The organism is Iodidimonas nitroreducens, from assembly GCA_000710935.1.
GTDB classification, from domain to species: domain Bacteria; phylum Pseudomonadota; class Alphaproteobacteria; order Sphingomonadales; family Rhodothalassiaceae; genus Iodidimonas; species Iodidimonas nitroreducens.
In genome coordinates, this window is record BAYV01000015.1 from 1 (window position 1) to 230,686 (window position 230,686).

Annotated in this window: 211 protein-coding genes, 1 other RNA gene and 2 pseudogenes (1 of these 214 cut by a window edge); 84 read left to right on the forward strand and 130 right to left on the reverse strand. The window is 57.2% G+C overall.

Translation table 11 applies throughout. The features are described 5' to 3' along the window. Positions 1 to 75: 75 nt before the first annotated feature. The 5 genes from AQ1_RS07150 to AQ1_RS07165 form a co-directional block, all read right to left on the reverse strand. Entirely contained in the window at positions 76 to 1,497 is a 1,422-nt protein-coding gene (locus tag AQ1_RS07150) for an NAD(P)(+) transhydrogenase (Re/Si-specific) subunit beta (RefSeq protein WP_042085834.1), read from the reverse strand. A gap of 10 nt (positions 1,498 to 1,507) precedes the next feature. Then, a complete protein-coding gene (locus AQ1_RS07155; protein WP_281300255.1) occupies positions 1,508 to 1,843 on the reverse strand; it encodes an NAD(P) transhydrogenase subunit alpha part 2 in 336 nt (111 codons plus the stop codon). A 13-nt stretch (positions 1,844 to 1,856) separates the two neighbouring features. After that, positions 1,857 to 2,999, reverse strand: coding sequence for a Re/Si-specific NAD(P)(+) transhydrogenase subunit alpha (locus AQ1_RS07160; RefSeq protein WP_042085836.1), 1,143 nt, complete (start codon positions 2,997 to 2,999; stop codon positions 1,857 to 1,859). A gap of 68 nt (positions 3,000 to 3,067) precedes the next feature. After that, positions 3,068 to 3,214, reverse strand: a complete 147-nt coding sequence (locus AQ1_RS15285) for a hypothetical protein (RefSeq protein ID WP_161760483.1) — start codon at positions 3,212 to 3,214, stop codon at positions 3,068 to 3,070. 153 nt (positions 3,215 to 3,367) lie between these two features. Further along, the gene (locus AQ1_RS07165) at positions 3,368 to 4,708 is read right to left on the reverse strand and encodes an ABC1 kinase family protein (RefSeq protein ID WP_042086087.1); all 1,341 of its coding nucleotides are present in this window, start codon (positions 4,706 to 4,708) and stop codon (positions 3,368 to 3,370) included. A 202-nt stretch (positions 4,709 to 4,910) separates the two neighbouring features. Between AQ1_RS07165 and AQ1_RS07170 the strand changes: the two genes are divergently transcribed. Then, positions 4,911 to 6,374 carry a sigma-54-dependent transcriptional regulator gene (locus AQ1_RS07170; protein WP_042085838.1) on the forward strand — a complete coding sequence of 488 codons (1,464 nt, stop codon included), beginning with the start codon at positions 4,911 to 4,913 and terminating at the stop codon, positions 6,372 to 6,374. A 96-nt stretch (positions 6,375 to 6,470) separates the two neighbouring features. Next, positions 6,471 to 7,361 carry a glutamate racemase gene (locus tag AQ1_RS07175; protein WP_042085839.1) on the forward strand — a complete coding sequence of 297 codons (891 nt, stop codon included), beginning with the start codon at positions 6,471 to 6,473 and terminating at the stop codon, positions 7,359 to 7,361. Here the strand turns inward: AQ1_RS07175 and AQ1_RS07180 are convergent. Further along, on the reverse strand, positions 7,341 to 7,619 hold the full coding sequence (locus AQ1_RS07180) for a DUF2312 domain-containing protein (protein WP_042086089.1): 279 nt from the start codon (positions 7,617 to 7,619) through the stop codon (positions 7,341 to 7,343). The genes AQ1_RS07175 and AQ1_RS07180 overlap by 21 nt on opposite strands. 338 nt (positions 7,620 to 7,957) lie before the next feature. Between AQ1_RS07180 and AQ1_RS07185 the strand changes: the two genes are divergently transcribed. From AQ1_RS07185 to AQ1_RS07200, 4 genes are read left to right on the forward strand one after another with little or no spacing between them, the layout of a single operon-like run. Then, entirely contained in the window at positions 7,958 to 8,233 is a 276-nt protein-coding gene (locus AQ1_RS07185) for a BufA1 family periplasmic bufferin-type metallophore (protein WP_042085841.1), read from the forward strand. 38 nt (positions 8,234 to 8,271) lie between these two features. Beyond that, the gene (gene bufB / locus AQ1_RS07190; protein WP_042085843.1) at positions 8,272 to 9,141 is read left to right on the forward strand and encodes an MNIO family bufferin maturase; all 870 of its coding nucleotides are present in this window, start codon (positions 8,272 to 8,274) and stop codon (positions 9,139 to 9,141) included. After that, a complete protein-coding gene (locus AQ1_RS07195) occupies positions 9,134 to 9,946 on the forward strand; it encodes an HvfC/BufC N-terminal domain-containing protein (RefSeq protein WP_042085845.1) in 813 nt (270 codons plus the stop codon). Before bufB ends, AQ1_RS07195 begins: the two co-directional genes overlap by 8 nt. Before the next feature lie 26 nt (positions 9,947 to 9,972). Continuing rightward, positions 9,973 to 10,458 carry a DoxX family protein gene (locus AQ1_RS07200; protein ID WP_081837157.1) on the forward strand — a complete coding sequence of 162 codons (486 nt, stop codon included), beginning with the start codon at positions 9,973 to 9,975 and terminating at the stop codon, positions 10,456 to 10,458. A gap of 36 nt (positions 10,459 to 10,494) precedes the next feature. On the opposite strand, the gene AQ1_RS07205 is transcribed toward AQ1_RS07200, so the two are convergent. Both AQ1_RS07205 and AQ1_RS07210 read right to left on the reverse strand, forming a co-directional pair. Beyond that, positions 10,495 to 10,815 carry a DUF1244 domain-containing protein gene (locus AQ1_RS07205; RefSeq protein WP_042085849.1) on the reverse strand — a complete coding sequence of 107 codons (321 nt, stop codon included), beginning with the start codon at positions 10,813 to 10,815 and terminating at the stop codon, positions 10,495 to 10,497. 34 nt (positions 10,816 to 10,849) lie between these two features. Beyond that, entirely contained in the window at positions 10,850 to 11,611 is a 762-nt protein-coding gene (locus AQ1_RS07210) for a prepilin peptidase (RefSeq protein ID WP_042085851.1), read from the reverse strand. Between the two features lie 202 nt (positions 11,612 to 11,813). On the opposite strand from AQ1_RS07210, the gene AQ1_RS07215 reads away from it, so the two are divergent. Next, a complete protein-coding gene (locus AQ1_RS07215; RefSeq protein WP_042085853.1) occupies positions 11,814 to 12,740 on the forward strand; it encodes an N-formylglutamate amidohydrolase in 927 nt (308 codons plus the stop codon). A gap of 136 nt (positions 12,741 to 12,876) precedes the next feature. Further along, positions 12,877 to 14,832, forward strand: a complete 1,956-nt coding sequence (gene acs / locus AQ1_RS07220) for an acetate--CoA ligase (RefSeq protein ID WP_042085854.1) — start codon at positions 12,877 to 12,879, stop codon at positions 14,830 to 14,832. 13 nt (positions 14,833 to 14,845) lie between these two features. Here the strand turns inward: acs and AQ1_RS07225 are convergent, their stop codons facing one another. Further along, complete coding sequence (locus AQ1_RS07225; RefSeq protein ID WP_042085856.1) at positions 14,846 to 16,642, reverse strand: sodium:solute symporter family protein; 1,797 nt, start codon at positions 16,640 to 16,642, stop codon at positions 14,846 to 14,848. A 173-nt stretch (positions 16,643 to 16,815) separates the two neighbouring features. Continuing rightward, positions 16,816 to 17,088 (reverse strand): annotated as a pseudogene (locus AQ1_RS15120) (DUF4212 domain-containing protein); the annotation flags it as partial. A 203-nt stretch (positions 17,089 to 17,291) separates the two neighbouring features. Between AQ1_RS15120 and AQ1_RS07235 the strand changes: the two are divergent. Further along, on the forward strand, positions 17,292 to 18,989 hold the full coding sequence (locus tag AQ1_RS07235) for an ABC transporter permease (protein ID WP_042085858.1): 1,698 nt from the start codon (positions 17,292 to 17,294) through the stop codon (positions 18,987 to 18,989). A 35-nt stretch (positions 18,990 to 19,024) separates the two neighbouring features. Further along, positions 19,025 to 20,065 carry a Fe(3+) ABC transporter substrate-binding protein gene (locus AQ1_RS07240; protein ID WP_052371086.1) on the forward strand — a complete coding sequence of 347 codons (1,041 nt, stop codon included), beginning with the start codon at positions 19,025 to 19,027 and terminating at the stop codon, positions 20,063 to 20,065. 19 nt (positions 20,066 to 20,084) lie between these two features. Here the strand turns inward: AQ1_RS07240 and AQ1_RS07245 are convergent, their stop codons facing one another. From AQ1_RS07245 to AQ1_RS07265, 5 genes are all read right to left on the reverse strand, one after another. After that, positions 20,085 to 21,164: a M48 family metalloprotease gene (locus tag AQ1_RS07245; RefSeq protein WP_152550401.1), complete on the reverse strand. Its 1,080-nt coding sequence runs from the start codon at positions 21,162 to 21,164 to the stop codon at positions 20,085 to 20,087. Positions 21,165 to 21,201: 37 nt separating this feature from the next. After that, positions 21,202 to 22,713, reverse strand: coding sequence for an FMN-binding glutamate synthase family protein (locus AQ1_RS07250; protein WP_042085861.1), 1,512 nt, complete (start codon positions 22,711 to 22,713; stop codon positions 21,202 to 21,204). A 134-nt stretch (positions 22,714 to 22,847) separates the two neighbouring features. Then, the gene (locus AQ1_RS07255; protein WP_152550402.1) at positions 22,848 to 23,048 is read right to left on the reverse strand and encodes a hypothetical protein; all 201 of its coding nucleotides are present in this window, start codon (positions 23,046 to 23,048) and stop codon (positions 22,848 to 22,850) included. A 17-nt stretch (positions 23,049 to 23,065) separates the two neighbouring features. After that, positions 23,066 to 24,115 (reverse strand): quinolinate synthase NadA, encoded by a 1,050-nt coding sequence (nadA, locus tag AQ1_RS07260; RefSeq protein WP_042085865.1) that lies wholly within the window; start codon positions 24,113 to 24,115, stop codon positions 23,066 to 23,068. Positions 24,116 to 24,257: 142 nt separating this feature from the next. Then, on the reverse strand, positions 24,258 to 25,175 hold the full coding sequence (locus AQ1_RS07265) for an MBL fold metallo-hydrolase (RefSeq protein WP_042085866.1): 918 nt from the start codon (positions 25,173 to 25,175) through the stop codon (positions 24,258 to 24,260). 251 nt (positions 25,176 to 25,426) lie between these two features. Here AQ1_RS07265 and AQ1_RS07270 point away from each other — a divergent pair, with 251 nt between their 5' ends. After that, on the forward strand, positions 25,427 to 26,125 hold the full coding sequence (locus AQ1_RS07270) for a helix-turn-helix transcriptional regulator (protein ID WP_042085868.1): 699 nt from the start codon (positions 25,427 to 25,429) through the stop codon (positions 26,123 to 26,125). A gap of 12 nt (positions 26,126 to 26,137) precedes the next feature. On the opposite strand, the gene AQ1_RS07275 is transcribed toward AQ1_RS07270, so the two are convergent. The 6 genes from AQ1_RS07275 to AQ1_RS07300 all read right to left on the reverse strand — a co-directional run bounded on the left by AQ1_RS07275 (position 26,138) and on the right by AQ1_RS07300 (position 31,493). Further along, on the reverse strand, positions 26,138 to 26,626 hold the full coding sequence (locus tag AQ1_RS07275) for a PaaI family thioesterase (RefSeq protein ID WP_313979988.1): 489 nt from the start codon (positions 26,624 to 26,626) through the stop codon (positions 26,138 to 26,140). After that, positions 26,623 to 27,426, reverse strand: coding sequence for an FAD binding domain-containing protein (locus AQ1_RS07280; protein WP_042085870.1), 804 nt, complete (start codon positions 27,424 to 27,426; stop codon positions 26,623 to 26,625). Before AQ1_RS07280 ends, AQ1_RS07275 begins: the two co-directional genes overlap by 4 nt. Then, positions 27,426 to 27,905, reverse strand: a complete 480-nt coding sequence (locus AQ1_RS07285) for a (2Fe-2S)-binding protein (RefSeq protein WP_042085872.1) — start codon at positions 27,903 to 27,905, stop codon at positions 27,426 to 27,428. Before AQ1_RS07285 ends, AQ1_RS07280 begins: the two co-directional genes overlap by 1 nt. Before the next feature lie 92 nt (positions 27,906 to 27,997). Further along, complete coding sequence (locus tag AQ1_RS07290; protein ID WP_042085874.1) at positions 27,998 to 28,654, reverse strand: LysE/ArgO family amino acid transporter; 657 nt, start codon at positions 28,652 to 28,654, stop codon at positions 27,998 to 28,000. Then, a complete protein-coding gene (locus AQ1_RS07295; RefSeq protein ID WP_042085876.1) occupies positions 28,651 to 29,670 on the reverse strand; it encodes an alpha/beta fold hydrolase in 1,020 nt (339 codons plus the stop codon). The genes AQ1_RS07290 and AQ1_RS07295 overlap by 4 nt, the downstream gene beginning before the upstream one ends. A 71-nt stretch (positions 29,671 to 29,741) precedes the next feature. After that, positions 29,742 to 31,493, reverse strand: coding sequence for a monovalent cation:proton antiporter-2 (CPA2) family protein (locus AQ1_RS07300; protein WP_042085878.1), 1,752 nt, complete (start codon positions 31,491 to 31,493; stop codon positions 29,742 to 29,744). A 142-nt stretch (positions 31,494 to 31,635) separates the two neighbouring features. On the opposite strand from AQ1_RS07300, the gene AQ1_RS07305 reads away from it, so the two are divergent. The 7 genes from AQ1_RS07305 (at position 31,636) to AQ1_RS07335 (ending at position 39,739) form a co-directional block, all read left to right on the forward strand. Continuing rightward, entirely contained in the window at positions 31,636 to 32,637 is a 1,002-nt protein-coding gene (locus tag AQ1_RS07305; RefSeq protein ID WP_042085880.1) for a calcium/sodium antiporter, read from the forward strand. Between the two features lie 11 nt (positions 32,638 to 32,648). Beyond that, a complete protein-coding gene (locus AQ1_RS07310; protein WP_042085881.1) occupies positions 32,649 to 33,434 on the forward strand; it encodes an SDR family oxidoreductase in 786 nt (261 codons plus the stop codon). A gap of 1 nt (position 33,435) precedes the next feature. Then, a complete protein-coding gene (locus AQ1_RS07315) occupies positions 33,436 to 33,852 on the forward strand; it encodes a dihydroneopterin aldolase (protein ID WP_042085882.1) in 417 nt (138 codons plus the stop codon). Positions 33,853 to 34,268: 416 nt separating this feature from the next. Next, positions 34,269 to 36,230: an excinuclease ABC subunit UvrC gene (gene uvrC / locus AQ1_RS07320; RefSeq protein ID WP_081837187.1), complete on the forward strand. Its 1,962-nt coding sequence runs from the start codon at positions 34,269 to 34,271 to the stop codon at positions 36,228 to 36,230. Between the two features lie 62 nt (positions 36,231 to 36,292). Further along, the gene (locus AQ1_RS07325) at positions 36,293 to 36,898 is read left to right on the forward strand and encodes a ribonuclease HII (RefSeq protein ID WP_042085884.1); all 606 of its coding nucleotides are present in this window, start codon (positions 36,293 to 36,295) and stop codon (positions 36,896 to 36,898) included. Positions 36,899 to 37,069: 171 nt separating this feature from the next. Continuing rightward, the gene (locus tag AQ1_RS07330; protein WP_042086098.1) at positions 37,070 to 38,149 is read left to right on the forward strand and encodes a site-specific DNA-methyltransferase; all 1,080 of its coding nucleotides are present in this window, start codon (positions 37,070 to 37,072) and stop codon (positions 38,147 to 38,149) included. Between the two features lie 69 nt (positions 38,150 to 38,218). Beyond that, a complete protein-coding gene (locus tag AQ1_RS07335) occupies positions 38,219 to 39,739 on the forward strand; it encodes a M20 family peptidase (protein ID WP_081837159.1) in 1,521 nt (506 codons plus the stop codon). Between the two features lie 18 nt (positions 39,740 to 39,757). Here AQ1_RS07335 and mutY read toward each other — a convergent pair whose 3' ends face one another. Further along, positions 39,758 to 41,002 (reverse strand): A/G-specific adenine glycosylase, encoded by a 1,245-nt coding sequence (mutY, locus tag AQ1_RS07340; RefSeq protein ID WP_081837160.1) that lies wholly within the window; start codon positions 41,000 to 41,002, stop codon positions 39,758 to 39,760. On the opposite strand from mutY, the gene AQ1_RS07345 reads away from it, so the two are divergent. From AQ1_RS07345 to AQ1_RS07380, 8 genes are all read left to right on the forward strand, one after another. Continuing rightward, positions 41,001 to 41,462, forward strand: a complete 462-nt coding sequence (locus AQ1_RS07345; RefSeq protein ID WP_052371087.1) for a DUF721 domain-containing protein — start codon at positions 41,001 to 41,003, stop codon at positions 41,460 to 41,462. The two genes, mutY and AQ1_RS07345, sit on opposite strands and share 2 nt — an antisense overlap. A gap of 97 nt (positions 41,463 to 41,559) precedes the next feature. Continuing rightward, positions 41,560 to 42,312, forward strand: a complete 753-nt coding sequence (locus tag AQ1_RS07350) for a DsbA family protein (RefSeq protein WP_052371088.1) — start codon at positions 41,560 to 41,562, stop codon at positions 42,310 to 42,312. Positions 42,313 to 42,327: 15 nt separating this feature from the next. Further along, complete coding sequence (smc, locus tag AQ1_RS07355; protein WP_042085886.1) at positions 42,328 to 45,813, forward strand: chromosome segregation protein SMC; 3,486 nt, start codon at positions 42,328 to 42,330, stop codon at positions 45,811 to 45,813. Positions 45,814 to 46,037: 224 nt separating this feature from the next. Then, on the forward strand, positions 46,038 to 46,325 hold the full coding sequence (locus AQ1_RS07360; protein ID WP_161760485.1) for an AtpZ/AtpI family protein: 288 nt from the start codon (positions 46,038 to 46,040) through the stop codon (positions 46,323 to 46,325). Positions 46,326 to 46,362: 37 nt separating this feature from the next. Then, positions 46,363 to 47,109, forward strand: a complete 747-nt coding sequence (locus AQ1_RS07365) for a F0F1 ATP synthase subunit A (protein ID WP_042085890.1) — start codon at positions 46,363 to 46,365, stop codon at positions 47,107 to 47,109. 92 nt (positions 47,110 to 47,201) lie between these two features. After that, positions 47,202 to 47,429, forward strand: coding sequence for a F0F1 ATP synthase subunit C (locus tag AQ1_RS07370; RefSeq protein WP_042085892.1), 228 nt, complete (start codon positions 47,202 to 47,204; stop codon positions 47,427 to 47,429). A 117-nt stretch (positions 47,430 to 47,546) separates the two neighbouring features. Next, on the forward strand, positions 47,547 to 48,038 hold the full coding sequence (locus AQ1_RS07375; protein ID WP_042085894.1) for a F0F1 ATP synthase subunit B family protein: 492 nt from the start codon (positions 47,547 to 47,549) through the stop codon (positions 48,036 to 48,038). Next, complete coding sequence (locus AQ1_RS07380) at positions 48,035 to 48,658, forward strand: F0F1 ATP synthase subunit B family protein (protein WP_081837162.1); 624 nt, start codon at positions 48,035 to 48,037, stop codon at positions 48,656 to 48,658. The genes AQ1_RS07375 and AQ1_RS07380 overlap by 4 nt, the downstream gene beginning before the upstream one ends. A gap of 104 nt (positions 48,659 to 48,762) precedes the next feature. Here AQ1_RS07380 and AQ1_RS07385 read toward each other — a convergent pair whose 3' ends face one another. The 23 genes from AQ1_RS07385 to AQ1_RS07495 all read right to left on the reverse strand — a co-directional run bounded on the left by AQ1_RS07385 (position 48,763) and on the right by AQ1_RS07495 (position 76,572). Continuing rightward, on the reverse strand, positions 48,763 to 49,113 hold the full coding sequence (locus tag AQ1_RS07385) for a hypothetical protein (protein ID WP_042085896.1): 351 nt from the start codon (positions 49,111 to 49,113) through the stop codon (positions 48,763 to 48,765). A 74-nt stretch (positions 49,114 to 49,187) separates the two neighbouring features. Further along, complete coding sequence (locus AQ1_RS07390) at positions 49,188 to 49,664, reverse strand: MaoC family dehydratase (protein ID WP_042085898.1); 477 nt, start codon at positions 49,662 to 49,664, stop codon at positions 49,188 to 49,190. A 125-nt stretch (positions 49,665 to 49,789) separates the two neighbouring features. After that, positions 49,790 to 50,893 (reverse strand): redox-regulated ATPase YchF, encoded by a 1,104-nt coding sequence (ychF, locus tag AQ1_RS07395; protein ID WP_042085900.1) that lies wholly within the window; start codon positions 50,891 to 50,893, stop codon positions 49,790 to 49,792. 36 nt (positions 50,894 to 50,929) lie between these two features. Then, positions 50,930 to 51,517 carry an aminoacyl-tRNA hydrolase gene (gene pth, locus AQ1_RS07400; RefSeq protein ID WP_042085902.1) on the reverse strand — a complete coding sequence of 196 codons (588 nt, stop codon included), beginning with the start codon at positions 51,515 to 51,517 and terminating at the stop codon, positions 50,930 to 50,932. Positions 51,518 to 51,528: 11 nt separating this feature from the next. Then, the gene (locus tag AQ1_RS07405) at positions 51,529 to 52,155 is read right to left on the reverse strand and encodes a 50S ribosomal protein L25/general stress protein Ctc (RefSeq protein WP_042086106.1); all 627 of its coding nucleotides are present in this window, start codon (positions 52,153 to 52,155) and stop codon (positions 51,529 to 51,531) included. Between the two features lie 119 nt (positions 52,156 to 52,274). Further along, positions 52,275 to 53,186, reverse strand: a complete 912-nt coding sequence (locus AQ1_RS07410) for an SDR family NAD(P)-dependent oxidoreductase (RefSeq protein ID WP_042085904.1) — start codon at positions 53,184 to 53,186, stop codon at positions 52,275 to 52,277. Positions 53,187 to 53,358: 172 nt separating this feature from the next. Continuing rightward, positions 53,359 to 55,083, reverse strand: a complete 1,725-nt coding sequence (locus AQ1_RS07415; RefSeq protein ID WP_042085906.1) for a methyl-accepting chemotaxis protein — start codon at positions 55,081 to 55,083, stop codon at positions 53,359 to 53,361. A gap of 108 nt (positions 55,084 to 55,191) precedes the next feature. After that, complete coding sequence (locus AQ1_RS07420) at positions 55,192 to 56,031, reverse strand: TonB-dependent receptor (protein WP_081837164.1); 840 nt, start codon at positions 56,029 to 56,031, stop codon at positions 55,192 to 55,194. A gap of 15 nt (positions 56,032 to 56,046) precedes the next feature. Further along, on the reverse strand, positions 56,047 to 57,228 hold the full coding sequence (locus tag AQ1_RS07425; protein ID WP_161760487.1) for a TonB-dependent receptor plug domain-containing protein: 1,182 nt from the start codon (positions 57,226 to 57,228) through the stop codon (positions 56,047 to 56,049). Positions 57,229 to 57,260: 32 nt separating this feature from the next. After that, positions 57,261 to 57,842: a YfiR/HmsC family protein gene (locus tag AQ1_RS07430; protein WP_052371089.1), complete on the reverse strand. Its 582-nt coding sequence runs from the start codon at positions 57,840 to 57,842 to the stop codon at positions 57,261 to 57,263. A gap of 277 nt (positions 57,843 to 58,119) precedes the next feature. Continuing rightward, positions 58,120 to 59,460, reverse strand: coding sequence for an N-succinylarginine dihydrolase (gene astB / locus AQ1_RS07435; RefSeq protein ID WP_313979938.1), 1,341 nt, complete (start codon positions 59,458 to 59,460; stop codon positions 58,120 to 58,122). A gap of 2 nt (positions 59,461 to 59,462) precedes the next feature. Continuing rightward, complete coding sequence (astD, locus tag AQ1_RS07440; protein ID WP_042085913.1) at positions 59,463 to 60,980, reverse strand: succinylglutamate-semialdehyde dehydrogenase; 1,518 nt, start codon at positions 60,978 to 60,980, stop codon at positions 59,463 to 59,465. A 54-nt stretch (positions 60,981 to 61,034) separates the two neighbouring features. Next, a complete protein-coding gene (locus tag AQ1_RS07445) occupies positions 61,035 to 62,108 on the reverse strand; it encodes an arginine N-succinyltransferase (RefSeq protein WP_042085915.1) in 1,074 nt (357 codons plus the stop codon). 2 nt (positions 62,109 to 62,110) lie between these two features. Further along, positions 62,111 to 63,409 (reverse strand): hydrolase, encoded by a 1,299-nt coding sequence (locus AQ1_RS07450; RefSeq protein WP_313979929.1) that lies wholly within the window; start codon positions 63,407 to 63,409, stop codon positions 62,111 to 62,113. Between the two features lie 177 nt (positions 63,410 to 63,586). Further along, a complete protein-coding gene (mobA, locus tag AQ1_RS07455; RefSeq protein WP_052371090.1) occupies positions 63,587 to 64,243 on the reverse strand; it encodes a molybdenum cofactor guanylyltransferase in 657 nt (218 codons plus the stop codon). Between the two features lie 27 nt (positions 64,244 to 64,270). Continuing rightward, positions 64,271 to 64,813 carry a DUF2478 domain-containing protein gene (locus AQ1_RS07460; protein ID WP_042085916.1) on the reverse strand — a complete coding sequence of 181 codons (543 nt, stop codon included), beginning with the start codon at positions 64,811 to 64,813 and terminating at the stop codon, positions 64,271 to 64,273. Positions 64,814 to 64,834: 21 nt separating this feature from the next. Next, entirely contained in the window at positions 64,835 to 66,118 is a 1,284-nt protein-coding gene (locus AQ1_RS07465) for a molybdopterin molybdotransferase MoeA (protein ID WP_042085918.1), read from the reverse strand. A gap of 87 nt (positions 66,119 to 66,205) precedes the next feature. Beyond that, a complete protein-coding gene (locus AQ1_RS07470) occupies positions 66,206 to 67,000 on the reverse strand; it encodes a peptidylprolyl isomerase (RefSeq protein ID WP_042085920.1) in 795 nt (264 codons plus the stop codon). 5 nt (positions 67,001 to 67,005) lie between these two features. Then, a complete protein-coding gene (narI, locus tag AQ1_RS07475; RefSeq protein ID WP_042085922.1) occupies positions 67,006 to 67,791 on the reverse strand; it encodes a respiratory nitrate reductase subunit gamma in 786 nt (261 codons plus the stop codon). Between the two features lie 10 nt (positions 67,792 to 67,801). Continuing rightward, positions 67,802 to 68,512 carry a nitrate reductase molybdenum cofactor assembly chaperone gene (gene narJ / locus AQ1_RS07480; protein WP_042085924.1) on the reverse strand — a complete coding sequence of 237 codons (711 nt, stop codon included), beginning with the start codon at positions 68,510 to 68,512 and terminating at the stop codon, positions 67,802 to 67,804. Positions 68,513 to 68,514: 2 nt separating this feature from the next. Continuing rightward, positions 68,515 to 70,041, reverse strand: coding sequence for a nitrate reductase subunit beta (gene narH, locus AQ1_RS07485; protein WP_042085926.1), 1,527 nt, complete (start codon positions 70,039 to 70,041; stop codon positions 68,515 to 68,517). Beyond that, positions 70,038 to 73,784 (reverse strand): nitrate reductase subunit alpha, encoded by a 3,747-nt coding sequence (locus tag AQ1_RS07490; RefSeq protein ID WP_042085928.1) that lies wholly within the window; start codon positions 73,782 to 73,784, stop codon positions 70,038 to 70,040. Before AQ1_RS07490 ends, narH begins: the two co-directional genes overlap by 4 nt. A 64-nt stretch (positions 73,785 to 73,848) precedes the next feature. Continuing rightward, the gene (locus AQ1_RS07495) at positions 73,849 to 76,572 is read right to left on the reverse strand and encodes a nitrate/nitrite transporter (RefSeq protein WP_042085930.1); all 2,724 of its coding nucleotides are present in this window, start codon (positions 76,570 to 76,572) and stop codon (positions 73,849 to 73,851) included. 258 nt (positions 76,573 to 76,830) lie between these two features. On the opposite strand from AQ1_RS07495, the gene AQ1_RS07500 reads away from it, so the two are divergent. Further along, complete coding sequence (locus tag AQ1_RS07500; protein WP_042085931.1) at positions 76,831 to 77,529, forward strand: cyclic nucleotide-binding domain-containing protein; 699 nt, start codon at positions 76,831 to 76,833, stop codon at positions 77,527 to 77,529. A 91-nt stretch (positions 77,530 to 77,620) separates the two neighbouring features. Here the strand turns inward: AQ1_RS07500 and AQ1_RS07505 are convergent, their stop codons facing one another. Then, complete coding sequence (locus tag AQ1_RS07505; RefSeq protein ID WP_042085933.1) at positions 77,621 to 78,814, reverse strand: NnrS family protein; 1,194 nt, start codon at positions 78,812 to 78,814, stop codon at positions 77,621 to 77,623. Between the two features lie 91 nt (positions 78,815 to 78,905). Further along, a complete protein-coding gene (locus AQ1_RS07510; protein ID WP_042085935.1) occupies positions 78,906 to 79,673 on the reverse strand; it encodes a cyclic nucleotide-binding domain-containing protein in 768 nt (255 codons plus the stop codon). 76 nt (positions 79,674 to 79,749) lie between these two features. Between AQ1_RS07510 and nadC the strand changes: the two genes are divergently transcribed. Both nadC and AQ1_RS07520 read left to right on the forward strand, forming a co-directional pair. Next, positions 79,750 to 80,631, forward strand: coding sequence for a carboxylating nicotinate-nucleotide diphosphorylase (gene nadC / locus AQ1_RS07515; RefSeq protein ID WP_042086111.1), 882 nt, complete (start codon positions 79,750 to 79,752; stop codon positions 80,629 to 80,631). Next, a complete protein-coding gene (locus tag AQ1_RS07520) occupies positions 80,628 to 81,014 on the forward strand; it encodes a DUF423 domain-containing protein (protein WP_042085937.1) in 387 nt (128 codons plus the stop codon). Before nadC ends, AQ1_RS07520 begins: the two co-directional genes overlap by 4 nt. 9 nt (positions 81,015 to 81,023) lie before the next feature. On the opposite strand, the gene AQ1_RS07525 is transcribed toward AQ1_RS07520, so the two are convergent. The 6 genes from AQ1_RS07525 to pdxH all read right to left on the reverse strand — a co-directional run bounded on the left by AQ1_RS07525 (position 81,024) and on the right by pdxH (position 85,726). Then, positions 81,024 to 81,794: an ABC transporter permease gene (locus tag AQ1_RS07525; protein WP_042085939.1), complete on the reverse strand. Its 771-nt coding sequence runs from the start codon at positions 81,792 to 81,794 to the stop codon at positions 81,024 to 81,026. Continuing rightward, positions 81,791 to 82,885: an ABC transporter ATP-binding protein gene (locus AQ1_RS07530; RefSeq protein ID WP_042085941.1), complete on the reverse strand. Its 1,095-nt coding sequence runs from the start codon at positions 82,883 to 82,885 to the stop codon at positions 81,791 to 81,793. Before AQ1_RS07530 ends, AQ1_RS07525 begins: the two co-directional genes overlap by 4 nt. Positions 82,886 to 82,891: 6 nt before the next feature. Then, the gene (locus tag AQ1_RS07535) at positions 82,892 to 83,710 is read right to left on the reverse strand and encodes a PhzF family phenazine biosynthesis protein (RefSeq protein ID WP_042085943.1); all 819 of its coding nucleotides are present in this window, start codon (positions 83,708 to 83,710) and stop codon (positions 82,892 to 82,894) included. After that, on the reverse strand, positions 83,707 to 84,066 hold the full coding sequence (locus AQ1_RS07540; protein ID WP_042085945.1) for a Spx/MgsR family RNA polymerase-binding regulatory protein: 360 nt from the start codon (positions 84,064 to 84,066) through the stop codon (positions 83,707 to 83,709). Before AQ1_RS07540 ends, AQ1_RS07535 begins: the two co-directional genes overlap by 4 nt. A 74-nt stretch (positions 84,067 to 84,140) precedes the next feature. Continuing rightward, positions 84,141 to 85,088 (reverse strand): cation diffusion facilitator family transporter, encoded by a 948-nt coding sequence (locus AQ1_RS07545; RefSeq protein WP_161760489.1) that lies wholly within the window; start codon positions 85,086 to 85,088, stop codon positions 84,141 to 84,143. 26 nt (positions 85,089 to 85,114) lie between these two features. Further along, a complete protein-coding gene (gene pdxH, locus AQ1_RS07550; RefSeq protein ID WP_042085947.1) occupies positions 85,115 to 85,726 on the reverse strand; it encodes a pyridoxamine 5'-phosphate oxidase in 612 nt (203 codons plus the stop codon). Positions 85,727 to 85,791: 65 nt separating this feature from the next. Between pdxH and AQ1_RS07555 the strand changes: the two genes are divergently transcribed. From AQ1_RS07555 to aroC, 4 genes are all read left to right on the forward strand, one after another. Beyond that, positions 85,792 to 86,709: a DnaJ C-terminal domain-containing protein gene (locus AQ1_RS07555; protein WP_042085949.1), complete on the forward strand. Its 918-nt coding sequence runs from the start codon at positions 85,792 to 85,794 to the stop codon at positions 86,707 to 86,709. A gap of 8 nt (positions 86,710 to 86,717) precedes the next feature. Next, positions 86,718 to 87,644 (forward strand): YihY/virulence factor BrkB family protein, encoded by a 927-nt coding sequence (locus AQ1_RS07560; RefSeq protein ID WP_042085951.1) that lies wholly within the window; start codon positions 86,718 to 86,720, stop codon positions 87,642 to 87,644. A 133-nt stretch (positions 87,645 to 87,777) separates the two neighbouring features. After that, positions 87,778 to 88,614 carry an enoyl-ACP reductase FabI gene (fabI, locus tag AQ1_RS07565; RefSeq protein WP_042085953.1) on the forward strand — a complete coding sequence of 279 codons (837 nt, stop codon included), beginning with the start codon at positions 87,778 to 87,780 and terminating at the stop codon, positions 88,612 to 88,614. Positions 88,615 to 88,641: 27 nt separating this feature from the next. Next, a complete protein-coding gene (gene aroC / locus AQ1_RS07570) occupies positions 88,642 to 89,715 on the forward strand; it encodes a chorismate synthase (RefSeq protein ID WP_042086115.1) in 1,074 nt (357 codons plus the stop codon). Positions 89,716 to 89,749: 34 nt separating this feature from the next. Here the strand turns inward: aroC and AQ1_RS07575 are convergent, their stop codons facing one another. After that, a complete protein-coding gene (locus AQ1_RS07575; RefSeq protein ID WP_052371092.1) occupies positions 89,750 to 90,730 on the reverse strand; it encodes a hydrogen peroxide-inducible genes activator in 981 nt (326 codons plus the stop codon). Between the two features lie 118 nt (positions 90,731 to 90,848). Between AQ1_RS07575 and AQ1_RS07580 the strand changes: the two genes are divergently transcribed. Both AQ1_RS07580 and AQ1_RS07585 read left to right on the forward strand, forming a co-directional pair. Next, the gene (locus tag AQ1_RS07580; protein WP_042085955.1) at positions 90,849 to 91,493 is read left to right on the forward strand and encodes a carbonic anhydrase; all 645 of its coding nucleotides are present in this window, start codon (positions 90,849 to 90,851) and stop codon (positions 91,491 to 91,493) included. 80 nt (positions 91,494 to 91,573) lie between these two features. Then, on the forward strand, positions 91,574 to 93,193 hold the full coding sequence (locus AQ1_RS07585; RefSeq protein WP_042085958.1) for a SulP family inorganic anion transporter: 1,620 nt from the start codon (positions 91,574 to 91,576) through the stop codon (positions 93,191 to 93,193). Between the two features lie 136 nt (positions 93,194 to 93,329). Here AQ1_RS07585 and AQ1_RS14475 read toward each other — a convergent pair whose 3' ends face one another. From AQ1_RS14475 to AQ1_RS07620, 7 genes are all read right to left on the reverse strand, one after another. Continuing rightward, positions 93,330 to 93,899, reverse strand: a complete 570-nt coding sequence (locus AQ1_RS14475) for a YceI family protein (protein ID WP_052371093.1) — start codon at positions 93,897 to 93,899, stop codon at positions 93,330 to 93,332. 8 nt (positions 93,900 to 93,907) lie between these two features. After that, positions 93,908 to 94,492 carry a cytochrome b gene (locus tag AQ1_RS07595; RefSeq protein WP_042085961.1) on the reverse strand — a complete coding sequence of 195 codons (585 nt, stop codon included), beginning with the start codon at positions 94,490 to 94,492 and terminating at the stop codon, positions 93,908 to 93,910. Between the two features lie 44 nt (positions 94,493 to 94,536). Then, the gene (locus tag AQ1_RS07600) at positions 94,537 to 95,130 is read right to left on the reverse strand and encodes a YceI family protein (RefSeq protein ID WP_313979879.1); all 594 of its coding nucleotides are present in this window, start codon (positions 95,128 to 95,130) and stop codon (positions 94,537 to 94,539) included. A gap of 276 nt (positions 95,131 to 95,406) precedes the next feature. Beyond that, positions 95,407 to 96,906 carry a DNA recombination protein RmuC gene (locus AQ1_RS07605; RefSeq protein WP_052371094.1) on the reverse strand — a complete coding sequence of 500 codons (1,500 nt, stop codon included), beginning with the start codon at positions 96,904 to 96,906 and terminating at the stop codon, positions 95,407 to 95,409. Positions 96,907 to 97,032: 126 nt separating this feature from the next. After that, a complete protein-coding gene (gene pgi / locus AQ1_RS07610) occupies positions 97,033 to 98,706 on the reverse strand; it encodes a glucose-6-phosphate isomerase (RefSeq protein ID WP_042085964.1) in 1,674 nt (557 codons plus the stop codon). 11 nt (positions 98,707 to 98,717) lie between these two features. After that, positions 98,718 to 99,446, reverse strand: a complete 729-nt coding sequence (locus AQ1_RS07615; RefSeq protein WP_462687115.1) for a gamma-glutamyl-gamma-aminobutyrate hydrolase family protein — start codon at positions 99,444 to 99,446, stop codon at positions 98,718 to 98,720. Next, positions 99,443 to 100,468, reverse strand: a complete 1,026-nt coding sequence (locus tag AQ1_RS07620) for an amidoligase family protein (RefSeq protein ID WP_052371095.1) — start codon at positions 100,466 to 100,468, stop codon at positions 99,443 to 99,445. Before AQ1_RS07620 ends, AQ1_RS07615 begins: the two co-directional genes overlap by 4 nt. Before the next feature lie 188 nt (positions 100,469 to 100,656). Here AQ1_RS07620 and kynU point away from each other — a divergent pair, with 188 nt between their 5' ends. Next, complete coding sequence (kynU, locus tag AQ1_RS07625) at positions 100,657 to 101,913, forward strand: kynureninase (protein ID WP_161760491.1); 1,257 nt, start codon at positions 100,657 to 100,659, stop codon at positions 101,911 to 101,913. Here kynU and AQ1_RS07630 read toward each other — a convergent pair. The 12 genes from AQ1_RS07630 to AQ1_RS07685 form a co-directional block, all read right to left on the reverse strand. Beyond that, the gene (locus tag AQ1_RS07630) at positions 101,908 to 103,452 is read right to left on the reverse strand and encodes a phospholipase D-like domain-containing protein (protein WP_042085969.1); all 1,545 of its coding nucleotides are present in this window, start codon (positions 103,450 to 103,452) and stop codon (positions 101,908 to 101,910) included. The two genes, kynU and AQ1_RS07630, sit on opposite strands and share 6 nt — an antisense overlap. 42 nt (positions 103,453 to 103,494) lie before the next feature. Further along, positions 103,495 to 103,953: a protein tyrosine phosphatase family protein gene (locus AQ1_RS07635; protein ID WP_042085971.1), complete on the reverse strand. Its 459-nt coding sequence runs from the start codon at positions 103,951 to 103,953 to the stop codon at positions 103,495 to 103,497. A gap of 21 nt (positions 103,954 to 103,974) precedes the next feature. Beyond that, on the reverse strand, positions 103,975 to 105,309 hold the full coding sequence (locus AQ1_RS07640; RefSeq protein WP_052371096.1) for a class I SAM-dependent RNA methyltransferase: 1,335 nt from the start codon (positions 105,307 to 105,309) through the stop codon (positions 103,975 to 103,977). Then, a complete protein-coding gene (locus AQ1_RS07645) occupies positions 105,299 to 106,045 on the reverse strand; it encodes a TlyA family RNA methyltransferase (RefSeq protein ID WP_042085973.1) in 747 nt (248 codons plus the stop codon). Before AQ1_RS07645 ends, AQ1_RS07640 begins: the two co-directional genes overlap by 11 nt. A gap of 31 nt (positions 106,046 to 106,076) precedes the next feature. Beyond that, positions 106,077 to 108,005 carry a 1-deoxy-D-xylulose-5-phosphate synthase gene (gene dxs, locus AQ1_RS07650; RefSeq protein WP_042085975.1) on the reverse strand — a complete coding sequence of 643 codons (1,929 nt, stop codon included), beginning with the start codon at positions 108,003 to 108,005 and terminating at the stop codon, positions 106,077 to 106,079. Between the two features lie 121 nt (positions 108,006 to 108,126). Next, entirely contained in the window at positions 108,127 to 109,032 is a 906-nt protein-coding gene (locus AQ1_RS07655; RefSeq protein WP_042085976.1) for a polyprenyl synthetase family protein, read from the reverse strand. Between the two features lie 2 nt (positions 109,033 to 109,034). Beyond that, the gene (locus AQ1_RS07660) at positions 109,035 to 109,292 is read right to left on the reverse strand and encodes an exodeoxyribonuclease VII small subunit (RefSeq protein ID WP_042085977.1); all 258 of its coding nucleotides are present in this window, start codon (positions 109,290 to 109,292) and stop codon (positions 109,035 to 109,037) included. 133 nt (positions 109,293 to 109,425) lie between these two features. Next, complete coding sequence (locus AQ1_RS07665) at positions 109,426 to 111,129, reverse strand: long-chain-fatty-acid--CoA ligase (protein ID WP_042085978.1); 1,704 nt, start codon at positions 111,127 to 111,129, stop codon at positions 109,426 to 109,428. Between the two features lie 45 nt (positions 111,130 to 111,174). Next, on the reverse strand, positions 111,175 to 111,996 hold the full coding sequence (locus tag AQ1_RS07670; RefSeq protein ID WP_042085979.1) for an SDR family oxidoreductase: 822 nt from the start codon (positions 111,994 to 111,996) through the stop codon (positions 111,175 to 111,177). Beyond that, the gene (locus tag AQ1_RS07675; RefSeq protein ID WP_052371097.1) at positions 111,984 to 113,156 is read right to left on the reverse strand and encodes an MBL fold metallo-hydrolase; all 1,173 of its coding nucleotides are present in this window, start codon (positions 113,154 to 113,156) and stop codon (positions 111,984 to 111,986) included. The genes AQ1_RS07670 and AQ1_RS07675 overlap by 13 nt, the downstream gene beginning before the upstream one ends. Further along, positions 113,153 to 113,878 carry a TIGR02466 family protein gene (locus AQ1_RS07680; RefSeq protein WP_081837168.1) on the reverse strand — a complete coding sequence of 242 codons (726 nt, stop codon included), beginning with the start codon at positions 113,876 to 113,878 and terminating at the stop codon, positions 113,153 to 113,155. Before AQ1_RS07680 ends, AQ1_RS07675 begins: the two co-directional genes overlap by 4 nt. Further along, on the reverse strand, positions 113,875 to 115,671 hold the full coding sequence (locus AQ1_RS07685) for an acyl-CoA dehydrogenase (protein ID WP_042085980.1): 1,797 nt from the start codon (positions 115,669 to 115,671) through the stop codon (positions 113,875 to 113,877). The genes AQ1_RS07680 and AQ1_RS07685 overlap by 4 nt, the downstream gene beginning before the upstream one ends. A 236-nt stretch (positions 115,672 to 115,907) precedes the next feature. Here AQ1_RS07685 and AQ1_RS07690 point away from each other — a divergent pair, with 236 nt between their 5' ends. The 4 genes from AQ1_RS07690 to AQ1_RS07705 are packed head-to-tail and all read left to right on the forward strand — an operon-like array spanning position 115,908 to position 119,072. Next, positions 115,908 to 116,897, forward strand: a complete 990-nt coding sequence (locus AQ1_RS07690) for an L-threonylcarbamoyladenylate synthase (RefSeq protein WP_042085981.1) — start codon at positions 115,908 to 115,910, stop codon at positions 116,895 to 116,897. Between the two features lie 5 nt (positions 116,898 to 116,902). Then, entirely contained in the window at positions 116,903 to 117,568 is a 666-nt protein-coding gene (locus tag AQ1_RS07695) for a hypothetical protein (protein WP_042085983.1), read from the forward strand. A gap of 2 nt (positions 117,569 to 117,570) precedes the next feature. Continuing rightward, complete coding sequence (locus tag AQ1_RS07700) at positions 117,571 to 118,329, forward strand: 2OG-Fe(II) oxygenase (RefSeq protein WP_042085984.1); 759 nt, start codon at positions 117,571 to 117,573, stop codon at positions 118,327 to 118,329. Further along, positions 118,326 to 119,072: a 2OG-Fe(II) oxygenase gene (locus AQ1_RS07705; RefSeq protein WP_042085985.1), complete on the forward strand. Its 747-nt coding sequence runs from the start codon at positions 118,326 to 118,328 to the stop codon at positions 119,070 to 119,072. Before AQ1_RS07700 ends, AQ1_RS07705 begins: the two co-directional genes overlap by 4 nt. 6 nt (positions 119,073 to 119,078) lie before the next feature. Here the strand turns inward: AQ1_RS07705 and AQ1_RS07710 are convergent, their stop codons facing one another. The 3 genes from AQ1_RS07710 to AQ1_RS07720 are packed head-to-tail and all read right to left on the reverse strand — an operon-like array spanning position 119,079 to position 121,295. Continuing rightward, complete coding sequence (locus AQ1_RS07710; protein ID WP_042085986.1) at positions 119,079 to 119,453, reverse strand: response regulator; 375 nt, start codon at positions 119,451 to 119,453, stop codon at positions 119,079 to 119,081. Beyond that, a complete protein-coding gene (locus AQ1_RS07715; protein WP_052371098.1) occupies positions 119,431 to 120,027 on the reverse strand; it encodes a phosphoribosyltransferase in 597 nt (198 codons plus the stop codon). The genes AQ1_RS07710 and AQ1_RS07715 overlap by 23 nt, the downstream gene beginning before the upstream one ends. Beyond that, positions 120,027 to 121,295: a zinc-ribbon domain-containing protein gene (locus tag AQ1_RS07720; protein ID WP_042085989.1), complete on the reverse strand. Its 1,269-nt coding sequence runs from the start codon at positions 121,293 to 121,295 to the stop codon at positions 120,027 to 120,029. Before AQ1_RS07720 ends, AQ1_RS07715 begins: the two co-directional genes overlap by 1 nt. A 127-nt stretch (positions 121,296 to 121,422) precedes the next feature. On the opposite strand from AQ1_RS07720, the gene AQ1_RS15125 reads away from it, so the two are divergent. The 5 genes from AQ1_RS15125 to AQ1_RS07740 are packed head-to-tail and all read left to right on the forward strand — an operon-like array spanning position 121,423 to position 125,109. Beyond that, on the forward strand, positions 121,423 to 121,677 hold the full coding sequence (locus AQ1_RS15125) for a hypothetical protein (RefSeq protein WP_152550404.1): 255 nt from the start codon (positions 121,423 to 121,425) through the stop codon (positions 121,675 to 121,677). Between the two features lie 10 nt (positions 121,678 to 121,687). Then, positions 121,688 to 122,413 carry a cell division ATP-binding protein FtsE gene (ftsE, locus tag AQ1_RS07725; RefSeq protein WP_081837189.1) on the forward strand — a complete coding sequence of 242 codons (726 nt, stop codon included), beginning with the start codon at positions 121,688 to 121,690 and terminating at the stop codon, positions 122,411 to 122,413. Continuing rightward, a complete protein-coding gene (locus AQ1_RS07730) occupies positions 122,410 to 123,447 on the forward strand; it encodes a cell division protein FtsX (RefSeq protein ID WP_052371099.1) in 1,038 nt (345 codons plus the stop codon). The genes ftsE and AQ1_RS07730 overlap by 4 nt, the downstream gene beginning before the upstream one ends. Beyond that, complete coding sequence (locus tag AQ1_RS07735) at positions 123,447 to 124,040, forward strand: YdcF family protein (RefSeq protein ID WP_042085990.1); 594 nt, start codon at positions 123,447 to 123,449, stop codon at positions 124,038 to 124,040. Before AQ1_RS07730 ends, AQ1_RS07735 begins: the two co-directional genes overlap by 1 nt. A gap of 40 nt (positions 124,041 to 124,080) precedes the next feature. Further along, entirely contained in the window at positions 124,081 to 125,109 is a 1,029-nt protein-coding gene (locus AQ1_RS07740; protein WP_042085992.1) for a DUF2125 domain-containing protein, read from the forward strand. A 20-nt stretch (positions 125,110 to 125,129) separates the two neighbouring features. Here AQ1_RS07740 and hisC read toward each other — a convergent pair whose 3' ends face one another. Further along, on the reverse strand, positions 125,130 to 126,215 hold the full coding sequence (gene hisC / locus AQ1_RS07745) for a histidinol-phosphate transaminase (protein ID WP_313979786.1): 1,086 nt from the start codon (positions 126,213 to 126,215) through the stop codon (positions 125,130 to 125,132). Between the two features lie 124 nt (positions 126,216 to 126,339). Between hisC and metX the strand changes: the two genes are divergently transcribed. After that, positions 126,340 to 127,491 carry a homoserine O-acetyltransferase MetX gene (gene metX / locus AQ1_RS07750; RefSeq protein ID WP_042085996.1) on the forward strand — a complete coding sequence of 384 codons (1,152 nt, stop codon included), beginning with the start codon at positions 126,340 to 126,342 and terminating at the stop codon, positions 127,489 to 127,491. A gap of 28 nt (positions 127,492 to 127,519) precedes the next feature. Here the strand turns inward: metX and AQ1_RS07755 are convergent, their stop codons facing one another. The 5 genes from AQ1_RS07755 to AQ1_RS07775 all read right to left on the reverse strand — a co-directional run bounded on the left by AQ1_RS07755 (position 127,520) and on the right by AQ1_RS07775 (position 133,494). Beyond that, on the reverse strand, positions 127,520 to 128,296 hold the full coding sequence (locus AQ1_RS07755) for a class I SAM-dependent methyltransferase (protein ID WP_042085998.1): 777 nt from the start codon (positions 128,294 to 128,296) through the stop codon (positions 127,520 to 127,522). Between the two features lie 73 nt (positions 128,297 to 128,369). After that, a complete protein-coding gene (locus tag AQ1_RS07760) occupies positions 128,370 to 130,076 on the reverse strand; it encodes a methyl-accepting chemotaxis protein (RefSeq protein WP_042086000.1) in 1,707 nt (568 codons plus the stop codon). A 122-nt stretch (positions 130,077 to 130,198) separates the two neighbouring features. Continuing rightward, on the reverse strand, positions 130,199 to 130,921 hold the full coding sequence (gene phbB / locus AQ1_RS07765) for an acetoacetyl-CoA reductase (protein WP_042086135.1): 723 nt from the start codon (positions 130,919 to 130,921) through the stop codon (positions 130,199 to 130,201). Positions 130,922 to 130,981: 60 nt separating this feature from the next. Continuing rightward, on the reverse strand, positions 130,982 to 132,157 hold the full coding sequence (locus AQ1_RS07770; RefSeq protein WP_042086002.1) for an acetyl-CoA C-acetyltransferase: 1,176 nt from the start codon (positions 132,155 to 132,157) through the stop codon (positions 130,982 to 130,984). Between the two features lie 176 nt (positions 132,158 to 132,333). Continuing rightward, entirely contained in the window at positions 132,334 to 133,494 is a 1,161-nt protein-coding gene (locus AQ1_RS07775) for an alpha/beta fold hydrolase (protein ID WP_052371100.1), read from the reverse strand. A gap of 193 nt (positions 133,495 to 133,687) precedes the next feature. On the opposite strand from AQ1_RS07775, the gene phaR reads away from it, so the two are divergent. Further along, on the forward strand, positions 133,688 to 134,302 hold the full coding sequence (gene phaR / locus AQ1_RS07780; RefSeq protein WP_042086003.1) for a polyhydroxyalkanoate synthesis repressor PhaR: 615 nt from the start codon (positions 133,688 to 133,690) through the stop codon (positions 134,300 to 134,302). A 54-nt stretch (positions 134,303 to 134,356) separates the two neighbouring features. Further along, a complete protein-coding gene (locus AQ1_RS07785) occupies positions 134,357 to 135,622 on the forward strand; it encodes an MFS transporter (protein ID WP_150006928.1) in 1,266 nt (421 codons plus the stop codon). On the opposite strand, the gene AQ1_RS14480 is transcribed toward AQ1_RS07785, so the two are convergent. The 6 genes from AQ1_RS14480 to AQ1_RS07815 form a co-directional block, all read right to left on the reverse strand. Then, positions 135,561 to 136,262: an ABC-type transport auxiliary lipoprotein family protein gene (locus AQ1_RS14480; RefSeq protein WP_052371101.1), complete on the reverse strand. Its 702-nt coding sequence runs from the start codon at positions 136,260 to 136,262 to the stop codon at positions 135,561 to 135,563. The two genes, AQ1_RS07785 and AQ1_RS14480, sit on opposite strands and share 62 nt — an antisense overlap. After that, on the reverse strand, positions 136,259 to 137,206 hold the full coding sequence (locus AQ1_RS07795) for an MlaD family protein (protein WP_042086006.1): 948 nt from the start codon (positions 137,204 to 137,206) through the stop codon (positions 136,259 to 136,261). Before AQ1_RS07795 ends, AQ1_RS14480 begins: the two co-directional genes overlap by 4 nt. Before the next feature lie 73 nt (positions 137,207 to 137,279). After that, entirely contained in the window at positions 137,280 to 138,092 is an 813-nt protein-coding gene (locus AQ1_RS07800; protein ID WP_042086007.1) for an ABC transporter ATP-binding protein, read from the reverse strand. Next, entirely contained in the window at positions 138,092 to 139,270 is a 1,179-nt protein-coding gene (locus AQ1_RS07805) for an MlaE family ABC transporter permease (RefSeq protein WP_052371102.1), read from the reverse strand. Before AQ1_RS07805 ends, AQ1_RS07800 begins: the two co-directional genes overlap by 1 nt. Positions 139,271 to 139,376: 106 nt before the next feature. Further along, positions 139,377 to 140,594 (reverse strand): acyl-CoA dehydrogenase family protein, encoded by a 1,218-nt coding sequence (locus AQ1_RS07810; protein ID WP_042086008.1) that lies wholly within the window; start codon positions 140,592 to 140,594, stop codon positions 139,377 to 139,379. A 172-nt stretch (positions 140,595 to 140,766) separates the two neighbouring features. Next, positions 140,767 to 142,869: a bifunctional 3-deoxy-7-phosphoheptulonate synthase/chorismate mutase gene (locus tag AQ1_RS07815; protein ID WP_042086010.1), complete on the reverse strand. Its 2,103-nt coding sequence runs from the start codon at positions 142,867 to 142,869 to the stop codon at positions 140,767 to 140,769. A gap of 389 nt (positions 142,870 to 143,258) precedes the next feature. Here AQ1_RS07815 and pip point away from each other — a divergent pair, with 389 nt between their 5' ends. The 4 genes from pip (at position 143,259) to AQ1_RS07830 (ending at position 145,999) form a co-directional block, all read left to right on the forward strand. After that, positions 143,259 to 144,233 carry a prolyl aminopeptidase gene (gene pip / locus AQ1_RS07820; protein ID WP_042086142.1) on the forward strand — a complete coding sequence of 325 codons (975 nt, stop codon included), beginning with the start codon at positions 143,259 to 143,261 and terminating at the stop codon, positions 144,231 to 144,233. 132 nt (positions 144,234 to 144,365) lie between these two features. Beyond that, positions 144,366 to 144,539 carry a hypothetical protein gene (locus AQ1_RS15290; RefSeq protein ID WP_161760493.1) on the forward strand — a complete coding sequence of 58 codons (174 nt, stop codon included), beginning with the start codon at positions 144,366 to 144,368 and terminating at the stop codon, positions 144,537 to 144,539. A gap of 45 nt (positions 144,540 to 144,584) precedes the next feature. Beyond that, positions 144,585 to 145,052 carry a copper chaperone PCu(A)C gene (locus tag AQ1_RS07825; protein WP_052371103.1) on the forward strand — a complete coding sequence of 156 codons (468 nt, stop codon included), beginning with the start codon at positions 144,585 to 144,587 and terminating at the stop codon, positions 145,050 to 145,052. A 122-nt stretch (positions 145,053 to 145,174) separates the two neighbouring features. After that, a complete protein-coding gene (locus AQ1_RS07830) occupies positions 145,175 to 145,999 on the forward strand; it encodes a MipA/OmpV family protein (RefSeq protein WP_161760495.1) in 825 nt (274 codons plus the stop codon). Between the two features lie 6 nt (positions 146,000 to 146,005). Here the strand turns inward: AQ1_RS07830 and AQ1_RS07835 are convergent, their stop codons facing one another. The 3 genes from AQ1_RS07835 to pspF form a co-directional block, all read right to left on the reverse strand. Beyond that, on the reverse strand, positions 146,006 to 147,721 hold the full coding sequence (locus tag AQ1_RS07835) for an amidohydrolase (protein WP_052371123.1): 1,716 nt from the start codon (positions 147,719 to 147,721) through the stop codon (positions 146,006 to 146,008). 133 nt (positions 147,722 to 147,854) lie between these two features. Continuing rightward, positions 147,855 to 148,115, reverse strand: a complete 261-nt coding sequence (locus AQ1_RS07840; RefSeq protein ID WP_042086012.1) for a hypothetical protein — start codon at positions 148,113 to 148,115, stop codon at positions 147,855 to 147,857. Between the two features lie 40 nt (positions 148,116 to 148,155). After that, entirely contained in the window at positions 148,156 to 149,196 is a 1,041-nt protein-coding gene (gene pspF / locus AQ1_RS07845; protein ID WP_042086013.1) for a phage shock protein operon transcriptional activator, read from the reverse strand. A gap of 228 nt (positions 149,197 to 149,424) precedes the next feature. Between pspF and AQ1_RS15295 the strand changes: the two genes are divergently transcribed. The 4 genes from AQ1_RS15295 (at position 149,425) to pspC (ending at position 150,989) form a co-directional block, all read left to right on the forward strand. Further along, on the forward strand, positions 149,425 to 149,589 hold the full coding sequence (locus tag AQ1_RS15295) for a hypothetical protein (RefSeq protein ID WP_161760497.1): 165 nt from the start codon (positions 149,425 to 149,427) through the stop codon (positions 149,587 to 149,589). A gap of 94 nt (positions 149,590 to 149,683) precedes the next feature. Then, entirely contained in the window at positions 149,684 to 150,367 is a 684-nt protein-coding gene (gene pspA, locus AQ1_RS07850) for a phage shock protein PspA (RefSeq protein WP_042086014.1), read from the forward strand. A gap of 12 nt (positions 150,368 to 150,379) precedes the next feature. Continuing rightward, positions 150,380 to 150,616 carry an envelope stress response membrane protein PspB gene (pspB, locus tag AQ1_RS07855; RefSeq protein WP_042086015.1) on the forward strand — a complete coding sequence of 79 codons (237 nt, stop codon included), beginning with the start codon at positions 150,380 to 150,382 and terminating at the stop codon, positions 150,614 to 150,616. Continuing rightward, positions 150,603 to 150,989 (forward strand): envelope stress response membrane protein PspC, encoded by a 387-nt coding sequence (pspC, locus tag AQ1_RS07860; RefSeq protein WP_052371104.1) that lies wholly within the window; start codon positions 150,603 to 150,605, stop codon positions 150,987 to 150,989. The genes pspB and pspC overlap by 14 nt, the downstream gene beginning before the upstream one ends. A gap of 42 nt (positions 150,990 to 151,031) precedes the next feature. On the opposite strand, the gene AQ1_RS07865 is transcribed toward pspC, so the two are convergent. Continuing rightward, positions 151,032 to 152,408 carry a spinster family MFS transporter gene (locus tag AQ1_RS07865; protein WP_052371105.1) on the reverse strand — a complete coding sequence of 459 codons (1,377 nt, stop codon included), beginning with the start codon at positions 152,406 to 152,408 and terminating at the stop codon, positions 151,032 to 151,034. Positions 152,409 to 152,602: 194 nt separating this feature from the next. Between AQ1_RS07865 and AQ1_RS07870 the strand changes: the two genes are divergently transcribed. Next, on the forward strand, positions 152,603 to 153,028 hold the full coding sequence (locus tag AQ1_RS07870; RefSeq protein ID WP_042086148.1) for a SufE family protein: 426 nt from the start codon (positions 152,603 to 152,605) through the stop codon (positions 153,026 to 153,028). Positions 153,029 to 153,109: 81 nt separating this feature from the next. On the opposite strand, the gene AQ1_RS07875 is transcribed toward AQ1_RS07870, so the two are convergent. The 6 genes from AQ1_RS07875 to AQ1_RS07900 form a co-directional block, all read right to left on the reverse strand. Next, positions 153,110 to 153,592, reverse strand: coding sequence for a peroxiredoxin (locus AQ1_RS07875; protein ID WP_042086150.1), 483 nt, complete (start codon positions 153,590 to 153,592; stop codon positions 153,110 to 153,112). Positions 153,593 to 153,713: 121 nt separating this feature from the next. Next, the gene (locus AQ1_RS07880; protein ID WP_313980051.1) at positions 153,714 to 154,265 is read right to left on the reverse strand and encodes an SRPBCC family protein; all 552 of its coding nucleotides are present in this window, start codon (positions 154,263 to 154,265) and stop codon (positions 153,714 to 153,716) included. After that, complete coding sequence (locus tag AQ1_RS07885) at positions 154,258 to 155,535, reverse strand: CCA tRNA nucleotidyltransferase (RefSeq protein ID WP_081837172.1); 1,278 nt, start codon at positions 155,533 to 155,535, stop codon at positions 154,258 to 154,260. Before AQ1_RS07885 ends, AQ1_RS07880 begins: the two co-directional genes overlap by 8 nt. A gap of 6 nt (positions 155,536 to 155,541) precedes the next feature. Further along, complete coding sequence (locus tag AQ1_RS07890) at positions 155,542 to 155,862, reverse strand: hypothetical protein (protein ID WP_042086018.1); 321 nt, start codon at positions 155,860 to 155,862, stop codon at positions 155,542 to 155,544. Beyond that, positions 155,859 to 156,491, reverse strand: a complete 633-nt coding sequence (locus AQ1_RS07895) for a CoA pyrophosphatase (protein ID WP_042086019.1) — start codon at positions 156,489 to 156,491, stop codon at positions 155,859 to 155,861. Before AQ1_RS07895 ends, AQ1_RS07890 begins: the two co-directional genes overlap by 4 nt. 3 nt (positions 156,492 to 156,494) lie before the next feature. Further along, positions 156,495 to 157,094: a DUF1285 domain-containing protein gene (locus tag AQ1_RS07900; RefSeq protein WP_081837173.1), complete on the reverse strand. Its 600-nt coding sequence runs from the start codon at positions 157,092 to 157,094 to the stop codon at positions 156,495 to 156,497. 126 nt (positions 157,095 to 157,220) lie between these two features. Between AQ1_RS07900 and AQ1_RS07905 the strand changes: the two genes are divergently transcribed. From AQ1_RS07905 to AQ1_RS07920, 4 genes are read left to right on the forward strand one after another with little or no spacing between them, the layout of a single operon-like run. Next, a complete protein-coding gene (locus AQ1_RS07905) occupies positions 157,221 to 158,231 on the forward strand; it encodes an AAA family ATPase (RefSeq protein ID WP_081837174.1) in 1,011 nt (336 codons plus the stop codon). A gap of 13 nt (positions 158,232 to 158,244) precedes the next feature. Then, on the forward strand, positions 158,245 to 159,207 hold the full coding sequence (locus AQ1_RS07910) for a DUF58 domain-containing protein (RefSeq protein WP_052371106.1): 963 nt from the start codon (positions 158,245 to 158,247) through the stop codon (positions 159,205 to 159,207). After that, positions 159,207 to 162,089, forward strand: a complete 2,883-nt coding sequence (locus AQ1_RS07915) for a DUF4159 domain-containing protein (protein ID WP_042086020.1) — start codon at positions 159,207 to 159,209, stop codon at positions 162,087 to 162,089. Before AQ1_RS07910 ends, AQ1_RS07915 begins: the two co-directional genes overlap by 1 nt. A 7-nt stretch (positions 162,090 to 162,096) precedes the next feature. After that, entirely contained in the window at positions 162,097 to 164,166 is a 2,070-nt protein-coding gene (locus AQ1_RS07920) for a hypothetical protein (RefSeq protein WP_042086021.1), read from the forward strand. 11 nt (positions 164,167 to 164,177) lie between these two features. Here the strand turns inward: AQ1_RS07920 and AQ1_RS07925 are convergent, their stop codons facing one another. Further along, on the reverse strand, positions 164,178 to 164,693 hold the full coding sequence (locus AQ1_RS07925; RefSeq protein WP_390624389.1) for a GNAT family N-acetyltransferase: 516 nt from the start codon (positions 164,691 to 164,693) through the stop codon (positions 164,178 to 164,180). Between the two features lie 179 nt (positions 164,694 to 164,872). Between AQ1_RS07925 and AQ1_RS07930 the strand changes: the two genes are divergently transcribed. Then, a complete protein-coding gene (locus AQ1_RS07930; protein ID WP_042086023.1) occupies positions 164,873 to 165,853 on the forward strand; it encodes a glutathione S-transferase family protein in 981 nt (326 codons plus the stop codon). On the opposite strand, the gene msrB is transcribed toward AQ1_RS07930, so the two are convergent. The 4 genes from msrB to AQ1_RS14485 form a co-directional block, all read right to left on the reverse strand. Next, positions 165,850 to 166,278 (reverse strand): peptide-methionine (R)-S-oxide reductase MsrB, encoded by a 429-nt coding sequence (gene msrB, locus AQ1_RS07935; RefSeq protein ID WP_081837175.1) that lies wholly within the window; start codon positions 166,276 to 166,278, stop codon positions 165,850 to 165,852. The genes AQ1_RS07930 and msrB overlap by 4 nt on opposite strands. Further along, positions 166,275 to 168,131, reverse strand: coding sequence for a signal peptide peptidase SppA (gene sppA, locus AQ1_RS07940; RefSeq protein ID WP_042086026.1), 1,857 nt, complete (start codon positions 168,129 to 168,131; stop codon positions 166,275 to 166,277). The genes msrB and sppA overlap by 4 nt, the downstream gene beginning before the upstream one ends. A 20-nt stretch (positions 168,132 to 168,151) precedes the next feature. Further along, a complete protein-coding gene (locus tag AQ1_RS07945; protein WP_052371108.1) occupies positions 168,152 to 169,606 on the reverse strand; it encodes an FAD-dependent oxidoreductase in 1,455 nt (484 codons plus the stop codon). 63 nt (positions 169,607 to 169,669) lie between these two features. After that, on the reverse strand, positions 169,670 to 170,716 hold the full coding sequence (locus AQ1_RS14485; protein WP_081837176.1) for a DUF3179 domain-containing (seleno)protein: 1,047 nt from the start codon (positions 170,714 to 170,716) through the stop codon (positions 169,670 to 169,672). Positions 170,717 to 171,195: 479 nt separating this feature from the next. Between AQ1_RS14485 and groES the strand changes: the two genes are divergently transcribed. From groES to AQ1_RS07965, 3 genes are all read left to right on the forward strand, one after another. Further along, entirely contained in the window at positions 171,196 to 171,483 is a 288-nt protein-coding gene (gene groES, locus AQ1_RS07955; RefSeq protein WP_042086028.1) for a co-chaperone GroES, read from the forward strand. A gap of 69 nt (positions 171,484 to 171,552) precedes the next feature. Next, positions 171,553 to 173,214: a chaperonin GroEL gene (groL, locus tag AQ1_RS07960; RefSeq protein ID WP_042086030.1), complete on the forward strand. Its 1,662-nt coding sequence runs from the start codon at positions 171,553 to 171,555 to the stop codon at positions 173,212 to 173,214. A gap of 184 nt (positions 173,215 to 173,398) precedes the next feature. Next, positions 173,399 to 173,872, forward strand: coding sequence for a DUF302 domain-containing protein (locus tag AQ1_RS07965; RefSeq protein ID WP_081837177.1), 474 nt, complete (start codon positions 173,399 to 173,401; stop codon positions 173,870 to 173,872). Positions 173,873 to 173,940: 68 nt separating this feature from the next. Here AQ1_RS07965 and AQ1_RS07970 read toward each other — a convergent pair whose 3' ends face one another. Further along, complete coding sequence (locus AQ1_RS07970) at positions 173,941 to 175,926, reverse strand: acetyl-CoA carboxylase biotin carboxylase subunit (RefSeq protein WP_042086033.1); 1,986 nt, start codon at positions 175,924 to 175,926, stop codon at positions 173,941 to 173,943. A 283-nt stretch (positions 175,927 to 176,209) separates the two neighbouring features. Between AQ1_RS07970 and rpmF the strand changes: the two genes are divergently transcribed. Continuing rightward, a complete protein-coding gene (rpmF, locus tag AQ1_RS07975) occupies positions 176,210 to 176,392 on the forward strand; it encodes a 50S ribosomal protein L32 (RefSeq protein WP_042086163.1) in 183 nt (60 codons plus the stop codon). A 192-nt stretch (positions 176,393 to 176,584) separates the two neighbouring features. On the opposite strand, the gene AQ1_RS07980 is transcribed toward rpmF, so the two are convergent. Beyond that, positions 176,585 to 177,154, reverse strand: coding sequence for a carboxymuconolactone decarboxylase family protein (locus AQ1_RS07980; protein WP_042086035.1), 570 nt, complete (start codon positions 177,152 to 177,154; stop codon positions 176,585 to 176,587). 184 nt (positions 177,155 to 177,338) lie between these two features. Between AQ1_RS07980 and AQ1_RS07985 the strand changes: the two genes are divergently transcribed. Next, complete coding sequence (locus AQ1_RS07985) at positions 177,339 to 177,716, forward strand: hypothetical protein (RefSeq protein WP_150007009.1); 378 nt, start codon at positions 177,339 to 177,341, stop codon at positions 177,714 to 177,716. A gap of 18 nt (positions 177,717 to 177,734) precedes the next feature. On the opposite strand, the gene greA is transcribed toward AQ1_RS07985, so the two are convergent. From greA to carA, 3 genes are all read right to left on the reverse strand, one after another. Next, positions 177,735 to 178,208: a transcription elongation factor GreA gene (gene greA / locus AQ1_RS07990; protein ID WP_042086039.1), complete on the reverse strand. Its 474-nt coding sequence runs from the start codon at positions 178,206 to 178,208 to the stop codon at positions 177,735 to 177,737. A gap of 119 nt (positions 178,209 to 178,327) precedes the next feature. Then, positions 178,328 to 181,603, reverse strand: coding sequence for a carbamoyl-phosphate synthase large subunit (carB, locus tag AQ1_RS07995; RefSeq protein ID WP_042086041.1), 3,276 nt, complete (start codon positions 181,601 to 181,603; stop codon positions 178,328 to 178,330). 29 nt (positions 181,604 to 181,632) lie between these two features. Beyond that, positions 181,633 to 182,811: a glutamine-hydrolyzing carbamoyl-phosphate synthase small subunit gene (carA, locus tag AQ1_RS08000; RefSeq protein WP_042086043.1), complete on the reverse strand. Its 1,179-nt coding sequence runs from the start codon at positions 182,809 to 182,811 to the stop codon at positions 181,633 to 181,635. Between the two features lie 280 nt (positions 182,812 to 183,091). On the opposite strand from carA, the gene AQ1_RS08005 reads away from it, so the two are divergent. The 3 genes from AQ1_RS08005 to rpoD all read left to right on the forward strand — a co-directional run bounded on the left by AQ1_RS08005 (position 183,092) and on the right by rpoD (position 187,814). After that, positions 183,092 to 183,550, forward strand: a complete 459-nt coding sequence (locus AQ1_RS08005; protein ID WP_042086045.1) for a GatB/YqeY domain-containing protein — start codon at positions 183,092 to 183,094, stop codon at positions 183,548 to 183,550. Positions 183,551 to 183,653: 103 nt separating this feature from the next. After that, entirely contained in the window at positions 183,654 to 185,588 is a 1,935-nt protein-coding gene (dnaG, locus tag AQ1_RS08010) for a DNA primase (RefSeq protein ID WP_042086046.1), read from the forward strand. A 93-nt stretch (positions 185,589 to 185,681) separates the two neighbouring features. Beyond that, positions 185,682 to 187,814, forward strand: a complete 2,133-nt coding sequence (rpoD, locus tag AQ1_RS08015) for an RNA polymerase sigma factor RpoD (protein WP_042086048.1) — start codon at positions 185,682 to 185,684, stop codon at positions 187,812 to 187,814. Positions 187,815 to 187,822: 8 nt separating this feature from the next. Here rpoD and AQ1_RS14490 read toward each other — a convergent pair whose 3' ends face one another. The 4 genes from AQ1_RS14490 to AQ1_RS08035 form a co-directional block, all read right to left on the reverse strand. Further along, positions 187,823 to 188,326, reverse strand: a complete 504-nt coding sequence (locus AQ1_RS14490; RefSeq protein WP_150007012.1) for a hypothetical protein — start codon at positions 188,324 to 188,326, stop codon at positions 187,823 to 187,825. Positions 188,327 to 188,436: 110 nt separating this feature from the next. Further along, positions 188,437 to 189,942: an L-piperidine-6-carboxylate dehydrogenase gene (gene amaB, locus AQ1_RS08025; protein WP_081837179.1), complete on the reverse strand. Its 1,506-nt coding sequence runs from the start codon at positions 189,940 to 189,942 to the stop codon at positions 188,437 to 188,439. Positions 189,943 to 189,997: 55 nt separating this feature from the next. Then, entirely contained in the window at positions 189,998 to 191,701 is a 1,704-nt protein-coding gene (locus AQ1_RS08030; protein ID WP_042086049.1) for a thiamine pyrophosphate-dependent enzyme, read from the reverse strand. Between the two features lie 14 nt (positions 191,702 to 191,715). Continuing rightward, a complete protein-coding gene (locus AQ1_RS08035) occupies positions 191,716 to 192,837 on the reverse strand; it encodes a saccharopine dehydrogenase family protein (protein WP_042086050.1) in 1,122 nt (373 codons plus the stop codon). A 288-nt stretch (positions 192,838 to 193,125) separates the two neighbouring features. Between AQ1_RS08035 and AQ1_RS08040 the strand changes: the two genes are divergently transcribed. Together AQ1_RS08040 and AQ1_RS08045 are read left to right on the forward strand one after the other, a co-directional pair. Further along, positions 193,126 to 194,031 (forward strand): MBL fold metallo-hydrolase, encoded by a 906-nt coding sequence (locus AQ1_RS08040; RefSeq protein WP_042086052.1) that lies wholly within the window; start codon positions 193,126 to 193,128, stop codon positions 194,029 to 194,031. Next, positions 194,028 to 194,963 carry an alpha/beta fold hydrolase gene (locus tag AQ1_RS08045; RefSeq protein ID WP_052371112.1) on the forward strand — a complete coding sequence of 312 codons (936 nt, stop codon included), beginning with the start codon at positions 194,028 to 194,030 and terminating at the stop codon, positions 194,961 to 194,963. Before AQ1_RS08040 ends, AQ1_RS08045 begins: the two co-directional genes overlap by 4 nt. Positions 194,964 to 194,973: 10 nt before the next feature. Here AQ1_RS08045 and AQ1_RS08050 read toward each other — a convergent pair whose 3' ends face one another. Next, entirely contained in the window at positions 194,974 to 195,471 is a 498-nt protein-coding gene (locus AQ1_RS08050) for a dihydrofolate reductase (protein WP_390624388.1), read from the reverse strand. A 60-nt stretch (positions 195,472 to 195,531) separates the two neighbouring features. Here AQ1_RS08050 and AQ1_RS14495 point away from each other — a divergent pair, with 60 nt between their 5' ends. Then, positions 195,532 to 196,350: an alpha/beta hydrolase gene (locus AQ1_RS14495; RefSeq protein WP_052371113.1), complete on the forward strand. Its 819-nt coding sequence runs from the start codon at positions 195,532 to 195,534 to the stop codon at positions 196,348 to 196,350. A 24-nt stretch (positions 196,351 to 196,374) separates the two neighbouring features. On the opposite strand, the gene AQ1_RS08060 is transcribed toward AQ1_RS14495, so the two are convergent. Together AQ1_RS08060 and AQ1_RS08065 are read right to left on the reverse strand one after the other, a co-directional pair. Further along, the gene (locus AQ1_RS08060; protein ID WP_052371114.1) at positions 196,375 to 196,683 is read right to left on the reverse strand and encodes a sll1863 family stress response protein; all 309 of its coding nucleotides are present in this window, start codon (positions 196,681 to 196,683) and stop codon (positions 196,375 to 196,377) included. A gap of 69 nt (positions 196,684 to 196,752) precedes the next feature. Beyond that, the gene (locus tag AQ1_RS08065) at positions 196,753 to 197,547 is read right to left on the reverse strand and encodes a thymidylate synthase (protein WP_042086172.1); all 795 of its coding nucleotides are present in this window, start codon (positions 197,545 to 197,547) and stop codon (positions 196,753 to 196,755) included. Positions 197,548 to 197,871: 324 nt separating this feature from the next. Between AQ1_RS08065 and AQ1_RS15440 the strand changes: the two are divergent. After that, positions 197,872 to 198,294, forward strand: a pseudogene (locus tag AQ1_RS15440) (protoglobin domain-containing protein); the annotation flags it as partial. Next, the gene (locus tag AQ1_RS15445; protein ID WP_462687117.1) at positions 198,295 to 199,194 is read left to right on the forward strand and encodes a methyl-accepting chemotaxis protein; all 900 of its coding nucleotides are present in this window, start codon (positions 198,295 to 198,297) and stop codon (positions 199,192 to 199,194) included. 20 nt (positions 199,195 to 199,214) lie between these two features. On the opposite strand, the gene AQ1_RS08075 is transcribed toward AQ1_RS15445, so the two are convergent. Further along, entirely contained in the window at positions 199,215 to 200,123 is a 909-nt protein-coding gene (locus tag AQ1_RS08075; RefSeq protein ID WP_042086056.1) for a LysR family transcriptional regulator, read from the reverse strand. 44 nt (positions 200,124 to 200,167) lie between these two features. Here AQ1_RS08075 and ssrA point away from each other — a divergent pair. Beyond that, positions 200,168 to 200,548, forward strand: a transfer-messenger RNA (tmRNA) gene (gene ssrA, locus AQ1_RS14870). A gap of 68 nt (positions 200,549 to 200,616) precedes the next feature. Here ssrA and AQ1_RS08080 read toward each other — a convergent pair. Beyond that, the gene (locus AQ1_RS08080) at positions 200,617 to 203,634 is read right to left on the reverse strand and encodes a M16 family metallopeptidase (RefSeq protein ID WP_042086058.1); all 3,018 of its coding nucleotides are present in this window, start codon (positions 203,632 to 203,634) and stop codon (positions 200,617 to 200,619) included. A gap of 234 nt (positions 203,635 to 203,868) precedes the next feature. Here AQ1_RS08080 and AQ1_RS08085 point away from each other — a divergent pair, with 234 nt between their 5' ends. The 3 genes from AQ1_RS08085 (at position 203,869) to AQ1_RS14875 (ending at position 206,375) form a co-directional block, all read left to right on the forward strand. Beyond that, complete coding sequence (locus tag AQ1_RS08085; protein WP_042086060.1) at positions 203,869 to 204,510, forward strand: SspB family protein; 642 nt, start codon at positions 203,869 to 203,871, stop codon at positions 204,508 to 204,510. Between the two features lie 133 nt (positions 204,511 to 204,643). Beyond that, complete coding sequence (gene fumC / locus AQ1_RS08090) at positions 204,644 to 206,071, forward strand: class II fumarate hydratase (RefSeq protein ID WP_042086062.1); 1,428 nt, start codon at positions 204,644 to 204,646, stop codon at positions 206,069 to 206,071. A gap of 7 nt (positions 206,072 to 206,078) precedes the next feature. Then, complete coding sequence (locus tag AQ1_RS14875; RefSeq protein ID WP_081837181.1) at positions 206,079 to 206,375, forward strand: ribbon-helix-helix domain-containing protein; 297 nt, start codon at positions 206,079 to 206,081, stop codon at positions 206,373 to 206,375. Here the strand turns inward: AQ1_RS14875 and AQ1_RS08095 are convergent. After that, positions 206,306 to 210,025 carry an AsmA family protein gene (locus AQ1_RS08095; protein WP_042086064.1) on the reverse strand — a complete coding sequence of 1,240 codons (3,720 nt, stop codon included), beginning with the start codon at positions 210,023 to 210,025 and terminating at the stop codon, positions 206,306 to 206,308. The genes AQ1_RS14875 and AQ1_RS08095 overlap by 70 nt on opposite strands. Before the next feature lie 101 nt (positions 210,026 to 210,126). Between AQ1_RS08095 and AQ1_RS08100 the strand changes: the two genes are divergently transcribed. The 4 genes from AQ1_RS08100 to AQ1_RS08115 all read left to right on the forward strand — a co-directional run bounded on the left by AQ1_RS08100 (position 210,127) and on the right by AQ1_RS08115 (position 215,894). Further along, the gene (locus tag AQ1_RS08100; RefSeq protein ID WP_042086173.1) at positions 210,127 to 210,621 is read left to right on the forward strand and encodes a pentapeptide repeat-containing protein; all 495 of its coding nucleotides are present in this window, start codon (positions 210,127 to 210,129) and stop codon (positions 210,619 to 210,621) included. A gap of 32 nt (positions 210,622 to 210,653) precedes the next feature. Then, positions 210,654 to 212,450, forward strand: coding sequence for a chloride channel protein (locus AQ1_RS08105; protein ID WP_052371116.1), 1,797 nt, complete (start codon positions 210,654 to 210,656; stop codon positions 212,448 to 212,450). 76 nt (positions 212,451 to 212,526) lie between these two features. Continuing rightward, positions 212,527 to 214,965, forward strand: coding sequence for an ATP-dependent helicase (locus AQ1_RS08110; RefSeq protein ID WP_042086065.1), 2,439 nt, complete (start codon positions 212,527 to 212,529; stop codon positions 214,963 to 214,965). After that, the gene (locus AQ1_RS08115; RefSeq protein ID WP_042086067.1) at positions 214,962 to 215,894 is read left to right on the forward strand and encodes a 50S ribosomal protein L11 methyltransferase; all 933 of its coding nucleotides are present in this window, start codon (positions 214,962 to 214,964) and stop codon (positions 215,892 to 215,894) included. Before AQ1_RS08110 ends, AQ1_RS08115 begins: the two co-directional genes overlap by 4 nt. Positions 215,895 to 215,911: 17 nt before the next feature. On the opposite strand, the gene AQ1_RS08120 is transcribed toward AQ1_RS08115, so the two are convergent. The 4 genes from AQ1_RS08120 to AQ1_RS08135 all read right to left on the reverse strand — a co-directional run bounded on the left by AQ1_RS08120 (position 215,912) and on the right by AQ1_RS08135 (position 221,004). Then, entirely contained in the window at positions 215,912 to 216,106 is a 195-nt protein-coding gene (locus tag AQ1_RS08120) for a hypothetical protein (protein ID WP_042086068.1), read from the reverse strand. A gap of 147 nt (positions 216,107 to 216,253) precedes the next feature. Next, positions 216,254 to 218,347, reverse strand: coding sequence for an NAD-dependent DNA ligase LigA (gene ligA / locus AQ1_RS08125; RefSeq protein ID WP_042086070.1), 2,094 nt, complete (start codon positions 218,345 to 218,347; stop codon positions 216,254 to 216,256). 15 nt (positions 218,348 to 218,362) lie between these two features. After that, complete coding sequence (gene recN / locus AQ1_RS08130; RefSeq protein ID WP_042086072.1) at positions 218,363 to 220,060, reverse strand: DNA repair protein RecN; 1,698 nt, start codon at positions 220,058 to 220,060, stop codon at positions 218,363 to 218,365. Positions 220,061 to 220,128: 68 nt separating this feature from the next. Then, a complete protein-coding gene (locus tag AQ1_RS08135) occupies positions 220,129 to 221,004 on the reverse strand; it encodes an outer membrane protein assembly factor BamD (protein ID WP_081837183.1) in 876 nt (291 codons plus the stop codon). Between the two features lie 227 nt (positions 221,005 to 221,231). Here AQ1_RS08135 and AQ1_RS08140 point away from each other — a divergent pair, with 227 nt between their 5' ends. Next, positions 221,232 to 221,651, forward strand: a complete 420-nt coding sequence (locus AQ1_RS08140) for a helix-turn-helix domain-containing protein (RefSeq protein ID WP_161760501.1) — start codon at positions 221,232 to 221,234, stop codon at positions 221,649 to 221,651. Positions 221,652 to 221,738: 87 nt separating this feature from the next. Here the strand turns inward: AQ1_RS08140 and ftsZ are convergent, their stop codons facing one another. The 8 genes from ftsZ to murD form a co-directional block, all read right to left on the reverse strand. Further along, positions 221,739 to 223,442, reverse strand: a complete 1,704-nt coding sequence (gene ftsZ, locus AQ1_RS08145; RefSeq protein WP_042086074.1) for a cell division protein FtsZ — start codon at positions 223,440 to 223,442, stop codon at positions 221,739 to 221,741. A gap of 76 nt (positions 223,443 to 223,518) precedes the next feature. Continuing rightward, entirely contained in the window at positions 223,519 to 224,772 is a 1,254-nt protein-coding gene (ftsA, locus tag AQ1_RS08150; RefSeq protein WP_042086076.1) for a cell division protein FtsA, read from the reverse strand. Then, complete coding sequence (locus AQ1_RS08155; protein ID WP_052371119.1) at positions 224,769 to 225,581, reverse strand: cell division protein FtsQ/DivIB; 813 nt, start codon at positions 225,579 to 225,581, stop codon at positions 224,769 to 224,771. Before AQ1_RS08155 ends, ftsA begins: the two co-directional genes overlap by 4 nt. Then, entirely contained in the window at positions 225,578 to 226,504 is a 927-nt protein-coding gene (murB, locus tag AQ1_RS08160; RefSeq protein WP_462687116.1) for a UDP-N-acetylmuramate dehydrogenase, read from the reverse strand. Before murB ends, AQ1_RS08155 begins: the two co-directional genes overlap by 4 nt. Further along, the gene (murC, locus tag AQ1_RS08165; protein WP_042086077.1) at positions 226,501 to 227,970 is read right to left on the reverse strand and encodes a UDP-N-acetylmuramate--L-alanine ligase; all 1,470 of its coding nucleotides are present in this window, start codon (positions 227,968 to 227,970) and stop codon (positions 226,501 to 226,503) included. The genes murB and murC overlap by 4 nt, the downstream gene beginning before the upstream one ends. Next, positions 227,963 to 229,105, reverse strand: coding sequence for an undecaprenyldiphospho-muramoylpentapeptide beta-N-acetylglucosaminyltransferase (murG, locus tag AQ1_RS08170; RefSeq protein WP_042086079.1), 1,143 nt, complete (start codon positions 229,103 to 229,105; stop codon positions 227,963 to 227,965). The genes murC and murG overlap by 8 nt, the downstream gene beginning before the upstream one ends. Next, on the reverse strand, positions 229,102 to 230,247 hold the full coding sequence (gene ftsW / locus AQ1_RS08175) for a putative lipid II flippase FtsW (protein WP_042086081.1): 1,146 nt from the start codon (positions 230,245 to 230,247) through the stop codon (positions 229,102 to 229,104). The genes murG and ftsW overlap by 4 nt, the downstream gene beginning before the upstream one ends. Continuing rightward, positions 230,244 to 230,686 carry the final stretch of a UDP-N-acetylmuramoyl-L-alanine--D-glutamate ligase gene (murD, locus tag AQ1_RS08180; RefSeq protein WP_042086083.1) on the reverse strand. The gene runs 967 nt beyond the window's last position, so only the last 443 of its 1,410 coding nucleotides appear in the window; its start codon lies off the right edge, out of view; it ends in the stop codon at positions 230,244 to 230,246. The genes ftsW and murD overlap by 4 nt, the downstream gene beginning before the upstream one ends.

Here is a 230,686-nt window from a genome sequence, read left to right on the forward strand (position 1 = left end):
GCCCGGGATGACGAAAAAGGGGCCCGGGATGACGAAAAAGGGGGCCGGGATGAGGACACCCACCCCGGCCATTTTTCACAGATTGCGGATGATTTCTTCCACCATCTTCTTGGCATCGGCGAACAGCATCATGGTATTGTCGCGCCAGAAGAGTTCATTATCCACCCCGGCATAGCCACTGCCCAATGAGCGTTTGACGAACAGCACCGTTTTCGCCTTTTCCACATCTAAAATGGGCATCCCATAGATGGGGCTTGTGGGATCGGTTTTGGCAATCGGATTGGTGACATCATTGGCCCCGATAACAAAAGCCACATCGGCGGTTTGAAAGGCATTATTGATGTCTTCAAGCTCGAACACCTCGTCATAAGGGACATTGGCTTCGGCCAGCAGCACATTCATATGGCCCGGCATCCGCCCGGCCACCGGATGAATGGCGTATTTCACGCTTACCCCTTCGGCCTTCAGGGCATCGGCCATTTCCCGCACCGCATGCTGGGCTTGCGCCACCGCGAGACCATAGCCCGGAACGATGATCACCGAACCGGCATTTTTCAAGATGAAGGCGGCATCCTCAGCCGAGCCGGATTTGACCGGGCGATCGGGCCGCGCGCCCTTGATCCCGCCCGCCTCATCACCGCCAAAGCCACCCGCAATGACCGAGATGAAGGAACGGTTCATGCCTTTGCACATGATATAGCTTAGGATCGCCCCCGAAGAGCCAACCAAAGCCCCGGTCACGATCAGGGCATTATTGCCAAGGGTAAAACCGATCCCCGCCGCCGCCCAGCCGGAATAGCTGTTGAGCATGGACACCACCACCGGCATGTCCGCCCCGCCAATCGGCACGATGAGCAAAAATCCGATCACGAAGCTGAGGCCGATGATAGTCCACATCAAATGGCCGCCGCCCGAGGCCGCGCCCTCGCTGAAGGCAAAAGCGATGATCAGGCCAATGATCGACAGGCCGATCAGGGCATTGATCAGATGCCGCCCCGGCAGGATGATCGGCGCGCCCGACATCGTGCCCTGCAATTTCAAAAAAGCGATGATCGAGCCGGAAAAGGTGATCGCGCCAATCGCCGCACCAAGGCTCATTTCAATGCGACTGGCGGCAAAAATCCGCCCCATCTCATCAACAATGCCGAATGAGCCGGGATTGAGAAAAGCCGCCGCCGCCACCAGAACCGCCGCCAGGCCCACAAGACTGTGGAATGCGGCCACAAGCTGGGGCATCGCGGTCATGGCGATCCGGCGGGCGATCACCAGCCCCACGCCACCGCCCAGCACAATCGCCGCAAGCACCGGCCATAAGCCAAAAGCAAAAACATCGGGGCGGGAAACGGTGGCCACCACCGCGATCAGCATCCCGATCATCCCATAAACATTGCCCTGGCGCGATGTTTCAGGATTCGACAGCCCACGCAGGGCCATGATGAAAAGCACTGCGGCAACAAGATAGGCCACCGCCGTCAGATCGATGAACTGCTGGTTCATATCCCCACCCTCATTTCTTTTCTTTTTTCTTGTACATCGACAGCATCCGCGCGGTGACGGCAAAGCCGCCAAAGATATTCACCGATGCAAGCGCAATCGCCGCCAGCCCCAGCCATGTGGCCAGATGCATCCCTTCGCCCCCCACCGCGATGATCGCCCCCACGATGATCACCGAGGAAATGGCATTGGTCACACTCATCAAGGGCGTGTGCAGGGCGGGGGTCACGCTCCACACCACATAATAGCCGACAAAAACAGCCAGCACGAAAATGGAAAGCTGCTGCACAATCGGGCTGGTGGTCGCAGCGCTTGCGCCTGCGGCCGCCATCATAACGGTTTCAAACATGGAACATTCCCCTTCAGGCGGCGGATTTGAGCTGTGGATGGATGATCTCGCCATCCTGCGTTACCAAAGATGCGCGAATGATTTCATCCTCTTGATCGAGTTTGAGCGCCCCCCCTTCCTGATCAACAAGGGGGGTGAGATAATTGAGCAGATTCTTGGCATAAAGGGTGGAGGCATCGGTCGCCACCAAAGAGGGCAAATTGCGATGTCCCACAAGGATCACCCCATCTTTATGGATGATTTCCCCGGGCTTTGAGCCTTCGCAATTGCCGCCCATCTCAACGGCCATATCAACGATCACCGAGCCCGGTTTCATGGTCGCCAACATTTCAGCGCTCACCAGCTTTGGTGCCGGGCGGCCGGGGATCAAGGCCGTGGTGATCACGATATCCTGCTTTTTGATGGTTTCCGCAATCAGGGCCGCCTGTTTTTGCTTATAGGCATCGCTCATTTCCTTGGCATAGCCGCCTTCGGTTTCAGCGTTTTTGGCCTCGTCATCATCAACCATGACAAATTTTGCGCCCAGGCTTTCCACCTGTTCCTTCGCTGCCAGACGCACATCGGTGGCGGAGACAATCGCCCCCAACCGCCGCGCCGTAGCAATCGCCTGCAATCCGGCAACGCCGGCGCCCATCACCAGCACGCGCGCCGGGGCGATGGTGCCCGCCGCAGTCATCATCATGGGAAAAGCGCGGGTGAAAAAGCGCGCCCCTTCCAGAACCGCTTTATAGCCTGCCAGATTGGCCTGCGACGACAAAACATCCATGGATTGCGCCCGGGTGATGCGGGGCACCAGTTCCAAAGCCACGGCCCGGATTCCAGCCTTGGCATAGGCTTCGATCCGGGGCTTTTCGCCAAAAGGATTGAGCAGCCCCAGCATCAAGGCCCCGGCTTTCACGCCGTCAAGGCTATCGGCATCGAGGCCGCGCACGCTCAAAATCACCTCGGCATCGGCCAGCGCTTTGGCCAGGTTTTCGGCAATCGTGGCCCCGGCTTCGCGAAAGGCGCTGTCGGTGAGGGATGCGGCGGTCCCTGCCCCCTTTTCCACATGCACATCAAAGCCCAGTGCCGTTAGCTTCTTCACCGATTCGGGCGATGCCGCCACGCGCTTTTCATCGGCAGTGGTTTCTTTTACGATACAAAGCTTGAGTGTCACGGTCGCCAGTCCTCCTCATGATCGCCTAAAGACTATCGCCAACAGGATGCGCGCAGATCAATCCAGCCCTAAAGCAGCAGCAAAGCGAGCAAAGCCAGGGCAATGAGATGCCCCGCTGCCAGCCAGAATAAAAAGGTTCCAAAGCGGCTGAATTGCACTTCCTTGTCGCGTTCAAAATCAGATTTTTGTGCTTCATCCTCAGTCATCGACGCCATAAGCCCCTCCAACATATTGGTTCATCACAATCAGCAAGTACAAAGACCATAGCAAAGCCCGGCTATGAGCACAAAATGCAAATGATGCTGCGCCGCAAAAGAAACGATATGACAAAAATCGCCATATTCAACCCTTAAAAACATAGATGAGGCTCAAAGGCCCGCTTCGGCTAAGGCGCGGGCCTGCCGGATGGCCAGACTTTCCACCGAAAAATCTTCGATGATCCCTTGGAAAAGCTGATACCAATTCACCTCGGCCCGCAAATGCAAAAAGACCCCGCCAAGGCCGATGGCCGCGCGATCCATGAACACAAATTCCCGGGGCGGGGTGACGGGGCCCAGTTCTTTCAGCTTTTTATGCACTTTTGCCGCGGTTTCGGCACCATATTGGCCGGGCTGTTCGGCGGCATTGATCAGCCGGGGGCGATCTTCCATCAAGGGCGCATAGAGAAAAGTTGCCCAGATATTGAGCACATCGATCAATTCGTCACTGAGATTTTGAAATCCCCAGCTTTCATAGGCATGGGCGGCCAGATCGCGATCCCCATCGCGCAAAGCCCGGTACAGATCGATCACCCCGCCCACAAATGCCGGGGGAAACACCCGAACACAGCCAAAATCCAGCAGATTGATGGCGAGATCATCCCGCGCCGTATAATTGCCCAGATGGGGATCGCCATGGATCACCCCATAGCGATGAAAAGGAATGTACCAGGCCCGAAACAGATGGATCGCCAAACGGTTGCGCGTTTCCAGATCGGCATCCTTGAAGTGCAAAAGCGGGGAGCCCTGAAGCCAGCCCATGGTAAGCAGCCGATCGGTGGATAAATCGGGATAAAGGGCGGGCACATGCACCTGCGGTTCATCGGCGAGCATGGCACGATAAAGGGTGATGTGCCGGGCCTCGCGCCCATAATCCAATTCTTCGCGCAGGCGGGCGGCCAGTTCCTCGCGAATATGGCGGGTATCGATGGAACGATCATAGCGTTTGTAAAGGGAAAGCAGCCAATCGAGCTGCGCCAGATCAGCCTCCACCGTGCTCGCCATATCAGGATATTGCAGCTTCACCGCCAGATCCTCGCCCCCCGGCCCGATGGCCCGATGCACCTGCCCCAAAGAAGCGGCGGCACAGGCTTCGCGTTCGAAAGATTGGAAGCGTTCGCTCCATCCCGACCCCAATTCGGCGCGCATTCTGCGTTTCACAAATTGCGCCCCCATCGATGGCGCCTGGGCCTGCAATTGCGCCAGTTCGGCCGCCATATCCCGGGGCAGAGCATCGGGGATGGTGGATAAAATCTGGGCAATCTTCATCACCGGCCCCTTCAGGCTGCCCAGCGCCTGCCGCAGATCGGCCCCCAAAGCCTGCTGATCCACCGCCCGGCCAAGCATCCGGCCACTGGCCATCCGCGCCCCAACACCCCCCATGGAACGCCCCACCCGGGCATAACGCCCCACCCGCGCGCTCAATCTGTTTCTTTCCGTGTCATCCGTCATGATGGGGCCTGTTTCTAAAGGAGAGGGCAAGAGGAAATGCGGCTTTGGATATGTGGCATGATCGGGGCTTTAAAACCAGCATACGCCGTTCATCTGTGGTCGGATCGCAGGCAATCAAACCCTTTTTTAAGATTTGTCCCGATATGATACAAATCTTTCCTGCGCATCCCGAACGAGGGCTGCGCCAAGCGCGGTGCAGCTTATGAACGAAACGATCCTTATCGTTGATGATGAGCCGACCCAGCGGCATCTTTTGACCGCCATGATCGCCCGATCAGGCCATCATGTTGAAAATGCGGGGGACGGATCAGAAGCCGTGGCGCGGATCGATGACCCCGAAAAACCGGCCATCGCCTGTGTCATTCTGGATATGCAGATGCCGGGGATGAACGGATTGGATGTGCTGCAAGCGGTGCGCCCCCGCCATCCCCACCTGCCGGTGATCATTCTCACCGCCCATTCCGGGGTCAGCCGGGTGGTGGAAGCCATGAAAGCCGGAGCCAGCGATTTCATCGTCAAGCCCGCCAGCGCTGAACGCCTGCGCACCGCCATCGATAGTGCGCTCAGCCATGTGAGCATGACCGGCGAACTGCCCCATATCAAACCATCGCAAAAAGATTTTCCCGGTTTTGAAAATATGGTGGGGGAAAGCCCGCCCTTTCTCGATGCCATCCGATTGGGCCGGAAAGCCGCCGCCGTCTCGATCCCGGTTTTGATCGAAGGGCCATCGGGTGTGGGAAAGGAAATCTTTGCCCGGGCCATTCATCAGGCCAGCAATCGCAAGGCCAAACCCTTCATCACCGTCAATTGCGGGGCGATCCCTGAAAATCTGGTGGAAAGCATTTTATTCGGCCATGAAAAAGGGGCCTTCACCGGCGCTAGCGACCGCCATATCGGCAAATTTCAGGAAGCCTCGGGCGGCACGCTGTTCCTTGATGAGGTGGGGGAATTGCCCCTTGATGTGCAGGTCAAGCTTTTACGTGTTTTGCAGGAAAATGAAGTGGACCCCATCGGCGCCGCGCGCCCGGTGCCCGTGGATATCCGGCTGATTTCCGCCACCAATCGCCATATGGCCGCGCTGGTTGAAGATGGCCATGTGCGCGAAGATCTGTTCTACCGGCTCAATGTTTTCCCCCTGACCATCCCCGCCTTGCAGGATCGGGCCGGGGATATTCCCCTGCTGGCCCGGCATTTCGTGGGACAGATCGCCCGCGCGGAAAATCTCGAGGAAAAACCCTTGTCGGCGGATGCCATGGCGCTGCTTTCACAAGCCTCATGGCCGGGCAATATCCGCCAATTACAAAATGCCGTGTTTCTGGCGATGGTGATGAGCGATGGGCCGGAATTGACCGCCGATGATTTCCCGCAATTGCACCCGGCCAGCCCAACCGCCCCCAAAACCGCAGCGGAAAAAGCCCCGCACAATCCGCCCACAGACCGACATCCCGAACCATCGACCCCGGCTTTTTCGATCAATCTGCTCGATCATAGCGGCAGCCTTCGCCCCTTGGCCGATCTGGAAGCCGAGATCATCGCCGCCGCCATTCGGCTTCATGATGGCAGGCTTTCTGAAATCGCCCGGCGTTTGGGCATTGGCCGCTCTACGCTTTACCGACGTCTGGATGAATTGGGCTTATCGAAAGACCCTGAAAAATTATCCCGATGATCTTTTTCAGGCCCGATCATGATTTTTGCCTTAAATGCACCCAAAATCAGCCTATGCTGAAGCATCGTTCTTCTGTGGAACCGAAAGTCTTGTGCTGTGATTGGTGTTTTTGATAGCGGCTCGGGTGGCCTCACCATCCTGCAGGCCTTGCGCGAAACCCTGCCCGAGCGCGATTTTCTCTATGTCGGCGATCACGCCCGCGCCCCTTATGGCGAACGAGAAGGGGCCGAGGTGCATGAATTCACCCGCCAGGCGGTGGATTATCTTTTAGGGCAAAATTGCCGATTGATCATTTTAGCCTGCAATACCGCTGCCGCCGTGGCCCTGCGCCCCCTGCAACAGGGATGGCTCGCCCAAACCGCCCCCCATGCCCGGGTTTTGGGGGTGCATGTGCCTTTGGTGGAAAGCATCACCGGGCTGGGCTGGAATGCCCCTGTCAATCCCGTTGCCGACCATGGCGCGATCTGCACAAATGAAGCCAAACCACGCACCTTAGGCATTTTCGCCACCCCGCGTACGGTGACCTCCGGCGCCTTTAAAACCGAGATCAAATCCCGCGCCCCTGCTATCCATGTGCTGCAACAGCCCTGCCCCGGGCTGGCCGATGCCATCGAAGCCCATGCCCCCGATGAGCGGATCGAAGCTTTGGTGCGTGGCTATGTGGATCAGTTAATGGCGCAGCCGGGGGCCGATGCCATCGACAGCGTGGCGCTGGCCTGCACCCATTATCCTTTTGCTTTAAAGCAATTTCGCGCGGCCCTATCGCCTGCCATCGCCATCCATACCCAACCCCGGATGGTGGCGCTGGCCTTGGCGAATTATCTCAAACGCCATCCCGATATCGATGATCGGGGCGCGGGCCATCTGCGGCTTTTAACAAGCACCGATCCGCTCCATCTCAATGGGCTCGCCTCACGTCTGCCGGCCGAACTGCGCCGGTTTGAAGCCTTGCCCGCGCCCCTTGGCTCAGGCGTCCTCTTCGCTTGACGGGGCAGCCGATCCACCTTCCAAAGCGTGCATATACACATCGAGCAGGGCTTCGAGCTCTTCGCGCTCATGGCGTTCCATTTTTCTGATCCGCACCACCTGGCGCATGATTTTCGGATCAAAGCCGGATGATTTGGCCTCCGCGTACACATCCTTGATATCGTCGGCGATCCCCTTCTTTTCTTCTTCCAAACGCTCGATTCGTTCAATGAAAGAACGCAGAATATCGCCTGCTATTCCGCCTGCATTGGTCGCCATGAAGGGAATCTCCTGATGAGGGGCTTTGCCATTTACGGCCAGAAAGGATCGCTGCCGATCCCATAATGGCGGGGGACCATAGCGACATGGCCAAAGACATGCAATGCCATGCATAAAACGCGTTCATGATGAGGTACAAAGAGGCGACTTGAAGTCTTTGTGAGAACAGGCATTTTACTGCTGACAACAATGTGAAATCGATTCCTCTTCAACTTCGGCCCCTAACACCTTAGTTTAACACTGTGTCGGAGCAAAGGGATTGCGTGCCCTTTGCCATACCCGGCAACAGATAACCTGATAATCAGGTTTGATATGCCTATTATATTGGAGAAGATCTTATGAAAACGCTGACGTCAAAAGCCACCACACTCGCCCTTGCCGGTGCGCTTGCCGCCGCCGTTTCCGCCACCACCGTGCAGGCTCAGGATTGGGCCAAGAAGGCCGAAAAATGCTATGGCGTTGCCAAAGCCGGCCAGAATGATTGCAAAGCCGGTCCCGGCACTTCATGCCAGGGCACGTCTAAAGTGGATGGCCAGGAAAATGCATGGATGTTCGTTCCTAAAGGCGTGTGCGACAAGCTGGCCGGTGGCAGCCTGACTGAGCCCAAAGCCTGAGGCCATTGATGCCTTTGGCACAACAGCCTGACAAACCGATGCCGCATCGCGCTGGCATCGGTTTGAAAGTCGAGCATTATCGGGACGTTCTGAACGGACGTCCCGATCTCGGTTTTTTCGAGGTTCATCCCGAAAATTATATGCTTGCGGGCGGTCCGCGCCTTCAGGCTCTTCAGGCCATTCGCGCCCATTATCCCCTCAGCCTCCATGGTGTGGGGGCGTCATTGGGATCGAAAGATCCGGTGGATCGCGATCATCTTGATCGCCTCAAGGCCCTGCAGGATAGGTTCGAGCCTTTTGTGGTCTCCGAACATTTATCCTGGAGCCGCTTTGAAGATCATTTCCTGTCAGATCTGCTGCCCCTGCCCCTCACCCGCGATGCTTTGGCGGCCATGGCGGCCAATGTGGGCCGGATGCAGGATGCCCTTGGCCGCACGATTCTGATTGAAAATCCATCCACCTATCTTGAATTTACCCATGCCGAGATGAGCGAGCCGGACTTTTTAAGTGAACTGGTGAAGGAAACCGGCTGCGGGCTGCTTTTGGATATCAATAATATCCATGTGTGCGCCAGCAATCACGGCTTTGATCCCCATGCCTATCTGGCGGCCATCCCCGGTTCTGCCATCGGCGAAATTCATATGGCGGGCCATGCCATTGATCGCTATGGCGCGCGGGATATTCGGATCGATACCCATGGGGCACCGATCTGCGATGATGTCTGGGCGCTTTATGATCATGCCATCGGGCTTTTCGGCCCACGCCCCACCTTGATCGAACGCGATGACAATCTGCCGCCCTTCGCTGATCTTCTGGCCGAAGCCCAAAAGGCCGAACGCATCATGGCGGGCAAGGCATCCCCCTCTTTCAAACAGCCCGACCATTTGGCTGAGGCGAATCATGGCTGAAACCGGGTCTTTAGCGGCTGTGCAATCGGCTTTTGCCGCTGCCCTTGAAGGGCGTGGAGATGACGCCATTGCAGCGATGATCAAACCGATGGATGGGGTGCCCGCGGGCATCCAGCTCGATATTTATCGCAATAATATCCACGCTGCCCTCACCCGGTCCTGTCAGGGGCTGTATCCGGCCCTTCATGCCCTTGTGGGCGAAGGCTTTTTCCACCAGATGATGCGCGATTATCATCGCCTGCACCGCCCAGCACATGGGCGCATGGTGGATTATGGCCATGATCTGCCAGCGTTTTTGGAAAGCGATGATTTTCGCAATCGCTATGAAGCGGCCAACCGCCATCCCTATTTTGCCGATATCGCCCGGCTCGAACTCGCCAGTTTCAAAATGCTCAGCGCCCCCGAAATGGCCCCGCTTGACCCTGCCTTTCTGGCCAACATCCCCCCGCAAGATGTGGAATCCCTGCGTTTTGATCTGGCCCCTTATGCCTGCCTTCTGGCCAGCCCCTGGCCTGTTCTTGATATCTATAAAATGGCCATGGCGGCGGCTGAGGGCGATGATAGCGTCAACGCGCCCGCCCTTGCCGATAATCCTGCCCGCCTGCTGATTATCCGACTTCACGGAGATGTTGAGATTATCCCCTTGTCCTATGGGGACTTCTCGTTTCTCATGAGCCTCGATGCCGGGGCGGCTCTGGGCGAAAGTGCGGCGGCCGCCTTTGCATCACAAAATGATTTCGATCTTTCTTCAGTCCTTAGCCAAGCGCTATCAATGGGTGTTTTTGCATCCTTCACGGAAAAATAACCCGTGTCATCATCAGGAGACCGCATATGACCAACTCGCACATGGGCTCAGACAGCCTTGTGAATAAAGCCCGATCCGCCTATGGCCTGTTCAATCTCACCCCCGAATGGCTGGTTTTGCTGGTGGCCCGCATCGCCATCATCCACACATTCTGGTCATCGGCCAGCAACAAGCTGGCAGGTGTTTTTGAACTGAAGCCTTTTCAGGCCATGCTGTTTGAAAGCGAATTCGGCATGCCCTTCCCCGAGGTTACGGCTTTATTGGCGGGCTGGGCGGAATATGCTTTGCCTTTCCTTTTGCTGATCGGGCTGGCCAGCCGCCTTGCCGCTGCGGGCATTTTGTTCATGACCCTGCTGATCCAGTTTTATGTGTTCTGGAGTGCCGATGATTTTTGGGTGATGATGCTGCAAACTCACATTTTCTGGGCCGTGCCCATGCTGGTCATCATGAAATATGGCGCTGGCAGCCTGTCTGTTGATGCCCTTTTGAAGAAGACCGTGTTCGCCCGCTGAGCCGCTTTTTTTCCTGAAAACGATCGGGCCGGGGGTTTAAAATCCCCGGCCTTCGTTTTTCTTCAGGCTTTCGGCCATCAATGCAAGCTGGGCTTCGCTGGCCGGCGTTTGATGGCGCTGTTTCCATTCGGCGGGCGACATGCCGTAAATTGCGGTGCGGGCCGCCTCCTTATCCATGGGATGCCCCATATCCGCCGCCGCTTCGGCGTACCAATCCGCCAGACAATTGCGGCAAAAGCCGCTTTGGCCCATCATGTCCACATTCTGCACATCCGTGCGATGGCGCAAATGCTGCACCAGCTTGCGAAAGGCTGCGGCCTCCATCTTTTCACGCTGCTGTTGGGTGGGATTGCTCATTCACACTCTCCTCTTTCTCTTGCTTTGATCCTGCTTAAAACCCGCCAAAAAACCTTTGGCCATAGAGCCATAATAGCCAGAAAGACAGGGCAATGAAGGGGCCAAAGGGAATGGCATCCCCCGCCCCCAGATGATGCCCGCGCAGCCTTTGCCCCAGCACATAAAAAAGCCCGGAAAGGCTGGCGAGCAACAGCACATAAGGCAAAGCCTGCCAGCCCATCCACGCCCCGGCGGCAGCCAGCAATTTGGCATCCCCAAGGCCCAGACCCTCGCGCCCCCGCAGATGGCGATAGGCAAAAGCAATCCCCGCAAGAAGGCCATAGCCCACCATCGCCCCCAAGGCCGCCGAAAGCAGATCCACCGGCCCGATAAAGGCCGCCACAAAAAGCCCCATCAGGATCAAAGGCAGGGTCAGCAGATCGGGCAAAAAGAAATGCCGGGCATCGATCACCGCAAGGGTCAGCAGAATCAGCCCCAGAAACAGGGTGGCCAGGGATGATAACCCCCAGCCCATCGCCAAACCTGATTGGGCGGCAATCAGCAGGGCCAAAAGCTCGAAAATCAGCGTATGGCGGGGAATGGGGGTGCCGCAGGTGCGGCAGCGCCCGCGCAATATCAGAAAGGAAAGGATCGGCACCAGATCATAGGCTGCCAAGGGGGTGCCGCAGGTTCGGCAGGCCGAACGCACCATGGCCACCGGCTCATCCCGCGGCAGGCGATCCGCCAACAGAGCAAAAAAACTGCCCAAAAAGGGCGCAATGAAAAGCCCTGAAAGGCCCCAATGAGGCTCAATCACATCCTATCGCCCGTATCCTAAAGCCCGTATCGGGGTTGCCTTCACATGCCATCACCAGGCCTCATCACATAAAAAACGGCAAGGAAATGCACCGCAATCAGATTGTGCCTGTTGCATCCTGATGCTGCAATGGGCAAAACTGCGAGGGTCGCCAAGTTTGCTTTTGTCATGATCTTCACCGCTCAACAAGGCCCAAGCCTTTATGACATCTGAACCCTCTGGCCTTTATCCGGCGCCTTATCGCCTTGTTCGCCCGGCCTTCAAGGCTGGCCCTTTTCTGTGCGCATCGCCCCATAGCGGCCGCTATTATCCCGATGATTTCAAGCGTGCCTCGCGCCTTGATGAAATGCTGTTGCGGCGCTCGGAAGATTTTCATGTGGATGAGCTGTTTCAACTGGCCCCGGATTTTGGCGCGCCTTTGCTTATGGCCCATTATCCCCGCGCCTATGTGGATCTCAATCGCGCGGAAAACGAGCTTGATCCCCTGCTGATCCGCGATCCCCTGCCCCAAAGCAGCGCCATGATCAGCGAACGGGTGGCCGCGGGTCTTGGCACTTTGGCCCGGGTCGTGGCCATCGGGATGCCGATCTATCACAAGCCCTTATCGCTGGCCGAAGCCAAAGCCCGCATCGCACGCATTCACACCCCCTATCATCAGGCCTTGGATGCGCTTTTATCTGCCGCCCACAAGCATCATGGCTGGTCCGTGTTGCTCGATTGTCATTCCATGCCCTCAAAACCCCTGCGGGCGGGCGAGGGCGATCAGCATGGCTTTGATGCTGATATTGTTTTGGGGGATTGCCATGGCACAAGCTGTGATCCCCGCCTGATCAACCGGGCTGAGGACATCCTCCATGATCTGGGCTATCGGGTGGCCCGCAATGATCCCTATGCCGGGGGCTATTGCACCCAGCATCATGGCCGCCCCCATGAGGGCCGCCATGCTTTGCAGATCGAGATTAATCGCGGCCTTTATATGGATGAGATCAGGCTACTGAAAAAGCCCGCTTTCGAGGTTGTGGCCGCCGATATGGGGCGTTTGTTAAAGGGGCTTTTCAGCCTTGATCTGGGCCATGCCAATACGGCCCTGGGCGAAAGTGGCCCCCCCCGCCATCTGGCCGCCGAATGATCCCATCGGTATCATGAACATAAGGTCATCCCCGCGCCGCTTGCAGCCCCGGCCTCGTCTATGCCATCAAGGGCAGATAAAGCCTTTGGGCATAAAAACTGGATCAGGTTCCATTTTTGGGTAGCAGGAGCATGTCATGACACAAGAAAAAACCGAGCAGGATCAAACACGCTTTCCGGTGCCTCAAACATTGGCGCAATCCGCCCGGTGCAATGCGGATGATTATCAAAGGCTTTATCGTGCCTCTATCGATGATCCTGATGGCTTTTGGCGTGAACAGGGGCAACGCCTGCAATGGGAAACCCCCTATACCCAAGTGAAAAACACCTGCTTTGATGGTGATGTCTCGATCAAATGGTTCGAGGATGGCACCCTCAATGCCAGCGTCAATTGCATCGATCGCCATCTGCCCGAAAAAGCCAATGATATTGCCCTGATCTGGGAAGGCGATAATCCCGCCTATCACCATGCCATCACCTATGGCCAGCTTCATGATCATGTCTGCCGCTTTGCCAATGTCTTGAAAAATATGGGCGTCAAAAAAGGGGATCGGGTCACCATCTATATGCCGATGATCCCCGAAACGGCCTATGCCATGCTCGCCTGTGCCCGTATCGGGGCTGTTCATTCCGTTGTTTTTGCGGGTTTTTCTGCAGAAGCTTTGGCCAATCGGATCAAGGATTGCGATAGCCAATGGGCGATCACCGCCGATGAAGGCGTGCGCGCCGGAAAATCCATTCCTTTGAAGAACAATCTCGATGAGGCCGCCCGCTCCTGTCCCGGGCTGAAAGCGGTTTTAGCGGTGCGCCATACCGGGGCCACGGTTTCATGGGTGGATGGCCGCGATTATTGGTATCATGAAGCGGCGCTGAAGGTGGACAGCCGGTGCGAACCGGTAGTGATGAACGCCGAAGATCCCCTGTTCATCCTTTACACATCCGGCTCCACCGGTAAGCCGAAAGGTGTGCTGCACACCACCGGCGGCTATCTTTTATGGGCTTCGATCACCCATGATTATGTGTTTGATTATCAGCCGGGCGAGATTTACTGGTGCGCCGCCGATGTGGGCTGGGTCACCGGCCACAGCTATATCATCTATGGACCGCTGGCCAATGGCGCCACCAGCCTGATGTTTGAAGGCGTGCCCACCTGGCCCGATGTGGATCGTTTCTGGCAGATCATCAACAAGCACAAGGTGAATATCTTCTACACCGCCCCCACCGCCCTGCGCGCCCTGATGCGCGAAGGCGATGCCCCGGTGGAGCGCCATGATCTATCCTCGCTGCGGATTTTGGGATCGGTGGGCGAGCCGATCAATCCTGAAGCCTGGCTGTGGTATCATCGCGTGGTGGGCAAAGGCCGGTGCCCGATTGTGGATACATGGTGGCAAACCGAAACCGGCGGCATGATGATCACCCCCCTGCCCGGCGCCACGGATCTGAAACCCGGCTCGGCCACCCGGCCCTTTTTCGGGGTGAAACCCGCCCTTGTGGATGCCGAGGGCCAGATCATCGAAGGCGCGGGGGCCGGTAATCTGGTGATCACCGATAGCTGGCCGGGGCAGGCGCGGACGCTTTATGGCGATCATGAACGCTTCATCCAAACCTATTTCAGCGCCTATCCCGGCACCTATTTCACCGGCGATGGCTGCAAACGCGATGCGGATGGCTATTATTGGATCACCGGCCGGGTTGATGATGTGATCAATGTTTCAGGCCATCGCATGGGCACCGCCGAGGTGGAAAGCGCCCTAGTCGCCCATCATCTGGTTGCGGAAGCGGCAGTGGTGGGCTTTCCCCATGATGTGAAAGGCCAGGGCATTTATTGCTATGTGACCCTGAATGCCGGACTGGAGCCCACGGAAGATCTGGCCAGGGAATTGCGCCAATGGGTGCGTAAGGATATTGGCCCCATCGCCACCCCCGATCATATTCATTTCACCCCATCCCTGCCGAAAACCCGATCCGGCAAGATCATGCGGCGTATTTTGCGCAAAATCGCGGAGAATGATTTTTCAAATCTGGGTGATACCTCCACCCTTGCCGATCCTTCGGTGGTGGATAGCCTGATCGAAGGCCGCCAGATCCGCTGAGCACATGGGAATTTTATGAGCTTTCATCGGCAGGATGGCGCATGGCATGGGCCCCGGCATAGCCGCTGGGCAGGCGGATATCATTCACCAGATCATTGATCTCGGCGGGGGGCGGGGCGGTGAAATGGCTAACGCTTATGGCCATGGCAAAATTCACCAGCATCCCGATGATCCCGATGCCTTCGGGGGAGATGCCGAAAAGCCAGTGGGCGGCGCTGTTCCATTCCGGCATCACGAATTTGAAAAACAGGATATAGCCAAAGGTGAAAAGAAGGCCGCTGATCATGCCGGCAATCGCCCCCTCGCGGTTCATCCGCTTGGTGAAAATGCCCATGAAAATCACCGGAAACAGGGATGCCGCCGCCAAGCCAAAGGCAAAGGCCACAACTTCGGCCACAAATCCCGGCGGATTGATCCCCAGATAACCCGCCACCAATATGGCCGTAGCCGCCGAAAGCCGGGCAAACATCAGTTCCTGCCTGTCGGTCATATCCGGCAGGAATGTCTTTTTCATCAGATCATGGCTCACCGCCGATGAAATCACCAATAAAAGCCCGGCTGCGGTGGATAAAGCCGCCGCCAATCCGCCCGCCGCCACAAGGGCGATCACCCAGGGTGGAAGCTGGGCTATTTCGGGGTTCGCCAGCACCATGATATCGCGATCCACATAGATTTCATTGGGGCTATCGGATGGATTGGCGGTCAGCCGCTCCCCCCATTGGCCGCGCTGGTCATCTTTATAAAGGGGCGCGCCCTCAAAAGCCTCGCCAGCCCGATATTGGATGATCCCATCCTCATTTTTATCATGCCATGCAATCAGCCCCATATTTTCCCAATTCCCAAGCCAGAAGGGGGCCTTTTCATAGGGCTGCTCATTCACCTGATCGATGAAATTGATCCGGGCAAAGGCCCCCACCGCAGGCGCCGTGGTATAAAGCAGGGCGATAAAAAACAGCGCCCAGCCCGCAGAAAGCCGGGCATCCGATGCCTTGGGCACGGTGAAAAACCGCACGATCACATGGGGCAACCCCGCCGTTCCCACCATCAGCGCGGCGGTGATGGCCATCATATCGATCATCGATTTGCTGCCGCTGGTATAGGGCGCAAAACCCAGATCAACCAGGGTTTGATCCAGCTTTTGTAAAACCCATAGCCCCGATCCATCGGCCATCTGGGCCCCCAGCCCGATTTGTGGCACCGGCTGGCCGCTGATCAGGATCGACATGAAAATGGCGGGCACCAGATAGGCAAAAATCAGCACGCAATATTGCGCAACCTGGGTATAGGTCACCCCTTTCATGCCGCCCATCACCGCATAGAAAAAAACCACGCCCATGCCGATCAGCACGCCATAGGTGATATCCACTTCCAGAAAGCGCGAGAAAACCACGCCTACCCCGCGCATCTGCCCGGCCACATAGGTAAAGGAAATAAAGATCAAGCAGATCACCGCCACCACCCGCGCCGTGCGGGAATAATAGCGGGTGCCCACAAAATCGGGCACGGTGAACTGACCGAATTTTCGCAGATAAGGGGCAAGAAGCAGGGCCAGCAAAACATAGCCGCCGGTCCATCCCATCAGATAAACCGAGCCATCATAGCCCGCAAAGGCAATGATCCCGGCCATCGAGATGAAAGAGGCCGCGCTCATCCAATCGGCAGCCGTGGCCATGCCATTGACCACCGGATGAACGCCGCCACCCGCCACATAAAAATCTTTGGTGCTTCCCGCCCGGCTCCAGATGGCAATGCCGATATAAAGGGCAAAGCTGAGGCTAACGGTGATGATGATCAGGGTTTGCGTTTCCATAAGCTTTAATGTGATCCCCTTACATTCGGGCCAGATTCTGCCGGGCCAGATTCTGCCGGGCCAGATTCTGCCGGGCCAGATTCTGCCGGGCCAGATTCTGCCGGGCCAGATTCTGCCGGGCCAGATTCTGCCGGGCCAGATTCTGCCGGGCCAGATTCTGCCGGACGAGATTTTTCAGGATGAGAAAACTGCCGTTCCAGCCTGTTCATCCGCCGCACATAATAAAGCACAAGCCCCAGAAACACATAAATTGCCCCTTGCTGGGAAAACCAGAAACCAAGCTTGAAACCAAAAAATTGAATGTGATTAAGGGGTTCGACAAACACAATCCCCGCGCCAAAGGATGCGATAAACCAGATCGCCATCAGCTTTGCCAAAAGGGAAATATTCGCCGCCCAATAGTGATTGATGCGGCTGTCTGAGAGGGATAAATCCCTGCTATGCATTTGCTTTTCCCCCATGATCCGGCTCGATATCTGTTTCTTTCCAAAAAACCATAACCTGATTTTCCATGATTTCAAAAAAATGATTCCGCCGCCCAAAATCAATCGATCTTGCACATGGTTCGCATTTTCCTCTTGGGCGCGGGCAAAGGCATCGGCTATGGATTGCTTTTAATCCGTCGTCAGATCCACGCGCCCTTGAAGGGATGATTGCCGTGTCGCGCTTTTTCAGCCTCAATCTGTTTTTGCTGACAGGCGTGCTGCTGCTGATCGGTTTGCCGGTGGCGGTGGTGGTGGGGCATCTGTTTTTGCCCGGCGGGGAAAGCTGGTCTTATCTGAGCGAGACGGTTTTGCCGCGCTATGTGATGAACTCGCTGATTTTGGTGCTCATGGTGGGCTTTGGTACCTTTTTGATCGGCACCGGGGCGGCATGGCTTGTAACCATCTATGAATTTCCCGGTCGGCGCTTTTTTGAATGGGCGATGATCCTGCCTTTGGCCGCACCGGCTTATGTGCTGGCCTATGCCTATACCGATTTTTTGCAGGTCTCGGGCCCGGTGCAAAGCCTGCTGCGTGATCTCACCGGCTTGGGGCCGCGCGATTACTGGTTCCCCCAAATCCGCTCCCTTGGTGGTGCGATCACGGTTTTCATCCTTGCGCTTTATCCTTATGTGTATCTGGCAGGGCGGGCGGCCTTTTTGCAGCAATCGGAATGTGTGGTGGAAGCCAGCCGCACCCTTGGCTGCACCCCATGGGCGGCTTTTCACCGGGTGGCCCTGCCTTTGGCCCGCCCGGCTTTGGCGGCGGGGGTGGCTTTGGCCCTGATGGAAACACTGGCCGATTTCGGGGCGGTCTCCTATTTTGGTGTGCAAAGCTTTACCACGGGCATTTATCGCGCCTGGTTTTCTTTTGGGGATCGGGTTGTGGCGGCGCAATTGGCCAGTTTGCTCCTCGGCTTCGTGGTTTTATTGCTTTTCCTTGAAAAAACCAGCCGACGCGGGGCGCGCTATTACCAAACCAGCCAGAAAATGCGTTCGCTCAATATTCAGCGATTGACCGGGCTGCGCGGATGGCTGGCCGCCTTTTTATGCGCCCTGCCTTTTTTTGCCGGATTCCTGCTGCCGGTTCTGATCCTTTTGCATTTGGCTTATGCGGGCGGCGATGCGCAATTTGGCCATCGCTATCTGGACCTTGCGGAAAAAAGCATCAGCCTTGCCCTGATCACCGCCCTGCTCGCTGTGATGCTGGCTTTACTGATTTCCTATGCCCGGCGCACCGATAGCACCCCCCTTAGCCGCACAACCAGCGCAATTGCCGGTATTGGCTATGCCATTCCCGGCTCGATCATCGCCGTGGGGGTTTTGATCCCCTTTGCGTGGTTCGATAATAAGGTGGATGCATTTTTCCGCAGTAGCTTCGATTATTCCACCGGCCTGTTGCTCACCGGATCGATTGCGGCCCTGATTTTTGCCTATCTGGTGCGGTTTTTGGCTTTGGCCCAGCAAACCACCTGGGCCGGGCTGTTGAAAATCACCCCTTCGATGGATGCCGCCGCCGCAAGCCTTGGGGTGGGCCGGTTCGAAGCTTTGCGCAGGGTGCATATGCCCTTGCTCAAGGCCCCCTTGCTCACGGCCGGATTGCTGGTTTTTGTCGAGGTGATGAAGGAATTGCCCGCCACCTTGATCATGCGCCCGTTCAATTTCGATACACTGGCCGTGCAGGCCCATAATCTGGCTGCCGATGAGCGCCTGGCCGAAGCGGCAACACCGGCGCTGACCATCGTTTTGGTCGGGCTTTTGCCGGTGATCATTCTCACCCGATTGATCAGCCGCTCCCGGCCCGGCCATGCGCCGATGCCGCGCAAACAGCTCTTGAATGCGCCGCCGCCATCCCTTATTAGATAATAATAATTCTTATTTTCACTGGTCAGGAGACGATCATGCGCAGCTTTTTCCAAAATGGGTCAAACCGGCTCGCCGCCGTGATGGGCTTGATGATCCTGCCTTTTCTGATCCCCGATCTGGCCGCGCAAGAGGTGAATATCTATTCCTCGCGTCATTATCAAACTGATGAGCGGCTTTATGAAGATTTTGAAAAAGCCACGGGCATCCGCATCAATCGGCTGGAAGGCGAAGGCGATGCCCTGATCGCCCGGCTGAAACAGGAAGGGCGGAACAGCCCCGCCGATATTCTGCTCACTGTGGATGCCGGGCGCCTGTGGCGAGCCGAAGACGCAGGCCTGTTTCAGCCCATCGCATCCGATGAGCTGACGGCGAAAATTCCCGCGCATCTGCGTCACCCCGATGGCTTGTGGTTTGGCTTTTCATCCCGGGCGCGGATGATTTTCGTCAATCGCGATCTGGCTGATCCCGCCTTGATCACAGGCTATGAAGATCTGGCCGATCCGCGCTGGAAAGGGCAGATCTGCATCCGCTCATCCTCCAATATCTATAATCTATCGCTGATGGCCTCGATGATCGCCCATCATGGTGAGGCGGATGCTTTGGCCTGGGCAAAAGGCGTGGTGGCGAATTTCGCCCGGCCGCCCCAAGGTGGCGATACCGATCAATTACGCGCCGCAGCCGCCGGGGAATGCGCCATAGCGGTGGCCAACAGCTATTATTTCGCCCGCCTGATGCTGTCAGAAGATCAAGCCGATCGCGAAGTCGTCGCCCAATTGGTGCCCATTTTTCCCAATCAGGACGGCCGGGGTACCCATGTCAATATCTCGGGAGCCGGGGTTTTGAAATATGCCCCCCATCAAAAAGAAGCCATTGCCTTTCTCGAGTATCTGGCCAGCGATAGCGCCCAGATTTATTTCGCGGCAGGCAATAATGAATATCCGGTGACCGATGTGGCGATCAATAATGACGCCCTGAAAACCTTGGGCGATTTCAAGGTTGATGATCTGAATGTGGGGCAATTGGGAATCAACCAGCCCACCGCCCAGCGTTTGTTTGATCAGGCGGGCTGGCGCTAGCGCAAATCCGATTGAACGATCAATGGTTAGGTCGCGTCGCTCTTAGTGGTTTGGTCACGTTGCTCTTGGCAAGAAGCGCCATGGCGGCGTTACAGGCCTCTTTGGTATAAGGCAAAACGGCTATGCGTGCCTCAAGCTCGGCATGGGCCGCATCACCGGCGGCGATCTTTGGGAAAAGACTGCCAACGGCGCGCAGCGCCGGGGCGAGCCCGGTCAAATCGAACCCTGCCGCGCGCGCCAAACAATAGCCCACGGCATCCGCCTCTGTTTCAACGCGGTCAAGATTAAGTGCATGGGCAATGGTCACGTCGCGCCATGTTCCGATTGCGGTGACCCCAAAAGGCGCAAGAATGAAGTCGAATAACGATCCGAAGATGTTGGTCAAGGTGACCGGCAGGAAAACCTCAACATTGTGAAAACGTTCGCGGCTTTTTTGGTCGTGACGGAGGAGAAGATGAGCTGCCTCGTGGGCTACGGTAAACGGAAGGGCAGGCTCTATCTCCGGCGTATTGAACAAGGCACGGCTGAAGAAAAACTGGCCGTCATTCTCGCTCGCTGCCGGTCCGCGCGTGTCGCCGATCGACAGCGCGTAAAGGCACGCAGGCAAAAGCAAGCTGCCAGTTGATGGCGCCTTCGGGAGGGCCGAAAATCCCCGATAGGCTGGACCAAGAAGGAAGCGGGCGCTTGCGTCATCAGCGTCCGCGGCAGCAGCGGCGGCCTCTCCTCCCCAGCTATCCGGAAGGGTGAGCGCGTCAGACGAGGCGCGTACCGCAAGGGGAATGCTCTTCTTCATTGATGCTGGGTCTGCGTCTCGCGTCACCACATTCATGGCATAGCCTTGTAAAGGGGGCGGGCAGTGGCTCAGGAAAACCGTTTCGAGCCTCAGCATGAAGCCATGCACGCGGACATAGTCCCGCAAGTCTGCGTCACTGACAGGAGCTTTTGTCGCGGCACTCGCGATGGAGCGCAGATCGGCGTTCGGTGTGCTGCATCCGGCAAGCAGCAGACCAACGCAGGCGACGGCAAAAACCCAGGCGCCGGAGTTGCCGCACCGCGTCTGCGTCACTCTCACCCGCGCCGAAGCCAAGTTGATATCCATGGTCTCAGTCGCACTCAATGGTTCGGTCGCGTCGCCCTTAATGGTTGGGTCGCGTCGCTCCGGGCAAAACATCGGGATAAATCTCGTTCAAAGGCAAAGAGCGGCCATTCTGCATCACGATCCGCGCATGCATCCGCTTCAGGCGGCGCGGCTCAGGCACCCCGCAGCTATGGGCGATGATCCCCACTTCCTTGTGCATATTGCGAATATAATTTGCCACCCTTTGGGATTTGTCCTCAACATCAAGGCCGCGTTGCAGGCGTTTATCGTGGGTCGCGATGCCGGTGGGGCAGGTATTTTTATTGCACTGCATGGCCTGAATACAGCCCAGCGCAAACATGAAGCCCCGGGCCGAAACCACATAATCCGCCCCCATGCATAAAGCCCAGGCCACATCGGCGGGATTGATCAGCTTGCCGGAAGCGATGATCTTGATCCGATCCCGCAATTGATAGCCATTGACCATATCCACCACCATCGGCAGGCTTTCCTGAATGGGCAAGCCCACATAATCCATCAGGCTCATCGGTGCCGCTCCGGTACCGCCCTCGCAGGAATCGATGGTGATGAAATCGGGTGCGGATTGCAGGCCCCGGCGATGGATGGCTTCAAACAGATCATCAAACCATCCATAAGCGCCCACCACGCATTTAAAGCCCACGGGCTTGCCGGTGATATCGCGCATCCGATTGATCAGATCGAGCAACTGATCGGCATTATCGATATCGGGATGGCGATTGGGGCTGATTGAATCTTCGCCCACCGGAATCCCGCGAATCCGGGCGATTTCTTCTGTCACCTTGCCACCCGGCAGAATGCCGCCCTTGCCCGGCTTGGCACCCTGGCTCAGCTTTAATTCGATCATCTTAATCTGCTCATGCGCGCCCAATTCGCGCAATTTCTCCTCGCTCAGCGCGCCATCAGGGGTGCGGGCCCCATATTTGGCGGTGCCCAGTTGAAAGACGATATCCGCCCCGCCCCCCTCATGATAAGGCGACAAGCCCCCCTCGCCAGTATTGAGCCACGCCCCGGCCATGCCGCATCCCGCCGACAGGGCCTTTACCGCCGGTTTTGAAATGGCGCCATAGCTCATGGCCGAAACATTGAACAGGCTGGAGGTGGTATAGGGATGCCGGCACATTCCGGCGCCGATGGTTTCAGCCGAGGTTTCTGCCGCATCGCTTTCCAATGTGGGAAAGGGGCAATTCACAAACAAAACCGAACCCACTGTGTGGATATCCCGGGTCGAGCCAAAGGCGCTGGTGGTATCCTCGTTTTTTGCCGCCTGATACACATAGGTGCGCTGGGATCGGTTAAAGGGCATTTCTTCGCGATCCATGGCAAAGAAATATTGCCGCAGGAAAATGCCCATATGCTCCATCACATAGCGCATCCGCCCAATAACCGGATAATTTCGCCGGATGGCATGGCTGGTTTGGGTGCGATCGATGATATATAAAATCACCACAGCCATAGCCCCAAGGCCGACCGTGAAAATGAACAGGGCCGCCAGAAACAGCAAAGCATCCACAACGAAACCAGATGGCATCACGCACCTCATCATCCAACAAAGAAGGTCATCCTAGGGGATTGCGCCCTGATCGCCCATGCAAGATTTGATGATGTGGGAAAAGCGACGATCAAAGAGCAGTGAGCGCCATGAAACTGCGGGATGCCTGCCGCCTATTTACGCCAGATATCTTGAACGGCACTGAGAAAATAACGCAGAAAATACCAGGCGGCGGCGGCATTCATGGCAATCGCCCCCATCAGCGCCAATTGCAAAATCCAGCCCTCATGGCCCAGCCATCCGCTGCTGGCGAGCAATAAAAGCAGCAATCCCGCGCACAAAAACAGGGCCGCGCGCATCATCAGCCGCATCATGCCGGGTTCCAGAACCTTCACGCCGGCAACCGCCCATCTTCATCGGCTATAGCAACATTTGAAACATCCGTGGCCGGAGCGGATTTGGGGCTCATCTCAAGCATCTTTTGCAAGGGCTTCAGGGCTTTCAGCCGCACATCCTCGGGCAGTTGGATTTGCGGCTGCAGATCGCGCAGGGCCACATAAAGCTTTTCCAAACTGTTCATCGCCATGAAGGGGCACATATTGCAATTGCAATTACCATCCGCCCCCGGCGCGCCGATGAAAATCTTATCGGGCTGGGCTTTTTGCATCTGATGAATGATATGGGGTTCGGTGGCCACGATGATCGTGCGGGCCGGGCTTTCACTGGCAAATTTCAAAATCGCGCTGGTGGATCCCACTTGATCGGCCAGATCAAGAATATGGGCCGGACATTCAGGATGCGCCGCCACCGGGGCATCGGGATGGGCGGCTTTCAGCTTGATCAATTCCTGTTCGCTGAAGCGTTCATGAACGATGCAACTCCCCGGCCATAAAAGCATATCCCGGCCCGTGATGCGCGACAGATAGGCCCCCAGATGGCGATCCGGGGCAAACAGGATTTTCTGCTCAAGGGGGATCTGGCGAATGATCGCCTCGGCATTGGATGAGGTGACGATGATATCGGTTTCCGCCTTCACCGCCGCCGAGCAATTGATATAGGTGAGCGCCAGATGATCGGGATGAGCCCGGCGGAAGGCCGCAAATTCGGCTGGCGGGCAGCTGTCTTCAAGGCTGCACCCGGCGCGCATATCCGGCAGCACCACGGTTTTTTGGGGCGACAGGATTTTCGCCACCTCGGCCATGAATCGCACCCCGCAAAAAGCGATCACATCCGCCTGCGTTGCCGCCGCCCGGCGCGAAAGATCAAGGCTATCGCCCACGAAATCGGCAATATCCTGGATCGCCGGGTCCTGATAATAATGAGCCAAAATCACCGCCTTGCGTTCATGGCGCAGGCGATCAATTTCCGCCTCGATATCGATCGAGGGATCGATCAGCGGCTGTGGAGAGGGCTGAAACGGATCAAAGACGACATCATCCATGGCAATTCATTCCATTTGGCTTGGTGCTGAAATTTGTCACAGGCACCGGCTTTTATCCTGATATAAGAAAAATATTGGAAAATTGCAGGGGGGAGGCGGTGATTTCCCACTCTCTCAGACTTTCCAGACCGCTCTCATTTGTTCATACAAAAAAGCGACCGCTTTGGTCAAATAATCCCTCAAATTTGATGATTTTGCGATCAGCCAGATCCACCAAATGCGCCAGAACCGATCTTTGGGCCGCCGGATAAAGCCGGGGATCAAGATCGGCATAAAGGCCTGCGACGATCTCCTCCACCCCGCAGGGCTTGTTTTCCACGTAACCGATGATCCCTTTTTCGCGATCAATCCGGTGCTGGATCAGCCCCGATATATGCGCGCGCGGCTGCAGGACCGGCGGGCCATGGGTAGGCCATAAAATCGCGGCATTGCAATCCTTGATAAGGTGCAAGGAGCGCATATAGCGGCCCATATCGCCATCGGGGGGCGAAATCACACTGGTGGACCAGCCCATGATATGATCGCCGGTAAAAATAGCGTTTTCCGCCATCAGGGCAAAGCACAGATGATTGGATGTGTGCCCCGGGGTCCACAGGGCTTTCAAGGTCCACCCCCCGCCCCTGATCTCGTCCCCATCAGCCAGATGATGATCGGGCACGAAATCGACATCAGCGCCTTCTTCGCCCGCACCCCCCACCAAACCGGCAGGCAGATCATCCCGCGCCGCCGTGCCATGGCGGCCCAAGCCATAGCAGGGCGCGCCGGTCCGTTCCTGCAATAAACGCGCGCCGGGGCTGTGATCGCGATGGGTATGGGTGATCAGGATATGGCTCACCCGGGCCGCCCCCACCGCATGGAGGATGGCATCGATATGGTCGGGATCATCCGGGCCGGGATCGATTACCGCCAATTGTTCATCACCAATCAGATAGGTGCCCGTGCCGCTATAGGTGAAGGGCCCCTGATTGGGCGCAATGAGCCGCCGCACCATGGGGCTCATCCGCACCGCCACGCCATGGCGCGGATTGATGAAACGCAGGGCTTTAAAAGCATCTGACATGAAAAAGCTTTCGCATAGGCATGAGAATGGATCAAGCGTGGATAATGCGGGCTTTTTCCCGTGAAAAAATTGTATTCATGCAAAAATGATGGGCATAAATATAAGAATGGATAGCCAAAACTGCATAAATGCGGTTGTATGATGACGGTTGCACTCGTAGAAAACACCTCTTGGGTGCATCATTTTATAAATACATAATTTATGCGTGTATTCTTGTCATGTTTATGAAAAAACGGTAATTTATTTTGACAATGCCTTTCTATGATTGGGATGATTTCGCTCATCTGCCAATCACCCTGGACATCCAATCTTTCATTCGCCTGAATGGCTTTGGGGGCACCTATTATATCCGCTCCTGCCAGGGGCGGCTTTGCGTGGCCATCGATCAGCGCCCGGCCGCGTGGATGGAGCATTATCATCAATCGAACTATCTTTATTATGATCCCATTGCCTATGCGTCCTATTCGAAAAATACCGCCTTCTTTTGGGATGATATTCTCAAAAAAACGCAGCTCACCCAAAAACAGGCCCGCATCATGGATGAAGCGCGGCCTTTTGGCTGCGCCTCGGGCTATAATATTCCCTTTCATCAGGGCGGTTTTGATTTTTCGGTCTTTTCGATCTTTGGCGATGATCGCCCATCCGTGAAGGCAAGGCTGCGGGAAAAAAGTGCCGAGATCAAAAAGCTGGCCACACGGCTTCATGAAGCGGTATCAGCGGTGATCGAGACTGACCGCCCCATCGATAGCCCCGATATTACCGAGCGCGAACGCGAATGCCTGTTGTGGACGGCAAAGGGCAAGACCAACAAGGAAATCGGCATCATCCTGTCGATTTCCGAGCATACGGTGAAAGCGCATCTGGCCACCGCAGCCAGAAAGCTCGATAGCCATACAAAAACCCAAACCGTGGTGGAGGCAATCAAGCGCGGCCTGTTCGTGCCCTGGTAAAGGCCGCTTTTTTCAGGCTTCAGTCTGTCTGGACAGCGCCTTTTCCATCAAAACCGGTTTGCAGGTGACCGTGGCGCGGGCCAGCAGGCGATGATCTGCATCATAAAGCGAGCCTTCAAGAAAGCCGATGCTGCGCCCCAGATGCAGGCACTGACCCCGCCCGATCAGGCGCCCCAAACGCACCGGGGCGATGAAGCTGGTCTTGATTTCCAGCGTTGGCACAAAACAGGTGAAACCCGATTTGGCAATGGCCGCAATCCCCGATGTGCTATCCAGCATCGCCGCCACAAAGCCCCCCTGCACCTGCCCGAATGGATTGCAGAATTCAGGCTTGGGGGAAAAGGCAATGAGGCTGGTGCCCGCATCCCGATCCAGCGCCAGCACCTCGCCCCCCAAAAGGGCGAAAGCCGGGCTTTTGAACAGGCTGCGAAAATGATCGAGATCGGCCTGCTGATGATGATCCGGCTGCTGATGATCCGGTTGAATATCTGCCCCGCTCAAGATGCGATCCCGGCGGCCTTCACCGCCCTTTGGGCCATCAGCTTCACCAGATGGGCGCGATAGGCGGCACTGGCATGATGATCATGATTGAGCGCGGCCTCATCCACCCTGAGCGGCTCCAATGCCTCGGGCGAAAACGATTTTTGCAAGGCCTGCTCGAAATCATCAAGACGATGCACCACCGGCCCCGCCCCGGTGACCGCCAAACGCACGCCGGTTCTGAATTCCGCCACGAAAACCCCGGCAATGGCATAGCGCGATGCCGGATGATGAAATTTCATATAAGCCGCGCGCCGGGGTTTTTTGAACCTGATGGCCGTGATCAATTCACCCGCATCAAGGGCCGTTTCAAACATGCCGGTGAAAAAATCATCCGCCGCAATCTCACGCCGGTCGGTGATAATGGTGGCATCAAGGGCGAGCACCGCCCCCGGATAATCGGCGGCCGGATCATTATTGGCCACCGAGCCGCCCATCGTGCCACGATAGCGCACCGCCTGATCGCCAATCGCCCCGGCCAAAGCCGCCAGCGCCGGGATCGATCCCCAAACCTGCGGCGCCATGGCCACCTGATGATGGCTGCACATCGCCCCCAGCACAAGATGATCATCGGCCATGGTGATCTGCTTCAGATCAGGGATCGCCGAAAGGTCCAAAAGATCTGAGGGCATGGCAAGACGCTGCTTCATGGTGGGGATCATGGTCATGCCGCCCGCCAGATAGCTTGCATCATCCGCCGCTTCGAAAGCGGAGCGGGCAGCGGTGACGCTATCGGGTTTTTGATACGTAAAGCTGTACATCATGCTTTCGCCTGATTGAGGCTGCGCACGCCCGCATCGATGGCCTTCACGATATTCTGATAGCCGGTACAGCGGCACAGATTACCCTCAAGCTCATGGCGGATGGTGGCTTCATCGGGGGCTTCATGGCGTTTGGCAATATCAATCCCGGCCATGATCATCCCCGGGGTGCAAAAGCCGCATTGCAGGCCATGATGTTCATGAAAAGCGGCCTGCATGGGATGCAGATCATCGCCCGTGGCCAGCCCCTCGATGGTGGTGAGATCGCAACCATCGGCCTGCACCGCCAATAGGGTGCAGGATTTCACCGTCTGTCCATCCAATTGCACCAAACAGGCCCCGCATTGGCTGGTATCGCAGCCCACATGGGTGCCGGTCAGCCCCAGGGTCTGGCGCAAAAGATCGACCAAAAGGCGATTGGGCTCCACCGATAGCGAGACCGGCGCGCCATTGACTTTCAGATGAATGGGATAGGTCATGAAGCCTCATCGCTGGCATGAATTTGTGGGTAAAACCATGCGCAGATCATTGCGCGACCGGCGATGAAGAGCAAGCCCCCTATCGATTTTTCCTAAAAATCGGCCGTCACTTCCTTGATGGCCCGAAAGGCCAAAGCAAGGGCGATGAGCGTCATGATGATGCCGATGGCCAGATCGAGACGCCGCAAGCCCCGGGGCGACGACAGAAACGGCGCGGCGCGCCCTGCCATCTGCGCAAGACCAAAAAACCAGACCGCCGAACCCAGCACGGCCCCCACCGTAAAAGACAGGCGATCGAGCCCCGCCGCATGGGCCGAAGCCAAGCCCCCCACCAAAACCAGCGTATCCACATAAGCATGAGGATTGAAAAGCGTGAGGGCCAGTGCCACCAGCGCGGCCCGACGCGCTGTGGGGCGAGCCATGTTCGCCTTGCCCGATGCCGTCTTATCCTCAAGACCGGGGGATGGCCGGGCCGCCGCCCGGAAGGCCAGAAAGGCATAAAAGCTGATGAACAAAATGCCCATGGCTGTCGCACTTTGGCGCAACAGGGGGTGCGAGGCGAAAAAGGCCCCCGCCCCCAATGCCCCGAGGGAAATCAGCACCGCATCGGCGAGAAAACAGGTAAGGGCCACCGCCATGGGATGCTGGCGATGGACCGCTTGCCGCAAAAGAAAAGCATTTTGCGGGCCGATGGCCATCACCAAACCGATCGAGATCACAAAGCCTTCAAGGAAAGACCAGATCGTCATCTGATGCGATCGGCAGGCCTGCGCGACCTGCGCGAGACGATTCCATCAAGCCACGAGAGCAGGATGTCATTCACCTCCTGTGGTTTTTCCTGCTGCATCCAATGCCCCGAACCGCGCATATCGATGCGCTGATAATTCGTGAAAAATGCTTCCTTGCCATCGGCCAGATGGGCCGGGCACACGCCATCCAGATCGGCGGTGATCATCAGGGCCGGAATATCGATGGAGGGCTTGCCCCCCAAGGGCTGAAAGCGTTCCATATCCGCCCAGTTCGCATCCATATTGCGGTAATAATGCAAGGGCCCCAGCATCCCGCCAGCGCGAAAGGCTTCCGTATAAACCGCCAATTCGCGTGGAGGCAGAAAATCTTCGCCCGGCCATTTTTCAATCGGCCCCTCAAGCCAGCGCACCAGATCCAGATCCGGGGTGGAAAAAGCCCCGCCGCCCTTGCCGGAGCGCGGCTTTGGCCGCCGCATGAAAAAGCGCATAGTGCGTTCGATATCGTCCTCGAAAATCGCTTCGCACAGCCCCTCATCCTGAAATTGCACGATATACATCTGCGGCCCAAAGGACTTTGCAAACAGGGCCACAGGCGCAATCGAGCCGCGCGGGATAAAGGGCACATTGAGATTGCCAATGGCCTGCAATCGCTCCGGGCAATAAAAAGGCAAGGACCAGTTGATCAAAGCCCCCCAATCATGGCCGATGATGATCGCCCGCTCCACCCAATAATGATCGAGCAGGCCGGTGATATCCCGGGCCAGCATCCCCATGCCATAAGCCGCGCGATCACGGGGCTTATCGGATCGGCCATAGCCCCGCATATCGGGGGCGATCACGCAATAGCCCGCCCGCGCCAATGCCGGGAACTGATGCCGCCAAGTAAAGGCCAGATCAGGAAAACCATGCAGGAAAAGCACCACCGCCCGGGCTTTTTCAGGGGGTGGCCCCGCGCGGTAAACAGCCAGATGAATATCATTGGTTTTGATCATCTCAGGCACGGGAAATGCAAACATAAGCCTCCTGCATGGATTTTATCCACTTTATTGTTTCTATCGTGCAAAGGCGGCCGCGGCCCTGGAAACCTTCAGCCCCGGCCTTCAAGATCACGAATATTGGCATAATCTTCGCTGCGCAAACTATCAATAATATCATCCGCCGTTCCATGGGGCAGGCCAAGGCTGCGCAAAACCTGCGCCCCCAATTGCAGGCTGGCTTCCAAAGTTTCCGGAACACAGGCGGTGGCCCCCAGCTTTTCCAGTTCCTGACCATGGCGATGGTCGCGGGATCGGGCAATGATCGGAATATCGCTGTTCATCCGGCGGGCCGTGCGCACCGTGCGGGCGGCGGATGCCGCACTATCAAGGGTGATGATGAGGCTTGAAGCCTTATGGAGCCCTGCGGCTTTCAGGGTTTCCGGGCTGGCCGCATTGCCATAGAAAACCGGCAGGCCCGCGCGATTGGCATTTTCGATGGTATCGGCATTCAAATCCAGCGCCACATAGGCGATCCTTTGGCTGGCCAGCACCCGCGCCAGCATCTGGCCCACCCGCCCAAAACCGGCGATCACCACATGGCCTTCCAGTTCATGCCCGGTGTCTTCCAGATTCTCCGGATTGGCGGATTGGGCATCATGGATCAGCGCATGGGTGCGCATCCGGCCTTCGATCAAGCGCCCCAGCCAATCCAAAGCCGGGGTAAGGGCAATTGACAAAACCACCATCACGCTCAGAATTTGAACCGCGCGATCATCGAGCAGGCCCAAGGCCAAAGCGGCGGCAAAAACGATGAAGGCAAATTCTCCGGCCTGCGACAATAACAGCCCAAAGCGCAAAGATGATCCGGTGGGCAGCTTGAACAAGCGCCCCAAAAGGGCCGCCACCACCGCCTTCAAAATCAGCATTCCGAACAATAAAACCGCAATCCAGCCCAGATTTTCCAGCACCAGAATAGGATCGATGGCCATCCCCACGGTGAGGAAAAACAATCCCAAAAGCAGGCTGCGATAAGGGGAAATATCAAGCTCGACCTGCGAGCGATAGGCAGTTTCAGCCAGCAGCATACCGGCCAGAAAAGCCCCCAATTCCATCGAAAGGCCCACCTGCTCCATCAGGAAAGCCGATCCCAGAACGATCAGCAAGGTGGTGGCGGTGAAAAGCTCAGCGCTGCGGGATCGTGCCACCAGCCGAAAAAAAGGCTGGGCGGCATAGCGCCCGAGCAGGATCACCGCGCCGATGGCGAGGATGGTTTCCCCCACCGCCGACAAAGCGGCCATGGAAATGCGCGGTGTCCCATTGGCCATGGCCGAGACCAGCAAAAGGATCGGCACCACCGCAATATCCTGAAACAAGAGCACCGAAAATGTCCGCCGCCCCACCTTGCTGGCCAGCGCATCCTGATCGATCATCAAACGCATGACCACAGCCGTAGAGGATAAACCAAGGGCCAGCCCCACCACGGTTGCCGATTCAGACGATACCCCAAAGGCCATGAGCACCAAAGCAATCAGCAAAGCACTGAGCGAGACCTGAAGCCCGCCCAGCCCGAAAATATAGCCGCGCATGGCTCGCAGGCGCTGGAGAGAAAGCTCCAACCCAATGGTAAACATCAGAAAAACAATGCCAAATTCGGCCAGGGAATGGATCTGATCGGTTTCTTCGACCAACCCCAAAACCCCCGGCCCGATCAGCATACCAGCGATCATATAGCCCACAACCGGGCTCCAGCTTAATCGCTGAACTCCCAAAGCCGCCAGAATGGCCGCCAGAAGAAAGACCAGCGCATCGAGAAGGGCGCTTTCACTTCCAATGGTTGCGATCTGTGAAAGCTCAGCCTCCATCCGTGTCTGTCTCCCTGCCTGAAATTAACGCTGGCCACTGCTTTTAATCGGCCCTATCAAGCCCTATATGAACCAATCATCGCGAAGGAACAATTGTCCTGTCAATTTTTCCTGTCATCTGAACCGGATATAAAGAACGCATATGCTTTTTGCCCTTCTTCAAGCAATCATCGGCCTTGGCCTTCTGGTGATTGCCGGTGATTATCTTGTCAAAGGTGCTGTGGCGCTGGCCGAAACTTTTGGCCTGCCGCCCTTGCTGATTGGCCTCACCATCGTGGCTTTTGGCACGTCCGCCCCGGAATTTTTCGTTGGGATTGATGCCGTTTTGCGCGGGGCCCCCACCTTGGCCTTAGGCAATGTGGTGGGCAGCAATATCGCCAACAGCCTTCTGGTTCTGGGCCTGCCAGCGCTGATCGCACCGCTGGCCTGTTCCGCCCCGCGACTGAACCGGAATATGGCGATCATGCTGGGGGCGACCATTTTATTCATTGCCCTGTCGGCGGGCGGCGCTCTGGTTTTCTATGAAGGCCTGATATTGTTCGCGGGGCTGGCTGGTTATCTGGTTTATTCCGGCCTGCGCGCCCGCAGCAATCCCGCAGTGGCGGCTGAATTTCTCGATCTTCCCGAGGTTGAAACCGATGATGCGGCCAATCCGCGCAAAAAATTGCTCAAATCGCTCCTGTTCGTTATCGGGGGCTGCGCCGGGCTTGTGATCGGGGCTGATCTTCTGGTGAGCGGTTCGGTGTTCATTGCCACAAGCTTGGGCGTTTCCGAAGCCATCATCGGCCTCACATTGGTGGCTTTGGGCACCTCCTTGCCTGAATTGGCCACATCGATCATGGCGGCTTTCCGTGGGCATTGCGATGTGGCCTTGGGCAATGTCATCGGCAGCAATATCTTTAATCTTTTGGGGGTGATGGGCGTCACGGTCATGGTGGGCAGCGTGCCCGTGCCCGATAGCTTTTTCGAGGTCGATCTTTGGGTGATGCTGGCTGCGAGCCTTGCGGTCTTCCCCTTTACCCTGCGGCGCGGTTCGGTGGGGCGCGTGGCGGGCCTGTTCCTGCTTTTATTCTATGGCGCCTATATCGGCTGGATTGCCTATAATGGGATGCATATGGCGAATGTCGCCGCCCAGCTTTCCTGAAGGCCGCCGTCATGAACCCCTATCCCCTTAAAAAAGCCATCCTGATCACCGGAGCCGCCCAACGCATCGGCCGGGCCATGGCCCTTGATCTGGGCAAAGCCGGTTATCCCATCGCCGTGCATTATCACCGGTCCGCACAGGATGCCGATGAAACTGTTGATGCCATTCGTGCCGCCGGGGGCCGGGCGCACGCCCTTTGTGCCAATCTGGAAGATGAAGATGATCTGGCACGCTTATGGCCGCGCGCCATCGAACGCTTTGGCCTGATCGGCGGCCTGATCAATAATGCCTCAATCTTTTTGAAAGATGATCTGGACAGCACCACCCGCGAGACATGGACGCGGCATATGCAGATCAATCTGCGGGCGCCATTCGTGCTGATACAGGCTATGGCCGCGCATCTGAGCCACCAAAGCGGGGAGGATGCCACGGGATCGATCATCAATATCATCGATCACAGGGTGTGGAAGCTCAATCCGCATTTCACCAGCTATACGCTATCGAAATCGGCTTTATGGACCCTCACCCAAACCGCCGCGCAGGCGCTGGCCCCCCATATCAGGGTGAATGCCATCGGCCCCGGTCCGGTGCTCCCCAGCATCCATCAGAATGTCGAAATTTTCGAGAATGAAGCCAGCGCCACCCCCCTTGGCCATGGCCCAAAGCTTGAGGAATTCGGGCAAACCGTGCGCTTTCTGCTTGAAACGCCCTCGATCACCGGTCAGATGATTGCGCTGGATGGTGGCCAGCATCTGGCATGGCGCACCCCCGATGTGGATGCAGGCACAGGAGACTGATATGGACGGCAGCGACGACATCACAGCGCGACCTGCTCCCGATATCGCCAATGCCTGGCGCAAAATCCGCCATGTATTCATCCGTGATCTGATCATCGAAGCCCAAATTGGCGTGTGGGAGAAGGAAAAAACCGCCCGCCAGCGCATTCGGGTCAATGTGGATCTGGGGGTCGAGGATCGGGACGACCATCTAGATCGCATCGAAAATGTGGTGTGCTATCACGAGGTGATCAAAGGCATCCGCGCCATCATTGCGGGGGGGCATATCCATCTGGCCGAAACCCTGGCCGAAGAGATCGCCCGCATGGCGCTCGCCGATTCCCGGGTGTCTTCGGCACGCATCCGGGTGGAAAAACTCGACATCGTGGCGGATGCCGCCAGTGTCGGCGTGGAAATCGAGCGCATTCGCCCTTTATAAGAGCTCAAAAGATCGGCTTTGGCCACGAATCTCATAGAGCTTTTGCACAGCCCGCCAAAGCCGTCAAGCGGCTTCTGATGGCCGTTCCATGTCCTTAATGATCTTTCCTGATTTGTTCATTGACTTAATAATAATGCTTTATTATCAATATGTTGATGAAATTGCCTATTTATTGTGCAAAGCCCTGTGACTCAAAGGTTACCGCCATGTTACAGCCACAGCCCAAAGCTTACCCACATAGTTATCCACAGGCTCCGTGGACAAGTTTTCGCCGACTCAAATCCGCCCCATCCAGCCCCTTGAGATGACATGATTTTTTGCCCTGAAGACCCTTTTGGGCAAAATTTTGCGCAGGCAATGACCTGTCCATAATAGAAGATCATGCTATTGAGCAGATGAAAGCAGCAGATCGATCCATGGCCAGACAACAGCAAAATCATCCCCCATCCCATCAGGGGGTCAGCGCGCCTGATAATCCCCTTCTGGGGGATGGCCGCGATGATGATCTGCCAAATGATCCCTTAACCGATACCGGGGTGAAAGGCGCGGATGCCATCCGCGCGGCTTTGGCCAATGCCCCCCATGCGCCGGGCGTTTATCGGATGTTTGATGCCCGCGATGATGTGCTTTATGTGGGCAAAGCCAAAAATATCAAAAAGCGGGTGAGCAGCTATGTCCGGGTCACGGGGCTGAGCACCCGGATCAAACGCATGGTGATGCTGACCCGGCGGATGGAATTTGTCACCACCCATACCGAAGCCGATGCCCTGCTTTTAGAAGCCAATCTGATCAAAAGGCTGAAGCCGCCCTATAATATCTTACTCCGCGATGATAAATCCTTCCCCTATATCGTCATCCGGCGCGGCCACCCATGGCCACAGATTGCCAAGCATCGCGGGGCACGGGGCAAGGATGGGGATTATTTCGGGCCTTTTGCGTCTGCCAGCGCCGTCAATCAAACCCTGAACACCATGCAGCGCATTTTTTTGCTCCGCACCTGCAGCGATCAGGTGCTGGAAAATCGCTCGCGGCCCTGTTTGCTTTACCAGATCAAACGCTGCTGCGCGCCCTGTGTGGGGCGCATTTCCCATGAAGATTACCAAAAGCTGCTCATCGATGCCCGGGCTTTTCTGGAGGGTCGCGATACCGGCATCCAGAAACAACTGGCCACCGATATGATGAAGGCGGCTGAAATCCTTGATTATGAAGCTGCCGCTGTTTTGCGCGACCGGCTCAAGGCACTGGCCCATGTGCAAAGCCATCAGGGCGTGGCCACCAGCCGCTTGCGCGATGCCGATATCATCGCCGCCAGCCATAAGGCCGGGGCCACCTGCATTCAGGTTTTTTTCTATCGCGCCGGGCAAAATCGCGGCAATCGCGCCTATTTCCCACGTCATGAGCCTGATGCGGCCATCGATGATGTGCTGGGGGCTTTTCTCGCCCAGTTTTATGACAATAAACCCCCGCCGGCCCAGATCATTTTGAATGAAGCGCCAGCGCATCTGCCGCTTCTGGCCGAAGCCTTGAGCGTATCGGCGGGCCATAAAGTGCATTTGATCCTGCCCCAAAAAGGCATCAAACGCGATCTGCTGGCCGAGGTGGAAAAAAACGCGACCCTCGCCCTTGATCGACGCCTGGCTGAACGCTCCAATGAACGGCAATTACTGCACGATCTGGAACAGGCCCTTGATCTGGAGACGACCCCAAACCGCATCGAAGTTTATGATAATAGCCATATTCAAGGCAGCCACGCTGTGGGGGCAATGATCGTTTCGGGACCGGAAGGATTTGATAAAAGCCAATATCGGCGTTTCAATATCAAAGACAGCAGCCTCACCCCGGGCGATGATTATGCCATGATGCGCGAAGTGATGACCCGGCGTTTTGCCCGGCTTTTGAAAGATGATCCCGATCAAAGCCGTGGTCTGTGGCCCGATCTGATGCTGATCGATGGAGGCAAAGGGCAATTATCGGCGGTTCTGGCGGTGGCCCAGGATTTCGGGATTGGCGATGATGTGGCGATCATCGGCATTTCCAAAGGCCCTGATCGCCATGCCGGGCGCGAACAATTCCACAAGCCGGGAAAACCCCCCTTCATTTTGCGCGAAGGCCATTCGGCGCTTTATTATCTGCAGCGCCTGCGCGATGAGGCCCATCGCTTTGCCATTGGCGGCCATCGCGCCCGGCGATCCAAGGCAATCAGCAAAAATCCCCTTGATGATATTGCGGGCATTGGTCCGGGGCGGAAACGGGCGCTTTTGCATCATTTCGGCTCGGCGGGGGGGGTGGCCGATGCAGCCCTGAAGGATCTTGAGGCCGTGGATGGTATTTCAGGGGCCATGGCAAAGCGCATTTATGGTCATTTCCATGATCGTTGAACGAAACCTCACAGGGCCAAACCTCACAGAGATTGACTGTTGCCAAGCGGGGGCGAGCGCCTATGCCTGATTTCAGCCATGAGCAGGCTTTTTCGGGCCGTGTGGCCGGGATCGATGAAGCCGGGCGCGGGCCATTGGCCGGGCCGGTGGTGGCCGCAGCGGTTATTTTTGATCGCACCCGCCCCCTTGATGCCAGCCTCATCGGGCTTGATGACAGCAAAAAACTCAGCAAAGGCAAAAGGCTCATTTTATTTGATGCCATCAAGCGCCATGCCCTCAGCCATGCCATTGCTTTAGCGACGGTCGAAGAAATCGATCGCCTCAATATCCTGCAGGCCAGCCTGCTCGCCATGCGCCGGGCTGTGGCCCTGTTGGAACCGGCTCCTATAGCCTGTTTGGTGGATGGCAATCGCGATCCCGGCCTGCCTTTTCCCACCCAGTGCATCATAAAAGGCGATCATAAAAGCCTTTCCATCGCCGCTGCGAGCATTTTGGCCAAGGTCAGCCGCGACCGGATCATGGCGGAATTGGCACAAGATTGGCCGCACTATGAATGGCAGAAAAACGCAGGATATGGCGTGCCAGCGCATCTTGAAGCGCTAAGGCTTGTGGGCCCATCCCCCCATCATCGCAAGAGCTTTGCCCCGGTTCGTAAGATTCGACTCTAGTATAATCTTGCAAAATATTGATTCAAAATGAAGAATCTGATTGACCCGAGTCGCTGTTTTTTCCACACTGGCGGCGTTCAGTGAGGGAAGATCATGACGAAATCACCAGAAAACCTGAAAAAGCCATCGCTTAGTTCAAATGAAAATGCGGGCGCACAGGCATCCCCCAAAATGGCGCATGTGCCCCTTGATAGCATCCTTAAAGGCGATTGCATCGAGCAGATGCGCGCCCTGCCCGATGCTTCGGTGGATATGATCTTCGCCGATCCGCCCTATAATCTGCAATTGAAGGATAATCTGCAAAGGCCCGATCAATCCCTTGTGGCCGGTGTGGATGATCAATGGGATAAATTCGATAATTTTGCCGCCTATGACAGCTTCACCCGGGCATGGCTTTTTGAAGCCCAGCGCCTATTGAAGGAAACCGGAACGATCTGGGTGATCGGCACCTATCACAATATCTTTCGGGTGGGCACCGCCATGCAGGATCGGGGCTTTTGGCTGCTCAATGATATCATCTGGCGCAAAACCAATCCCATGCCCAATTTTCGCGGCACCCGCTTCACCAATGCCCATGAAACCCTGATCTGGGCCGCAAAAACTGCCGATCAGCGCAAATACACCTTCAATTATAATGCCCTGAAGGCGATGAATGATGATCTGCAAATGCGCTCGGATTGGCTGATCCCCATCTGCACGGGGAAGGAACGCCTGAAAAAGAATGGCAAAAAAGCCCATGCAACCCAAAAGCCCGAAGCCCTGCTTTATCGCATCCTGATGGCCGCCAGCCGGCCCGGTGATGTGATCCTTGATCCCTTTTTCGGGTCTGGCACCACCGGGGCGATGGCCAAAAAGCTGGGCCGTCATTTCATCGGGATCGAGCGCGATGACGGCTATATCGCCATCGCCCGTGAACGCATCGCCACAACGCAAAAGCTTGATGAAGAAGCGCTGGGCTACAGCATCTCCAAACGTCAGGCCCCGCGCGTGCCTTTTGGCCAATTGGTGGAAGCCGGGCTGATCCAGACCGGCACCACCCTTTATGACAGCCGCCGCCGCCACACGGCGCGGGTGCGGGCCGATGGTACCCTTGTCTGCCGGGATATGACCGGCTCGATCCACCAGATCGGCGCCCATGTGCAGGGCGCGCCTGCCTGCAATGGCTGGACATTCTGGCATATCGACAAACGCGGCGATCTGGTGCCTCTTGATCGCCTGCGCGAAGAAATGCGGGCCGCGTCTCACGCCTGATCGCGCAAGATCATCGGCCTTGCCGTTCAACGACCAGATAACGATGACATAACGAAGAGGATCGGCACCATGGCCAAAGGCAGGAAGCGACGTTCTCTGATTTTATGGCTGTCGATCCCTTTTGCGGCCCTTATCACGCTGCTGGCCTTGATGGCGCTGCGGTTGATGCTGTTGCCCGATACCGCGCATTCGGAGAAGCAACAGGCCATAACGGGGGCCATGGCGGGGGCCTATTCTCATCCGATTGATGGCGAAGCCGCCCTGATGCGCTTATCGCAGGCGCTGCAATTTCAAACCATATCCACCGAAAATCCGGCTGATCGCGATGCCAGTGCCTTTGCCGCTTTTCATGCCTTTCTGGCGGATCATTTCCCCTTGGTTCATGCCCGGGCGGAGCGCATCGATCTTGGCAGCGATGCGCTTTTTTTCAAGCTTGCGGGCAGCAAGCCCACACTGCCGGGTTCTGTTTTGATGGCGCATCAGGATGTGGTGCCTATCGAGCCGGGCACCGATCAAGATTGGCAGCATCCGCCTTTTTCCGGGGCGATTGCCGATGGCCATATCTGGGGTCGCGGGGCCATGGATGACAAAGGCGCCCTCCTCGCCATTCTGGAGGCTTTGGAGCTTTTGCTGGCAGATGGTTTCGAGCCCGAGCGCACTTTATGGCTGGCTTTTGGCGCCGATGAAGAAGTGGGCGGCGAAAATGGCGCGGTGAAAATCGCCACATGGCTTTCCGAGCATGACATTCCCATTGCCTTTGCCCTTGATGAGGGCCTGGCCGTTCTGCATGGCATTACCCCGGGCGTCAGCGCGCCGGTGGCCATGGTGGGGCTGGCGGAAAAAGGATCGATGACCATCCGCCTCAGCGCCCAAGAAGATGGCGGCCATTCTTCGATGCCGCCGCGCATTTCCGCCCCCGGCAGGCTGGCCAAAGCGCTCACCCGGCTGGAACGCAATCCCATGCCCGCCAGCCTTGATGGCATCCCCGCGCAGATGCTTGTGCGGCTGGCCCCGCATATGGATTTTCCCCTCGATCTGATCACCGCCAATCTGTGGCTCACCGAAGCTTTGGTGATTGATCAGTTTTCTGCCGCCCCTTCAAGCAATTCGATGATCCGCACCACCACCGCCATCACCATGCTGCAGGCCGGTTTTAAATCGAATGTGCTGGCGCAAACTGCCGAAGCCACCATCAATTTCCGCCTGCGCCCCGGCGATAGCGGGCAGGATATCCTCGATCATGTGCGGCGGGTGATCGATGATGAGGCGATCACCATCCATGGCACAGACGAAGAGGCACAGCCCGCCTCGCCCATTTCATCCACGCAATCGGCGGCTTTCTCGGTTTTGGAAAGGAGCATCGCCAAAAGCTTTCCCGATGCCCTGCTGGCCCCCGGGCTGGTGATTGCCGCCACCGATGGCCGCCATTTCACCAAGGCGGCGGATGATGTTTATCGCTTCAGCCCGATGCGCCTTCATCCCGATGATCTCGCCCGGCTCCATGGCACCAATGAACGCTTGAAGATCGATAATTATCTTGAGATGATCGGTTTTTATGCCGAATTGATCAACGCGACTGATCAGAATTAGAGCAAGTCCTGACCGCGATCAGGACTGGGCGGCCAGAGCATGGCGGGCGATTTTTTGCATCAGCCCGGGCAGGCCATCAAGCTGATCCCGGGCCAGCCAATGCCCATCTTTTGGCGCGCTGATCGGCTGATCGGCCCGCAAAACGGTGATCAGCAATTCAAAATGGGTGAAAACATGCCGCACCTCGCCCGGCAGGGTGCTCCACTGGGCTTGATAGGGGGCATGGGCCATGGCCTCAGCCATCAAAGGCGGCGTATCAAGCCAAGGGGATGTGGGAATTTCCAGCATCCCCCCCAAAAGCCCTTTTGCGGGCCGCCGCCGCACAAAAACCGCCCCATCCTTTTCCAGCCAGAAGGCCAAAGCATGGCGTATGGGGCGCTGTTTTTTTGGGGCCTTTACCGGCAGGCTTTCAGCATCGCCTTTGGCAGCAGCCCGGCAATGAGCCTGCCATGGGCATGCCGGGCAGCGGGGCTGGCGCGGGGTGCAGATCACTGCCCCCAAATCCATCAGGGCCTGAGCAAAATCCCCGGGCCGATCATCGGGAACAAGCGCCAATGTCTGCGCCCTGATCGGCTTTTTGGCGGCGGGCAAAGGCTGAGTGATGTGATAAAGGCGGCTGATCACCCGTTCCACATTGCCATCCACAGCCGCCGCCGGGCGATCAAAAGCAATGGCGGCGATGGCGGCGGCGGTATAATCTCCGATCCCCGGCAGGCGCTTTAAAGCCGCTTCATTATCGGGGAAAAGCCCATCATGATCGCGGCTGATGATGATGGCACAGGCATGAAGATTACGCGCCCGGGCATAATAGCCAAGCCCCGCCCATTGATCGAGCACGGCTTCAAGCGGCGCTGCGGCCAGATCCCGCACCCCCGGCCAGCGGGCCATGAAACGCTCGAAATAGGGCTTCACCGCCGTAACCGTGGTTTGTTGGAGCATGATTTCGGAAAGCCACACGGCATAGGGATCAGACCGCTCACCCGCCGCCGCCCGCCACGGCAAATCCCGCCGGTGGCGATCATACCATAAAAGCAGATCACGGCTGATCGGCTGCGATCTTTTTTGCGATTTCCTGATGGATGTCTGGCGTGATCCCACAGGATAACCTAAACTGTCATGCGTCAATGACAAGAACCCAATGATGAAAAGCGGATCGCGCACAGTGGCAGCCAAAGCCGGAAGCGTCAAACGATCATCGTCCCCAAATTCATCGGGCGTCGGCTCAGCGGGCACGCGGCCCCCCGGGCGGCGCGGCCATGCCATGCCCCTGTCGCGGCTGATGCCGGATCTGGCGCGATCCGTCTGGCGGTCACGGGGGTTTATCAATCAGGAAATCGTGGCCCGCTGGGCAATGATCACAGGCACCGCCATCGCCTCGCAATCCGTGCCCTTGCGCCTTAACTTTCCGCGTGGCGAACGCATGGGCGCCAGCCTTGAAATTCGGGTCACCCCGGCCTTTGCCCCCATCCTGCAACATCAGGAACCGCTGATCATCGAGCGGGTGAACAGCTTTTTCGGCTATCGGGCGGTAAGCCGTATTCTTCTCCAACAAGGCCCCCTGCCCCCCAAACCCGCACGCGCGGCTGCACAAAATCCGCAAGCCCCCCCTGATCAAGAAGCTTTGGTGCAGTCAAGTCATCTCGCCAAAGGGGTGGCCGATGATGATCTGCGCCACCTGCTGGAACGCTGGGGCGCGGATCTATTGGCGAAAAAACATCCTTAGGCAAAGCCCAACAATAAAGTATAACATCGCCGAAATTCCGTATAGCCATCAGGCTATAAACGCCCTAAAATCACTATATCTGGTAAGGTGAAGACATATGAAACACAATTTAAAGCAATTTGGCGCCTATAAGCGGGGTGCCGCCCTTTCGATTCTGGCCCTGATGGCGGCAACGCTTTCTGCCTGCGGCAATGAAAATGAGCCGTCTCAATCCTCATCGTCCAAAGCCGAAAGCCCGGCGCAATCAACGGCCAGTGCATCAGGCGATGGCCCCAATTATCTTGATGTTATCACCACCGATACCGCATCGGAAAAAGGCTTTGCCCTGGGCGGTGTGGCCATGGGTAATCCCGATGCGCCGGTCACGATCATTGAATATGCGTCCCTCACCTGCCCCCATTGCGCTGCTTTTCACAAGGATGTGCTGCCCGGTTTGAAGGAAAATTTCATCCAATCCGGCAAGGTGCGCTATGTTTTTTATAATTATGTGATGAACCGTATCGATCTCGCGGCCTCCAGCATTTCCCGCTGTTTTGGGCCGGAACGGTTTTTTCCGCTGTCTGATCTTTTCTTTTCCCGCCAGCGCGAATGGCTGGCCAATGCCCGGGATCAGGGGCAGGTGATTGATGATATGGCGGCTTTGGTGCGCCGGGCGGGGATCAGCCGCACCGAATTCGATCAATGCCTTGCCGAGCGCGATTTGCAGCAGCATCTGGTTGAAATGACCAGCGGCGGGCAAGCGCGCTGGCAGATCACCGGCACGCCCACCATCATCGTTGATGGTAAAAAGCGGGGGGCAGAAGCCCAGAATTATGAAGGTCTGGCCAAAATGATCAATGACGAACTCTAGCCTGAGGCTCCTGCCTTGCAGTTTACACGGCTTCGACTGACCGGCTTCAAGTCCTTTGTCGATCCGACCGAACTTCGGATCGAACCCGGACTCACGGGGGTCGTGGGCCCCAATGGCTGCGGCAAATCGAATCTGGTGGAAGCCCTGCGCTGGGTGATGGGCGAAAATTCGGCAAGATCCATGCGCGGATCGGGCATGGACGATGTGATTTTTGCCGGCACCGATCGTCGGCCCGCGCGCAATCTGGCAGAAGTCTCGCTGGTCGTTGAAAATCCCGATCGCACGCTTCCCGGGGCCTTTGATGATGAAGACCGGCTGGAAATCACCCGCCGGATCGAGCGCGATCAGGGCTCATCCTATCGCATCAATGGTCGCGATGTGCGGGCAAAAGATGTGCAGCTTTTATTTGCCGATGCGGCCACCGGGGCCCATTCCCCGGCGATGGTAAGCCAGGGCCGGGTGGGGGCGCTGATTTCCGCCAAGCCCCGGGATCGCCGGGCCATTTTAGAAGAAGCCGCAGGCATTTCCGGGCTGCATAGCCGCCGCCGGGAAGCCGAGCAGAAATTAAAGGCCACCGAAGCCAATCTTTTGCGTCTGCAAGACAGCCTCAGCCGCCTTGAAAGCCAAGCCACCAGCCTGAAGCGGCAGGCAAAGCAGGCCGAACGCTATCGCCAGATCAGTGATCGCATCCGCCAAGCCGAAGGCTGCCTGCTCTATCAGGAATGGCGCATGGTCAGCACCCAAAGCGAAAGCTATGAAGCGACGATCCGCAAAGCCGATCAGGAGGTGGCAAGCCTTAATTTGCAATTATCCGCATTGGAAGCCGCCCATGAAAAACTGGCCGCCCTTCTGCCCGAATTGCGTCAGACCGAAGCCCATTGTGCCGCCAGAGTGCAAAGGCTGAGCCAGGCCGCAGATCAATTGCGCCATGAAGATCAAAGGCGGGCCGATGCCTTGGAGACCATCGCCCGGCAGATCGAACAGATCAACCGCGATGAAGAACGGGAGGGTGAAAGCCGCCATGATGCCCGGCAGGCGCTGGACCGCCTTCAACAGGAACGCCAAAGCCTGATCGCGGGCCTCGAAAATCAGCAAAAATCCCATGCCGAGGCCAAAGCCCGCCTGATTGAGGCCGATCAGCATAATCGGCTGGCCGAACAAGCCCATGATGCGATCAATCAGCAGATGATCGAGGCGCGAGGCAGGCGTTCCAGCCTTGGCAGCGATCTGGCGACCCTGATGCGGCGTCTTGATCGCGGGCAGGCCGATATGCTGGAAAATCAAAAGGCTATCGATCTGCTATCGGCGGATCACGAGGATCAGGCCGATATCGCCCGCCTTGAAGCCGATCTGGCCCGGCAGATCGAAAGCGTGGAACAGCGCAATAAGGCCCTTGAAGACGCCACCCGCCGCACCGCCGCCGCCCACGAACTGATGGATCAAAAGCGCGCGGCTCTCTCGGAAATCAGCAGTGCGATGGCCCATATCACCGGCGAAATCGCCGCCCTGGAGAAGCGCCTGAAGGATAAAGCCCCCGGACGGGCCGCCGCGCTGGCCACCAAAATCAGCGTTGAACCCGGCTATGAACAGGCTTTGGGGGCAGCCTTAGGCGATGATCTGGATGCCGCCCATGATGATCGGGAAAAAGCTCAAGGCACAGAAGACGCAGATCGGATCTGGCGTCATCTGCCCGATTATCCCGAAACCCCCGCTTTGCCCCCTGCGGCACAGGCGATCAGCCAGTGGGTGAAGGCGCCCTCTGTTCTCAGCCGCCGCCTGACGCAGATCGGGCTGGTTCCAAACCGGGCAGAGCTTGATCGCCTTGCCCCCCAATTGCGCCCCGGCCAAAGGCTGGTGACCCCTGATGGTGCGATGATGCGCTGGGATGGGCTTTATAGCAGCGCCCGGGCCCCCTCTGCCGCTGCGGTGCTTTTACAACAGAAAAATCGCTTTGCGGCCCTCAAGATCGAGGAAGCCGCCCATGAAAAGCGGCGGGAAACCGCCCAGATGGATTATCGCACGGCCCAAGCCGCTGTTGATAAGGCGCGTAATGATGAACAGGGTCAGCGCCGGATTGGCCATGAAGCCGAAGCGCAGCTGCGCGATCTGCGCAAGCAGCTATCGGAAAAAGAGCTTGCCGCCAGCAAAAGGGCCTCGCGCCTTGCGGGCCTTGAAGAATCACGCAAAACTCTGGAACAGGATCTGAGCGCGGCGCTTTCCCGCAAGGAAAACCTCCAAAAAACTTTGGCGGCCCTCCCCGATCCTGCTGATCTGGACCGCCGGGTTGAGGGAAAAAAAACCGAGTTGGAAACAGCCCGGCGCGAGGCGAGCGCCGCCCGCTCTGCCTTTGAAACCCAAAAGCGCGAGGCCGAAAACCGGCAGCAACGTTTGCTCGCCATCGATAGCGAGATCACCGCCTGGACAAGCCGCCTGAAACGCGCCGAAGATCACTTGGCCGATCTGGATAAACGCCGCCAAAGCGCACGTTCCGAGCAACAAAAGCTCAGCATCCCCGATCAGGACAGCGCCGCCAAACATCAGGCGCTGGCCGATGAACTGAAGAAGGCACAAGAAGCCCGGCGCGATGCCGCCGATGAAGTGGCGCAGGCGGAAACCGCTTTCGCAGAAAAAGACAAAGCCCTCAAAGCCGCCCAAACCGCCCTTTTCGATGTGCGTGAAAGCCGGGCGCGGATGGAATCCTCCTTTGAAGCCGCCCGGGAACGCCGGGCCGCCTTGGCGCGGCTGTGCGGAGAAAGCTTTCAATGCCCGCCCCCCGATCTTTTGCACAAGCTGGCTGTGGAATCGCCTGAGGATTTGCCCGATATCGAAAGCCTGCAAGGCAATCTCAAAGATCTGAAGGCCGATCGCGATCGGATGGGGCCGGTGAATTTGCGCGCCGAAGAGGAACTGGCCGAAATCACGGAACAACTCAATCATATAGAAACCGAGCGCAGGGATCTGGAAGCCGCCATTGGCCGCCTGCGCCATGCCATTGGCAGCCTCAATCGCGAAGGGCGGGATCGCCTGCTCACCGCCTTCAATGCGGTGAACGGGCATTTCACCTCGCTGTTTCAAACGCTGTTTGGCGGGGGGCATGCGCAATTGGAACTCGTCGAATCGGATGATCCTCTGGATGCCGGACTGGAAATCATGGCCAGCCCCCCGGGCAAGCGCCTGCAAAATCTGTCTCTTTTATCGGGGGGCGAACAGGCGCTGACCGCCCTGTCCCTGATTTTTGCCGTTTTCATTACCAATCCATCGCCGATCTGTGTGCTTGATGAAGTGGATGCCCCCCTTGATGAAGCCAATGTGGAGCGCCTGTGCACCCTGCTCGATGATATGATCAGCCGCACCAGAACCCGATTTTTGATCGTAACCCATAATGAAGTCACGATGGCCCGGATGCATCGCCTGTTTGGGGTGACCATGGCCGAACGGGGCCTGTCGCAGCTGGTTTCTGTGGATCTGGAACGGGCCGAACAGATGGTGGCCGCCCAATAATTGCGGATAGCCCGGCTCACATCCCTCTTGCGCTACAAATAATCCATGTTTTTCAGCAGGTTAAATAATGATCACCTTTTCTTGACAGGCCCCGGACCCGCTTCTATAGTGCGCGCGCATTTGATCGCGTCAGGCGCTTGCCGGGCGCGGATGCCTATCAGAAACGGCCAATGATCGTGGATTCAAAGAAGCAGGCGCATCGAAAAGACGACTTCAAAAAGAGGTTGCAGGACGCGCGTGCCAAACAGGGTCTCGATCAAAAAGAGAACGGCACGGGATCAGACGACGGACAACAGGGCCAAAGCCTGTCACAGGGCTATCGAATGGGTCTTGAATTCGTCTCGGCGGTTGCAGTGGGGGCCTTCTTAGGCTACTGGCTGGATCGCTGGTTTGGCACCACGCCGATTTTTCTGATTGCGCTGTTGCTGGTGGGAACGGTTACGGGTATTCGCAATCTGATGCGCTTGCTGGTGGACCAAAGCGATACTGACGACCGAGACGACATGAAGTAAACCGATAGTTGGAAGACTTTCACCGGAGCATGGAAGCGTGGCAAACCCGCTCGAACAATTTGAAATTCATCCGACCGCACCCTTGAGCATCGCAGGGATTGATGCCTCATTGACCAATGCCGGCATTTTCATGCTGGCCACCAGTGTCAGTGTAGTATTTTTCGTGCTGATGGGGATGCGCCGCAGCAGCCTCGTCCCCGGGCGTTGGCAGTCGATGGTCGAGATGTGCTATGAATTCATCGCAGGCATGGTGAAAGAAAATATCGGCCAGAAAGGTCGGTCTTATGTGCCCTTCGTTTTTACCCTGTTCATGTTCATTCTGGCAGGCAATCTGATCGGTCTTTTGCCCTATTCCTTTACGGTAACCAGCCATCTGGCGGTGACATTCGCCTTTGCCGGCTTGATTTTCCTTGCCACCATCATCATCGGCTTCATCAATCATGGTATGCATTTTCTGGGGATGTTCATCCCCCGGGATACGCCGGTTGTTTTGCTGCCCCTGATCGTGGTGATCGAGGTCATCTCGTTTTTGTCGCGTCCCGTCACCCATTCGGTGCGTTTGTTCGCCAATATGACGGCGGGGCACATTCTGTTGAAGGTTTTTGCGGGTTTCATCGTCAGCCTTTTGCTGGCCGGAGGCTTTTTATCGAGCATTTCGGTCCTGCCCGCGCTGATGATTGTGATCCTTAATGCCCTTGAACTTCTTGTCGCTGTTGTGCAGGCTTATGTCTTCGCGCTTTTGACCTGCGTTTATCTCAATGATGCCGTCAATCTTGAGCATTGATCGGCTAAAGGCTCTTTCATCCCAAATCACCAACCGTCAACCGGTGTGACGCTCTTGCATCATCAACCGACCTCATTCGAAAGGACTGACACATGGACGCAGAAGCCGCAAAATTGATCGGCGCCGGAATTGCCACTTTGGGCATGGGTGGCGCAGGGATCGGCCTTGGCCTGATCTTTGGCTATTTCCTTCAGGCCGCATTGCGCAATCCGGCCGCCGCCGATAAACTCCGCCCGACACTGATTTTCGGGTTCGCGGTGACAGAAGCTCTGGGCATTTTTTCGTTCCTCGTTGCCCTCATTCTTTTGTTCGTCGCTTAAGGCAGCAAACGAGATTGCACCCGGCCATGGATGCCGCCCGAATTCGGATCAGCCGGATTGGGGGCCTTCAATGGCCGGGGCGTGATCTGAACCGTTGTTCGATCAAAAGGAAGCAAGATGCCACAGTTTGATCCGGCGCTTTTTGCACCACAGATCATCTGGCTGATGATCGCCTTTGGCGTGCTTTGGCTGGTTATGGCCCGCATTGGCCTGCCCCGCGTGGAACGCACGATGGTCGAGCGATCAGAACAGATCGAAGCCGATCTTGATGCTGCACGGCAGATGTCGGCAAAATCGGATGAGTTAACGGCGGCCTATGAAGCGACCCTTTCAGAAGCGCGGGCCAAGGCCGCAGCCATCGCCGAACGGACCAAGGCGGATATTCGCCAAAGGACCGATCAGTTGATGGCCGAAACCCAAGCCAAGCTCGATGCCAGAATGGTCGAGACCCAAGCCGAAATTGATAAAGAGTTCAGATCGGCACTATCCGAAGTGGATGGGGTGGCGGCAGAGGTCGCCGCATCGATCATCGCGCGTTTAGCGGGCGAAGAGCTTGCCGCTAAAGATCTTGAGGCCGTCGTTTCACAAGTCCGTTCGGAGGCAGCATGATGGCGCGTGATCTTCAATTTTTCATAATGGCTGATTTTGCGGCGGATGATCTGGCGGCACAAGGCGGCCAGGGCGGCCAAGGCGGTCATCAGGAAGCGGTTCAGCAGGAACTGGTCGAGGTTGATGCCCATCAAGATGGGGGTTTGCTGCAATCGGCTGAATTTTTTGTTGCCGCTGGTTTTTTGATTTTTGTCGGTCTGATGCTTTGGCTTGGCGTCCACAAAATGATCGCCAAGGCGCTTGATGATCGGTCTGATCGCATTGCCGGACAGATCGAAGAAGCCCGCCAGCTTCGCGAAGAGGCGCAGGCCGATCTGGCCCAGCGGCAGCGCCGTCAGAAAGAAGCAACGGCCGAAGCCGAAGCCATCCTCAATCAAGCGGAAGAAGATTCACGTTTGTTGATGGATGATGCGGTGATCGCCATGGATCGCATGGCCGGTCGGCGGGAAGAGATGGCCGCGCAAAAAATCAATCAAGCCAAGCTCGATGCCATCAAAAGCCTGCGGGCCGAAGCCGCCCATATCGCTGTTGAGGCCGCCCGCCGGGTGATGCGCGAGCAATTGGCCGGGAAAAAAGGCTCCACCGCCATGGCGCAATCTATCAAAAGCCTGGAACAATAATCGCTCTCTCGGCTTTCGCATCTTTTCCTTAAAGCCATAAAAAAGGGCACCGCCTTGATGAAAGGAGTGCCCTTTTTTCTTTATGTTCAGATCCTGTGATGGCGTCAAAGACCGCAGCTTTTTTCCGCCGCTGTCAGCGCTGCCCGGGTATCCACCAGCATTTCATTTCGCACATCATAGGTCAGTTCCTGCTCCTCGACGAATTGGGTCATTTTTTCATCATCGCCACTGATGGCGATGGCAGCCAAAACGACCATCTTTTCAAAATCGTCTTTGGGCAGGGTTTGGGCCAGTGAGTCCACATAGCAATCACAGGTCTCGGCATCGGTCCCCCGCTCGGCCTTGCAGGCATTCCGCAGCTGATCCTGAGCGCTTTCAACGCTCAGGACCTGAGCAAGAGCCGTGTTCATCCCCATTGTGGCAACCAGCAAAGCGATGACAGACAAAGAACGCATATATTTAACTCCTGAAAAAACGAAACAAACCAAACACAATCCCAGTCAGACAGCGCCATCGCAGATCAAGCCAATCAGATAGTTTCCCCAGCAGACCGTGCCGCAAAAAAGCCATTGCTTTTAAAGGTCAGTACGGGCTCACCCTTTTGATTGAGGACTGTGTAGTCGCTTTGGATATTGCCTATTTCGGGCCGGGATTTCAAGCGACGCGTGTTCGTAATCTTCATCTGCACGCTTAACACGTCCCCGGGGAAAACCGGCTGCAACCAACGGATTTCATCAACCCCCGGTGAACCCAAAGAGGCAACACCATTCTCTTTCATATGATCCACCATCATCCGCATGGTCATGGCGCATGTATGCCAGCCCGAAGCGCATAACCCCCCAAATAATGAGGATCGCGCCGCTTCATCATCCACATGAAAGGGCTGGGGATCATAGCGCCGGGCAAAATCGATCACCTCATCCCGGGTCACTTCATAGCGCCCGAAATGATCCTCTTGTCCGATCTTGAAATCTTCAAAAAAAACCGTCTGCCGGTGCTGGCTCATATCTGTTCCTTATGCCTTGGATCGATCGCTGATATTAGCCCAAAGACGCCTTTTTGCCTGCCACCGCTAAAGGCAGGCCCCATACACAGCCCCGAATACCAGCCCGATAAAGGGCCAGGATGCCCTTAATTGGCAAAGCGAAACATCATGATATCGCCATCCTGAACCACATAATCCTTGCCCTCAAGACGCATTTTACCCGCATCCTTTGCCCCATGTTCACCGCCAAGGGCAATATAATCGGCAAAAGCCGTGGTTTCGGCACGAATGAAGCCCTTTTCAAAATCCGTGTGGATCACCCCGGCGGCCTGCGGCGCGCGGGTGCCTTTGGTGATCGTCCAAGCCCGGGCTTCTTTTGGTCCGGCGGTGAAATAGGTCTGCAGGCCCAAAAGCTGATAGCCGGCCCGGATGATGCGGGCGAGCCCGGTTTCCTCCAATCCCATATCGGCTAGAAATTCGCGCTTTTCCGCATCACTATCCATCTGGGAGATTTCCGCTTCGATGGCTGCGGAAATGATCACGCATCCAGCCCCTTCAGCTTCCGCCTTTTTGGCCACCTTTGCCGAAAATTCATTCCCATTGGCGGCAACGCCTTCATCCACATTGCACACATATAAAACCGGCTTTCCGGTCAGCAATTGCAGCCCCTCGAACAGGCGCTCTTCCTCGGCGTCAGCGCGTTCGAGAGTGCGCGCCATCAGGCCTTCTTCCAAAAGCGTGATCACCCGCTGTACCAGGCCCAAAATCGCCTTGGCCTCTTTGTCCTGGCCGCGAATGCGCCGTTCCAGATTGGGGATGCGCTTGTTGAGCGAATCCAGATCCGCCAGCATCAATTCGGTTTCAACCGTTTCAGCATCGGCGATGGGATCGATCTTGCCATCAACATGGGTGACATCATCATCCTCAAAACAGCGCAGCACATGGACCACCGCATCCACTTCGCGAATATTCCCCAAAAACTGATTGCCCAGCCCTTCGCCCTTTGAAGCCCCGCGCACAAGCCCGGCAATATCCACAAATGACAAGCGTGTGGGGATGATCTGCTTTGATTTCGCAAGGGCCGCAATCTGCTGCAAACGGGGATCGGGAACAGACACATCACCGATATTGGGATCAATGGTACAAAAAGGATAATTCGCCGCTTCAGCCGCAGCGCTATTGGTCAAGGCATTGAAAAGTGTTGATTTTCCCACATTCGGCAAACCAACGATCCCGCATTTGAAACCCATGTCTTTTTCCCGTTGTCGGGCTACAAAAAAGGGCGATCAGCCCCCGGCCCGCGACTTTGAAACGCTTTGTGCAACATTCGTCATGAAACGCGTCCAATCCCCGCGCCCCAGATCACCCGCATGGGCGGCCATCGCTTCGCACAGATCATCCACCCAGGGCCATTCGGACTTGGCAAAATCCGACAGCACATAAGGAACCACTCGATCCTTATCGCCGGGATGGCCAATGCCCAGCCGCACCCGCACGAAATCGGGGCCACCCACATGAGAGATGATTGAACGCAAGCCATTATGGCCGGCATGACCGCCGCCAATCTTCACCCGCATCCGCCCCGGTGCCAGATCCAGCTCATCATGAAACACAATGAGATCAGATGGATCGAGCTTATAATAACGCAGGGCTTCGCCAATGGCGCGGCCGCTTTCATTCATATAGGTTTGGGGCTTGATGATGATCAGCTTTTCGCCATCGATGCTGCCCTCGCTCACCAAACCGGAAAAGCGCGGACGATCAGGCGTAAACAGATGGCGGCGGATGATTTCATCCACCGCCATGAAGCCTATATTATGCCGATTATCAGCATATTGATTGCCCGGATTACCAAGACCGGCCAGAAGACGCATCAAACTGTCTTTCAGTCTTCAGATGAGCCTTCTTCATCATCAGCACTCGCGCCCCCCTCTTCGGAACGCAGGGCAGACGGCGCGGCAATGGTAGCGATGGTAAAATCGCGATCGGTGATGGTGGGCTCGCAGCCGGCAGGCAACGTAACTGTGGAAATCTTCACCGAATCATTCACATCCAAACCGCTCAGATCGATTTCGATGCTTTCGGGAATATCCGAAGCCGGCACGCTCAGCTCAATTTCATGGCGCACTACATTCAGCACACCGCCGCGCTTCAAGCCGGGGCATTTGCTTTCATTGAGGAAGTGAACGGGCACTTCCACCGTCACCTTCGAGCCTTTGGACAAGCGCAGAAAATCAACATGCAAAGGCACATCAGTGACCGGATGCAATTGAATATCACGGGGCAGAACACGTTCTTTTTTGCCATCCAGCACCAGTTCAAACTGATGCGACAGAAAACCGCCACGGTTAAGGATCGCCACCAGTTCATTGCGCTTGATCGTCACGGTTACGGGGGCTTTTTTCGCCCCATAAACCACCGCGGGAACCAAACCTTCTCGGCGCGCTGCGCGGGCGGATCCCTTTCCGGCCTTTTCGCGCGATTGCACGTTCAGGGTCAAAGCCTGAGCCATCGTTTTATCTCCATTGATTTCATTCATGGAGCACAGCCGACCTCCAGGGATGTTCGGACTCTGTGCTCGCACGAGGGTGTAACGCCTGAAGCCTGAAAAAGCAAGAACCTGATGCCCGATCAGCCTTTCTTCATGGCCGCCAAAGCCTTCATGGCAAATTTTTCGGTGTGCTTTGATCCCATTTCCAAAGCCTGCTGCTGATCACAGGCCACCAGATCATCCCATTGATCGCGCAGGCCTTCGGGGCTTGCACCCGCCCCCAGATACACCCCTTCGGTTTCAACGATATGGGCTTTGGCAAAATGCCCGGCGCCAGCGCTGATAATCTGCCCATTGGGGGCATCCTCACCGGCCAGCAGCATCACCGCCGGGGTCACCAGTTCGGGGCGAAACAGATCAAGAAGCTGGGGCGGGAACAGATCTTCGGTCATCCGGGTGGCGGCAATCGGAACAATCGCATTCACATGGATATTATCCTTTGCCCCTTCCAGCTTCAGCGTATTCATCAAACCCACCTGACCCAGCTTGGCCGCGCCATAATTGGTTTGCCCGAAATTGCCATAAAGCCCGCTGGATGACGAGGTCATGACGATCCGGCCATATTTCTGCTGTTTCATGATCGGCCACACCGCATGGCTGCAAATGGCCGCGCCCATCAGATGCACATCCACCACCAGCCGAAAATCATCAAGGCTCATCTTGGCAAAGGATTTATCGCGCAAAATTCCGGCATTATTGATCAGAATATCGATCCGGCCATAAGCCTCCATCGTCTCGGACATCAGGCGCGCCACCCCGGCTTCATCAGTCACCGACGAACCATTGGCAATGGCCTTGCCACCGAGCACATGAATTTCATCCACCACGGCTTTGGCGGCATCGGATGATCCCCCCGATCCATCCACGCTGCCGCCCAGATCATTCACCACAACAGACGCCCCACGCCGCGCCAGCTCCAGAGCATGGCTGCGCCCCAGCCCACCCCCGGCACCGGTCACAATCGCCACACGGCCATCAAAACGGATCGTCATATCCTGCTCTCCTGAATATTATGGCCCCGAATGCGTGCGGGCCGCCTGCTGATCGAACCTGTTCATAAAAGAACGCCACCATCAAGACAACCGCCGCAACAGGGGGCTGGCTCAATAGTGGCGGGATCGGATTTGAATTTTCGTTTCGCCTCCGAAATCAGGGCCTAGGAAATCAGACTCGGATCTGCTTTACGAAATTATCGGCAGCACCACCCAGGGTCTTGAAATCATGGCCCAGATTGGTGATCACGACCAGAAGTTCTTCTGAAGCGGCACCATTTTCACTGGCGGCTTTGGTCATCTGCTCAACCTTTTCCGAGAATCGATCCGTTTCCGAGGCAGCCAATTCAACGGTTCTGGCGATTTCCTGCGTGGCTGCGGCCTGTTCTTCAACGGCAGAGGCAATGGCCGAAGCACTTTCTTCCGCCTTGCCGATCATATCTTTGCTCATCACCATCCGCTGCACCACATTATGGGTCAGCGATTGCACCTGATTGATCCGCTCCCCAATATCATTAGTGGCCTTGGCCGTTTGCGCCGCCAGATTTTTCACCTCGCTGGCCACCACGGCAAAGCCCCGCCCGGCTTCGCCTGCACGCGCTGCCTCGATGGTGGCGTTCAAGGCCAATAGATTGGTCTGATCGGCAATATCATTGATGAGGGTGACGATCTGACCGATCTGATGAACCGAGTCTTCAAGCGTTTTGACGGTTGTGGATGCCTCATCTGTTGCCGAAACCGCATCCGTTACATTGCGCGAACTATGATGAACCTGCTGGGATATTTCCTCCACTGATGCCCGCATTTCCTCGGCAGCGGCTGAAATCACCTGAATATTGTCCAGAACCGCTTTCGATGAGCCAGACAATTCCCGGCTCCAGGAATGATTGTCTGATGCCCGGTTCTTCATGCCCTTGGCACTTTCTTCAACTTTACGTGCCTGATCTTCAAGACCGCGCATCAGGTTCGAGACTGTTTCATCGAAATGGGAGGCAAGGCTATTGCGCTCGCTCGCCGCTTGTTCTTGCCTTTTTAGCTCGTTCTCGCGACCTTCGGCTTCCCGGCGGGCTTCGGCTTCCCGGGCGGCGGCGGCCTGTTCCTCAGCCTTTTGTCGATTAGCTTCCTGCTCGGCACGCAGGCGTTCGGTTTCCACCTGAGCCGCGCGGAAGGATGAAAGCGCCGTGGCGATGCCGCCCAATTCATCACCCCGCGCCAGGGCCCCAATATCAAGGGATTGATCGCCATCGGCCACCCGAACCGTTGCCGCAGCAATCGTGCGTGTGCCCTTCACGACTTCACGCCCCACAACAAAGGACGCCCCCAATAAAAGCAAGCCGATCAAAAGGCTGATCACGATCAGATTACGCAAAGTATTTGCCGCATTATCCTGCGCCATGGCCGCATTGGCATCTGCATTGCCAACGCTGGATGCAACAAGTTCTTCAACCGTTTGCGAAACCCGATCCCCCAAAGCCCCAAAAGGGGTGAGAAGGGATGCAGCGCTGGCAAAATCGATTTCGAGCATAGCCGAGACGACCGCCAGCGCATCGCGATAGGATTGCAATTCCACCGCCACCTGTTCCAATTGAACAGCCACAGCTTCACCATCCGGTGTTTTGGCCAAAGCTGCCAGACGATTTTGCACCTGACCGATATCGCCCGCCACCTCTTCAATTTCCGCAGGATCAACCCCCGGCTCTCCGGCGGCTGTCGCGGTCATGAAGCGATAAAGGCGGGTTTCAGCCGTTTTGAAATCGCTGCCGATATCGCTCACCATAACGCTGCCCTTCAAACCGCGCGTGATGATTTCACTCATGATCTGATTGCTTGCGGTCAAGGCCTGCACCGCGATGCCGAGAATGAGACCAATCCCCAAAAGCGCAAGGATCGGAGCCATCGCAAATTTTGCCGCAAACGGCCAGTTCCTGATGGATCTCCAGCGCCTTGGGCCCATTGGTCCGGGGGATTTATCTTGCCCAGTCATCATCATGCTAACCTTGCTCTTTTACCAATGGAACGATGTTTGCAGATAAACCTGCCGTTCGGCAGCATCCACTTGGCTGGGACGATGGGTTTTACTGTCAAACGCAACCGCCGACAGGGTCACTTTCCACCAATCGGTGATGTCATAAGAGGCCTGACCCGAAAGGGTGAAAAAATCATCCACACGATCAAGAGTGAGACCACCCCCCGCATTGGGCACGATCCGATCCGAAGAGGATACGAATTGGCCATAAAGATCGATGCTGAAGCCATCGAGGCTATAACCGCCATGCAGATTGACCTTGTGCTTAGGCGTCGAACGCTCGAATTCCAGACCCACAAAGCTCACACCCTGGGAAAAAAGGTCGAATTTGTCATTCACATCAATGAAGGCGTAATTCACACCCCATTGCAGATTATCTTTTTCCCCTTTGAATTCCAGTTCAACGCCCACCTGCTCTGATGCGCCCACATCAACGGGCTGGGAAACGAAAAAGGGCGGATTGACAAAGCTGGGCGCAAAATTCGCCACCGCCACGTTTTTCGACAAGGATGTGTAGAACAGATTGGCCTTGAAGCTGGACAGCAACATGGGCAATTGCCGCTCGACACCTATATCATAGCCTTCGGTGATGCTGGCCCCCAGATCGGGATTTCCGGTGACGAAAAAGCTGGTGCCCGGCAAAGGCCCGGGGCCCACGCCCACCGCCGCAAATTCGATAAGGCTCATCATCTTCACCCCACGCGCCGCCGACAGACGCAGCGAGGTATCGGCATCCGCCCGCCACACAAGGCCCGCATTATAGGAAATTTTGGTCAGAGCTTTGTCGAAATCGTCATTGGTCAGCGGAAAGCCGGGAATTTCATCACCAGAGCGCTAGAAGTCGATGGTATCGACCCGGCTGCTGCCAACAAAATTGAGATTATCGGCAATCTGCCAATCCCACATCCCGCTGATCGCCAGAGAATCGAAATTCGCCTTCACCCCTTCGCCAATCGGGCTGGCCGGAAAATCGCCCCGAAACACATTATGGCGATATTCTCCAAAAATGCGGAAAGCGTGATTATTGCCGATTTTAAAGAGATCTTCGACCTGCGCCACCAACACTTCATTTTCGTAATTCAGGGCTCCAAAGCCCGTCACCACGGTTTCATGATCCAATGCATTGAAATACATATTGGCTTTCAAGGTGCCGATGGAACTATCGCGCAAATATGAGCCGCGCAAAGACCATGTTTCCACATCGGGTGTGGCTCCGGAAAAAGTGGGAACCACAGACGCGCGCTCGGTCGATGACCATGAGCCTTCAAAGCCGATTTCAGATTTCGCATCGAGCCTGAACTGCCCGCGCGTGCTGAAGGCGCTGGTCGTGGGATCAACCTTTGGAATGATGCGCGGCGCCTCACCGGCATCAAAGGCTTCGGCATCGAGATAGCTGCCCGAAAGGGAAATGCCGCCGGATTTGAAACGCTTGGTCAAAACACCGGACACTTCCTTGCTTTCCTGAGTGCCCGCAATAAAGCGCACATCATTCACATCATCATGCATCGGGTTATAGGTAACGATATTGATCACCCCGATGGCCGCATTGAAACCGAACAGGGCTGTATTGGGGCCTTTCACAACCTCGATCTGACGGATTTCCGCCATCTGCACCGGAATGGCATTCCAAAAAACCATGCCGAAATGATCGGAATAAACCTGACGGCCATTGACCAGAACCAAAAGGCGCGGATTATAGGGGGAATTAAACCCCCGCACCGAAACATCGGCACCTTCAGTTGTCCAGCGGATCACATCGATCCCCAGAACATGGCGCAAGGCATCGGGGATATTGGTGGCCCCGGTGCGGGCGATATTTTCTGAAGTGACGATTTCCATGGGAACCGGCACATCGGAACCGCGTTGGGGCTTGCCTGTGGCCGATGTCGTGACCGGCTCGCCAAACAGCATTTCAAGGGACCCGTAATCAACAGACTGAGCCGCCGCCATCTGGCTATTACTGATCGCCAGAACGGACACACAGGCAGTGAGAGCGTATTTTTTGAATTTAAGCATATTAGTCATCCTGCAAACTGATGTGAACCGGCTCAGATTTCTTTGATGAGCATGAGAAAGGCCGAACCAAAGCTCGTTCCGGTTGCCTCGGCGGCAGCCTTATTGACCAGAATTTCAACGCGCGGCGCAGAAGAAACCCCCACCACGCAGGCACCGCCTTCAACACAGGCCCGATCCGACGAAACGGTAATCACCGCTTTGGATTTTGCTTCAGCCGCAATAGCGGGGAGAAATGCCGTTGTTTGATCGGCCACAAAGGCGATTTTTGCCCCCGCCAAAGCGGAAAGATCGCCCGCTGGCAGCAATCTGGGCACGAGCTTTGATTTTCCCGCTGCGGGATTGGCGGTGAGGAAGGCAAAAATGGCATCAGCATCGCTTTTGGATGCCCCATTCCCCGCATCATAAATGATGGCGGTATCAAGGGAGCCCGGCGGCAGATCGCTAACGAACGACAAGGCGCGCGTTGCAACCTGAAGATCTTTTTCGCTGGTGGCCAATGCCTGCGAAGCAAGGCAAGTGCCAAGAACAAGCGAGAAAACCAAGCTCAGGGCTTGGCGCATTGGCCGTCCACCCCGATAAAGATCAGAAAATGTTCCCGTGGTGGCATCAGTCATGCCGCCCCTCCCGCTCTAATGATTTATCACAATGTTGTGAGATTGATCATTCGCAGGGAATTCCTAAAAACTTCTTAAAATACGTGCATTACAATACGCTTAATGACATTATTTTTGTAAATATTGCAGAATATACGCAATATTTAGGTGAAAAATAACCTCAAGGAGATAATAGATATATTCATAATTGCAGAAAGACTAATCAGCCATTGCAACTTTAAGAAGTTTATTTTTGACGCGCCCACGCTCCGGCATCTTCCGCGCCATGCCCGCTCTTTCAATCCGCTTCACGCTGAAAATCATAAACCGGCCCCAGCCCCAAAAGGCCGGTCAGTTCATCAAGAGCCGTGCGGCTTTCATCCAGCAAATGCGGATCGCGCAGATCATCGGCTGACAAACGATCCCGATAATGGCGATTGACCCAAGCGGATAAAGCATCGATGCGGGCCTCATCCAAAATCACTCCGGCCCCCAAAGCATCACGTTCGGCCTCGGTCAACACCACCCGCAGGCGCAAGCAGGCGGGCCCGCCCCCATTGCGCATGCTTTGCCGTACATCCAGATACTGCGCCGCGCCGATCACTTTGTTTTGCGCCAATAAGCGATCCACATAGGCTTTGGCGGATGGCGTTTCCGCCACCTCCATCGGCAGGATCAGGGTCATCCCCGGTTCATGAGGCAGGCTGAGAAGCTGGGAATTGAACAGATAGGATTTGACAGCATCCTTCAGGCTCACCTCAGCGGCGGGAACCCTGATGAAGGAAAAATCAATCGCAGGCGCGGCTTTCGCCAAATTTTCCTCCAAAGCCGCAGGATCGGCAAAAGCCTGTTCATGATAGAAAAACACTGGTCCGTTCGACACCGCAACCACATCATTATGAAAGGCTCCGGCATCGATCGCCACCGGATTTTGCTGCACAAACAGCGCCGATTTCACCCCATGCTGGCGGGCAATGGCTTCAGATGCCTCACGTGTTTGCCGGGCCGGATAGCGCTTTGGTGCGCCATCGCGGGAAAAGGCTTGGGCCCCATAAACAAACAGATGCAATCCGGGCTGATCATAAGCGCTGGAAAAGCGATTATGATTGGCCGCCCCCTCATCCCCCATATGCGGCGAGGATGGCAGAGCCGGATGATGACCAAAGCGCGCACCTTCAGGGAAAATCGACTGAAGCACCCGCGCCGTCACCGGATGTTCGATGGACCGATGAAACATCGCCACCAGATTGGCCGGGGTGATATGCAATCGGCCATCATGGCTATCGGATGAGGGGGTGATGGTGGCGGCATTGGCGGTCCACATCGCCGAGGCGGAACTGAGATTGCGCACCAATTCCGGGGCGGTGGCGATGGCCCGCTCCAATATCTGCTGATCGCTGCCCGAAAACCCAAGCCTGCGTAATGTTTTGATATGCGGGCGTTCATGGGGGGGCAAAATCGCCTGCCCCAGCCCCATTTTCATCAGGCTGCGCATTTTCTCCAGCCCCTGCAATGCCCCCTCGCGCGGGTTGGAAATTTGCAAGGCATGGCTTTGCGCCGCCTCATTGCCATAGGATAATCCTGCATAATTATGGGTTGGGCCCACCAGCCCATCGAAATTGAATTCCCGAGCAACCATGATCAGGCCTTTTCCTGCTTGATACCCTTTGGGGGGGCGGATGCACTGAGCCGATCCTCGTCCTGTTCAAGGCTGGCAACGGGATAAGCACAATAATCCGCCGCATAATAAGCGCTGGGGCGATGATTGCCGCTGTCGCCGATGCCCCCGAAAGGCGCCGCCGAGGAAGCGCCGGTGAGCGGCTTGTTCCAATTCACGATGCCTGCCCGGGCGCGAGCGTGAAAGCGATCATAAAGGCTGCGATCATCCGATAACAGCCCGGCGGCCAGCCCAAAGCGGGTTTCATTGGCGCGGTCGATGGCAGCATCGAAATCAGCCACCCGGATGATCTGCAAAACCGGACCGAAGATTTCATCGTCATCGGGCGCGGTGATGGGGGTGCTATCAATCAGGCCCGGGGCGAGAAAGGCATCGCCGCGTTCCAGCCGCACCGGTGGGCGGATCGCCCGCCCCCCCGCTGCCAGAAGCCTGGCGCTTTGATCCAGCACCCGATCCGCCGCCGAAGCATTGATCACCGGCCCCATAAAGGGTTCGGGGGTTTCATCCCATGCGCCGATGATGATCCTGTCCATCAGCGCCACCAGCGCATCGATCACCTGATCCCCTTCTGAACCGAACGGTAAAATCAGGCGACGGGCGCAGGTGCAGCGCTGGCCCGAGGTGATGAAAGCCGATTGAATGATCACCGAGGCCGCCGCCTCCAGATCCGCCACATGGCTCACGATCAGAGGATTATTGCCGCCCATTTCCAGTGCCATGATCTTGCCCGGCTGGCCCGCCACCTGCCGATGCAGGGCCTTGCCCGTGGGCACACTGCCGGTAAACAAAATACCGTCCACATCCTCATGCGCCGAGAGCGCCATGCCGGTTTCCCGCGCCCCTTGCACCAGATTGAGCACGCCTTCGGGCAGGCCCGCTTCCTGCCAGATCGCAAGCATCAATCCGGCCACCGCCGGGGTTTGTTCGCTGGGTTTGAAAACCACGCTATTGCCCGCAATCAGCGCCGGTACGATATGGCCATTGGGCAGATGGCCGGGGAAATTATAGGGGCCAAACACCGCCAGCACCCCATGGGGCCGATGCACCAGCTTTTGCCGCACGCCATCATGGGTGCTGCTGCGCGCGCCGGTGCGTTCATGATAGGCGCGGATCGAAATGGCGATTTTAGCGGCCATCGCCCCGGCTTCGCCCAGGGCATCCCATAAAGGCTTGCCGGTTTCGGAGGCGATCATCCGTGCCAGCCCTTCCTTGCGCTCCGCCAAAAGCGCGCCGAAACGCTCGATCACCACCAGCCGTTCGTCCAAGGATTGCGCCGACCAGTGGCGAAAACCAGCACGCGCCGATTTGACCGCCCGGTCCACATCATCGGCATTTGCCTGCTGGCCCTGCCAGATCACCGTGCCATAGGCGGGATCATGGCTTTTCAATAAAGGCCCATTGCCCGGCACCCATGCGCCATCGATATAATTACAGCCCTGTGTACTGCCCAGTGTACTGCCTTGTGTACTGCCTTGTGTCATGCCTTCTCGTCTTTCCTTATCCTATCCGTCTTGCCAAGCATTCCGATCCATGGCTCATTTTTTGCCGCTTCTGGCCTTATTGAGGGGGGCGATCATCAAGGGATCGCCGATCTTCACCCCCAAAACCCGCGCGGCTTCGGGCGGCAGGATGATCCCCTCATGATCCGCCTGCGCCTGTTCCTGCGTTTGCACCACCGGCACCGCCAGCATCCGCACATCGGGCCATTGAAGGGACGCCACCAGCATCATGGGCGGTTTTTGTGGTTCGCCATCCTGCTGACTGCTGATCCCGGCCAGATGCACCCGCCGGGCCTTGCGCAAGGTGCGAATATCGCGCACCGGCACTTCATAGCAGGGGCCGCCATCGAAAATATCCACCGCCCCCGCCGCCCGGAAGCCTTCTTCGGTCAAAAGCCGCACGGCCCCCCGGGCATCATCATGGGGCTTGCCGATCACATCCTGGGCTTCCTGGGGCAAAAGATTGGTATAAATCGGGAATTTCGGCATCAGATCGGCGATGAACTGGCTGTTGCCCATGCCATTGATGCGATCCGCATCATGAAAATCCATGCCAAAAAAATGCCGCCCAATCGCCTCCCAGAAAGGCGAGCGCCCGGACGCATCGGTCCAGCCGCGGATTTCCGCCATGATCTTTTGGGAAAAGCGCTCGGGGAAAGCCCCGATCATCAGATAGCGCGCCTTTGACAATAAAGCCCCGGTGGCCCCTTTTCGATAATCGGGATGAAGGAACAAGGTGCCCAATTCGGTGGTACCCGCATAATCATTCACAAGCTGCAAAAGCTTCGTATCCACCTTCATATCGGGATTATGGCTCAGTTGCGTCAGATGCAGGATGCGGTAGCTGTAAAAGGGCTTGCTATGGCCCACAGAGGCAAAAATCCCCGAGGTTCCAACAACCTTGCCGCGCTCCACATCTTCCAGAACAAACAGATAATAATCATCGCCATCAGGCCCCGAAGCGCTGGCAAAGCTTTTCACGGATTGCTCGATCTTGCTCGCCAGAATCTCCCTGTCGGGCGGCAGGGTGGTAAGCCCGCCGCCGGTCGATAGCGCCAGTTCATAAAGATCATCACCATCCAAAGGCCGGGCCGGGCGCAAAAGCAGCATGATCAGGCCCCCTCCCCAATCAGCAGATCATCAAAAGCCCCATGGGCGAAGCCAAAGATGATGAGAGCCGATAAGCGGGCGCGTTCGGCGAAGCTTTCCACCAGCACATATTCATCGGCGCTGTGAATATCACCGCCGCGCACCCCCAAAGTATCCACATTGGGCAAGTTTGCGGCCGCCAGATTATTGCCCTCGCAACAGCCGCCGGTGGCGCGATAGGAAATCCCGATATCCATAGCCTCGCCACAGGCGCTGACAATATCAAACAGCGCCTGATTGCGCGGGCCGATGGGCTTGGGCGGACGGTTGAAATCGCCATGAAGGCTGACCTGAAACCCTTCCCGGGCACCGATATCCTTGCTGATCGCCATGAGCCCTTCGCGCACCCATTGGGCATCCGCATCACTTTCCACCCGAACATTAAAGCGCAAAACAGCGCTATCAGGCACGATATTGGGGGCCGCGCCGCCCGCAATCACCGCCGGATTGATGGTCACCCCCGATCTTTGGCCATTCAAGGCATCAAGCTGGGTGATCAATTCGGCCATCATCACCACGGCATTGCGACCAAGGGCAAATTCGCGCCCGGCATGGGCCGCCCGCCCCCGAACGACAAAGCTGAAATTGCCCGATCCCTTGCGCGCCCCGGCCAGGGTGCCATCGGCCAAAGCCGGTTCATAGGTCAGGCCAATCCGGGCGAAAGCCGCCCGTTCCGCCAGATAGGCCGCCGATCCCAAAGAGCCGATTTCCTCATCGGCGCTGATCAGCACATCCCAGCCGAAATCACTGAAGTCAAAATCTTCCCACGCCCCGGATCGTTCCACCGCCAAAAGGGCGTGCAGCATCACGATCAATCCGCCCTTCATATCCGCAACACCGGGGCCGTTCAGGGTTTGATCATCCAGCCAGCGCGGGGTTTGAAAGGGGTGATCGGCGGCAAAAACCGTATCGATATGACCGGTGAGCAAAATCCTGCGCGGGGCCTGTGGGCGAATGCTGAACAACCGGCATGGCCCCAGTTCCAATGATTGATCCTCGCCTTTCAGGCTGATCATGCGAACCGGCGACAAGGGCAAAAGGGTGCAATCGGCCCCGGTTTTGGCAAAGGCGTCCTCAAGCGTTTCGCCCATGCGCCGAAGGCCATCGAGATTGCCGCTGCCGCTATTGATTTTTGACCAGGCAATCACCTGATCAACCATCGCCGCCTGCTGGCCATCCAGCCATGAAAAGGCATCGGCATGGCGCTTTTTGATCTCAAAAAGCCGGTCGGAAAGCACAGCATTCATCGTCTGTGGGGTCACAAAACACTCCATATCCCAAGCCATCGGCCCGTTCATGATCGCGCAAAGCCCATTCATAGGGAAAAAGGCAAAAGCAGAACAATCACAAAGGCGTTCTTTCCAGATGCGACCCCGAAGATAAGGACCTATCCGCGCGGCCCACGAATGAGCCGACCGGGGCGCGCCCCCGCGGGCTGATCATAGCGCATCACCGGCACGCCGGAAACGCCGGAAAGAATTATCGCCAAAGTGCCCTTCGCCCCTTGAAGCAAGCCTTTCGGCCTTCTGCAGATCATCATGCGTATTGATATTGAAAAACGGATCATAAGACGTAATCGGCCAATCCACTTTGGCCATGGTACATTCCCGTGCAAAGCCCTGCATCGACCGACGACCGCTATTCCAATAATCTGGCAAGATATCAAGCACTTCGGTTCGCCATACACCAGCCAGCGGGTGCAACCTGCCACCAGAACAAGCCAGCGCAACGCCATGACCTTCCAATGCATGATGAAGGCGCGGCAGCAGATCATCGGGGAGAAAAGGCATGTCGCACCCGATCATCATCACTGTCGGCATATCCCTTGCTTTGGCAAAAGTCAGCGCGCTTTCCAAAGCGCTGAGCGGCCCCCCATGATCAGCGGCATCATAAAGTGCGATCATGCCATCTGGCAGATCGATCAGGCTTGTGGGGCGCAAGGCAATCGCCATCTGATCGCTGTGTTGTGCGGCATAAGCGACCGCATGATCCAATAAACTGCGGCCCGCCAATGCTCGATCAGGCTTACCGCCGCCAATGCGCGCGCCATCACCACCGGCCGCGATCACGATGGGAATTGCCCCTCGCTCAGCCAATCCTCGCCCCTTCTTTGATCATGTGCATCATAGGGGTTCGACTTTAGCCGCCGTTACGCGATCCACCCACGCCCTCACGGCGGCAGGATCGGGGGGGAGTTCTATGGCCGTCCCCGCAGCAAAAGTCTCGAACGCATCGCGATTGATCGGCCTCAGGCCAAGAAGAACCGGAATATCCAGTGCCAAGCTCTGAGCGATGACATCGCGAAATCCTCGCCCCTGGGCTTCATGCTTGCCAAATTTATTGATGATCATCAGGTCTGCGCCCTTATTCAGATCAGCCGCAACCAGCCCCACCGCTGTTTCCAGCGCCCCAAGATCAAGGCGACATCCCCGCGCCGATGGGCCCAGATTTTGGCTGATACGCAAAACCGGGCCATCAGGCAGCACCCGCACATCCATATCACAGGGGCCAACACCGCCATATGTATCCTTGACCCCGAGCCTTGACCTATTGATCTGAACGGTTCCGCAACAGCGCAAACCGCGCGCCATGAGATCAGCGGCCAATTTTGAGAGGATCCTATCCAGATCACCGCGCGTTGGTGCCATCATAAAGGCAAGTTGCATCTTTATGCTCCCCAGATTCTCTTAGATCGGTTGGAATAAAACGAGAGACCCGGCAGGCAAGGTCTCGATATCCGCAGGCAGGATGATCAAGCCATCTGCCGACACCAGATTTTTAACCCCAGCCGATGGCGTAAAATCATCAAACTGCACATAGTCACGACCCCAAGGATCAAAACCGGCAAGCATGGCAGGCCGAAATTCGCATCGCCCCGGCTTGCGACGGATAGCCGATTTCGTGACAACATGGCGGCGAGCCGGGACAGCTACAGTCTCACCCGCCAATCGCCGGATCAAAGCCAGACCAAAAATTTGCCATGTTACGAAAGCCGAGAATGGATTGCCCGGCAGCCCAAGCCAAAAAGACCGCCCCATGCGACCAAAAGAGACCGGCTTACCCGGCTTGATGGCAACGCCACTGAAAAGCATCTCGCCCCCCAAGCCAATAAAAGCGGGTTTGACATGATCCTCTTCGCCAACTGAAATCCCGCCCGTTGTGATGACCAGATCAGCCATCGCAAACATTTCATCCATTTGCTTTGCCAAAGCGATGCGATGATCAGCACCCTGCACGCTGGCCACAAGCTCGGCATCTGTCGCCGCCAAAGAAGCCAGCAGCATCGGCGTATTAACATCCCAGATCTGCGCTGCCGCCCGCACCCCACCGGCCATGCGCAATTCATCGCCACTCACCAAAAGAGCCACCCGTGGACGTTTCAACACCTCAACACAACCGGCCCCGGCTGCCGCGCAGGCTGCAATATCCCCAGATCGAAGCCTGCGCCCCTTCTCGAGAATAATTTCACCTTCCATCATATCGCTCCCTGCGTGCCTGATATTAAGGCCGCGAGCAGGGCGGCGGGTCAGCAGCATCTGATCGCCATGGCGCGTCACATCTTCTTGCATCACCACAGCATCTGCGCCTTTGGGAACAGGGGCACCGGTGAAAATACGTGCTGCCGATGCGCCGGATAAGCTTTCCGGTGCCGCCTGCCCGGCAGCAATCCGCGCCCTGATCGGCAAAGCCCAGGGGCCGTTTCCAATCAGGGTAGAGGTCGTAAGCGCATAGCCATCCATGGCCGCATGATCAAATGATGGCACCATGGATTGCGTGATCACCGGCTGCGCCAGAACGCGCCCCAAAGCCTGATCACATGGGATCGTTTCTGATAAATCGGCGGCTGGGTGATGGGCCGTCATCTGTGTGGCGATCATCGTCAGAGCCTGATCCCATGCAAGCAAATCTTTTGGCCTGCCTTGGCGGTCGCAGCCACATTTCGACGACTCTATAAGGACTTGGTTCATCATGACGTCATCTCCTCATTCTCGGCTTTTATCTGGGGCGGTGCCACCGGATGGGCGGTTGAAAGGCCACCCCCAAGCCTTTCTATCGGCTCAAATCGGATCAAGCGTGGCACCCTCGATCTGAGCTTGGGCAGCCAATTTTTCGACAAATGCCCGCGAAGCCCGCGCCCAAGCGGCTTTTTCCAGGGCCTCGGCAATCCTGAAACGAACAGCGTCATAGGGCAGCACCTGCCCCGGTGCGATGGCATTCAGGCGAATGATATGCCAGCCATGGCGCGACAGCACAGGTTCCAAGCTGATGCACCCTTCGGCAAGGCTGCGTAAAGCCGCCTCGAATTCCGGAACAGTGTCGCCGGGACCAAGCTGCCCGAGATGACCACCGGATCTTTTCGATGAGCAATCGCTTTCCCGGGCGGCAAACGCGAAGCTTTTAGCATCATCATCCAGTCGGGCCAGCAGGGCACAAGCCTTTGCCTTGGCCGCCAGCCGATCAGCATCATCGCGCGGATCGCAACCGCACAGGATATGCGATACATCCCACAAAGGTGCGGATCGAAAGCGCTCGGGGTCCTGCGCCCATGCGGCGCGCACGGCTTCTTCGGTCACGGGTTCGATCATCAAAGCCTCGTCCAGAAGCGCGCGGATCAAAGCTTCGTCTTCGGTCTCCACCCGTCCGGGGGCTATTTCCAGCGGATCAGGCTTTAGCCCGCGCGACTTCACCTCTTGCAATAAAAGCGCGCGAATGGCCAGCGCCTGCGCCGCCTTGCGCCAGGCAATGCCGGGCTTGCCCTTTGGGGCACTGTGATTTTGGGCTTCAGCGGCGACGATTGCCGAAGCGATGGTTTCACCATTCACGATGACATCGGGAAAAAGAGCGGTGCTCATGATGTTCACTCCGCTGCTGTGGGGGCCGAGGGATCGCGCTTTCCCTGCCGCTTATCAAAAGCACGGCGGCGCGCCTCTAATGGGCGACGACGGCGCGAGCGCACGATCTGGTAACCCGGCCGCGTCAGCAGATAGCGGAAAGGAGCCGCAAAGCCTGACCAGATATGCACAAGCCGTGTAAACGGAAACAGCATCGTGATGATCAGGCCCAGGAAGATATGCAATTTGTACAGCCAATGCACATCCACCACCGTGACCCAGGCATTGATGTTCCATGTCACCACGCTTTGCGACCAATTCATGAAGCGGACCATTTCCACCCCATCCATGTGCTGCAGGGTTTGCGTGATCGTTAAAAGGCCGATGGCAAGCTGCAACCAGATCAGCACCATGATCAAAATATCCGGCAGTGTTGAAGTGACACGGATGCGCGGATCCACAAGGCGACGATGCAAAAGCATCGTGGAGCCGATCAGTGCCGCAATGCCGGCGGGCCCACCGATCAAAACGGCCATCCATTGCTTCAAAACATAAGGAATACCAAGAGCATCCAAAACCCAGACCGGGGTGAACAACCCGACCAGATGGCCAAAAAACACCGTCAGAATACCGACATGAAACAGGATCGACCCCCAGATCAGCTGCTTGCGACGCAAAAGCTGACTGGACGCGCTTTTCCAGGTGAAAGGATCGCGTTCATAGCGGGCAATGGAGCCAACAAGGAACACCGTGAGCGCCACATAAGGCATGATGCCGAACAGGATGAAGTTGAAATCAAAATCGCCAAACATTTTCAGTCTCCTATTTGGCAGCCTGCGCTGCACGCGCGGCATCGGGTGATTGCGGGTCCAATCGGGTGAGCATCTCGCGCACTTGCGGGCAACCGGCTTGGGGATCAGGCCCGAAGGTAACCTCGGTCTCTTCCCAAACGGCGTCCAAGGCTTCCAGATCAGTGGGATCATCATCGGGTTGGGCCAGCATATCCGCAACAACACCTGCATCCGCCTTGATCCCGGCCAGCTTTGAAAGAGCGGCAAGCACAGCGGCATATTCGCTCTCGCGCCGCGCAAGCCGGGCTCTGATCGCATCAAGGATATGCGCCGCATCCGCCAGAATTTCCCGCGCATCCTCTGGTGTTCGTGTTGAAAGGAATTCCAAAAGCACCGGCAGATGATCGGGCAGTTCCGATGTAACAGGGTGAAAGCCGCCCGCCCGATAGGTTTCAAGCAGGCTGACCATCGCGCCGCCGCGTTCACGGCTTTCCCCATGAACATGTTCAAACAGATTGAGCGACAAAGTGCGCGAGCGATCAAAAAGCATGACATAGCGCTCTTGCAGGTCATAAAGATCGCCCTGCCCCAGGCTCTTGGTCAATTTTTGCAATGCGGCGCGCAGAGCGGGATCAAGGCGCGGATCGGCGCTGAAAACCGCTTCGATCTCGGGCATCGCCTCTTGCAAATCGGCGGTCGGATAGCTGAGCAGCAGCGAAAGCGCCTTTAATGTGCGATCCATCATCAAAAGGACTCCTGCGGAAGGGCCAGAGGCTTCTTCTTGCCGCCGAACAGGCTCGTCTTGCCTGTTTCGCCAGAAGAACAGCCATTGCCATCGGTGAACCCGCAGCCGCCGCGAATGTCGGCGCCGGCTTCATTCTGCTCGCGGTGCGCCGTGGGGATCGCGAAACGATCCTCATAATCGGCGATGGCCATGATCTTATACATATCCTCGATCATCCGGCCCGACAGGCCGACGCGGGCCGCAATGCCCTCATCGCGCACACCATCAACCGTCAGCGCCCGCATATAAAGCCGCATCGCCGACATGCGTTCCAAGGCGTGCACAATCGGGGTCTCGTCGCCCGCCGTCAGCATATTGGCGAGGTATTTGACCGGGATGCGCAGGGAGCGCACATCCGGCATCTGATCGCTCATCGCGATCTGGCCCGCCTCGGCTGCATTCTGGATCGGCGAGAGCGGCGGGATGTACCACACCATCGGCAGCGTGCGGTATTCGGGATGCAGGGGAAAGGCGACCTTCCAATCCATCGCCATCTTCCAGATCGGGCTGATCTTTGCCGCCTCGATCCAATCTTCGGGCACACCATCGCGGCGGGCAGCAGCGATCACCTCAGGATCATTGGGATCAAGAAACACATCCAGTTGCGCGCCATAAAGATCGGTTTCGCGCTCGGTGCTCGCCGCCGCCTCGATCTTGTCGGCATCATAAAGGATCACGCCCAGATAGCGGATGCGACCGACGCAGGTTTCCGAACAGACCGTCGGCTGGCCGCTTTCGATGCGTGGATAGCAAAAGGTGCATTTCTCGGATTTGCCGGTATCCCAATTATAGTAAACCTTCTTATAGGGACAGCCCGAGATGCACATCCGCCAGCCCCGGCATTTTTCCTGATCGATAAGGACAATGCCATCTTCTTCGCGCTTGTAGATCGCACCCGAGGGGCACGAAGCCGTGCAGGTGGGGTTGAGGCAATGCTCGCACAAACGCGGCAGATACATCATGAAGGTATTTTCATATTCTCCATAAATCTCTTTTTGCACCGCCTCGAAATTATAGTCCTTCGAGCGTTTCGAGAATTCGCCGCCCAGAATTTCTTCCCAGTTCGGGCCCTTCTCGATTTTTTCCATCCGCTCGCCAGTGATCTTCGATCTGGGGCGCGCGGTGGGAAAATGATCCATTTCGGGCGCGGATTTCAGATGATCATAATCGAAATCAAAAGGCTCATAATAATCATCGATCTCAGGCATGGAGGGATTGGCGAAGATATTTGCCAAAATCCGCCATTTGGCCCCCTGTTTGGGATGCAGCTTACCGCTGGCCCCCCGTGTCCAGCCGCCATTCCAGCGCTTCTGGTTTTCCCAATCGGTGGGATAGCCGGTGCCGGGCTTGGTTTCGACATTGTTGAACCACGCATATTCAACGCCTTCACGCGTGGTCCACACATTCTTGCAGGTGACCGAGCACGTATGACACCCGATGCACTTATCAAGGTTTAAAACCTTGCCGATCTGCGCACGAACTCTCATTGTGCTGCCTCCACTTTTCCTGTTGCGGGCTGATCCAGCCAATCGACCTTGTGCATTTTCCGCACGATCACATATTCATCGCGGTTGCTGCCCACGGTGCCATAATAGTTGAAGCCATAGGAAAGCTGCGCATAGCCGCCGATCATATGCGTGGGTTTCAAGGTGGTGCGCGTAACGGAATTATGGATGCCGCCCCGATGGCCGGTCTTTTCCGATCCGGGCGTATTCACGATCTTTTCCTGCGCATGATACATGAACAGCGTGCCCGGCTTGATCCGCTGGCTCACCACGACCCGAGCGGTCAGCGCCCCATTGATATTATAGGCTTCGACCCAATCATTATCGACCAACCCAGCCTTTGCGGCATCTGTTTCAGACATCCAGACCACCGGCCCGCCCCGGTTCAGGGTCAGCATCAACAGATTATCGGTATAGGTTGAGTGGATGCCCCATTTCTGGTGGGGCGTGATGAAATTCAACACCACATGCGGGCTGCCCTCGGCCGCATCATTATTCACGGCTGCGGTGATGGTTTTCAGGTCCACCGGCGGGCGATAGCTCACAAAACCCTCGCCAAAAGCCCGCATCCACAGATGATCCTGATAAAGCTGTTGCCGGCCCGTAAGGGTGCGCCATGGGATCAGTTCATGGACATTGGTATAGCCTGCATTATAGCAGACCTCTTCGCTCTCAATCCCCGACCATGTGGGCGAGGAGATGATCTTGCGCGGTTGGGCCGCGATATCGCGAAAGCGGATTTTGGTATGATGGGCACCTTCCGCCAGATGAGCGTGCTGTCGCCCCGTCGGCTTTTCCAGTTCCTCCCAAGCCTTGACCGCAACATGGCCGTTAGTTTCAGGGGCCAGCATCAGGATCATCTCGCAAGCATCAATGGCTGTTTCAAGCTTGGCCTGACCCTTGGATACCCCCTCATCCAGCACCACGCCATTCAGATCACGCAGTTGCTGAACTTCTGTCCTGGTATCCCAGTTGATGCCCTTGCCGCCATTGCCAAGGGTTTCCAGCAGCGGCCCTATGGATGTGAACTTCTTGTATAGATTTGGATAATCCCGCTCTACCGCCACATAATTTGGTGCGGTTTTGCCAAGGATCAGCTCGCATTCCCCCTTTTTCCAATCCTTCACATGGGCCTGGGCCAATTCGCCCGGCGTATCATGCAGCAGGGGAAGCTGGACGATATCGGTTTCCACCCCCAGCACCTCGGGGGCGACTTCCGAGAATTTTTTGGCAATGGCCTTGAATATCTCCCAGTCGGACTTGCTTTCATAGGCCGGGTCCACCGCTGCCTGAAGCGGGTGGATGAACGGATGCATGTCCGAGGTGTTCATGTCGTCCTTTTCATACCAACTGGCTGTCGGCAGCACGATGTCGGAATAGACCGCTGTCGTGCTCATCCGAAAATCGATACAAACCAGAAGATCGAGCTTTCCTTTTGGCGCCTCGTCATGCCAAACGGCCTCTTTGGGCTTGACGCCGCCTTCCTCGCCCAGATCCTTGCCCATCACACCATGATCGGTGCCCAGAAGGTGCTTGAGGAAATACTCGTGCCCCTTGCCGGATGACCCCAGCAGATTCGAGCGCCAGATGAACAGATTACGCGGCCAGTTTTCCGGCGCATCCGGGTCTTCGCAGGACATCTCGAGACCGCCGGATTTCAGCTGTTCGGCAACATAATCCCTGATCTGCCTGCCAGCCTTTTTCGCCGCCTTCGATACCTCCAGCGGATTGGTTTTGAGCTGCGGTGCAGAAGGCAACCATCCCATCCGTTCAGCACGAATATTATAATCGATCAGGCTGATATCCCAATCGCCCTCGGGCGCGGTGGGTGATAAAATCTCACCCGCGCGCAAGGTTTCATAGCGCCATTGATCCGTATGGGCATACCAGGCGCTCGTCGAATTCATGTGCCGGGGCGGTCGATTCCAATCCAGCGCAAAGGCCAATGGCTGCCAGCCGGTTTGCGGGCGCAGTTTTTCCTGCCCCACATAATGCGACCAGCCGCCGCCTTCCTGACCGATACAACCGCACATCACCAGCATGTTGATGATGCCGCGATAGTTCATATCCATATGATACCAATGGTTCAGGCCAGCCCCTAAAATGACCATGGATTTGCCATGGGTCTTTTCTGCGTTCGAGGCGAATTCCCGGGCGACGGCGATGATTTTTTCGCGCTCAACGCCGGTGATTTTTTCGGCCCAGGCGGGGGTGTAGGGGCTGTCGTCGTTGAAATCCTGCGATACCCAATCGCCGCCAAGGCCCCGATCCAAACCATAATTTGCGCAAAACAGATCGAACACAGTGGCAACCAGTGCCTCCTGCCCATCGGCCAGCGTAACGCGGCGGGCCGGGATATTGCGCGTCAGAATGTCGGGGTGATCGCATTTCACGAAATCGCCCGTTGCCGCCCCGCCAAAATAGGGGAAATCAACCCCCACGATCTCGTCATGATCTCCATCAAGGATGTGGCTCAGGCGAAGCTGTGCCGCGCCCCCCTTGGCGCGTTGTTCAAGGTTCCACTTGCCCTCTTCACCCCAGCGGAAGCCGATGGACCCATTCGGCACAACGATCCGGCCCGAGGTCTCATCATAGGCCACCGTCTTCCAATCGGGATTATTGGTCTCGCCCAGATGATCCGCAAAATCATCGGCCCGCAGCATCCGGCCCGGCACCAGATGCCCATCCTTTTCATCAAGCCGCACCAACATCGGCATGTCGGTATATTTGCGGGCATAATCCTCGAAATACTCGGCCTGCCGATCCAGATGATATTCGCGCAGGATCACATGGCCCATGGCCATCGCCAGTGCGGCATCGGTCCCCGCCTGCGGGTTCAGCCAGATATCGCCGAACTTGGCGGCTTCGGAATAATCGGGGCTGACAACCGCGGATTTGGTGCCGCGATAGCGCACCTCGGTATAGAAATGCGCATCGGGCGTCCGCGTCTGCGGGACATTCGAGCCCCACAGCATCAGGAAGCCCGCATTGTACCAATCTGCACTTTCGGGCACATCGGTCTGTTCCCCCCAGGTTTGGGGCGAAGCGGGCGGAAGATCGCAATACCAATCATAAAACGACATGCAGGTGCCGCCCAAAAGGCTGAGATAGCGCGTGCCTGCCGCATAGCTGACCATCGACATGGCCGGTATCGGTGAAAAACCGAATACACGATCAGGGCCATAAGTTTTGGCTGTATAGGCATTGGCCGCGGCGACGATCTCGGTCGCCTCGTCCCAGGTCGCCCGCACAAAACCGCCCTTGCCACGGGTTTTGGTGTAAGAGGCGCGCAGGATCGGATCATTTTGGATCGCCGCCCATGCCGCCACCGGGGTCATGGTTTCCCGCATTTTACGCCAGGCGCGCATCAAACGGCCCCGGATCAGGGGATTTTTCACCCGATTAGCGCTGTAAAGATACCAGCTATAGCTGGCCCCGCGCGCGCAACCGCGTGGTTCATGATTGGGCAGGCCCGCGCGGGTGCGTGGATAATCGGTCTGCTGGGTTTCCCAGGTGACGATCCCGGATTTCACATAGATTTTCCACGAACACGAACCGGTGCAGTTCACCCCATGGGTGGAGCGAACGATCTTGTCATGCCGCCAGCGGTTTCTGTAGCTATCTTCCCAATCACGATTTTCTCGCGTGGTTTGGCCCCAACCGTCCGAGAATTGTTCCAGTTCCTTTTTCTGGAAAAAATTCAATTTATCGAGCAGATGGCTCATCGTGCTGTCCTTTCAATTAGCAGATTTCAGGCGACGAAGGATGCCACCCGGAAATTTGGCAGGTTCATTGCGCGGGCTGGGCGGCATTGCTGCCGGCGTCATCTCGTTTTTCAATGTCGTAAAGCAGGCCGCCGGGGCGGGTATAAACAGCCCAAGTGATCCCCACGCAGATCACGTAAAAAATCAGAAAGCCCCAAAGCGCCCCCACAGCCGAGCCGGTCATCGCGATGGATGTGCCATAGGCCTTGGGGATGAAAAAGGCGCCATAGGCCGCAATGGCTGAGGTAAAGGCGGTGATTGCCCCCGATTCCATGGCGATTTGCCGCTGGCGATCATCCGCCGAAAGATGGGGCATCAGCCGTGGTATTTCGCGCCCCATGATCACAGGGATCATCTGAAAGGTGGAGGCATTGCCAACCCCGGTCAGAAAGAACAGCGCCATAAAGCAGGCGAAAAAGCCGATGAATGATCCCGCGCCAAGGAAATAAATCACGCCAGCGGTCGCAAGGATCATGGCGACAAAGGTCCATAGCGTGACCCGCCCACCGCCAAAGCGATCACTGATCCAGCCGGTTCCGGCACGCGACAAAGCCCCCACAAGCGGCCCGAGGAAAACATAATTCAGGGCATTGATTTCAGGAAAAGCCAGGCGCGTTAGCAAGGGAAAGCCCGCCGAATAACCGATGAAGCTGCCAAATGTGCCCGTATAAAGGATGCACATCAGCCAATTATGCTTACGCCCGAAAATCACCGCCTGTTCGGCGAAGCTGGCGCGCGCATCGGCAATATCATTCATGCCCCACCAGGCAGCAATCGTCGCCGCCAGAATGAAAGGCACCCAGACAAAGCCCGCATTCTGCATCCAGAGCTTGCCGCCATCCGACATGATCTGCGGTTCCCCGCCGATCACCCCGAACACCCCCGCCGTGATGATAAGCGGCACCACAAATTGCATGGCCGATACGCCCAGATTGCCCAGCCCGGCATTCAGCGCCAAAGCATTGCCTTTTTCAGCTTTAGGAAAGAAATAGCCGATATTAGCCATCGACGAGGCAAAATTCCCCCCGCCAAAACCGCATAAAAGGGCAAGAACGAGGAAGATCAGATAAGGCGTTTCGGGGTTCTGCACCGCATATCCGATGCCCATGGCGGGCAGCAGCAAAGATGCGGTTGAAAGCGTTGTCCACAGCCGCCCACCAAAAATCGGCACCATGAAGCTGTAGAAAATGCGCAGCGTCGCGCCCGACAATCCCGGGAGGGCGGCAAGCCAGAATAGCTGCCCCGGCGTAAAATCGAACCCGATAGCAGGCAGGCGGGCAACCACAACCGACCAGACCATCCAGACCGAAAAAGCCAAAAGCAGTGCCGGAATCGATATCCATAAATTCCGGCGCGCAATAGCCCGCCCCTTTTCCGCCCAGAATTGAGGCTTTTCGGGCTGCCAATCATCCAGCACCTTGGGCATCACCGTTTGGCCCGGAATATGGATATCCTGCATCTCTGGCAGGCTCGGCAGGCGATCAAGCGCTTCGCCATGGGCGGCGCGCTCCATAGCCCGGATCGACAGATGCATCCAGCCCAAGGCAATGGCAACCAGCACGAACAACAGGGCAAAGCAGGATGTGTATATCCCCGTAAGATCAAGCAGCGCGCCAAATATGATCGGCAAAACGAACCCACCAAGACCGCCGATCATGCCGACAAGACCGCCAACCGCCCCAACATGACGGGGGTAATAAACCGGGATATGCTTGAAAATCGCCGCTTTCCCGAGGCTCATGAAAAAACCGAGGGCAAAGAGCGTAACAATGAACGGCCACAGGTCCATCTGCGTGGAGAAGGCAATCGGGCCATCCTTGCCCTTGATGATATATTCGGTTGGCGGGTAGGAGAGCATGAACAAAAAGAGGAGGCTGAAACCGAAGGTCCAGTACATCACGGATCGCGCGCCAAATTTATCCGACAAATGCCCGCCATAAGCGCGGAATAAAGACGCGGCCAGGCTGAAAGAAGCGGCGGCCATGCCGGCAAAGCGCACATCAAGGCCATAAACATCGATCAGATAATGCGGCATCCACAGCGCCAGAGCCACAAAGGCGCCAAAGACGAAAAAATAATAAAAGGAAAAGCGCCAGACCTGAAGGTTTCTTAAAGGCGCCAGTTGCTCTGCCAGCGAGGGCGCCTTTGCCCCTGTTCTGCGCCGCTCGACCAGTTCGGGATCATCCTTGGCCAGCAGGAAAAACAACACGCCAATGATGAACAGCCCCGCCGCCCACACATAAGCCACCCCGTGCCAGCCATAAGCAACCATCACAAAAGGGGCTACGAATTTCGTGACCGCCGCGCCAACATTGCCCGCCCCGAAAATGCCAAGCGCCGTGCCTTGTCGCCCCGCCTCATACCAGCGGCTGACATAGGCCACCCCAATGATGAAAGAGCCACCCGCAAGCCCAACGCCCAAGGCCGCAATCAGATACATGATATAGCTATCCGCCAGCGTCAGCGCCCAGGTGGCCAAGGCTGTGAGGATCATCTGCCCGGAAAAAACAAGCCGGCCGCCGTATTTTTCCGTCCAGACACCAAGAAAGATGCGGGTGATGGAACCGGTCAAAATCGGTGTGGCAACCAATAAGCCAAATTGTGTATCGTTCAACCCAAGCTCGGATTTAATGGCCACACCAATAATCGAAAAAATCGTCCACACTGCAAAACAAGCCGTGAAGGCGATTGTGCTCAAACTCAAAGCGCGTGTTTGATCGGCCTGCGAGGCCATAATTTCGGTCGGCATAGGAGACTCCCCGGCGAAAATAATGCGTCTTCACCCCCCGAAAAGGGATCAGAGGCTACTTTCAAGCCAGGGCTGCCAGGATGATTTGATTTAGATCATGAAACGCAAAAACAATAATGAAATAAATGAGTTACTGAAAATTATCATCTATAGTGCAAGGGTGTATCAAGGTTAAAATCATGCGGATCAATCATAATATTGACATATATCAATCCATTTCTTGATATATGCCATCTGTGATCATATGAAGGGAATGAAATGCCCGATTCGGAATATCGCGATATCAGACAACTCAATATCTTCTCGCAGATGACGGATGAACATTTCACATCCTTGATGCGGGGTGCCTATATCCAAAATTTTCCTGCCCAGATCGAATTGATCACCGAAGGTGAGCCCAGCGATTTTCTGCACATCATTCTTTCCGGTTCGGTCGATCTGTTTTCCTGCTGGAATGGCCGCGATAGCAGCCTCGCCGTGGTGCGCCCTATCTCGACCTTTATTCTGGCCGCAACCATCCGGGATGCCCCCTATCTGATGTCGGCCCGAACATTGGAGAAAAGCCGTATCGTGCTGCTTCCCAGCCAGGATGTTCGCGCAATCTTTGAACTTGATAGCGATTTCGCCCGCGCCATCGTCACCGAACTGGCACAATGTTATCGCGCGGTCATCAAAACACAAAAAGACCTCAAGCTCAGAACCTCATTGGAAAGGCTGGCGAATTATTTATTGCGGATGCAAAAGCGCAGCGGCGGCGGAGCAACTTTCGAGCTGGATTTTGAAAAGCGGCTTCTGGCCTCAGTTCTGGGCATGACACCGGAAAATCTCAGCCGCGCCTTCAAGGGCCTTCAACCCTATGGCGTGACGGTGAATGGAACGCTGATCAGCATTCACAATCAAGCCGATATCGAGCGGTTCGCCAAACCCAATCCCCTGATCGACGACTTATCAAGCTAAAAACGGACAGGCAACCACGCGATAAGCCCCGCTTGGCCTTCCTCGGGCCGTGGCCGCCAAAACATGGATCGACGATATCAAAGCATAGCCTTTAGGGAAGACGGCGGAGCAAGAGAGCCCCATAAATCAGGGCGAAACCGCCAAAAGCCCCGATCCAGAAAAGACCGGCCAACCCATGCAGCCATTCAGATTGCGCGGGCCATAATCCGGCCATAACCCGCGCTATCACCGACAGGATCAGGGCCAGATAAATCGCGACCGTACCCGGCCCCGCCTTCAGCATCTGGCCGCTATGGCCCAAAGTGGCCCGCGTCATCACAGCCAGCGTCATCAAGCCGATCGCCCCCGCCATCCACAGATGCTGCGCCCCCGCCATGCCAAGGAACCCGGGGGCAAGGATCTCGCTTGCAAGGGCCAAAGCCCCCAAAGGCACAAAGATATAGCCCGCATGCAGCACTGTCACCAGCGGCTCGGCCATCGTCCGATGCCCGGCCCAGCGGGCTAACCGTATAAGATGAAGCGCGCCGATCAGCACCAGCAACCCACCGGTCGCGATGGCAGCAGGCCATAGGGTCCAAAAAACCAGCGCCACCAGCAAGGCCAGCAAAGCCAGTTTATCGAACCCTTGCATCGGTGAGGCCGGCAAGGTCTTGTCTTGCCTTTTCACCAGCCAGTTACGGGTAAAAGACGGTACGACCCGACCACCGATCACGGCAATCATCATGATCGCCGCAGCCAGCCCCAGCCGCATCCCATAGCCCTGCGCGGCATAATCACCTTGGGCGGCTTCCCAATGAAACAGGGCATTACCCAAGGTAAAGATCACCAGCATGATCAGCACGATCAGATTACGCCAATTCCTGCCCGCCACGATCTCGCGCAGGATGACCAGCGCCAAAAGCACCGGAAAGGCCAGATCAATCCCAGCCACCAGCCCGGCTGACAATACGCCCGAAACCAAAAGGGCCGCACGACCGGCCAGCCAGACCAACACCAGAAATCCCAGATGCCAGCCAACAATCGGCAATCGCCCGGTCCAATTCGGAACCGCCGTCAGCAAAAACCCCGCAATCACAGCGCCCAGATAACCAAAAAGAAACGCATGGGCGTGCCAGCTCACCGGATCGAAAGCACTGGGCAGCATAAGATGCCCCGACAGCATCAAAATCCACAGCACCATCGCAACCACCGCCCAGATGGCCGCCCCGAAAAAGAATGGGCGAAAGCCAAAGGTCAGGATCGCCGGACCGCTCCAGGCGCGCATTTGTTCACTGGTCGAGGTCATTTGCTCATCTCCGCCTTTGCATCAAACCTGAAGCCCATCAGATAAGGCATATCACTGCCCATTCAAAAAGGCTCGCCCTATAAGGCCCATTCTATAAAGCTTTGGGTTCGACCATGATGCGGAATTGATAGGGGGCGCTTTTGGGTCCGGCAATCACGCTGTTTGCCCCCATGTGCAAAATGGCAGTGGCTTCCTGACCAAAGCGCGATAAAGGCTGATCATTGACGATGGTGCCCAGATAGCTGCCCAGATCACGAATGATCAGATAGCCATCGCGTTTTTCCAATCCGAAATGTTCGGGCGAAAGAGCATAATCCTTCAACGCCCCGAGCAAAAGATGCTGATCCGATGTGTTGCCCCCATCGCTTTGGCCGGTGCGCAGCCCCACGACGAAGGGCAGCTTTTCAATGATCACCCCATCTTCGCCCATCTGCTTGATCATGGCTTCATGCGCAGGCAAAAGCCGGATCATCCCGATCTGTATTAAAAGGGCTTTATCGCGGGATTTTCCGCCCCCCGAAAGCAGGCGTTCATCCACCTTTTCCAGCCGTTCGCTCAGCATCCGCAGCATCGGCAGGCCCAAAGGATTTTGATCGCTGAACAATTTCAGAAATTGCGGCTTGGTCACCTCGAGCAGGCTGCATGGGGTGAGCGCCTTCATGCTGGTGCTGTGCGCTTTATTGCGGATGACCCCGCTTTCGCCAAATATCTCACCCCGCCCCAGAACCGCCAACCGCACCGCCCGCCCGGCGGCTTGGCGCGAAACCTCGATGGCGCCCTCTTCGATCAGATAAACCGCTTCGGCTTCATCGCCTTCGGCATAAACCAGATCGCCGGGCTTTAACTTCAGCGTTTGCATGACCCATCCCCTTCAGGCAGGCTTCAAATTCTGCATCATGCAGTGTAAAGAGCCGGTAAAGTTCAAGGAAAAAAACATGCCCAACCTGCCCTTTCCCCTTAGCGATGATGCACGCGATCACTTTATCGCGGCCGCCCTGGCCGAGGATATAGGGAGCGGCGATCTCACCAGTTCTTCGGTGATCCCCAATGAGGCCCGGCTGATCGCCACCATGCGGGCGCGCGAGCCGATGGTTTTATCTGGCCTGCCGCTCGCCTGTGCCATTTTCAAAGCCCTTGATCCCGATGTGGGGCTTCAGGCGATGGCCGATGATGGCACAGCGCATCAGGCGGGTTCCGTGCTTTTGCGCCTTAATGGCCGGGCCCGCGCCCTGCTCAGCGCTGAACGCACGGCGCTTAATCTGGTACAGCATCTTTCGGGCATTGCCACCCTCACCCATCGCTATGTGGAGACGATCAAGGGCACCGGCGCGGTCATTCTGGATACCCGCAAAACCACCCCGCTTTTGCGCCGGCTTGAAAAATATGCGGTGGCCTGTGGTGGCGGGGTCAATCACCGCATGGGGCTTTATGATGCGGTGATGATCAAGGATAATCACATTGCCGTGGCAGGCGGCATCCGCCCGGCATTGGAAGCCGCCAGAGCCGCAGGGCATGATGATTGTCAGGTGGAATGCGATACCCTTGATCAGGTGGATGAAGCTTTGGCCGCCGGGGCAGGCAGCCTGCTTTTGGATAATATGGCACCCGATCTTTTGCGCCGGGCCGTGGCCCGCATCAAGGGCCGCGTTCCCACCGAAGCATCGGGCGGGGTGCGGCTTGAAACCGTGCGCGCGATTGCCGAAAGCGGGGTGGATCGTATCTCCATCGGCCGGCTCACCCAAAGTGCCCCGGCCATCGATATCGGTCTTGATTTTGAACAGGGCGGCACCCCGATCATGAAGGACCATGAGGAATGAACATCCTGATCGCTTTGGCCGGTGTGAATGGCCTGATGGCGGTGGCAGCCCTGGCCGCCGGTGCCCATATCCTTGCCGCGCGCCTTGATGAACAAAGGCTGGGCTGGTTTACCCAGGCCGCGCAGTTTCAACTGATCCATGGGGTGGCGCTGCTCGCCTTGGGCATTGCCGCCCTTTCCATCAAAACCATGCCCTTGATCCCGGCCACGGGGATGCTGTGGCAGGCGGGCGTGCTTTTATTTTGCGGCAGTTTATATTGGCTGGCCTTCATGGGATCGGGCAGCCTTGGGGTTTTTCACTGGCTCACCCCTTTGGGCGGGCTATGCCTGATGGCGGGATGGGCCCTGCTGATCGTGGCTGGCATTCGCGCCCCGGCTTTGTGATCGAATTTTTCAGGATTTGGCCATGAAGCGGTGAAAGGCGCGCACCGCAAAGCCCGTGCACAGGAAAGAAAACAGCAAAAGATAGGCGCCATTCACCCCCACCATCAGCCAATCGCCGCCCAGAAAGGCACCCCGGGCCATGCGCACTGCCCATTCCACGGGATTATAGGCAGAGATCGCCCTGATCCAGCCGGGCATGGCTTCGGTGGAGATGATCATGGATGACAGGAAGACCAAAGGCAGGATCACGAAATTCATCACCGCGATGATCGCATCATGGCGCGGGATCATCAAAGCCAAAGCATTCGATAAAGCCCCAAAGGCCGAGCCCAGCAAAAAAGCCGCGAGCAAGATCACCGGATAGGCCAGCACACCCCCTGTCATCCCTGCCCCCAAAAGCAGGCCAACCCCAATGATCGCCGTGGCCTGCCCCATCACCAGAACACCGGAATGGGCAACATAAGCGCCAATCAGCGCCCCCCGCGCCGCCGGGGTCACCAGAAAACGATCCAAAATCCCCCGCTCATGATCCATTAGCAAAGACATGCCGGAATAGGCAGAGCCAAAAAGCGCCGCCATCACCGCAAGGCCGGGCACCAGAAAATCCACATAAGATTGGGTGCCAAATCCGCCCAGCGCCGTCACCCCGCCAAAAAGCTGGCCAAAAAGCAAAAGCCATAAAACCGGCTGAATGATCGAGATGATCACAAAAACCGGCATCCGCTTGCTATGCACCAGCAACCGCCCGGCCAGGATGAACAGATCGCGCAAAAATTTCATGAAACGGTCTCGTCTTGGGGTGCGGAATGATCCGCAATATCAGGCGATGCAGCGGATGATTTCGCTTCCCTGTCGCCATCCGCAGCTTTGAACCGCCTACCGGTTACCTGCAGATACACATCATCAAGGCGGGGCCTTGCCATGCTCACATCCAAAAGGGGCAAGCCATCCAGGGCCCCGATCAGAAGCGGCAAAATGGATGATCCCTGCGCCACCCGCAGATCAAGGCGATCCTGATCCGGCCCCAAAGCCGCCGGTACCGCATCCGCAGATGCATGATCGGTCGGCAATCCGGCTTTCGCCAGCCGCTCAGCCAAATCCTGCGGATCGGGCGCGGTGGCAAATCGGATGCTGATCAGATCGCCTTCCAAGCGATCCTTCAGGGCTTTGGGCGACCCTTCGGCCACAATGCGCCCCTGATCGATGATCGCCACCCGATCAGCCAGTTGATCGGCTTCTTCCAGATAATGGGTGGAAAATAAAATGGTCATGCCCTGATCTTGGGCCAGATGCCTGATTTCGCGCCACATCACCGCCCGGCTTTGGGGATCGAGCCCGGCTGAAGGTTCATCAAGAATCAAAATCTGTGGACCATGGATCAGCCCCATCGCCAGATCAAGCCGTCGGCGCATTCCCCCCGACCAGCCTTTGGTGCGGCGGTCAGCGGCCTCATCCAGATCGAAAAGCTTTAATAAATGCGCCACATGCCGGGCGAGATCATCCCCCCCCATGCCAAATAAACGCCCCTGCATCCTCAGATTTTCGCGGCCCGTCAGGGTTTCATCCGATGTCGAGGCCTGCGCCACATAGCCCATATCCCGGCGCAGGGCGGTGCGCGCCGCCTCAGCCCCCCGATGCCCCTGCCCGCTATATTCATCAGGGCCAAAAACATCATGACCGGCCAGCTTCACCCGGCCCGCCGTGGGCTGCGACAGGCTGGCCAAAATCCGCATGGTGCTGGATTTACCCGCGCCATTGGGGCCCAAAAGGGCATAGATCTGCCCTTTTTCAACCCGCAGATCGATCCCGCGCAAGGCTTCCACGGGGCCGGAATAGGTTTTCACCAAAGCTTTGACTTCAATCATCGGCATGGCTGTTCAAACGCTTTCCGGCACCGACATTTCACCAGCGATCACCTCCACACAATGGCCCGACATATGCACCCGATCCTTGGTCACATGGATCCACAGATCCCCGCCCCGCGCTGAAATCTGACGGGCAAATAACGTGCTATTGCCCAAACGATCAGCCCAAAAGGGCGCAGAAACGCAATGCGCCGATCCGGTCACCGGATCTTCGTCTATCCCATATCCGGGGAAAAAGCACCGCGACACAAAATCGCAATCATCACCGGGGGCCGTGGCGATGAAGCCATGCCGCCCCAAAGCCTTCAGGGCCACGAAATCGGGCTTCAGCCGCGCAATATCGGCTTGGCTTTCATAAAGCAAAAGATAATCGCGCCCACCGCCCCACAAGGCCAAAGGGGCCGCCCCCATGGCCTGATAAAGCCCCGAAGGCACAGCTGCATCGCCAGCCCGGCGGGCGGGCAGATCCAAAGACAGCCGATCCCCATCGCGGGTCACGGTCAAAATCCCGGCCTGACTGCCAAAGCGCACGGCTTTGGCCTTGCCATGCAGATTGCTGAGGATGGCATGACCGGCTGCCAAAGTGGCATGACCGCACAAATCCACCTCAACCTCCGGCGTGAACCAGCGCAGATGAAAATCCGCTTCGTCGGCATCCTCGGCGGGCACGAAAAAGGCCGTTTCCGACAGATTATTCTCCCGAGCAATGGCCAGCAGAACAGCATCGGGCAGCCAGGCATCAAGGGGGCAAACAGCCGCCGGATTGCCGCGAAAAGCCTGATCAGTAAACGCATCGATCTGCAAAAAAGCGATACGAATATTCTGGCTCATTTTTGCTCCCCCCCGGCCCGGATCACCGCTTTGACTGCATCATCAAACCCCACAAGGATCTGCGCGCCCAAATCCCAGATCGGCCGTTTTATCAAGGCCGGATGGGCCAGCATCAGGTGTCGCGCCCGTTCGCCATCGAGTTCACCCTGCTCGGCAGGGGCCAGCCCGCGCCATGTGGTGCTGCGTTTATTGAGCAAATGCTCCCAGCCCAGGGCATCGATCCAGCGATCCATCTGATCTTCGCTCACCCCATGATCGCGCAGATCAACGAATTGATAAGCAACCCCCTCACCCGAAAGCCATGTGCGGGCAGCGCGGCAACGATCACAGTTTTTGAGGCCAAACAGAATGATCATGGCACCCCAATTTAATTGATAGCTTTATCCATGGTCTTAGCGATAACCGCCCCTGCTTGCCATAAGAACCTTCATCAATCGAGTTCTTTCATCGTCAGATTGGGCTTTTCAAAGCCGATGGGATCGATCTTGATGATGATTTCGGCATCGGGAAATCGCTCGCTGAGCGCCGCTTCGGCCTCGATAGCGGCCAGATGCGCCTGATGCAGGCTGGCATGAGGGCTGATTTCGATATGAAATTGAATGAAGCTGTCGATCCCGGCTTTGCGGGTTTTAAGATCATGCAGGCCCAAAATATCGCGATTGCCCAAAACGATATTGAAAATGGCTTCGCGCTCGGCACTGGCCATTTCCCGATCCATCAGCATATCAATGGACCCTTTGGCCACCCCCCAGGCATTATAGCCGATAAAGCCACCGATCCCGATGCCAAAGAGCGCATCCATAAAATGAAGGCCGCCATAAGCGCTGACCGCCAACCCCACCATCACCGACAAGTTGAGCAACAGATCGCCGGTATAATGCAAATGATCGGCGGTAATGGCCACCGATGGGCTGCGCGCGATCACATGGCGCTGAAACAGCACCAGCCCCAAAGTCAGGATGATCGCCACCACCGAAACGGCCATGCCGGTCCAGGCCATCACCACGGCTTGCGGATCGGCAAGGCGTAAAACAGATTGCAAGATGATGAAGGCCGACGATCCCAGCATCACCGCACCCTGAGCCAGAGCCGCCAGCGCCTCGGCCTTGCCATGGCCGAAGCGATGGGCCTCATCCGGGGGCTGCAAAGCGGTGCGCACCCCCATATAGCTCATCACCGAAGCAAACAGATCAAGGAGCGAATCGGTCATCGAGGAGAGCATGGTGACCGACCCGGTGAGCAGCCAGACCACGCCTTTCAATAGCGCAAGCGTGCCCCCCACCGCCATGCTGGCATAGGCCGCCAAACGCATCAGCTTCGCCCGCTTGCGCAAAGCGAGATCGGGGCTTTCCGCCCGAGCGTTTTTGGCCTCCGGCATGGTGATCATCCTGTCCTCTCGCCCCTTCAGGGATAAAGAATCGTGCGCTCCCAATCGTCCGGTGCCCGTTCCCCCCGTGCATGGGGCTTGAAAATCACCCGATGATGCAGGCGAAAGGGCTCTTCCTGCCAGAATTCAAACAGATCGGGTTTAAGGCGAAAGCCCGACCAGAAAGGCGGCCTTGGCACCGGCCCGCCCGCAAATTTCTGTTCATAATGCTCAATCGCCGCTTGGAATTCATCCCGGCCACCGGGCATCGGGGCCGATTGCTTTGATGCCCAGGCCCCGATCTGGCTGGCGCGCGGGCGTCCGGCAAAATAGCGATCCGCCTGCGCATCCGAGACCGGGCTCGCAAAGCCCTCGATGCGGATTTGCCGTTCCAGGCTTTTCCAGTGAAACAAAAGCGCCACCGCGTTCGAGGCTGCAAGATCGCGGGCCTTGCGGCTCGCCAGATTGGTATAGAAAACAAAGCCCGCCTCATCCCATTCTTTGAGCAGCACAATCCGCGCCGATGGCCGCCCGGCGGCATTGATGCTGGCCAAAGTCATGGCATTGTGATTATCGGGCTCCGCCTCTTTGGCTTCATCCAGCCATTGCGCAAAAGCCTTGAAAGGGTTGGTTTGGGTAATTTTTTCCATACATAGTCTCCAAAGCTGATAAAACCACATATCACGTACGACAGATGAGATGATCAAGGCTGACCATGAAAGATCCATATGCTATTCTAGGGGTTCCCAAAACCGCCGATGATGCCACCATCAAAAGCGCTTATCGCACATTAGCGAAGGAACTGCACCCTGATCGCAATAAAGGCAATGACAAGATCGTCGAACGCTTCAAGGAAGTATCGGCGGCCTATAATATCATTGGCGATAAAGACAAGCGCGCCCGTTATGATCGCGGCGAGATTGATGCCAGCGGTGCCGAACGCGCCCCCTTTGGCGGAGCGGCGGGGGGCTATCGGTCCGGTGCCGGGGGCGGTTTCAGGCCCGGTGCCGATATGGGCGGAGCGCCCTTTACCGATAGTGATGATATCTTTGCCGATCTCTTCGGCTTTGGCCGTGGCCGCCGTTCCCAGCCCCGGCCCCAGCGCGGGCGCGATGTGGTCTATCGCCTGAAGGTGGATTTCATCGATGCCATCCATGGCATCACCAAGCGCTTGAGCCTGTCCAATGGCAAAACATTGGATGTGAAAATCCCTCAAGGCGTGGCCGATGGCCAGCAGATTCGTCTCGCAGGGCAAGGCCAAGCCGGAGAGGCGGGGGGGCCGCCGGGCGATGCTTTGGTGAAGGTTGAAATCGCCCCGCATCCCTTTTTCCGCCGCGATGGCCTTGATATCGCCCTTGATCTGCCCATCCGCATCGATGAAGCGGTTTTGGGGGCCAGGCTTTCAGTGCCCACCCCCCATGGTGAGGTGACATTAATGATCCCCAAAAATGCTTCGAGCGGCAAACGCCTGCGCCTGAAGGGCAAGGGCATCGGCGCCGGGGGCAAAACCGGTGATCAATATGTGACCTTGAAAATCATTCTGCCCGATCATCCCGATCAGGATCTGGAAAAAGCGATCAAGGGCTGGGCGAAATCCCATGCTTATGATGTTCGCGCCGCCCTGAAATCATAAGGCAGGATATGGTGCGCGAAGACAGCGGTTCCGTTGGGCAGCAAGCCGAAAAAGGCCAAGGGCAACTGAGCACCCATGGCCGCATCTGCTGGGCTTCGCTGTTGCGGTTTTTCAAGAACCACGGATTGGAAGATGCCGGAAATCTCGCCTTTTTAGGGGTGATGGCCCTGTTTCCGTTTCTTATTTTCATGATCGCCCTGTCGGGCTTTATCGGTCAAACCGATATGGGCCAGGATGCCATCCGCTTCCTGCTCACCAATCTGCCCCAAGGCATTGCCCAAACTCTGGAAGGGCCGATTGATAATATCCTCAAGGTTTCCGGGGGCGGGCTGCTCACCGGCTCCATCGCCTTTGCTTTATGGTCGGCGGTGCAAGGGGTGGAAGGGGCGCGAAAAACGGTGATCCATGCTTTTGGAAGCTGGCACCATGCAGCGCCTTTCTGGCGACGGCTTTTGGCAGACCTCGCCCTGATCATCATCACCGCTCTGGCGATTTTGCTGGCGATGTCCTTTCTGGTGGCCATTCCCGTAACTTTGAGCTTTTTATCCGAGCTTTTTTATCTGCCGCAGACCATCCGCGATTACAGCATCTGGGCCCGCTATATCGCCGCGCCCCTTTTGCTGTTTTTAGCGCTTTTGGCCCTTTACAAGAATTTCACCCCGCGCCTGCCCCGGCATCGGCGCCATTATGTGCCCGGGGCGCTGTTCACGGTTCTTGTCTGGCTTTTGCTGGGGAAGGGCATGACGGTTTTTCTCAATCATGCTGATCGCTATGACGTGATCTATGGCAGCCTTGCGGGCATGGTGATCTTGCAGCTCTTCATTTATATCATTGCGGCGGCCTTTATTCTTGGCGCGCATCTCAATGCTGGCTATAGCCGCCATCATCATGATCTGCCATCACGCTTGGATGAACAGGATGATCCAGCGCATTGATTTGCACCAAAGCCTGTGTAGGATATTTCCGCAGCCGGGGCCGGTTAGATATAAAGGCCGGCACAGGAATGAACGGACTATGAATTGACGACGATATGCGCAGAGCGAACGCGCCGAACAAAAAGGACAGGTCATGACCGCACCATCAGATCTCAAAACAGATAATCAGGCCGGTCTTTTAACAGGCAAGCGGGGGCTGGTCATGGGGGTTGCCAATGATCGCTCTTTGGCCTGGGGGATTGCTCGCGCCGCCCGCGCCCAGGGGGCAGAGCTTGCCTTTACCTATTTGGGAGAGGCACTGGAGCGCCGGGTGCGGCCCTTGGCTGAAAGCCTGGGCTCCACGCTTTTGGCACCTTGCGATGTGGCGGATATGCACTCCATCGACGAAGCCTTTGCGATCATCGAAAAAGAATGGGGCCAGCTTGATTTTCTGATCCATGCCATTGGTTTTTCCGACAAGAATGAATTGCGTGGCCGCTATGTGGATACCAGCCGGGAAAATTTCCTCAATACCATGGATGTGAGCTGCTATTCCTTTACCGCTGTTGCCAATCGCGCGGAAAAGCTGATGAGCGCGGGCGCTTCGATGCTCACCTTATCCTATTATGGCGCGGAAAAGGTGATGCCGCATTATAATGTCATGGGGCTGGCGAAGGCCGCTTTGGAAACCAGCGTCAAATATCTGGCCAATGATCTGGGCCCGCGCGGCATCCGGGTCAATGCCATTTCCGCCGGGCCAATCAAAACGCTCGCGGCTTCGGGCATTGGTGATTTTCGCTATATCCTGAAATGGAATGAATATAATTCGCCCTTGCGCCGCAATGTCTCCATCGATGATGTGGGTGGCGCGGGGATGTATCTGCTCTCTGATCTGGCCTCCGGGGTCACCGGGGAAATTCATCATGTGGATGCAGGCTATAATACCGTTGGCATGAAACAGGTTGATGCGCCCGATATCACCCTTGGCTGATTGCGCCGCCCGCACGGGAATTGCACCATGTCGATAAACAGCTTTGGCCATGTTCTGCGCTTCACGAGCTGGGGGGAATCCCATGGCCCATCCATCGGGGCCGTGCTTGATGGGGTGCCCCCCGGCCTTGCCTTGAGCGAAGGCGATATCCAGCCCTTTCTCGATAAACGCCGACCCGGCCAATCGCGCTTTACCACCCAACGGCAAGAGCCTGATCAGGTGCGGATTCTTTCCGGCGTTTATGAAGGGCGGACCACCGGCACAGCGCTTTCTTTGCTGATTGAAAATACCGATCAGCGCTCCAAGGATTATTCCGACATCGCCAAGCGTTTTCGCCCCGGCCATGCCGATTACACCTATTTGGCCAAATATGGCCATCGCGATCCCCGGGGCGGCGGGCGATCCTCGGCCCGGGAAACCGCCATGCGGGTGGCCGCAGGGGCGGTGGCGCGCAAGATTCTGGGGGCGGGGGTCGTCATCCATGGCGGATTGGTGGAAATGGGTGGCGATGCCATCGATGACGCCGCCCTTGATTGGGATGAGGTGGATCAAAACCCCTTTTTCTGCCCCGATGCCAAAGCCGCCCAACGCTGGGCCGAGCGCCTTGATGCCGTGCGTAAAAGCGGCGATTCATTAGGCGCGGTGATCGCCGTGGAAGCCCATGGTGTGCCCGCAGGCTGGGGCGCCCCGATCTATGGCAAGCTCGATTCCGATCTGGCAGCGGCGATGATGTCGATCAATGCCGCCAAAGGCGTTGAGATCGGCGCGGGTTTTGAAGCCGCCCGCCTGAGCGGGGCGGATAATGCCGATGAAATGCGGATGGGCCCCGATGGCCATCCACGCTTTCTATCCAATCATGCCGGCGGCATTTTGGGGGGCATTTCATCGGGCCAGCCGGTGTGCTGCAAGATTGCCATCAAACCCACCAGTTCGATCCTGATCCCCCGCCAAACCATTACCAGCGATGGCGAAGAGGTGGAGATCATCACCAAAGGCCGCCATGATCCCTGTGTGGGCATTCGCGGCGTGCCCGTGGCCGAGGCCATGCTGGCGCTGGTACTGGCCGATCATATGATGCTGCACCGGGCACAATGCGGCTGAAAGACGGACCAGCCAAACAATGCGGGCAGCCGCTTTAATCCTGGCGGGCTTCGAATGCGGATGGCTCATGCACCCGCACATCGGCCGACAATCGATCCTGACAAATCTGACGAATAAACTGCGCCAGTTCCCGGTAAAGCCGACGATGCGGCACGCTGGGTCGCCAAGCCATCGCCACCGTGCGATAGGTCAGCTCTTCGTTCAAGCTCAGAACCAGTACATCCTTGCGCGGCAGGATTTCAGAGCGCACATATAGCGCTGGCAAAAAACCCAAGCCCATATTCATGCCAACCATATGACGCAGGGTATCAAGGCTGGTGCCTTCATATTCGCGCAAAAGTCGGGCCTGAAAGCGATGCGCCAATTCCTGCACCTGATCAAAAAACCGATAGCGCTCTTCCAGTGCCAGCAAAGTTTGATCGCGCAGATCGGCCCCTTCGACCATGGCCTTCGCAGCCAGCGGATGATCAAGGGACGCCGTGAGCAATAAAGGTTCATCATAAAGACTGTGGGTGACCAAGCCGCCGATATCCATCGGCATGGAGGTGAGAATGATATCAAATCGGCCATCGAGCAATTTGGCTTCCAATGCGCGCGGATCTTCTTCACGGACATAAAGACGCAAATCGGGATAGGCATCATGAATGGCACCAATCACTTCGGGCAGCAGATAAGGCCCGATAGAGGGCGACACCCCCAAACGATGGGTGCCCCCAAGGCCCCCATGGCCAAGCCGGGCACGATCCATCAACAGGCTGATATCATGCAGAATTTCTTCAGCCAAGGGGATGATTTCCTGACCGATGGGGGTTGGCATGGCCCCCGTTTTCGCGCGTTCGAGCAAGATACAGCCCAGAATTTCCTCCAAAGCCGAAATCTGCGCCGAAAGCGTTGGCTGCGAAACGCCCAAACGGCTGGCGGCCCGGCGAAAGCTGCCCGCTTTCGCTACCTCAAGGAAATAGCGGATTTGTTTAACCCCGGGTTCGCGATGAGTCTGTTTTTTTGTGATAGTCAAAGCTGATCACCTTTTCAAAAATATTTGGCTTCCATTATCATATGGCTCATCCAAACTGCACAGCATAAAATATCCGGGATCCACCCGGATTTGGTTCGCAATGGCAAGGAGACGAGACGTGGAAAAGATTTTTTCAGGAATTTCGACATTCCAGAAAACCGTCTATCCCGAAAATGAAGATCTGTTTCGCAAGCTGGCAGGGGGGCAATCTCCGGAGGCGCTGTTTATCACCTGTGCTGATAGCCGTGTCGATCCTTCGATGATCACCCAGACCAAGCCCGGCGATCTGTTTATCTGCCGCAATGCCGGCAATATTGTGCCGCCCCATGTTGCCGATGCCGGCGGGGTAACCGCCACCATCGAATATGCCATCGGGGCCTTGAATATTCAGCATCTCGTGGTCTGTGGCCATACCGATTGCGGGGCTATGAAGGGTGCCATGGATCTCGCTGGTTTGGCGAAATTCCCCCATGTAAAGCAATGGCTTGGCTATTCAGAAGCGGCGCTGAAGATTGTTGATGAACAATCCGGCGAGCGCTCCGAGCAGGACCGGCTCGATGCCCTGATCGAACAGAATGTGCTGATGCAGCTCAATCATGTGCGCACCCATCCTTATGTGGCGGCCCGCCTCTCGACCGGGCGTTTGCAGCTTCATGGCTGGGTCTATGATATCAAAACCGGCGCGATCAAAGCCTATGACGAGGACAGCGGACAATTCAAAATTCTGACCAAGGAGGGTTATGATTCGACGCTGGCAAAGTGATCACAAACCCGACCTTTTCTTGCTTTTACCCCCCATGAAACGGCCTTGGTGTCCCTTGGCACCCATAGAAAGAATATTTCATGTCCTATAATGTCGATCAAATACGCGGCGATATTTTCGGCGGTCTCACGGCCGCCGTGGTCGCACTGCCGCTGGCGCTCGCTTTTGGTGTGGCGTCCGGCGCTGGCCCGATTGCTGGCCTTTATGGGGCGATCATCGTTGGCTTTTTTGCTGCGGTTCTGGGTGGAACGCCCACCCAGATTTCCGGCCCCACCGGCCCGATGGTGGTTGTTTTTGCCGGTGTTTTTGCCGCTTTTTCCGATCAGCTCGAGCTTGTTTTCACCGCCGTGATTCTGGCTGGACTCTTCATGATTTTGGGCGGTTTTTTAAGGCTGGGCACCTATATCCGGCTGGTTCCTTATCCGGTGATTTCCGGCTTCATGAGCGGGATTGGCTGCATCATCATCATCTTGCAATTTGGTCAGTTGATGGGGCAGGAATCCTCTTCCAGCCCCTTGATGGCTTTGGGCAATATTCCCGATGCGATAAGCAATCCCAATCTATCGGCCCTGATCATCAGCGCCATTTCACTGGCCGTGGTCTTTTTATGGCCTGCCAAGCTGGGGCGCTTTCTGCCCGGGCCGCTGGCGGCTCTTTTGATCGCGACGCCTGTCGCTATGCTGCTTCCCGGTGTCCCCATATTGGGATCGATCCCCACCGGCCTGCCCAGCATACAATTACCCATGTTGACGGCGGATAGCGCTTTCCTCGTCGTGGAAGCGGCCCTGGTCTTGGCAGCGCTGGGAGCGATCGACAGCCTTTTGACCTCTTTGGTTGCCGATAATATGACCCGTGGCCGCCATGATTCCAATCGCGAGCTGATCGGCCAAGGCGTGGGCAACAGCATTGCCGGGCTTTTTGGGGCAATCCCGGGTGCCGGGGCCACCATGCGCACGGTGATCAATATCCGCTCTGGCGGCACCACCCGGCTTTCGGGGGCTTTGCATTCGCTGGTTTTGCTGGCCATCGTTTTGGGTCTTGGCCCGCTTGCGGAAGCCATCCCCCATGCCGCCCTTGCCGGTATTCTGGTGAAGGTGGGCTATGACATCATCGATTGGTCTTATATTAAGCGTGCCCATCGTGGCCCGCGCTGGGATCTGTTGCTGATGGTAATGGTTCTTGGGCTGACGGTGTTTGTCGATCTGATCACTGCGGTGGCTGCGGGTGTAGTTTTGGCCGCCCTTGCCTTCATTCAGCAACTGGCGAAAACCCAGCTTGCTTCGATCGGCGATATCAGCCTGCGTGATATGGATGAGGAAGAAACCGCTCTGCTGAAAACTGTCGATAACCGGATCAGAATCTTCGATTTCGGTGGGCCTTTAAGCTTCGGAGCGGCTGCGGATATGGGACATCATGCGCGGGAGCGCACGGGTGGCGAAGTCTCTGTTCTCATCCTAGATTTCTCGCGCGTGCCATTCATCGATATGTCGGCGGCGACGGCGGTGGAAACCATTCTGTCTGATGCCAAAAACAGTGGTGTCACCGTTTATATGACCGGGATGCGCGATGCTATCACTGATCTGTTCAAAGGATTGGGAACCTTCACCCATATCCCGGCAGCGCAGGTCAAACCAAACCGCAAGGAAGCCCTAAGCGAAGCCGTTATGCTGATCAAAGAGGAAAAACGGGCCGCATCATAGGGGGTGCGAACACCTGATCCTCAAAACGAACCCTAAAAAGAACCGATCCCGGGCTTTGACCGCCGTAAAAAGCGCTTAAAGCCCGGGATTTTATTTTAAACTCTTATGTACGGTGCGGATTACGAAAGCGGGAACTCTAGTCCCCAAGGCGCTTGGCCGTCACCTCGACCGAAACATTGACATTGGCCGCAACGGCCTTCGCCACATCGCCCTTCTGGCCCAAAGAAAAGCTGTTGCGATCAAGGGTGATGCTGCCAACCACCTGCGCCACATCGCCTTCGATGGTCAGCTTGAAAGGCAAGGTCACCGGCTGTTCATGGCCCCGGATCGTCAGGCTGCCACGCGCTTCATAGCGGCCATTTTCCAGATGCGTGATCTGCTCGGAAACAAAAACCGCTTTGGGATATTCTTCGATAAAAAACCAGTTGGAATTCACCAAAGTGGAGCGGGCATCCTGCCCATTCAAATAAATACTGCCGCTATCCACCTCGACCCTGATCACGGCATCTTCAGGGGCTTCGGGATCAAAGCTGATCTCGGAGGTAAAATCCTTGAATCCACCGCTCACCGGCGAGGTATTCCATTTCGCCGTCCATAAAATGGCGCTTTTGTCCTTGATCACCTGCCATTGCTGGGCGTGGACAGATCCCGGCAGGGCCATCTGGATCAAGCCGGCTGCCGCCACTGCCAAGAAAGTGGATCGCATCGATGATGTCATTGATTGTCTCCATGACGAGAAGAGCCCGCAAAGGGCAGCATCCGCCGCAGGGTTTCGTCCTTTAAAATGAAATGATGTTTCAAAGCGGCCCCCACATGCAAGACTAAAAGCCCCAAAAGCGCCCATCCCAAAAGTTCATGCCCTCCTTTGGCCAGATCATGGAGCCATTCCGTAGGGCCAAAAATCGTGGGCAAAGCAAACAGATCAAAAATCCGGGTAGGAATGGTCAGTTCTGAGGTATCGGCGCTGATCAGCCCCAAAAGGGGCATCAAAAACAAAATGGCATAAAGCCCATAATGCGTGAGATGCGCCAGCCCCCGCTCATAGGGCTTGAGGTCAGATGGCAAGGCCGGGCCGCGATGTGTCAACCGCCAGACAAGCCGCAAAAATGCCAATAAAAGAACCGTCAGACCAATCGACTTATGCAATTGAAAATATTCAAATTTTGTTTGCAGATCTTCGATCAGATGGGTCATGGCATAGCCAAGACCCCACATGAAAATAACCAGAAGGGCGACAATCCAGTGAAAGGCCATACTCACGAAGCCCCAACGTTCAGTGCTGTTGGAAATCTGCATCATCGCCCCCCTTCTTTAGATATTAAAAAGCCTATGAACGCGCTCTATCATTCGGCTTTCGAAGCTTCGGTGGAAATGAAGATCTCCACATCGTCACTCACCATCGGCACATATTGATTGATGCCGAAATCACTGCGCTTGATCTTGGTGGTGGCGGTGAAACCCGCATGGGTTTTGCCATTCATCGGATGCTTGCCCAATTGATTAAGGGTCACATCAAGCACCACCGGCTTGGTGACGCCATGAATGGTCAGATCCCCATGCACCTTGGCGGCCTTATCGCCATCAAGCTCGATCTTCGTGCTTTTAAAGGTGGCTTCAGGATAGGTTGCGGCATCGAAGAAATCAGCGCTTTTGAGATGATCGTCGAATTTCTTAAGGCCGGTATCAAGGCTGCTGATCGGAATGGTCACCGACAGGCTGGAATTGGCGGGATTGTCCTGATCAAGGATCAGGGCCCCTTCAAAATCAGCAAAGCGGGCGCGGGTTTCGGAAAAGCCCAGATGGTTCCAAGCCAGACCGATATGGGTATGGGCCTCATCGAATTCAAAAGTTTCGGGCGCTGCCTGCACGCTCGCGCTCGCACCGGTCATCAGCAAGGCTGCACCGGCTGCCATCATCAAAGTTTTCATCCGTGTCATGGTCTATCCCCAGGTTCATAAATAATTTCAATCCGTTTTCCAGCACATGGAAAACAAGCGCCGAATAAGCAAAGCGGCTATCTTTATAGAGTCAAACCTTAGGGCCATGATCCATCCTGATCATGACATTTATAAAGCCTGCCTCAATCCTTTTTCTCGCGGCCACTTTTCTCACCGCTTTTCATAAGATAAGCCATATATGTTTGAAGCAAAGACTTCTGATCGAAAATAATTGGTTCGCAAGATGAAACAATCAGGGCACGATCAAAGCTCATATCATGATCTGGGCACCAGCTTATTTTCCCCGGTCGCCTCCGCACGCGCGGTGTCCTTAGCGCTTTCATCGGCCAGGGTCTCTTTGAATTCATGGGCGGCAAGTGCCCGCGCTTCGGTGAGGACCGGCGTCAGTTCGGGCAGATCCTTGCCGGTATGATCTACCTTTAAATCCTCGAATTTCCGGGCTTGTGACATCACCGAGCGTTCAAGGCTGCCCACCATGCTATTATAAGACCCCACGGCGCGCTCAAGATGCTTTCCGGTATTGGCCACATGCCCCCCCATCACCGACAGGCGTTCATAAAGATCATGACCAAGCTGCGCCACATGGCGGGCATTTTCCGCCATGGCTTCCTGCCGCCAGCCATAGGCCACGGCTTTGGCCAAAGCGATCAGGGTGGTGGGGGTCACGATCAGCACATGGCTTCTGATCGCATCCTCAAACAAATCGGGATCGCGTTCGATGGCGGCGGCATAAAAATTTTCACCGGGAATGAACATGGCAACAAAATCGGGGCTATCCTTCAAATTCTGCCAATAGGATTTCTGCCCCAAAGCTTTCATATGGGTGCGGATTTCGCGGGCATGTTTTGCCAGAAAGCTCTCGCGGCTCAGTTCATCCACCGCTTCGATGGCATCGAAATAAGCCGACAGAGATGTTTTGGCATCCACCACAATGGTGCGATCCCCCGGCAGGCGGATGATCGCATCGGGGATCAGGCGCTTTTGATCTTCATCGACAAAGCTGCTTTGGGTGTCGAAATCAACATGCTCGCTCATCCCGGCAAGCTCCATCACCCTTTGCAACTGATGTTCGCCCCAGCGGCCACGGGTTTTGGGCTGGGCGCGCAAGGCATTCACCAGCTTGGCCGTTTCGCTGCGCACACCATCCTGAGCTTGCAGCACATTTTTCAATTCGCTGCTCAAGCTGCCATAAGCCTGGGTGCGGGCTTTTTCAATGGCCCCCAGATTCTCCTCATAGCGCTTTAAGCTGTCTTGCATGGGCTTGAGCAGGGTTTCGATGGCTTTGTGCCGGGCGCTCAAATCACCATCGGCGGCCACTTTATAGGTTTTCAAGGTTTCTTCGGCCCGCAGCAGAAAGGATTTCTGGCTGGCTTCCAGGCTTTCATGGGCCAGAACCTTGAATTTTTCTTCCAATGCACCGCGCAGGCTGACGAGCGACAGGCGCTCTTGCTCAACCGCATGTTCGCGCTCGGCCATCCGGGCCTCCTGCGCCGCCAGTTCCGCTTTCGCAGTTGCCAGCTGATTATTAGCCGCATGCAAAGCCGCTTCCAGCTTATCGGCCTGTTCGCCAACACGTTTTTCCTGATCTTTCGCCTGCCGCACCGCGAAATCGGCCTCTAGCAAAGCTTCATCCTGCTCCCTGATTTTGCCCGTAAGGCTCTGCCGCCCTTTATGGCCCATCAGCGCCACAAGAGCCGCCCCCACAAGCAACCCCAAAAGCGCAGGCAACAGGCTATCGAGCATCAGATCCGTCATGAAACATCCTAACAAGAACACAAGGCGAACATGCTAGAAGAAAATCAGGGAGATTGCAAAGGCCGAATGTGCAAAATATCCAAACTGCCCTTCAGGCTTTTTTATTCGCTGCCACCCCCCTTCTTATCAGCCCCCTTTCTTATCAACTGCCGCCCCATCGAGCGCTTGGCGCATGATCATCGCCAGATGATTGGTGGAAGGATCATGACCGGTGATCGGCCCTGTGCCAGAGAGATCGGCCAGAGTGGTTTTGGCCAGCACCTTCCCCAGTTCCACCCCCCATTGATCGAAGGAATTGATGTTCCAGATCACCCCCTGCACAAAAACCTTATGCTCATAAAGCGCCAGAAGCTGCCCGAAATGAAAAGGATCGAGGCGATCGAGCAAAAGGCTGTTGGTGGGGATATTGCCGGGGAAGCTTTTATGGGGGGCCAAAAGCGCCGCCTCTTCCTTGGAAAGACCCTGCGCCAGCAGATCGGCCAAAACCTTATCGGTGGATTTGCCGATCATCAAAGCTTCGGTTTGCGCCAGAACATTTGACAATAAAATCCGATGATGATCGAGATGATCATGATCGGCCTTTAAAATGGCGATGAAATCCGCCGGGATCAGCCGCGTTCCCTGATGGATAAGCTGGTAAAAGGCATGCTGGCCATTGGTGCCCGTGCGCCCCCAGATCACCGGCCCGGTGGTATAATCCACCGGCGCGCCCTCGCGATTCACGCGCTTGCCATTGCTTTCCATGTCAAGCTGCTGCAAATGATCGACAAAACGATCAAGCCGCTGATCATAGGGCAGCACGGCATAAGTTTCGGCCCCCATGAAATTGCTGTACCACAGCCCCAAAAGCCCCATCACAACGGGCATATTGCGCTCCAGCGGGGCGGCTTGGAAATGCCGATCCATCGCCCGACCCCCCGCCAGCATCTGCGAGAAATTTTCCCAACCGATGCCCAGAGCCAAGCTCAAACCAATGGCCGACCACAAGGAATAGCGGCCCCCCACCCAATCCCAGAAGTGAAAGACATTGCGGCTATCAATGCCAAAATCGGCCACCGCCCGGGCATTGGTGGATAGCGCCACGAAATGATGCGCCACCGCCCCTTCATCCCCGCCCATTTTGGCCACCAGCCAGCGCCGCGCGGTCATCGCGTTGGTCATGGTTTCCTGGGTTGTGAAGGTTTTCGATGCAATCACAAACAGCACGGTTTCAGGATCGATCCCGGCCAGCACCGGGGCCATATCATGGGCATCGACATTAGACACGAAATGGGTGCGGATGCCCGGCACGGCATGGGCCGATAGGGCCTCCATCGCCGCCTGCGGCCCCAGATGCGAGCCGCCAATCCCAATATTCACAATGGTATCGATGGGCTTGCCGCTATAGCCGCGCCAGCGCCCTTCATGCACGGCGTGCACAAAATTCTTCATGCGATCAAGCTCAGCGGTGACCAGCTCCATGATATTATCGCCATCGATCTTGATGATCTGATCGCTTCCCGCGCGGAGCGCGCTGTGCAAAACCGCACGATGCTCGGTGCCATTGATCGGCTCGCCTTCAAACATCCGATCACGCCATTCTTCAAGCTTCCGCGCCCGGGCCAAGGCAAAAAGCAGGCGCATGGTCTCAGCACTCGCCCGATTCTTGGAATAATCCAGCGCCAACCCCTTGTTTTCGATCCACATGCGGGTGGCCCGATCCGGCTCGCTTTGAAACAGATCGCTGATCTTTTGTTCGCCAAGCACGTCTCGATGCGCGGCCAGCGATGTCCATGCGCCAGAAGATGTAAGGTCAGACATGAAAAAGTTCCTTATCGCTTGGTGATACTCTCAGCCCCTTGTGATTCATGCCCATGGGTATAGCACCGCGCCGCTTTGGCCAAGGCCCCAAACAGCGCTTTGTGGTGCGGATTGAAGATCAAAAATTCGGGATGCCACTGCACACCAAAGCAAAAACGATCTGATCGCGTGGTCTCGATGGCCTGAATGATCTGATGATGATCATGGCCCACGGCCACCAAACCCTGCCCCAGCCGATCAATCGATTGACGATGCAGGGCATTGACCCGAAAGCGCTGCCCCCGCAGCATCGCCGCCAACCGGCTTTGGGGATCAAGATGCACCCTTTTTCGGGGCAAAACGGTCCGCAAATGCGGGGCTGAGCGATAAACATCATGAATATCGCGATGCAAACTGCCTCCAAAAGCCACATTGATCATCTGCGCCCCCCGGCATACCCCCAGCACCGGCATTGCCCTTTCATGGGCCTTTCGCACCAGCCCGCATTCCAGATCATCCCGGGCGGGATCGATGGCGATCATCGGTTCGGGATGGGCATGATAAAGCCCTACGCCGATATCATCGCCGCCCCCCACCAAAAGCCCGTGCAGATCATCAAGATCACAAGGGCTTTCGGGATGGATGCGTACCGCCCGCGCCCCTGCCCGCCACAGGCTGAAACGATTGAACATCCACATCCACCAGCCGCCCCGGCTCGATGTTGTCACCCCGATGCGCGGACGCTGATCGCGCCCCATCATGGCGCAATCCATCGGCTCACCTCATCGGCCCATTGGCTGCGGCTCCAGCTTTTTGCTAAAAATTTCCGGGTCATCGCCTCCATCATCGGGCGATCAGCGGCCAGATTTTCCACCCGCAACCAATCATTCCACAAGGTGGTGAGGCACCAGCCCGGCTCATCCACCCGGCTATCGGGCACCCGATAATGAAAAGTGGGGCGGGCCTTGATCCGCTCATCCCCCAAAGATTTTACATAATCTTCATCGATATGGGCAAAGAGCGGCAACAGATCCAGATCGCGATTGCGGGTGGGATTATCACGCAGATAATCTTCAACAAACTGATCCCATTGCGGCGGCCTGCGATCCGCCAGAACATGGCAGGCATAATCGCGCGGAAAGGGATTGGCAAAAGCAGTGAGCCGCCGCGACAAGTCCTGCCCTGCTTTCTCCCGCATCCAATCCTCGAGCAAAAGCCATGCCTTGAACTGGCCCAAAACATGGCCGATTTCAAGGCTTGCCAGTTCGGGATTAAGCTGGCAGCCAAAGGCATAATAAATCTGCCGCCCGGTGCCGGTGGCCCCGGCATCCCGCAAAGCCATAACCAGCGTTTCAAGGGCGGGCAGGCTGCGGATCGCCACCGGCGGGCAGGCGATTTCCATCGGCACCCATGATTTACTGAGATCGCCAATGGTTTCAGCGATCAAATCCAGAAATTCCGGCTTCTTGGGGTTCTCTTCGGGGGAAGGCCCATCCTGATCCAATTGTGGCGCGGGGCGCTGGGGATGGGCATAAACGGCATCCAATTCCACCAGAAAATCGCCCAGCCGGGTATTCTCCACATTCAGGCGATAGGGATCATCGATTTTGATCTTGCCCCCATAAAGCGAGGTGATGATCGCGCCCGTCGTTTTAATCGAAAGATCGCCAAATTCGATCTCAACCCCCAGCCGCCGCTCCTCGCCGCTTTCGGTATAAAGCTGGGGCGGCAGGCCGAGTTCAGGCAAATCGGCATGTTCAGCATGATGGGGTTTCTCGGCCACGCTGGGGCTAGCTCCTTCTGGTTTATGGTTCGCTGATAGCGATGGCAGCTTTCTTTAATTGGATCAGCAATCATGATGATATAAGAAGCGGCAATCAAGACCACCGACTTGACAGGCCCGCACAAATCCGGCCCGATCAACACAATGATACTCTGGCTGACCCCCCAACAGATCAGGATAAAGCGATCATGAGTGCGGACCGCCCCGCTTCCGATTTTGGCCCCGATCTGCCCACCCGCGCGCAGATCGAAGCAATGGATCAGGCCGATCCCCTGTTGCTGATGCGGCGGCGGTTTGATCTGCCCGGCGGGCTGATTTATCTCGATGGCAATTCCTTAGGCGCCCTGCCCCGGGGGGTGGCAGCGCATCTGGGTGAAGTGACCCGGCAGCAATGGGGGGATCGGCTGATTGCCGGATGGTCGGAAGGTTGGATGGACCTGCCCCTCAAAACCGGGGCGCTGATCGCCCCTTTGATCGGGGCGGATGAAGATGAGGTGATCGCCTGCGACAGCACCTCCATCAATCTGTTCAAGCTGGCGGCAGCGGCGCTGCTGGCCCGCCCTGATCGCTCGGTGATCCTATCGGAAGAGGGCAATTTCCCGACCGATCTTTATATGTTCGATGGACTGGCGCGGCTGGCCTCCCTTGCCGGGCGGCCGATCCATCTGCGCACCGTTTCTGCTGACCATCTGATCGATGCCCTTGACGAGGATGTGGCGCTGCTGGCGCTCACCCATGTCAATTTTCGCACCGCCCGCGCCCATGATATGGCCAATCTCAGCGCCGCCGCCCATCAAAAAGGGGCCTTGTGCTTGTGGGATCTATCGCATTCCGTGGGGGCTGTTGCCGTTGATCTGCACCAGAGCGGGGCGGATCTGGCCGTGGGCTGTGGCTATAAATTTCTCAATGGCGGGCCGGGGGCCCCGGCTTTTCTTTATGTGGCCAAAGCCATGCAAAACAAGCTGGATAATCCCCTTGCGGGCTGGATGGGGCATCGCGATCCCTTTGCCTTTGCCCCCGGCTATGAACCCGCCCCCGATATCCGGCGCTTTGCCTGTGGCACGCCGCCCATTCTGGGTTTAAGCGCCCTTCATCAGGCGCTCACACTTTTTTCCGAAGTGGATTTGGAAGCCCTTTTTGAAAAGGGGCAGGCACTATGTGATGTGTTTTTATCGCTCATCGCCCGCCATGCCGATCTTTGCGTGCTCTCCCCCACCAAAAGGGGGGCACGGGGCTGCCATGTGGCTTTAGCGCATCCCGATGCCCGGGCCATCACTGGCCGCCTTGCCGCCCGTGGGGTGGTGGTGGATTTCCGCCCGCCTGATATCATGCGCTTTGGTTTTGCTGCCCTTTATTGCCGCTATATCGATGCTTATGATGCCGCCATGATCTTGAACAGCGAGTGCTGTGTCAGCCCACAGGCTTTGGCGGATGGCGGCTTATAAATAGGGGCTCATCAGCCACATGGCCCGATTGCGCAGGATACGCGGCAGGGAAAAGGCCGCCACCGATGCCCCGGTTACAGCCTCGGCTTTTTCGATGCGATCAAGGAGAAACTGATCCAGCCTGCGGGCGAAATGGGCATCATAAATTTCCAGATTGAGCTCGAAATTCAAACGCAGGCTGCGGGCATCCCAATTGGTGGAGCCGATCATCGCCCAATAATCATCCACCACCATGATTTTAGCATGATCAAGGGGGGGCGGCGTTTGATAAAGCCGCACCCCGCATGACAGCAGGGGCGCAAACAACGCTTCCGATGCCCAGCCCAAAACCCGATAATTGCTGACCCGGGGCAGGATGATATCCACCACCACACCGCGCAGGGCGGCCTGGGATAAAGCGCTCAATATATTGATATCGGGCAGGAAATAGGGGGTTGCGATCCGCACCGACCGGCGAGCCACCGAAAGCGCACTTTCAAAAATCCAGCCGGCCCTTGAAAAATTACCATCCGGGCCATCGGGGGCAAGGCGCATCACCGCGTGCCTGGGCTCCACATCATCGCCCTCCTTCATCTTTTGATCAAAGGTTGGGGCTTTCCATAAATCGCCAGCCAAACTTTCCCCCTCAGTCAAGCTTTCCCCCCCGGCAAAGCGCCAGTCTTCGGCAAAGACATGGGCAAATTGCGCGGCAATCGGGCCTTGGATGCAAAACATCACATCCTGGGATAATAGCCCGGTTTTGCCGCCGGATTGATGCACATCGCGGATATTCATCCCGCCAGTGAAAACCAGATCCTCATCCACTAAAAGCAGCTTTCGATGGGTCCGTAAATTGAGAAAGGCGAGATGCAATGGGCTCGGCTTATTGAAAGCCAAAACCCTGATCCCCATGGCCCGCAGATGGCGATCCACTCGGAAACTGCCCATCGCATCGATGATCACATAAACCGCCACCCCGCGATCCTGCGCCGCTTTCAGGGCATCGGCAAAAGCCCGGCCCACACAATCCCATTCAAAAATATAGGTGGAAAGGGCAATGCGATGCCGCGCTTTGGCCATTGCATCGAGCATGGCGGGATAGGCTTCATCGCCATTCACCAGCATTTCGGCCTCATTGCCCCCCATCAGGGCCATCCCCGTCACCGCCCGGGCAAGGCGGGCATGGGCCACAAAGCGCGGGGCCGCAGTGGCATCGAAATGAGGCAGACCCGCGGGCGCAATCGCCGGGCCCGATGGCAGATCAGGGGCATCTGATCGATGATCATCGGGCACACGGACCGCCACCGCCCCATAGCGCCTTTGTTCGGCAAGGCTAAGCCCCAGCTTGTGCTGGCGGGCCTGCTCGGCCTTGCGCTGGATGCGGTTCACCCCCAGAACAAGATAGCCAAAGGCCCCGATCCCCGGCACCAGCCACAGGATCGCCATCCAGCCAATGGCGGCCCGCACATCGGTTTTGGTCAGCAGGATATGAAGACTTGCCGCAAAAGATGCGCCAATAAGGGCAAAGGCCAGAAGAAAGGATGCGATATCGTTGATCATCTGTGTTGCGATGCCCCCGGTTCGTCCCTGCTGCCTGATCCCTTAGTTTTTAGAGTTATTCCCAGAGCCCAGACCATGCAGGATCTGGCTTAAAGGCTTGAGATCATAGCCCGCCGTCTGCGCCAGAGCGATCACCTGATCCGTGCTTTGCCGCCCCGATGCCACGCTTGCCAGCGCCCACAGGGTGGCGGACCGGGTGCCCGAACGGCAATAGGCCAGAACAGCCTCGCCCTTTTTGACATCTTCATCCAGTGTTTTTTGCATGGCCGCTACTGTTTCGGGTCCGAAACGTCCGCCGCTGATTGGCAGATGCATAAAAGAAAGCCCCAAATCTTTGGCCCACTCTGCCACCGTCTGCGCATCGGGCTGGCCTTCATCCTCGCCATCCGGGCGATTGCAGATCACCAGCCGCACCCCATTATCGCGCGCCGCCACCAGATCATCGTGATCAATCTGCGCCGCCACATAAAAATCAGGATCAAGGGTTCGAAAATCGGTCATAGAGCCATCCTTTTCCAGCTTTCAGCTTTTGGTAAACAGGGCCGCCAATTCCACATGGGGCGACCATAAAAACTGATCCACCGGACTGATCTGGCATAATTGATAGCCGCCATCCACCAAAATCCGGGCATCCCGGGCAAAGCTGTTGGGATTACAGGAAAAAGCCACCACCGTTCGCACCCCGCTTTTGGCGATTTCCCCCATCTGGGCCACCGCCCCGGCGCGCGGGGGATCGATGATCAGGCCATCAAAGGGGGCAAGCTCCGCCGCCGATAAAGGCCGACGAAACAGATCACGATGCAGTGCCGTCAGCCCTTTTAAATGGGACGCTTTATTCACCCCGCTTTGCAAGGCATCAAGGGCCGTGCGCGCCCCTTCAACCGCCAGCACCCGCGCCCGCCGGGCCAGGGGAAAGCTGAAGGTACCGATCCCCGCAAACAGATCCACACAATTTTGTGCGCCCTCCAGCCATTCCAGCATCAAAGCACGAAGCGCCGCTTCGCCCTCGGCCGTGGCCTGAATGAAGCCCCCGGGCGGCAGGGGCACGGGGATGCCATCAAACACCATCTCGACCCGGCGATTGACCGCCACCGGATCGCATAAACCATCCTCCATCACATGAAGACTGGCGATATCACGGCTTTGGGCGAAAGCGGCCAAAGCCTCGCGCATGGAAAGCCCCGGGGCGATCCCGCCATCGATCACCATATCGATGCCATTATCCGCCTCGGTCAGGCTGATCACCGAAGCCGCGCGCAAAGGCATCAGATCGTGCAGCAAAGCGCGCAGGGGTTTGAACAGAGCCACAAGCGAGGGCCTTGCCACCGGGCACTGGCGCACATCCACCAGATGATGGCTTTGACGCATGGCAAATCCCAAAAGAACGCCCCGGCTGGTGCGCATGGCCTTCAGGGAAAGCCGCCGCCGGCTGCTCGGCGGGCTGATCTGCGGCGGGGCCATCGGGCAATCCCCCAAGCCATGCTGGGCCATCGCCATCTGCACGCGATCCGCCACCCAGCGGGCATAAAGATCGGCATCCAGATGCTGAAGGCTGCATCCCCCGCATTGCCCATGATGGCGGCAGGGGGCATCCTGACGCCCCGGCCCGGGGGTGATCAGGCCCTCCATCTGGGCGCGAATGGTGCCGCGGGGGCCGGGTTCCAGCCAGGCATCGATCTCATCGCCCGCTAGGGTAAAGGGCACGAAAATGGGACCATCGCCGGTTTGGGCGATCCCATCCCCCTGCGCCCCGATCCGTTCGATCCGCAAGCGCATAGGCCGCCCCTTCGACAGGGATGCTTTGGATTTCGCGGCTTTGGATGAGGGGCTTTTTCGGCCTTTTGGCTTATCCGTCATAGCGTGCGGCAATGAGAAATTCCTTGTTGCCCTCGGGGCCGGTAATCGGGCTTTCGCTGATCCCCAGAACCTGCCAGCCATCGAGCGATTGAAGCCATGCCTTTATCCGCGCACACACCTCATCATGCAAGGCCGGATCGCGCACCACGCCTTTCGCGCCCACCCGGCCTTTGCCCACCTCGAATTGCGGCTTGATCAGGGCCAGCAGCCACGCCCCGGGCCGACAAAGCGACAAAGCAGCGGGCAAAACCGTTTCAAGGCCGATGAAGCTGGCATCGCACACCACAATATCCACCGGTTCGGGGATCAGCGCCTGATCCAGATGGCGGGCATTGGTGCGCTCCATCACGATGATGCGCGGATCACTGCGCAAAGACCAGGCCAATTGCCCATGCCCCACATCAACGGCATAGATTTTGGCCGCCCCCGCCTGACGCAACACATCGCTGAACCCGCCGGTAGAGGCCCCCACATCAATCGCCGTCAGCCCGTCTGCCGTGAGGCCGAATGTCTCCATCCCATGGGCAAGCTTCACCCCACCCCGGGAAACCCATGGATGGGGCTGGCCGCGCACCTCAAGGGGCTGATCATCGCCGATCATCTGCCCGGCCTTGGTGATCCGCGCTTCTTTTGAAAAAACCTGACCGGCCATCAAAAGCGCCTGCGCTTTCGCCCGGCTTTCAACCAGACCGCGATCTACAAGGGCCACATCGGCGCGGGTTTTTCCTGGTTTCATCCGTCCTCAGCCCCGGCCTTCATCACCGGGATCAGGCCATCGCCTTATGCGCATCTTCCAGATCATTGCGCCCCAAAGTGCGCATGGCCAGTTCAACGATATAAGGGGCGGTAAGCCGCGCCTGTTCATATTGCTTTTCCGGGCTGTCATGATCCTGGAACAGATCGGGCAGTTTCATCGTCCGCAATTTGAAGCTGCCGCCATCCAAAAGCCCTTCAGCGGAAAGATATTCCAGAACATGAGAGCCAAAACCGCCAATCGATCCTTCCTCGATGGTGATCAGAACCTCATGATGAGCGGCCAGATCCCGGATCAACGCCTGATCAAGGGGCTTGGCAAAGCGGGCATCCGCAACCGTTGTGGATAATCCACGCAGATCAAGCTCTTGCGCCGCCTTCAGCGCCTCGCCCAAGCGCCCCCCCAATGACAGGATGGCGACTTTGGAGCCTTCTTTCAAAATGCGGCCCTTGCCGATTTCAAGAGGCGAGCCAAAGGCCGGCAGTTCAACGCCCAAGCCCTCGCCCCGGGGATAGCGAAAGGCCATGGGCCCCTCATCATAAGCCGCAGCGGTGGAAACCATATGCATCAGATCGGCTTCATCGCCCGCCGCCATCACAATCATATTGGGCAGGGTTGAAAGATAAGTGACATCAAAAGAACCGGCATGGGTTTGCCCATCCGATCCCACCAGCCCCGCGCGATCAATGGCAAAGCGCACGGGCAGCTTCTGGATCGCCACATCATGCACCAATTGATCATAGGCGCGCTGCAAAAAGGTGGAATAAATCGCTGCAAAGGGCCTCATGCCCTCGGCTGCCATCCCGGCGGCAAAGGTCACCGCATGTTGTTCGGCAATGCCCACATCAAAGCTGCGGTCGGGAAATTTCTTGCCGAAAATATCAAGCCCGGTGCCCGATGGCATGGCCGCGCTGATGGCCACGACCCGCTCGTCCTTTTCGGCTTCCTGCACCAGAGCATTGGCGAAAACCTTGGTATATTGGGGGGCGTTCGAGGCGGATTTTTTCAGTTCGCCGGTGACCACATCGAATTTTGGAACGGCATGATATTTATCCGCCGCTGCCTTGCCAAAGGGATGGCCACGCCCTTTTTCGGTCACCACATGGACCAGAATCGGGCCTTCTTTTGCATCCCGCACATTTTCGAGAACCGGCAGCAGATGATCCATATTATGGCCATCAATGGGGCCGATATAATAAAAGCCCATTTCTTCAAACAAGGTGCCGCCGGTGGCCAGCCCCCGGGCATATTCCTCGGCCCGGCGCGCCGTATCCCCAAGCGGCTTTGGCAGGCGTTTGAAGATCGACCGGCCAATATCACGGATCGACAGATATTCCCGCGATGACAAAACCCGGCTCAGATAGGCACTCATCGCCCCCACGGGTGGGGCAATCGACATATCATTATCATTGAGGATGACCACGAGCCGGTTACCCGCCTCGCCCGCATTGTTCATCGCTTCATAAGCCATGCCCGCGCTCATCGCGCCATCGCCGATCACCGCAATGGATTTATCCGCTTTTCCGGCAAAGCGATTGGCCACCGCCATGCCGATGGCGGCCGAGATCGAGGTCGAGGAATGGGCGGCCCCAAAGGGATCATATTCGCTTTCCGACCGTTTGGTGAACCCCGAAAGTCCGCCGCCCTGACGCAGGGTGCGAATGCGATCCCGCCGACCGGTCAGAATTTTATGAGGATAGCATTGATGGCCCACATCCCAGATCAGCTTGTCATCAGGGGTGTTGAACACATAATGCAGGGCCACGGTCAGTTCCACCACCCCAAGGCCGGAGCCGAAATGCCCACCCGTGGTCGAGACCGCCGAAATCATTTCAGCGCGCAATTCATCTGCCACATCTTTCAACTGATTGGGCTTCAATGACCGCAGATCAGCGGGAACATGAACCTTGTCGAGCAGCGGGGTTTCGGGCTTCCTGGACACGTCAATTCACCTGTATTCTCTATTTATGGGCCGTTTCTTCTGCAATCTCATGGGCTTTTAAAGTCGGCTGAATAACCGGTCGACCAAAGCAGGCCACAAAACTGGCAGCAGAGTAAAGGCTTCAGCGCCTGCGATGAATAGCAAACTGTGCCACTTCACGCAAAAGTTCCGCTTTACTTCCAAATTCTTTCAAATAACTCAAGGCCTGATCGGTCAGGATTTCAGCTTTTTCCCGGGCTGCATCTTCGCCCCACAGGGAAACGAGGGTGGCCTTGCCCGCCGCCGCATCCTTGCCCGTTGCCTTACCCATTTCATCGGCCGAGGCGGTGGCATCCAGAAGATCATCGGCAATCTGAAAAGCCAGCCCCATGGCCCGGGCATAGGCCACCAAGGCATGGCGGGCATGGGTGGATGCTTTCCCCAGCACCGCCCCCATTTCAACAGCCGATACAATCAGAGCACCGGTTTTCATCTGCTGCAAACGAATGATGTCGCGTTCCGTCAGCTGCTTGTGCTCGGCTGCCAGATCGAGCATCTGGCCTCCCACCATACCATGATGGCCCGAAGCCCGCGCTGCAACCGATACAAGCTGCGCCCGCACCCGGGGATCGGCATGGGTGCTTTCATCCGATAAAATCTCAAAGGCAAAAGTGAGCAGCGCATCGCCCGCCAGAATGGCCGTTGCCTCATCAAAGGCTTTATGCACCGTGGGCTTGCCGCGCCTGAGATCATCATCATCCATGGCGGGCAGATCATCATGAACCAAAGAATAGCTGTGAATGCATTCAATCGCGGCCCCGGCCCTGAGGCTTGAGGTGAGGCTCACCCCAAACAGATCGGCGGTAGCGCGCAGCAAAAAGGGCCGCAGGCGCTTGCCCCCGGCAAAAAGCGCATAGCGCATCGCCTCGACCACCCGGCCATCGTCACTTTCCGGCACCGGCAGCAATGCATCAAAAGTTTCGCCAAGGGCGTGCGACACATCGCCAAGCGCCGCTTCAAGGCCCGAAAAATCCTGCACCATGGTCATTGTCATTGATCGTTGAATGCCTCCAGCCCGGCTGTTCCCTCTTTATTGAGGGTGATTTTTTCAATTCGCTCTTCTGCGCGTTTGAGCTTGTTTTCACAATGCCGTTTCAAAAACGAGCCGCGTGTATAGATATCGATCGATTGCTCCAGACTGACCGACCCCTGTTCAAGACGCCCGACAATCTGTTCCAGCTCTTTCAAGGCATCTTCAAAAGCCAGAGCCGCAATGTCTTCAGGCATGTCATCCGTTTTTTTGGTCATCAAGCCTCAGCCTTTGTTTTAGACCATCTTCACAAGAGATCAGACATAGAGCACCAGCCATCCCCGTTCAACCAAAGACCCAAGCCCGCCCTGCAAAAGACAGGACGGCGCAAAAATCCGCAGTCGCACTTTTTTAGGCCTGATCGCGCGCGTCTGTCTTTGCCTCGTACTTGGCCCGCTCCTCGGCGACAAGCTCTTTCTTTGATAATTTTCCCACCATGGTTTTAGGCAAAGCCTTGCGGAATTCGATCTCTCGGGGCAATTCATGTTTGCCCAGATGATCACGCAAAAAGGCCAAAAGTTTGTCGTCGCCCAGATCATGGCCTTCTTTCAGCACCACAAAGGCTTTGGGGGCCTCGCCGCGATAGGCATCGGGCACCCCGATCACCGTGGTTTCCTGCACCGATGGATGCTTGTAGATGGCTTCTTCCACATTGCGCGGAAAGACATTGAACCCCCCCACCAAAATCAGATCCTTCGAGCGATCAATGATGAAGCTGTAGCCTTCCTCATCCATATAGCCGATATCCCCGGTCCGCAGCAGATCGCCTTCCATCACCGCAGCCGTTTCCGCAGGCTTGTTCCAATAGCCCTTCATCACCTGCGGCCCGCGCACGCAGATTTCCCCCACCTCGCCCAAAGGCATGGTTTTCTTCGGATCGTCACGATCGATGATCACGATCTCGGTGCCCGGCACCGGCAGGCCGATGGAGCCCGGCTTTTGCTTGCCTTGCACCGGATTGGCGCAGGCGGTGGGTGAGCTTTCCGTGAGGCCATAGCCTTCATTGACGATAACCCCGGGGATGGCCGCCTCAAACCGGCGTTTCACCTCGGCAGGCAAAGGCGCCCCGCCCGAAAAACAACTGCGCAGGGATGACAGATCAAACCGTCCTAAATCCTTGTGATTGAGAATGGCGGTAAACATCGTCGGCACGCCGGGCATCAGGGTCACCTTATGCTCAGCGGCCAGACGCAGGGCTTCTTCAAGCTCGAATTTCGGCATCAGAACGATCTTCGCGCCGCCCAAAGTCGAGGCATTCATCACCAAAGTCATGGCAAAAACATGGAACAAGGGCAAAGCCCCCAGCATCACATCCTCGCCGGGCTTTAAGGATGGGTCCCAATAAAGGGTTTGGGCGGCATTGATCGATAGATTGGCATGGGTGAGCATCGCCCCCTTTGGCGTGCCCGTGGTGCCGCCGGTATATTGCAACACCGCCACATCTGCATGAGGATCGGTGCTGACAGGCTGCGGATCCTGTCCTTGAGCGATCAGCCATGAAAAGGGCACATGATCGTCATTTTTGGGAATGGCTGAGCGCATATCTTTTTTGAAAAGCTGAAAGCCCAATGATTTCCAAAAGGGCAGCATTTCAGCAAAGCGGCAGATCAGCAGCTTTTTCAACCGGCTTTGGGAAAATACCTCGGCCATCTGCGGGTAAAGGGCTTTGAGATCAAGGGTCACCATGATGTCGGTTTCGCTGTCTTCGACCTGCGCCAATAATTCCGGCACCGAATAAAGCGGCGAGAAATTAACCACCGTGCCGCCAGCCCGCAAAATGCCGTAATAGCAGATGATGAATTGCGGGCAATTGGGCAGAAAAAGCCCCACGCGCACGCCTTTTTTCACCCCCAGCTTTTGAAAGCCTTTCGCCGCCCGCTCCACCAGATCGGCGCTTTCCCGATAGGTGATATCGCGCCCCATGAAGGCCATATGCACATGATCGGGCCATTCTTTGGCGGCATCCACCAGCAGATCATGCAGGGGCCGGGCTTTGATCGTCTGCCCCCAATCGATCTCTTGAGGATAATGCTGCAACCAGGGCTTATCAGTCATCAGGGGTCTCCGGAATAGGTCTTGAGCGATGGGGGCAAAGGGCAATCAGATGAAGAAATCGGGCATCAGCTTTTTGCTGGGATCAACGGCATAGCCGCTCAGATCGGTGATCCCGGCTTTGGCCAGCACCTCGTCATCGATCAGAAACTGGCCGGTCAATTCCCGGGATGGCCGGGTGAGGATCCAATGCGCCGCATCCGCCATGATTTCGGGCTTGCGCGAGGCCTTGACCATGTCATCGCCGCCCAGAAGATTGGCCACCGCCGCCGTGGCAATCGCCGTGCGCGGCCACAGGGCATTGAAGGCGACCCCCTTGTCGCGGAATTCACCGGCCATCCCCAGAACACACATGCTCATGCCGAATTTGGCCATGGTATAAGCCACATGGGGGGCAAACCACCGCTCTTCCATATTCAGCGGCGGCGATAAATTGAGCACATGGGGATTTTCCGCCTTCAAAAGATGCGGCAAACACAGCTTTGAACATAAAAATGTACCGCGCGTATTGATCTGGTGCATCAGATCATAGCGCTTCATATCGGTGGCAAGGGTGCCGCTCAACTGAATGGCGCTGGCATTATTAATCAATATATCGATGCCGCCAAACTGCGCCACCGCCGCCTCAACCGCCGACAATACCGCCTGTTCTTCGCGCACATCCACCACCAGCGGCAGGGCCTTTCCGCCTGCGGCCTCGATCTCTTTGGCGGCAGTAAAGATGGTGCCTTCAAGTTTGGGGTGCGGATCGGCGGTTTTCGCCGCAATCACCACATTCGCGCCATCGGCGGCAGCGCGTTTGCCAATCGCAAGGCCGATCCCCCGGCTCGCACCGGTAATGAAAATCGTTTTATTCTTCAGGCTGCCCATGGCGCCGCATTCCTTTCCTGTTCGGTGATCTGATCAAGCTTTTTACGCACAGCGGTTTCATCATAATCGGCTTTTCGCTGAAAACGTGCAACGCCATCTTCAACAGTGCGCGAGACAACGCCCAGCGCCAGCAGAAAATGCAGATGCGCCACCGCCTCGCCCGCCGCCATGGAAAATTCCATCCCCCGCACCCGGCGGCGAAACAGCGCCGGGAAAATATCGATGGCAGTGGCCGGTTTTTCGCATAAAGCCACCACCCCATTCAGCCGCGACACATGCTTGTGGATCAGGGCATCGAGCCGTGCCCGAAGGCCATAGAAAGGCTCGTTATGGGAGGGCAGCACCAGCGTATCATCAGGCAGGGCCCGCAGGCGGGCAAGGCCGGTGAGCCATTCATCCAAAGGATTGCCATCCGGCTCGGTGGGATAAACCGAAACATTGGAACTGATGCGCGGCAGCACCTGATCCCCCGAAATAAGGATTTTGCGATCCGGGCTATAAAGGCTGATATGCCCCGGCGCATGGCCTGCGGTTTCAATCAGATGCCATGATGTGCCGCCCAAGGAAAGGCGATCCCCGCCCGCCATCCTTTGATAGCCGATGGGCAGGGGCCAGACGACCTGATTGAAATTGCCCCAACCGCCAAGGCGGATTTTTTCGATCATCGCCTCGGTAAAGCCGGTGCGCCGGGCAAAATCCAAAGCTTCAGCAGGCGCTTCATCGCGAACATCAAGCAGCAGGCTGCGCGCCAGCAGATAGGCCGAGCGCGAGGCCAGAATCGGAGCCTTAAACTGTTCGGCCACCCAGCCCGCCAGCCCCAGATGATCGGGATGATGATGGGTCACAATCATGCGCGAGATGGGCCGACCCTGCAATTGATTGGCAAAGAGATCGCGCCACAAAGCGATGGCCTCATCGCTGCGCACCCCGGAATCGATGAGGGACCAGCTATCCCCCTCATCAATCAGATAAAGATTGATATGATCCAAAGACCAGGGAAGCGGCATCCGCAGCCAAGTGATGCCCGCCGCAATGGCATGGGTGCCTCCCGATGCGGGTGCATCCTTGATGGGATAGCGCAAGGCCCCCGCATCATCATCAGCGGCAGGCAGATGATGATCGGGATCGGGCGGGCGGGCGTGTACAGAGGGAGGGTTCATGAGGCCTTCTCGTTCGAAGATTGGGCATCAATGGGGGCATCAATGGGCGCATCAATGGGCGCTGGCACAAGGCTGAGATTGATCGCCACCGAAATCCGTTCAGCATCACCATGATAGGGCCGCACCGAATGCATCAGCCAGGATGGAAACACCACCATTCGCCCTGTGGCCGGGCGGATATATTGCTCGCGGGCCTGCACGCCCTCGCGGCTGTCTTTCAGCCAGATATCGGGCGCATACATGGCATTCATCGGATAGCGCGGATCATAAAGAACCAGTTCGCCCCCTAAGGCCGGATCCTTTGACCCCTGATAGCCATCTTCGACATAATAAACCGCCGACCATAAAGCCCCGGGATGGGCATGGCCCTGATTGGATGCCCCGCGCATCGACAGATTGGCCCACATATCAAATGACCAGATAAAGCGCGGCGGCGCATCGGCCACGGCCCCGCTATCATGGATCTGCAGATCGCACAGCCTGATCAGATGGCGCAACAGATCCGCCGCCGCCTCGCCGCCCCATTCGATCATGTTCGTATCGGAATGCCAGCCCAGAATATTGGAGCGCGCAATCCCCTGATGCCCCTGCCGCCGGGCGTGGATGAGCGGGACGAGCGCGGCATTGATCGCCGCCGCCCCTGCAAGCTTCGAGACGATCACCGGCGTTTCAAACAGGCCCAGAACCCGGCGATCAAGGGCGAATGAAGGGGCCTCCGTCACGCCGCAAAATCCTCCTCGTCAAGGGCATAAAGCAGTGCCGATCCCCGGGTCACCGGGCCTAAAAGGGCGGTGGCGGGGGGCAAAAGCTGCTCGGCAAAAAATCGGGCGGTGGTGATCTTGGCTTTCAAAAAGGCGGGGTCGCCTTCGCCCGCATCCAGCCGCTCCTGCGCCGCCATGGCCTGCTTCATCAGCAGCCAGCCGCCCACAACCGCCCCGAACATCCGCAGGAAAGGAGCCGCCCCCGCCGCCGTATCGCGCATCTTGTCGGCATCATTGCCGCTCAGCCAGATCGCGGCATTTTGCAGGGCATCAAGCCCATCCTCCAGATAAGGGGCCAAAAGGCCCAGATCCCCTTGGGATGGCAGATCGCCCAGATCATCCCGGATCTGTTGGAACAGTTCGCGCCAATGCAGGCCCCCCTCCATCATCAGCTTGCGCCCCACCAGATCCATCGCCTGAATGCCATTGGTGCCTTCATAAATGGGGGCAATCCGGGCATCCCGATAATGCTGGGCGACGCCGGTTTCCTCAACATAGCCCATGCCGCCATGAATCTGGATCGCCAAAGATGTGGTTTCCACCCCCAGATCGGTGGCAAAGGCCTTGGTCACCGGGGTGAGCAGATCGGCCAGCCCCTGCGCCGCTTTGCGTTCATCATCGCTGGCCCCGAAATGGGCGCGATCCACCGCCGCCGCATTATAATAGGCAAGCGCCCGCACCGCTTCGGTATTGGCTTTCATGGTCATCAGCATCCGCCGCACATCGGCATGGCGAATGATCGGCACGCCATCGCCGCCGGGCTGGCTGATATCGGCGGATTGCACCCGATCCCGGGCATAGGCCACCGCCTGCTGATAGGCGCGTTCGGCGATGGAAACCCCCTGCAGCCCCACATTGATGCGGGCGTGGTTCATCATGGTGAACATGCAGCGCATCCCGCGATTTTCCTCGCCCACCAGCCAGCCGATGGCGCCCCCCTCATCGCCGAACTGCAAAACACAGGTGGGGCTGGCATGAATGCCCAGTTTATGTTCAAGGCTCACACAGGTGACATCATTGCGCGCCCCGGGGCGGCCCTCCGCATCGGGCAAAAATTTGGGCACCACAAACAGCGAAATGCCCTTGGTGCCCGCCGGCGCACCGGGGGTACGGGCCAGCACCAGATGGATGATATTTTCGGCCATATCATGATCACCCCAGGTGATATAGATTTTCTGGCCGAATATCTTCCAGCTTCCATCGTCATTGGGTTCGGCCCGGCTTTTCAGGGCCCCCACATCCGATCCCGCCTGCGGCTCGGTGAGGTTCATGGTCCCGGTCCATTCGCCGGTCACCAGCTTTTCCAGATACAGCGCCTTCAATGCATCCGAGCCATGATGGGTCAGCGCCTCGATGGCGCCTTGTGTCAGCATCGGGCACAGGGAAAAGGCCATATTCGCCGCCGTCCATGTTTCCTGAACCGCCAAAGCCAGCGCAAAAGGCAGGCCCTGCCCGCCCCAATCGGGGCTGAAGGAGAGGCCGTTCCAGCCGCCATCCACATATTGACGATAGGCATCGGCAAAGCCATCCGGCGTCACCACCTTGCCATCCACAAGGCGCGATCCTTCAAGATCGCCCTTGCGATTGAGAGGGGCAATCACCTGCGCTGACAATTTCGCCGCTTCTTCGATCACCGCAAGCATCACATCGGGCGTGGCATCGACAAAAGCATCAAGGCGGGTCAGCGACGGCCAATCACAGATGGTTTCCAAAGTGAACTGAATATCCTTCACCGGGGCGCGATAGCTGGTCATAAGCCGATCCTTCTTCTGAACAAGGCGCAGAAACTTTATAGCCCTACCGAAAAGGCCGTATCGATAAGGTTGGTTTTTATTTGTCGAAAAAGCATAGGCACGCTTATGCTCATGTCACAAGATGTCCTAGCAGATCTTTGACCGTTTTTGCCATGCTTCCCTGATGATCCCTGCCATGACCGACAGCCCCGCATTGCCCATATTTTTCAGTAAAAACTAAGGATGCCTCTTTCCAAATGAGCACTGACAAGGCCATCTTGGATGCTGCCCGGATCCTGCGCCGGGGCGGGCTGGTGGCAATCCCCACCGAAACGGTCTATGGGCTGGCGGCTGATGCCACCAATCCCAAAGCCGTGGCCCGGATTTTCGCCACCAAAGGGCGGCCCGGCTTCAATCCCCTCATCTGCCATGTGCCCGCACCGGAAGATGCTGCCCGGATCGCCCGCATCAGCCCCCTGGCGGATCGCCTGATCACCGCCTTCTGGCCCGGACCGCTGACTTTGGTGCTGCCCCAAAGGCCCGATAGCCCCCTTGCCGATCTGGTGAGCGCCGGGCTGCCCTCGGTCGGGATCAGGATGCCAGCCCATCCCATGGCTTTGGCCCTGCTGCGCCAGACCGGGCGGCCATTGGCGGCCCCCAGCGCCAATCGATCCGGCGCGATCAGCCCCACCACGGCCCGGCATGTGGCCGATGATCTGGGCAAGGATGTGGATATGATCCTTGATGGCGGGCCCTGTAGCCTGGGCCTTGAAAGCACCATCATCGGGCTGCCGGATGATGGAACCGACCGGCTGCTTTTGCTCCGGCCCGGCGGCATCACCCCCGATCAGATCGCTGAAATCTGCGGCATCAGGCCAGAAGCGGATCAAAGCGGGGCTATCACCGCACCGGGGCAGTTGCTCAGCCATTATGCCCCGCGCGGCCAATTACGGCTCGATGCCATCAGGGCCGGGGATGGCGAATTCATGATCGGATTTGGTGCCATCGGGGGCGATCTCAATTTAAGCCCCAAGGGCGACCTGATCGAGGCGGCAGCCGGGCTTTTCGCCGCTTTGCGCCAAGCGGATGACAGCGGCGCCTCAGGGCTTGCCATCGCCCCCATTCCCGATCATGGCCTGGGCCTTGCCATCAATGATCGCCTCCGCCGGGCGGCTGCGCCCCGGCCGGCAAAATCCGACAAGGGGCGGGCGGCTGCGCCCCGGCCAGCAGACTCCGAAAGGGATTAAATGCCGTGATTAAAAACCCCCGGCTTCTTATCCATGCCCTGATCGGGCTGATTGTGGGCACCCTTCTGGCCTCAGCCATCCAAGCGGGTGAGAATATCCTGCGCTATCTGGTGCAGCCCGTTTGGCTTGAGGGCGCGGCACTTCTGGCCCTTTTGGTGGCGGGCGCGGCCCTTGGGGGGCTGATCATCGGCGGCTCCATCGGTTTTGCCATCCGCTTTGGTTTGAGACGAGAAGGGCATGGGCGATGCCTCGTCATCTGGCCGATGATCGCAGGGTTTGCCATCAGTTTTATGCTCGACCCCTATTTTCTGGCGGCCATGGGCTGGCGCGGGCCGGTGATGCTGGAAGGGCTGGCACGCGGGCTGGCACTTGTGCCCGCCATCATCGCCCTTGTTTGGGCTGCCCATCGTCTTGACAGGCTGCCCCCACGGGCTTTGTTTCTGTTGGTTGTGGCCCTGATCGAAGCGGCGGTGATCCATGGCGCGGTCGATCGCTTCAGCCTGATCCCCATTTTGGGGGGTGATCTCGATCTCGCCCTGCTCTCCCCCATCCATAGTCTGGTTTTTTTAAGGGGCATGCTGTTTCTTCTGATCGCCTATCGGTTTATTGGGATCGTGATCGCGCGCCTGTTTCCAACGGATGCCATTTTGTGCGAAACAAAGGAGCCATGAACATGGCCATCCCCTCTTCAGCAGCAAATGCCCCGGCTTTCCGGCTCAACCCCGCATTGGATCGGGCGGCGATTGCGGCAGACCTCGCCAAACACCGCCGGGTGCAGATCAGCAATGTGCTGGCCCCCGAATGTGCTGAAAGGCTGGCCCATTGCCTTGAAGCCGAAACGCCATGGTCCTTCACCTGGTTTGATGGCGAAGCCGCCTGCATCCTCGATCATCAGGATATGGCCAAAGTCAGCCCTGAAAAATGGAGCCAATTACAGCGCGATCTGTTTTTGCTGGCCCGGGATCGCTTCAGCTATGCCTATGGATTTTATCCCTTGCAGGAATCGGTGCGCCTTGATCGCGACCGGCATCTTTATCTGCTTTCATTTTTCGATTTTCTGCAAGGGCCGCAGATGATCGGCCTGATCCGCGATCTTTTGGGCGATGAAGCGGTGGTAAAAGCCGATGCGCAGGCCACCCGCTTTGGCCCCGGACAATATCTGACCTATCACAATGATCATGTGCCCAAAAGCCACCGCCGCTGTGCCTATGTCTTTAATTTCACAAGGCGCTGGCGGCCTGATTGGGGCGGCTATCTGCAATTTTTTGATGATCTGGGCAATGGCCAAACCGCCTATAAACCCGATTTCAACAAGCTCAATCTGTTTCTCGTGCCCCAGCCCCATGCAGTGACGTTCATTCCCCCCTTTGCGGGCGGTTATCGCTATGCCATATCGGGCTGGTATCGCGCCAAGGAGCCCGCTTCATCATGACCCGCCCCCCATCCGCCATCGATCTTGGCGATCTGTTTCGCCTCAATCCCGCGCTTGACAGACCCGCCCTTGCCCGCCAATTCGTGGAACAGGGCGAGCGGATCCAGATCAACGATATTCTAAGCCCTGAGAGCGCCGCCCGGCTTTATCAGATTTTGGGCCAGCAAACCCCATGGGGCATCGCCTATTATGATGGGGCGCATCACTTCATCCGGCGCGAGGAGATTGCGGCCAAAAAGCCCGATGAATTGGCCGCAATCAACAGCCGCCTGATGGCCCGGGCGCGCCATGATTACAGCTATTTCTATTTCTGCTATCCCATGCTGCAGGCTTATTTGGAGCAGTGGCAGCCCGATCATCTTCTGATGCGCTTTTTGGAATTTCTCAATAGCGCGCCGATGCTTGATCTGATCCGCGAGATTTCAGGCCTTGCCGCGATCATCAAGGCGGATGCCCAAGCCACATTCTATAGCCAGAATCATTTTTTGCTCCATCATCGCGATGAGGTGGAAAAAGAACATCGCAGGCTTGCCTATGTCTTTGGCTTCACCCCCGAATGGCGGACGGATTGGGGCGGCTATCTCAATTTTTTCGATGAAAGAGGGGATATCACATGGGGCCTGATACCGCGCTTTAATGTGCTCAATCTTTTTGCCACGCGCCATCCCCATGCGGTGGGCCAGGTGGCCCCCTTTGCCGGGGCGCCCCGGCTCTCGATCACCGGCTGGTATCGCGATCAATAAGGTTTTTCAGGCTTTTGGCTGTTCGGCTTTCAAGGTCTGCCGCACCGCCCTTAAAAGCTGATCAAGGCTGAAGGGCTTGCTCAAAACATCGCTGACCAAACAATCAAGATGATGGGCGCGCTGTTTTTCCATGGCATAGCCGGTCATCAGCAAAACCGGCAGATCGGGGCGTTCGGCGGCCAGCTTCAAGGCCAGCGCAATGCCATCCATTACCGGCATCACGATATCGGCCAGCACCAGATCAAACTGATCATGGGCCAAAGCCTCCAAAGCCTCGCCTCCATCGGCGGTGGCCTTCACCTCATAGCCATGGCCCACAAGCCCCCGGCGGACGAATTCCCGCACGCTGTCTTCATCTTCAGCCAGTAGAATCTTTGCCATCAGCCGCCGCTCCTTGCTCCATATAACCAATATAGGGCAATTCACGAAAACGATATGCATAATCCATCCCATAGCCGATCACGAACAGATCGGGACATTCAAAACCAGCAAAATCGGGGCGGATCACCGGATCGCGGCCCGCGGATTTATCCAGCAAAACCCCGGTCATCACATGGGCCGCCCCTTTGCCCAGAAAATAGCTGCGGGCATAATTCAGGGTTCGTCCGGTTTCCAGAATATCATCGATCAGCAAAACAGTGCGTCCGGCAATGGCCCCCCGCGCATCGGCTTCCAATACCACATTGCCCGAACTTTCCGTTCCCTCGCCATAGCTGGACAGGGCAATGAAATCGATCTCGATATCCAGCCCGCGCCGGGATAAGGCGCGCACCAGATCGGCAGCAAAAATCACCGCGCCATTCATGATCACCTCAACCAGCAAAGCCCCTTTGGCCTCAGTGATGATCGCATGGGTGATGATGGCATCGGCCATATCATCGATACGGGCGGATATTTCCGCCGCCGAATAAAGGGTTTTGATCGTTTTTCCGGCCATCAGATCTTCATCTGCCATCAGCTTGGGCTCCGCTCTTGCCATTCATGCACGATTCCGGTCGTTTGTGCCGGGGCGTTTTCGATTTGCACGGAAAAGCGCGTGGCTTTCCCGGCATTCAACAGGGTTTCATCAAGGATCACGGGGGTGCGCTGCAAAGTTTCCCCCGCAGAATCAACCAAAAGAAGCGTGAGCGCCGGCACCTCATAGCCGCTTTCAAGGCGATTGGAAACCGATCCTGAAACACGCAGATCCCAGCCATAATCCCGCGCCTGCCATTCCGGATTGGGATCAAGGGCAACCGTCAAGGCTTCATCGGGGCTGATGGGGGGGGATTTTTCCGTCGGCGCATCGGCCTTTGCCGCCTCAGGCGTTCCTTGATCGGCTGAAACCGCAGGTGGAGCCTCCATCCCGATCAGCGCATAAAGCCTGCCAATGGGTGGCCAGGCTGCGGTCAGGCTTGGGGCAAAGGCCAGAAAACCCCCCAAAAGCGCGATCACAAACAGCCCATAGGCCCCCCAGCCAAAAAGCACGAAGCGGCTTGGCTTTGGTCGCAGGGCCGGGACCGGGGCCGCACCATAAATGCTTTCTTCATCGCGCAGGCGGCGCAGGCTGCGGGCAACATCTTCGGCAAAATCAGCGGTTTTTCCGGGCTGATAGCGGGGCGCATCCTCCTCGTCATCATCAAGGCCCCCTTCAAAGGGCGGATCATCATCCAAATCGCGCTGGGTCCAATCCTCGTCCGCATCATGATCATCAAGCGGCACATCTTCGGAAGGCACATTGGGGGAAGGCGCATCATCATGAGGCGCATTGGGGGGAGACACCTCATCGGCCTTTTGAGGTTCGATCCTTTCCGATGGGGTGTCGTCAGTGGGCGGCAGATCAGCACTGAAGGGATCTTTATCCTCATCGCCTGCAGGGTCGTCCTGCTGTTGATCCTCATCGGCAGACTCTGAGCCATCGCTCAGGCCGGCCTTTTCCATGGCCGAAGCAATAGCGGCCAGAATCTGCTCCTGACTTTCTTCCTCGATCACAGAATCAACAGAATCGGATGCAGGCTTTTGAGGATCGGGCGCATCTTTGCTGGCCGACCCCTGTTTTTTTGCGGGGTTTGCTGCAGGCTTTGCTCGGGCCTTGTCCTTGGGCTTTGGTTCGGCTTCGGCCTCATCAGGCATGGCATGCCAGATATGCGCGCAGGAACCACAGCGCACGCGCCGCCCCTCTGGCCCCAAAAGATCGGGGGGAACATGAAAACGCACCGCACAGTGAGGACAGGTCAAAATCATCGCCAGAGCGCACTCTTTCGTGGATTGATAGCCTTCAAAACAGATCGGTCAGCTTCGAGCATAGCGGGCCATCACAGATATTGCATTCAGCTTTCGAGCTATATGAGTATCCTGTCTTTGGTGCAAGTTGCGAACCACTTTATCATCAAGCAAAATAAACAGGCAAAATCTTCAGGCAAAATTATCAGGCAAAATCATCACCGATCTTGTTGCAATGCAGCGATGCTGGACGCCGGCTGATGGCCTGTGTCATGCTGCGATCAGCATCATTGCGGGTGTTTTTGCGCTTCAGATCGGTGTAAAAATCACAATTAAACTCAGTATTCAGGCGCGGGATCGGGAACAGCAAGAGTATCGTGAGCAATCGTTTTGTAAAATTTGAAAATGTGGGCATGCGCTATGGCATGGGTGCCGAGATTTTGCAGGATATTTCGTTCGTTTTGGAGCCGGGCTCTTTTCATTTTCTGACCGGCGCCTCGGGGGCGGGCAAATCATCCTTGCTGAAATTGCTCTATCTGGCGCATCGCCCTTCGCGGGGGATCGTTTCGATGTTTGGCGATGATGTTACCACCGCCCATCGCACGGCCCTGCCGCGCCTGCGCCGCCGCATCGGGGTGGTGTTTCAGGAATATCGCCTGCTTGATCATCTGAGCGCCATTGAAAATGTGGCCATGCCCCTGCGCCTGGCGGGCGGTGGCGATGATCATAAAATCCGCGAGCATGTGGAAGAATTGCTGATGTGGGTGGGATTGAAGGATCGGATGCACGCCAAGCCCCCCACCCTTTCGGGCGGCGAAAAACAGCGGGTGGCGATTGCCCGGGCGGTGATCGCCAAGCCCGATCTTTTGCTGGCCGATGAGCCGACCGGCAATGTCGATCCGCAAATGGCCCGCCGCCTGATGCATCTGTTTGCCGAATTGAACAAGCTGGGCACCACCACGGTTGTTGCCACCCATGATCTGGAACTGGTGCATGAAATGGGCGGCCCGGTAATGCATCTGCAAGATGGCCAACTGTCCAGCCGCCATCTGCCCGAGCGGGCACGCGGACCGGTCTCTGCAACCGATCCATCGCGGCCAAATTTGTCAGCGAATTTATCATCGGATTTGTCATCATGAGATGGCATGATCCCCAAAAGCCCGGCGGGTTTGGCCGCAAAAATCCTCCCCGCAGCCCGGGGCACGGCCTTGGACGCACGCCCAAGCCTTTTGCGGGCCAAACGGCGACACAATCAGCCGCCCCATCATCAGCGGCTCGCACCGGGCTTTTGTCTCTGAAACGAAAAAGCCTGCGTTTTCTGCCTGAAAACAGCCTAGCCGGGGGCACCCTTCCCTGGGTCATCGGGATCATGGTGTTTTTATGCACATTGGCGAGCATTTTCGCCTTTGCCCTCCATCAAAGCATGGGCGATTGGGCCGATAAGCTTTCTCAGCAGATTTCGGTTCAGATCGTCACCGCCGATGGCAAGGCCCGCCGCCAGCAGGCCGATGCCGCCCTGGCCCTGCTGCCAACGATCCCCGGTATCGAAAATGCCGTGCGCCTGTCGGATGCCGAAAGCAAAGCCCTGCTTGAGCCATGGCTGGGGGCAGGCAATGTGACCGACGATCTGCCGGTGCCGATCCTGATCGAGGTTACCACAAGCCCGGGCGCGCGTATCGATCTGGCGGCATTGGAAGCGCAGGTGCAAAAGGTGGCACCCGATGCCAATCTCGATGATCATGAGCGCTGGCTGGTGCAGCTCAATCGGCTGAGCACGAGCCTGCAAATGGTGGCTCTTCTCGTGGTGGGGCTGATCCTGAGCGCCACCGCCGCCATTGCCGCTTTTGGCACCCGCGCCGGCCTCTCCGCCCATCGGGCCAGTATTGAAATCATGCATCATATGGGGGCCGAGGATGGCCTGATTGCTCATGAATTTCGCTATCGCTTCATGCTGCAAGGGCTGAAGGGCGGCTTGGGCGGCCTCATCGCCGGGCTGCTGGTGATGCTGACATTGGGCCATTTCGCAAGCCAGATTGGCAGCGGGCTGGTGCCTGATCTTTCGCTTTCGGCTCTGGCGTGGCTGCTGTTGATTTTGCTCCCGATTTTTGCCGCCCTCCTGACCATGATGGCCGCCCATGTCACTGTTCATCGTGAATTGGCGGGATATTCCTGATGCGCAGGCCGCGGCGCAGGGGCCATCGATATGTGCTGATCCTGATGAGCGCCAGCGTGCTGATCTGGTTTTTGGGCTTTGTGGGCTTTTCCTGGTTCATTCCCCGCAGCCAGCCCATCGCCCTTCTCAATCCGGTTGATGGCATCATCGTTTTTACCGGAAGTGCCGGGCGCATTCAGGCGGGGATCACTGCTTTGGAACAGGGCTTGGGCCAGCGCCTGCTGATTTCCGGGGTCAATAGCGATTTATCATCCGATGTGATCAGATCGGCGATTGGCGGCAAGGATGAACTGGCCCGCTGCTGCATTGATCTGGGGCGCATGGCCCGCGATACCGAAGGCAATGCTTTGGAGGCCATCAATTGGGCCCGCCATCGTGATTATGACAAAATTCTGGTTATAACAGCGGATTGGCATATGCGCCGCAGCCTGATCGAACTGAACCGGCATGCGCATGGGCTGATGATCCATGCCCTGCCGGTGGAAAGCCAGGCCGGGCCGGGGCGGTTGATGATCGAATATAATAAATTTCTGGCCGCATGGACCCGGGCGGCCTTCAGCCCGGATCGACCCTTAAAAAGCGGCGAGAGATGACAAGGCGAACCCATCTGAGCGGAAACCCAAAAGGCCCTTTATGAAATATCGGATTTTGATCGGCACCTTCCTTCTCGCCGCCCTCGCCTATGGCGCGCTTTGGCATTTTATCGCCAATGAAAGCCGCGATCGGATCAGCACATGGTTTGGCGACCGTGATCAACAGGCCTTCCGCGCCCAAAATGATCAGATCGATATTTCCGGCTTTCCCTATCGCCTGACCATCAATATCGCCCGGCCCCGCATCGAAAGCCAAAACAGTAAACCGGCATGGGCAGCGGCTGCCGATCAGCTTTTGATTTTCAGCCATCTTTGGACCCCCGATCATCAGGTGGCGCAGGCCCATGATCTAAAAGCTCGGCTGGCCGATCTGCGGCTTCATGCACCCAAAATCATGGCCAGCCTGCTAACGGGCGCACAAGAACAGATGCTGGATATGGATCTGGGGATGGTCAGCTTTGATTTTCCCGCCAGCAAAGGTCAGGTCCTGCCCGCTGAACGGATGCGGCTGAATGGCAAATGGCCCCTGTCTGCCCCCCCGCCATCAGCCCCCGATCAGGATGAGACCCCGCTTTTGCAAAACGAGCGGGCCGATATCGCCATCCAATTGACCAATCTGGCCCTTGGCCCTTTCGCCCCCGGTGCCCCGGCTCCGGTGATTTCAAAAATCGAACTGCGTGGCGAATTACACGGCCTGATCACCACCCCGATCACCGCCCAAAGCCTTGAAAAATGGCGCGATGCCGGTGGCACCATCGAAATCACCGATCTGCAGATCGATTGGGGCCGCCTGCATCTGAAGGGGGATGGCAGCCTGACCCTCGATGAACAGTTACGGCCATTGGGGGCTTTGGCGCTGGTTTTTGAAGAACCGGGCCTTTTGGTCACCTATCTGGCAAAACAGGGGCTGATCGATCCCAAAAGCGCGCCTTATCTGGCCGAGGGTGTAGATCAGATCGCCATGATGGGGGGGGATCGGGCCATGCGCCTGCCGATCACCTTGCAAGACGGGCAGATCCTGGCCGGCCCTTTTCCGGTCGCAAAAATCAGCCCGCTTTTAAAACCCTGAAAAGCCGCATGAACGCGCCATTAGCGATTCATGAAGGCTTCCAAAAGCGCTACCACCACTTGGTTCTCCTGCTCGGTGCCCACCGTTAAACGCAGGCAATCCGCCAGGCCCTGACCGGGCAGCCAGCGCAATAAATAGCCATGTTCGGTGAGCCAGGCATTGGCCGCTTCGGCCTGATGGTCGCCCGATTGGGGAAAACGGATCAGCACGAAATTGGTTTGGCTGGGCACCACCTCCAGCCCCAAAGCGCTGATCCGGGCGCTGAGCCACTGCCGCCATTGTACCGTGAACCGGGTCGCCTTTTCCGCGAAATCTCGATCCCGCACGGCGGCAATGGCCGCATTCTGCGCGGGCAGATTGGCATTGAACGGCATCCGGATCCGGTTCATGGGATCGAGCAAAGCGGGCGATCCATAGCCCCAGCCAATGCGCAAGGAGGCCAATCCATAAAGCTTTGAGAAGGTGCGGCTCATCAGCACATTATCATGGGCCATGGCCAGATCGGTGCCATCGGTATAATCATCGGCATCCACACATTCCGCATAGGCCGCATCATAAACCAGCACACAGCTTTTCGGCAGGCCCGCAATCAGGCGCTCCACTTCGGCTTTCGGCAGATAAGCGCCGGTGGGATTATTGGGATTATCCAGATAAACGATCCGCGTTTTATCGGTGACGGCGGCCAGAATGCCATCCACATCCGCCGCCCAGTTTTTATTGGGCACCGCCACCGGGCGCGCCCCCAAAGATTGGGCGATGATCGGATACATCATGAAACCATAGCGGGAATGGATAATCTCATCCCCTTCGCGCACGAAAGCCTGCGCCACCATATGCAGAATTTCATCCGAACCGGCCCCGCAGATGATCCGATCCGCCGCCAGCCCATGCACTTCGGCAATGGCCCGGCGCAGATCAAAAGCATCGGGATCGGGATAAAGATGCATCGACACGGCCGAAGCCACCATCGCTTCAGCGGCTTTGGGGCTCGCCCCCACCGCCGATTCGTTGGCCGAGAGCTTGACCACCTTTTCAACCCCATCGGCCTTGGCCCGCCCGGCCACATAAGGCGCCAGCGATAAAACCCATGGATTTGGCTGCAACATGCCCATAAATGCTCCCATTCGTGCGAAAATTCTGACAAAAGCTTTTAATCAAAGCCAACAGGAAAAGCAAAAGATTGCCGCGCGGCGCACAAGGCGCTAGCAAGGGGCAAATTTAAAAGGGCTTATGACCGAATTTTCGCCACCCAAAACGCCACCCGGCCATGTGCTGATTCTGGGCGATGCCACCCCCCTGCCGCTGGATAGCGGCGGGCATTTGGGGCCGTTTCCCCTTGCCTATTCCACCTATGGCACGATGAATGCCGCCAAAAGCAATGTGATCCTGATCGCCCATGCCCTCACCGGCGATCAGGTGGTCAGCGGCACCCATCCCGTGACCAAGCGTCCGGGCTGGTGGGATCGCATGGTGGGGCCGGGCCGGATCATCGACACCAACCGTTTTTTCGTGATCTGCGCCAATGTCATTGGTGGCTGCATGGGCAGCGCCGGACCTGCGGCCATCAACCCCGCCACCGGGCAGCTTTGGAGCGCCGATTTCCCCTTCATCACCATTGGCGATATGGTGCGGGCCCAAGCCCGGCTGCTGGATCATCTGGGGATCGATGATCTGTTCATGGCCATTGGCGGCTCGATGGGGGGGATGCAGGTTTTGCAGTGGCTGCGCGATTATCCCCAGCGTTTATTTGCGGGCGCAGCATTGGCCACCGCCGCCCGCCACAGCCCGCAGCAGATCGGCCTGCATTCCATCGGCAGGCGGGCCATTCTGGCCGATCCCCATTGGCAGGATGGCCGCTATCATGGCACCGGCCATGCCCCGATTGCCGGGCTTGAGGTGGCGCGAATGCTGGCCCATCTCAGCTATCGCGCGCCCGAAGAATTCGACAGCCGATTCGGACGCGCTTTGCAAGATCGCGATCAGCCGGCCTATGGCCCGGGGATCGATTATCAGGTGGAAAATTACCTTGCCTATCATGGCCGCCGCTTTGTGGAACGCTTTGATCCGGCCAGCTATATTCTGATCACCAAAGCCATGGATTATTTCGATCTGGCCCCCGATGGGGATCTGGCGGCCCGCTTTGTGGGGGCGAGAACCCACATGTTTTTAGGGGCTTATGAAAGCGATTGGCTTTACCCCCCGGCACAAACACAGCTTTTGGCCGATGCCATGGCGCGTGCCGATGTGGTGCATATCCATCGCTGCTATCAGGCCATCGCCGGACATGACAGCTTTTTGCTGGAAATCGAGCCCTTCGATGCCGATTTTGCCCGCTTCATCAATGAAATGGCCACAAAGCGGGGTTTACCAGCACCCCGCTGAACAGCAGATGACCGCCAGACAGCGGTTTTTAGCTTTCGCCCCCATGGCTTTGAGACAGCGATCCCAAGGCGGGCTTGCGGATCGCCGGGGCAAAAACCGGGCGCTGCACCGGCGCATTGGGCACCGCACGATAGATTTGCTTTTCCGCTTCCACGATCAATAAGCCGGCAAGGCTGCCAAGGAAAAGCGCCCCGGATCGTTCGAGAAAGCGCACCCCCCGCCCTTGAGAAAAGGGCCCGAAAGGCGGAACGAACAGAGATCGGCGGATGCGGGTAACGGGCAGCAGATAACTGGCCAAAGTGCGCTCGAGCTGTTGACTGCTATAAGGCTGCCCCGATCCAAAGGGCGTGCGCTCGAACCCCGCCCATGTACCTCGGCGGCGGGGCACGATGATGATCACCCGCCCCCCCGGCGACAGCACCCGCCATAATTCGCGCAATAATCCCGGCAGATGATCGGCCACCTCCAAAGCATGGATCAAAACCAGCCGGTCAAACGATCCATCGGGCAAGGGCAGGGCATCTTCTTCCACCAAAGCAGTAGCGTTCCGATGGGTATCAGGCCAGTGCACCACCCCTTGGGCGGCCGGCATCAGGGCCACCATACTGGCTGGCGGCTTTTTCCCCGCCACATCATGGCGCACCAAAAGCTGATCGAGCAAAGGCGGCGCATAGCCGATCCCCGCCACATGCTGGCCTCCCAGATCGGGCCACAGTCGATCGATCTGATCGGCAATGCACGAGGCCGCGGCCCGGCCCAAGGGCCGCTCATAAAAATTCCGCAGGGCAATCACATCAGGGCGCATGGGGTCTCATACAGTTCAATAACCAGCCATCGGATGCGGCCAGCATAGGGAAAAACCCGCTTGCCCGCATCCATCAAACGCTTTTCACCTCATGAAGGAATTTGCGGATTTCCTGATCAAGCTCGGCGCTCGATCCGCTCACCCCCAAAACCGATTGCTTGATCTGCTGCACCGACTGGCGCATCACATCAGCTTTTCCGCCAATATCATCAAGGGTTTGCCGCACATCAGCCGCATCCCCTGCGGCGGCCTGCACATGGCCGGAAATAGCCTCCATCACCTTATTTTGCTGGGCGATTTCCTCGCCGGTTTCTTTTGATAGCTGATCCACCCGTTGGATGATATCGCCGATCTGTTTCACCGCCCCCGACGCTTCGGTGCTCGATGCCTGAAGGCTTTGGATATGATGATCGATATCGCCCGTGGCTTTCGCCGTTTGCGCCGCCAGCGCCTTCACCTCATGGGCAACCACGGCAAAGCCCCGTCCGGCTTCACCCGCACGGGCCGCTTCGATGGTGGCATTCAGCGCCAGTAAATTGGTTTTCTCGGCAATATCGTTGATCAATGCGGTGATGCTGTTGATTTCTGACGCCACCTTGACAAAGTCATCAACCGAGATCATCGCCCGGCGCACCCGATCCGCCGCGCCGCTCACTTCTTTGTCCGCCACAGTCTGGCGCTGGGCAATGGCGGCAATCGCCTTTGACAAGCCCGACATCTCATCGGCAGCAGCTTTCACCGCATCCGAGGCATCTTCGGATAAAGAGGCCGCCTTCCCAGTGCCATCACCCATGATTGTGGTAGTTTTCTCGATATGTTCGGCCATTTTTTGCAGGCTATCCATGGCTTGGGTCAGCTCTGCCCGGGTTTTGACCACGGTTTGATCAAAGCCATTGATCAGCTTTTGCAGGGCCCGCTCGCGGCGCACCACCTGCTCGGCCTGCGCCTGTTCCTCATGATGTTTAGCGGTCGCGGCCTGTTCGCGCTCTTCGGCCAGCTTTTGCCGCATCCGGGCTTCTTTCTCGATCCGTTCGCGGTTCTCTGCTTCAAGCTGCATCCGCTCATGCGCGGCGATCTTGAAGCGTTCGAGACTGCGGGCAAAGCTGCCAAATTCATCATGGCGCTGCTGATCGGGCACCTTTACCGCCAGATTGCCCTCGCTCAAGGTGGTGACGGTTTCTTCCAGCCGCATCAAGGGCCGGGCGATCATCACCGCATTCCAAATGCCATAAGCCGCACCTAAAAACCCGGAAAGACAGGCAAAAGACACCAAAATCACCACAATCTTGCTGTTCAAGGCATCTACGGGATGATCCAGCCGCTGGGATTGGACGAAAAATTGCGCCGCGATCGGCTCAAGACGGCGGGCAAGGCCATCTTTTGCCCCCCGATCATCAAAAGAGCGCAGATGCGCCAGCATGGCGTCGGCACTTTCAACCGTGGCGCTGCAATTTTGGGCGATCAGGGGCGATCCCGCCAGCCGCAGAAAAAAGCTGATCGGCCCTTCTTCCATCAAGGCTCGGCATAAAGCGCCGCTTTCCCTGATTCCGGCCAAGGGGCCATCGGCCTGCATCAGCGCCTGCGGTGCCCCTGGCTGGCTGGGCAGTTCCGCCAATAGCTGTTCGATGCGGCGGGCCTGATCAAGATGCTCGAAGGTCAAACGATGAAGAATACCGCCATTTTTCAGGATCTGAACCGCGATCAAAACCAAAAAAGAATAGAGTAGGATCGAACCCGCCACAGCGAATAAACGCCTGCGCACATTGAAGATAGATGTCATACGCACTCCAGTCCGGGGCCGAGCCAATCCTTATGTGCGGCCACCGAACTGAAAACTTAAGGGCGCAAAAGCTAAACAAAATTTAAATTCAGCCCTCACGCCCTGTAAAGTTATTGCGATCATTAATACATATGCTGGCCACCATTAATCGATAAAGTTGATCCGGTGACAAAGCCTGCATCTTCCGTCACTAAAAAGAGCACACCCCGGGCGATTTCCTCGGCCTTGCCAAGGCGGCCCACCGGCACTTTAGCGACGATTTTTTCCAGCACCGCCTCGGGCACTGCCGCCACCATATCCGTATCGATATAGCCCGGAGCAATGGCATTAACGGTGATATTGCTGCGCGCGCCTTCCTGGGCCAAAGCCTTGGTAAAGCCATGGATGCCCGATTTGGCGGCGGCATAATTCACCTGACCATATTGCCCGGCCTGCCCATTGATCGAGCCGATATTGACGATGCGGCCATATTTGCGATCCCGCATCCCGCCAAATACGGCATGCGACATATTAAAGCAGCCGCCCAGATTGGTATCGATCACCTGCTGCCACATCTCATGAGACATTTTATGCATGGTGGTATCGCGGGTGATGCCGGCATTATTGACCAGCACATCCACCGGCCCCAGATCCTTTTCCACCTGCGCACAGCCAGCGGCACAGGCTTCGAAATCCGCCACATCCCATTTATAAACCTTGATCCCGGTTTCTTCATTGAAACGGCGGGCCCGTTCATCATTGCCGGCATAATTGGCGGCCACTTCAAAGCCATTGTTTTTCAGCATTTTGGAAATGGCAGCACCGATACCACGGGTGCCGCCGGTAACGATTGCAACTCTTGACATGATCATCTCCCCTCAGGGTTGTTTGTTGGGTTTTTTAAAGAAAAGCCAGTGATTGAAAGATCAGGGACGCTCCACACAGAGCGCAATGCCCATGCCGCCGCCAATGCACAAGGTGGCAAGGCCGCGCTTTGCATCACGCCGGGCCATTTCTTGCAGCAAGGTCACCAGAATCCGGCAGCCGCTGGCTCCGATGGGATGGCCAAGGGCGATGGCCCCGCCATTCACATTCACCTTATCGGTATCCCAGCCCAGATCCTTGTTCACGGCACAGGCTTGCGCGGCAAAGGCCTCATTGGATTCGATGAGATCGAGATCCGATGCCTTCCAGCCCGCTTTTTCCAAAGCCGCCCGGCTGGCAGGAATGGGGCCGGTGCCCATCACTTCGGGATCAACCCCCGCCACCGCATAGCTGGCAATCCGCGCCAAGGGGGTGATCGACCGGGCTGCGGCCTCATCCGCCGACATCACCACAACCGCCGCCGAACCATCATTGATCCCGCTGGCATTGCCTGCTGTTACGGTTCCGTCACGATCAAAGGCCGGACGCAGCTTGGTCATCGCTTCCAAAGTGGTGCCATGGCGGGGATGCTCATCGCTGTCTACCACCACATCGCCCTTGCGGGTTTTGATGGTGATGGGGATGATTTCATCCTTGAACCGCCCGGCTTTCATCGCGGCTTCGGCTTTTTGCTGGCTGGCCACCGCAAATTCATCTTGCTGATCGCGGGAAATCTGCCAGCCTTTGGCCACATTTTCCGCCGTGGTGCCCATATGATAGCCATGAAAGGCATCCCAAAGGCCATCGCGGATCATCGTATCGATGAACGAAAGATCGCCCATTTTCTGGCCATTGCGCAGATGCGCCGCATGGGGGGCGAGGCTCATATTTTCCTGACCGCCCGCAATCACGATGCGGCTATCGCCGGTTTTAACCGCCTGCGCCGCCAAAGCCACCGCCCGCAAGCCCGAACCACAGACCTGATTAAGCCCCCAGGCCGTGGTTTCCTTGGGCAACCCGGCTTTGATCGCGGCCTGACGCGCCGGGTTCATCCCCTGCCCGGCGGTGAGCACCTGCCCCAGAATCACTTCGGAAATATCCGTGGGCTGCAGGGCGGCCCGTTGCAAAAGCGCGCGGATGACCTGTTCACCCAGTTCATGCGCAGGAACGCTGCTCAGCCCGCCATTAAAAGCACCGATAGCAGTGCGTGCGGCGGCCGCAATAACAATATCAGACATATAAGCGATACTCCTTCATTAAACGATGAACAGGCCCCATGGATGCGGCCTTCTTTTTTGACAGATCAATCCTAGAATGGCACGCCTTGGGCGCAGATCAAAGACCCTGATTGCCCACAATTTCGTTGATTTTCCACAATTTCCTGCGGATTTCCCGGTTACATTTGAAACCATTGTCAGCCTTGCAGCCATTTGGACAAAGGCATCCATAAATCCGTGCGCGCCCGGCGCCCCACGATCATCCCCACATGGCCGCTTGATGGCCGCACCAGATGATCGGGGTGGAAGCCCGCGACCAGACCAAGGGCACTTTGCGGTGGAACGATGCGATCATTTTGCGGCACTGCACAAAAAACCGGCCCGGCATAATCGCGCGCCGAAACCATCTCGCTCCCCATCTGCCAGCAGCCGCGCATGGGGCTATTGAGCACATACCAATCGCGCAAAACCTCTGTCGCTGCCGGACCGGCCAAAGGCGGGCCTTCATTCAGCCAATCTTCCAGCGCCACGAACAGGCGCGCGTCCGGCCCATCCTGTGGCATTCTTGCGAAGTGGGAAAATTTCCTGAGGGCGGCATCGGGGCTTAATGAAATAAAAAAGCTCTGGATCAGGTCCATCGGGGCCTCCCCCAGATGCGCAATCAGGGGCAAAAGGGGCATCGCCATCCGGGCCAGCCCCTGATGCACCGCACCATCAGCATGAAAATCCCATGGGGCCGCCAAACAGGCCAAACGCTCCACCGCCGCCCCGGCGCGCCCGGCTGCGGCCAGGGCCAAAGTGCCGCCCATGCAATAGCCGATCACCGGCACCGGGCCGCCCCATGCTTCGACCAGATGATCAATCATCTGATGGATCCGCGCGCAATAATCGGCCAGCCCAAAATCATGCTCCATCGCGCCGGGCGCCCCCCAATCCAGCAGCATCGGCGCAAAGCCCTGATCATATAAAAAACCGGCAAGGCTGTTATCGGGTAAGAGATCCAATATCGTAGGGGGATTGATCAGTGATGGCACCAGCAAAACCGGCTTGCGAGAGGCCGGGGTTTGCCCCTTCTCGTCTTCGCCGCCAGAAGATTTCCGCCGCGCCGCCGCGATATCCAAAAGGCTGCTTTGACCGATGGGATGGCGACGTACAAGCCCGCTATCAGGCCGCCGAAAGGGATGCGCCCGCCATAAATCAATGCCCTGAAGCGCCAGGGATAATTGATCTGTTCCATTCTTATCCCCCGCAGCGGGATTTTTGGCATGGGCCATCATCGCCGCCGCGCTCATCATCGCCAGATGCAGACCCAAAGGCTTTGGCCCCGCCCGCAAAGGTGGCTGTTTGCCCCTGGTCATGCTGCACCCCCTTGCCCCATGATCATATTTTTGTTGCGCAGCAAAATGGCCTTCGCACCTGCATCAAATTAACACTTGCCATCGGGCGGTGCTCCGTTGCAAAATCATGGGGTGGCATCTGTGAAATGCCAAGCGATTGAAAAGGCCCAAAATGGGCTTTTGTCTTTCATTCATCCCCATAACAGGCAGTTTCATGGCGCAAAAAAAATCCGATAGCGATCTTGTCATCATCAAGAAATACGCCAATCGTCGTCTTTATAATACCGAAACATCAAGCTACGTCACCCTTGATCATCTGGCGCAATTGGTGCGCGATGGCCGGGATTTCGTTGTGCGCGATGCCAAATCCGGCGATGATATCACGCGATCCGTGCTGACCCAGATCATTTTCGAGCAGGAAAGCCGGGGCCAGGAAATGCTGCCCATTCCTTTTCTGCGCCAGTTGATCGGTTTTTATGGCGATCGCCTGCAAACCATGGTGCCGGGCTATCTGCAATCATCGATGGAAAGCTTTTCGCAAAATCAGGATCGCATCCGCCAGGCCTTTGAGGGCAGCCTCAATCCGGTGCAAACCCTGTCGATCATGGATGAAGCCGCCCGCAAAAACATGGCCGTTTTCGAGCAGGCCCTCAAGATGTTTAATCCCTTTGCGGAAAGCCAGGGCACGTCGAGCAGCCAAACCGGCGAGCCCAGTGGCGGTCAGGAGCAATCAGGCAAAACCACATCCGCCGCAGACAACAAGATTGATCATCTGGAACAGCAATTGGCCATGATGCAAAAACAGCTCGATGATATGCGCAGGAAATAAAACCATGGCCCAGGCGGCCTTTTGCAGGGCATCGGATCGTTTCATGATGGCCTTATGGTCAAAGGCTTTATGAGCCCGGCCTTTGTTTTGCTTTTATGCCTGTTCATCGATCTGGTGGGCTTTGGCATCATCCTGCCGATCCTGCCCTTTATCGTGCAATCCTTTGGCGGCGGCGAGATGACCGGCGGGCTTTTGTTCGGCATTTATGCGGGCATGGCGGCTTTAAGTGGTCCTTTATGGGGGCGGCTTTCTGATCGTATCGGGCGTAAGCGGGCCTTGATGATGACCCTGTTCGGGGCCGGGATTTCCTATGTGGTTTTAGGGCTGGCCCATTCCCTGCTCATGGTGTTTATCGCCCGCGCTTTATCCGGGGCAATGGCGGGAAATGTGGGGGTGGTGATGGCGGCGATGGCCGATCTCACCCCCAATGAAGGCCGAACCAAAGCCATGAGCATGATCGGCGTCAGCTTCGGCCTTGGCTTTGCCGCAGGGCCGGGGCTTGCTGCCCTTGTGGCGAGCTTTGCCGGAGCCGATGCTTTGGCATTATCCGCCTTTGCCGCCGCGGCTTTGAGCTTTACCGCCAGCATCCTGGCCCTCACCCGCCTGCCATCGGATTCCGCCCGGCATGATCCCGCCCACGCTGATTCCAACCGCCCGGATTCTTCCCGCCATGATGATGAGCAGATCATTCGCTCTCGCCGCTTTCTTGATTTTCTGCGCGGCCCGGAAAAGGGGCTTTTGATGCTGCAATTCGTGATCGCCTCTGCGGCCCAAAGCATGATCTTTGCCATGTCGGGCTTTTGGGCCAATGCGGTATGGGGCTGGAACGAACGGCAGGTGGGCTTTTTGATGATGAGCGTGGGCCTTGTGGTGGCGTTTCTCCAAGCCTTCGTCGTGGCCCGGCTGGCTGACCGCTATGGCGAAATCCGCACCTATATGATCGCCTTATCGGCCAGCATCACTGGCTGCATCATGGTTTTGACCCTGCCCCAGCATCTGATCGCCGTGCTCATCGCCTTTCCCCTGATGATGGGAGGATTAACCCTCTATTTCCCGGTTTTGAACAGTTTGGTCTCCCAGCGCAATGCCGCCCATGTGCAGGGCGCGGCTTTGGGGCTGGCCAATGGCTTTTCGGCTATCGGCCGGGTGATCGGCCCCACATTAGGCGGCGGGCTGATGATGCTTTATGGCCCTAAAGCTCCCTTTTTCGCCGCCATGGGCTTTACCTCATTGGGGGTTTTATGGGCCATTCGCGAAATCAGGCGGGTGCCCCGCGCGCCGTCTCCACCGCGCCGGCGATCCAGGAAGACAGGTCTTTAGTCATCTCATCAAGGGCGGCATTATAGGCCGCCACGATATCATCGGGCTGGTTTGATGCCGCCGGATGGCTCGCCTTGAAATGGCGGCTGCCCAAAAGATCGGATGACAAGGCATCCACAAGGCTTGCCAGCAGCGTGATTTCGATGGTCAATCCATCGGATGTCCTGTGCGCATCGAAGCGGCGCAGATCCATTCGCAGCCGATAATCCACCGGCAGATCGATATTGAAATTGCCCACCGCATCCAAAGCCGGACCATTATCGATGGAGCGCGCCAGATAACGCTGCAATAATTGCGGTGTGCGCTCCTCCCAGCGGGCATCGGCCAGATATTCAAATCGGCGATTATCCCGGCTGATGGCAATGCGCACCGTATCCAGCGCCCCCGATAGCTGCGGTTCTTCGATATAGATCAGCGGCACTCCACCCCGTTCATCCGATAAAAGGGGCAAAGGGTCCAGCCCGTAAATCGCCAAAGGCGGCCCGCTTGGCCCTAAATTCACCAGCCCGCCGCAGCCCGAAAGCCCCGCCATGATCCCAAGGCCCATGAAAAGCCGGGCAAGGCCCTTGGCCGATGAAAGCCCATGGCGATGGCGCTTGCCAAGATCTTTTTCATGATGGCCCAAAATGCCCATGATCATTTTTCATCCCCCCGATATTCGGGCTGTTGCCCACCAAAAAGCGCCTCGATCGGGCGATCTTCAAATTTCTGAACCACCATATTGAGCCGCATGGTCAGCCGCCGCAGATCGCCGATCATCCGGGCCACTTCGGGCAGGCCGGTATTCACAAAGCGCGAAACGCCCTCGCGATTATCGGCCACTAAAAGCGTCAGTTCATCGGCCAGGGCATCTGCTGATCGGGCCATTTCCGCAGCGTCTGCAAAGGTGCCGCGCACTTCATTTTGCATCAGGCCATCGGTGGTTTCGGCCAATCTGGTAAAAGCCTGAGCGGTTTGTTGAAAATCACGCACAGCTTCATCCACCCGCACCAGAACGGCATCGATTCCATCGGCCCGGGCGGCCAGTTCGCCACTCAGCATTTCGATATTTTGCAAGATATTGGCGACCCGCATTTGGGTATCCGGCCCCAAAAGCTGCTTGATATTATTGACCACCAAAATGGCTTCATTGATCAGATTGGGCGCTTCTTCAAAAACCTGCTGAATAGGCGAGCGTTCCGAGGGGATTTCCGCCAGTTCGCGGCCTTCCAGCGGTTTGATATCCTCGCCTTCCTGACCGCCGCTGATCTGCACGAAGGCGATGCCGGTAAAGCCCTGCAATTCAAGGCGGGCCATACTGCCATCCAAAATCGGCACATCAGATTCGATCCGCACCAAAACCCGCACTTTCGATGGATCAGCGCGGGGGATCGAAATATCCAGAACCGACCCCACGGGAACCCCATTCAGCCGCACCGCGCTGCCTTCGTTCAAGCCCGCGACCGAACCCTCGAAAAAAATTTCATAGCGGGTATATTGCTGATCCACATCAACCTTGGCCAGCCAGATGACAAAGGCAAAAAGCCCCGCGATCATCAAAAGCATGAAAAGGCCGATAAGCAGATGATGTGCGCGTGTCTCCATCAGATATCTCTTTCAAGCTCGGATAACAAAGCCGGCCAAAGCAGCAGGAAAAGCCGACAAACGAGCCCCGAATTCAGCGCCCACGGGCTTTTTGCGCCGCGCGGGATCGGGGGCCATGGAAATAGTCTTTCACCCAAGGGTGATCATAGGCAAGCAATTCATCCACAGTACCGGTGACGATCACCTTTTTTTCCGCAAGAACGGCAATCCGGTCACAGCTTGTGAACAGGGTATCGAGATCATGGGTCACCAAAAAAACAGTGAGCCCCAAAGTATCGCGCAAAGACAGGATCATTTCATCAAAAGCCGCAGCCCCGATGGGATCAAGCCCGGCGGTGGGTTCATCCAGAAACACCAGATCGGGATCAAGGGCCAGGGCCCGGGCCAAACCCGCCCGGCGCTTCATGCCCCCTGATATTTCCGATGGATATTTCGGCCCGGCATGGGCCGCCAGCCCCACCATGGCAATTTTATAGGCGGCGATTTCCTTCATCAGGCGGGGCGAAAGATCGAAATATTCGCGCAAGGGCACCTGCACATTCTGCGCCACGGTGAGGGATGAAAACAGCGCCCCTTCCTGAAACAAAACGCCCCATTCCCCGCGCGCTTCCTTCATTTCCTGTCGGCTCAGGCCCGCCTGATCCCGGCCAAAAACCTTGATCTTTCCGGCATTGGGCTTATGCAGGCCGATGATCGAATGCAGCAAAACCGATTTGCCGGTGCCCGATCCCCCCACCACGCCGAGAATTTCCCCGCGCCTGAGATCAAGATCCAGACCATCATGGACCACAAGGCTGCCAAATTGATTGCGCAGGCCACGCACGGAAACAACCAGATCATCATCTGGCGCATTCTCATTGGATTTCAGGCTCTTGTCCTCAGGCATCACCAGCCGATCGTTGTAAAGAAAATGGCAAAAAAGGCATCGAGCACGATAACCAGAAAAATCGATTCCACCACCGCCGTTGTGGTATTTTGACCCAAAGATTCCGCCGTGCCCTTGGCGCTCAGCCCTTGAAAACAGCCACTGATCGAAATCACTCCGGCAAAAAACACCGATTTGATGAGGCCGATATAAAGCTCGCTCAATAAAGACAGATCGCCCATCCGGTTGAGAAATTGAAAAGGCGCGATATCCAGAGTCACCCAGGCCATCAACCCGCCGCCCAAAAGCCCCATCACATCGGCAAAAAAGGTGAGCAGGGGCAAAACCAGCGCCATGGCCACGAAACGCGGCAAAACCAGCACATCAATGGGGCTGATCCCTAAGGTTTTGAGGGCCGCCACTTCTTCGCGCATGACCATCGATCCGATCTGCGCGGCAAAGGCACTGCCCGAACGCCCGGCAACGATGATCGAGGTGAGCAGAACCCCCAATTCCCGCAAGACCCCGATGCTGACCATATCCACAACCAGAATTTCAGCCCCGAATTGTCGCAATTGCACCGCGCCCTGATTAACGATCACCGCCCCGATGAGGAAGGAAATCAGCCCCACAATGGGCAGGGATCTCAGGCCCACCACCTCCATCTGATGAACCAGCGGATTGAGCCGAATGCGCGAGGGATTGAGGATGGAATCGAGAATGCGGGCAAAAACATTGCCCAGAAACGACAGCAAAGCGCCAAAATTGGTCACCAATGACACCGTAGCCAGCCCGATTTCCTCGATTAATTTGAGCAGACCCGGCTCTTCGGGGGGTTCGATATCGCACGCCACATTGCTTTTGATGATCTGGGCAAGGATCCGTTTCTGGCGCTCATCCCGAAAGCGGAAATCAACGGTGATCTCATCTTTCTCCAATTGGGTTTGCAGGCGATATAAAAGCCACGCCCCCACCGTATCGAGCCCGGTCAAAGCCGTGAGGTCGATCTCCGCCTTGCTTTGGGTCATCGGTTTCACACCGGCAACGATCTCTTCCAATGCATTGGCCTGCGCAATCACCCAACGCCCACAGGCCACAAGGCGCAAAACATCGCCCCGCCCATCCAGATCAAGGCCGGGACGATCAGCACTGAGACGATCATGATCCTGATTTTCAGCGCTGGGCGCAACTCTGTCCATGGAACTCACGGTTTATCCATTTTCGGTGCCATGAAACGAGCTTAGCGCGCCCAGCCGATATTTCCAATGCAGCAGTTGCCCGCCGCATCATTCCTTCATCCGCCGATCAGCGATTGGCCCCGGTGTGCTGCACCGCTTCAAGCTTGGCGATCTGATTGCGATGCACCTCATCAGGGCCATCGGCCAAGCGCAGGGTGCGGGCCTGCGCATAGGCATAGGCAAGGCCGAAATCATCCGAAACCCCGCCGCCACCATGGGCCTGGATCGCCCAATCGATCACCTCGCACGCCATATTGGGGGCGGCCACCTTGATCATGGCGATTTCCTTTTTCGCCAGCTTATTGCCCACCTCATCCATCATCCAGGCGGCTTTCAGGGTCAAAAGCCGGGCGCTATCGATGCGGATGCGGGCATCGGCAATGCGTTCCGACCAGATGCTTTGGCGCAAAACCGGCTTGCCAAAAGCTTCGCGGGCGGCAAGACGGGTGCACATTTTTTCCAGCGCGCGTTCTGCCAAACCGATCAGCCGCATACAATGATGAATCCGCCCCGGTCCCAAACGGCCCTGAGCGATTTCAAAGCCCCGGCCCTCACCCAAAAGCATATGATCGGCGGGCACCCGCACATTGGTGAAGGTCATTTCCGCATGGCCATGGGGGGCATCATCATAGCCAAAAACCGGCAGCATCCGCTTCACCTCAACGCCGGGCGCATCCATCGGCACCAGAATCATCGATTGCTGGCGATAGGGATCGCTGTGATCAGGCGATGATTTACCCATGAAGATCAATATTTTGCAGCGGGGATCGCCAGCACCCGATGTCCACCATTTGCGGCCATTGATCACATAATGATCGCCATCACGCAGGATGCTGGATTGAATATTGCGGGCATCGGATGAAGCCACATCGGGTTCTGTCATCGCAAAGGCGGAGCGGATTTCGCCAGCCAAAAGCGGCTTCAGCCAGCGTTCCTGCTGGGCGGGCGTGCCATAGCGTGTCAGCACCTCCATATTGCCGGTATCGGGCGCCGAGCAATTAAACACTTCGGATGCAAAGAACGAGCGGCCCATTTCTTCGGCCAAAGGGGCATAATCGAGATTGGTTAAACCGGCCCCCTGATCGCTTTCGGGCAGGAATAAATTCCACAGCCCTGCGGCCTTCGCCTTGTCTTTCAGCTCTTCGATGATCGCCAAAGGCTGCCAGCGATCACCGCTCGCCACTTCGGCAAACATATCGGCTTCACGCGGATAATAATGCGCATCCATGAACGCGCGCAGGCGGGCGAGAATATCCTTGCAACGGGGCGAATAGGCAAAATCCATGATATGCGATCCTCAAAGCCATGTGACTGTCCCCATTATCGGCCCTGCCCGCCGGGAAAGCCACCGCCAAAAACCGGAGCCTTTTCTATAATTCCATCCCCCCGCAAAAAAACCGGTCGGCGCAAGGCGCACCGGCCGGTTTTTATCTGTGATCAATCTGCCCCGGCCCTGATCAGGCCAGTTCTTCCATCATCTGTTCAAACATCGGGAAGGTGAGTGCCTGCGGGCCATCCGACAAGGCTTCTTCCGGCTTGGGATGGAATTCCACGATCAGGCCATCCGCGCCCACGGCTTTGGCCGCCCGCGCCATGGGGATCACCATATCACGCCGCCCCACCGCATGGCTGGGATCAACGATCACCGGCAGATGGCTCATTTGCTTGAGCAAAGGCACCGCAGACAGATCGAGGGTATTGCGGGTCGCCGGCTCGAAGGTGCGGATGCCCCGTTCACACAAAATCACCTGCTGATTGCCTTCCGACAGAATATATTCCGCCGCCTGCAATAATTCATCGAGGGAGGCCATCATGCCGCGCTTCAAAAGCACCGGGCGATGGGTCCGCCCCACCAGTTTCAACAGCGGGAAATTCTGCATATTGCGCGCCCCGATCTGCAAGATATCGGAGTGTTTGGCAACCTCGAGCACCTGATCGGTGGACAGCACTTCCGTTACAATCGGCAGGCCATGGCGATCCCCCGCCTGTTTCAAAAGATCGAGCCCTTCAAAGCCCATGCCCTGAAAGCTATAGGGATTGGTGCGGGGCTTGAAACAGCCGCCGCGTAAAAGTGTGGCCCCATTCGCCCGCACATGTTCGGCACAGGCCATCACCTGCTCTGCCGATTCCACCGAGCACGGCCCGGCAATCACCGTGAAGCCTTTGCCGATGCTGGCCGATCCCACATGGATGACCGTATCATCGGGCTTATGCTGACGGCTGGCGAGCTTCCAGCCCTTGGGCGCAGCCGCCACCGGGGCGGCATCGGCTTTAGCCTTTTCCGGGGCCTTTTTGGTGGCGATTTTTGCGGCTTTCCCCGCTGCCAGATCCACCGCCTGCACATCATGGCGCAATTGATCGGGCGATATTTCGGTGGGGGCCACATCTTCGGAGGGATAGCAGCCGAGCACTTTCAAAAAGCGCGTGCGCCGGGCCAGATCATCGAGGGCAGCGCGGACCTCGCTATCGCGGGCATTACCCAGAAGGTCGATATAGAAAAGCTCTTCCCATGGATTGCCATGGAGGGGACGGGATTCGAGCTTGAGCATATTGATCCCATGATTGCGGAAGACCAACAGGGCATCCACCAAGGCCCCGGGCTTTTGATCCACCGAAAGCACCAGCGTGGTTTTGGCGGGCACGCTTTCGGGTACAATGGCAGGGGTGCGCGCCACAATGATGAAGCGGGTGTGATTCTGGCGCTGATTGGCCAGATCGCTTTTAATGTCATATAAACCCCATAGCGCCCCGGCTTCACGCGAGCCAATGGCCGCCGCTTCAGGGCCGGCATCCGCCACCCGCTCCATGGCGTGGGATGTGCTTTCGCAATAAACGATTTCCACATCGCCAAGACGGGCGAGGAAATGGCTGCATTGGGCATGCACCTGCGGATGCACATAAAGGGCTTTGATCTGCTCGATCTTCTGATCGGGATCGGCGGCGAGCAGGCAATGCTCGATCTTGTGCGTCACCTCACCCACGATGGAAAGACCGGTGTGCTGCAACAGATCATACACATCATTGATGCTGCCTGATGTGGAATTTTCGATGGGCAGAACGGCATAATCCGCCTCGCCGCTTTCGGCCTTTTTGAAAACGCCATCAAAAGTATCGCAGCCCAGTTCCACGATCTTACCTGCCCGCCGAGCAAAATATTTCTGGCACGCCGCCTGACTATAAGACCCCGCCCCGCCAAGAAACGCCACCCGCTTGAGCTTGCTGCCATCCTCGGCATTTTCCCGGGCATGCAGGCTCGCCTGCTGCAACAAAACCGAATCCTCGATAATGCCCTGAAACAATTTTGTTACCAGATGCGCATCAAGCCCCAGATCACGGCCCCGGCGGATCATCGACACAAGGCTTTTGCGTTCCTGGGATGTATCGCGCACCGGTTGGCCGCTTTGCTGTTTGGTTTCGGCGACTTTGAGGCTTAAACCGCGCCGGGTGGCCAAAAGCTCCAGCAGCTTTTGATCGACATCTGAAATTCTGGCGCGGGTATCATCCAGCCCAATGCTCGCATTTTTGCCGTGGACTGGCTCTTTCGTGGATGGCGTGCTCATGATCTGTGGTGTCCTTCACATAAAAAAACCTCCCGGGGGTTCCGGGAGGTTTGCTCGTTTCAAAGATGCTGTGTGCTGATCAGCAGCCGAACGGATTCGCAACCTCCCGGATGGGGGGTGTAAAAAAGAACCCAAAATAAAAGCTGCAGATTTTTCTATTCATAGGGCATCCCTATCCCCATATCCACGCAATGTCAATAAAACTTTTCGCCCTTTCACGCAACAACCGGTCATTTCCTTGATCGCAGGGTTTTTTTATGGCTGATTGGTCATGAGATACAATGTCGTTAAATCCTCATGACCAAATGGTGTTTTTGTATAGGACCGAAGCTGATATTAAGATGACGATGTGATTGAAATCAATTGAACCAGGCGCACATATTATGGATATGCCCAGATCAGACCAGCGCAGCCTTTACCCCCCGATTGCCTGCTATGACACAGGATTTCTCGATACCGGAGATGGCCATCGGCTTTATTATGAAGAATCGGGCCATCCCAATGGCCTGCCGGTGGTTTTTTTGCATGGCGGACCGGGGGGCGGCACATCGCCGGTGCAGCGGCGTTTTTTTGATCCCAAACGCTATCGCATCATTTTATTCGATCAGCGCGGCTGCGGGAAATCTGAGCCTTTCGCCAGTCTTGAAGCCAATACAAGCCATCATCTGATCAAAGACATCGAGCATTTGCGCCAAAGCCTTGGCATTGATCGCTGGCTGGTTTTTGGCGGATCATGGGGCAGCACGCTGGGGCTTCTTTATGCCCAAAAACATCCCGAGCATGTGATCGGGCTGGTTTTGCGCGGTATTTTTCTGATGCGTGAAAGCGAGATCGATTGGTTTTATCGCTGCGGCACCAATGCCATTTTCCCCGAAGCCTGGCAGGCTTTCATCGCGGATATCCCGCCCGAGGAACGGGGCGACCTGATCGAAGCCTATTATCGGCGGCTGACATCGGATGACGAGCATATCCAATTAAAAGCCGCAAAAGCCTGGAGCCGCTGGGAAAGCAGCTGTGTGACCCTTGTACCCGAGGAACAGCAGATCAGAGCCGCCGACAATAGCCGCTTTGCCCTCGCCTTTGCCCGGATCGAATGCCATTTTTTCAAGCATTTGGGATTTTTGGATCAAAGCGAGGCTATTTTGGCCAATGTTCATCATCTGGCCGCTATTCCCACCATTCTGGTGCAGGGCCGCTATGATGCCATCTGCCCGCCGGTTTCCGCCTTTGAATTAAAGCAAGCCATGCCCCATGCCGATTTAAGGCTGGTTCCAGTGGCTGGCCATTCCGCGTTTGAGCCGCAGATCGTGCATGAACTGGTGAATGCCACCGATCATTTCGCCCGGCTTAACAGGCGCGGCTAGGCCCAATTCCCGCAGGACGACACAGCCGATGAGGCTGGATGATTTTTCCATTGCAAGCCCTGTTGTTTTTTATTGATATTGATTATCACTAGCATATAATATGGCGATCCTGCTTCGAAAGAGATTTCAACCATGCAAATTCTTGGCCTCAGCCCTGCTCAACTTGCGGCCCTCATCAGTTTGGAACAGCATAATCAGGGTTTTGACACTTTAAGACAAAGGCCTGATCTGAAACTGATCACAGGCAACCGAAATCGTCCGCAAAAGCGTCCGAAGAAGCGAGCAGAGATTGCACTCATTCTCTGAATGCGTCAGTCTGATGATCTGTTTATCCTGAGATAAGGAACGATCATGCTGCGCCTTCCCCGCTTTATCCTGCTGCTTGCTTTTGGCAGCCTGTCCCTTGCCGCCTGCTCCCAAGACGAAGCCCCGTCGCAATCTCCGGCGAAAATCGAGATCAGTGAGGCCTGGGCCCGGGAAACTCCACAAGGCGCGCCCAATGCCGCCCTTTATCTGACCATAGCCAATGAAGGCGACATTGATGATCGCCTGCTGAGCGTGGCCACGGATCTTGCCGCCCATGCCGGGATTCACAGCACCAGCGAAGAGGATGGCATGATGCGGATGCGATCGGTTGAAGCGCTTCGCATCCCCGCCCGTGAAACAATCAGCCTTGCCCCGGGGGCTCTGCATATCATGCTGATGGGGCTGGAAAAGCCATTGGTGAAAGGTGATGAAATCAGCATCAATCTGATTTTCGAAGAAAGCGGCGAGCAGATGATCCGCATTCCGGTTCTGGGCATGGGCGAACGGCCCTGATATCGGCTTTTATCCGGCCATGATAATGCCATATGGGTCCGTTTTTATGGATGTGCTTTTTTAGAGATCTTTTAAACGCGCAATAACGTTGATGCGTTCATATGATTTTATCGGAGTTCCTTATGGCTTTTCGTTTTATCGGCGCCCGCTCAATCCAGCAATTTAGCCATTTTGCCCTGATTGCGTTTTTTTTAATCCTTGGCTTTACGCCCTCGGCTCGCGCCCAATGGTTTATTCCCGGCGATCCTGAAGACTGGAATGCGCAATTGGGCATGGGCGCGGCTTTAAGGCCGGATTTTCCGGGCGCATCCAATCATATCATCACCCCGGTGCCATTTATCGATCTGACCTATAAAAAGCGTTTTTTCCTGAATTCAGGGCGGGGTTTGGGCACATTTCTTTATGGCGATAAAAATGGCCGTCTGAAATATATGCTGGGTATCAGTGCGGGCCCCAGCCTTGATAATCGCAGCCGCAATGATATCGCAGGCATGCCCCGCGTGGGGCTGACGGCGGAAGGCCGGGTTTTTGGCGAGGTCTTTTTCGATAACTGGTCGGTGGAGCTGACCCTTTCCAAAGATATGCTGGGCGAAGGCCATGAAGGGCTGACAGGCGATCTGGGCCTTAATTATACCCAAAGGCTGGAAGGCAAAAAGGGCCTGTTTCGGATCGGGCCGCAAATTCGCTTTGGCTCGGGTGATTATATGGATAGCTTCTTCAGTGTCACCGCCGATCAAAGCATTGCATCGGGGCTTAGACCCTTTGATGCCGATGCTGGCCTGCAATCCATTGGCGGGCGCGCCTTTTTAAGCTATCCGCTCTTTGGCAATTGGAATGCGGTGGGCGCAATCAGATATTTCCGTCTGGTCTCTGATAGCGCCGACAGCCCGGTTTCCCTCGATAAAGATCAGTTCGGGCTGTTTGCCGCCATTGCCTATCGCTTTTAAAAAGCTTCAAAGCCCCCCATCAGCCCCCGCAAAGCCCGCATCGCGCCAGATGATTTGGCCATCCACGATGGTCATCACCGCTTTTGTTTTGGGGATATCGGCGAGATCGATGCTCATAATATCGCGTGAAAAAACACTGAAATCCGCGCGCTTGCCCTTGGTGATGCTGCCCAGCTCATCTTCCTGGAAGGCGGCAAAAGCAGGCCACAGAGTCAACATTTTCAAAGCGGTTTGCCGATCAACCGCCTGTTCGGGGTGCCAACCCTCGGCCGAATAGCCCGAAATATCCATGCGGGCCACGGCGGCATAAAATTCGATCATCGGATCGCCGCGTTCCACCGGGGCATCCGATCCGGCAGCAATGATCGTGCCATCGGCAAGCAGATCGCGCCAGGCATAGGCCCCGGCCAAACGCGCCATGCCCAAACGATCGGGGGCAAAATGCAGATCGCCAATGGCGTGGCTGGGCTGCATCGAGGCAATGATCCCCATTTCAGAAAAACGCCCGAGATCCGCAGGGCTGATGACTTGCGCATGTTCGATCCGCCAGCGCGGTTTGGCCACACCGCGATTGTTGGGCGGCACGGCGGCAAAAGCCTGTTCATACCAATCCAGCACCAGCCGATTTGCCCTGTCGCCAATGGCATGGGTATTCACCTGAATGCCCGCCACCAGCGCCTGCTTCAAAAAAGCCAGCGTTTCCGCCTCTTTCATCATTAAAAGGCCAGTGCCATCGGCATCCGCATAGGGTTCGAGCAAAGCCGCCCCGCGCGATCCCAACGCTCCATCCATATAAAGCTTCACCGCCCGGGTACGGATCAGGCCATTCGCCGATTGCTGCGGGCCTTGGGCCATCAGGGCCTCGGCCCCGGATCGTTCGATGGAATTATAAACCCTGATCCCGATCGCCCCCTCATCGGACAAGCGCTGAAGAACCGGCACATGATCGGGCACCACCGACATATTATGCATCCCGGTCCAGCCATAAGAGCGATAAACCGCATCGGCCGCCAGAAAAACCTGCGCCAGATCGCGGTCGCCATCGGCGCTCTCCTCATCCACCACCAGCCCCATGGCGGTATCGATCAGCATGCCGTTGGGCACGCCCGCCTCGTTTTTCAAGATATCGCCCCCGAAAGGCGGCTTTGTTTCAGCATCGATCCCGGCCCCCTCAAGGGCCATGGAATTAGCCACCGCTGCATGGCCATCGGCCCGCACCAGAACAATCGGGCGATCCGTGCTCACCGCATCAAGATCCCCGCGATTGGGAAAGCGCCCTTCCGGCCAGTGGGTTTCAATCCAGCCCCGCCCGATAACAAGGCTGCGATCATCAGCGGGCAGGCTTTTGAGATGCGCCTTGAGCCGCTTTTGCAGATCGCTGATCGAGCTTGTCCCCTCAAGATTGAGGGTTAATTCCCTCAAGCCAATGCCATGCATATGGGCATGGGCATCCACAAAGCCGGGAAACAGGGCCGCCCCCGCCAGATCAATGATCTTGGTTTCATCCGTGGCCAAAGCTTTGGCATCGGCCAAAGAACCGGCATGGATGATCACCCCCTGATCCACCAGAACCGCTTCCACCATGGGCAGGGCATCATCGGCGGTGTGGATCGGCCCGCCATGAAGCAAAAGGCTGGATGCCCGGGCCACCGTCATGCCCATCGATGCAAAAACCAAGGCCGTGATCAGGGCCATGAACAGGCCGATTGCAGCAGTTCGCATCTTTTGTTTCGGGCTTGGCACGTGCTGCATTCTCTGCTCCGCTTCTTTCCTGTCAGGGGGCATCATGGCCCCTAATTCCCAGATACCCATGGTGCCAAGTTTTCCAATGATAGCAAGAATTTTACGGGATGGCTCAATGTTTCCGGTCGCGATCCTCACTGCTATCAGGCCCGCTATCGGGGTGAAACGCCGAGCGGCGCTTGCGCAATCCCCCGATGATCCTGAGCAACGCCACCACCAAAAAAGCCATCACAATGATCAGCAATAAAAAAAGCAGCATCCCATAAATGATGGTTTCCGCCTGTGTCACATCGCTGGCCCCATAGCGCAGATAAAGCCGCCATGCCGCATAAGAGATTCCCAAAGCAGCGGCTGTGATGCCGAAGCGCAGCATAGATCCGGACGGTTTTTTCCCCATAAAGGCCTTTCACGATTTAGAGCAGGCCGTGCTTTTTGGCAGCATGGCGCAATTGATCATAGCTCAGCCCCAGCTTTTGCGCCGTTTCACGCTGATTGAATTTGCACAGACGCAAGGCATCATGCAGCAATATCCGTTCATGATCGGCCACAGCCTGCCGATAATCATAGGGTAAATCCAGCGGTTTTTGAACCGCTTGCCCTTCGTCCTTTTCCTCAGATTGAAGGGGAGCGGGCGCGGAGGGCTTCAACACATCTTCAGGCAGCATGGCCACCGGACGATAGGGCGAGGCGAAAGGATCAAATTGCAGGCGATCTATCGGCTGGTCCGGGGTGCTCCAGCGATAGACCGCGCGTTCCACCAGATTTTTCAGCTCCCGCACATTGCCCGGCCATGGATAGGCCAACAAACGATCCCGGGCCGATTGTGTAAAGCCGGGAAAAGCCGACCAGCCCAGTTCATGGGCCATGGCGCGGCCAAAATGCTCGGATAGATCAAGGATATCATCAGGGCGCGCGCGCAAGGGCGGCACGGTCAGCACATCAAAAGCCAGCCGATCGAGCAAATCGGCGCGAAACCGTCCCTCATCGGCCAAAGCAGGCAGATCGACATTGGTCGCCCCGATGATGCGCACATCCACCGACAGCGTATCCGTGCCGCCCAGACGTTCAAATTCACCATATTCGATGATCCGCAACAGCTTTTCCTGCGCCGCCATGGATAAAGTTGCGATCTCATCAAGAAAAAGGCTGCCGCCATCCGCCTGCTCGAATCGCCCGGCACGCCGCCGCACAGCGCCGGTAAAGGCCCCGGGTTCCACCCCGAATAATTCGCTATCCACCAGCGTTTCGGGCAAGGCCGCGCAATTCAGCTTGATAAAAGCCTGATCCCAGCGCCGGGACAGATAATGCAGCCGCGCCGCGATCAGTTCCTTGCCGGTGCCCCGCTCGCCGATCACCAGAACCGGACGATTGAGCGCTGCCGCTACACTCACCTTATCCATGAGGTCGAGAAAAGCCGGATCACTGCCCAGAATATGAATATCAGTTTTTGGCATGTTTGTCGGGGTTCATAATTTTTACCAATATTCAGTATTTTTTCCATTAATTTAGGATATATCACAAGACCCAGCGAGACCAGAAAAATACCAATATTTTGAATTACCTTATTATATCAATAATTTAACACTTTTTTCCAAAACTGGCACAGGCTTTGCTTAATACGTGATATCGACACAGCAAATCGGTCGATACCGATAGAGCATAAAACAAGGATAAACCGATCAATGAATATCCTGACACATGTGGGGGCCGCCCTTTCCAGCACCGATAGCCTGCAATCCGAAACCGATGGCATGGCCCGGTTTCTGACAAGCACCAACCGCCACCGCGCCGACCAGACATGGGCGCCCCGGCAACGCCGCCGCGATCGCAATCGCCGCAGCCGCTAAAAGCCGCAGCCGCTAAAACCAGAGGCGATGTGAAAAGCGCCCGATAAACCAGCCCGAGTGACGACAGCGAGACAATAAAAAAGGATAATGAACCATGGGTATTTTTTCCCGTTTGACCGACATCATCAATTCCAATCTCAATGCCCTTCTCGATCATGCAGAAGAACCGGAAAAAATGATCCGGCTGATGATTCAGGAAATGGAAGACACCCTTGTGGAGGTGCGTTCGGCCGCAGCCAAAACCATCGCCGATCAAAAAGACAATCAACGCCGGTTGAACCGTTTGATCGAAGCTCAGGCCGAATGGCAGCGCAAGGCCGAACTGGCGCTTTCAAAGGATCGGGATGATCTGGCGCGCGGTGCTTTGCAGGAAAAAGCCAAGCTGGGCGAAATTGCCACCCATCTGCAGGAAGAGCTTGATCATTTAAGCGAAGCTTTGGGGCGTCATGAAGAAGACGCGCTGAAGCTGGAAACAAAATTGCGCGAAGCCAAGGCCAAGAAATCGACCATTGAGGCCCGCTATAAAACCGCCCAGAATAATCTGCGGATCAAGCGGACGCTTTATGATAATCGGGTGGAAACTGCCTTTGAACGCTTCGACAAGGTGGATGCCCGCCTCGACCGCATTGAAGGCGAAGCGCAGGCCCTTGATCTGGGGCGATCAAAAAGCAACAGCCTGGAAGATGAATTTGCCAATCTGGAAACCGAGGATGCCATCGAAGCCGAGCTTGATGCCCTGAAGAAAAAAATCACCCCCAGCAAAAAATCAGCCCAATGATCGGAGCCTCCCATGTCGTTTCTTGAAGTTCCGCTCATCTTGCTCTTCGCCGTTGTCATCCCCTTGATCGTCATATTTCATTATGCAACCGAAATGAAAAAGACCAAGGGGCTGACCGCCCAGGACGAAGCGACATTGGATGAACTGCGCAAGCTTTCCGAAAAGCTTGAAGATCGTATGGAAACCCTTGAGCGCATCCTTGATGATGAAGTGCCAGATTGGAGATCACGTCGCCATGACACGCTTTAGCCCCAACAAGCTTTATAAAGATCCGAAAAATGGCAAGATTCTGGGTATTTGCGCCGGTCTTGCCGATTATAGCGGGATCAAGGCCAATATCCTGCGCGCCGCCCTTGTGATTGGCAGTGTCATTGGATGGTTTGGCCCTCTCCTGGTCGGATATATCGTGCTCTATTTCGTTCTCGATGAAAAACCGAAAGATCTTTACGCCAATGAAGAGGAAGAACGCTTTTGGCGCACCGCCCGCACCCATCCCGATGTGATGGCTGTGGATCTGAAAAAGCGCTTTCGATCCATCGACCGGCGCATCCAATCGATGGAATCCTATCTCACTTCAAAGCGCTTCAAGCTTGATCGCGAATTACGAAGCCTTGAAGACTGAGCCGGACTGTAAAATGATGGGGTGCCGGGCCAGGATCAGATCCTAAAGCCTGTTCACCTCATCAAATTGTCGGGCAAAAGCCGGGCGAGCGATCATCAGACAGATAAAGGCAATAGGCATGGCAATCAGCGCCACCACCACATAGGCCCAATCGATCATCTGATCATCGGCAAAAACCTTGGTGGTGAGAAAGCCAAACAGCGTTGGCCCCAAACCCAGCCCGATGAGATTAATGACGAACAGATAAATGGCCGTCGCCTGCCCGCGCAATTCATTGGGGCTGGCCGCCGCCACCCCGGCATAAGCCGTGCCCCATACCCAATTGGAAAAAAACACCGCCCCCGAAAGCAGGGCAATCGCCAGCGCGGGCGAGCTGACAAGGGGAAAGCTGAGCGCGAAAGGGGCGCCGAACACAATCGACAGGATCAAAATCCGCACATGGGCATCGCTGCGTCCCTGTGCCACCCAGCGATCCGCTAAAATCCCTGCAAAAACAATCCCGGCGGTACCGAAAATCAGCAGGATCAGGCCAAAGGTCAGGCCGATTTCAGCGGGGCTAAAGCCATGCACCCGGCCAAAAAAAGCCCCGATGAAATAGATCGTGCCATAGCCCAAAGCCGACAAAAAAGCGATCCCGGTGAAGCCCAGGCCATAAACCCGCCAGCGAGCGAGAAAATAACGGGCCACGTCTTTGATGGGGACCGGTTCGGTGCTTTGGTTCAGCCTTTCGCGGCGGGGGGGTTCCTTGACAAACAAAAGCATCGCCGCCGAAAGCAAGATCCCCGGCAGGCCAACGATGACGAAGGTCATCTGCCAGCCGCGAATCTCGCCAAAAAAAGGCAGGCTTTGGGTGGGGCTGGCGCTCACCCACGCAATCACCGCCCCCCCGAATAAAAAGGCAAGAGCCGAGCCGAGGGGGATGCCCAGCGTATAGATGCTGATCGCCCGCCCCCGTAAATGCGGCGGAAACAGATCGGAAATCAGCGAATTGGCCGCAGGCGTAAGGGTCGCCTCGCCAATGCCCACCCCCATGCGGGCGATGAACAGCATCCCGAAATTCCGCGCCAGCCCACAGGCGGCAGTGGCCAAACTCCAAAACGCAATGCCAAAGGCGATCAGGCCCCGGCGGCTTCTGCTATCGGCAAGGCGAGCAAAGGGAATGCCGAAAAATGTATAGAACAAGGCAAAAGACAAGCCCGTGAGCAACCCGAATTCCAGATCGCTGACCCCAAGATCGCTTTTGATCGGCCCCACCAAAAGCGCCAATATCTGGCGATCGATGAAAGAAACCGTATAGATCAATAGCAGCAAAGCCACGATGCCCCAGGCAACGGGCTGCGATGGGTAGGGGATGGGCTGTGTTTTATCGCTTTTTCCTGCGGCATCCTCTGGCCTGTCATGATCCGAATTTATAGTCACGCGGCAGTCCCTTTCCTTATGACCTCTGGTCCCTGTGATCGAGTGACGGTGAGTGAAAATGCCCCCGCACATTGACATTGACGTTCAGGCGGGCCAAATCCTCAAGAGAAACAAAGTTGAACAGGCCTATGACCCAATCACAAACACTAAATGCACAATCCCCCTCCATCGCCCTTGGTGATACGGACCTGCAAATGGTGCGTGATAGCTTTGATCTGATGGATGATTGGGAGGATCGCTATCGCTATATCATTGATTTAGGGCGCAAACTTCCCAAATTGCCCGAGGATGCCTATCGCGAAGAGAATAAAGTGCGCGGCTGTACCAGCCAAGTTTGGCTGGTCGCCCGGCTGGATGAGGATGGTGCGGATCAAACCGCAGATGAAACCGGGCCAAGACTTTATCTGGCGGGTGATAGCGATGCCCATATCGTTAAAGGGCTGGTGGCTTTGATGCTGCTGATCTTTTCGGGCAAAAGCCCCGATGCCATTCTCGATATTGATGCCCGCGCCATTCTTGATGATTTGGGATTGCGCCAGCATCTGTCGCCCATGCGGGCCAATGGGCTGTTTTCCATGCTCGAACGAATCAGGGATATGGCCCAGGCCGCCAAAGCCTGAGCGGATAATGCCGCCAAAAATTCTGGCCGGCCCCTTAGTGAGAAACCGGCCAGAAGCAGATCATTCTTTACGAACAGAAGCTTAAAGCGCTTTCAGCACATATTCGGCGGAAGACACCTCGAAAGCGCCGGGTTCTTCAACAAAAATATCGCTGACGACCCCATCCTTGATGATCATCGCATAGCGCTTGGAGCGGATGCCCATGCCAAAGCCGGAGCCATCCATTTCCAGCCCGGCGGCCTTGGCAAAGGCGCCATTCCCATCCGCCAGCATCAGGATTTTGTCATCAACATGGGCGGATTTGCCCCAGGCATTCATCACGAACACATCATTGACCGAAAGACAGGCCACCAGATCCACACCCTTTGCCTTCAACGCATCGATCTGATCCACGAAACCCGGCAGATGGCGGGCCGAGCAGGTGGGCGTAAACGCCCCCGGAACGGCAAAAACAACGGCTGTTTTACCAGCAAACAGGGCATCGCTGGCAATTTTCTCAGGCCCTTTTTCGCCCATATGGGCCAATTCTACGGATGGAATTTTATCGCCTTTTTGCAGTGTCATGGGGTTCTCCTTGAGCCATGATGAACGGGGATCATAAATCAGACCATATTCATCTGATAATGCGGCTGGAGGATAGCGCGATTGGCGCCATTGTCCAGCCATCTTCCACGAAAAAAAAGGATCAGCCGCCCTGCCCCTCGGTTTTGGCCGCTCTATCAGCCAAGCGATCGAGGGCGCGTTCAAGATGATCTTTCCGGGTGCCCGTTGCAAAGGGGGCCAACAGGCGGGCCATGGGGGTTTGATAGCGCCATGTTTCACGCCAGATCAGCTGGCTGCCAAGGGGGGTGGGCTGAAGCTGCGCCCGCACCTCGATCTCGGCATCCGCAGCCTCTTGAGCCACCGCCCAAAGGCGGGGCCGATCATAAATCAACTGGGTTTCGCTGATCTGTATGGGCTTGCCATCCACCCGCAGATAGATCATCCGGGTGGCGCCAATGGCATGGCCTTCGCCGGTGAGAGGGGCAATATCCGTCACCCCGAATTGCCAGGCCACGCGGCTTTCAGGGTCGCTCAGCAGATAAAAAGCAGCCTCAGGGGGGGCGGGCAGATCAAGGGCGATTTCAATGACCCATTGGGATTTAAGATAAGCATGGGTGAAAAAGCCAAGGATCAGCAGCCCGGCCAAAGCCAACCCGCCTAAAATCGCCCATTCCCATGGCTCTTTTTTATGCATCAAAGCTGTCTCCCGCATTTTTTCCGGGCTTCGGTTTTTCAGATTTCAAGTCTGCTTGCTTTTCCGCCAATGCCAGAAGCGCGTTTCTCGACAGGCTGAAATCGCTCGCCACCCAGTGCTTTTGCAGCAAACCCAGGATTTCCCCCATCTGCGGGCCGGCAGGCACGCCCAAGGCCGCCAGATCCGCTCCCGAAACCGGAAACCGAGGCCGGGGCCGGGCCGCAATGGCATCAAGCTGATCGCGAATTGCTGCCAGCGCCGACGGGCTCATCTCCTGATCCCCAAGCAACAGGCGATCCAGAACCGTGGGGCCGCCCAATGCATAGGCCGCCCGGCCCAGCGATGGGGGGTCGCAGGCCGGAACCGGCCCTTCCATCGCTGCCAAGCGCTTTTGCTCTGCCCCCGAACATTTGAGCCGCGCCCCCACATGCGCCCGCGCACCAACCCGGATCACCGCCGCCAAACGCCGCAGGGGATCGCCGATGCCTAAAGATGTTTCCCGCGCGATCAACCGGCGCAAAACCCCAAATTCGGGATCGGGCACCTTTTCAGGCAGGATATGCGCCAATATCCCGCCCCGATCCATCAACATCATCACCGGACAGGGATCGGCAGCCGCCAGCAGTTTCAGGCTTTCGGCGCGAATACGCTCCACCGATAAAATATCCAGCCGATCCGCCAGATCGATGGCGGCCTGCAAGCTTTCCCGATCCGGCTCGCCCCGGCCATAATGGGCGTGAAAGCGAAAAAACCGCAAAATCCGCAAGGCATCTTCGGCAATCCTCTGGCCCGGATCGCCAATGAATACCACCCGCCCCTTTTGGGCATCCTCAAGGCCGCCCACCTCATCATAAAGCCGGCCATCAAGATCGGCATAAAGCGCATTCATGGTAAAATCCCGCCGCGCGGCATCAGCGGCCCAATCACCGGTAAAGCGCACAAGGGCATGACGGCCAAAGCTTTCCACATCATGGCGCAGGGTCGTTATCTCGAACGGGCGATGACCGCTGATCGCAGTGATGGTGCCATGGGCAAGCCCGGTGGGAACGGTTTTCATACCCGCCGCCCGAAGCCTGTCCATCACCATTCGGGGATCAAGGGATGTGGCAATATCGATATCTGAAACAACCCGGCCCAAAAGGGCATCGCGCACCGCCCCGCCCACAATCCGGGCCTGATCAGCCCCCAAAGCCATGATCACCGCCACCAGCGCCCGATCATGGGCAAAGGCCCGTTTCAACAGATCCGCATGGCGTGTGATCACCCCCATGCCCGATCAATTTTCTTGTGGGGCCACAGGGCTTTGGGGCGGCTCGGTACCGCGTTTTTCAAAATGCCCGGGCACCATCTCCCCATCCACCATCCGGGCAGGAACATAGCGCAGATCATCCTGTGCCGGGGGGGTGGATTGGGCATAAAAATAGAAAATCGCCCCATAAAGGCCGATAAAGCCCAAACCTGCCCCCATAATGGCATAATCCAGCTTCGGGTTGATTTTGCCCCCCGCGCGCTTGAGATGGCGCACCAGTAAAAGCCATAAAAAGAAAAAAATGAAGGGCAGCAAAAACAGCCCCAGCCTGATCAATAAAGCACTCATAGATTTGGTTCCGATTGTTCTAAAGGCCGTTCATCGCCCAGCACTTCGGCCAGATTGACCAGCATATGGGCCGTGGCCCCCCAGATATAGAAATCCTGATAAGGCATGGCATAAAAATGCCGCCGCTGCCCGCGAAACATGCGGCTATGGCGCTGATGATTGGTGCTATCGAGGATAAAATCCAAAGGCACCTCGAAGGCATCTGCCACCTCGCGGGAATCGAGCCTTAAATCAAAGGGCGGAGCCACCATCCCCACCACCGGCACGATCCGAAAACCCGTGACCGTTTCATAGCTGTCGAGCCGCCCCAAAATATCGATCCGATCCGACGTCAGCCCCACTTCTTCGTGGGTTTCGCGCAGGGCCGTGGCAATGGCATTGGCATCGCCCTCATCGGCGCGGCCCCCGGGAAAGCTGATCTGCCCCGCATGGTGGGATAAATGTTCGGCCCGCCGGGTGAGCAGAATGGTGGCCCCTTCGGCACGGGGGATGATCGGCACCAGAACCGCCGCCCGGCGCACCGCATCGCTTTGTTTAATCGGGGCATCGGGGCCTTCATAAAGATCATAATCGCTGCGCAGGGCCCGGCGCGGCCCCTGTTGCAATCGCTGGCGGATCAATTCAAGCACGGCCTAGTCCCTTGTCATCTCGTCGAGCACGAAAAAAGATCCCCGGCTCCACAGGCCCAGCATCTCTTTCCCATCTATTGTGAGGGCTTCGGCAAAATCCACAAGCTCATAATAAACCGGGCGGGCGATCAGCGCCTCAAGCCGGTTGCGAACAAGGATATAGGGCCGTTTATGGCCATCTTTATCGGCGCTCATCCAGATGGGATGCTCATCATCGGCAATCACCCGATCCCCCACATGGGTTTCAAAAACCAGCAATTGTTCATCGCCTTCCCGCTCCACATCCACGGATATGGCCAGAAAGGGGGCATCTTCGACGGTGATCTTCAATTTTTCCGCCGGGGTTACCAGATAAGTGCCATCATCATCATGGCGCAAAACGCTGGAAAACAGCCGAACCATTTCAGGCCGGTTGATCGGCGTGCCCATATAATGCCATGTGCCATCGCTTTTGATGCGCATATCGATCTCGCCGCACAGATCGGGCTCCCACAGATGAACCGGCGGATAGCGCTGCTTGGAAATCGCCTCGAACAGATCCTTCAGCCGGTTTGGGGCCTCCGCCTGTGGCGCATTTATGGGATTGTTTTTGCTTCTCGTCATAGTTCCGCCTTTCGTCGCGCCTCATCCTTTCTATATAGTATGGGAACAGCATGTCACCAAATGGACTGTCATGGGTTTTTCATGGCATGGCCATTCCGCAGACCGACCATAAAAAGGCCCGCCTTTATGAACGAGCACGTCAGCCAGGCAACAAACGCTCCCGCGCATCGCTCTCCCCTTCCAGATAGCGGGCGGGATGCTGAAGCCGCCATCCACGCCATCCAGCAGATCAAATCCGAAATCGGGCAGCATATCTTTGGTCAGGATCGGGTGATCGAAGAAACCCTGACCACCCTGCTCGGCGGCGGCCATGCCCTGATCGTGGGGGTGCCGGGGCTGGCCAAAACCCTGCTCGTTGAAACCTATGGCACGGTGCTGGGGCTTTCGGAAAAGCGGGTGCAATTCACCCCCGATCTTTTGCCCGCCGACATTTTAGGAAGCGAAGTACTGGAAGAAGATGAGAGCGGCAAACGCCATTTCCGCTTTCTGCCCGGGCCGGTTTTCAGCCAGCTTCTGATGGCCGATGAAATCAACCGGGCCAGCCCGCGCACCCAATCGGCACTTTTGCAGGCGATGCAGGAAAAGCAGGTATCAGTCGCCGGGGTGCGCCATCAATTGCCCGAACCCTTTCATGTGCTGGCCACCCAAAATCCCATCGAGCAGGAAGGCACCTATCCCCTGCCCGAAGCCCAGCTCGACCGGTTTTTGATGCAAATTCATGTGGATTATCCCGATCGCGAGGCGGAACGGGCGATCCTTTTGCACACCACCGGCACCCAAAGCCAAACGCCCAAACAGATCATTGATGGCCAGCGCCTGATGCATTTGCAAAGGCTGGTGCGATCCCTGCCGGTGGGCGAAAGCGTGGTCAATGCCATTCTCGATCTGGTGAGGGGGGCGCGCCCGGGCGCCGATCATCCTGAAATCACCTGGGGCCCCGGTCCCCGGGCGGCACAGGCTTTGATGCTGGGATGCCGGGCCCGCGCCCTCATTGATGGGCGGCAGGTGCCATCGGTGGATGATGTAAAAGATCTGGCGGTGCCGATCCTGCGCCATCGCATGGCGCTCAGCTTTCCGGCCCGCGCCGATGGCCTGACCAATGATCAGGTGATCGCCGATCTGGCGGCCAAACTTTGAGCAGGCCCCGTAGATGATGGCATGGCTTCGCTCCTTTTTATCCGCCACGGCCTTGCAACCGGCAAGCGCCGATGGGTTGGGTGCGGCTTCCGGCCGGGATCCGGTGCCGATCAGCGATCTGTGGCAAAGGGCGCAAAGCCTGGCTGATCGCCTGCCCGCCCACAGCGTGCGCGCCGATCCGCGTCTCAGGGCCGCCGCACGCGGGGTGCATGGCCGCCGCCGGGCGGGGCCGGGTGATAGTTTCTGGCAGTTTCGCCCCTATGAACAGGGCGAGCACGCAGCCCAGATCGATTGGCGGCGTTCGGGGCGATCCGATATCCTTTATGTGCGCCAACAGGAATGGGAAACTGCCCAGAATATCTGGATCTGGATGGATCGTTCCGCCAGCATGCAGTTTGGATCGCGCCCCATGGCCGACAGCAAGGCGGATCGGGCGATCCTTTTAGGGCTGGCCACCGCTCGCCTGCTTACGGCTGCGGGCGAACGGGTCGGGCTTTATGGGGTGCATGATCAGGCCATGGGCGGGCGCTTTGGCCTGTCGCGCATGCTGGAAAGCCTTGAAAAAGATCGCCTGCATGATGATCCGCCTTTTCCCACCGCCACCGCTTTGCCCCGTCATGCCCAGTTAATTTTGATCGGCGATTTTCTGGGGGAAAGCGATGAAACCCAAAACCGCCTGCGCCAATTGGTGGGTTTGGGGGTGAATGGCCATCTTTTACAGATCATCGATCCCATCGAAGACGATTTCCCCTTTGCAGGCCGCATCCGATTTTCGGGAATGGAACAGGAAGCCCCCCTGATCATGGAACGCGCCGAACAGGAAGCCGCCGCCTATCGCAGCCGGATGCGGGCCTGGATCGATCATCTGGGGGCCATGGCCCGCCGCGCCGGATGGACCCATAGCATCCATCGCACCGATCACAGCCCGGCCCAGGCTTTGCTCGGCCTGATCGCCCTCACCGGCAAGAGGGGCTGATGATTGGTTTAGGCCCCCTTGGTGTGCTGGGATTTACCACGCCTTTTGTGCTGCTGGGCCTGCTGGCCCTGCCGGTGATTTATTATCTGGTGCGGGCTTTGCCTCCCCAGCCCAAACGCCATCACTTCCCTCCCATTGTTTTATTGGGTGATCTGGCGCACAGCGCCCCGCCCCCCGCCCGCACCCCGCCCTGGCTTTTGATCATGCGGCTGCTTTTGGCAGCACTTCTGGTGCTGGCCTTCAGTGGCCCGATCTTAAACCCCAGCACCGGGAAAGCGGATGGCAGCACGCCAACAGCCGTGGCGGATGAAGCCGCCCTTTTGATCGTGCTGGATGATGGCTGGCAGGCCGCCAGCCGCTGGGACACGCGGATCGCTGAACTGGATCGCCTGCTGGCCACAGCCGCCCGGCAGCAAAGGCCGGTTCTTTGGCTGCGGACCGCCCCGCCAATCAATGGCTGGCCCCAGGATCAGAACGAGGATGGGGATGGGGACGGCAACAGCATCAGCATCGAACCGCAGGCCGCCAGCGATCTGCGGGCCGCTTTGCCCGGCATCACCCCCCGCCCCTGGGCCCCGGATCATCGCCATCTTGCCCGTATTCTCGAAAGCATCGACCGGCCGATAGCCCAAAGCATCTGGATCAGCGATGGTCTGGATCATCCCGGCAGCGATGCGCTTTTATCACGCCTCGAGGATATGGGGCCGGTGCGCATTTTCACCGATCAGCCTGCCGATTATCCGCTGGCGCTGTCTCCCCTCAGATCAACGGGCAGCGGGATGGCCACCACCATAAAGCGTCCGTCCCGCCCCATGCCCGCCGGGGCCATTCTGGAAGCGCGGGGCGCTGATGGCCGCCTTCTGGCCCAAATATCGGCGCTTTTTGCCGCCAATGAAACCACTGCCGAGGCGACATTTGATCTGCCCCGGGAAATCCGCAATCAGGTGGCGCGCATCGACATTGCCGATGAGCAAAGCGCCGGGGCAACGATCCTGCTCGATGGGCGATCCGGCAGGCCCGCCATCGGGCTGTTTTCCGGGGAAAGCGGATCGGCGCTTCAGCCCCTGCAATCACCGCTTTTTTATCTGCGCCGCGCCCTTGAGCCCTTTGCCGACCTTTCTGAAGGCCCGCCTGCCGCCCTTTTGCGGAAAAAGCCGGGGGTCATCATTCTTGCCGATATTGGCCGGATCGAGCCACAGACCGCCGAAAGCCTGAAGCTGTGGGTGGAGGATGGCGGGCTTTTGCTGCGCTTTGCCGGTCCGCATATGGCAGCCAGCCGCAATCAGCTCATCCCGGTTGCCTTGCGATCAGGGGATCGGGCGGTGGGGGGCGCGCTCTCATGGGAAAAACCGCAGGCATTAGGCAGCTTTAATCCTGATGGGCCTTTTGATGGGCTGCTCGCGCCCGATGATGTGACGGTGAGCCGCCAGTTGCTGGCCATCCCGAATATCGATCTGGCAGAAAAAACATGGGCCCGGCTGGCCGATGGCACACCCCTTGTAACGGCCGCCCGCGAAGGCCAGGGCTGGATCGTATTCTTCCACACCACCGCCAATGCCGATTGGTCGTCTTTGGTTTTATCGGGCCTGTTTGTGGATATGCTGGAACGGCTTTTGCCCCTTGCTCAGGGCCGCCTTGATGCTGTCTTTCAAAGCGGCGGAAACCGCAGTCTTGCCCATCAGGCTCTGCTCGATGGCTTTGGCCGATTGGAACCAGCTGCCTCCGGCATTGCCCCTATCCCCAGCAATGCTTTTGGTGATGTCGCCGCCTCTCCCCAGCATCCCCCCGGCCTTTATGGGGAGGCACAGGCTCCGCTCGCCCTCTCTATTGTGGCGGCGAATGGCCCGGTGGATGCAGATTTCAGCTTCAAGGAAAGCACCCGGCCCATGATCTTTTTTGGTGGCGATGCGCCCGGGGAACGCCCCCTTGCGCCGATGCTGTTTTTCCTGATGAGCCTGTTGATCATCGCCGATATGCTGATCAGCCTTGGTCTGCGCGGGCTGCTGCCTTTTGGGCGGGCCAGAAGGGGTGCATCCAAAGCCTTCAGCGGGCGCGGGCTGGGGGTGCTGGCCGTGATCGGTCTTTCGGTTATGGGCCTAATGCTGGGCTTATCATGGTCTTCACCGGCGCAGGCGCAGGATCGCCCGATTCTGGATGAGCAATTCGCCATCGATGCCACCACATCCACACGCATTGCCTATATCCGCACCGGCAATCCCGAAATCGATGCCCGCAGCCATGCCGCCCTTTATGGTTTGCAGCGTGTTTTAGGCCTGCGCACGGCGGTCAAGCTGGGCAAGCCCATCGGCCTTGATCCCACCCGCGACCCTTTGGCGCTGTTTCCGCTGGTTTATTGGCCGATCACGGCGGATGCCCCGGCTTTGGACGCCAAAGCCCTTGATAATTTAAGCCGATTTTTGCGCAATGGCGGCATTGTTTTAATGGATACCGGCATCGATGACAGCACCAGCGATCCTTTGGGCCTTGAAAATCCAACCGCCCGCGAGGCCCTGCAGCGCACCGTGGGGATGCTTGATCTGCCCCAATTATTGCCGGTGGACCCCGATCATGTGCTGGCCCGCAGCTTTTATCTGCTCGATGATTTTCCCGGACGGCTCGCTGGCCGCACCTTATGGGCGACCCGGGACTCTTTTGGCAAGGATGCCCTTGTCAGCCCGATTTTAATCGGCGGCCATGATTGGGCTTCGGCCTGGGCGCTCGATGAATTCGATCATTTCATCGTGCCTCGCCTGCCCGGAGGGGCGCGCCAACGCGAACTGGCCTTTCGCTTTGGGGTCAATCTGGTGATGTATGCCCTGACCGGCACCTATAAAGCCGATCAGCTTCATCTGCCCGCCCTGATCGACAGGCTGGGGGAATGATCCGGTGATGACCGCCTTATCGCTGAGCTTTGATCCCATCTTTCCCCAATGGGCCCTGATCCTTCTGGGGCTGTTGCTCGGGTTTGCCGGTGTTTATGCCCTGATCCGGCGGGCGCGCGGGCGCTGGGTGCGGCTGTTGTTCATCAGTGTCCTGCTGGCGGCCCTTGCCGGCCCGCAATTGATCAAAAAAGAACAAACCGCCCTGCCCGATATCACCCTGGCCATGGTGGATCGCAGTGCCAGCAATCGGCTGGATGGCCGCAAGGATGAAACCGACCGGGCGCTGGAAGCGCTGGCGCAAAATATACGCGAACAGGGCGGCGAATTGCGGGTGGTGACGAGCAATCCCGATGAAGATCGCACCCGGCTGTTTGAGCCTTTGGCCGAAGCTTTATCGGCGGTGCCCAAAGATCAGCTTTCAGCCGCCGTGATCATCAGCGATGGCCGCATCGATGATGCACAAGAAGCGCACCGCCTGATCGCCGCCGACCGCCCCATCCACAGCCTGATCACCGGGGATCGCAGCGCCATCGATCGGCGGATCAGGATCATTCGCGCCCCGGAATTCGGGCTGGTGGATCGCCCGGTGACATTGGAATTGAGCGTTGAAGAATACCCCGCCGCCGGCACCGAGCCGGTGGCCCTGACCATTCGGCAATATGGCAAACCCGCGCAAACAAGGATGGTCGAGCCCGGCAAGCCGGTTTCCATCACCCTCATGCCCGAACGGCGGGGCGAGATGCTGGTGGAGGTCGATGCCGCCCCCGCTGCGGGGGAAACGATCCTTGTCAATAATCGCGCGCTCTTTTCCATCAATGCGGTGCGGGATCGCCTGCGGGTGCTGCTGATTTCGGGCGAACCCCATCCCGGGGAACGGGTCTGGCGCGATACCCTCAATTCCGATCCGGCGGTGGATCTCATTCATTTCACCATCCTGCGCTTGCCCTCATCCCAAGATCCCACGCCGGTGAGCCAGCTTTCCTTGATCCCCTTTCCCACCGAACAGCTTTTTGCCGAACAGCTTCATGATTTCGATCTGGTGATTTTTGATCGCTATTCCTTGAGGGGGGTATTGCAGCCCCGCTATTTCACCAATCTGCTGGATTATGTGGAACAGGGCGGTGCCCTTTTCGTGGCCAATGGGCCGGAATATGCCGAAAGCCTGAGCCTTTATAACACCCCGCTGGCCAGTGTTCTGCCCGCCCGCCCCACCGGCCTTGTGAGCGAAAATGGCTATCGCCCCGCGCTCACAAGGATTGGCCGCCGCCATCCGGTCAGCAAAAACCTTGCATCCTTTGAAGCCGGCGCAAGCGTGGCGATTGGGGATGAAGCCCAATGGGGGCGCTGGTTTCGCCTGATCGACAGCAATGTGGATCAGGGACAGGTGCTTTTGGAAGGCCCCAATGCCATGCCTTTGCTGGTTTTAAACCATGCCGGCGAAGGGCGTATCGCTCAATTGATGTCGGATCATATCTGGCTATGGGCGCGGGGGATCGAAGGCGGCGGCCCCTATCAGGAATTATTGCGCCGCTCGGTTCATTGGCTGATGAAAGAACCCGATCTGGAAGAAACCGCCCTTGAAGCCACCGCCGATGGCGATGAGATCAGGATCGAACGCCGCAGCCTGATGCCCGAACAAACCGAGGTGACGGTTGAAGCCCCCGATGGCACGCGCCGCACCGTGACCCTCACCCCTGATGCCGATGGGCTGGCCCGGGCCACCATCAGCGCCCCCGATCCGGGGCTTTATCGGGTGTTTGACACTGAGGACGAAGCGGTGGTGGGCACCGGCCCTGCGGGCGGACATGAATTGTCGCAAATCCTGCCCACCGATCAGATCGTGCGGGATCTGGCGCAGAAAACCGGCGGCGGGGTTTTCTGGCTGGAGGATGGCCTGCCCGATTTCCGCCATCCATCTGAAAAGGCCACCGCTTTTGGCGCGAATTGGATTGGATTGCCCAAGCGCAATGCCAGCCGCACCGATGCGCTCAGCCAAAGGCCGCTTTTGCCGCCCTTAATCTGGGCTTTGCTGCTGGGCGGCCTGCTGGCGATCACATGGTGGCGCGAAAGCCGCTGATCTCCTGAGCCTTATCGCGTCACGGGTTCGAGCGCCAAAGGATCGGGCAGATCATCAAGGCTGCCAAAAGGCCCGCCCGCCGGATGATAAAGCAGGCGGATGGCATCAAACGGCCCGGGCAGATGGCATGTTTTTGGCAGAACCGGGCGAAACCCCACCCGGCCATAATAGCCGGGATCGCCGATCAGAAAAACCGGCCCTAAGCCTTTGGCCGATGCCAGATCAAGGCCATGGCGCATGAGCGCAGTGCCCGCCCCGGTGCCCGCGATGTGCTTTGCCACAGCCAAGGGCCCCAAAAGCAGGCCATCATGGCGAAAATCCGCAGCCCTGATCACCAACGGCCAAAAGCGCACCGAGGCCAGCAGCCGATCCCCTTCACGCATCACAAAGCCCATATCCTGCAAAGGCGGGCAGTGATCGCGAAAGCGATAGGCCGTGCGCCCAAAACGATCAGCCCCGAAAAGATCATCGAGCAAAGCATCAATAGCGGTCGCATCGTCTTCATGTTCCTGATCGAGCTGTCGCATCACCCTTTTGCCATCCCCTTCAAATGCCCCCCAAATAACAGTTTGTGATCGCCTTTTGCGGCATTGTTTGGCATTTCGCAACACTGCGTTTCGTTCACAGCCCATGACAAAAGCCAAGGACGACGCCATCTTGGAACCATGTACCCGATCAGGGATCGATCTCATCAAGGAGAAGCACAATGGGTCTTTTGGTTGACGGACAATGGCAGGATGCCTGGTATGATACCAAATCCAATGGCGGGGCCTTCAAGCGCCCCGATACCCGCTTTCGCAATGGGATCAGCGCGGATGGCAGTGGCGATTTCTCGGCCGAGGCAGGGCGCTATCATCTTTATATCGCCCATGCCTGCCCCTGGGCCAATCGGGCAATGATCCTGCGCCATTTAAAGGGATTGCAGGATATCATCAGCGTTTCCGTGGTGCATTGGCATATGGATGATGAGGGCTGGCGCTTTGATGACAGCACCCCCGGCGCCACCATCGATCATATCCATGGCTTTCAGCGCCTGCATCAGGTTTATACGAAGTCCGATCCCCATTATAGCGGGCGGGTAACTGTGCCGGTTTTGTGGGACAAAAAAACCAGCCGGATCGTCAATAATGAATCGGCGGAAATCACCCGGATTTTGAATAGCGCTTTTGATACAGTACCGGGGATCGGCCATCCCGAGCGCGATTATTATCCCAAAGATCTGCAATTGGAGATCGATGCCATCAATGAACGCATCTATCATGCGATCAATAATGGCGTTTACAAAGCGGGATTTGCCACCACCCAAAGCGCTTATGAAGAGGCCTTTGATGCCTTGTTTGAAACACTGGATGCGATGGATGAGCGGCTGGCCACCCGGCGCTATTTATTGGGCGAAAGATTGACCGAAGCCGATTGGCGGTTTTTTACCACCCTGGTGCGCTTTGATGCGGTTTATGTAGGGCATTTCAAATGCAACAAAAAGCGAATCGCCGATTATCCGCATCTTTCAGGCTATCTGCGCGAGCTGTATCAAATGCCCGGCATTGCCGATACTGTGGTTTTCGATCATATCAAGCTGCATTATTATCAAAGCCATGGCAGCATCAATCCCACCGGCATCGTGCCCAAAGGCCCGGATCTGGATTTAGGGCAGCCCCATAATCGCAATCATCTCAAAGCGGCTTAAAGCTGTTTTGAAGGCGCATTGTTTTCGGGGTGAAAAACCAGCGACAGAGAATTGACGCAATAGCGCAAGCCAGTGGGCGGCGGGCCATCGGGGAACAGATGCCCCAGATGGCTTTCACACTGCCCACAGCGCAATTCTATGCGCACCATGCCATGGCTGGTATCGCGGATTTCCTCGATCTCCGCCCCTTCGATGGCATCGAAAAAGGATGGCCAGCCCGATCCGCTGTCATATTTGCCATCGGATGAGAATAAAACCGCATCGCACCCCGCACAATGAAAGCGACCGGGCCTTTTTTCCCCCAAAAGGGCCCCGCTGAAAGGCGGCTCGGTGCCATGGCGGCGACAAACATAAAAGCGTTCCTCGCCCAATCGCGCCAGCCATTGGGAATCGCTTTCAGGCATAGTCTGGTGATCCCTGCTCATCCGCCACTCACCTCGCAGGCAAAGCACAGGCTATAGGCGCCTTTTGGATCGCGCATCCAGCCAAGGCTTTGCAGATGCCGCAGGATCGATTGTTCAATCCCGGCCACAGCCTGCATCAGCCCGCCCTTGTTGCCGCTGGCCAGCAGAGATCGGGGCAACAAAGCCGCCGCATCGCTTTCCGCCATCAGCTGCATCAAAAAGGCTTCAAAAGGATCGGGCTTTTCCGTGATATGGCGGATTTGATAGGCCCCGTCTTCAAGGCTGGCAAGGCTGGCTGCCGCCTTGATCGCCGCATCGAGCCCACCCAATTCATCCACCAGGCCCAGATCACGGGCGGTGCTGCCCGCCCACACCCGGCCCTGCGCCACTTCATCCACGGCCTCAATGCTCATTCCCCGGCCTTCAGCCACGATGGAGAGAAATTTTTCATAGCCATCTTCGATGGAACCCTGAACCAAAGCCGCCACCGCAGGCGAAAGCGGCCGCGTTATGTCAAAAGCTCCGGCCAATTGCGAAGTGCCCACACCATCGCTATGCACCCCCAGTGACGCCAGCGACTCTTCAAAGGTTGCCACCAGACCGAATATGCCAATGGAACCGGTAATGGTTTCCGGCATCGCCCAGATCTGATCGGCATTGGCGGAAATCCAATAACCGCCCGATGCCGCCACCGAGCCGAAAGACGCCACCACCGGCTTGCCCGCCGCCTTCACTTCGAGCACCGCCTGGCGGATCAATTCCGAGGCAAAAGCGCTGCCGCCGGGGCTATCGACACGCAAGACCAGCGCCTTCACCCGATCATTGGTGCGGGCTTCATGGATCAGCTTCAGGGCGCTTTCCGAGCCGATATCCCCCACCGGCGCCTCGCCCGGGATGATGGTGCCGCGCAAGGTTACCACGGCCAGAAGCGGTCCCTCTTTCTGTTCGGAGGTAGCGGGCTTTGTCTGCTTCAGATAAGCCTTGAGGCCGATATGGCGATAGCCGTCGTCTTTCTTACCGGCCAGATCCTGCAAGGCCGCAAGCGCTGCATGGCGGGTTTTCAAGGCATCCACCCATTTCAGATCCACCGCCATTTGCGCCATATCGCCGCCCGCTGCCGCCTGTGCTTCAACGATATTGGCCAGATGCCCCGACAAAGCCCCATCATCAAGGCCGCGCAGGCGGGTGATATCGGCTTCATAGCTTTGCCACAGGCTATCGAGGAACGCGCGATTGGCCTCTTTGGCTTCATCCGACATCGAATCCCGGATATAGGGCTCCACCGCCGATTTAAAGGTGCCAACACGGAAAACATGCACATTGGCTTTCAGCTTTGAAAGCGCTTCGGCAAAATAGGGCTGGAACGATCCATAGCCCGTGATCGTCATTCCGCCAGCCGGATTGAGCCAGATCTCATCGGCATGGGCCGCCAGATAATATTGGGATTGGGTATAGCTATCGCCATAGGCAATGATTTTTTTGCCGCTGTCCCGGAAGGCATCCAGCGCCTTTCCAAGGCTGTGGAGGGTCGCCGGGCCAGCCCCGTTAAAGCGTTCGAGATCCATGACCATCAAGCCGATTCGATCATCTTTCGCCGCACGATCAAGCCCTGCAAGCACGGTGCGCAAAGCGATTTCTTCGGGCTTTTCACCGCGCAGCACGTCCTCAAAGGAGGGCACAGCCTTTTCTTCAACGATCCGGCCTTCAGGATTGAACAAAAGCGCGCCGCCATTGGCGATTTCGGCTGAGGGCTTATCGCCCATCATCCCGCTCACGGAAATGATCAAGGTCAAAAACAGGATGAAAAAAACCAGCGCCGCCAATGTATTAAACGCGCGAATGGCCGACCAGATGAAACGGAATATGGCTTTCATGAGATGAACATGGTCCCTATTTATGTGCTTGGCTGAGGGATATCTTCAGCCTCGATTGCATCCAGCATGTCTTGTAAGCGGGCAAATTTCAATCGCGGATGATCACCCCTCGCCGCTTCTTTTTCCCGGGCATCGATTTTCAGCCAATCTTCAAAGCTCACCACATGCAGCCCGTGGGCCGCGATATAAGCATCGAGCCCGGCAGGGCCCCAATGTTCGGGCGGATACCCCGAAATCTCATGAGGCGAAACGCTCCGGGGGCTTGTTTCAGCCAGAATGCGGGCGGCGATCTCGGCCCCATCGGGCTTGTTGCTGCCAATGGTGCCTGTGGGGCCGCGCCGGGCCCAGCCCGTGGCATAAAGACCGGGTCGGATAAGGCCCGCATCATTGACGAAACGGCCCGAGCGCGCATCGAAAACCGCGCCCTTGATGGGGCTGCTTTGATAGCCGATACAACTGATCACCAAAGCACAGGGCACCTCGAAAAATCGCCCAGTACCGTGCACGCTGCCCGCCTCGATCCGGGTGCGTTCAAGGCGCAAGGCCCGCACCCGGCCCTGATCATTGCCCAAAATTTCCACCGGGCGGGCATAAAAATGAAAATGCACCCGCACATCCGCCGCCCCTGGCTCGGCTTTACTGGCATCGGCTTCAGCAATTTCGGAAAATTCCCGCAATGTGGCCAGCACCTTGCGCTGGCCCGGCGGCATGGCCTGTTCTTCTGAAAAGGATGGCAGATCGGCGGGATCAACCAAAGGCACAGCATGGCTGAGCGCCCCCATTTCCCGCACTTCCTTGATGGTGAATTTTGCCTGCGCCGGACCACGACGGCCAAAAATATGAATATCATGCATAGGCATGGCAGCCAGAAGGCGCTCGGCATTCGGATCGATATCCGATTGCGCCAGTTCATCCTTTGTTTTGGCAAAAATCCGGGCAATATCAATGGCCACATTGCCATTGCCGATCACCGCCATGGCGGGCGCATCGCCCCCCGCCCGTCTTGAGGCGGCATCACCTAGGGGATCGAGATCGGCATAATCGGGATGCGCATTATACCAGCCGACAATGGCCGCCGAGCCATAAACGCCTTTGAGATTTTCGCCGGGCAGGCCCAAAGGGCGATCCTTTCCCGCCCCGGTGGCCAGAACCACCGCATCATAAAGTGCCAGCAACTGATCGAGGCTGATATCCCGCCCCACACAAAGATGGCCGATGAAGCGCACCCGATCATCTTTGGCCGTTTCATCAAAACGTCCGGTGATCTGCTTGATGGATTGATGATCGGGGGCAACCCCTGCCCGGATCAGGCCATAGGGGGTAGGCAGGCTGTCGATCACATCGATCCTGACCCCCGGGCTTGCGGGATCGGCCCTTTGCGCTTTATCGGTTTGGTCCAATAAGGCCTGGGTGGTATAGAAACCACCCGGCCCCGATCCGATGATGACGATCTGCCGCTCTTTCATCATATCCATCGCCCCAAACCCCTGATCCCTTATCAAACCACAAGAAAGGGGGGTTGGCTATCAATCGATCCCTCAATCGATCACTTCATTTTTTTCCTGACCACGCTTTAGATGAAGCTTTTCGCCATCCGAAAACTGGAAAAAGGCATGCAGAAGCTGAATGCGCGTTTCCCGCTCCAGAAGATCATCGCCCCGGCGGCTGAAAGCGGTGATATTGCCCACATCCTGGCCCTGATCGGCGCCATAATAATCGGGGGTGGCCATACGCCCCGGTTCCCAGATGATCAGCAGATCATCCTGCTCGATCCGCCCGCTTTTGCGCAATAATTCCAGGGGCCATGCTTCTTTCCCCACAATCACCACGCGATCCGTGCTGTTGAGCCCTGCGGCCATGCCGGGCAAGGGCGGCAGATCAACGGTTTGTTTGAGGCTCAAGGGCTGACGGCTATAATCGGAATCGGCAAGAATGAGGGTACCCGGCTGCTTGGCCGCCTGTTTTAAAAAGGATGCAAAGGAAATAAGGCGTGAAGGCACCACATCCAGCGCCCCATCGGCATGGCGACCGGCAAGGCCAAGACCATTGATCTGCTGCCACCATGTGCGGCTCGCTTCATCATAAAGGATGATATTCTGGTCATAAGAGGCCCCGGTCAGCCGCAAATTCGTGGTTTGCTCATCCACGACCCGGTGAAAAACCATCGCCGATGCACAAATCCGGCAATAGGTAACCGCAATCGGCACGCCACCCAATGTATCATTGACGATCCGATGCGCTGCCACGATGCGCATGGGATAGGCCCGCAAAACACCATTGATCTCAACGGCGATGACCGGTTCCAGATTGCCCGTTATGCCATCAATAGCCACCGGGATAAGGGCCGGATCATCATAAGCCGGGGGCGTTTCATCATCGCTCAAAACCCGCAGGGCGGTGCCGTCGATCCCCTCTTTGGCCAGATCGATATCGGGCCATGAAGCCTGGAATGATTGGGACACAAGATTTTGGCTAAAGACCGGCACGGGGTCGAGCACAGCCGCAAGACCGACCAGCAAAACACTGGCAAAAAGCAGGCGGACCTGCCGGGGGGTGATGATCGATCCTGTCATAGCCTTTATCATGTCACATCCTTACCAAGTTTCTGGCTTACCAAGTTTCTAGCTTACTATATATTTCCGGCTGTATGCCCGCGATAGTGGCGTTGGCCAGCCTCTTATGATAGATGATGCCCTTGGTCTTCATAAAAAAGGCCACGCCGGTCACATATCAGCATCAGCATGTAACGATCCCGTCAAAATCCTGTGCTATGAAATGAGCCTCTTCATGCACAGCGTCAAATGCCCCGGAGAAAAAACGCCAGCCCCTTGAACGCCAGCCCCTTGAACGCCAGCCCCTTTAACGCCAGCCCCTTTAACGCCAGCCCCTTGGCGGCTTTTATAAATTTTCTTCTCCCCCGCCCTTGACATCCGGCCCCGGCAGCGTAATTACAGGGCACCCGTTAGCACTCATTGATGGTGAGTGCTAACATGATCCGCGGCATAGGCCGCACGCATATTTTCAAGGGGCATTCCGCACCTTTTAGCCTGTAGGAGGAAACTTCATGGCATTCCGTCCGCTGCATGACCGCGTTTTGGTCCGTCGCGTTGAAAGCGAAGAAAAAACCCGGGGTGGTATCATCATCCCCGATACCGCCAAAGAAAAGCCGCAAGAAGGCGAAATCGTCGCCATTGGCTCTGGCGCCAAAAACGAAAAGGGTGAAATCACCCCGCTCGATGTCAAGGCCGGTGATCGCGTTCTGTTTGGCAAATGGTCCGGGACCGAAGTCAAGGTTGACGGGGAAGACCTGTTGATCATGAAAGAATCAGACATTCTGGGGATCATTGGCTGAACGCCATCCCCCATTGTGCCGAGATCGCTTTCGATAATTTAATTTCATGTCGTATCAAGGAGTCAGTTCATGGCTGCTAAAGAAATCAAATACCACGCCGATGCCCGCGCCCGCATTCTTCGCGGTGTGGATGCTCTGGCCAATGCCGTTAAAGTCACCCTTGGCCCCAAAGGCCGTAATGTCGTCATCGAAAAATCCTTTGGTGCGCCGCGCATTACCAAGGATGGGGTGACCGTTGCCAAGGAAATCGAACTGAAAGACAAGTTCGAGAATATGGGCGCCCAGATGGTGAAAGAAGTCGCCTCGCGCACCAATGATATGGCAGGCGATGGCACCACCACGGCCACCGTGCTCACCCAATCGATCGTTCAGGAAGGCGCGAAAGCCGTTGCCGCCGGGATGAACCCGATGGATCTGAAGCGCGGGATCGAACTGGCCGTGGCCACCGCCGTTGCCGACATCAAATCCCGCTCGAAGGATATTTCTTCCTCCAGCGAAATCGAGCAGGTTGGCACCATTTCCGCCAATGGCGAAGCCGAGATCGGCCGCATGATCTCGGAAGCCATGGATAAAGTGGGCAAGGAAGGCGTCATCACCGTTGAAGAAGCCAAAGGCCTTGAAAGCGAGCTTGATGTCGTTGAAGGCATGCAGTTTGATCGCGGGTATCTCTCACCTTATTTCATCACCAATTCCGAAAAGATGGTGACCGAGCTTGAGAATCCCTATATTCTGCTGTTTGAAAAGAAGCTGTCCAATCTGCAGGCGATGCTCCCCATTCTGGAAGCCGTTGTGCAATCCAGCCGTCCTTTGCTGATCATCGCTGAAGATGTTGAAGGCGAAGCTTTGGCAACGCTGGTGGTGAATAAGCTGCGCGGTGGCCTGAAGGTTGCGGCAGTGAAAGCCCCCGGATTTGGCGATCGCAGGAAAGCCATGCTCGAAGATATCGCCATCCTGTCCAAGGGCCAGGTGGTTTCCGAAGATCTGGGCATCAAGCTTGAAAATGTCACCCTCGACATGCTGGGCACCGCCAAGAAAGTGACCATCACCAAAGACGATACCACCATCGTGGGTGGCGCCGGTGATAGCGACGACATCAAAGCGCGTTGCGAACAGATCCGCGCACAGGTGGAAAACACCAATTCCGATTATGACAAGGAAAAGCTGCAGGAACGTCTTGCCAAGCTTTCCGGCGGTGTGGCCGTGATCAAGGTTGGCGGTGTCACCGAATCGGAAGTGAAAGAACGCAAGGATCGCGTTGATGATGCGCTTCATGCCACCCGCGCCGCGGTGGAAGAAGGCATTGTTGCCGGTGGCGGCACGGCTCTGCTTTATGCCACCCGCGTTCTGATCGATCTCAAAGGCCAGAATGACGATGAAACCAAAGGTATCGCCATCGTTCGCCGGGCCCTTGAAGCCCCGGTTCGCCAGATCGCCAGCAATGCCGGTTTTGATGGCGCGGTGATTGCCGGCAAGCTTTTAGAGCAGGATGATCCTTCATTCGGCTTTGATGCCCAGAAGGAAGAATACTGCAATCTGGTGGAACGCGGCATCATCGACCCCACCAAGGTCGTGCGCCACGCCCTGCAGGATGCGGCCTCCATCGCCGGTCTGTTGATCACCACCGAAGCGCTGATCGCCGATGCGCCGGAAGAGAAAGACTCCGGTCATTCCCACGGCGGCGGCATGCCCGATATGGGCGGCATGGGTGGTATGGGCGGCATGGGCTTTTAAGCCCCGCCCTCACCGATCCTTTCAGGGGATCGCTGCAAACCGACAAGACCCCGCGGAGCCATCGTGCTCCGCGGTTTTTTTATGCGCCCCGCTTTCAGTGCCGAATGATCGCAGGAGCGGCATGGACAAATGCCACGCGCCTCCCCATAATCCCCCTTCTTTTGATTGATCGGGGATCTAGGCCATGCGTCCTGTATTCATTCTCATCGCGTTCATAGTGTTTCTGCTCGGTTCCTGCACATCCGAAGGCAAGGATCACCATCATGAACAGGCTAATGGCCTGCTGATCCTTGAAGGCGGCGAGACTGTTGCACAAACCATGGATCGGCTCGAACAGGCGGCCACGGCTCGGGGCTTCAAAGTTTTTGCCCGGATCGATCATCAGGCGGGTGCCGAAAGCATCGATCAGGCGCTGCGCCCCACGCAATTGCTGATTTTTGGCAATCCCGCCGGTGGCACACCCCTGATGCAGGCGGCCCAAAGCTTTGGCATCGATCTGCCGCTCAAGGCTTTGGTTTATGAGGATGAAACCGGCGCGATCAAAATCGCCTTCAATGATCCCCGCTTCCTTGCCCAACGCCATGGGCTGCCGAACCCCGAAAGGATGATCCAGAAAATGACCGGACTACTAGAGGCGCTGGCCCAAGCCGCACAATAGGGCGGGCCCAAACCTGCCGATCCCAAGAGACCTGCCGATTCCCGCAAATTCAGCTTCAGAATCAGCTTTCAGGCAAATTCCAAAATCACCTGATCCACCGCGAGGCTATCGCCCTTTTCGGCGTGGATTTTTTCGATCACGCCATCACGCTCGGCGCGCAGGATATTTTCCATTTTCATGGCTTCCACCACGGCCAGCGCCTGACCGGCCCGCACTTCTTCGCCAACCACAACATTCAAAGCAACCATCAGCCCCGGCATCGGGCACAAGAGCAGCTTTGAGGTATCGGCGATGTCCTTCACGGGCATATGCCCCATCAGATCATCAATCACCGGCGGCACCACCATCACAGTCTGGCGCACCCCGGCTGTAGACAAGCCATAGCCCAGCTTCAGGCGATCAACCTCCAGGGTGATCGCGCGCCCATCAAGCATGCCCGCAAAAACCGGCGCGCCGGGGGTCCAATCGCTTTCAAGGCTGTGATCATTGCCATTAAGGGTGATCCGCGCCCCTTCTGTGGTGGGGGTGATTTTAGCGGTGGCCTTCGCATCATCCAGCCGGATGATCCAATCCACCGCATCCATCATCGGCACACTGGCAATCCGCCCCGAAATGCGGCCATCGCGGGCGGTGCTGAGCGCATGCATATAGGCAGCAACGGCCATCATGGTGGTTTTGATGGCATCGGTCATGATCCCGCCTTTGAAGCCATCGGGATATTCTTCGGCGATAAAATTGGTGGTCAATCGCCCTTCGCGAAACCGGGGATGCGCCATCATCGCCGCCAGAAACGGTACATTATGGGCAATGCCGCGAATATAAAAGCGATCCAGCGCCCCCTGCATTTCAATGATGGCGGCATCGCGTGTTTCCCCCCATGTCGCGAGCTTGGCGATCATCGGATCGTAAAACATCGAGATTTCGGCCCCTTCAAAAACGCCGGTATCATTGCGCACCCGATCGCTTTCATGGGGCGGGCGATAGCGTTTGAGCCGACCGATCGAGGGCAGAAAACCGCGATAGGGATCTTCGGCATAGATCCGGCATTCCATCGCCCAGCCATCAAGGCGCACATCATCCTGAGCAAAGCCCAAAGGCTTTCCGGCGGCAATCTCGATCATCTGTTCCACAAGATCGAGGCCGGTGATCATTTCGCTCACCGGATGTTCCACCTGCAAGCGGGTATTCATTTCAAGAAAATAGAAATTGCGGTCTTTGTCGACGATGAATTCAACCGTGCCCGCCGATTGATAATCCACCGCCCGAGCCAGCGCCACGGCCTGCGCCCCCATGGCTTTGCGGGTGTCTTCATCCAGAAAAGGCGAAGGCGCTTCTTCGATCACCTTTTGATGGCGGCGCTGAATGGAACATTCCCGCTCCCACAGATACACCAGATTGCCATGGCTATCGCCCAGCACCTGAATTTCGATATGGCGCGGCTCGACGATATATTTCTCGATGAAGACCCGATCATCGGAAAAGCTCGATTTTGCCTCCGAGCGGGCCGAAACATAGCCTTCCCGACATTCCGCATCATCCCAGGCAATGCGCATCCCCTTGCCCCCACCCCCGGCCGAGGCCTTGATCATCACGGGATAGCCAATGTCGGCGGCGATTTTTGCGGCTTCATCGGCATCGGCAATCTCGCCGATATGGCCGGGCACCGTGGAAACCCCGGCAGCCTTTGCCAGGCGCTTTGATTCGATCTTGTCGCCCATGGCCGCAATAGCATGGGGGCGCGGGCCGATGAACACCAATCCGGCAGCCTCCACGGCTTCGACAAAAGCCTTGTTTTCCGACAGAAACCCAAAGCCGGGATGAATCGCTTCCGCCCCATGATCAAGGGCAGCCTTGATCAGCACATCCCCCAAAAGATAGCTTTGCGCTGCCGGCGCCGGGCCGATGAACACATGCTCGTCTGCCATCTCCACATGCAGGGCATCGCGATCCGCCTCGGAATAAACGGCAATCGTGGTGATCCCCATCTTGCGGGCTGTCTTGATGATTCGGCAGGCGATTTCGCCACGATTGGCAATGAGGATCTTTTTGAACATGATGCGGTCTTTCCCAGGATCGGTCTTGTTTTCTCGTCCCTTGCTAGCTTGATCTGAACCGTCAGGCAATGCTATCCGGCCCTTACTTATGCTTATTGGCAGCGTTGATCATAAAAGACCGCCGGGATAAACAAGATCAACCTTGATTTTCATGCAAAGCGCTCTTATTGTCCGCGCCTTATCGGCATATGGGTTGCTGCCTTGGCAGAAATCCTTTCACCGAACTTCCATGGAATTTGGCTCGCGCCGACAGACGGTGCGGCATCGAGCAAGCGAGGACGAGATGGCTGTACCTAAAAGAAAAGTGTCCCCCATGCGCCGCGGTAACCGTCGGTCACATGATAAACTGGAACCTGTGAACTATCAGGAAGATCCGCACACCGGCGAATATGTGCTGCGCCATCATGTGGATCTGAAAACCGGCATGTATCGCGGCCGTCAGGTGATCACCCCTAAAGGTCAATAAGGGGTCAATATCCCCTGAGGGGCCTGAGTGGATTCAGTCTCTAGAGGGGCTTTGTGCCTCTTCATAGATGGCCAACCCTATAAAAAGCCGACCCCAATCAAAAGCCGACCCCAATCAAAAGCCGACCAGAGAGTGTCTCCGGTCGGCTTTTTCTGTTCTATGCCTGATGGGGGGATTTATGCCTGATGAGGCTTATTCCGCTGCCTGGCTTTTGGGTTCAGTCCATTCCAAAGGCTTGAACTGATCATCGAGCTTGGGCTCCATCATGTGATTCGCGTAATTCGACAGGGTTTTTACGCCCACGCCCAATACCACTTCCAGAATATTCTGGTGATTATAGCCAGCATCAAGGAAGGCCTTCACATCCGCATCATCGGCATAGCCGCGCTTTTCAACCACGGCATCGGTAAAGCGGCGCAGGGCTTCGAGCTTTTCATCCGGCAGCGTTTTATCGCCGCGCAGGGCGCTCAGCACATCCTCATCGATTTTTGCCATTTTGGCAGCGCCGGAATGGGCGGCCATGCAATAATCACAGCCATTGCGGCGGCTAGCCGTGAGCAGAACCACCTGGCGTTCCACCGGTGTAAAGCTGGTTTTATCAAAAATCCCGGCCAAAGTGGCATAGCCTTCCAAAGCCGCAGGCGCATTCGCCAAACCCCCCAGAATATTGGGTAGGAAGCCATATTTTTCTTTGGCTTTTTCAAGAATCGGGCGCGATCCTTCCGGGGCACTTGCAGCATCATGGAATTTGAAGTCGGACATCTCATCCTCCTGTTTGGGAAAGCTTAGACGATAAAGCCTGAGGCGATCATAAAGGCGCCAGAACCGGCGTCATGCTACAATCTGGTGTTTATGGCGGTGATAACCACCCCCTCACAAAAATGTGTGGCCCAAAAAGCGCGAAATCCACGCTTTCGCTTTACCGATCCTATGATATGTCAATTTCATGACACATCAGATAGTGCAAAGCATGGAAGGCTGGAAGCTGGAAGACGGCACACCCGTGACCGCCGATGATCTGGCCCGCGAAATCACCCTTGTGCCCCGCACGCGCTTTTGGCGGCTGAGCCATATCGCTTTATTGTGGCCCCGGCACAGCGATCCTGATTCGACGGCACAGGCTGGCGGATTTGCCGATGGCTATGCGCTGGAGCTGACCCCGGCCCCCGATGGCGTGATCTGGCTTTTACAGCCGGTGAATGGCGATCCCCTTGATCGCCAAACCGGTTTTGCACCCAATGGGCGGGCCGCCGTGATGGCGGCCTTTGATAAGATGTCACAAGATTATGCGCAAAAACAGGCCCGCGCCCTCATCAGCCCCTGAAGAACTTAGCGGATAGACTTAGCGATAATCGACCTTTTCGATCTCGAAATATTTCTCGCCCGATGGCGTGGTCACTTCAACCTCATCGCCCACAGAGCGACCGATCAAAGCCCGCCCAATCGGCGAGCTATAGGAAATCCGACCCTGTTTCACATCCGCTTCTTCCACCCCCACAATCTGATAAATCGTTGATTTATCATCCTCATCGAGCAAGGTGATGGTGGCACCAAACATGACCTTATCGCCCTTCAAGGTCGTGGGATCGATCACTTCAGCGCGGCTGAGCTGATCTTCAAGCTCCATCACCCGGGCTTCGATCAGGCCCTGTTTTTCCTTGGCGGCATGATATTCGGCATTTTCCGACAGATCACCATGGGCGCGCGCTTCTTCGATCGCACGCACCACAGCGGGCCTATCCACCGATTTCAAACGGTGAAGCTCCGTCCTGAGGCTTTCAAAACCAGAAACCAGCATCGGGATTTTTTCGGTCATCTCTCGTGCTCTTATTGTTGCAATGATGGAAATCAAAAGCCGGGCGCATCAAAAGCAGATCATCCTGCCCTTATGCGACCGGCAAAGCTGTGGGTCTTCGCCTGAAACGATCCTTCAAGTCAACCCGTATTGTCAGAGTATGATTGTAAGGGCGCGACTTCAAGCATTCCTCGCTGGCTGGCATATAAAGCCATCACCGCAGCCCGCGCCCCGGCCAATGTGGTGTAATAGGGTGTTCCCATGGTCAGCGCACTGCGCCGGATTTCAAAGCTATCCGACAGGGACTGACTGCCCGATGTGGTGTTGAACATCAAATCGATTTCGCCATCCTTTAAAAGATCAACAATATGGGGCCGCCCTTCCGCCACCTTGTTTACCAACCGCACCTTCATGCCATGTTCGGCCAGAAATCCGGCCGTGCCGCGGGTGGCGATGATCTCGAACCCCAAAGCCACCAGATCGCGCACCACCGGCATGATTGCGGCTTTATCGGAATCGCGCACGGAAACGAAGACCAGCCCGCTTTCGGGCAGAATAGTGCCCGCGGCGATCTGGCTTTTCAAAAAGGCCCGGGCAAAATCCTTGTCGATTCCCATCACTTCGCCGGTGGAGCGCATTTCCGGGCCCAAAATCACATCCACACCGGGGAAACGGGCAAAGGGGAAAACCGCTTCCTTCACCGCCACATGGCGGCGGGGAAAGGGGCTGAGATCGAAATCGGCGAGCCGCGCCCCTGCCATCAGCCGGGCGGCGATCTTGGCAATGGGTACCCCTGTGGCCTTGGCCACGAAAGGCACCGTGCGGCTGGCCCGGGGATTCACCTCAATCAGATAAATCTCCTCGCCCACCACGGCAAATTGCACATTCATCAGCCCACGCACGCCCAATTCCAAGGCCAGCGCTTTTGTCTGGTCTCCGATGGCGGCAACAATGGCATCGGAGAGGCTATAGGGGGGCAGGGAACAGGCGCTATCGCCGGAATGAATTCCCGCTTCCTCGATATGTTCCATGATGCCGGCCACATGCACATCTTCCCCATCGCATAAGGCATCCACATCCACCTCGATGGCATCGCGCAAATAGCCATCCACCAGCACCGGGCTATCCCCCGATACCTTCACCGCTTCCCGGATATAACGTTCGAGCTGGGCATGATCATTGACGATTTCCATCGCCCGCCCGCCCAAAACATAAGAGGGCCGCAATAAAACCGGAAAGCCGATGCGTTCGGCAATGGTGATCGCTTCGGCAGCGGACCGCGCCATGCCATTGGGCGGCTGTTTCAGGCCCAGCGTTTTCAGCATGGTGGCAAAGCGATCCCGATCTTCGGCGCGATCAATGGCATCGGTGCTGGTGCCCAGAATGGGGACGCCCGCCTGCTCCAGCCCCTTGGCGAGCTTCAGGGGCGTTTGCCCGCCAAATTGCACCACAACCCCGGCCAGCGTGCCCCGGCGCTGTTCGGCGCGGACGATATCAAGCACGGTTTCATGGGTCAGCGGCTCGAAATACAGGCGATCCGATGTATCATAATCGGTGGAGACGGTTTCCGGGTTGCAATTCACCATGATGGTTTCATAGCCAGCCTCAGACAAAGAAAAACAGGCATGGCAGCAGCAATAATCGAATTCGATGCCCTGCCCGATCCGATTGGGCCCACCGCCCAGAATCATCACCTTGCTGCGATCGCTGATTTCGGCCTCGTCTTCGGGGGGCATCATCTTGCCGGTCAGGGCATTCAGGATACCGGTTTCATAGGTGGAATAAAGATAAGGGGTTTGGGCATCGAATTCCGCCGCACAGCTATCGATGCGCTTATAAACCGGGGTCACCCCAAGACGATGGCGCAGGCTGCGCACATCGGCTTCCATCAGGCTGCCCAGATGCGCCAAACGCTCATCGGAAAAGCCGAGCATCTTCAGTTCCAAAAGGCCCTGGGCATCCTGAGGCAGGCCATGGCGGCGCACATTGTCCTCGGCATCGGTGATGCGCTTGATCTGGCCCAGAACCCAGGGATCATAATGGGTGATGGCGGCCACATCGGCCACATCCATCCCCAAACGAAAGGCCTGAGCAATCCGCAACAGGCGTTCAGCCACCGGCTGCACCAAAGCCGCCCGAATGGTATCCAGATCGGGGGCTTCGGGATCATAGCCTTCGATCTCCACATCATCGAGCCCGGTAAGTCCGATTTCCATCGAACGCAGGGCTTTTTGCAGGCTTTCAGGAAAAGAGCGGCCAATCGCCATCGATTCGCCCACCGATTTCATCGAAGTGGTAAGGGTCTTGTTGGTATGGGGGAATTTTTCAAAGGTAAAGCGCGGGATTTTGGTCACCACATAATCGATGGTCGGCTCAAAAGATGCCGGGGTCACGCCGGTGATGTCATTATCCAATTCATCAAGGGTATAGCCCACCGCCAGCTTGGCGGCGATTTTCGCAATGGGAAAGCCGGTGGCTTTGGAGGCGAGCGCCGAAGATCGCGATACCCGTGGATTCATTTCAATGACCACCAGCCGCCCATCTTTGGGATTGACCGCAAATTGCACATTCGATCCGCCGGTTTCCACGCCGATTTCGCGCAGCACCGCAATCGATGCATTGCGCATCACCTGATATTCCTTGTCGGTCAGGGTCAGCGCCGGGGCCACGGTGATCGAATCGCCGGTATGAACCCCCATGGGATCGAGATTTTCAATGGCACAGATGATGATGCAATTATCGGCGCGATCCCGCACCACTTCCATCTCATATTCTTTCCAGCCCAGAACCGATTCTTCGACCAGAATTTCCTTCACCGGCGAGGCATCGAGCCCAGATTTCACGATCGCCTCGAATTCCTGCCTGTTATAGGCAATGCCGCCACCCGTGCCGCCCATGGTGAACGAAGGCCGGATGATCGCTGGCAGGCCGGTTTCAAGCAGGATGTCCTGCGCTTCGGCCAGGCTGTGGGCCACGGCCGATTTTGGGCTTTCAAGGCCGATTTTATCCATGGCCTGCCGAAACAAAAGGCGATCTTCCGCCTTGTTGATCGCCTCTTCATTGGCGCCGATCATGGTCACGCCATAGCGTTTGAGCACCCCGCTTTTCGACAGCGCCAGCGCCGTATTGAGCGCGGTTTGCCCGCCCATTGTGGGCAATAAAGCATCGGGGCGTTCCTTGGCGATGATCTTTTCAACGATTTCAGGCGTGATCGGCTCCACATAGGTGGCATCGGCCAATTCAGGATCGGTCATGATCGTGGCGGGATTGGAATTCACCAGAATGATGCGATAGCCTTCCGCACGCAAAGCCTTCACCGCCTGCGTGCCGGAATAATCGAATTCACAGGCCTGCCCGATGATGATCGGCCCGGCCCCTATGATCAGGATCGAGGATATATCAGTGCGCTTGGGCATTTCTTTTCCTTGAGCGAATAACGCAAAGGCTATGTTTGGGAGGCCGAGGCGGCCTGATCCACAAACCGACTGAACAGATCGAAATTATCCTGCGGCCCGGGCGAAGCTTCGGGATGCTGCTGCACCGAAAAGATGCGGCCATCCTTGGCTTTCAGGGCGCAGATCGTACCATCGAACAGGGAAAGCTGGGTGATCGCCACACCCTGTTCGGCCAGATTGTCTTTGGCCACCGCAAAGCCGTGGTTCATCGCGGTGATCGAAACCCGCCCGCTTTCAATATCCTTCACCGGATGATTCGCTCCGCGATGCCCCTGCTGCATCTTCACCGTGCGTCCACCCAGCGCCAATCCCAATATCTGATGGCCAAGGCAGATGCCAAAAACCGGCAGGCCGGATGCGATCAGATCCTTGATCATCGGCAGGGCATAGCCCGCCGTTGCCGCCGGGTCTCCCGGTCCATTCGATAAAAATACCGCATCGGGCGCCAGCGCCATGATCTCGGTGAATGAGGTCTCGGCAGGCACCACCGTCACCCGCGCCCCTGCCGAGGCCAGATTGCGCAGAATATTGCGCTTGATCCCGAAATCCACCGCCACGATATGGGCCCGCGCCTGATCAAGCCGGCCATAGCCGCCTTCGCGTTGCCACAGGGTTTCCTGCCAGGGATAAGGGGTGGATGTGCTGACATCCCGCGCCAGTTCCATCCCATGCAAACCGGGCCATGTCCGGGCCTTTTCCACAAGCGCCGGCAGATCAAACTGGCCTGCCCGATCATGGGCGATCACCCCATTGGGGGCCCCATGGGCGCGGATATGACGGGTCAGCCGCCTTGTATCCACACCGCTAATGCCGATCAGGCCCTGATCTTTGGCCCAATCTTCAAGGCTGTGTTCGGATCGCCAGTTCGATGGCGCGGGCACGGGCTCGCGCACCACGAAACCACGGGCGGCGGGTGTGGCGCTTTCCATATCTTCGCGATTGGTGCCCACATTGCCGATATGGGGAAAGGTAAAGGTGATGATCTGCCCGGCATAAGATGGATCGGTGAGAATTTCCTGATAGCCTGTCATCGCCGTATTGAAGCAGATTTCCCCAACCGCCTCGCCGGTGGCCCCTATGCCTTCGCCATGATAAACACTGCCATCCGCTAAAACCAGAACGGCTGTTTTTAGCCGGTTGGAGAGGTCTTCCGTCGGGAGATCATCCATATCAGAACTTCCGGTCTTTGGGTTTGGTACCGCTCTGGGGGATTTGGTACCGCACTGGAATGTTGCAGCCTCGGGCAGATAGGTTTAGGGAGTCCCATCCTGATGGCGCGAGAAGGAGGGGTTAAACCGCCGCGGACATTAGTGAATGCGACGGCCAAGGTCAAGACGGCGTGGGCCCCCTCAAAGATCCACCCCCATAACCACCAAAGCGCCTGACCAGAACCAGAGACCAACTGGACGATAAGCGCCAAAAAAGACCAACAGGGACAGGAATAAAGCCATGACTTTACGTGAAAAATTGAATGCCGCCGTGAAGGATGCCATGCGCGCCAAAGAGCAGCGCAAGCTTTCCACCCTGCGGCTGATTCTGGCCGCCGTGAAGGATCGGGATATCGTGCGCCGCACGGAATCGGATGAGCGCGATGATGATCTGATCATCAGCGAAATCATGGCCCGCATGATCAAACAACGGCATGACAGCATCAAAGCCTATGAAGAAGGCGGTCGCCTTGAACTGGCGGAAAAGGAACGCGAGGAAATCGACATCATCTCGGCCTTTCTCCCCCGCCAATTAGGGGACGAGGAAATCGAGACCGCCTGCCAAGCGGTGGTCGATGAGCTGGAGGCCACAGCCCTCAAGGATATCGGCCGCTGTATGGCCGTGCTGAAAGAACGCCATGTCGGGCAAATGGATTTCGCCAAAGCCAGCCAGAAGGTAAAAGCGATCCTGTCGACCTGAAGAACGGGCGTGATGATCTTGTCTCCCCGATGCCGGGTCGCTTAGTCTTTGGCCTCGGCTTTGGGCCTGTTTTGGCTCCCCATCGCGATGGATGAACTCAAAGATGCGTTTTCCACCCCGTTTCATGGATGAATTGCGCGATCGGGTGCCCCTTGGCGATCTGGTCAATCGCAAGGTCAAGCTCAACCGGGCGGGGCGCGATCTGAAGGGCCTGTGCCCTTTTCATAGCGAGAAAACGCCGTCTTTTCATGTGGTGGAAGACAAGAATTTCTATCATTGCTTTGGCTGTGGGGCCCATGGCGATGCCATAAGCTGGCTGATGGAAAGCGAAGGGCTGAGCTTTCCCGAAGCGGTGGAGCAACTGGCACAGATTGCGGGCATGGCCCTGCCCAAGCCCGATCCCCAAGCCCGCCAGAAGGCAGAAAAATCGGCCAGCCTTTTTGAAGTTTTAGAGGCGGCGACCCATTGGTTTCAGCAGGAATTGGGCGGCGCATCGGGGCGGGCGGCCCGGCGCTATCTGCTGGATCGCGGCCTTGATACCGAAATCATGCGCCGCTTTCGGCTGGGCTTTGCCCCCGATTCCTATGAAGCCCTGAAAGATGCCCTGGTGGCACAGGGGCTGCACGTGCCCCAGCTTATCGACGCGGGCCTTTTGAAACCATCGGAGAAGGGCGGCGCGCCCTATTCATGGTTCAGAAACCGGATCATCTTTCCCATCAGCGATCGTCAGGGCCGGGTGATCGCCTTTGGCGGGCGATCGATGGAACCTGATAATCCGGCCAAATATCTCAATAGCCCTGAAACCGAGCTGTTTCACAAGGGCCACAGCCTTTATAATCTAGCCAATGCCCGCAAACCCGCGCATCAGGCGGGCAGCGTAGTGGCGGTGGAAGGCTATATGGATGTGATCGCACTGGCGCAGGCGGGGATCGATCATGCCGTCGCCCCTTTGGGCACCGCCCTCACCCCTGAGCAGATCGCCCTTTTGTGGACGATGAGCGCCGAACCGATCCTGTGCTTTGATGGCGATCAGGCTGGCCAGCGGGCCGCCCTGCGTGCCGCCGAACGCTGCCTGCCCCTGCTCAAACCGGGGAAATCCCTGCGCTTTGCGATCCTGCCCGAAGGGCTTGATCCCGATGATCTGCTGCGCCGGGATGGCCCCAAGGCCCTTCAGGCCGTTCTGGATGCCGCCGAACCCTTGTCCGAACTGCTCTGGCGCAGCCTGATCACCGGTAAGGATATTGGGACGCCCGAACGCCGCGCCGGTTTGGAGCAAACGGTCTTCAACATGCTTACAAATATTACGGATGAGAAAATCCGAGGCTTTTATATCCGCGATTTTCGGGATCGTTTCTATCGCCTTGGCCGCCCCGCTGCATCGGGCCGGGCAGCGGGCCGGGCCGCGGGCAAGGGCAGTTTCCAAAACCGTTTTCAAAGTGGGTCTTTGGCCAGATCATTGGGCAGTTCTGTGAGCCGTTTTCACCATCCGGGCATGGCCCCCGGCCCCGCATCGCCGCAGTTGAAAGCGAGTCGTCTGGGTCGCAATACCCCCGGGCCGGACCGCATTCTTTTTGAACAATTGCTCTGTCTTTATGCCATTAACCATCCATTGCTGGCGGAAAGCCATGCCGAGGCTTTGGCCCTGGTCGATTTCACCGACAGCGCGCTTGACAAATTGCGTCAGGAAATCCTAGTCACCCTCAGTTCAGGGAAAGGTCTTGATCAAGGCGCACTGAAGGACCATTTGGCAAAGAACGGTTTCAAGGGGATTGTTGCGCAGCTTATGAGTTCGCCACTGCTGAGACCGGCATGGTCGGCCTGGCCCGAAGCCACCGCACAGGAAGCCGCCATTGGCTGGCATCATGTGATGGCGCGTTTGCGGCGGCTGGCTTTGAGCGATGAGATTGCTGCCGCAGAAGCAGCCTATAGGGATCATGGAAGCGATGAAACGCTGCGACAGCTTGTTCATTTGAAGCAGGAATATGACCTGACCGAAGGCACCGAGGCCGAATTGGAAGGCTATGTCTTTCGGCAATGATGTGGCAAATGAGGGGGTGGGACTCATGGCGCATCGAGGATGAAAGATGGACGTGACGACTTTTGACGTTTTTGAAAACAAGAGACACAAATAATGGCATCCAGCCCCGACGCACATGACGCCATCGACGCCCGCGAAGACGGTGATAGCCCGATCCTTGATATGAGCGAGGCCTCTGTCAAAAAGATGATCAGCCGTGCCCGCGAGCGCGGCTATATCTCTTATGACGAGATCAATAAAGCCCTGCCCAGCGATGAGATTTCATCTGAAAAGATCGAAGACATCATGAGCCTTCTTTCTGAGATGGGGATCAATGTGATCGAGGGCGACGAGCCCGAAGAAGACGGCGACAGCGATCAGGAACCCATCCTCACCACCAAAAAGAAAACCCCCGACAGCCGTGCCCCCGCTGCCGAGGACGATGACGACGAAGACGATGATGACGGCGATGAGGAAGAAGCCTTCAAGGTTTCGACAGTGAAATCCGAAAGCGATCGCACAGATGATCCCGTGCGCATGTATCTGCGCGAAATGGGATCGGTGGAATTGCTGTCGCGCGAAGGCGAAATTGCCATCGCCAAGCGGATCGAAGCCGGCCGCGAAACGATGATCCAGGGCCTGTGCGAAAGTCCCCTCACCTTTCAGGCTTTGGTGTCCTGGTCGCAGGCCTTGAATGAAGGCCGGATGCTTTTGCGCGATATCATCGATCTTGATGCAACCATGGGCGGTGGCCCGGAAGCCGCGGTGGCAGCCGCCAGCGCGAGCAATGACCCGCAAAGCGCCGATAGCGATGCTTTAAGCGACCCGACAACCGAGCCAAAGGCCGCTGATGATGAGGGGGCGAGCGCCGCCACGGCCAAAAATGCACCCGCATCGGCTGACGACGAGGGCGGCCCTGAGGACGAGCAGCCCGCAGCCCGCATCGGCGATACCGATGATGATGATGATGACGACGAATCGAATATGTCGCTGGCTGCCATGGAAGAGCATTTAAAGCCGGAAACCCTCGATAAATTCGAGGCCATCACCACCACTTATAAAAAGCTTTATCGCCTGCAGGATGCCCGGCTTGAAGCCGCCGCCGCAGGCGAGGAACTGACCACCGCCAGTGAACGCAAATATACCAAATTGCACGCCGAACTGGTGGCGCTGCTGCGATCCGTGCGGTTCAATAATCTGCGCATCGAAGAATTGGTGGATCAGTTATATTCCTTGAACAAGCGGCTTTTGGCTTTGGGGGGCCGGGTTTTGCGCATGGCGGAAACCTATAAAATCCCGCGTTCCGATTTTCTCAATGAATATATGGGCCAGGAACTCGAAGAAAACTGGCTCGACCGGGTCTCCACCAAAGACAAGAAATGGGCCAAATTCGCCGCTGCCGAAGCCACGGCCGTTGCCAATATCCGCGATCAGGTGGCGGAAATTTCCAATGAAACCGGTTTGCAGGTTGCGGAATTCCGACGCATCGTGCACACCGTGCAAAAAGGCGAAAAAGAAGCCCGGATCGCCAAAAAGGAAATGGTTGAAGCCAATCTGCGGCTGGTCATCTCTATCGCCAAGAAATACACCAATCGCGGCCTGCAATTCCTCGATCTCATTCAGGAAGGCAATATCGGGCTGATGAAGGCGGTGGATAAATTTGAATATCGCCGGGGCTATAAATTTTCGACCTATGCCACATGGTGGATCCGGCAGGCGATCACCCGCTCCATTGCCGATCAGGCGCGCACCATCCGCATTCCCGTGCATATGATTGAAACCATCAATAAGCTGGTCCGCACGGGCCGCCAGATGCTTCATGAAATCGGCCGGGAAGCCACCCCCGAAGAACTGGCCGAACGCCTGTCGATGCCGCTGGATAAGGTCCGCAAGGTGATGAAAATCGCCAAGGAACCGATTAGCCTTGAAACCCCCATCGGCGATGAAGAAGATAGCCATCTGGGCGATTTCATCGAAGACAAAAACGCCATTCTGCCCGTGGATGCGGCGATCCAATCGAACTTACGCGAAACCACGACCCGGGTGCTGGCCTCCCTCACCCCACGTGAAGAGCGGGTTTTGCGGATGCGCTTTGGGATCGGCATGAACACCGATCACACTCTGGAAGAAGTGGGCCAGCAATTTTCGGTGACCCGCGAACGCATCCGCCAGATCGAAGCCAAGGCCCTGCGCAAGCTGAAACATCCCAGCCGATCCAGAAAGCTCAGAAGCTTCCTTGATACCTGATCCGCTGCTCAATCCTGCGGCTGTTCGGCTTTTTCATAAGCTTGAAACAGGCCAAGGCCGCAGGTCGTGCCCGCAACCGGGCTGTGATTGATCACCGTGATCAGATCGGTATTGCAAAGCCGCCCGGTGCTGGTGGAATAGGAAAAGCTTTCATAAAAACCCAATTGCGAGCAGCGATGGGGGAGCGTGCTGAGATAGCCGCCCCCACCCAGCATTTCAAAAAAAATCTCACGATCCGACAAAACATGGCTTTGCCTGATCTGGCTGAGCCGGATGCAATTCTCGCTCTCACCGCTCGAGGCATAGCCTTTCATTACCGCATAGCGATCCTGCGGGGGCTGTTCGCTTCCATTCTTGTCACTTTGTTCTCCGGCAGCGCTTGCCGGTTCTTTCGCCGTCTCTTGCGCCCAGCCATGAGCGCCTGAAACCAAAAGACCGAAGGACAAAGCCGCGCCATAAAAAACAGCGCGACCCATTAGGCGCCCGGATAGGCCACATTGCCTGATCATCATAGCTCTCCCTGTTCGCCGTCACATCATAAAGCTATGATGCGTTGGCTTTGAAACAAGAGTTTGGCGGGTTCGATCACCTTATCGAGAAACGGCGGCAGCCTGCGGCCCGCTCAAAGCTCGAAGCTGATGCCTTGGGCCAAAGGCAACTGAGTGGAATAATTCACCGTGGAGGTTTGCCGACGCATATAAACCCGCCACGCATCAGAGCCCGATTCGCGGCCCCCGCCGGTCTCTTTCTCGCCGCCAAAAGCGCCGCCGATTTCAGCGCCCGAGGTGCCGATATTGATATTGGCAATCCCGCAATCCGATCCAGTGGCGGACAGATAAAGCTCGGCCTCGCGCACATCATTGCTGAACAAAGCCGATGATAAACCCTGCGACACCGCATTTTGCAAGGCAATCGCCGCATCGAAATCATCATATTTCACCGCATATAAAATGGGGGCGAAGGTTTCATCCATCATCACCCCTTTTTGAGCGGGCATTTCAACAATCGCCGGGCGCGCATAAAAGGCATCGGGATAGCGATCGGCCAGCACACGCCCCCCGCCCTCAACCACGCCGCCTTCGGCCCGGGCGCGCTCAAGGGCTTTGTCCATGGCATTGAGCGCCGCCTCATCGATCAGCGGCCCCACCAGCGCGCCTTCCAGGGGATTGCCCACCGTCACCCGCTCGAAAGCCGCCTTCAGCCGGGGCATCAGATCATCATAGATGCTGCGATGAATGATCAGCCTGCGGGTGGATGTGCAGCGCTGACCCGCCGTGCCCACGGCCCCGAACACGATCGCCCGCACCGCCAGATCAAGATCCGCCGACGGGGCGACGATGATCGCATTATTGCCGCCCAATTCCAAAAGGCAGCGGCCAAAGCGGCTGGCCACCCTTGGCGCCACCTTGCGCCCCATGGCACAGGAGCCGGTGGCTGAAATCAGCGGCACCCGGGGATCATCCACCAAAGCTTCGCCAATATCGGCCGCCCCGATCACAATCTGCGACAAGCCATCGGGGGCCGCCCCGAATTTGGCGGCAGCGCGCAAAAACAGGGCTTGGCAGGCCAAAGCAGTGAACGGCGTTTTTTCGGATGGTTTCCATAAAACCGGATCGCCACACACCAAAGCCAATGCCGTATTCCATGACCAGACGGCGACCGGGAAATTAAAGGCGGAAATCACCCCCACGGGGCCAAGCGGCTGCCAGTTTTCGCGCATGGCATGGCCGGGCCGTTCCGAGGCAATGGTCAAGCCATAAAGCTGGCGCGACAGGCCCACGGCGAAATCGCAGATATCGATCATTTCCTGCACTTCGCCCTTGCCTTCTTCAAGGATCTTGCCGTTTTCCACGCTCACCAACCGCCCCAGCGCATCCTTGTGGGCGCGCAATTCTTCGCCCAGAAGCCGCACCAACTCGCCTCGCTGGGGCCCCGGCATCTGCCGCCAGATGGCAAAGGCTTCCACCGCCTTCCCCACTTTCTCAGCCACGGATTGGGGGCTATCCATCTTCACATGACCAATCAGGCTTCCATCGATGGGGCTGGTGACCGCCAAAGTTCCGGCCTGATCACCAGAATGATCCAATGGCCCCAGATGCAGGGATGAAAAAAGCTCTTTGATCGTCATGGGGATTGTCTCCGTTTAATGGTTTTATTCTGCGCCGGTATGGCGGTGAAAAATGTCAGGCACGGCCAAGGTTTGAAAGCCGGGCGGTGGGGCTGATCGCTTCCCTGTCCACCCTGATTTCGATCAAAGCCGGGCCATCCGTTGCCCGAGCGCGGGCCAAAGCGGGGGCAAAATCATCGCTGTGTTCCACCAGAAATCCTTCCATCCCAAAGGATCGGGCATAGGCCACGAAATCGGGATTGCTGAGATCGGTGCCGCTTACCCGCCCGGGATAATGGCGTTCCTGATGCATCCGAATGGTGCCATAAAAGCCATTATTGAGCACTAAAAACACCAGCTTTGCCTGATAGCGCACCGCCGTGGCCAATTCATTGCCGCTCATCAAAAAGCAGCCATCGCCCGCCACCGATATCACCGGGCGATCTCGGTGCACAAGGGCGGCGGCGATGCCCGCTGGCACCGCATAGCCCATGGCCCCGGATGTGGGGGCAAGCTGGGTGCGAAAGCCGCGATATTCAAAAAAACGATGCAAAAAGGCGGCATAATTGCCCGCCCCATTGGTGATGATCGCATCATCGGGCAAAGCCGCCCGCAAATGCCCATAAAGGGCGGCCAACTGCACCCCGCCCGGATTGGAAACGGGGGCCCTCCAGGCCCGCTCCTGCGCTTTGTTCAAAGCCCCCCAATCCGCCCAACGCCCTGCCACATCCCCTGGCAAGCCTTCATTGGCCAGGGCATCGATAAACAGCCCGGGTGCGGCATTAATCGCCAGATCAGGCTGATAAACCCGGCCCAATTCTTCGGCCCCGGCATGCACATGCACCATTTTTTGCGCCGGATAAGGCGGTTTCAGGCGGCGATAGCCATCGGTGGTCATCTCCCCCAAACGGGGGCCGAGAACCAGCAGCAGATCAGCCTTTTGCACATGCGCCACAAGGCCGGGATCAGCGCCTATCCCCAGATGCCCGGCATAAGCGCTGGAGCGATTATCAACAAGCGACTGGGCGCGAAACGACACCGCCAGCGGAATCCCCGCCTTTTCCGCAAACTGCCGCAATTGTTTGGCTTCTGGTTCTGTCCAAGGCCCGCCACCCCCTAGAATGAATGGTCGTTTCGCCTGCGAAATAAGTTCGGCCACAGCCTTCACATCATCGGGATGGGGGGAGGCCTGCACCGCCTTATGGGCGGGCCGGGATGCTTGAACGCGAGCCTCATGAGGATCAGCCCCGCATTCGGCGCTCAGCACATCTTCGGGCAAGGCCAAAGCCACCGGCCCCTGACGGCCAGCAAGGGCGGTTGACCACGCGCGGCCCACATATTCAGTCATGCGGGAAGGCTCACCCACCTCGCCGGTCCATTTCGTCACTTCCGACAGAAAGCGGCGATAATCGATTTCCTGAAAGGCTTCGCGGTCGATCATCTGCCGCGCCACCTGCCCGATGAACAGCATCATCGGGGTGGAATCCTGAAAAGCGGTGTGCAGGCCAATGCTGGCATGGGTCGCCCCCGGACCCCGGGTGACAAAGGCAAGGCCGGGCTGCCCCGTCAGCTTGCCATAGGCTTCAGCCATATTGGCGGCGGCCGCTTCATGGCGGCAGGTGATGAAGGGCAGACGATCCTGCTGATCATAAAGGGCATCGAGCACGGCCAGATAGCTTTCGCCGGGCACGCCAAAAGCCATGCGCGCGCCCCGGCTGATCAGAGCATCGACCAGAAGGCGCGCCCCGGTGGTCATGCTGTCATCAGGGTTCGATGTCATGAAACTTTGCCCCTTCAGGCCACCGCCGCCCCGGCATGGGCATCGGCAACATTAGGCTGATCAAGGGCATAATGGCAGCCAAATCGATTGGCAAGGAACTGATCGAGGCCAATATCTTCCTGTTTCACAAAGCCCTTTTGGGCAATTTTTCCCTGCGCCAAAAGATCGAGAACCGCGCAGATGCCCGCCGCTGTGGTGATCTGAATCCCGCTCCACACCCGTCCGCCCAAGGCATGGGCATAAATCTTTTGCGCATGGCTTTCCTGCATGAAACGGCCATCCCTTTGCCCTGATACGGTGACAAAGATCAGCACCACATCCTGCATCGTCACCGGGATCGCATGTTCAAAAATCTGCTTTAAAAGCCCCTGATTTTCCGCCAGCCGCAAATCCTGCAACAGCATCTTCACCAGATCCCGATGACCGGGATAGCGCACCGTGCGATAATTGAGATATTGCACCTTGCCGGCCAGTGTTTCGGCCAAAGTGCCCAGCCCGCCCGAGGTATTGAAGGCTTCGTAATTCACCCCATCCAGAGAAAAATGCTCGATTTCCTCTAAAGGCGGCACCTCGCGCATCGCGCCATTCACCACCGCTTCGCAAGGATTGCAATATTCATTGATCAGGCCATCGGTTGACCATGTGAGATTATATTGCAAGGCATTGGTGGGATATTTCGGCAAGGCCCCCACCCGCATCTGCACGCTGTGGAGGCTATCGAAACGCCGCGCCAGATCATGGGCAACGATGGAAATAAAGCCCGGAGCCAGGCCGCATTGGGGAATGAAGGCGGTGGCCGCCCCTTCAGCCAAAGCCTTGATCGCCCGGGTGCTGGCCACATCTTCGGTGAGATCAAGATAATGGCAGCCCGATTGCCCGGCCACATCGCCAATCAGGGGATTGAGATGATAGGGCATCGCCGACATCACCGCAAAGCAGCCCGCCATGGCCGCCGCCAAATCCTTGGGATCGGTGCAATCCACGATCTGGGTGCTGATCCGCCCCGAAGGCAGGATGCGCGCCAAGGCCGCCGCATCGCGATCGGCCACACGCACCTGATAATCACCACTTTCCGCCAGCATGATGGCGATCATTGCACCGATCTTACCCGCCCCCAGCAAAAGAATCTGCTTCATTTTGTGCTCCCGAATGCATGGGGATCATCATCGCTTTTACGGTTTATCAATGATCCCGCCCCAAAGATTATCAAGATTATATAGACAGCCTTGATACGCTGCCCCTGACAACTTTGTGAACCCCTGATTTAGGCTTATCTGTGCACAGGCGATTTCACTTCTGCACAAGATGTCTTATATGCAGTTTGAAACCAAGATCTTGTGCCTGTGCTTGATGGCAAGGCATAAGGAGCCCCAAGCCCGAAGCAATCGGGCGGAACAGTAAAAAATAGGAAGAGTCAAAAGTCAGTGCCTCCCAAATTCAATCGTGATTTTGACATCCCCTATGGCATCGCCATCGATATTGCGCCCGGTATCAGCCGTGTTCTTGCCAATAATCCCAAGGATTATACCTTCAAAGGGACCAACAGCTTTCTGATCGGCAGGAAGGAACTGGCGATCATCGATCCCGGTCCGCTGCTCGAAAGCCATATCGATGCGCTGATCAAAGCCATTGGCGGGCGCCCGGTGTGCGCCATTCTGGTCACCCACAGCCATGCCGATCATTCCCCGGCAGCGCAGGTTTTAAGCGAAAAATGCGGTGCCCCGGTCATGGGCCATCGTCCCCTTGATCCGGCCATCGCCGCCCTCACCGAAGAAGATGTGGATCTGGAATTTTCCCCCGATCGCGCCCTTGGCGATGGCGATGAAATCGCGGTGGATGGGCGGATCATCCGGGCCGTTCACACGCCCGGGCATTTCCCCAATCATTTGTGCTATGCCCTTGATGATGATCGCATTCTTTTTTCCGGCGATCAGGTGATGGGCTGGTCCACCACCGTCATCTCGCCGCCCCTTGGCAATCTGGAACATTATCTTGCCTCCCTTGATCGCCTGCTGGGCCGCGATGATCGGCTCTATCTGCCAAGCCATGGGCCGCAGATCGATGATCCGCATCCTTATGTGCGGGATTTGATCCGCCATCGCCATCATCGCGAACAGCAGATCATCACCTGCCTTGCCAAGGGCTGCACTACGCCGGATGCGATTGTTGCGGATATTTATGAAGGTCTGTCGCCACGGCTGGAACAGGCGGCAGCGCAATCGGTGCAGGCGCATCTGGATTATCTGGCGGCGCGCGGGCTGATCAATCCTGATCATTCCCATCAATTGCAGGAACTACAGGCGGCGATTGCAAGCCCGCTGGCGTCATGACCCGATCCGCCCGGAGCCGAGGCTGGCGCAGCGCCGGAAAGATCGCCCTGCTGATCGCTGGCGTTTTAGGTATTCTGGGTGGCGTTTATGCCTGCGCCTCGCCACCGGGCATTTCATCTGCGCGCGTGGCATGGGATGCCACGCCTTTGGGATATAGTGCCGAAATTGGCGGCGAAACCCCGCAAATCATCAGGATCAACGGCTATGCTGCTGGCCCGAATGATGGACGCGCGGTGATATTGGTGCATGGCACACCGGGCTCGGCCAAGGTTTGGAAAGACTTCATCCAATATGCCGAGGATCAGCCCCGGGCGAAAAATCTGCGCTTCATCACCATCGATCGCCCCGGCTTTGGAGAGAGCGAGCCCAAGGGGGCCATGGTCTCGCTCAAGGATCAGGCCGCCGCTCTCGCCCCGCTTTTGGTTGCCGAAAATGGCCAAAAGCCGATCATGAAGCCAATCATTTTAGGCCACAGCCTGGGCGGGCCGGTGGCGGCGCGGGCCGGGCTTGATTATCCCGATGCGGTGGGGGGGCTGGTGCTCGCCGCCGGGGCCTTTGATCCCGATCTCGAAAAAGTGTATGCGATCCAGTATCTTGGCGATAGTTTTCTGCTGTCATGGGCTTTGCCCCGCGCCCTTAAAAATGCCAATCGCGAATTGATCGCCCTCAAGGCCGAATTAAAAGAATTGGCTTTGGGCCTGCCCCAACTCACAACCCCCACCATCATGGTCCATGGCACCGATGATGATCTGGTGCCTTATGACAATGTGGCCTTTCTGCGCCGCATGATCGATCCGGCGCTGCCCTTCAAGCTGATGCGAATCGATGAAGGCGACCATTTCCTGCCATGGAATGCCAAAGAAACCCTGCTTGAAGCCATTCTTGATCTTGATCAGCAGCTTCGAGCCAGTGACCCGCTCCCTGCCCTGTGATTCAAAAAAATCAGGCTCTTTCCAGCTCGATGAAGGAATAGGCCGGTTGGCCATCGCTGGCGGGATGATCCTCGCGCCCAATTTCGCGCCATTCTTCGCGCGATAAAGCGGGAAAAATCGCATCACCTGTATAAACCCCATGCACACGGGTGAGATAGATGCGATCCGCCCGATCCAGAAAGGCCCGATAAATTTCCGCGCCGCCGATGATCATCACCTCGGGGCAGGAATCGGCAAGATCGAGGGCCGCATCAGGGCTGTGGGCCAGCAGGATATCGGGATGAACATCCGCCATTATTTGCCGGGTGATCACAATATTTTTGCGCCCCGCTAAGGGCTTGCCAATCGATTCGTGGGTTTTGCGGCCCATGATCACCGGTTTCCCCATGGTCAACTGGCGAAAATGGCGCAAATCCGGCGGCAGGTGCCATGGCATCCGGCCTTGATCGCCAATCACGCCATTTTCGGCGGCGGCTACAATCAGTGATAATCTTGCCAAGGGGCGCACTTCCTGCTTTTCTTGGGGCCTTCATTTTTCATCGATAACCCCGCTCGATCAGGATTTTCCATGCTCAAACGACTGCTCATTGCTTTTATCGCCCTGTTTTTCCTGAGTGGAGCCTCGGGCTATGGTTTGCATCTTTATTACAAGGATCGCATTTTCAATCCATCCCCTGATCGCGCCGATGTCGAAAAATCGCCTTTTCCGGTCGAGGTCATCACCATCAAAACCGCCGATGGGCTGGATTTGCAATCCTGGTGGAGCCCGCCTCGCGATGGCATGGCCAGCATTTTATATCTGCATGGAAATTCCAAGAGCATCGGCAGCTATCTGCGGGGCACCGCCCCCCTTGTGGCGGCTGGCTATGGCGTTTTGATGCTGGAATATCGCGGCTATGGCGGCAATCCGGGCGCTTTATCCGATGATGGCTTCCTCATCGATGCCCATAGCGCCCTTGATTGGATGGAAGCCCGGGGCATCGCCTCATCGGATGTGCATGTTTATGGCTATTCTTTGGGAACCGGGGTGGCGGTACCTTTGGCGGCACAGCGCGATGTGGCTTCGGTGGTCCTGGCTGCCCCCTTCGCCTCCATCGCCGAAATGGGCTATGATCAGTTCCCCCGCTGGTTTGTTGATGCCCTGCTCACGGATCGCTTCGATTCCATTGGCCATATCAAGGATGTAACGGAACCGGTGCTGATCTTGCATGGCAGCGATGATCAAACCGTGCCCGCCCATCAATCGGTCAGGCTTGCTGCAGCGGGGCATGACAATATCACCCGCCATGTGATCGATGGCGCGGGCCATGGCTGGGATCTTTTCGAGCCGCGCGGCCATGCGCTGATCCTGCGCTTTTATGAATCGCTGGCCGCCGCTTCGTCCTGAGAAACGATCAAAAGCCACCCTCATTCATTGATAGTGGCTGCGGGCCTTTTTCAGGGCCTCGTTCATATCATCAAGGGCCTTTTCCGCCCCTTTGCGCATCTCGTTGAAGGCGCTTTCGCTGGAGCTTTCAAGGCCCTTGATCAGGTCATGGGCCTTGTCGCGCTGGCGGCGCACCTCATCCACCTGGCGCTTGAAATCTTCTTGCTGGCCTGCCTGAAATTTTCTGGCTTTGGCCTGCAATTTATCCAATTCGGCTTCCCATTCATCCAGACTTGCCTTCAGCTTTTCATAAGATGCATTGGGTGCCATGGTGCGCCCCTTTCCCTTCATCATGATCCGATGCCATATGAACGCCGGGGCGGCAGCAAAAGTTCTCATCTTCGGAAAAATCCGAGCCGTTTTTCACACCGCAACCGGTGCCTTGATATGGGGATGGGGGTCATAATCCTTGAGGATGAAATCCTCATAGCAAAAATCAAACAGGGATGTGCGCGCCTTATTGATCTCCATCCGGGGCAAGGGGCGCGGGGTGCGCAAAAGCTGCGCATCGGCCTGTTTCAGGTGATTTTTATAAAGATGCGCATCGCCTAAGCTATGGACGAAATCCCCGGGCTCAAGGCCACTGACCTGAGCGATCATCATGGTAAGCAGGGCATAAGAGGCGATATTGAACGGCACGCCCAAAAACACATCGGCAGAGCGCTGATAAAGCTGGCACGACAAGCGCCCATCGGCGACATAAAATTGAAACAGGCAATGGCAGGGCGGCAAGGCCATCTGATCGACATCCGCCGGGTTCCAGGCGCTGACAATCAATCGGCGGCTATCGGGATTGTTTTTGATCGCATCCACAACCACGCTGATCTGATCGATCACCCGGCCATCGGCGGCCTCCCATGATCGCCATTGCTTGCCATAAACCGGCCCCAGATCGCCTTTGGCATCGGCCCATTCATCCCAGATGCCCACCCCATGATCCTGCAGCCAGCCGATATTGGTATCGCCGCGCAAAAACCACAGCAATTCATAGATGATCGACCGCAGATGCAGCTTTTTGGTGGTGAGCAGGGGGAAGCCTTCGGCCAGATCAAAGCGCATCTGATGCCCGAAAATCGACAGCGTACCGGTACCGGTGCGATCCTCTTTGTCCGTCCCTTCGGTGCGGATTTTGCGCAAAAGATCCAGATATTGCTGCATGATTTCAATCTCGATTATCTCGGCCATCTCAGCCGCATCCGGGCTTCATACCACAAGCACATGTCGAAATAACCCACTCATGCCCCTCAGGCAAGAGCCAGGCTAGGGAGCCCTCGAAAGCCGCTGCCGATGCGGCGGGGAAAAAGGATAAAATTTTAATCTCCTTGTTTTTTAACAGGCTTTTAACCCTGAGCACGGATAGTCAGGGTCGATTGAGGGTGCAATCTGAAGGGGCACGACCGCATCATGACCGACCAACCACATACGAACGCCACACCGACCGGAATTCTTGACGAATTGAGCGAAATCACCACAAAGCTGGAAATGCAGCCCCGGCTCGACAGCTTTGCCAATGGCGGGCGGCTTTCTGATGATCTGGCCCCCATCTGGCCGATCATCGCCCCCCATATCGATGACTATCTGACCGTGTTTTTCGACACGCTTTTGGTGCATGAAGAAGCGCGTCAGGCCATCGATACATCACGGCTGCCCAAGATCAAGGCCCGTCAGGTGGAATTCTGGTCGTTCATGTTTACCGGGCGGATGGATCGCCGCTATGGGCAGGTGATTTCCGAGCGCGGCGCCTATATGCACCGCATTGGTTTGGGGCCGCGTTTTTATCTGCCCGCTTATGCCACCCTTTATGATCAGTTCATCAAAGCATCGATCGAGGGAATCGAGGATCGCGGCGAGCGCACCCGGGCGATTGTGGCGCTCAACCGGCATAATTTTTTGATGAACGAAATCATGTCATCCACCAATCATGAACTGGTGCGCGAAGAAGCCGAAGCGCTTTTAAAGCAGCATGGCACCCGTTTTGAACAGGATGTGGTCAGCGCCCTGAAACAGGTGACGGATGCGGCCCAAAGCATGCGCACCAATGCCGTTGATGTGAGTAGCGCCATCGAACAGATGAGCGCCACCAGCGCCACCGTATCGGACGCCGCCGATTCCAGCGCTGATAATGTGCGCACCGCTGCCGCTGCCGCCGAAGAATTATCGGCATCGGTCAATGCCATGAATGAGCATGTCCAGCGATCCGCTTCGGCCTCTGGCGAGGCATCCGTGGAGGCAAGCACCGCCCGTTCGGTGATCGATAGTCTGGCGGGCTATGCCAACAAGATCGGCCATGTGGTGAAGCTGATCGATGATATTGCCGGCCAAACCAATCTTCTGGCCCTGAATGCCACCATCGAGGCCGCCCGCGCCGGGGAAGCCGGGCGCGGCTTTGCCGTGGTGGCCAATGAGGTGAAGGCGCTGGCCGGGCAAACCGCGCAGGCGACCAAGGAAATCGCCAGCCAGGTTTCATCGGTGCAATCAGCGACGCGGGAAGCCGTGGATGCCAATCAGCGTCTGGGCTCGGCGATTGAACGGGTCACCTCGATCTCGGAAGAAATCGGCGCGATGATCAATGAACAGACCCAGGCCATCGAGGAAATCACCCGATCCGTGACGGTGGCTTCAGAACGCAGCCAGGATGTTTCGGGCAATATTTCCGAAGTTTCGGATGCGGCGGGCAATATCGGCCATTCAATGGCGGATGTGCGGCAATTGGCCGAAGATGTGTTCGGCCTCACGGAAACCTTATCGACCAAGATCAATCAATTCCTCACCGCCATCACCAATGACAGCGCGAAACCGGCCTGATCCTCTAAAAATCTTTGCGGTCAGCGATTGGACCAGCCCTGCGCCGTGGCAAAGCGATCCGCCAGAAAATCGATGAACCGCCTGACTTTCGTGCTCAAATGGCGATTGGGGGGATAAACCGCCTGAACCGGCAGATCTTCCTGCGAATAATGGGCAAGGATTTCCACCAGCCCCTCCTGCTCCAGATCGGGATTCAGTAAAAAACTGGGGATGGCCACGATCCCCAGATCATGGCGCGCCGCTTCCTTCAGGGCTTCGCCATTATTGGCAAAAAGCGGCCCCGATACCTTGACCGATGCACGCGTGCCCGCGCGATCATGGAAAATCCACTCATCGGGGCTGTGGCGTCCGCGATAGATCAGGCAATCATGGCTGGTCAGATCCTCGGGCTTTTGAGGGGTGCCAAAGCGTTCGAGATAACCCGTACCAGCGGCGATTACCATGCGGGCGCTGGCGATTTTGCGGCTGATCAGGCTTGAATCGGCCATCGCCCCGATGCGGATGGCGATATCATAGCCTTCTTCCACCAGATCGACGAATCGATCATTGAAATCCATATCCACAGTCAGATCAGGATGGCGAAGCAAAAAATCCGGCAAGGCGGGCGCGATATGCCTGATCCCGAAACTGAGCGCGCTGCTCACCCGCAATGTGCCGCGCGGTTCGGCATTGAGGCTTGAGACCGCCGTATCGGCATCGGCCAGATCCTCGATGATCCGCAGCGCCCGATCCCGATAGGCCCGCCCTTCTTCGGTCAGGTTCACCTGCCTTGTGGTGCGATATAAAAGCCGGGCGCCCAGATGATCTTCCAAAGATGACACCGCTTTCGAGACCGCCGATTTCGACATCCCCAGCTTGCGCGCCGCCTTTGAAAAGCTGCCGCTTTCAGCAATCTTGATAAACACCCGCAAAGCGGTCAATTGATCCATTGCCTGATCTTCCCCTTATCGGCCCATCGATTTTGCCGTCTTTGCCTCTTTAACAGAAACCAAAACATGCCTATATAGATCCTGTCGGGCAACCGACTATGGCAGTAAACGGTGCGTGAAATAGGCATTATGGACCCGGGGGCGGTACCCGGCGCCTCCACCATCAGGGATCGGCTTCATGAAATGGCTTTGTGGCCATGAATTGATCAAAAGTACGATCCTTGCTGATGGGGGCGAAATAGGCTCGACATGTGCTGAAAGACGATACTTTCTGCCCGGAATGGTTCCGCCGTTGATGGGCCATATTCACAAATGCCAATGATAATGAGGCATTTGCTGTTGCAGCGTAACAAAAACCTAGCGGTTTAAGTTACAGAGCAATCAGCACGGTTTATGGGGTGCGCCGGGTAACAGAAGCATTCCCGCGGTTTGGAGGGCACCGGGCAACAGAAGCCCTCCACTCATTTTTGCATCCCCTCTGTCTCTAACCCCCTCATGATTTCTGATCGGGCTCCACGATCACCTCAATCGGTGCCCCCGTTTGCCGCAGCCATTGGGCGGCTTCCTGCACATCCTTGGCGGTGATCGCGCTATAATCGGCTGTCACGGTGCGATAGCGATCAAGGCGATCGGGGGCATGGCTCAACCCTTCCAAAACCCCGAAAAGCCAGCCTTCATTACTATCGCGCCAGCGGCTCAATTGTTCCACCACGGGCAATCGTGCCCGATCCAGCAGATCATCACTGATGGGATGATCTGCCGCTTCATCAAGCAAAGCCTTTAACGCCTTCATCACCGCATCGCTGCGCAGGGCATCGCTATCGGCAAAGAGGCTGATCAAACCACGATAGCCAAGGCTTGACGCAAGCTGCCATGAGGCCCCGGGCGCATAAGACAGGCCATCCATTTCCCGCACATCCTCCCGCGCCTTGATCGAAAGCACGCTGGTCAGCAGATGCAGGGCCAGGGCCTGTTTCCTTGGGATTGCATCGCGCACCGGCCAGAACAGCACATTTTGCGATCCCGCGTCCTCGCCCACATAAGTGAACGAAGCGCTGGCACCATTTTCGGCATAGGTGGGGACGATGGGCAGGCTTTGGGCGGGCTGTACTGCGCGCGCGGGCAAGGCCCCCACGGTGCTTGCCAAAAGCGTTTCCGCTTCCGCCAGCCCAATCGCCCCCACCAGCGATATTTCCAGAAAATCGCTGAGCAGGAAAGGCTTGATCCGCGCCATGATCGCCTCACGATCCGGGGCCAATGCCTTTTCAAGGCTTTCAGGCAGGCCGATTTTGCGGCGATCCCCTGCCAGAACAAAGGGCAGGCCATCCACCTGCATCACCGCCTGCGGGCTGGAGCGCAGCCCGGTATAAAGCTGGGTCACCCCCCGCTCATAAAGGGGCTCGGCTTCGGCGCGAAACGCCAGATCACTGAGCATCGCGGTGGCATAATTCAGGGCCAAGGGTAAATCTTCCACGATGGCCGCCCCCAAAATCCTGATGCCCTCAGGATCAATGGACAGGGAAACCGATAGTGATTGATCGGCCATGATCGCCGCCAATGCCTGAAAATCATGCGCGCCCAAACCGCCCAAAACTGCCAATTGCCGGGTTTTCAGCATCAAACCGGCTTCATCGGGATGATAAAGGGAAAGACCATTCCCCACACGGATCGAAAAGCGCACAAGATTTTGTTCCAGATCGCTTTCCTTGATCTGGGCCACCACATGATTGGCAAAATGCAGGCGAAAAATCCCGAAATCCGCGATCTCATCCCTATGGATCACCCTGCCCGGGGGGCCAAAGGATTGATAAGCAAAATCGCTGCGCGCGGCCATTTCCCATGGCGGGGGCCTTTGATCCCCGGCTTCTTCCCATACCGCCATGATCCCGTCCATAGAATCGGCCGCGTCATGATCCTTTCCCCCGGCATCTTCGGGCGCGCTTTCAGCCAGACGCACAAAAATCAGCGGTTGGCGCAGCGCCCCATGATCACCAGCGTGAAACAGACCCTGCACCACCATCCTCACATCATCAGTCGTGATGTCATCGGCGACGCGCGCGAAATCCGCCAATTGATCGCGGGGATGGCGAAACACATAAGACGACGCGACAGACGACAGGATCTGCGACGCCAATGCCCCCGATGACCGGGTATCCGCCCGTTCGGCAGCGGTTTCCAGCGCTTTTTTCTGGCTGATCCGCATCAGATCAAGCTCGGCTTCGGTGATCCCATAAAGGCGCAGGCGGTCCGCTTCACGCCGAAGTACGGCCAATGCCTTTTGCCAATCATCGCCCGCCGGGGTGAAACTGAAGCCGAAAAAATAGGCCGCCCTTGGAATATGATCGAAAGAGGCCCCACCCGCGCTGAAGCCCGCATCCGCACCAAACATCAAATCCTGCACCCGGCGCTGAAAGGCGGCCAGGGCAAAATCCAAAGCAAAAGACTGGCGCAATATCTCGTCCCGGCGATCCGCATCATCTGGCTCCACCCGATAGCGCCCGCTATAGGCGATGGATCGGCGCAACAGGGCTGTTCGATCCTGCGCAAAATTGACTGCCACCATGGGCCGCAGCCCGGGCGCGATATGGCTTGCAGCGCGCGGCGGGGCGGGCAGATCGGCAATGGCCGCTTCATCCGCCATGGGGGCCGCCGGGCCACGGCCCTTGAAATCGGCAAAATACTTGATGATAGCGGCTTCCATCCTGTCCACATCCTGATCGCCCACCACCACCAGAATCATTTTTTCCGGCCGATAATGGGCCTGATAAAAAGCCTTCAGATCAGCGGCATCGATGGTTTCCAAGCTTTCCCTTGTGCCCCCCGGCCATTGTTCGGCGGCTATGCTATCGGGGGCGAGAAAGCGCATGAAAGCGCGCGAAGCTTTGGCCGCCGTGCTATCGCGGGCGATCAACTCGCTGATCACCACGGCGCGTTCCTGCTCTACATCTTTGGGGGTGATCAGCAGGCCATCGGCAATATCGCGCAGCACGGCCAAAAGGGGCTCTGCCCGCGCAAAATCACTGCCGGGCAGGGTCAGATGATAGGTGGTCGCCTCCAATCCGGTGCTGGCATTGCTATCGGCCCCCGATTGCAGACCCATGCGCTCCAATTCGGAAAAAAGGCCCTCATCAGGGTGCCGGCGCGATTTTTGAAAGGCCAGATGTTCCAGAAAATGGGCAATTCCCCCCTGATCGGGCTGTTCATCCAATGAGCCCACATCCACCCGCAGATAAAAGCTGAGCTGATCACGCGGGGTTTCATTGCGCATCAGGGCATAGCGCAGGCCATGATCAAGCCGCCCCCAGCGCACCGCCGGATCGGGCTTTAATCCAAAAGGATTAAGCGCATGAGGGAAAGCCGCCTCGGCACCTGAGAAAGCAGGATCGTCGCTCGCCCTCGCCCCCGGCACAGCAGCGCCACCAAGGGCCGCCACAACAAAAAAAAGAACGAGGAAAAAACAAGAAAAGGGAGCGGCGAAAACAGACAGAGGGGGCGATTTTGCCAAAACCATGAACGAACTCTCTTATGAAAAAAACGATATAAAAACGGCGGATGATCAATCGCATTGTGGCAAAGTTGATCGGCAAATCATACCATCAAGCCGACTTTTCCGTGCAACTGTGATAATGCGTCTGGTAAGCTTATGGCTGAAAGATTATAAGGGCCCCGAACACGATGTTTTTTGCGAAATGTTGCCATGGGCAGCCGTGAAAAAGACCACAAGACCTCGGAACAAGTTGAAACTATGTCACAATCCCTGTTTAATTACGATGAAATGGTTCAAAACGCCCTGCGCGGCGTGGTGCGCGAGATATTGCAGCAGGTCGTTGACCATGGCCTGCCCGGCGCCCATCATTTCTACATCGCCTTTCGCACCCGCGCCCCCGGAGTGATGATCCCCCGCCATCTGCAGGAACGCTATCCCGATGATATGACCATCGTGGTCCAGCATCGCTTCTGGGGGCTTGAGGTTCATGATGATCATTTTGTCATTGGGCTGTCGTTCAATCACAAGCCCGAACGGCTGGAAATTCCTTTTGCTGCGGTGGTTGGCTTTGTCGATCCTTCGGTGCAATTTGCCCTGCAATTTCAGGATGATCCCATTGGCGAGGATGAAGCCCATGATGATGATGGGGCGGGGGATATGCTCGATTTCCCGGCTTTCGACGCGGTAACATCCACCGATAGCGCCGCCAATCACGAAGATGAAGCCGATCCCAAAGCCCCGGGCCGCAAGCCGGGCAAAAGCAGTAAAAGCCCCAAAGCCGCCCCCAATAAAAACACGGCCAAAAGCAAAAGCGGTGCCAACAAAACAGACGAAACGGGGGGCAAAAGCGGCGGCGAGGATAATGTCGTCACCCTTGATGCTTTTCGCAAAAAACCCTGATCCCGGTTTCCCTGATCCCGGTTTCTTTGCCCAAGACCATGCCAGATGTCGCCTGATTCCGGGCGGCCTGATCGTTTCAAACTCCAGCCTCTTTCTGTTTTAAAAAACGGCTGAACGAAAAAGGAATGACGCCATGATTGATCCTCTCGCCACTGGCTCCCAAAAATCCGATGCCGTGCGTCTTGAAAGCGACAGTTTTGGCGAATTGAAAGTGCCCGCCGATAAATATTGGGGGGCACAAACCCAGCGATCCCTGATGAATTTTCCCATTGGTGGCGAAATCATGCCGGTGCCCCTGATCCGGGCTTTGGGGATCATCAAACAGGCCGCCGCCCGGGCCAATATGGCGCTGGGGATGCTGGAACCAGATATCGGCCAGGCCATTGATCAGGCGGCGCAGGATGTGATCGATGGCACCCTTGATGATCATTTTCCGCTGGTGGTGTGGCAAACCGGCTCGGGCACCCAAAGCAATATGAACAGCAATGAGGTGATCTCCAACCGGGCCATCGAAATTCTCGGCGGGGTCATCGGCTCGAAAGATCCGGTGCATCCCAATGATCATTGCAATCGCTCGCAAAGCTCGAACGATACCTTCCCCACCGCCATGCATATCGCTGCGGTCGAGGAAATCCACCACCGCCTGATCCCGTCTCTTGAGCATCTGCTGGCCGCGCTCAGCGAAAAATCCGCGGCTTTCGAGGGGATCATCAAGATCGGCCGCACCCATCTGCAGGATGCCACCCCCCTCACTTTGGGGCAGGAATTTTCCGGCTATGCCCATCAGCTTAAAAATGCCCTGCGCCGGGCCAAAGATGTGCTGCCTGCCCTTTACCAGCTCGCTCAGGGCGGCACGGCGGTTGGCACCGGCATCAATGCGCATCCCGATTTTGCCGTGCGCGTGGCGCAGGAAATCGCCCAAAGCACCGGCCTTCCCTTCATCACCGCCGAAAATAAATTTGAAGCTTTGGCCGCCCATGATGCGATCATCGAAGCCTCGGGCGCGATGAATGTGATCGCCGCCAGCCTGATGAAGATCGCCAATGATATCCGTTTGCTTGGCTCCGGCCCACGCTGTGGCCTTGGCGAATTGAGCCTGCCGGAAAATGAACCCGGCTCATCGATCATGCCGGGCAAGGTGAACCCCACCCAATGCGAAGCCCTGACCATGGTCTGCACGCAGGTGATGGGCAATCACATGACCATCACCATCGCCGGATCGAATGGCCATATGGAGTTGAATGTTTTCAAGCCGGTGATGATCTATAATCTTTTGCAATCGATCCGCCTTTTGGCCGATGGGGCGCGGTCCTTCACTGATCGCTGTGCTCAGGGGATCACCGCCAATGAAGATCGCATTGATGCCCTGCTCAATGAATCGCTGATGCTGGTCACCGCCCTTGCCCCCAGCATTGGCTATGACAAGGCCACCAAAGTGGCGAAAGATGCCCATAAAAACGGCACCACTTTAAAAGAAGCGGCCTTGAAACTTGGCTATGTCAGCGCCGAGGAATTCGATCAGGCGGTGCGCCCGGCGGATATGGTTCACCCCAAAGCCTGAGCAAAAGATGAATGAGGGCGATGACATCGGCCCGATCAAGCGCTCGGTGATGATCAGCGGGCATCGGACCAGCATTTCGCTGGAACCTGCCTTCTGGTCGGAACTGAAAAATCTCGCCGCCATCCGTCATCAATCGATCAATGGCCTGATCACTGAGATCGATCATCAAAGGCGCGGCAATCTATCCAGCGCCCTGCGCCTGTTCGTGCTGGATCAATTAAAGGCGCGAGCCCATCAATCCGGGCCAGAGGAAGCAGAGCCGGATGGATCAGGAACAGGGGATGAGGATGCATCGGGGGATTGATCGCGATCCATGTCATTGATATTTTCCGACCCATCTTCTGGTCCCCCCACGATTTCGGGCACCCGCAATTGCCCTTTGCCGGGCAGTTGAAGCCGCCTGAATACATCACCAACCAAGCGCCCCGCCAACCAGCGTTGCAGGGGATCGGTATCAAAAGCCGCCCGTGGCCCCGCCAGCGATCCCCCCAGATCAAAGCCGATGGCCGGCGCTTTGGGGAAAGCGCCCAAAGCCACCTTGCCCTTCATCGACAGGGCCCAGGCCGCCAGATCAAGGGTGGCGCGACCATCAAGCCCCCCACCCGCCAGATCGGCCCTGATCTGATCGCTGCTGATCATGCCTTTGTCGGCCACTAAATCCGCCCCCAAATGGCTGAAAGCGGTGCGCCCACCGCCAAAGGATCGCTGCGCCAAACCTGCCAGATCGGCCGGTTTTTTGGCCGATTGAATGCGGCTGATCAATCCGGGCAGATCAAAGGCCCTGATCGCCCCATCGGCCATATCAAGCCGCGCCCGCCCCTTCAGGGCCGAAACCAGATCAAAGGGCGATGCCCCTTGTGCCGAAAGGCTCCCCTTGATCGCCGCCCGCCCGGAGAGGGTTTGATAGCCAAAAAGGCTTTGCATCACTTCGGCCATCGCCAAAGATTGCCCATTAAAATCAATAGCAATCGCGGGCATGGCTGTGGCATCCACCTGCCCTGTGGCCAGAAAATGACCGCCAAAAAGCCCGGCATCGATGCTTTCGATGGTTAATACTGCATCCTGAAGGCGGCCATCAAAGGCCGGTTTCGTCAAAAGAACAGCGCCATGGCGCAGGCTTTTCGCCCGGATCTGAAACCGGCCATCAAGATGCGCCAGTGCCGATGCATCAAAAGGCACATGGGACCATTCCATGGGGCTTTTTGAGGATGGAGCCCCCGCCCCCTTAGCGCCCCCAAAATCCGCCGCTACCACATCCCCCAATTCCAGATCCACCTGCCAGAAAGGCCGCTTTTCCTGTGGTTTGATGTGCAAGCTGCCCGCAAGCGTGGTTTGCCCCAGATGCGATGGCTGCAGATTGATCGCCAGCCCTTCATCCCCACTGTGGCGGGCTTTCAAGGCCAGCAGAACATCACCCAAATCCCGGGCCGGGGGCTGATGATCGGGGATCAATTGCCGCAAGAAAGCCCCCAATGCAGGATGCCGGGCGCGAAGGGTGACATCGATCAGGCGATCGGTCGAAAACCCCCGGGAAACATGCCCCGAAAATTCCAGCTGACCGCCCAGCAACCGCCCCTCGCCCACAAAGTCGGCCGCCGAAAGCAGGCCGCCCAAGCGCATCTCCAGATGCACGGGCAAGGCATCCCCCGTGGCATAAGCGGGCAGATGAAAGCGTTCGGCCAGCGCCCGATGGGATGGATGATCAAAGCCAAGGGCAAGATCAATGGGGCCATCCGGGGCCAGCCCCAAAGGCCCGGGCTTGCCGCGCAGGGTCATCCGCCCCCCGGCCAGCCGGGCGGTCATGTCCATCTCGGTATCAGCCAAGGGCCCGGTGATGCGCCCTTCAATCGCCACAGGCCCCAGATCAGCGATCAGTTCAAGCGCGGATATATCCGCCCCCCCCGCTTTCAACTGCGCCAGAAGGGCGGCAGGATCGGGGCTCGCGAGCCGGATCAAGCCATCGACCACAGGCACCCCGTCCCCGGTCCGAAAACCGCCGGATAAGCCAAGGCTGCTTTCTGCCGGGCCTTTGAGATCGAGGGATTCGATGGTGAATGCCGCCTTTTGATCCCCCGCATTCAGCGTTTGCGCACCAAGGCTGATATCGCGCAGGATTTGCCCCATGATGGTCAATCGCCGGGCCTTGAGCTTCAGATCCAGATCATAAGGCGCAATCTGCTTTAAGCCCTCATTGGCCATTTCCGCCATGGATTTGAGGCTGAAGGGCGGAGCATCCGCCGGGGCGGGGCCGAGATAATCATCAAGATCAAGGCGATCAAGTTCCAGATCGGCGGCCAATCCCAAGCGACCATCAAGACCGCTGAGGGCCAGACGCCCGCTGATGCGGCTGGCATCGAGCACCAAAGCCAGATCATCAAGCGCCAGCATTGTGGGGTCGACAGCGACATGGGCAGAGACTGAAAAACGGTTGAGCACCTCTTGCGGGCCATCGGATGCGGCTATGGGCTCGATCCCCAACCAGCCGAGCAAAGCCCGCAGATTGCTTGAGGATGCAGCCATCTCGCCCTCAAGCTTTGGCACGGCCCGTGATCCCTTGAGCTGCCCTTTGAATGACAGATCGGATGCGCCGGGCAGATTGGCCGCGGCCTCATCGATCACCACAGCCCCTTCATCGGCATGGGCTTTGAACCCAATGCGGCTGATCACTTGATCGCGATAGCGTGCGGCATCGATGGCCACCGAAAGATCGAGCGCCAGATCAGCGGGCAAAAGCGATGTCTCATCCCCCACATCAGGCTTAAACGCGGTGCGGCCATCGGTTTTTGGCGATGGAGAGGCGGCGAAAAAAGGATCGAGGTCAAGCTGATCGGCATGAAAATCCACGGCCAGCCGGGGGGCCGCGCCGGGCACATATTGGCCCCGGCCATCAAAACCGGTTTTGCCAAAATTACCGCGCAGATCATCCAGTGTCAGCGATCCATCCGATAGCAACCGGGCCTTCAGATCAAAAGCTTTATCCAGCCCGGGGGTTTGGGGCAGATTTTGGATGGCCTGAAGCCATGCGATGGGCAAAAAAGCACGGCCCACCGCCTCGAAATCTCCAAAAAATTGACCCAGATCATCGGTTTTTGCATCAAGCTTGAACGAAAAATCGGGTAACGCGCCCCCGGATGAAAGAAGATCGGCATCGGATAGGGGGACGGCCTTTTGCCTGATCCAACCTGAAAGACCGAACCGCGCTTCATCAATTTCGAGCCGCACCGATAAAGGCGTGCGCCGATCCGGGGCAAAGCGATCCGCTTTCAGTTCCAGTTCAAGAGGAATATCGCCTGATTGCGCCGCCATTTGAAGGCGATAGGGCCCCGCCAAAGCCTGCACCTCCAGCGCGATATCGATCTCATTCAGATGGAAAGTCCTGTCCGATTGATGATCATGATAGCGCACTGCGCCGTTTTTGATTCGCAGATCATCAAGGCTGAAGCGATCGCGATCACCGCTCGTCCCGGTTGGCGATGCGGCTGCGGAAGGCTCTCCGGCTTCAGGTGGCAAAAAAATCGGCAGCCGCCAATTCTCCCGGCCATCCGCGCTCCGCTCCAAAGCCACAATAGGGGCAAGAAGCTCGATCCGGCGGATTTTCAGATCGCCCTTTAAAAGCGGGAAAAGCGCGATCACCACATCAAAACGATCCATCGCCACCAGATTGGCGGCCACACCCCCCTCATGATTGCCGATCCGCACATCCCCCGCGCGCAGGGCCAAAGCAGGCACGGTGCGCACAGATAAATCCCCGCCGATCACCACATCCCGCCCGGTGGCCGCGGCAAGGGCTGCCTCCATCCGGGGGCGATAGGCATTCCAATCGATGAACAGCGGGGCGATCATCGCCAGCACCAGCAGGCTGAGAACAAGGCCGAGCATCGCCCAGCCCGCCCTGCGCCAAAAGACACTGTTCAGGCTGGATTTAGGGGGTTTTTGCTGCTCGTCTTCCTGCATCCCTCGTCGCCTCGTACTTGCAACCGCGCCCCGCACTGCCTATCAGTGATCAATGGCACATCCCATGCCCCAAAGGCTATCAGGAAAGAGCTGCATTGATCATGCCCTTCATCAAATATCTTATCGTCCTCCTGTTCCTGCTATTGGCCGCTCCGGTTCATGCGGGATGCACCGATGCCGCCCGGCCCGGGGCTTCATGGATCCGATGCTTCATGACCGGCAGCCAATATCAGGAGGTGGATATTAAAAACGCCATCCTGCGGGAAAGCACCTTTACGCGCTCCAATTTCACCGGGGCGGTGATGAGCGATGTGGATGCCCGCGACGCCAAATTCGTTTCCGCGATCATGCTGGGGGTAAAGCTTGATGGGGCGAACCTTGCCAATGCCGATTTCACCAAGGCGGATCTGAGCAAAGCCGATTTAAGCGGGGCCGATCTCAGGGGCGCGCGGCTTTATCAAACCATCCTTCGCGGGGCTGATTTAAGCGGGGCCCGGCTCAATGGGGCCGATCTTTATCAAACCGATTTTTCCAACAGTCTGTGGGTGGATGGCACCACCCGCTGCGCTGAAGGCTCGATTGGTCGCTGCAAATAACGGCTTCCTTCTACCGATCCATGAGGTTTCGGATGAAATGGTCCCAAAAACGATCGATCCTGAAGCTGCGCGGGGGTGCCAAGCGCCTTTTGGGGCGGCTGCGCTTTGATCATTCCATCCTGTTTCTCCTCGCTTTGCTCACCGGTATCCTCGCAGGCTATGGGGCGATTGGCTTTCGGCTTTTGATCAATGGCTGGAGCCTTTTTCTTTTCGGTGCCGATGGTGATCATCTGATCGGCGGGCTGGCCTTGATGCCATGGTGGCAGATCATGCTGATCCCCATTGCCGGCGGGTTTCTGGTGGCCGGGCTTTTGCGCTTTCTGATGCCCGAAAAACGACCGCTGGGGGTGGCGGAGGTAATCGAGGCGGTGGCCCTGCGCGATGGCCGGATGCCCATCCGATCCGCCCTTGCCAATGCCTTTTCCAATGCCACGGCTTTGGGCTTTGGCGCTTCGGTGGGGCGCGAAGGCCCGGTGGTGCATCTGGCAGCGGCTTTGGCTGCGTTCATTGGGGATCGCCTGCATCTCACCCCGGCCATCACCCGCACCCTTATCGGCTGTGGGGTGGCCAGCGGTGTTGCGGCTTCGTTCAATGCACCGATTGCGGGCGTATTGTTCGCTTTGGAAGTGGTGGTCGGCCATTATGCCCTTCATGCCTTTGCGCCCATTGTTCTGGCCGGGGTGGCGGGCACCGTGGTCTCGCGCATCCATCTGGGCAATACCCCCGCCTTCACCTTGCCCGATCTGCAGATCATGTCTTTGTGGGAATTTCCCGCCTTCGGGGTTTTGGGGATCGTCTCGGCGCTTATGGCCATCCTCTTCATGTATCTCATCTTTAAAATGATCGATGCCCGGCAGGCGCTGCTTTCCCGCCCCCATAAATCCCTTCCCGAATGGAGCTTGCCGCCCTTGGCCGGGCTCTGTGTGGGGGTGGTGGCGATCTGGCTGCCCGAAATCATCGGCGTGGGCTATGAAGGGGCCGATCTGGCGCTCAAAGGCAGCTATGAGCTCAATATCCTGCTGGTGCTTTTGGGGGGGAAAATCCTGCTCACGGCCCTGTGCTTTGCCGCCGGTTTCGGCACCGGCGTTTTTTCTCCATCCCTGTTCATCGGGGCCATGCTGGGGGGAGCTTTTGGCCTCGGCCTCGCACAGGCTTTTCCCGGTCTGGTGTCTGATCCCGGGGTTTATGCAGTGGTGGGCATGGGGGCTTTTGCTTCGGCCATTCTGGGGGCACCCATGTCAACCATGCTGATCATTTTCGAGATGACCGGCGATTATGAGGTGACTTTGGCGGTGATGGTGGCCGCTGCCATTTCATCGATGATCACCCATTTTTCCTATGCGCCCTCTTTTTTCCTGAAGCAGCTTTTGCGCCGGGGGCTGAGTTTGGAAGCGGGCAAGGCATCCTATCTTTTGAAATCCACCGGCACCAAGGAAGTGATGCGCACGGATGTGATTTCCGTCAAACCTCAGGCCAGTATTTTCGAGGTTCGGCATGTTCTGATGGCTCAGGGCGGCGGCAAGCTGATGGTCACTGATGATGCGGGGGCGCTTTTGGGCATCATTTCCCTGTCTGATCTGCCTGATGAGGCCTTTGATCCCGAACTTGATCATCTGGTGCGCGCTGCCGAGATTGTGCGCGCCAATCCGGCGGTGGTTTATGCCTTTGATAGTTTGGAACAAAGCCTTGGGCTTTTGGAGCGAACAGGCGAGCCGATCCTGCCGGTGCTGTCTGATCCCAATGATCGCATCCTGATCGGGCTTTTGCATCATGAGGATGTTTTGAAAGCCTATACCCGCGCCCTGCTCCACAGCCATGGCCAAGGTTGAGTTTAAGGCGCAAGTCCGCAAGGATAGGGCCGATGCGCTCTAGTCAAAAGCCCCGCAAATGATTACAAAGCCATCCATGAATTCTGATCCATTTGATTTTCAAGATGATGCGCCGTCTGGCGGGACCGGGGCCGCATCCGGGGCCAATTCCGGGGCCAATCCTGCTGGCGAGCCGCCATGGCTTTCGGGGCTCAATCCGGCCCAGCGCGATGCTGTTTTAAGCCTTTTGGGGCCGGTTCTGGTGCTCGCTGGCGCCGGCACCGGGAAAACCCGTGTGCTCACCACCCGCATTGCCCATCTGATCGCCACCGGCCATGCCCATCCCGGTGAAATTCTGGCCGTCACCTTCACCAACAAAGCCGCCCGGGAAATGCGTGAGCGGGTGGAGCATCTTTTGGGCCGCCCGGCGGCGGGCATGGCTTTGGGCACCTTTCATTCCATCTCTGCCCGCTGGCTGCGCCATTATGCCGAACGCGCCGGGCTCAAATCCAATTTCACCATCCTTGATAGCGATGATCAGATCCGCCTGCTCAAACAACTGATCCGGGCCGAGGATATCGACGAAAAACGCTGGCCCGCACGGCTTTTGGCGGGGCTGATCGATCGCTGGAAAAACCGGGCGCTGACCCCACAAACCGTGCCCCAAGCCGAAGGCATGAGCTTTGCCGAGGGCAAGGGCCTTAGCCTTTACCGGCAATATCAGGAGCGGCTTTTACAGATCAATGCCTGCGATTTTGGTGATCTGATCCTTCATATGATCACCCTGATGCAAAATCATCGGGATATTCTGGCCAGCATCCAGCGGCGCGCGCGCTTTTTGCTGGTGGATGAGTATCAGGATACCAATGTGGCGCAATATCTGTGGCTGCGGCTTTTGGCGCAAAGGCCGGAGACTGAACCCCGGCATATCTGCTGTGTGGGGGATGATGATCAATCCATCTATGGCTGGCGTGGCGCGGAAGTGGGCAATATCTTGCGCTTTGATCAGGATTTCCCCGGGGCCAAGGTGATCCGTCTGGAACAGAATTACCGCTCCACCGGGCATATTCTGGGGGCGGCTTCATCCCTGATCGCCGCCAATGCATCGCGCCTTGGCAAAAGCCTGTGGACCGAGGCGGGCGCGGGCGAAAAGATCGACCTGCGCGGGCTGTGGGATGCCAATGAAGAAGCCCGCACGGTGGGCGATCTGGTGGAAGATCGGCAAAGGCAGGGCGATTCTTTATCAGAGATGGCCATATTGGTGCGCGCCGGTTTTCAAACCCGCGAATTTGAAGAACGGATGATCACCCTTGGCATTCCTTATCGGGTGATCGGTGGGCCGCGCTTTTATGAGCGGGCGGAAATTCGCGATGCCCTTGCCTATTTGCGCCTTTTGGTGCAGCCCGATGATGATCTGGCTTTTGAACGCATCATCAATCTGCCCAAACGCGGGCTGGGCACGGCAGCCTTGCAGATGATCAACCGGCTGGCCCGGGCCGAGGGCACATCCATGAGCCGGGCCGCCGCTCAGCTTATCGGCAGCGAGGATCTGCGGCCACAGGCGCGGCGGGCGCTGGCGCATTTCCTTGAAGATTTCAAGCGCTGGCGCGAACAGATCGATCAGCTTGATCATCCCAGCCTGACCGAGCTGATTTTGGAAGACTCAGGCATTGTCGAGATGTGGCAGAAGGATAAATCCCCCGATGCCAGCGGCCGCCTTGAAAACCTGCGCGAACTGGTGGGGGCGATGCGCGAATTCGACAGCCTCAACGGATTTCTGGAACATATCAGCCTTGTGATGGACAATCAGGAGGCATCAGGCCTTGAAAAGCTGACGATCATGACCCTTCATGCCGCCAAGGGGCTGGAATTTGACACCGTGTTCCTGCCCGGCTGGGAAGAAGGGGTTTTTCCCAATCAACGCTCCATGGATGAAGGCGGGCTGAGCGCCCTTGAGGAAGAACGTCGCCTTGGCTATGTGGGGATCACCCGCGCTAAAAAGCGCGCGATCATCCTTTTTGCCGCCAATCGCCAGATTTTTGGCCAATGGCAATCGAGCCTGCCATCCCGCTTCATCGAAGATCTCAACCCCCAGCATATCGAAGAGCATCTGCAACAAGGACTTTATGGCCAATCGCGATCCCCGCGCATGGTGGGGGATCAAAGCTGGGACGGGGGCAAGGCCTGGGGCGGCTTTCAGGGCTATGATACCGAACCCGCCCGGGGGCCGGGCTGGGCGCGGGCCCAAGCCCATGGCGCGCGCCAAAATGTGGAGGGACGCGGCGACCGGGTGCGCCGATCCTCGCGCCGGGCCCATGGTTTGCAGGGTGTGGGTTTGCAGGCCATGGACTCGCGAAAATCCGGCCATCCATCAGCCGATCAGGCTGCCGCACCCGCCTTCACCATAGGCGAGCGGGTGTTTCACGAAAAATTCGGCTATGGCGAGATCATCGAGATTTCGGGCCACAAGCTGCACATCGATTTTGAACATTCCGGGGTAAAGCATGTGCTCGACAGTTTTGTGACATCCTCATGAGCGGCTGGAAATTATGGATCACCGCCCCGCCCCATGCCGTGGCCGCGATTGAAGGGCTTTTTGAGGATGCCCTCATCCCTTTTGACGAGGATGCGACCCTGTCCACCTTTGAAATCACCGAAGATCGCCTGTGGCAGATTGAAGCCTGCCTGCAAAAAAAGCCCGATCCAGACCCCTTGGAGGCCGCGCTCAACCAGTGGGCCGAGGATGAAGGCCTGGGGCTCGGCCCCTTGGTGCTCGAGGCTTTGGAAGATCGGGATTGGGTGAGCGAAAGCCAGAAACTGCTGGCGCCGGTGATCGCCGGTCGGGTGCTGGTGCATGGCAGCCATGATCGCGCCAAACGCCGGGCCTTTGGCATCAATCTGCAGATCGAAGCGGGTCAGGCGTTCGGCACCGGCCAGCATGCCACCACCAAAGGCTGCCTGTTGATGCTGGATCAATTGGCCCGCCGCAGCCGTCGAAATCAAGCGGGCCACCCCCGCGCCCTGCTCGATCTGGGCTGTGGATCGGGGGTTTTGGCGATGGCCATGGCGCAGCTTTGGCGCAAAGGGGTGATGGCCAGCGATATTGATCCCATCGCCAGCCGCACCGCAGCAGAGAATGGCGCGGTCAATCATCTGCGCCAAACCCGGCATCGCCGCGCCGGGCATGGGCTTCAGGTCATCACCGCGCCAGGGATGAAGCATCGCAGCCTGCGCCGGGCGGGGCCCTTTGATCTGGTGACCGCCAATATTCTGGCAGGCCCCCTGATCAGCATGGCCGCCGCCATCAGCGCCGGCATCGCCCCCGGCGGGCGATTGATTTTAGCGGGATTATTGCAATCGCAAGAGACGGCGGTTCTGGCGGCCTATCGCGCCCGGGGTTTTCGGTTGGAAGGCCGCCTGCAAATCGCCGATTGGCCGAGCCTGCTGCTCAAAAAATCAAGATAGATTTTGACTTTAAGGGCTTAGGCGGCCTGCTGTTCGATCACCGACGGGCTTGCGAGCGCGGCAGCTTTGGCGGGCTTTGCGAACAGATGAATGTCGGCCGATGGGGTCGCGCTCAACTGGCCATTTTCGATCAGATAATCAAAAAAGCCATAGGAACGGCCAAACAGGCCATTGACCACAAGGCGGGCATTTTCAGAAACGGTGCTAAACATGTGCGGTCCTTTCATAGGGTGAAACTATTATGTTGCACCGCACATATGTGCCTTTGTCCCGGCCTTGAGTAGGTCAATTCAAAGCATTTCAGCTATGCGTTTAACGCATGGGTCATAGGGGCGATCATCCCGATGAGAGCATAATGCTTAAGGCGCAATCGCCTTCAGAAGATCGAGCCAACCCTGTTCATCCTTGATGTCAATGCCTAGGGCCTGCGCCTTTTTCAATTTCGAGCCCGCAGCCGTTCCGGCAATCACCAGATCGGTATTTTTGGATACAGAGTCCACCACCTTCGCGCCCAGGCTTTCCGCCCGGGCCTTGCATTCCGCTCGGCTCATTTGGGTCAGCGATCCGGTGAACACCAGCAGCTTCCCCTTGAGCGGGCTGTGGCCCGCCTGTTCCTTCAGGGGCTCTAGCGTAATCTGAGCGAGCAGAGCATCGATCACCTCCTGATTATGCTTTTCATGGAAAAAATCGATGATTGCCGTCGCCATTTTCTCCCCCACGCCATCAAGTGTCATAAGGGCTTCCATGGCCGCTGCCCGCTCACCGGCAAAAAGGCTGCGCAAATCGCCAAAATCCGGCCAATGGCGGGCCAGCAGCCGGGCCGTGCTCTGCCCCACATGATGAATGCCCAAGGCATAGATGAAGCGATCCAGAACAACCGTGCGCCGCGCCGCGATGGCAGCAAACAGATTGGCCGCCGATTGCGCGCCCCAGCCCGGCATCGCTTCGATCTTCAAGGTTACATTGCGGGTTTCCAGCGTATAAATATCCGCCGGGGTTTCGATCAGGCCCCCATCGAAAAAGGCCTTGATCTGCTTTTTTCCCAAGCCTTCGATATCCATCGCATCGCGGGAAACGAAATGGCGCAGCCGCTCCACCCTTTGGGCGGGGCAGGTCAATCCGCCGGTGCAGCGGATCACCACATCATCGCCTTCGCGCCGGGCTTCGGCATGGCAGATCGGGCAATATGTGGGGATGGGGATGGCCTGCGTTTCATCGCGGGGGCCGCCCTCTATCACGGCGATGACTTTGGGGATCACATCCCCCGCCCTTTGGATCGTCACCCGATCCCCGATCCGCAGGCCCAATCTTTGGATTTCATCGCTATTATGAAGGCTGGCATTGCGGACCATCACGCCCCCCACCGTCACCGGTTGCAGCTTTGCCACCGGGGTCAGCGCCCCGGTGCGCCCCACCTGCCATTCCACCGCCAAAAGGATGGTTTGCGCTTCTTCCGCCGGGAATTTATAGGCAATCGCCCAGCGCGGGCTGCGGCTGATAAAGCCCAAACGGCTTTGCAGATCAAGACGATCCACCTTATAGACAACGCCATCGATATCATAATCAAGATCGGCACGCAGGGCTGCCAATCGCCCATAATGGGCCATGATCGCCTGGGGATCGGGCAGAGTTTCGCTGTGTTCGCACACCGCAAAACCCCAGGCCTTAAACTGCGCCAAAGCCTCGGATTGGGTGGCAAAGGGGCGATCGGATAGTTCGCCCCAGCCATAGGCGAAAAAGCCCAAAGGCCGGGCTTTGGTCACGCTCGGGTCCAATTGCCGCACAGACCCCGCCGCCGCATTGCGCGGATTGGCGAAGGCTGGCTTTCCCTCCTTGATCTGCCGGTCGTTCAGGGCCAGAAAATCTGCCTTGCCCATATAGATTTCGCCCCGGATCTCAACGATCTCAGGGATGTGATCGCCTTTGAGTTTTTTGGGGATCGCCGCGATTTCATGAACATTGCGGGTAATATCCTCACCCACAGCGCCATCGCCCCGGGTGGCCCCCTGGACCAGAACGCCGGCTTCATAGCGCAGGCTGGCCGATAAGCCATCGATCTTCGGCTCGCCGGTAAAAACCAGCGCATCGCTTGCATCGAGCATCAGAAAACGCCGGAGTCGAGACATGAAATCTTCGATGTCGCCGCTGTCAAAGGCATTGGCCAATGACAACATGGGCACGGCATGGATGACTTTGGAAAAGGCCTCCGATGGCGCCGCCCCAACCCGCTTTGAGGGGCTATCATCGCGGATCAGATCGGGAAAGCGGGCTTCGATTTTTTCATTACGCTTCCGTAACTGATCATAATCGGCATCGGTTATCTCAGGCCTGTCCGTTTTGTGATAAAGCGCATCATGGTGCGCGATCTCATCCGCCAAGCGGGCCAACTCATGCCGGGCCTGATTGTCATCCAGCTTTTCAACCGGGATATGGGCATAGGTGTCTTCGGTCATCTGATGGGCATTTCTTCAGGCGGATCGTTTCATCAGGCTGCTGGCGGCGGCCCGCGCCTCATCGGTAATGGCCGCCCCAGACAGCATCCGGGCGATTTCCTCGCGGCGGCTCTCGGGGTCAAGGGCCAGCACATCGGTCCGCATCTGGCCGTCGTCCGTCGTGCCTGCTAAAGATTCCCTGATCTCGGATTTGCTGATCTGGAAATGGGTATCGCCCCGCGCCGCCACCTGTGGGGAATGGGTCACCACCAGCACCTGTGCCCGGGCCGCCAGCCGGGCCAGCCGCTCGCCCACGGCATCGGCGGTGGCCCCGCCAATGCCGCGATCCACCTCATCAAAAACAAGGCTATCGGCGCTCATCCGGCTGGCCAAAGCCACCTTCAAAGCCAGAATGAAGCGTGCCAATTCGCCCCCGGAAGCGATCTTGATCAAAGGCCCGAAAGGCGCGCCGGGATTGGTGGAAATGGCAAAGGCCACATGATCGCCGCCATGGCGCACCCAATGATCTTGGGCCAGCGCGGTGATTTCGGTTTGAAACCGGGCCTTTTCAAGCTTTAGGGGCGGCAATTCCGCCATCACTGCCTGATCAAGCCGGGCAGCGGCTTCGCGGCGGGCAGCATGAAGGGCGGCCACCTGATCAGCAAAAGCGGCCCGGGCCGCATCCAGCGCCCGACGCCGATCCGCCAGATCATGTTCATTGTCATCAAGAGATGCGATTGCAGCCGCCATGCGCTTTTGCAGATCGGGCAGATCATCGGGCGGGCATTTATGCTTGCGCCCCGCTGCCCGCAGAGCAAACAGCCGTTCCTCGGTTTGTTCAAGCCAATGGGGATCAAAATCGAGATCCGCCTCAACCCGACCAAGGGCGGCCATGCCCTCGGCAGCTTCCAAAGCGGCCCGATTAAGGGGGGTAAGCACCGGCTCCAATAGGGCCTGCGCCTCAACATCAAGGCGTTCCAGCCGCCGCAAGGCCCCGCGCAATTGGGCTTCAAAGCCACTGTCGGCTGAGAGCTCTTCACGGATTTCAGCCAATAAAACCGCCAGCTTTTCGCCCTGCATCATCTGCGCCCGGGCCATGGCCAGGCGTTCCTCCTCCCCCGGCTCGGGGGCCAAGGCTTGCAATTCGGCCAAGGCATGGCGCATGAAATCTTCATCGGCGCGCAAGGCGGCATGTTGGGCTTCGGCCTCTGATAAGGCCGCTTCAGCCCGGCTTAAAGCATCATAAGACGCCGCCACAGCCTTCAGCACCGCCCCATGGCCGCCAAAAGCATCAAGCAGATCGCGATGACCGGCGGCATCAAGCAGGCCCCGATCATCATGCTGGCCATGCACTTCGATCAGCAGATCGCCCAAAGCCCGCAACACCGCCACCGAGCTGGGCTGATCATTGACAAAAGCCCGGCTGCCGCCATCGGCATTGATCACCCGGCGCAGGATCAACAGATCATCTTCAAGAATGAAATCCTGATCATCCAGATAACGCCGGGCCGGATGGGATGCGGGCACCGCAAAGCTGGCGGTGACCGATCCGCGCTTGGCGCCTTGCCGCACCAAAGACGTTTCCGCCCGGGCACCGATGGCGAGCCCTAAGGAATCGAGGAGGATCGATTTACCCGCGCCGGTTTCACCGGTCAGCACGGTCAAACCTTCATTAAAACCAAGCTCTAAATGCTCGATGAGCACAATATCGCGAATGACAAGGCTGAGCAGCATGACCCAAGCCCCTTAGCGCGCCCATTTCCAGGCCGGTGACAACAGGAAACAAAGGCCGGGGATCATGCTCAATTACCGAAAATGCGGGCAAAAAAGCTGCGGTTTTCTGTGGGCACATTGGGATCTTCGCCAGTAACCATGGCATAAGAACGCTTGTACCATTGGCTGTTGGGGGCATTATGGCCCAGCACCGCAGCATATTTCTGGGCTTCGCTCGTCACCCCCAAAGCGGTAAAGCATTCCACCATCCGGTGCAGCGCTTCGGGCACATGGCTGGTGGTACCATAGGCATCGAGCACATGCTGGAAGCGGCCCATCGCCGCCAGATATTGTTCCTGATTCAGATAAAAGCGGCCCACATCCATATCCTTGGCAGCCAATTGATCATAAACCAGATCAAGCTTTAAGGTCGCATCGCGGGCATATTCACTTTCAGGATAACGCCGCACCACTTCGGTGAGCGCCTGTGCCGCCTGTTCAGTGATCCGCTGATCGCGATAAACATCGGAAATCTGCTCATAATAACTGATGCCGATCAGATAATGCGCATAAGCGGCATGGCTGTTGCCGGGATGCAAGGACAGGAACCGCTCAGCCGCCAGAATGGCGCTGTCATATTCATCATCCATATAAAGCGCATAAGCACCCATAAGCTGGGATTGGCGCGCCCACACGGAATAGGGGTGCTGGCGTTCCACTTCATCGAAAGCGCCCGCCGCCATCTTCCAGCGCTTTTTTTCAAGGCTCATATAGCCAAGATTATACAGCGTTTCCACATCGCGCGCGACATAGGTATCTTTTTCATTGCTGGAACAAGCCGATAACACAAACAGCAGCAGCAAACTCGCCACTAAAAACAGCGGAGGAGAAAGCCGGGACGCGCGCGCTAAGGGCAGGCATAAGGCTACACTTTTTTGCTGAATGTCTTTTCCGGAAAATCTCATCTATACATATCCACCGAGTTGTCATAACCTTGGCTGCACTACCATTGGTAATATCAACCGTCCCGCAGGCAGCGATGTGCACCCGCTTATAGCATATCGCACCAAAGCGCGGGGCAAATGTTTAGTTGAAACAGCCATAACATCGGGGGGCTTTTTACGCAAAGCACAAAAGGCCGGGGCCCCATAAACTTGTAAAGCCGCTCTATGCGTATGAGGACGACATGATCATGAGACATGCGAACACAAACGATGATCCATCAGATAAAAACAACCTGACCAGCCTTGCCAATCGTGTTGATCATCAGGTGGGGCTTTGTATCAAGACAAAGCGCCAGCAGCGTGGGGTAACCCAGCAGGAACTGGCGCAGGCTTTGGGCATTTCCTATCAGCAGGTGCAGAAATATGAAAATGGCACCAATCGAATCACCGCTGGCCGCCTTTATATTCTGGCCCGGGCGCTGGGGCTTGAGGTTGCAGAATTTTTCTCCAGCATCGATCAATCCACCAGCCATCAGGCCCTGCCGATCACATCGGAAGATGTGGTGCTGACCGCCAAGGAGATCAACGCCCTGCGCGATCCCCGGGTGCGCAATTCCATCCGCTCATTGGTGCGCATCCTCAGCACCGAACCCCATGGCCCGCGTTAAGCCAAAAGCCTGTTCATAATAAAGGCCACAGCCAGCGAAAAAGCGGCTGCGGCCTTCATGATCTTTAAGGATCAAACCGGATCGGGATCAGTTGATCTGGCGGCGCAAAAAAGCGGGGATTTCAAGCTGTTCATCCCCGCGCTTGCTGGGCACCGGCCGATCTTCGGGCTGAAGCCTGCCCAGACTGCTTTTCGCTCCGTCTTTTGCCCCATCCTTTAAAGCGGCGGCATCCCCGGCTGACCCCGCGCCATCCGCCTTATCGGCTGCGGGCTGACGGCTGCCGAAGGCTGCCATCCGACGAAACAGCCCGCGCCCGCGTTCCATGCGCGGTTCATCGGATTGCGATGCTTCGGCCGGAATATCCCGCGCCCTTTTCCGTGCTCCATTTTCAAAAGCCGCCTGGGCGAACACATCAGGCGTTCCCTGGGGTTCGGATAAGGAATGAGGAACCTGTGGCGGGGGGGCGATGAACACATCCTCATCCAATGGCGCGGGTTCCGAGACATTGATGGCATCGCTGGAGACCGCCTGATCTTCTGCGCTTTCCATGGGATTTGCCGCAGTTTCTGATTCGGACTCCGGCTCGGACATCAGCACATCATCGGCGGCCTGCGATAGGCTTTCATCGGCCGCCATCTCTTCCACTGCCAACAGGGCCGCCTCGTCTTCATGGGGGGCGTTCTTATCCTCGATGGCCCGGGCCGCCGCCCCTTCATGGCGAAGCTGGGTTGAAGCGGCGGTGCCCATCGCGCCCCCTTGGCGCTGCGGGCGCGAGAAATTAACCACATGCGCCGAAGCTGGCGTAGCAACGGCCAACTGAGCGGCATCGCTTTCGATCCCGGTGGCCACCACCGAAACGCGAATCTGGCCATTCAGGGCTTCATTGAAGGCCGAGCCGACGATGATATTGGCATCCTCATCCACCTGCTCGCGGATATGCCGGGCCGCTTCATCCACCTCGAACAAGGTGAGATCCATGCCGCCGGTGATATTGATAATCACACCCTTGGCGCCCTTCAGGGAGACTTCATCAAGCAGGGGATTGGAAATCGCGGCCTCGGCGGCATCGATGGCCCGGCGCTCGCCATCGGCTTCGCCGGTGCCCATCATGGCTTTGCCCATTTCGCTCATCACCGTGCGCACATCGGCGAAATCCAGATTGATCAGGCCGGGCATGACCATCAGATCGGTGATCCCCCGCACGCCGGAATTCAGCACCTCATCCGCCATCCCAAAGGCATCCTGGAAGGTGGTTTTTTCGGTGGCGATGCGAAACAGATTCTGATTGGGGATAACGATCAGCGTATCCACATGCTTTTGCAGTTCGGCGATCCCCGCTTCGGCCGATTTCATCCGCCGATTGCCTTCAAAGCTGAAGGGTTTGGTGACCACCCCAACCGTGAGAATACCGCGCTCACGGGCCGCCCGGGCAATCACCGGCGTCGCCCCGGTGCCGGTGCCGCCCCCCATGCCTGCCGCCAAAAACAGCATATGGCAACCATCGAGATATTGCTCGATCTGCGACAGGGTTTCTTCCGCCGCCCGTTCGCCCACTTCGGGTTTCGATCCGGCCCCAAGGCCCCGCGTGCTTTCAACGCCAAGCTGAATGCGCGCCTCACATTGGCTATTGGACAAGGATTGCGCATCGGTATTGGCGACCACAAAGCTCACGCCCTGAAGATCGGATCGGATCATGTTATTGACGGCATTGCCGCCAGCGCCACCCACCCCCATCACGGTGATCCGTGGCTGAAGCTCGGTCAATTCCGGCATTGTCAGTTCGATCGACATTGGGCTTCTCCTTTCCTGCTATGGCTCCCCTTTCGGGGCATTGTGCGCCGGCCTGCCCTGCCCGGTCGCGCTGATTTCAAAAATTGTCTTTCAACCATCGTCCCATGCGGGCCCATGGCCCCTGCGGCTCTGCCCGGCTTTTGTCTGCTTGCATCTCCAAAGCTTCCTTTGGCGCAAGTATTGAAAACAAAAGCAGCCCCGTGCAGGTGGCAAAGGCCGGGCCCGATGTGGCATCGGGCGATCCGGCAATCCGCACCGGCTTGCCGATCCGCACCTGCTTATCCAGAATGGTTTGGGCCAGATCCCTGATGCCCGGCATCTGTGCGCCGCCACCCGTCAGCACCACCCGCCGCGCGCCGGTGCCTTCAAAGCCCGAAGCCACCAGACGATCTCGCACGAATTCAAGAATTTCCTCAAGTCTGGGCTGAATGATCCCGGTCAGGGCGGATCGGCTGATCTGGCTCGCCCCATCCTCATCGAATTCGGTTTCGCCCATCTGCGGCACCGTGATGTCTTCACGATCATCCTGAGCCGATTGGATGGCATTGCCATGAACGGTTTTCAATCGCTCGGCATGATCAAGGGGGGTGATGAGGCCCCGGGCGATATCCTGGGTCACATGGCCCGCACCCAAAGGCACGATATCCAGATGCACCATCGCCCCCGCCGCAAAAACCGCGATCTGTGTGGACCCCGCCCCCAGATCCACCACCGCAGCGCCCAGATCGCGCTCATCCTCTACAAGGGTGGCAAGCCCCGATGCATAAGGCCCGGCCACAAAGCGCGAGACCGTAAGATGCGCTTTCTGGATGGCGCTTTCCAGATTGCGCACCGGCCCCGCGGCCGCCGACACCACATGCATGGTCACCGCCAGCCGATCGCCATACATCCCCACCGGTGCCCGCACGCCATAAGAACCATCAATCCCAAAACAGGCCGGAAAAGCATGGATCACCACCCGATCACCGGGATCAATGGCGGCCCGGGCTTCGGCCAGCACCCGGGCGATATCGGCCTCTTCCACCCGATGGCCATCGATGGCCACATCCACTTCGATCACCTGACTTTGCAATTGCCCGGCGCTGAAACTCACGATCACCGATTCCACCGTTTCCCCGGCCAGCGTCTCGGCCTGCTGCACGGCGGCGCGGATGGCGCGCTCGGCTTCGATGATATCGACGACCGCACCGCCCTTCACCCCCACACATAAACGATGGCCAACCCCCAGAATCGTAAGCCCCTGTTGGGGGTCCATCCGGGCGATGAAACACCCCACCTTGCTGCTGCCCACATCAAGGGCGGCGATCAGCCCCTGCCGGTCGGCGCTCATAGGCTTTCCCCTTCGGCCAGACCCAACAGCCTGCCTTCGGCATCGAGCCGCACCGCCAAACGATCCTCGAGGCGCAGATCCACAAGGCTGATCGCCCGCTTCAGCAGATCATATTGCTTTTCCAGCGCCGCAAAGCGCAGCCATGCCTGTTCCGCTGTCCAGCCATTGCGGCGATCATCCGGCCCGGGTTCGGCGGGCAGGCGCAGCAGGATGCCATCGCTCATCTTGATATCCCAGCGGCGATCCCCCACCCGGATCAGAGCCGCAACCCGGTGGGCCAGTTCGGGTGTTTGGGCGATGATCGCGAGAATGCCATCGGCGGCACGGGGTGCCCCATCCCCCACGATCAGGGGCAGATCGCGCCAGCGGGCGAGATCATCATGGCTCAAAACAACGCCATCCCGATCCACCAGCCCCAGAATGCGATCCTTCTGCCACAGGGCGAAGGGCACCCGCTCATCAAGATGAATGACCAGCCGATCCGGCAGGCGGCGTTCCACCATGGCCCGGCGCACCCAGCTGATGGCTTCCAGCCGGGTTTTCAGGGCATCCAAAGAAACGGCATCAAAGGTTTGGCCCCGCACATCGCGCAAGGCTTCCTGCAGGGCGCTATCGGGGGTATGGACCGCCCCTTCCACATCCACCGATCTGATAACGAGGCCCATATCATTTTGCAGCCGGGCAAAATTCTGCATCATCTGGCCCTGCAATAGGGGGCCATAGCTGTGCAAGGCCAGCAAAAGGGCCAACCCAAGGCCGATCATGATGATCGCCTTCACCCGGGCAGCGGTGGGGCGCAACAGGCTCATCGCATCCCCCCTGCCGCTTTGCCGATGATGCGGATTTCCCATTCCAGATCGATGCCGCACATGGCTTTCACCCGGGCGCGCACGTCTTCCCCCAGCTTTTCCAGATCATCGGCACTGGCCGTTCCAGTATTGATCAGGAAATTGGTGTGTTTTTCAGAAATCTGCGCGCCGCCCAATGTCAAACCCCGGCAGCCGGCCTGATCGATCAGGCGCCAGGCCTTTTCCCCCGGCGGGTTTTTAAAGCTCGATCCACCGGTGCGGGTGCGCAAGGGCTGGGCCAGATCGCGTTCGGCAGAAATTTCGGCCATGCGCCGGGCTATCGCATCGGGGGCACCGGGCACCCCGCGCAGATGGGCGGATAAAACGATATCCCCCTCGGGCAAAGCGCTATGGCGATAGGAGAAACCCAAGTCTACGGCCAAAACCTGCTGCACTTCACCAAAGCGATCCGCGATCCGCGCCGCCACCAGCACATCGGCCATATCGCGGCCATAAGCCCCGGCATTCATCCGCACCGAGCCGCCGATGGAGCCGGGCACCCCGCGCAAAAATTCAAGGCCAGCAACAGCCCGATCCCGGGCCAGATTGGCCACCGCAAAATCGGATGCCCCTGCGCCCGCCACCAGATCCACGCCATCAGAGCGGATATCCCCAAGGGATTTGCCCAAACGGATCACCACCCCATCGATACCGCCATCGCGGATCAGAATATTCGATCCCAAACCCAGCACGGTCAGCGGCACATCGGGGGGCAGGGCCTTCAGAAATGCGCACAGATCGGCCTCATCGGCGGGTTCATAAAAAACCTCCGCCGGGCCACCCGTGCGAAACCAGCTATAGCGGGCCAAAGAAACATGGCTTTGCAGCCTGCCCCTAACCTGCGGCAGGCGATCCATCAAATCCCCCTGCTGCGCTGTCATCATGGGCTGGTCCTCCGGCGATCAGCCAAAGCCGCCCGCAGGCTTTCGGGAAGCGCATGGGCCCAGCGGGTGATCGATCCGGCGCCCAAGCAGATCACCACATCTTCGCGATCCTTTTCGCGATGGCCCGATGGATCGGGCTGATCGGCGAAAAGATCGGCCAGCATCACTGCCAATGCCGCCTCATCAGCCACCGCCATCACCGAACGATGGCCATGCGCCTTCAATCCGCGCACCAGATCTTCGGCATGGGCCCCCTCGATCGGGGTTTCTCCGGCTTCATAAACCGGGGTGACCAGCACATGATCCGCATGATTGAAACAGGTGCAGAAATCATCGAACAGATTATACAGCCGGGAATAGCGATGGGGCTGCACCACCGCCACGATCCGCCCGGCATAGGCCTGCCGGGCCGCACCCAAGACGGCGGCGATTTCAACCGGATGATGCCCATAATCATCAACGATGGTGATGCCATCCACCGCATCGATCAGGCTGAAGCGGCGCTTTACCCCGCGAAAATCTGACAGCGCCCGGCGCAGGCTGGCATCATCGAGCCCCATTTCAAGGCCTACCGCAATCGCCGCCAAAGCATTTTGCACATTATGATGCCCCGGCATCGGCAGACGCAGATCCGGGATGCGGCGTGTCGTTTCATTGTGGCGATCAGCGATTTCAACGGCGAAATCCGCCCCGCCCGCGCTGAAATTCAGATCGATGGCCCGCACATCCGCCTGTTTTGAAAAGCCATAGGTGATGATCCGCCGATCATTGATGGCCGCCATCAGGGATTGCACCTCGGGATGATCGATGCACAAAATCGCCGCGCCATAAAAGGGGATATTCTCGGCAAAGGTGCGAAAAGCCGCCCGCTCTGTATCGAAATCACCATAAAAATCAAGATGTTCCGGATCGATATTGGTGACGACGGCGAGGGTGGCCGGAAGCTTCACAAAGGTGCCATCGGATTCATCGGCTTCCACCACCATCCAATCGCCTTCACCCAAACGGGCATTGGTGCCATAAGCATTGATGATCCCGCCATTGATCACCGTGGGATCAAAGCCGCCCGCATCCAATACCGCCGCACAAAGCGATGTGGTGGTGGTTTTGCCATGGGTGCCCGCCACCGAAACGCACCATTTAAGGCGCATCAGTTCGGCCAGCATTTCCGCCCGCCGCACCACCGGAATCTGGCGTTCGCGGGCTTCACGCAATTCAGGATTATCGGCCCGGATCGCCGATGACACCACAACCACACCGGCCTCGCCCAGATGATCGGCATCATGGCCGATGAAAACAGACAGGCCAAAAGCGCGCAGGCGATCCACATTGGCATTGCTGGCAATATCGCTGCCCTGCACCCGATAGCCCAGATTATGCATCACCTCGGCAATGCCCGACATGCCGATCCCGCCAATGCCGATGAAATGGATGAGCCCGATATCAAAGGGAATGTTCTTATTCATGAGGCTCTCCCTTTCCGGCGGCAGTGGTTTCGATCAGATCGGCAAGCCGCAGGGCGGCATCCGGCACGCCCTGACTTTTGGCAGCGGCGGCGGCTTTGCGTAAGGAAGGGGGATCAAGGGCCAGCTTCTGGATCTGCCGGGCCAGCATCTTGGCGCTCAATGCGGATTCCGGCATCAGCCACGCGCCCCCTGCCTCCACCAGATGATGGGCATTGGCGGTTTGATGATCATCGGTGGCCCCGGGCAAAGGCACTAGGATCGCCGGTCGCCCGGCTGCCGTTAATTCCGCCAAAGTGGTGGCCCCGGCCCGGCTAATGACCAGATGGCACCAGAATAAACGCTCGGGCAGATCTTCGATGAAGCTGGCCAGTTCGGCGGCAATGCCCGCCTCCTGATAGCGGCCGCGCACCCGCTCCAGATCTTCGGCCCGGCATTGCTGGGTCACCTGCAATCTGTTTTTTAAATGCGGCGGCAAAAGCGACAGGGCATCAGGCACCCTATCTGACAAAACCCGCGCGCCCTGGCTGCCCCCCACCACCAAAAGCCGCAGCATATGATCGGTATCAAGGGGCGGAAAAGGCTTTTGCGCCAAAGCCGCCACCTGATCGCGCACCGGATTGCCGGTCAGCACCGCCTTTTTGCGCCCTGCTGCCTTGAGCCTTTTCGTGGGTTCATAAGACAAGGCAATTGCAGAGGCAAAGCGCGCCATCAGCCGATTGACCCGACCCATGATCGCATTTTGTTCATGGAGGCATAAAGCAATGCCAAGGCTGCGCGCCGCCAACAGGGCCGACAAAGCGGGATAGCCGCCAAAGCCGATCACCAGATCCGGAGCATGATGGCGCAAGGCCCGCCGCGCCGCCCCGATATTGCCGATAACCCGATAAAGTGCCCGCAGGCGGATCGCAATCCCCCCGGTCATCCGCCCGCATTCCAGCAAAACCGGTTGCTGATTGCGGAAAATGCCGGGCACATCCACCCCCCGCGCATCGGAAAAAAGCACTGTTTCATGGCCGCGTCTGGCCAGTTCCAAAGCCAAGGCATAAGCGGGCATCATATGCCCCCCGGTGCCCCCGGCGGCAATCGCCACCTTCAAGGGCTCTTTTCTGCGCAATGATGAACGGGCCGTGCTCATGTCCAAACCCCCGGACCAAGGCTTGAGCGACGCTCGAACCGATTTTGCCGGGTGAGGGCCAGCACCATGCCCATCCCCCATGTGAGGGCCAGCATCGATGATCCGCCATAGGAAATGAACGGCAAGGTCATGCCTTTGGCGGGCAGCAGGGCAAGATTGACACCGATATTGATCATCGCCTGCAAGCCGAACAGGGCAATCAGCCCGCTCACCGCCAGAATGGTGAAGGGATCATCTTCTTCGGTGAGGCGCATCAGGCTGCGCAGCACGATGGCCGAGAAAAGCCCTAAAATGATCAGACAGGCAAAGGTGCCGAATTCTTCGCCCGCCACCGCGAAAATATAATCGGTATGGGCATCGGGCAGCACCTTTTTCACCGCCCCTTCCCCCGGCCCGCGACCAAAAAGCCCGCCCGCCCGAAAGGCATTGAGGGCCGTATCGATCTGATAGGTATCGCCGCTCGCGGGATTGAAAAACCGGTCGATGCGCGATGTCACATGCGGGATCAGCAGATAAGCCAGCGCGAGCCCGGCGCAACCGCCAAGGATCAAAAGCCCGATCCAAAAAAGCGGCAATCCGGCCAGCACAAGCTGCATCGACCAGATAAGCCCCAGAAGAACCGTTTGCCCCATATCGGGCTGCGCCACCAAAAGCCCGGCGCTGAGGATAAACAGCCCCAAAGCGATCCGCCGACCGGGGAAGCTTTGATCATTCATCGCCCCGGCACAAAGCCAGGCCGACAGGATGATGAAGGATGGCTTTAAAAATTCCGATGGTTGCAGGCTGAAACTGCCAAGGCTGATCCAGCGCTTCGCCCCATTATATTCGGCCCCCATGATCAAAGTGAGCATCACCAGAATAAGGCTGATGAAAAACATGATGATCCCGGTGCGCCGGATCATCCGTGGCGATAATAACGACACCCCGATCATGATCGCGATCCCCGCCAGCAGGAAAACGAGCTGGCGCTTGGCAAAATAGAAAATCGGCAGATGAAGGCGTTCGGCAACCGGGGTCGAGGCCCCGAAGCTTAAGATCAGCCCCGCCGACAACAGGCTTAAAAGGATGAATAAAAGCTTGCGATCCACGGTCCACCACCAGCGGGCCAGCAGGCTTTCATCGGCGCGCGAAAGGAGGGTCATGACCGCACCTCGTCAGGGCCGGTAACATGAGGCAAAAGCCGCCGCACGATGGCCCGAAAATCATCGCCCCGGGCTTCAAAATCGCGATAATGATCAAAGCTTGCACAAGCCGGCGACAGCAGCACGGTTTCGCCGGGGCGGGCATCATGAATGGCCGCTGCTACCGCCGCCGCCATCGTGCCGCAAACCACATGATCAAGCTTGCCATCAAGGGCTTTGGCAAAATCCGGGGCGGCTTCCCCCAGCAGATAGGCTTTTTTGATCCTGCCGAAAAAGGGTTCCAAGGGCGCCAGATCGGTGGATTTCGCCCGCCCCCCGGCAATCCAGCGGATCTGATCAAAAGCGGCCAAAGCCGTGGCGGCGGCATCGATATTGGTGGCTTTGGAATCATTGATATAAACCACATCATCGGCCACGCCCACCCGCTCGCAGCGATGGG

Excerpts from the sequence above, each read along its gene's own strand:
- AQ1_RS07150 (WP_042085834.1), bottom strand. The coding sequence starts at position 1,497 with ATGAACCAGCAGTTCATCGATCTGACGGCGGTGGCCTATCTTGTTGCC.
- AQ1_RS07155 (WP_281300255.1), bottom strand. The coding sequence starts at position 1,843 with ATGTTTGAAACCGTTATGATGGCGGCCGCAGGCGCAAGCGCTGCGACC.
- AQ1_RS15285 (WP_161760483.1), bottom strand. The coding sequence starts at position 3,214 with ATGGCGTCGATGACTGAGGATGAAGCACAAAAATCTGATTTTGAACGC.
- AQ1_RS07165 (WP_042086087.1), bottom strand. The coding sequence starts at position 4,708 with ATGACGGATGACACGGAAAGAAACAGATTGAGCGCGCGGGTGGGGCGT.
- AQ1_RS07170 (WP_042085838.1), top strand. The coding sequence starts at position 4,911 with ATGAACGAAACGATCCTTATCGTTGATGATGAGCCGACCCAGCGGCAT.
- AQ1_RS07180 (WP_042086089.1), bottom strand. The coding sequence starts at position 7,619 with ATGGCGACCAATGCAGGCGGAATAGCAGGCGATATTCTGCGTTCTTTC.
- AQ1_RS07185 (WP_042085841.1), top strand. The coding sequence starts at position 7,958 with ATGAAAACGCTGACGTCAAAAGCCACCACACTCGCCCTTGCCGGTGCG.
- bufB (WP_042085843.1), top strand. The coding sequence starts at position 8,272 with ATGCCGCATCGCGCTGGCATCGGTTTGAAAGTCGAGCATTATCGGGAC.
- AQ1_RS07195 (WP_042085845.1), top strand. The coding sequence starts at position 9,134 with ATGGCTGAAACCGGGTCTTTAGCGGCTGTGCAATCGGCTTTTGCCGCT.
- AQ1_RS07200 (WP_081837157.1), top strand. The coding sequence starts at position 9,973 with ATGACCAACTCGCACATGGGCTCAGACAGCCTTGTGAATAAAGCCCGA.
- AQ1_RS07205 (WP_042085849.1), bottom strand. The coding sequence starts at position 10,815 with ATGAGCAATCCCACCCAACAGCAGCGTGAAAAGATGGAGGCCGCAGCC.
- AQ1_RS07215 (WP_042085853.1), top strand. The coding sequence starts at position 11,814 with ATGACATCTGAACCCTCTGGCCTTTATCCGGCGCCTTATCGCCTTGTT.
- acs (WP_042085854.1), top strand. The coding sequence starts at position 12,877 with ATGACACAAGAAAAAACCGAGCAGGATCAAACACGCTTTCCGGTGCCT.
- AQ1_RS07225 (WP_042085856.1), bottom strand. The coding sequence starts at position 16,642 with ATGGAAACGCAAACCCTGATCATCATCACCGTTAGCCTCAGCTTTGCC.
- AQ1_RS07235 (WP_042085858.1), top strand. The coding sequence starts at position 17,292 with ATGATTGCCGTGTCGCGCTTTTTCAGCCTCAATCTGTTTTTGCTGACA.
- AQ1_RS07240 (WP_052371086.1), top strand. The coding sequence starts at position 19,025 with ATGCGCAGCTTTTTCCAAAATGGGTCAAACCGGCTCGCCGCCGTGATG.
- AQ1_RS07245 (WP_152550401.1), bottom strand. The coding sequence starts at position 21,164 with ATGGATATCAACTTGGCTTCGGCGCGGGTGAGAGTGACGCAGACGCGG.
- AQ1_RS07250 (WP_042085861.1), bottom strand. The coding sequence starts at position 22,713 with ATGCCATCTGGTTTCGTTGTGGATGCTTTGCTGTTTCTGGCGGCCCTG.
- AQ1_RS07255 (WP_152550402.1), bottom strand. The coding sequence starts at position 23,048 with ATGATGCGGCTGATGATGCGCGCGGCCCTGTTTTTGTGCGCGGGATTG.
- nadA (WP_042085865.1), bottom strand. The coding sequence starts at position 24,115 with ATGGATGATGTCGTCTTTGATCCGTTTCAGCCCTCTCCACAGCCGCTG.
- AQ1_RS07265 (WP_042085866.1), bottom strand. The coding sequence starts at position 25,175 with ATGTCAGATGCTTTTAAAGCCCTGCGTTTCATCAATCCGCGCCATGGC.
- AQ1_RS07270 (WP_042085868.1), top strand. The coding sequence starts at position 25,427 with ATGCCTTTCTATGATTGGGATGATTTCGCTCATCTGCCAATCACCCTG.
- AQ1_RS07280 (WP_042085870.1), bottom strand. The coding sequence starts at position 27,426 with ATGTACAGCTTTACGTATCAAAAACCCGATAGCGTCACCGCTGCCCGC.
- AQ1_RS07285 (WP_042085872.1), bottom strand. The coding sequence starts at position 27,905 with ATGACCTATCCCATTCATCTGAAAGTCAATGGCGCGCCGGTCTCGCTA.
- AQ1_RS07290 (WP_042085874.1), bottom strand. The coding sequence starts at position 28,654 with ATGACGATCTGGTCTTTCCTTGAAGGCTTTGTGATCTCGATCGGTTTG.
- AQ1_RS07295 (WP_042085876.1), bottom strand. The coding sequence starts at position 29,670 with ATGTTTGCATTTCCCGTGCCTGAGATGATCAAAACCAATGATATTCAT.
- AQ1_RS07300 (WP_042085878.1), bottom strand. The coding sequence starts at position 31,493 with ATGGAGGCTGAGCTTTCACAGATCGCAACCATTGGAAGTGAAAGCGCC.
- AQ1_RS07305 (WP_042085880.1), top strand. The coding sequence starts at position 31,636 with ATGCTTTTTGCCCTTCTTCAAGCAATCATCGGCCTTGGCCTTCTGGTG.
- AQ1_RS07310 (WP_042085881.1), top strand. The coding sequence starts at position 32,649 with ATGAACCCCTATCCCCTTAAAAAAGCCATCCTGATCACCGGAGCCGCC.
- AQ1_RS07315 (WP_042085882.1), top strand. The coding sequence starts at position 33,436 with ATGGACGGCAGCGACGACATCACAGCGCGACCTGCTCCCGATATCGCC.
- uvrC (WP_081837187.1), top strand. The coding sequence starts at position 34,269 with ATGGCCAGACAACAGCAAAATCATCCCCCATCCCATCAGGGGGTCAGC.
- AQ1_RS07325 (WP_042085884.1), top strand. The coding sequence starts at position 36,293 with ATGCCTGATTTCAGCCATGAGCAGGCTTTTTCGGGCCGTGTGGCCGGG.
- AQ1_RS07330 (WP_042086098.1), top strand. The coding sequence starts at position 37,070 with ATGGCGCATGTGCCCCTTGATAGCATCCTTAAAGGCGATTGCATCGAG.
- AQ1_RS07335 (WP_081837159.1), top strand. The coding sequence starts at position 38,219 with ATGGCCAAAGGCAGGAAGCGACGTTCTCTGATTTTATGGCTGTCGATC.
- AQ1_RS07345 (WP_052371087.1), top strand. The coding sequence starts at position 41,001 with ATGCCCCTGTCGCGGCTGATGCCGGATCTGGCGCGATCCGTCTGGCGG.
- mutY (WP_081837160.1), bottom strand. The coding sequence starts at position 41,002 with ATGGCATGGCCGCGCCGCCCGGGGGGCCGCGTGCCCGCTGAGCCGACG.
- AQ1_RS07350 (WP_052371088.1), top strand. The coding sequence starts at position 41,560 with ATGAAACACAATTTAAAGCAATTTGGCGCCTATAAGCGGGGTGCCGCC.
- AQ1_RS07370 (WP_042085892.1), top strand. The coding sequence starts at position 47,202 with ATGGACGCAGAAGCCGCAAAATTGATCGGCGCCGGAATTGCCACTTTG.
- AQ1_RS07375 (WP_042085894.1), top strand. The coding sequence starts at position 47,547 with ATGCCACAGTTTGATCCGGCGCTTTTTGCACCACAGATCATCTGGCTG.
- AQ1_RS07380 (WP_081837162.1), top strand. The coding sequence starts at position 48,035 with ATGATGGCGCGTGATCTTCAATTTTTCATAATGGCTGATTTTGCGGCG.
- AQ1_RS07385 (WP_042085896.1), bottom strand. The coding sequence starts at position 49,113 with ATGCGTTCTTTGTCTGTCATCGCTTTGCTGGTTGCCACAATGGGGATG.
- AQ1_RS07390 (WP_042085898.1), bottom strand. The coding sequence starts at position 49,664 with ATGAGCCAGCACCGGCAGACGGTTTTTTTTGAAGATTTCAAGATCGGA.
- ychF (WP_042085900.1), bottom strand. The coding sequence starts at position 50,893 with ATGGGTTTCAAATGCGGGATCGTTGGTTTGCCGAATGTGGGAAAATCA.
- pth (WP_042085902.1), bottom strand. The coding sequence starts at position 51,517 with ATGCGTCTTCTGGCCGGTCTTGGTAATCCGGGCAATCAATATGCTGAT.
- AQ1_RS07405 (WP_042086106.1), bottom strand. The coding sequence starts at position 52,155 with ATGGCTCAGGCTTTGACCCTGAACGTGCAATCGCGCGAAAAGGCCGGA.
- AQ1_RS07410 (WP_042085904.1), bottom strand. The coding sequence starts at position 53,186 with ATGACGATCCGTTTTGATGGCCGTGTGGCGATTGTGACCGGTGCCGGG.
- AQ1_RS07415 (WP_042085906.1), bottom strand. The coding sequence starts at position 55,083 with ATGGCTCCGATCCTTGCGCTTTTGGGGATTGGTCTCATTCTCGGCATC.
- AQ1_RS07425 (WP_161760487.1), bottom strand. The coding sequence starts at position 57,228 with ATGCTTAAATTCAAAAAATACGCTCTCACTGCCTGTGTGTCCGTTCTG.
- AQ1_RS07430 (WP_052371089.1), bottom strand. The coding sequence starts at position 57,842 with ATGACTGATGCCACCACGGGAACATTTTCTGATCTTTATCGGGGTGGA.
- astB (WP_313979938.1), bottom strand. The coding sequence starts at position 59,460 with ATGGTTGCTCGGGAATTCAATTTCGATGGGCTGGTGGGCCCAACCCAT.
- astD (WP_042085913.1), bottom strand. The coding sequence starts at position 60,980 with ATGACACAAGGCAGTACACAAGGCAGTACACTGGGCAGTACACAGGGC.
- AQ1_RS07445 (WP_042085915.1), bottom strand. The coding sequence starts at position 62,108 with ATGCTGCTTTTGCGCCCGGCCCGGCCTTTGGATGGTGATGATCTTTAT.
- AQ1_RS07460 (WP_042085916.1), bottom strand. The coding sequence starts at position 64,813 with ATGCAACTTGCCTTTATGATGGCACCAACGCGCGGTGATCTGGATAGG.
- AQ1_RS07465 (WP_042085918.1), bottom strand. The coding sequence starts at position 66,118 with ATGATGAACCAAGTCCTTATAGAGTCGTCGAAATGTGGCTGCGACCGC.
- AQ1_RS07470 (WP_042085920.1), bottom strand. The coding sequence starts at position 67,000 with ATGAGCACCGCTCTTTTTCCCGATGTCATCGTGAATGGTGAAACCATC.
- narI (WP_042085922.1), bottom strand. The coding sequence starts at position 67,791 with ATGTTTGGCGATTTTGATTTCAACTTCATCCTGTTCGGCATCATGCCT.
- narJ (WP_042085924.1), bottom strand. The coding sequence starts at position 68,512 with ATGGATCGCACATTAAAGGCGCTTTCGCTGCTGCTCAGCTATCCGACC.
- narH (WP_042085926.1), bottom strand. The coding sequence starts at position 70,041 with ATGAGAGTTCGTGCGCAGATCGGCAAGGTTTTAAACCTTGATAAGTGC.
- AQ1_RS07490 (WP_042085928.1), bottom strand. The coding sequence starts at position 73,784 with ATGAGCCATCTGCTCGATAAATTGAATTTTTTCCAGAAAAAGGAACTG.
- AQ1_RS07495 (WP_042085930.1), bottom strand. The coding sequence starts at position 76,572 with ATGCCGACCGAAATTATGGCCTCGCAGGCCGATCAAACACGCGCTTTG.
- AQ1_RS07500 (WP_042085931.1), top strand. The coding sequence starts at position 76,831 with ATGCCCGATTCGGAATATCGCGATATCAGACAACTCAATATCTTCTCG.
- AQ1_RS07505 (WP_042085933.1), bottom strand. The coding sequence starts at position 78,814 with ATGACCTCGACCAGTGAACAAATGCGCGCCTGGAGCGGTCCGGCGATC.
- AQ1_RS07510 (WP_042085935.1), bottom strand. The coding sequence starts at position 79,673 with ATGCAAACGCTGAAGTTAAAGCCCGGCGATCTGGTTTATGCCGAAGGC.
- nadC (WP_042086111.1), top strand. The coding sequence starts at position 79,750 with ATGCCCAACCTGCCCTTTCCCCTTAGCGATGATGCACGCGATCACTTT.
- AQ1_RS07520 (WP_042085937.1), top strand. The coding sequence starts at position 80,628 with ATGAACATCCTGATCGCTTTGGCCGGTGTGAATGGCCTGATGGCGGTG.
- AQ1_RS07525 (WP_042085939.1), bottom strand. The coding sequence starts at position 81,794 with ATGAAATTTTTGCGCGATCTGTTCATCCTGGCCGGGCGGTTGCTGGTG.
- AQ1_RS07530 (WP_042085941.1), bottom strand. The coding sequence starts at position 82,885 with ATGCCGATGATTGAAGTCAAAGCTTTGGTGAAAACCTATTCCGGCCCC.
- AQ1_RS07535 (WP_042085943.1), bottom strand. The coding sequence starts at position 83,710 with ATGAGCCAGAATATTCGTATCGCTTTTTTGCAGATCGATGCGTTTACT.
- AQ1_RS07540 (WP_042085945.1), bottom strand. The coding sequence starts at position 84,066 with ATGATCATTCTGTTTGGCCTCAAAAACTGTGATCGTTGCCGCGCTGCC.
- AQ1_RS07545 (WP_161760489.1), bottom strand. The coding sequence starts at position 85,088 with ATGCCGGAGGCCAAAAACGCTCGGGCGGAAAGCCCCGATCTCGCTTTG.
- pdxH (WP_042085947.1), bottom strand. The coding sequence starts at position 85,726 with ATGGAAAAAATTACCCAAACCAACCCTTTCAAGGCTTTTGCGCAATGG.
- AQ1_RS07555 (WP_042085949.1), top strand. The coding sequence starts at position 85,792 with ATGAAAGATCCATATGCTATTCTAGGGGTTCCCAAAACCGCCGATGAT.
- AQ1_RS07560 (WP_042085951.1), top strand. The coding sequence starts at position 86,718 with ATGGTGCGCGAAGACAGCGGTTCCGTTGGGCAGCAAGCCGAAAAAGGC.
- fabI (WP_042085953.1), top strand. The coding sequence starts at position 87,778 with ATGACCGCACCATCAGATCTCAAAACAGATAATCAGGCCGGTCTTTTA.
- aroC (WP_042086115.1), top strand. The coding sequence starts at position 88,642 with ATGTCGATAAACAGCTTTGGCCATGTTCTGCGCTTCACGAGCTGGGGG.
- AQ1_RS07585 (WP_042085958.1), top strand. The coding sequence starts at position 91,574 with ATGTCCTATAATGTCGATCAAATACGCGGCGATATTTTCGGCGGTCTC.
- AQ1_RS14475 (WP_052371093.1), bottom strand. The coding sequence starts at position 93,899 with ATGCGATCCACTTTCTTGGCAGTGGCGGCAGCCGGCTTGATCCAGATG.
- AQ1_RS07595 (WP_042085961.1), bottom strand. The coding sequence starts at position 94,492 with ATGATGCAGATTTCCAACAGCACTGAACGTTGGGGCTTCGTGAGTATG.
- AQ1_RS07600 (WP_313979879.1), bottom strand. The coding sequence starts at position 95,130 with ATGACACGGATGAAAACTTTGATGATGGCAGCCGGTGCAGCCTTGCTG.
- AQ1_RS07605 (WP_052371094.1), bottom strand. The coding sequence starts at position 96,906 with ATGACGGATCTGATGCTCGATAGCCTGTTGCCTGCGCTTTTGGGGTTG.
- pgi (WP_042085964.1), bottom strand. The coding sequence starts at position 98,706 with ATGTCTGACCTTACATCTTCTGGCGCATGGACATCGCTGGCCGCGCAT.
- AQ1_RS07615 (WP_462687115.1), bottom strand. The coding sequence starts at position 99,446 with ATGATGGGGCGCGATCAGCGTCCGCGCATCGGGGTGACAACATCGAGC.
- kynU (WP_161760491.1), top strand. The coding sequence starts at position 100,657 with ATGAGTGCGGACCGCCCCGCTTCCGATTTTGGCCCCGATCTGCCCACC.
- AQ1_RS07630 (WP_042085969.1), bottom strand. The coding sequence starts at position 103,452 with ATGATCAACGATATCGCATCCTTTCTTCTGGCCTTTGCCCTTATTGGC.
- AQ1_RS07635 (WP_042085971.1), bottom strand. The coding sequence starts at position 103,953 with ATGACCGATTTTCGAACCCTTGATCCTGATTTTTATGTGGCGGCGCAG.
- AQ1_RS07640 (WP_052371096.1), bottom strand. The coding sequence starts at position 105,309 with ATGACGGATAAGCCAAAAGGCCGAAAAAGCCCCTCATCCAAAGCCGCG.
- AQ1_RS07645 (WP_042085973.1), bottom strand. The coding sequence starts at position 106,045 with ATGAAACCAGGAAAAACCCGCGCCGATGTGGCCCTTGTAGATCGCGGT.
- AQ1_RS07655 (WP_042085976.1), bottom strand. The coding sequence starts at position 109,032 with ATGACCATGGTGCAGGATTTTTCGGGCCTTGAAGCGGCGCTTGGCGAT.
- AQ1_RS07660 (WP_042085977.1), bottom strand. The coding sequence starts at position 109,292 with ATGACCAAAAAAACGGATGACATGCCTGAAGACATTGCGGCTCTGGCT.
- AQ1_RS07665 (WP_042085978.1), bottom strand. The coding sequence starts at position 111,129 with ATGACTGATAAGCCCTGGTTGCAGCATTATCCTCAAGAGATCGATTGG.
- AQ1_RS07670 (WP_042085979.1), bottom strand. The coding sequence starts at position 111,996 with ATGGGCAGCCTGAAGAATAAAACGATTTTCATTACCGGTGCGAGCCGG.
- AQ1_RS07675 (WP_052371097.1), bottom strand. The coding sequence starts at position 113,156 with ATGAACCCTCCCTCTGTACACGCCCGCCCGCCCGATCCCGATCATCAT.
- AQ1_RS07685 (WP_042085980.1), bottom strand. The coding sequence starts at position 115,671 with ATGACCAGCTATCGCGCCCCGGTGAAGGATATTCAGTTCACTTTGGAA.
- AQ1_RS07690 (WP_042085981.1), top strand. The coding sequence starts at position 115,908 with ATGAGCACTGACAAGGCCATCTTGGATGCTGCCCGGATCCTGCGCCGG.
- AQ1_RS07700 (WP_042085984.1), top strand. The coding sequence starts at position 117,571 with ATGGCCATCCCCTCTTCAGCAGCAAATGCCCCGGCTTTCCGGCTCAAC.
- AQ1_RS07705 (WP_042085985.1), top strand. The coding sequence starts at position 118,326 with ATGACCCGCCCCCCATCCGCCATCGATCTTGGCGATCTGTTTCGCCTC.
- AQ1_RS07710 (WP_042085986.1), bottom strand. The coding sequence starts at position 119,453 with ATGGCAAAGATTCTACTGGCTGAAGATGAAGACAGCGTGCGGGAATTC.
- AQ1_RS07715 (WP_052371098.1), bottom strand. The coding sequence starts at position 120,027 with ATGGCAGATGAAGATCTGATGGCCGGAAAAACGATCAAAACCCTTTAT.
- AQ1_RS07720 (WP_042085989.1), bottom strand. The coding sequence starts at position 121,295 with ATGATTTTGACCTGTCCTCACTGTGCGGTGCGTTTTCATGTTCCCCCC.
- ftsE (WP_081837189.1), top strand. The coding sequence starts at position 121,688 with ATGCGCTATGGCATGGGTGCCGAGATTTTGCAGGATATTTCGTTCGTT.
- AQ1_RS07730 (WP_052371099.1), top strand. The coding sequence starts at position 122,410 with ATGAGATGGCATGATCCCCAAAAGCCCGGCGGGTTTGGCCGCAAAAAT.
- AQ1_RS07735 (WP_042085990.1), top strand. The coding sequence starts at position 123,447 with ATGCGCAGGCCGCGGCGCAGGGGCCATCGATATGTGCTGATCCTGATG.
- AQ1_RS07740 (WP_042085992.1), top strand. The coding sequence starts at position 124,081 with ATGAAATATCGGATTTTGATCGGCACCTTCCTTCTCGCCGCCCTCGCC.
- hisC (WP_313979786.1), bottom strand. The coding sequence starts at position 126,215 with ATGTTGCAGCCAAATCCATGGGTTTTATCGCTGGCGCCTTATGTGGCC.
- metX (WP_042085996.1), top strand. The coding sequence starts at position 126,340 with ATGACCGAATTTTCGCCACCCAAAACGCCACCCGGCCATGTGCTGATT.
- AQ1_RS07755 (WP_042085998.1), bottom strand. The coding sequence starts at position 128,296 with ATGCGCCCTGATGTGATTGCCCTGCGGAATTTTTATGAGCGGCCCTTG.
- AQ1_RS07760 (WP_042086000.1), bottom strand. The coding sequence starts at position 130,076 with ATGACATCTATCTTCAATGTGCGCAGGCGTTTATTCGCTGTGGCGGGT.
- phbB (WP_042086135.1), bottom strand. The coding sequence starts at position 130,921 with ATGTCAAGAGTTGCAATCGTTACCGGCGGCACCCGTGGTATCGGTGCT.
- AQ1_RS07770 (WP_042086002.1), bottom strand. The coding sequence starts at position 132,157 with ATGTCTGATATTGTTATTGCGGCCGCCGCACGCACTGCTATCGGTGCT.
- AQ1_RS07775 (WP_052371100.1), bottom strand. The coding sequence starts at position 133,494 with ATGACCAGGGGCAAACAGCCACCTTTGCGGGCGGGGCCAAAGCCTTTG.
- phaR (WP_042086003.1), top strand. The coding sequence starts at position 133,688 with ATGGCGCAAAAAAAATCCGATAGCGATCTTGTCATCATCAAGAAATAC.
- AQ1_RS07785 (WP_150006928.1), top strand. The coding sequence starts at position 134,357 with ATGGTCAAAGGCTTTATGAGCCCGGCCTTTGTTTTGCTTTTATGCCTG.
- AQ1_RS14480 (WP_052371101.1), bottom strand. The coding sequence starts at position 136,262 with ATGATCATGGGCATTTTGGGCCATCATGAAAAAGATCTTGGCAAGCGC.
- AQ1_RS07795 (WP_042086006.1), bottom strand. The coding sequence starts at position 137,206 with ATGGAGACACGCGCACATCATCTGCTTATCGGCCTTTTCATGCTTTTG.
- AQ1_RS07800 (WP_042086007.1), bottom strand. The coding sequence starts at position 138,092 with ATGCCTGAGGACAAGAGCCTGAAATCCAATGAGAATGCGCCAGATGAT.
- AQ1_RS07805 (WP_052371102.1), bottom strand. The coding sequence starts at position 139,270 with ATGGACAGAGTTGCGCCCAGCGCTGAAAATCAGGATCATGATCGTCTC.
- AQ1_RS07810 (WP_042086008.1), bottom strand. The coding sequence starts at position 140,594 with ATGGATTTTGCCTATTCGCCCCGTTGCAAGGATATTCTCGCCCGCCTG.
- AQ1_RS07815 (WP_042086010.1), bottom strand. The coding sequence starts at position 142,869 with ATGAGCACGCCATCCACGAAAGAGCCAGTCCACGGCAAAAATGCGAGC.
- pip (WP_042086142.1), top strand. The coding sequence starts at position 143,259 with ATGCCCAGATCAGACCAGCGCAGCCTTTACCCCCCGATTGCCTGCTAT.
- AQ1_RS15290 (WP_161760493.1), top strand. The coding sequence starts at position 144,366 with ATGCAAATTCTTGGCCTCAGCCCTGCTCAACTTGCGGCCCTCATCAGT.
- AQ1_RS07825 (WP_052371103.1), top strand. The coding sequence starts at position 144,585 with ATGCTGCGCCTTCCCCGCTTTATCCTGCTGCTTGCTTTTGGCAGCCTG.
- AQ1_RS07830 (WP_161760495.1), top strand. The coding sequence starts at position 145,175 with ATGGCTTTTCGTTTTATCGGCGCCCGCTCAATCCAGCAATTTAGCCAT.
- AQ1_RS07835 (WP_052371123.1), bottom strand. The coding sequence starts at position 147,721 with ATGCGAACTGCTGCAATCGGCCTGTTCATGGCCCTGATCACGGCCTTG.
- AQ1_RS07840 (WP_042086012.1), bottom strand. The coding sequence starts at position 148,115 with ATGCTGCGCTTCGGCATCACAGCCGCTGCTTTGGGAATCTCTTATGCG.
- pspF (WP_042086013.1), bottom strand. The coding sequence starts at position 149,196 with ATGCCAAAAACTGATATTCATATTCTGGGCAGTGATCCGGCTTTTCTC.
- AQ1_RS15295 (WP_161760497.1), top strand. The coding sequence starts at position 149,425 with ATGAATATCCTGACACATGTGGGGGCCGCCCTTTCCAGCACCGATAGC.
- pspA (WP_042086014.1), top strand. The coding sequence starts at position 149,684 with ATGGGTATTTTTTCCCGTTTGACCGACATCATCAATTCCAATCTCAAT.
- pspB (WP_042086015.1), top strand. The coding sequence starts at position 150,380 with ATGTCGTTTCTTGAAGTTCCGCTCATCTTGCTCTTCGCCGTTGTCATC.
- pspC (WP_052371104.1), top strand. The coding sequence starts at position 150,603 with ATGACACGCTTTAGCCCCAACAAGCTTTATAAAGATCCGAAAAATGGC.
- AQ1_RS07870 (WP_042086148.1), top strand. The coding sequence starts at position 152,603 with ATGGTGCGTGATAGCTTTGATCTGATGGATGATTGGGAGGATCGCTAT.
- AQ1_RS07875 (WP_042086150.1), bottom strand. The coding sequence starts at position 153,592 with ATGACACTGCAAAAAGGCGATAAAATTCCATCCGTAGAATTGGCCCAT.
- AQ1_RS07880 (WP_313980051.1), bottom strand. The coding sequence starts at position 154,265 with ATGCATAAAAAAGAGCCATGGGAATGGGCGATTTTAGGCGGGTTGGCT.
- AQ1_RS07885 (WP_081837172.1), bottom strand. The coding sequence starts at position 155,535 with ATGGGGGTGATCACACGCCATGCGGATCTGTTGAAACGGGCCTTTGCC.
- AQ1_RS07890 (WP_042086018.1), bottom strand. The coding sequence starts at position 155,862 with ATGAGTGCTTTATTGATCAGGCTGGGGCTGTTTTTGCTGCCCTTCATT.
- AQ1_RS07900 (WP_081837173.1), bottom strand. The coding sequence starts at position 157,094 with ATGACGAGAAGCAAAAACAATCCCATAAATGCGCCACAGGCGGAGGCC.
- AQ1_RS07905 (WP_081837174.1), top strand. The coding sequence starts at position 157,221 with ATGAACGAGCACGTCAGCCAGGCAACAAACGCTCCCGCGCATCGCTCT.
- AQ1_RS07910 (WP_052371106.1), top strand. The coding sequence starts at position 158,245 with ATGATGGCATGGCTTCGCTCCTTTTTATCCGCCACGGCCTTGCAACCG.
- AQ1_RS07915 (WP_042086020.1), top strand. The coding sequence starts at position 159,207 with ATGATTGGTTTAGGCCCCCTTGGTGTGCTGGGATTTACCACGCCTTTT.
- AQ1_RS07920 (WP_042086021.1), top strand. The coding sequence starts at position 162,097 with ATGACCGCCTTATCGCTGAGCTTTGATCCCATCTTTCCCCAATGGGCC.
- AQ1_RS07925 (WP_390624389.1), bottom strand. The coding sequence starts at position 164,693 with ATGCGACAGCTCGATCAGGAACATGAAGACGATGCGACCGCTATTGAT.
- AQ1_RS07930 (WP_042086023.1), top strand. The coding sequence starts at position 164,873 with ATGGGTCTTTTGGTTGACGGACAATGGCAGGATGCCTGGTATGATACC.
- msrB (WP_081837175.1), bottom strand. The coding sequence starts at position 166,278 with ATGAGCAGGGATCACCAGACTATGCCTGAAAGCGATTCCCAATGGCTG.
- sppA (WP_042086026.1), bottom strand. The coding sequence starts at position 168,131 with ATGAAAGCCATATTCCGTTTCATCTGGTCGGCCATTCGCGCGTTTAAT.
- AQ1_RS07945 (WP_052371108.1), bottom strand. The coding sequence starts at position 169,606 with ATGGATATGATGAAAGAGCGGCAGATCGTCATCATCGGATCGGGGCCG.
- AQ1_RS14485 (WP_081837176.1), bottom strand. The coding sequence starts at position 170,716 with ATGATAAAGGCTATGACAGGATCGATCATCACCCCCCGGCAGGTCCGC.
- groES (WP_042086028.1), top strand. The coding sequence starts at position 171,196 with ATGGCATTCCGTCCGCTGCATGACCGCGTTTTGGTCCGTCGCGTTGAA.
- groL (WP_042086030.1), top strand. The coding sequence starts at position 171,553 with ATGGCTGCTAAAGAAATCAAATACCACGCCGATGCCCGCGCCCGCATT.
- AQ1_RS07965 (WP_081837177.1), top strand. The coding sequence starts at position 173,399 with ATGCGTCCTGTATTCATTCTCATCGCGTTCATAGTGTTTCTGCTCGGT.
- AQ1_RS07970 (WP_042086033.1), bottom strand. The coding sequence starts at position 175,926 with ATGTTCAAAAAGATCCTCATTGCCAATCGTGGCGAAATCGCCTGCCGA.
- rpmF (WP_042086163.1), top strand. The coding sequence starts at position 176,210 with ATGGCTGTACCTAAAAGAAAAGTGTCCCCCATGCGCCGCGGTAACCGT.
- AQ1_RS07980 (WP_042086035.1), bottom strand. The coding sequence starts at position 177,154 with ATGTCCGACTTCAAATTCCATGATGCTGCAAGTGCCCCGGAAGGATCG.
- AQ1_RS07985 (WP_150007009.1), top strand. The coding sequence starts at position 177,339 with ATGACACATCAGATAGTGCAAAGCATGGAAGGCTGGAAGCTGGAAGAC.
- greA (WP_042086039.1), bottom strand. The coding sequence starts at position 178,208 with ATGACCGAAAAAATCCCGATGCTGGTTTCTGGTTTTGAAAGCCTCAGG.
- carB (WP_042086041.1), bottom strand. The coding sequence starts at position 181,603 with ATGCCCAAGCGCACTGATATATCCTCGATCCTGATCATAGGGGCCGGG.
- carA (WP_042086043.1), bottom strand. The coding sequence starts at position 182,811 with ATGGATGATCTCCCGACGGAAGACCTCTCCAACCGGCTAAAAACAGCC.
- AQ1_RS08005 (WP_042086045.1), top strand. The coding sequence starts at position 183,092 with ATGACTTTACGTGAAAAATTGAATGCCGCCGTGAAGGATGCCATGCGC.
- dnaG (WP_042086046.1), top strand. The coding sequence starts at position 183,654 with ATGCGTTTTCCACCCCGTTTCATGGATGAATTGCGCGATCGGGTGCCC.
- rpoD (WP_042086048.1), top strand. The coding sequence starts at position 185,682 with ATGGCATCCAGCCCCGACGCACATGACGCCATCGACGCCCGCGAAGAC.
- AQ1_RS14490 (WP_150007012.1), bottom strand. The coding sequence starts at position 188,326 with ATGATGATCAGGCAATGTGGCCTATCCGGGCGCCTAATGGGTCGCGCT.
- amaB (WP_081837179.1), bottom strand. The coding sequence starts at position 189,942 with ATGACGATCAAAGAGCTTTTTTCATCCCTGCATCTGGGGCCATTGGAT.
- AQ1_RS08030 (WP_042086049.1), bottom strand. The coding sequence starts at position 191,701 with ATGACATCGAACCCTGATGACAGCATGACCACCGGGGCGCGCCTTCTG.
- AQ1_RS08035 (WP_042086050.1), bottom strand. The coding sequence starts at position 192,837 with ATGAAGCAGATTCTTTTGCTGGGGGCGGGTAAGATCGGTGCAATGATC.
- AQ1_RS08045 (WP_052371112.1), top strand. The coding sequence starts at position 194,028 with ATGACCCGATCCGCCCGGAGCCGAGGCTGGCGCAGCGCCGGAAAGATC.
- AQ1_RS14495 (WP_052371113.1), top strand. The coding sequence starts at position 195,532 with ATGCTCAAACGACTGCTCATTGCTTTTATCGCCCTGTTTTTCCTGAGT.
- AQ1_RS08060 (WP_052371114.1), bottom strand. The coding sequence starts at position 196,683 with ATGATGAAGGGAAAGGGGCGCACCATGGCACCCAATGCATCTTATGAA.
- AQ1_RS08065 (WP_042086172.1), bottom strand. The coding sequence starts at position 197,547 with ATGCAGCAATATCTGGATCTTTTGCGCAAAATCCGCACCGAAGGGACG.
- AQ1_RS15445 (WP_462687117.1), top strand. The coding sequence starts at position 198,295 with ATGTCATCCACCAATCATGAACTGGTGCGCGAAGAAGCCGAAGCGCTT.
- AQ1_RS08075 (WP_042086056.1), bottom strand. The coding sequence starts at position 200,123 with ATGGATCAATTGACCGCTTTGCGGGTGTTTATCAAGATTGCTGAAAGC.
- AQ1_RS08080 (WP_042086058.1), bottom strand. The coding sequence starts at position 203,634 with ATGGTTTTGGCAAAATCGCCCCCTCTGTCTGTTTTCGCCGCTCCCTTT.
- AQ1_RS08085 (WP_042086060.1), top strand. The coding sequence starts at position 203,869 with ATGTCACAATCCCTGTTTAATTACGATGAAATGGTTCAAAACGCCCTG.
- fumC (WP_042086062.1), top strand. The coding sequence starts at position 204,644 with ATGATTGATCCTCTCGCCACTGGCTCCCAAAAATCCGATGCCGTGCGT.
- AQ1_RS14875 (WP_081837181.1), top strand. The coding sequence starts at position 206,079 with ATGAATGAGGGCGATGACATCGGCCCGATCAAGCGCTCGGTGATGATC.
- AQ1_RS08095 (WP_042086064.1), bottom strand. The coding sequence starts at position 210,025 with ATGCAGGAAGACGAGCAGCAAAAACCCCCTAAATCCAGCCTGAACAGT.
- AQ1_RS08100 (WP_042086173.1), top strand. The coding sequence starts at position 210,127 with ATGCCCTTCATCAAATATCTTATCGTCCTCCTGTTCCTGCTATTGGCC.
- AQ1_RS08105 (WP_052371116.1), top strand. The coding sequence starts at position 210,654 with ATGAAATGGTCCCAAAAACGATCGATCCTGAAGCTGCGCGGGGGTGCC.
- AQ1_RS08110 (WP_042086065.1), top strand. The coding sequence starts at position 212,527 with ATGAATTCTGATCCATTTGATTTTCAAGATGATGCGCCGTCTGGCGGG.
- AQ1_RS08115 (WP_042086067.1), top strand. The coding sequence starts at position 214,962 with ATGAGCGGCTGGAAATTATGGATCACCGCCCCGCCCCATGCCGTGGCC.
- AQ1_RS08120 (WP_042086068.1), bottom strand. The coding sequence starts at position 216,106 with ATGTTTAGCACCGTTTCTGAAAATGCCCGCCTTGTGGTCAATGGCCTG.
- ligA (WP_042086070.1), bottom strand. The coding sequence starts at position 218,347 with ATGACCGAAGACACCTATGCCCATATCCCGGTTGAAAAGCTGGATGAC.
- recN (WP_042086072.1), bottom strand. The coding sequence starts at position 220,060 with ATGCTGCTCAGCCTTGTCATTCGCGATATTGTGCTCATCGAGCATTTA.
- AQ1_RS08135 (WP_081837183.1), bottom strand. The coding sequence starts at position 221,004 with ATGAGATTTTCCGGAAAAGACATTCAGCAAAAAAGTGTAGCCTTATGC.
- AQ1_RS08140 (WP_161760501.1), top strand. The coding sequence starts at position 221,232 with ATGAGACATGCGAACACAAACGATGATCCATCAGATAAAAACAACCTG.
- ftsZ (WP_042086074.1), bottom strand. The coding sequence starts at position 223,442 with ATGTCGATCGAACTGACAATGCCGGAATTGACCGAGCTTCAGCCACGG.
- ftsA (WP_042086076.1), bottom strand. The coding sequence starts at position 224,772 with ATGAGCGCCGACCGGCAGGGGCTGATCGCCGCCCTTGATGTGGGCAGC.
- AQ1_RS08155 (WP_052371119.1), bottom strand. The coding sequence starts at position 225,581 with ATGAGCCTGTTGCGCCCCACCGCTGCCCGGGTGAAGGCGATCATCATG.
- murB (WP_462687116.1), bottom strand. The coding sequence starts at position 226,504 with ATGATGACAGCGCAGCAGGGGGATTTGATGGATCGCCTGCCGCAGGTT.
- murC (WP_042086077.1), bottom strand. The coding sequence starts at position 227,970 with ATGAATAAGAACATTCCCTTTGATATCGGGCTCATCCATTTCATCGGC.
- murG (WP_042086079.1), bottom strand. The coding sequence starts at position 229,105 with ATGAGCACGGCCCGTTCATCATTGCGCAGAAAAGAGCCCTTGAAGGTG.
- ftsW (WP_042086081.1), bottom strand. The coding sequence starts at position 230,247 with ATGACCCTCCTTTCGCGCGCCGATGAAAGCCTGCTGGCCCGCTGGTGG.